This window comes from Polaromonas sp. (assembly GCF_029945685.1).
Taxonomy (GTDB): domain Bacteria; phylum Pseudomonadota; class Gammaproteobacteria; order Burkholderiales; family Burkholderiaceae_C; genus Polaromonas.
Map to the genome: position 1 here is coordinate 115,344 of NZ_JAQSDA010000006.1, position 205,100 is coordinate 320,443.

Here is a 205,100-nt window from a genome sequence, read left to right on the forward strand (position 1 = left end):
CACGGGGGCACGGAATGGGCCGCGATGATTCCCGCGGCCGCCGACGCTATCAGGACAGCAGACGCGACGCTCGCAGTAACGGCCAAATCGGCCGCCGATGAAACGGCCATGTTGACGATGACCGCCGGTGCCGGCGAGATCGAGGTGAACGCCAGCCTTGTCACCTACGGAAATGCCCCTGGGTACCGCGATGTCAGCTTCACGATGGATGTACAGCGGCTGCGCACCGGGCCCGCGCATCGTTTGAACATGTCTATCAACGCCCAAGGCAGCCAACGGATGGCTGAGCACGTCCTGGAGGTTCATCGACTTGCCTGGAGCGATGGCGGACCCCTTGACAAGGTCGAAGGTGAACAGCGCCCGCGCTGGATCGGCCCTTTTTGAGTCCGAAGATTGCTCCTGAATCGCCAGCAAACGTATACGGCAACGCCTAGGAGGTAACGGAAATGACAACGAAGCATGAAGCCAAAATGAAGGTGCATGCGGCCGCCGAGACATGCGCCAAAGTGCAAGCCAGTTGGGTAGCCGACAGGGCCTTGGGCGGCAGCGTAACTACCAACGGCTACGGCATCTACAGTGCCCGCTTCGAATTGCGAACCAAATTGGAGCCCAGGCCCGGTGGGCAAAGCAATCACCATGAATGTTCAGCAAGCGGACCTTTTTGAACCAATTCGAGCATCCTATGTTGAACACACCTGATCTGTTTGCCGCGGATTCAACGCCCTCTGCGGCCATTCCACAACCTGACATGGCGCTATTTTTGCTGTGGGAAGCCGCACGAAAAAGTGACCCATCGCGCCCAAAACCGATTGGCAAGCAGGGCCTGGACCAGGCAAGGCTGGTATGGAACAAGTGGGGCGAATTTCTCGCGCTACGCGGAAGAAAATGGCCTGCGGCAGCGCCACAGGACGTTGCCGCCTTCATCGAAGGCATCCAGGCCCGGGCCCGTCAGAGCGAGAAGGTGAATCCGCAGACGTCGCCTGTGACAAAGCGTCGGTATTGGCGAATCATTCGAGACATTTACGCCTTTGCCGTCATGAGCTCGATGCTCGAGGAAAACCCTGCAGAAGGTGAGAACGTCAAGCCTCGCGAGAGCGAGCGAGCCAATTCCTTTGTCCTGCCCTTTCATGCGTGGCGATCCCTGGTTGACCAAGTCCCAGGTGGCTTCACCTTCAAGGACCGTCGCAACCGTTTGGCGTTGATGTTTATGATGCGATGCGGCCTCACAGCCAGCGAGATCGTCAACTTGAGCGTTGGCGACGTCTCCGCCGTACCTGCGTTGGAGCATCTTCGCGCAACGTTCGGACTTCCCCTCCTGCACCCCGAAAATCCCAACTGGCAAGCAGCCGAGCCGTTTCCGGAATACGCCTTGCACGTCACTGGCCGCAGCAAGGCGCTTTCGCGCACGCTATTGCTAGATTCGCGCACAAGCAAAGCGCTGCACGACTGGATGCAAGTGCGGGTGATTGGGAAGGAAAGTCCACCGGCCGCCGATGAGAAGTTGCTGGTGGGGGCCACCGTAGGCGAAAAGCTGACCGCGCGCCTGCTTTACAACATCAGCGCCGCTCTGTTTGCCGGCAGCGAAGAAGGACGAGAGATCAAGATTCGCTTCGGTCCAAATACCCTCCGGAATACCTGCATCGTGATCTGGCTGAATACTGGAGTGACAGCGACTGAGATCATGAGGCGCTGTGGAGCAAAGGATGCCGGCATCGTGACGCGACTGCTTAAGCATGTCCAGCCCGAAGTGAGGCTCTAAGTGCGTCCAGAAGACAGAGAACAGTGTTCCCGGATCAGGAACGCCTGGTATACAGCATGCCAACGCCGTGGAATTGTGCGTCCAACCGCCGTCAACCTGACGCCCATGCTGGTGGGCTTGGATACGATGCAGCTGCAGGCACTGGAAGAAGCGCTTTCGCGGTCCCTAAGCTCCGTGGAGCGCGCTGGTGATTTTGCTCTTCTGAACTGGGCGGCGAAATGCACGATGCCTGCTGTTCTGGCTGTCATCTCCGAGGCTGGCTTGGCGTGTACCGGGGCGCATCTATACCTTGCCGGCGTCTCCCTCATCGAACTGGGCTGGGATATATCTGCCAGGCTTGTCACTTTGAAGGACCGGCCTGAAGACATCGCGGCACTTCGTGGTGCGCTCGCACAACATGCATTTGCGCAGGAACAGTCCGTGCCAGTTGCCATTGGCTCAGCGGGGGGAAAGGGGACCGAGGCACCCCCCGCGTCGCGTGAGGAAACCCCATGGACCGCGCGGAACGACTCCCATGAAGATCTCGGACGCGACCAACTTCAAGAGCATGAGGAAGACGGGGATTCACGTGCCTGGGCGGGTCACTCGCACGACAATCGCGTTCGTCTCAAGCTCTATGGCAAGAGCGCTGCGCACACGGTAGAGATCGGGCCGCACCGTCGCGGCGGTGACTTCCTTGGGTCGCATGTGGTCACGTTCGAGTCAGCCCTTGCACTCCCCGCTGGCGCCTATGACTGGGGACGCAAGTTGACTTTCCAGCTCACGCCCGAAGAGATGCCGGCCGCGATCGCCGTTCTCATGAACATTCAGCCCAGCGTGCGATTTGAGTACCACGGCAAAACGCGGGACAAGTTTCTGGAGCTGCGCTGGCAAGGAAGTGGCCTGGCTGTGACCACCGGGCAGAAGTCCCTTTTCTGCGTCGTTCCTGTTCAGTCGTCCGCGGTCTATTACCTTCTCAGCCTTTTTTGCCGCGCCATGGTCCACGGTCAGCCGGGAGTCACAACTGCCGACGTGTTGGCAATGGTGGGCGCCCTACCTGGTGCCGACACCGGTTCGCTAGGGCATAAAAGAGCGTGACCAAGGCGGCGCCTGCCGCCGTTCGGTTACCATATCGTCGTTCACTTTGAGCCGCCCGTGGTGCGTTATTCCGCCTGACCATTCCGCATTGGAGTGGATCCCACCAATCCCTTTTCGTCTTATGACGACAGGAGTCTTATGAAATTCTGTACATCAAAACTGAAGCCGTCGGCGTTGCCCTCGCTTGCGTTTGCCCTGATCGCAGCCGCTGCATTTGTCGGCGACATGGTCCTCCTTGTTGCCGGCAATCTAAACCGGGAATTCTTCCTTGCCCTACTGGGCGCTGTGACGCTTGGACTGAGCGTCTTTTTCTGCCTGATGGTGTTGCTCTGGTGGCCACGCGGGAGCGCCACATGATGGCGTCGCTGCGGCGGGCGGCGTTGCTATTAGTTGTGTCCATCGGAGCTCTTGCCTGGTCGCCCGGCAGCCACGCGGGAACCTGCAAGGACGAGTTTCGCTACATCCTCAGCGTGCGTCCCAGCGATGACAGCGCAACCCTCGCGATGGACTCCGAAGGCCCATTGCCAATGCGGCTCGTGTGTGGCGAAAAGGCGCTTGTTCTATCGGTCGAACGTCTCTACGAAAATCGTGTCCTTGTCGAAGCTGCCTTCGTGACAGGGACCAACTTGGCTTCGTGGCGCGCAGAGATCCAGATGGATGCGCAACATCCGAGGCCATATGGCCGAGAGTTCAGACTCAGGCCGGATATGCCGGTGTTTGGGATTGCGTTGATTCCGATATGCAAGGGCACGTGACCCACTGACCCGTTGCTACAGAAGCCGCCCCTCACCGGGCGGCTTTTTTTGCCTGGGATCCGGGGGATGGGGTTACGGCTTCAGCGCGTGACCGGTTTTGGCTTGAACGCCGTGCTCCTCTTTGAGGAACTCTCGCATTTTGGCCAGCGCCTCAGGGGTTCCATCCAGCACCCATGTGGTGGACGAGCAACTTGGACAGAAGGCCGCAGCGGCAAGACGCATACCCGTCATCCCACGCACATCCATCGGCTCGATTTCCGCAATGTTCGCCTCACAGTTATCGCACTCGAACGGGGCGAAAAGACGCACGAAGTTCGCGTCTTTGATCGCGACTACCAAGTGAACCAGGTTCTCAAGCTGCTCGGCTACGACCGCCGGCGTGGTGAATTTACGGGTCGAGGTCTGTTCGTTCGAGTAACGTGCATCACGGGGCCAGGCACATACGGTCTACCTCACAACCTGGGCGTCATGTCGATTTTTCTCATGGGAGCCGTACCGCCATTTCATACACTTGAGTTGTCCACTTCGGAAAAGCAATCCCAACATTAGCATCCCCGCAAGTGGGAGTTGGCGACGCTCCAAGCGTTAAGAAGTAAAGGAATTCGAAATGTTGATGGCCTGGAAATATGTTGGGAGCGGCAAAGTATTGCTGCTCGCACGAAAAGATGACTTCACGGGCCTTCCCGACGACATCAAGGCAGCAGTGCAAGGTGCGGTTGGAACCTCATGGGGTGACTCACCTGGGCGGTCGCTGCCGGAGGCGCTTGTTGGGGCAGACAGATCCACCATTGAGAACGCACTGGCAAATGATGGATGGTTCTCGACCTAATTCGCAGAAGGAACGGTATGCCAAATTCGGTAGCTGGAACGCTTCAGCACAAGCAAGCCTGCGCTGACAAACTACACGCGGTCGTGGAACAGCAGATCATTGTCGGCCGCCAGATTCAGAAATTGAATTACAAGGCCACTGTAGACCTGGCGCGTGAAATGGATTCATTAATCGACGAATATGCAAAAGCGAGGACCGCGTATATCGCCGCCGCAGAAATCTGCGATGTGCCCGTCTACGTGACGCCCATTCAATATCCGCTGTGACCTCGAAAACTGTTGATGGCAAAAGGAGCAGCGCGACATGACCAGTGCTTTGCGACCTCCTTTTCCAGCCCAGCCTTTGGCATGGTTGGTTGAATTTGACCAGATGGTTAAGCCGGATGTTTGGGAGCCTGTGGCCCACGTCGTCTATGAGGAGCCGGAAGGCCATTTCGAGTACATCGAGGTGTTCTATAACCGGAGTCGCCGCCACTCCACGCTGGGCTACAGTTCGCCAGTTCGGTTCTTTGAGGACTGGATCAGCAACAATGCTGATCAGCAATCCAAGGCGGCATGAGTACGACCCGCTGGAAGGTGAAATTCGACAGGCACCTCAGTCAGCCGTCGGTTCGGCATTGGAACTGCTCAATGCGGTGACGGAATATGTCAATCAGGGGGGACTGGGCAGCGGTGCTTTGAAGCACCTGAGTTTGGCCTGGTCTGGCTCAAAGGCCGCCGTCAAACGACTGACGGAGGGGCACGCGGTGTTGCTCTTATTTTTGATCGAAAGACGGTGACAGCTACAAGCCAACCAACTACTCCGATTTCGCGGCCTTCTTCAGCGGCTGCCAGCCAAAAAACTCCGGCTCATGGCGCTTAACCACCGGCCCATTGAAATCCCAAGACATGCATTTGCCCAAGTGGTATGGCGGTTGTCCTGCGGACGGAGCTGGCAAGCCTGCCAGCTTGCTCTGATGCTCGCGATAGCCAGGAATAGTCTGGTAGGCCGCCTCGCCATGTTGAACAGCAATTCGCGCAAGTGGGTGCAGCCCCTGATTCCACCTAGGTTTTTCTCGATGGTGTGACGCCAGCCCGGCCCCATCGTGCAGCCAACCATTTGCTGCATCGGGTCCCGGGCCTGCAGGCATTCGGGAAACGGCGTACTGGTCATGGACGTGACGATTTCGCGGATCGTCATGCTGTCGTCCACTGTCACCCGGATCGCCATGTCATGGACCGGGGTGCCCGGTCACAGTGTGCCTCGGTCAGGCGTTTTCAGAACATAGGTTTTAACATCGACTATCGCGGCCTCGATGTCCCAGAGCCCGTCCTCACGCTGGTAGCCGCGAAACGTAACCCTGCGCGTGTGCAGATGTTTCCTGATTTGGGGTGGTAGTAGTGGCATTGAATTCTCTGCTGAATAAATAACATCTGACCGTGCCGATCTCGCTCCGCTCAAACGACTTCCAGATTGTCGATAAGCCGTGTCGAACCAATTCTTGCGGCACCCAGCGCCACCAGCGCATCTCCGGCTTGCGGCGGCTGCAGGTCAGCTTGTCGACGCACCGTCAGGTAGTCAGGCATCCATCCGCGTTTGGAGAGCTTGGACATGGCCCGTGCTTCAAGCTCAGGCAACCGCGCCGCAAGCTCGACATTCGTGTCGTGGGCATCCCGCACCAGTTGCTTGAGCGCCACTGACAGCTGCACAGCTTCGGCGCGCTCGGGCTCAGACAGGTAGCCGTTACGCGAACTTAGTGCCAATCCGTCAGGCGCGCGCTGGGTCTCTCCTGCCACGATGTCGATGGGCAGCGCGAACTGGAGCACCATGTGGCGAATTATCATCAACTGCTGGTAGTCCTTTTTTCCAAACACAGCCACCCCACCGGGTGTGCTACCAAACACGCAACTGAAGAGTTTCATCACCACAGTCGACACGCCAATGAAGAAGCCAGGGCGAAAGTGCCCTTCCAGGATGTCGGCGAGTGCTGCCGGAGGGTGTACCTTGTAGGTTTGTGGTTCAGGGTACAAGACCTTCTCGTCAGGTGCAAACAGCACGTTGCAGCCCGCCGCCTCGAGTTGGGCGCAATCGGCGTCCCAGGTGCGTGGGTAGGTATCAAAGTCTTCGTGCGGCAAAAACTGCAAGCGATTGACGAAGATGCTGGCCACCGTGACGTCACCCAGGGTTTTGGCCTGCTTGACCAGCGCAATATGGCCGTCATGCAGGTTACCCATGGTGGGTACGAAGGCGGGGCGGGTAAAGCGCACCAGGTGGTTGCGCAGATCAGCGATGGTGTGGGCGATGTACATTTATCGTTGGGTCAGGATGGACGGAGATGAGGCTCAATAGGGTGCTGGCAGTGGCCTAACGCTTGGTTCGCATCCGTTCAGCAAGTATGGATGTTCTCAACGGGAAAGCGGCTGGTTTTCACGTCCTCGACGTAGCACGGCACATTGCACCGAAGCGCTGCCATCCATGAAGTTGCGCACAAAGCGGGGGCGTTTGCCATGACTTACGGCCAGCATGTCGTGTAGCACCAGCACCTGGCCGCTGCAGGCCACGCTCGCACCGATGCCGATGACGGGTATCGTGAGCGTTTGTGTCACTTTTTGCGCAAGGGTGGGCATTTCACGCAGGCGGTGCAGGGTCAGGGGTTTGCGTGGGGTGGTTTGCTCGCTCATAGTGTTCTCACGCAGTCGCAGCCGTAGTGGCTTGACGCAGGCCCAGGCGCTGCAGCAGGTCAAGATCGGCGTGCGTATCCGGGTTGCCGGTCGTCAGCAACTTGTCGCCGTAGAAAATGGAATTGGCACCGGCCAAAAAGCATAGGGCCTGTACCGCGTCGCCCATCTGCTGGCGACCTGCCGACAAGCGTACGCGCGCCAAGGGCATGGTAAGGCGCGCTACAGCGATGGTGCGCACAAACTCGAAAGGGTCGAGCGGTGGCTGGTCGGCCAGTGGCGTGCCGGGAACGGGCACCAGGTTGTTAATTGGCACCGATTCAGGATAGGGGTCAAGGTTGGCCAACTGGGCGATCAGGCCAGCGCGTTGCAGACGTGTCTCGCCCATCCCTACGATGCCGCCGCAGCAGACTTTGACGCCGGCACCACGCACACGTTCCAAGGTGTCTAGCCGGTCCTGATAGTCACGGGTGGTGATGATGTCACCATAGAAATCGGGTGCGCTGTCAAGGTTGTGGTTGTAGTAGTCCAGCCCTGCATCGCGCAGGGTTTCGGCGTGGCCGTCATTCAGCATTCCCAGCGTAGCGCAGGTTTCCAGCCCCAGGGCCTTGACGGTGCTGACCAGTTCGGCCATTTTTTCAATATCGCGGTCTTTCGGTGCGCGCCAGGCCGCACCCATACAAAAACGCGTGGCACCGGCTGCCTTGGCGAGTTGCGCAGCTTGCAGCACGGCTTGGGGCTCCATCAGCTTGCTGGCCTCGACGCCAGTGTCGAACTTGGCGGATTGAGGGCAGTAGCCACAGTCTTCTGGGCAGCCCCCGGTCTTGACCGAAAGCAGCGTAGCAAATTCGATCTGGGTAGGGTCGAAGTGTTCCCGGTGTACCGTCTGGGCACGGTGCATCAACTCAGGAAAGGGAAGTGCAAATAGGGCTTGCACGGCTTCGACCGTCCATCGCGCCGGTTGGGGCGCGGCGATGGCAACAGCGCGGCGATGCAGGGTAACGGTTTGCTCGACAACAGAGGACATGAAAAACTTCCTTTCAATAAGACGGAACAATGATCGATGGAATTGTCTCCAACCCATCTGCAAAACTAATGCGAGGACTCTGCATTTGCCAGGGAATCTGCGCCCAGCAGGGCGCGCCCAGCCGCTGGGCCAGCGCGTTGACATTCTCGACCGGAGCCGACATCTCTGGGTCGATGTGGTTGGCCACCCAGCCGACCAGGGGCAAACCGGCCTGCCGGATCGCCTGCGCCGTCAGCAAGGCGTGGTTCAGGCAGCCCAGGCGTATGCCGACCACCAGCACGACCGGCACAGCCAAAACATGGGCAAGATCGGCCAAGGTTTCGGTGGCATTGATCGGCACAGAAAAACCACCTGCACCTTCGACCACCACGCTGTCGGATACCGACTGCAGTTGTGCAAAGCACGCCTGCAAATGGTCAAGGCGCAGGGGGATGCCTTCATTTTCTGCCGCGATGTGCGGTGCCATGGCGTCCCGCAACAGGTAGGGACAGACCCAAGGGGCGGGGGCCTGCACATTGCTGGCCGCGCTCAGTGCTTCCACATCGTCGTTGCACCAGCGTCCATCCACCCAGCTTGTGCCTGCGGCCACCGGCTTCATGCCCACGGCGCGCCTACCGGTTTGCCCCAGGTGGCGCAGCAAGGCGGCGGCCACCAGGCTTTTGCCGACGCCTGTGTCCGTGCCTGTGACAAAAAAATCAGCACGGGGCAGGCTGCGTGATCGGGGTGGTGGCAGTGTCATTGCAGCGCTTTCAGGTGGTCTGCCAGCCGGTCCACATCGTCGATGCTGTGCGCCGCAGACAACGCAATGCGCAGGCGGGCTGTGCCCCGCGGCACGGTGGGTGGGCGAATGGCGGGAACCCACAGCCCCTGCGCTTCGAGCTGGGCAGACACGGCCAGCGCGGTCTCATTGCTGCCCAGAATCAGAGGCTGTATGGGCGTGTCGGATGGCAACAAGCGCCACGGGCTGCTGGCCATGCGTTCGCGGAGGTGGGCAATCAGCGCTTGCAGGTGCTGGCGGCGGGAGTGCCCCTGTAGCCCGGCAATCACGTCCAGACTGGTACACAGGGCGTGCGCCAATGCCGGCGGCGCTGCGGTGCTGAAGATGTAGGTGCGAGCCTTTTGCACCAGCCAGTCAATCACTTGCGGGCAGGCCGCGACAAAGGCCCCGCCTACCCCGGCGGCCTTGCCCAAGGTGCCCATGTAGACGATGTGCGGAGACTTCAGGCCAAAATGCTCCAGCACGCCACGTCCACCGGCACCCAGCACGCCAAAGCCGTGGGCATCGTCCACGATCAACCAAGCACCATAGCGCTCGGCCAGGGCCAGCAACTGCGGCAGCGGTGCGATGTCGCCGTCCATCGAGAACACGCTGTCGGTCACGATCAGCTTGTTCGTCGCTGTCTCTTGCGCTAGCCTCGTCTCCAGGGTTTGCAAATCGCCGTGCGGATACACATGCACGCGCGCGCCTCGGGCCAGGCGCGCCGCGTCGATCAGCGAGGCGTGGTTGAGCACTTCCGAAAAAATCGCCGTGGGCTCGCCCGTGGCTGCCAGCGCAGGCGTCACCGCCAGGTTGGCCATGTAGCCGGTGCAAAAAAACAGCGTGCGGCAGGTCTCGAACTGGGGGCTGACAAACTCCGCCAGTCGGTGCTCCAGCGCCTCGTGCGCCTGGCTGTGTCCGCTGATGAGGTGGGATGCACCACTGCCCGCGCCGTGCAGCCCGGCCCCTTCCTGCAAGGCCGTCACCACCGCAGGGTGGTTGGCAAGCCCCAGGTAGTCGTTCGAGCAAAACGCCAGGCGATCACGGTCATTCAGCTTGACATGGGGGCCACAGGGCGATTGCGTAGGGCGCGTGCGGCGGCGCAGGTGTTGGGCGTCGAGTTGCATCATGCGCGCCTCCAGGGTGTCGATCAAATGCATGGTGGTTTCAGGTTCGCAGCGCTTCGGCCAACGCGCTTTGCACGCCCTCGGCAAGAAATGTCTGTTCGTGGTCGTTCAGGATATAGGGCGGCATCAGGTAGACGGTTTTACCGATGGGGCGCAACATCAACCCGCCTTCTAAGGCCAGGGCATGAAAGCGTCGCGAGAAGGTGGCCGCATGCGCGGGATCTTCAACCGCAACATCAAAGGCCCAAATCATGCCCTGCTGCCGGAAATGCCGCACCTGCGGGTGCGCGGCTACAGGGGCGAGCAGGGTGCTGAGCCGCCTGGCACGCACGCGGTTGGCGTTCAGCACATCGTATTCTTCAAAAATATCTAGGCAAGCCAGGGCTGCGCGGCAGGCCAGCGGGTTGCCGGTGTAGGAATGAGAATGCAAAAAGGCACGGTTGATGCCATCGTCGTAAAAAGCCTGGTAGACATTTGGCGTCGTCATCACCAGTGACAGCGGCAGGTAGCCGCCGCTGATGCCTTTGGACAAGCAGAGGAAGTCGGGCCACATCCTTTCCCCCTCACCTCCCCCATTCCCGGCCTGCTCACAAGCGAAGAAGGTGCCGGTGCGGCCACAACCCACGGCGATTTCATCGGCGATCAAATGCACGTGGTACTGGTCGCAGAGGCGGCGGATGTCCTGAAGGTACTGCGCATCGTGCATGGCCATGCCAGCGGCACACTGCACCAGCGGTTCCACGATCAGCGCGGCGATGGTGTCGGCCTTGGCCTCGAACAACTGCCGCAGTGTTTCCGCCGCGCGCGCTGCCACGTCCCGCGCGCTTTCACCCGGACGGGCTGCACGCGCATCCGGGCTGGCGACGATGTGGGCCGGTCGCAGCAGGCCATCGTAAGCCTGACGAAATAGCGGCACATCGGTCACGCCCAGGGCTCCCAGGGTTTCGCCGTGGTAGCTCTGCGCGAGGCAGACAAAGTCACGCCTGAGGGGTTGGCCGCTGTTGCGCCAGTAGTGGGCGCTCATCTTGAGCGCGATTTCCACGGCGGAGGAACCGTCAGAGGCGTAAAAGCAATGCCCGAGTGCATGCCCTGTAAGTGCCGCCAGCCGCTCGGAAAGCTCGACCACAGGCGCATGGGTACACCCGGCCAGCATCACATGCTCCAGCGTGTCGAGCTGGGCTTTCACGGCGGCGTTGATGCGCGGGTTGGCGTGGCCGAACAGGTTGACCCACCAGGAACTCAAGCCGTCCAGGTAGCCTTTGCCCGCTTCGTCATAGAGCCAGGCACCGCTACCGCGTACCAACGCCAGCGGCGGCTGCGTCTCGTGGCGTTTCATCTGGGTGCAGGGATGCCACACGCTGGTCGTGCTGCGGCTGGAGAGGCTTGCCGACATCACAGTGCCTGCGTTGGCACGTGGTGGCGCAAGGCTGTTTGGCGGTTGTGCTCGTCCACAAACACTAGTTGGGGATGATGCCCAGCGACCCGCTCTTCATGCACCTGAGCAAAGGCCGCGATGATGATGAGGTCGCCCACTGCAGCACGGCGTGCCGCTGAACCGTTGACCGAGATCATGCCCGAGCCCCGCTCGCCCTTGATGGCGTAGGTGACAAAGCGCTCACCGTTGTTGATGTTCCAGATGTGGATTTGCTCGTTCTCGCCCAGATCAGCAGCATCCATCAGATCCTCGTCGATCGCGCAGGAGCCCTCGTAATGCAGTTCGCATGCCGTCACTGTGGCGCGGTGGATCTTGGACTTGAGGAGGGTACGGTACATGGTTTCACCTTCAAGAAAGTTCAGCGGGCCATCAGCCCCAGGGTATCAAACAGGCGTCGGTCGCTGGCCCAGTCGGGGTTACCGGTAGTGAGCCGCTTGTTACCCTGGAAAACGAATTTGTCCAGCTACAGCGCGTCAGGCGCCTTGTGGTCTGATGTGCTGGGTGGCCTCGTCTTCGACACGCTGCCAGATCTCGACCGCTATCGGGTTCTTGCTTTCTTCCAGGATGTGCCCCACCAGCCCGATGGCGCGCGCCAGCACGCCGATGCCGCGCACAATCTTCCAGGGCAGGCCGAGCTCGCAGCAAATGGCGCCGATGGCGCCGGTGGCGTTGACCGGCAGCATCTTGCCGGCGGCGCGCTCGGCCTCGGCGCAGATCAGTTGTTCGAGCCGGATGTAGTCGCCGGAAAAACCGTTGTCCTTGGCGATCTGAAACAGGCGCGGGGCGCGCGGATCAACCGGCTTGTGCAGCGGATGACCGAGTCCGGGAATGATCTGGCCGCGCGCACGAAAGGCTGCCACGGTGTCGCAACCGATGCGCTCTAGGTCAGCCCCTTTCGTTCCGGGTGGCAGGGCCTCGTACAGCATTTTGGCGGTGCCTTCGGTGCTGCCGACGAACACGCTGCCCAGGCCGCACAATCCGGCCGCCACCGCGGCCTGCAGCGATTCGGGAGCACCGGCGTAGGTCAGTCGCGCGACCAGCGCACTCGGCGTGATGCCATGCTCGACCAGCGTCACCGCAATGGCATTGAACACGTTCGATTCCTGCGGTGTCGGCATGCGCCCGACGATTTGCAGGAAGGCCATATCACCCAGGTTGAGATGGCCGAGGATCTCCTCGGGCAGACTCTTGCCGTGCACTTCGATGCGGTCCGGGGTACTCCAGGCAATGTCGGAGCGGATGGGTTTGTTCTTACGGGTCATGGAGAACTCCAGTCGGGTCAATGACAAATCAGGCGTTCAGGCCCGCGTCGCGCAGCACGGCGCGCGCGCGCTGGACCACCGGCAGGTCCACCATCTGGCCGTCCACGGCCACGGCGGCGCCACCGGTGGCGGCAAAGGCTTCGCAGACGCGGCGCGCCCAGGCGATGCGCTGCGGGCTGGGTGCGAACACCGCCTGCACGGTGGCCACCTGCTGGGGGTGGATGCACAGCTTGGCGCCAAAACCGAGGCGGCTCGAGCGCTCTGCATCCACCTGCAGGCGCTGTACATCATGAATGGCGGTGCTCACACCGTCCACCGGCGCGGCCAGCGCAGCCAGCCGCGAGCCCAGCACCAATTGGGAGCGGAAGGCCAGGAGCTCTATTTCCGCGCCGTCGGGGTCACAGTCGATGCCCAGGTCGAGCGCCAGATCGACGCTGCCAAAGGCCAGCCGGATCACGCCCGGCACGCGTGCAATGCTGTGGATTTCCTGAAGGCCGCGCGCCGACTCGATGATGGGCAACACGTCCTTGAAGGTGGTCTCGACCACGGTGCAGACGGCGTCTATGCCCTCGGCCTTGGGCAGCATGACGGCGGCCACGCCGGGGTGGCGGCACAGTTCGAGGTCGTCGTCGAACCAGGGCGTACCCGCGGCGTTGATGCGCACCACCAGCGGTGCCGACTCGTCAAGCGCTCCGGCCAGCGCGTCGCGCGCGCGCGCCTTCGCCTCGGGGGCCACGGCGTCTTCCAGATCGACGATGACCGCGTCGGCACCGCTGGCACGGGCCTTGGCAAAACGCTCAGGCCGGTCGGCGGGCACAAAAAGATAGGCGCGCGGCAGGGCCTGCAGGCCGGGGGTGCTGCCATTCATGCTCACACCCCTGCTCATGCCGCCAGCCAGCGGTCCATGCATGGCGCCTCGGCCACCGCCCAGACGCGTGCGATCAGCGCCTCCATTTCTTCCGGCTTAGCCCCCTTGCCGTAGGCCGCCAGGCGCTGGGCCTTGTCTTCGAGCTCGGGGCGCGTCAGGGTGTTCCCGGGGTCGCCCTTGGGCTCGTCAACACGCGCGCTTAAACGTCGGCCATCGCGCGTGGTGACCGTCACCTTGCCAATCCAGCGCTGCGGGTAGGCCTGATCGACCTCGGCGTCGAGCTGCATCGTAACCCGGTCGCGCAAGGCGGCCACGCGCGGGGCTAGGTAATGCTGCTCGAATTCGTTCAGCCCGGCGTAACCGTATTCGGCCGCCAGCGCGAGCACCGTGCCCATCGAGAACTTGGCCTGGTGTACCGTGGCCGGCACGGTCACGCGGCCCAGCACGTCGATGGCGCCTTGATGCACCTGGGTGGTCACCGCGGCGATGTCGTCGGCCTTGAGTCCATGCGTTTGCATCAACGCCAGCAGCGCGTCGGCGCTCGGGTGGGTGTGGCGGCACGAGGCGTGGTATTTGAACGAGGTTTCCGCCGTGGCCCAGCGCTGGCCCAGGCGGTCGGTCAGCCGCGCCGGGTCGGCGTCGCTCGACATGCCCGCCGCCATGCCCTGCGCGCCCTCCAGAATCTGGCGCGCCCCAGTAAAACCGCTTCGTGCCAGGTAGGCCGACGCCAGACCGCAGGATGCCGCGTGCGCGGTGTGCAGTTGCTTGGAGTCGGCGGCGTCGCGCAAGAATTCCCACAAGCCGGCGGACTGCGTGCCCGCGCTGCCGAAGGCATGCAGCAGGGTGGCGGCATCGAGTTTCAGCAAGCGCCCGGCGGCGGCGGCGGCGGCCAGCGTGCCGGCGGTGGCCGTGGTGTGGAAGATGCGGTAGTGCGAGCGGCCCAGGAATTCGCCGACGCGAATGCCGACCTCGTAACCGGCCACCACAGCGGCCAGGAACTCGCGTCCACTCGCGCCGATGTCCTGCGCGATGGCCAGCGCCACCGGAAACACCACCGCCGCCGGGTGGAACACGGAGCCGTTGTGCACGTCATCCTGCTCGGCAAAGTGCGAGGCCGCGGCGTTGACCATGGCGGCGAAATGCGGCGAAGTCATGCGGCGCGAGATCAGCACCTCGGCATGGCCGGAGTCCGGCCCCATACTGCGGGCGTAGGCCTCGATGGCCTCGACCGGCCGCGCGCCCTTGCCCGCCAGCGCGGAGGCGTACCAGTCGAGGAACAGGTCTTCGGTGCGGCGCAGCACCGGCGCCGGAATGCTGTCGAATTGCAAGCCGGCAGCAAAGGCGGCCAGCGTCGCGCTCGGGTTTGTATCCAGGGTCATGGCATCGATCTCGCAGTCAGATGGCTTGGTCCGCACGCAGCCGGACGATGTCAGTCTCGCCGTAGCCGAGTTCGGTCAGGATGGCTTCGGTGTGCTGGCCCAGCGCAGGCACCGGCCCCATGGGCGGCGGCTCGCTGCCCTGGACGTGGTGCGGCGGGTACAGCGCCGGCAGCGGGCCGCCGGGCGAACCGATCTCAGTCCAGCGCCCGCGCGCCGCGAGTTGCGGGTGCTTCCACAGGTCGGCCAACTCGTTGAGTTGGCCGTTGGCGATTTGCGCCGCGTCTAGCCGCGCCACCAGTTGCGCCGCGGTCAGGGTGGCGCAGACGCCTTCGATGATGCCGCGCAGTTTCTCGCGCTGGGCCAGCCGGTTGGCGTTGCCCAGGTACTGTGCGGTCAGCTCGGGCAACTGCAACACCTGGTTGCAGAAGGTGGCCCATTCGCGGTCGTGCTGCACTGCCAGCACCACCTGCTTGCCGTCGCCGCAGGTAAAGGGGCCGTAGGGGTAAATGGCGGCGTGCGAGGCGCCGGCACGCGGCGGCGGCGGCTGGCCGTCCAGCGTGTAGTAGAGCGGGAAGCCCATCCATTCGGACATGGCTTCGAGCATGGAGATTTCGAGCCGCTGGCCGCGCCCCGTGCGCCCGCGCTCCAGCAAGGCTGCCAGCACGCTGCTGTAGGCGTACATGCCGGCGGCGATGTCGGCAATCGACAGCCCGGCCTTGGATGGCTGCTCCGGCGTGCCGGTCACCGACACAAAACCGGCTTCGCTCTGGATCAGCAGGTCGTAGGCTTTTTTCTCGGTGTAGGGGCCGCCGTCGCCGTAACCGGAGATGTCGCACACCACGATGCGCGGGTTGACCGGCGCCAGGCTGGCATGGTCCAGCCCCATGCGCGCGGCAGCGCCGGGCGCCAGGTTTTGCACCAGCACGTCGGCCCGCTGCACCAGCTTTTGCAGCACGGCGCGGGCATCGGGATTTTTCAGGTCGAGCGTCAGGCTTTCCTTGGAGCGGTTGCACCAGACGAAGTGCGAGGCCGAGCCGTGGGCACGGGTGTCGTAGGCGCGGGCAAAGTCGCCCTCGCCCGGTCGCTCGACCTTGATGACGCGCGCGCCGAGGTCGGCCAACTGACGGGTGCAGAACGGCGCGGCAATCGCGTGCTCCAGCGTGACGATCAGCATTCCTTCCAATGGACGCATGGCAATTTCTTTCAGAATGAACGCGGCAACCCGAGCACATGCTCGGCCACGTAGCTCAGAATCAGGTTGGTGGAGATCGGCGCCACCTGGTACAGCCGGGTTTCGCGAAACTTGCGCTCGATGTCGTATTCGCAGGCAAAGCCGAAGCCGCCATGGGTCTGAATGGCGGTGTTGGCCGCCTCCCAGGAGGCTTTGGCGGCCAGGTACTTGGCCATATTGGCCTCTGCACCACACTGTTGGTGGGCATCAAACAGCTCGCAGGCACGCCAGCGCATCAGGTCGGCGGCCTCGGTCTCGATGTGGGCTTCGGCTAGCGGAAACTGCACGCCCTGGTTCTGCCCGATCGGGCGGTCAAACACGCGGCGCTCGCGGGCATAGCGGGCGCTACGCTCGACGAACCAGCGGGCGTCGCCAATGCACTCGGCGGCAATCAGGGTGCGCTCGGCGTTCAGGCCGTCCAAGATGTACTTGAAACCTTTGCCCTCCTCGCCGATCAGGTTCTCGGCCGGGATTTCGAGGTTGTCGAAAAACAGCTCATTGGTCTCGTGGTTGACCATGTTGCGGATCGGTTTCACCGTCATGCCCTGACCAATGGCCTGGTGCAGGTCAACGATGAAGATCGACATGCCCTCTGACTTGCGCTTCACATCCTTGAGCGGGGTGGTACGTGCCAGCAAAATCATCAGGTCGGAGTGCTGAATCCGCGAGATCCAGACCTTCTGGCCATTGACCACATAGCGGTCGCCCTGCTTGACCGCGGTGGTCTTGATCTTGGTGGTGTCGGTGCCTGTGGTTGGCTCGGTCACGCCCATGGATTGCAGGCGCAGGTCGCCGCTGGCGATTTTGGGCAGGTAGCGGCGCTTTTGCTCGTCGGAGCCATGGCGCAGCAAGGTGCCCATGTTGTACATCTGGCCGTGGCAAGCGCCGGCGTTGCCGCCGCAGCGGTTGACCTCTTCCATCACCACCGAGGCTTCGGCCAGACCCAGGCCGGCACCGCCGTACTCCTGCGGAATCATCACCGCCAGCCAGCCGGCCCGGGTCAGCGCGTCAACACACGCCTCGGGGTAAGCACGGGCGTCGTCAATCTTGCGAAAATACTCGTCGGGAAAGCGTTTGAAAAGATCGCGCAGGGCGGCGCGCAACTCGGGGTAGCGTTCTTGGTTGGTCATTTTCAGTCTCTAAAATTTCCCCGCCGAACCGCGCAGGACAAAAGTTACCGGTTAGCGGAATTTACTGAAGTCGGGCTTGCGTTTTTCAAGAAAGGCGCTGGCCCCTTCTTGCTGCTCACCCGTGCTGAAATAGTTCGGGGCCACTTCGGCGATCAGGTCGTTCATGTCGCGGCCCATGATGGGTGCCATGTGGTGGTAGAACGAGCGCTTGACAATTTTCAGGCAGGTAGGGGACAGCGACAGCAGCTCGTCGCAATACTTTTGCACTTCGTCGTCGAGCTTGGCCATGGGCACCACCGAATTGGCCAGACCCCAGTCCATGGCTTGTTGCGCGCTGTAGCGGCGGCACAGCATCCACAGCTCGCGCGCCCGCTTGTGGCCGAGCACGTTGGCAGCATGCGAGACGATGTAGCCGCCGGCTGGTGAGCCCACGCGGGGACCGTTCTGGCCGAAGATGGCGTGCTCGGCGGCAATGGTGAAGTCACAAAAATAGGCGATGTGGTGACCGGCGCCAATGGCATAGCCATTGACACGCGCGATCACTGGCTTGGGGCATTCGGCGATCTTCCGGTTGAAGTGGAACTCCAGGTCCTGCAGTCCGCTCTTGCCGCCCTCGCCTTTCTCCCAGTTGACATCACCACCGACGCAGAAGGCGCGCTCGCCGGTGCCGGTCAGCACGATCACGCCCACCTTGGGGTCGGCGGCCGCTGCAGCCAGCAGGCTCTCCATCTCCTTGATGTTGTCGCCCGTGAAGGCATTAAGCGTCTTGGGACGGTTGAGGGTGATGGTGGCAACGTATTTCTTTACGTCGTAAATGACTTCCTGATCGTTCATGGTGCTTCCTTGTGAATGAAAAAAGAGGGGTTGAAAAAATCAGGTGGCGCGCGCGGCACGGGCGCGAGCAAACTCCAGGAACCAGTCCAGGCTGGCCGGATCGGTCAGCGCATCGCGATTGACCACCTTCTCTATCGGGTGGCCGAGTAGCAGCTTCTTGATCGGCAGTTCGAGCTTCTTGCCCGTCAAGGTACGCGGCACCTCGACGATGGCAAAGACATCGTCGGGCACATGCCGGGGCGACACGGCGGTGCGGATGGCGCTCTTGATGCGGTCCATCAGCGGCTGGTCCAACGCCACGCCCGGGCGCAGCACGACGAACATCGGCATATAGCTCTCGCGCCCCAGGTATTCGAGATCGACCACCAGGCTGTCGAGCACTTCAGGCAGGGCCTCGACCACGCTGTAGATGTCGCTCGTGCCCATGCGCACGCCGTGGCGGTTGATGGTGGTGTCGCTGCGACCATAGATGATGGCCCCGCCGCGTGGCGTGATGCGAATCCAGTCACCATGCCGCCACACACCGGGAAACATGTCGAAATAACTGTCGAAATAGCGCTTGTTGCCGGGGTCGTTCCAGAAGTAAAGGGGCATGGACGGCATGGGTGCGGTGCAGACCAGCTCGCCCACCTCGTCCACGACCGGCTGGCCCTGCTCGTTGAAGGCCTCGACGCGCGCCCCAAGGCAGCGCCCCTGCATTTCTCCCACGACAACGGGCAAGGTCGGCACGCCGCCGACGAAGGCCCCGGCGAAGTCGGTGCCGCCGGAGATCGGGTTGATCCAGGCATCGCGCCCGACATGCCGGGTAATCCACTGGTAGCTTTCCGGGGACAGTGGCGAGCCGGTCGAGCCCACGGTGCGCAGCGGCCCCAGCGCGCCCACCTCGCGCGGCTCGACACCGGCTTTCTGGCAGGCCGCATAAAACGCCGCGCCGGCGCCCAGAAACGTCACGCCGAGTTCACCAGCGAAACGCCACAGCGTGGTGTAGTCGGGCCAGGCCGGGTTGCCGTCGTACAGGCAGGCCGTCGCCCCCACCAGCAAACCGCCCACCTGGCAGTTCCACATGATCCAGCCGGTGGTGGAAAACCAGTGGAAGCGGTCTTCGGGACCGAGGTCGTTGTGCAGGCGCATCAGCTTGACCTGCTCCAGCACGATGCCGCCATGGCCGTGCACGATGGGTTTGGGCAAGCCGGTGGTGCCCGACGAATACACCACCCACAGCGGGTGGTCGAAAGGCAGTGACTCGATGCGCAGTTCAGCCAGGCCGCTGACCACCTCGCTCCAGAGCACGCCACCGCGCAGCGCGCCCGCGCTGGCGCTGCGCTCCAGGTAGGGCAAGAGCACGCAGCGCTCGACGCTGGGCAGTCCGTCGAGCAGCATGGCCACGGTGTCGCGCCGGTCGAAGCGCTTGCCACCCCAACGGTAACCATCGACCGCGATCAACACCTTCGGATCGATCTGCCGAAAACGGTCCAGCACCGTGGGTGCCCCCATGTCGGGCGAGCACACCGACCAGATCGCCCCCACCGAGACGGTAGCCAGAAAAGCCACCACGGTCTGCGGGATATTGGGCAGGTAGGCCACCACCCGGTCGCCCGGCCCCACGCCCGCCGCGCGCAGCCATTGCGACAGCGCCGCCACTTCGTCTTGCAACGTGCGCCAGGACATGTCCGCCCGCTCGCCCGCTTCATTGCGAAACGCAATAGCCGGTCTGGCATCCGTGACGTGCCGAAATACCTGCCGCGCATAGTTGGTGCGCGCGCCCACAAACCATTGCGCGCCCGGCATCTGGCGATCGCTCAGAACCGGGCCATTCCAGTCGTCGAGCGGCAAGTCAAAATACTTGACGATGGCGCTCCAGAAGCCCTCCAGGTCATCCACGGACCATTGCCACAAGGCTGCATAGTCTGCAAAACGCAGGCCTTTTTCGCGTTCCAGCCATTGCTGGAAACGGGTCAACTCGGCCCCGGCGATGCGCTCGGGCGATGGTGTCCACAAAATTTCAGGGATGTCGATTTCACTCATTTTTTGCTTCGGCGACGGCTTCTTTGGCCGCTGCGCGCAAACGAACCACACCGGCGGTCGTCAGTTGTTCAATTTCGGGCAGGCCATAGCCCAACTCAGCCAGCACTGCAGCCGTGTGTTGCCCCAGCTCGGGCGGTGGCGTCATCGCATCGATCTTGAGCATGCCCGCCGCTGGCTGGGCCGGAAAAGGAATCAAGGGGAGGCCCGGCAGCTGCGGATGCTGGACAAAGCGTTGAGCCAACACCGGGTCGGCCATTGCCTCGGTGAGGGTATTCACCGGGCCGCAGGGTATGTCAGCGACGTCAAATCCATGCACCCAGGCTGCTGCGGGCCGGGTAAGGAAGATTGTTTCCAGCTCGGCCAGAAACGCCTTGCGGTTGGCAATGCGCGCGGCGTTGCGCTGATAACGCACATCCGTGAGCCACTCAGGTCGCTCAACGACGGCGCAAAAACGCTTGAAAGCGCCTTCATTCACCACCGACACGCTGAACCACGCACCATCGGAGCCGCGAAAGTGGCGGCTTGGCACAGCAATGGGCAGGTTGACGGAGCGCACGGGCTCGCGCTGCTCCACCGCCAACTCGCCAAACTTGCTGGCCATGAAATTGAAGATGGTGTCCACCAGAGACAGCTCCACGCGCTGGCCCTGGCCGGTCTGCTGCCAGTGCATCACCGCTGTGAGCACACCCAGGGCCCCGCACATGCCAGAGGCCACGTCGATGATCGGCAAGCCGATGCGCACGGGGGGATCGCCTTCTTCTCCGCTGGCGTAAAACGCTCCGGTCATACCCTGAACCACGCTGTCCACGGATGGCCTGAGCCGGTACTCGCCCTGCTCGCCAAAGGCGCTGACCATGTAGTAGATGATCGCCGGGTTGATCGCACGCACGTCCTCGTAACTCAATCCATGCTTCTCCGCAAAATCGGGGCGGAAGTTGTGCACCAGTACCTGCGCCTGAACAATCAAGCGCTTCAGTATTTCTCGTCCCTGCGGCGTGCGCAGATCCAGGGCGATGGACTCCTTGCCCCGGTTGCAAGTCATGAAAGCGACGCTGGAGTCGCCGTAAAACGGGGGGCCGAAATGTCGCCCGTCTTCCCCACTCAAGGCTTCGACCTTGATAACGCGCGCCCCCAGATCGGCCAGCACCATAGCGGCGTAAGGCCCGGCAATCAGGCGGGACAGATCAAGGACGGTGATACCACTCAGAACACCTTGCACGGCGCCGCTCCGTTTTACTTTTTGGTGAGGGAGCGGTTGCGGAAGGCTGCGATTCCGGCTCGATGCTCGTGCGTGTCTTCCAATATCGCCATGTGCGAGGACACCATGTCCAGGTGGGTCGCGAGCGCCATTGCCTGGCTTTGATAGACGGCGCGGCGAAAGAAGCGCAATGCTTGCTGTGGCTTGGAGGCAATGGTGCGCGCCATCTCGTAGGTGGCGGCCATCAGCTCGGTATCCGGAACCACGCGATTGACCATGCCGATGCGCTCGGCCTCTTCTGCCCCCACCACGCGCCCGGTCCAGAACAACTCCAGTGCGCGCGAGGTGCCAATCAGTCGCGGCAGAAACCAGGCACCGGCATCACCGGCCATCAGGCCAATGTTGATATAAGTTTCGGCCAGCGTGGCCGAACTGGCCATCAGCCGGATATCGCACATCAAGGCCATGTCCAGGCCGGCACCACGCGCTGCACCGTTGATGGCGGCGATTACCGGCTTTTCCATCCGCTCCAGCGTCAGCGCGATGCGATGCACGTGGCGGTAGAGGAAATCCTTGCGCTGCATGCTGTCCATTTCGCTGAACTTGGCCATTTCCTCGAAATCGCCACCCGCACAGAATGCGCGCCCGGCCCCCGTGACGACGATCACCTTGACGCTGTCGTCTGCTTCGGCAGACTCCAGCGCAGCACGCCAAGCATCGACCATGTCCATATCGAAGGCATTGAGCTGCTCCGGCCGGTTCAGAGTCAGTGTGCCGATACCGTCGGCATCAACCGCAAACAAGATAGGGGGTTCGACGGACATGGCAATCTTCCTTGGAGTGAAGTGGATGGCAAACAGGAACAACCGTCTCTGCCTGTCGGATACCGACCGGCTCGGGCGTGCGCTACCCAAGCATATTAACAGAACGGTTGTTAGTTAGGATTTGTGCGCAAGCCGGACCAGTAATCATTGAGCAGGTGTGACGGGGATGGATCTACCCGGGCTGACCGCGACGACCGGCCCCAGACACCCGCTACAGCGCAATGATCGGCCCCAGCACGGCCGTGAACAGATCCAGGACGACGCTTTCTTATTGCGATTAGCCTCGCGGGCAGAACAGTCCACACTCGACGAAAAAATTGCATTCTTTGCGACCATTTCGCGGGGCTATGCCGCCGCCAGCCTGTGGAGTCCGAATGTATAGCAGCGTCAGTATCTTGCTGGCGCCGTATCATGGGCTGGAGTGGACAGGCACGCGGGCGCTTTGGCTACCGGCGCATTCACGACCTGCGGCGTCCTGAGTTACCGGGGGTGAACCACAAACGTATCTATTGAATCGCCCCGGGTTTGCGGAGGCCCGTTGGGTTAAGTCAGACCGATATTGCGGCGTGACTGGCGAATTGCCGATAGTAATTTGCTTCAGCTTCGGCAGTGGGAATGTATCCGATGGGCTCCAGCAGTCGGTGGTGGTTAAACCAGGACACCCATTCGAGTGTTGCAAGTTCCAGCGATTCCTTGGTCTTCCAGGGCGCCCGGCGGTGAATCAATTCGGCCTTGTACAGGCCGTCGATGGTTTCGGCCAGAGAGTTGTCGTAGCTGTCACCCCGACTGCCTACCGAGGGTTCAATGCCAGCGTCTGCCAGCCGCTCGCTGTACCGAATGGACACGTATTGGGCGCATTCAACCGGTCGTTGCAACACCTTAATCATGGAGGTGTTTATGGGGCGACCCGCAGGGTGGATGCAGAAGTTGACCGGGCGAGGAGCGATGCGGTCGCCGGGTGCGCCGTCGCTTCGACGAGAACTGGAGCGACAGTTCTGGGAGCAGGTTGCTGGACCGCGCTGCCATCTTCCGGGGTTATCCATTGGCTGCTCGAACCGACAACGGTCCGGAGTTCACCAGCCGAGCATTCATGGCTTGGGCGCAAAGCCATGGCAGCCGGCAGTTCCTGATCGAGCCGGGCCGCCCGATGCAGAACGGCTATATTGAGAGCTTCAATGGCAAGTTCAGAGACGAGTGCCTGAACGAACACTGGTTTGAAACGCCACATCAGACCCGCTCAACCATTGCCATCTGGAGGCGGGACTACAACGAGGTCAGGCCGCACAGCAGTCTGGGTCGCAACCACCGGCTCAATTCGCCGAGTAGCATCGCCAGCACGCTGGCGATGCTACTCAATCCCAATCAACCACAACGGAAATCAATTAACCTTGCGACCTTGGACTTCTCTACTTTGACTTGGTAGGGCTACAGGGGTCAAGTCAGAATAGCCGCAATGGCTATCACCCAGCAACCACTTTGCCTGAACGTATGGCTTGCACCTGCGTATACCCAAGCCGTCTGGAGATAGCAGTGGTGCAGGAATGCAGGGCTTTTGCCACTGGGCCATTCCAGTCGGGGTCAAATGTGCCGGTGGGACCCATGATCGTTACCGCCAGGGCGATGTTGCCCGAATAGTCAAAAACCGGCGCTGAAAACGAAGCCACGCCAGGGGTTGGATGATTCACACCGCGTGACAGGTGACGAGCACGCGTTTCATCGATTAGGTTTTCAACCACCTTCGCATCCAGCGGATGTGCAATGTCCGGCCCAAGCCTGATGCAGTCGTCCTTGAGCATCTTGTCGATGAGCTGCCTGGGCAGGTATGCCGAAAACACCCTACCGGTCGCGGTGTTCGCCAGCGACATGACCGTGCCCGTGCGGATGTTGGTATGAACGGGATAACTGGCGTCGATAAGCCGAACAATGGTCGGACCCAAATTGCCCCAGACCGCCAACGCAACGCTATGGCTGGTCTCGTTGGCCAGCGCCTCTGCAAAAGGTGTGGCTTCCCGGATCGGATTGAGGGTCTGCAAGCTGGTCAAGCCCAGCTGAATGGCCATGGGCCCGAGCAGGTAATAGCCCGTGACGGGATCCTGCGCCACCAGACCGATTTTTCCGAAGCTCACTAGGTAAGGGTGGATCTTGCCAGAGGCCATGTTGGCTGCCTTGGCCAAATCGCGCAGCGCCATCGGTCGAGGATCAGAGCACAGGACTTTGAGGATCTCCCCGCCGACTTCAATCGACTGAATACCTCGTCGCTCGCGATCCCGGGCCGGCTCAGAGTGGTCCTCGATGTGGCTTGAGGTGGTCTTAGGCATGAAAGGAATCATATCCGTACATTATTCAACAATGATTAGCTCGTTAGCGTGGGGTATATCCCTAGTTTATATTTAGCGCATACAGCATATCCTAATCATAATTTCGAGGGCGGCGACAATCGCATGCTCACCTTTGTTTTGGAGATGTCGATGTCAGTAGCGCAGCAAGTGGAGTGCGACGTTCTCGTGATCGGGTCCGGCGCGTCAGGAATGTCGGCGGCGATCACCGCCGTGAGCCGTGGGCTCAAGGTCATCGTGGCGGAGAAGGCCCCGCATTATGGTGGAACCACCTCCCGCTCAGGCGGATGGCTCTGGGTGCCCAACACTCACTTGGCGAAGGCCATGGGGCACCATGAGTCTCCTGATCAGGCGCTGACCTACATCAAAGACCAGGCTGGCGAGCACTTTGACGAGGCACGCACCCGCGCCTTCCTCAATCATGGTCCGGCAGCGATCGATTTCTTCATGTCGAAAACGGCCGTGCAGTTCGACATGCCGTTGACGTTCCCCGATTACCATGCTGAGGCGCCCGGTGCTGCTCAAGGTGGCCGCTCGATGGTGACCCGACCCTACGATGCTCGGGAATTGGGACCGCTGCTAAAGACCTTGGGGCCGGTGTTGCCTGAGTTGACCGTGTTTGGCCTGACCATCGGATCGGGCAAGGAAATCATCCACTTCATGCGTGCCAGTCGCTCGCTTGAGTCTGCCTGGTATGTGACCAAGCGCCTGACCAAACACTTTGGGGAGGTGTTGACCTATGGTCGGGGCATGACGCTGACCAACGGCAATGCTCTGGCAGCCCGTCTCGCAAAGACAGCCTCAGACATGTCCATCCCGGTCTGGCTGTCTTCACCTGCTGTTGAATTGTTGCGTGATGAAACCCATGTCACTGGTGCGGTGGTAGATCGCGAAGGCAGCCGGGTCAACGTCAAGGCCAGGCTTGGTGTGGTGTTGGCCAGTGGTGGAATTCCTCACGATGTTGAACGCATCAAAAAAGTGTATCCGCATGCGCCCAATGGGATGGAGCATTGGTCTCCGACCCCTTCAACCAACCAGGGAGATGGCGCGCGGATGGCTGAAGCGGTAGGAGGCGTTTTTGACGATTCGCTGCCCAATGCCGCCGCTTGGACACCAATGTCTCTGGTGCCTCGCAAGGACGGTAGCACGGGCATCATGCCCCACTTCATTGACCGCGCGAAACCGGGTGTGATTGCCGTTGCCAAGTCTGGCAAGCGCTTCACAAACGAGGCCAACTCTTACCACGACGTCGTGCAAGCCATGGTGCAAGTGAGCAAGGGGCAGGATGAGACGGCCGTATATCTCATCGCTGACCATCGTGCTATCCGTCGATATGGTTTGGGCTTTGTCAAGCCCTTCCCGATGCCGATGGGGGAACACTTGCGCAACGGATATCTGAAAAAAGGACGCACGGTCGCCGACTTGGCGCAGCAACTCGGGATCAACCCGGGCGCGCTGGAAGAAACGATCCGTGAGTACAACGATCAGGCCAGGTTCGGACGGGACCCCCAGTTCGGCCGAGGCAGCAAGGCCTACAACCGCTATCAGGGAGACGCCTTGCACGGCCCCAATCCCTGTGTCGAACCGTTGCAGTCCGGACCCTTCTACGCGATTAAGCTGGTGCCGGGTGACATTGGTTCGTTCATGGGACTCAAGACCGATGCGCATTCCTGCGTCATCCAAGCCGATGGCGTGGTAATCCCGGGGCTTTACGCGGTTGGTAACGATGCCGTCAGCATCATGGGCGGCGAATACCCGGGTGCAGGCATCACGCTGGGCCCGGGCCTGACGTTTGGCTACATCGCGGCCAACCACATTGCCGACCAGGCCAGGTAAAAGTTCATCAGCAAAAAAACATGATTCCTCAAAACCTACTTGGAAAGGTTGCCTTCATCACGGGGGCCGGGCAAGGCAATGGGCGCGCCATTGCCCTCGGGTTGGCCGAAGCGGGTGCCCGCGTGGTTGTGACCGACATGAATGAAGCAAACGCTGCCGAGACCGCAGCACTCATTCAGGGCAAGGGCGGCAAGGCCTACAGCTTCCGCCTCGATGTCACCGATGCAGACGCTTGCAAGACGCTAGCCCAAAACATTGAAGCCACGGTCGGATCAATTGACGTTCTCGTTAACAATGCGGGCATCATCATCCGTGAGGGTGTGGACAGCCCCAACGCGGCCAAGAACCTGCAACAGGTCATGAAGGTCAACCTGGAAGGCACCTTCAATGTGACCCATGCCTGGCTGCCATCGCTGCGCCAGACCCATGGAACCGTGGTGAATGTGGCGTCGATTGCGTCCTACGCCGGTCAGGCGGGCAGTCTGGGCTACTCGCCTTCCAAGGGCGCCGTGAAGATGCTCACGCAGTCTCTGGCGGCCGATCTGGCGAAGGACGGCGTTCGCGTCAATGCAATTGCACCCGGGGTGATTGAAACGCCCATGACCGTCGCCACGCGCTCCGACCCGGCCAAGCTGGAGAAATTTCTGATCCGCATTCCCATGGGCCGGGTGGGCAAGCCGGAAGAACTGGTGGGTGCCGTAATTTTCCTGGCGTCGTCCATGTCCACCTACGTGACTGGTGTGACCATACCGGTCGATGGTGGTTTTCTGGCCATTTAATTCCCTTTTTCTGCCATCAGTGGTCTCGCACGCAGATGGTTTACCCAAGGCGAGCCAAACCTCTAATTCCACAAGGAGACTGTTTATGAAAGTTATTCTAATAACACGCCGTTTGGCAATTGCTGCTGCTGCGTCCATGCTGTCTATGGCAGTGGCTGCCCAGAACATCAAGCTGGGCTTCAACGGTGACCTGTCAGCCTCGCCCTCTGCACAAAGTGGTGCGGCCGGCGTGTTGGGTATCCAGGCTGCCATTGAAGATATCAATGCCGCCGGTGGTGTGCTGGGCCGGAAATTGACGCTGGTCATTCGTGACGATCAGTCCCAGCCTCCGAGGTCAATCCAGAACATGAGCGACCTGATCGACAACGAGAAGGTGGTCGCTGTGTTCGGCCCCACCAACTCCGGCAACGCGATGGCTTGGAAGAATATACCGAACCAGAAAAAAATCATATCGATGGGCATGATAGGAGGTGGTACTGACATCACCAGGCCAGTGAGCGCAGGCGCGGACAACTACATGTTTCGTGTGTCCATGGTGGACCGTGAACAAGTGGCGGGGTTGATGGCTTACGCCAAAAAGGTGGGCTACAAAAAAGTGGGGCTGATGGCGGAGACCACAGGCTTTGGTCAGGGTGGTCTCAAAGATATGCAGGAAATTGCCACGCTACAGGGCATCGAACCAGCCGCCACCGAGCGTTTTGCCGTGGCCGACACCGACATGACCTCGCAACTGAACAAGATGAAATCGGCCGGCGTTGATGCGATCATTGTGTGGGCCCAGGGTACACCCACCGGACAGTTGATGCGCAGCATGGAAAAGATCAACTACTTCCCGGCGGTGCTGTCTTCCTGGGCAGCGGACAACGTCACTTTCTACGATGCCGCTGGCAAGACACTGGCAGAGAAACCGATCTTCATGCGCACCATGGTGATCGCCGCTACGCCAAAGCAAAAAACCTTGTTTGATCGCGTCAAAGACAAGTTGGCTGCACCCAGCGCCTTCCCGTTCACGGTGCATGGTTACGACGCCGTCCAGTTAATCGCCGCTTCGATCCGCCAGGCTGGTGGCACCGATGGTGAAAAAATGCGCATTTCTCTTGAAGACTTGAAGGCACCTGTCGAAGGCGTGATGAAGACCTACAACAAGCCATTCACCAATATACAACACGAAGCGCTGACTGCTGCGGATTTCGCTTTTGTAAAGTGGAGTGGCGGTCAATTGACGCAGCATGCCGACAACGTCATCAAGTCATTGACCGCAGCCGACTTCAAACGCTAATCAGCGATGCAATGGATGTCTGCGAAACGGGTGTTCCGCAGACTTTGATTCAGGAGATCTAGGATGGGAATTGCCCTCTTACAGGCGTTGATCAGTGGGGTCGCCGTTGGAAGCGCCTATGCCTTGGTGGCGCTGGGCTTCAGCGTCACCTTCACCACCACCAAGACGTTGAACTTCTCTCACGGTGAGTTCGTGTCAGCTGGCGCCTTTGTGGGCATGACCATTCTGTTTCTGGCTTTGGGCAAACCGCTGACATCCACATCGTTCGGTGAATTCGTGCCTGGCGCCGGCTCACAAGCACTTGCCTTGGCGGCGGCCTTGGTGGTCATGGGCCTGGCCGGGTGGTTGCTGTACGTCCTGGGTGTCCGTCCGTTTGCCGGAAAACCGGGTATGTCCTGGGTCATGAGCACACTGGGCTTTGGTGTGATTCTTCAGAGCGTCGGTCTGGCGATCTGGGGTCCCAAGCCGGTGGTGGTGCCTGGCCCGCTGGGCGATGAAGTGATACGTATCTTCGACGTGGGTATCCGCCCTCAGGAAGTCCTGATGCTTGTCGTGTCAGTGGTGATCATGATCGCGTTTGACCATGTGATGCGCAAGACCATGATCGGCAAAGCCATGCGTGCCGTGGCCCAAAATTCCAGCGCGGCCAGCCTGATGGGCATCAACGTCAACATGATGATGATCGGTGCGTTTGTAATCAGCTCTGCCTTGGCGGGGTTATCAGGATTTTTGCTGGCACCCATTGCGCAGGCTTCCCTCTTCATGGGCCTGGCCGTGGGCCTGAAAGGGTTCTCTGCGGCCATGGTCGGCGGTCTGAACAACGCCCGGGGCTGTGTGGCTGGTGGGTTCGTGCTCGGCGTACTCGAGTCGATGGTGAACCTGTGGTCGGCACAGTGGCGAGAAGTCGCCATCTTTGCTCTGGTGATCCTTGTGTTAGCTTTCCGACCGACGGGTTTGTTCGGCAGCAAAATGGTGGAAAAAGTATGACCGGCCTGAAGCATCTGCTGGGCGTTGGTGCTGCTGCCCTGGTGTTGGCTGCGGCGGTGGGTCAGCTGTCCAACGATTACTACCTGCGCATCGGTTTCATGATGTGCGTTTACTACCTGTGTGCCGCCGGCATGAACATTCTGGTGGGCTATGCAGGGCAAAAATCGTTGGGGCAAGCTGGCTTATTTGCGGCCGGTGCCTACGCAGTGGCACTGTTGACCACCCGTACGGAAATGAGCGGCTGGATGGCGCTGGCCTTGGCTACCGTGATTTCAGGCTTGTGCGGTGTGTTGATTGCGTTGCCGTCCCTGCGTGTGAAGGGCCCCTACCTCGCCATGGTGACGATGGCGTTCGGCATTGTGGTCGAAAAGCTCGTCTCCGAATGGACAGACGTGTTCGGCGGAGCCATGGGCATCTATGGCATCCGTCCTCTGACCTGGAACGGTTCTCCTTTGACTATCCAGCAGTGGGTCTGGTTGGGCCTCGGGCTGTCGGTGGTGGTGCATTTGTTGCTGCGCAACCTGATTCTGGGTCGCTTTGGACGCGCACTCCTGTCGCTACAGGCGGACGAGATCGCTGCCTCGTCGGTCGGGGTTCGAGTCTACCGCGCCAAGGTTATCGCCTTTGTCGTGGCGGCGGTCACGTGCGGCATCGCGGGCGCGCTGGTCGCGCAGCAGAACCAGTACATCAATTCAGACTTCATCACCTTTCACCTGTCCATCTTCATCTTGTTGCTGGTCCTGTTTGGCGGTGTGGGTTCCATGTACGGGCCGCTGGTGGGGGCCGTGGTGTTGACAATGATCGATGCGCTGTTGGCACGGTGGCCTTCGGTACAGCACTTGGTCTACGGCATCTTGCTGCTGTTTGCCTTATACGTCATGCCGGGTGGTGTAGTCGGCTTGTTCAACCAGTTGTTCAAGCGTAAGCGTCATGCAACCGTTGTGAAGACCACTCCTGTCGTTGACAGTAACTTGGCCATGCACTCCAACGACAAGGGCGAACTCCTCTTGGTCGAGGGCGTCAGCAAGTCCTACGGCGGGGTGAAAACCGCACAGAGTGTTTCGTTCCGTCTGCAGCGCGGACATGTACACGCGCTGATCGGGCCCAACGGCGCTGGCAAGAGCACGATGATCAATATGATCACCGGCATCGTCACCCCTGATGCAGGCGTGATCAAGTTTATGGATCGGAACATCATCGGTAAGAACGCCCATTACATTTGCTATCTAGGCATGGGGCGGACGTTCCAGAACCTGCGACTGTTTAGTGACCTGTCCGTCCTGGACAACGTCATCCTGGGCCGCCATTCCCGCATGAAAAATGGATTTTGGTCTTCTCTTTTCGCCTTGCCGAACGCCCGAAGGCAGGAAAACGCCGCGAAGATGCACGCACTGGCCGTGTTGAGCCTGGTGGGCCTGGCCCATTTGAAGGACGCGTCGGCTAGCAGCCTGCCCTACGGATTGCAACGCCGTGCAGAATTGGCCCGTGCGCTAGCCACTGAGCCCAAGTTGCTGCTGCTGGACGAACCTGCTGCTGGCCTGAACCCCCAGGAGACCGCCGAGCTGGGCGAGTTGCTAGTCAAGATCAGCCGCCTGGGCACCACGATCTTGATGGTGGAGCACCACATGGACCTGGTGATGGGTATCTCGGACCACGTCATTGTGCTGGACTACGGCATCAAGATTGCCGAGGGCAAGCCAGTCGATATTCAAAAAAACCCCAAAGTCATCGAAGCGTACCTGGGCGGCGATGCCCTAGCGGCTACCTGAACGTCAAGGACCGTCACATGCTCAAACTTGAATCCGTCCAAATTTCCTACGGGGCGATCCAAGCAGTCAAAGGCGTCAGCCTAGAGGTGAAGGCTGGGGAGATCGTCACCATCATCGGCGCCAATGGCGCCGGCAAAAGCACTCTGCTTAGAGGGATTGTGGGGCTTGAGCCCTTGCAGAGTGGTCGCATTTACATCGATGGCAAGGACTGCACTGCAGTGCCACCCCACAAGCGGGTGGGACTGGGTGTTGCTTTGTCGCCCGAGGGCAGAGGAGTGTTTCCGGATCAAACCGTGCGTGAAAACCTGCTGCTGGGTGCCTATTCCCGGCAAGGTAATCTGGCGCGCACCAGGGTACTGATTGAACGCGAGTTTGAACGGTTCCCGCGCCTAAAGGAGCGTGCCAACCAATTGGCGGGGACGCTTTCAGGTGGTGAGCAACAAATGCTTGCGATCTCCAGGGCACTCATGAGCGAGCCGAGGTTACTGCTGCTCGATGAGCCTTCCTTGGGTCTGGCGCCGCTGATCATCGCGGACGTCTTTCGCTCGATCCGGTCTCTGCATGAGTCTGGGCTGACCATTCTGCTGGTGGAACAGATGGCCAACCAGGCACTGGCAATAGCCGACCGAGCTTATGTATTGGAAACGGGTAAAGTCACCTTGCAGGGATCAGGCCACGAACTCTTGAGAGATTCCAAGGTTCGAGCCGCCTACCTGGGCGCAAGCTGAAGCGGTCGATCCGGCGTACGGGCTTGTTGTTAAAGATCAGTCTTGTTACGTCCGGGCTGAAATAGTGACGTGTCGGATCCGCTCCGTTTTTTCACGTCGATTGCACCGAGACCGATTTCAGCCATCATGAAGACGGCATGAGTCTCGTTCGCCCAGATGTCATCACATTCGATACGTTCCATGTCACTTGTTTCCGTTTCACAGTCCCATCATCTGGGCAATGATGTTACGCTGGATTTCATTGGAACCACCGCCTACGGGACCGATGCGTGAGTCGCGGAAGAAGCGCTGCATGTCGTGCTCCATCATGTAGCCCGCGCCGCCCATGATTTGCATACCGAGATTAGCACAGGCAAAGTCATTGTCGGTAGAAACCACCTTGGCCATGGCTGTTTCGATGCGAGGCTCAATACCTGAGTCCAGCATTTCGGCCACGCGGTAGGTCATCAGGCGCGTAATCTCGGCCATGATGCGCATGTCGGCAAACTTGTGAGCTACCGCTTGAAAGCGCGTGATGGGCTGACCAAACTGCACGCGATCAATCGCGTAGTCCTTGGCATAGTCGATTACGTGCTGCATGTTGCCCGCACCGGCGGCGGCCAGGCACATGCGCTCCATATTCAGGCACTTCATGAGGCCGCGCCAGCCTTTGTTCTCCTCACCGATCAGGTTTTCAGCAGCCACTTCGACGTTGTCAAAAAAGACCTCCGTGGCGCGCGTGCTGCGCCGGCCCAAGGTGTCGAGCATGCGGATGGACACGCCTTTGGCGTTGGTGGGAATCAACAGAATGCTGATGCCGAGGTGCCCCTCTTGGGGGCTGGTCTTGACGGCGGCCACGAGATACTGCGCCACGTGGGCGCAGGTGATGTAGAGCTTTTGCCCATTGACCACATAGCTGTCGCCCCGGCGCTCGGCGCGCGTGGTGATGGCTGCCGCGTCGGAGCCGGCGCCAGGCTCGGTCAACGCTATCGCCATACGGATGCTTCCGTCCATGATGCCTGGCAGGTAGGTGCTCTTGAGGTGTTCGCTGCCGTGCAGCGCGATGTGCTGCCCAGCGTAAATCACGGTCGTCAGGTAGGCCGTGGCCATGCTGGCGTAGTGGTAGGCCATAGCCTCTACCAGCACTGCCAGGTCTTTGTGGCTACCGCCGGAGCCGCCCACTTCCTCAGAAAACGGCAGGCTCATCCAGCCGGCGTCGGCCAAGGCTCGATAGGCCTCGAAAGGGAATTCGCCTGCGCGATCAAGTTCGCGGATTTTTTCTGGTGACATCACGCCCTGCAGCAAATCCAGCACCGAGTCACGGATTATTCGCTGATGTTCGGTGAGGCCAAAAGTGTTCCAATCTTGTCGTGCCATGGGAAGTTTCCTGATTGCTAAAGTTGGCTTTAAGCGCGCTCACCGCGAGCTCGTACTAAGGTGGCGAAGAGGCCGGACTGAACCAAATCGCCTTTTTGATTGAGGATTTCCATCTTTCGCTTGACTACACCAGCCTGGCCGTTGGAAGCCAGACGCGTCTCGGCCACGCTCCAACGCAGGCGGATGCGGTCACCGAAAAATACCGGAGCATGAAACTGCCACTGCTCCATACCCAAGAAGGCCAATGCCGTACCTTGCAACTGACCTGCTACGGAAGACAGGCCGGTGGCCACCGACAGAACCAGCAGACCGTGCGCCACGCGTTGACCTATTGGGGTGTTGCGAGCAAATTCGGCATCGGTGTGCAGGGGATTGGTATCGCCCGATAAGGCGGCGAAAGCCATCACATCAGCCTCGGTGATAACGCGCTCAGACGTGAGCACAGGTTCGATGCCGGGTCTAAAGTCTTCGAAGTACCAGCTCATGACGTTTTTCCTTCAAGCATCGCTCGGAATGCGGCGCACGATCAGCGCGTCCACGATGGCAAAGCCCTGGGCATGGCAGATCACGGGGTTAATGTCGATTTCTTCCACCTCGTCGGCCCAATCCATGCACAATTGCGAAAAGCGCGCAATCAATTGGACGAGTGCGGGCAGATCAACACCGGGTTTGCCCCGGTAGCCTTGTAGCAGCTGATAAGCTTTGAGGCGGCGCAGCATTTCATGGGCCTGCGTGGTGCTCAAAGGGGCGAGCTCAGTGGCGACGTCGCCGAACACCTCGATCAGCACCCCACCCAGACCTACCATCAGCAGCGGGCCGAATACCGGGTCGCGCTTCATGCCCAGCGCCAGTTCCACATGGCCGCGCACCATGGGCTGCAGCAAGAAAATACCATCATGGCCGACCATGCGTTGACTGATGTCCGCACATGCGGCGGCCACGTTGGCGGCGTCGGGCAGGTCGACCTTGACCAACCCCAGCTCGGTTTTGTGGGCGAAGTCGGGTGTATCGAACTTCAATACCAGCGGGTAGCCCAGACGGTCGGCGGCGGCCACGGCCTCCTGAGCCGTGGTGGCACTGACTTCGGGCACCACCGGCAGGCCGTATTGCGCCACCAATTGCTTGGCCACATGCTCGGTCACCATGCGCGCTTGCTGGCGCAATTGTGCCAAGGCCTGTGCGCGTGTGGCGGCATCCGGGCTTTGGGGTTCCGGCATTGCGGCGCTGGCTCTCCGCGCCAGAGCGGCCTGCGCACGCCGCTGGTGCCACACATGCCAGTGTGCAATGGTTTTGAAGCAACGTTCGGTGTCGCGGAAAAAACCGACTTTCTCATCGCGGGCATAGGTGGCAGCCCCCGGTCCTTCCAGCCAGTCGGAAAGCCACACGATACACACCGGCTTGCCCGACGCCTGTGCCAGGCGCGACACCACGGAGCAGCGCTGCTCGGCTAGAGTTTGGCTTGCGGTAACCTGCGGTAACACCAGCGCGCCGTACGCGACGTCGTCCAGCATAGCTTGGGCGCATGCTTCAAAGGCTTTCGGGTTGTTCAGCACTTGGCCGGTGATATCACAGGGGTTGCGCGCCGAGCCGAACTCGGGCACACACTCATTCAATACTTGCTGCGCCACCAGGCCCGGTTGTGGCAGCGTCACTCCGTTCGAGGCGGCGGCGTCGGTGGACATAATTGCCGCGCCACCCGACGTGGCCATCACCGCCACGCCCGCAGCCTGGGGGGCGGGCGCTTTGGCAAAGAAGTCAGCCATTTCGGTCAATTCGGCCAAGGAGTTCGCTTGTACGAATTGCCCGCGCCGCATCGCCGCTTCAAAGGCTTGTGATGAACCGGCCAGGCTGCCGGTGTGCGACTGCGCGGCGGCTGCTGCAGCTTCACCCACCGCCGTTTTGTAGATGATCACGGGCTTGGCCGCTTGCTGCGCACGCTCGGCCAGCGCCTGAAGGCGCGCAGCATCGCCAGCGGCCTCGAACACACAGGCCACGGCTTTACTGGCTGGGTCTTCAATAAGGTAGTTGATCAAGTCCAGAGTATCGACATCGCAAGAGTTGCCCGCCGTTAGCATGTACGTGTAGGCAAAGCCATGCTGTGTTCCCTGCAAGATGGCGTAACCTAAAGCGCCCGACTGGCTGACAAGTCCCACGCGACCGAGCCTCCGATCAAGATCGGCATATCCCATCTGGAACAGCAGTCCCGCCCCCAGCATGTTGTTGGCCATGCCCAGGCAATTGGGACCCAGAACGCGCAGGCCGCTGCCACGCGCGATGTCGGCCATCGCCTGTTGTTGGGCGATACGGTCGGCCAAGCCTGTTTCGGCAAAACCTGAAGCGTACACGATAGCGCCGCCCGCGCCCACATCGCCTGCGGCACGCACGGCCTCCAGCGCGGCCTCTTGTGGCAGAGCGACTATCACGCAATCGGGGACCATGGGCAATGCCGCCAGACCGGGGTAGCAAGGCCGACCGTCAATTGACTCATAACGCGGATTGACCAAGAACACGTCGCCGCCAAAGTGGATCATGTTTTCCATCGTGCGCGAGGAAAAAGCCCCCGGTTTGGCGCTGGCACCCACAATGGCCACGCTGCGCGGGGCAAGCAACCGGCTCAGTTCGGTACGACCGTATAAGGAACGAGGCACGGCATTCATATATTTGTAGGTTGAAGTAGTTGTGCCGCAAACAGAGGGCCATCGTCATATTCGACCACCACCAACTCTACCGGTTGGCCGATAGCGGCTGCGCTGGAAGTTGTTCCCAGCAAGCGGGTGGCGATACGCAAGCCCGCGTCCAGATCGACAATGCCCACTTGGTACGGTGACTCAGAACGAAACACCTGTGGCGCGGCATGTATGGTGGTGGCGGAATAGACCACCCCGCGCGGCGACAGCGCCTGCCAGCGCGCCGCGCGACTCCAGCAATGCGGACAAAACGGCTTGGGCGGAAAAGATAGGCGTCCGCAATCATCGCAGTGTGTGGCCAGGAACTGGTGCTCGCTCAGGCCCTGCCAGAAGCGAGCCGTGAATTCAGAGCTTGTGGGCGGGTAGGGTCGTGAGGTTCTGGCGCGCAAAGCGGTCATCAACAGGGGGGATCTCATGAGACGGCCTCCAGAATATGCACCAGCGCGGCGTTGTAGTTGCCCAGCTCGCAGGCGGTCATGCCCAGGGTCGCCTGCGACACTTGGCGCGACCCCGCACGGTGGGTGAGTTGCTCAAACGCCTCGACAAAGGAATACAGCGGTGTGATGAAAGGCGGGTGGCCCCGCGAGATTAACCCGCCTGAGGTGCAGATGGGTAAGCGCCCACCCAGCTCGGTTTCACCGGCGGCCGCACAGGCCGCGCCGCGCCCGCGTGGCGCCAAGCTCAGTGCTTCGCTGACCAGCACCTCGACGATCGTGCAGGGTGCGTAGAGCTCGGCAAAATCGATGTCCTGCGGCCGCAAACCCGCAGCCGCATAGGCCGCGCCACCGGCTTTGACAGCTGCGTTGAAGTCTATCATGTCGGACGGCACTTCGGAAATCTGGTGCGCGCCCTCGTGGTGAAAGCCGCGTCCGCGCACGCGCGCATAGGGCCGACGCAGGCTGCGTGCAACGTCTTCACAGGCCAGCACGATGCAGGCCGCGCCATCGGAGCGCGGGGGAACTTCGTACAGTCCAAAGGGCTCCACGATTGGGCGCTGCGCCAGCACGTCTTCCAGAGTGATTTCTTCTCGGTACTGTGCCAACGGGTTGAGGGCTGCATGCCTCCTGTTCTTTACCGCCACGCTTGCGATTTCGGCGCGCGTGCTGCCATACTCGTGCATGTAGCGCATAGCGTCCATGGCGTACCAGGAAATTGGCGTAAAGCCAAACGGCGTGTGAAAAGACACGTCACCGGTGGCGCGCATGGATCGGTTCATGTGTTCTGCGCTGCCGATAGCGGTTTCAAAATTCACACCTAGGGCTAGTGCCACGTCGGCGCGGCCGGTCTCGATCATTTGCGCGGCTTGGTCGAACGCCAGCCCACCAGTCATGCCGTTACCCACCACCTCCATCACTACGCCATTGGTCGACAATCGCATGTAGTTGGCCATAAAGGTGCCGAAGTACAACTGCTGGGTGTACGTCCGGGGGTGGCAAAACACCATCGCGTCGATGGCTTCCTTAGTCACGCCGGCCTGGCTCACTGCATCCAACACACAGTCAGCCAGCACTTCGTGCTCCAGCACTTGGGTAGACAGTTGCGGATTGGCCTGCAACCGCCCGCAAGGAATGGCTGCGGCACCGACGATGGCCACTTGCCGTTGTCCTAACCGTCTCATTGCGTTTTGAGTAAACCGGCACGCTCAATGAATTCGCGCTCGGTCTGAAAGGCCGGCACCGCCCACTTGGCGTATTGCTCGGACGAACGGTACCAAGGAATCAGGGAGAGCGTGTCCAATAGGACTTTGTTGCTCGCATCCTCCATCGCCACCTTAAATGCGTCATGCAAGCGCTTGACTACGGCCGGCGGCATGTTGCGAGGCCCCACGATGCCGTATGGCGAGGAGTAGACGATGTCGTAACCCAACTCTTTAGTCGTCGGCACATTAGGGAAGTGGCTCAATCGCTCTGCATCGAATATGCTCAAGATGCGGGCCGTCTTGGCCTCGACCTGAGCATTTACGCTACCCACATTGTTGAGTGTGACCATGACGTGCCCACCCAGCATGGCGGTGGTGGTTTCACCACCACCCTTGTAAGGAACATGAATCGCTGTGAAGCCGGCGCGCTTGGCCAGATCCGCCATCAGTAGGTGCAGCGAGGAGCCCTGCCCCGGCGTGCCGTAGGTGAGACTACCGGGGTTAGCCTTGGCCCAAGTCACCATGTCGGCCAAGGTTTTGAACGGCGAATCCTCGCGCACGACCACAGCAAAACTGTAGCCGCCCACACCGATGATCCAAGTGAAATCGGTCAAAGGGTTCCAGTTCACGCTTTGCAGATGTGGCTGGCGCAGCAACGACACGGTACTGGCGGAGATGGTGTAGCCGTCGGGCTTAGCGGTACGAGCCATTTGCACTGGGCCGATGGTGCCATTACCCCCTGGTTTGTTCTCCACAATCACCGGCTGCCCCAGTGAGCGAGAGGCCAATTCCGCCAATTTTCGATATTGGGTATCGGTCGCGCCCGAGCCGTAGGGCACTATCAGCGTCACAGGCTTGTTGGGAAAATCTTGCGCTCCCGCGCCAGCGGCCAACAGGCCACAAACCAATACAGCTGCTTCTTGTAGCCACTTCATGCGTACCATGGGTTGTCTCCTAGGTGGTAGGTCGATTGCGTTATGATGCCTAATTAGCAAGTCACGTGCCAAATAAAAAAATAGCCCCAGAAGGGTTAAAACTCCTCGAACGGCGGAAAAATGTCCCCGCCAAATACATCAGCTGTTTGAATTGACGACACTTTTTAAAAATGTAGCCAAAGACGACAACCCCTCCACTGCCGCTGGGGGGACTCCGCCCGACGTCCTGGGAGTCTTGATTTGTACAATTCATGGCCAGATCGTATGGGCGCAGGGCATCGCCAAGCAGCCCACCGTGCAAGCGGCGCTCGTGGCCGCATTGACGCATTCGCCGGAACAGCGCCATGTGTTCGCGCTGGACGGGCCGCCGCCTTGCGTCGCTGTGGCGCTGGTCAATGAGCAAACCCAGGTGGTGGTATTGCGCGCAGCGGACAAGCAGGATGTGCTGTTTGATTTTGTCGCTACCGTGCCGTTTGCCGCAGCGGCGCTTAATCATTTTTTGACCAGCTCGTACGATGCCATCTCGGTGACAGACGCGCAGGGCGTCCTGCGATTCATCAGCCCCACGCATGAGCGTTGGCTGGGGCTTCGTCGTGGAGAGGCGCTGGGGCGTCCGGCGGAGGAGGTAATCCCGAATTCACGCATGGCCGAGGTGGCGGCGTCGGGCAAGGCAGAGGTCGGCTATCCTTACTCTCCCGATGGTGTGGCTACCCGCATTGTTAGCCGCATTCCCATTCTGCAAAATGGTGATGTGGCGGGCGTGATAGGCCGCACACTGTTCAAAGGGCCAGAGGTGGTAGAGCGTATGCACCGCGAAGTCTCGCGCCTCCAGGACGAAGTGCAGCGCTACCGGCACCAACTCGACCAGTTGCGCCAGCAGCCCGCCGCGTTGGGGCGGTTGATTGGCGACAGCGCCCCTATGCACCGACTTAAGCAGGAAATCCAGCTGGTGGCGCAGTTTGACGTGCCGGTGCTTATCCTCGGGGAAAGCGGCACGGGCAAAGAGCTGGTGGCCAAAGCGCTACACGAGCTCAGCCCACGCTGTGAGCGCCCTCTGGTCAACCTGAACCTGGCAGCCCTGCCCGCGAGTTTGCTGGAAGCGGAGCTGTTTGGCTACGCTCCAGGCACCTTCACCGGCAGCCTGAAGACCGGCCGCCCCGGCAAGTTTGAAAGCGCTGACTGCAGCACGGTGTTTCTGGACGAGGTCGGCGACATTCCAGCTGATATCCAAGTTAAATTGCTTCGCGTGCTGGAGGACCGGGTGGTTGAGCGCCTGGGTGAGCATAAGCCCCGGCAAGTAGACTTTCGGCTGGTGTCGGCTACGCATCGCAAGATGGAGGCTCTGATCGATGCCGGCCAGTTCCGTCTAGACCTGTTTTACCGCTTGGCTGGGGTGACTCTGCATGTGCCTAGCCTGCGTGAGCGCGTGCAAGACATCCTGCCCCTGCTGCAGCATTTCGTGCAGCAATTTTGCCAGCGTAACCGCTGGCCCGTGCCCGAGATAGAGCAGGAGGTGGCTCCATACCTCGCTCAACAGCCCTGGCCGGGCAATGTGCGACAGCTGCGACAGCGAGTGGAAGAGGCGCTCGTGTTTTCCGCAGGCAAGCGCTTGGCCTTGGCGCACTTTGAACGCGGCAGCGCAGGGCAGCCCGAGCCGGCCCCCGCCCTGCCTATAAGCCCAGCGCTCCTCACAGAACTCGCCTCAGTCCCACCGCGCCTTTTGAGCGAACTGGAGCAAGAGGCGGCTCGGCAGGCTGTGGCTTTTTTTGCAGGCAACAAAAAACGCAGCGCCCAAGCGCTCGGCATATCACGCTCGCACTTGTACAAATTGCTGAGATCAGAGACCGCGGTTGGCGAAGAGTGATGCACCCCCGGTGCCAGCCCCGCGCCCTATAAAGCAGTTACCAGCTCCGGCACGGCGCTAAACAGATCGGCCACCAGGCCATAGTCGGCCACCTGGAAGATCGGCGCTTCAGCGTCCTTGTTGATGGCAACAATCACCTTGCTGTCCTTCATGCCGGCCAGGTGCTGGATGGCGCCCGAGATGCCAACCGCCACGTACAACTGGGGTGCCACGATCTTGCCGGTCTGACCGACCTGGTAGTCGTTGGGCGCGTAGCCGGCGTCGACGGCGGCGCGCGAGGCGCCGATCGCCGCTCCGAGCTTGTCGGCCAGCGGCTCCAGCACGGCGTGAAACTTGTCGGCCGCGCCCAGGCCGCGTCCGCCCGATACGATGACCGATGCGGCGGCGAGTTCCGGGCGTTCCAGCTTCACCACCTCACGTCCGACCAGGGTGCTCAGGCCGAGATCGGCGCCCGCGTCCAGCGTCTCGACCACGGCCGTGCCGCCCGCGCCCGCCGGGTCGAAGGCGGTGGTGCGAATGCTCAGCACCTTGATGGCATCCTTCGATTGCACGCGGGCCAGCGCGTTGCCGGCATAGAACGGGCGCTGGAAGGTGTCGGGCGATTCGATGGCGATCACGTCCGACATCTGGGAGGCGTCCAGCAAGGCCGCCACGCGCGGCAGCACGTTCTTGCCAAAGGCCGTGGCCGGCGCCAGCACATGGGTGTAGCCGGCATCGGCGCGCACGCGTGAGCGCACCAGCGCGGCCAGGTTCTCGGCCAGATGGGCCTCGTAGTGCGTCGCGTCGGCGTGCAGCACCTTGCTCACGCCCGCGACCGCAGCAGCAGCCTGGGCAACGGCAACGCAATTGCCACCCGCCACGAGCACATGAATGTCGCCGCCGATGCGCGTGGCGGCGGCAATCGTGTTCAGCGTGGCCGCTTTGAGTACGGCGTTGTCGTGTTCCGCAATGATCAGGGTTGTCATCAGATCACCTTCGCTTCTTCTTTGAGTCGTTTGACGAGTTCGGCCGGGTCGGCCACCTTGATGCCGGCCTTGCGGGTCGGCGGCTCGCTGACGTGCAGGGTCTCGGTGCGCGGCGCGATGTCGATGCCGAGCTCGGCGGCCTTGATTACCTCCATCGGCTTTTTCTTGGCCTTCATGATGTTGGGCAGCGTGATGAAGCGCGGCTCGTTCAGGCGCAGGTCGGTCGTGATCACGGCCGGCAGCGTCATTGCCAGGGTTTCCAGGCCACCGTCGATCTCGCGCGTGATGGTGGCGGTGTCGCCGCTGATCTGCACCTTGGAGGCAAAGCTGGCCTGGGCCCAGCCCATCAGCGCGCCAAACATCTGGCCAGTCTGGCCAGCGTCGTCATCGATCGCCTGCTTGCCGAAGATGGCGAACTGCACGCCCTCTTTGATAGCCACGTGCTGCATCAGTTTGGCCACCGCCAGTGGTTCGAGCCCGGCGTCGGTTTCGATCAGCACGGCGCGATCGGCGCCGATGGCCATCGCGCTGCGCAGCGTCTCCTGGCAAGCGGTCGGGCCGCAGGACACGACGATCACTTCAGAAGCGACACCGGCCTCCCTGAGGCGCACCGCCTCTTCGCAGGCAATCTCGTCGAACGGGTTCATGGACAATTTCTGGTTCGCGAGATCGACTCCCGAACCGTCGGACTTGACGCGGGCCTTGACGTTGTAGTCCAGCACCCGCTTGACGGCGACCAATATCTTCACTTTATCTCCATGTAATTAAAAAATAGGCAACTCAAAAATGGTAAGAACGGAGCAAATCCGGTCCGCTTAACCCTAGCTCACTCCCGATGCGGCCACACGAGGAAACAGCATCGTGTACATGCGCTGCGCCAACGCATCGACGTCCAGACGCCCGCCAGGCCGGTACCACTGCGCCGTCCAGTTGAGGGCGCCGAGCACCGTCTGGCGCACCAGAACGACATCGGTGTCGACCAGGTCCAGCGCCGCAGCCTCGCTGATCGGCGCCATCCACAAGGCCTCGTAGGCGTCGCGCGATGCCATCACCCGGGTCTGCGCGTCCGGCGAGAGGCTGCGCCACTCGTAGAGCAGCACGGTCATCGCGTCGAGCCGCGGACCCAGCAAGGCCTTCAGGTGACTGCGCACCATCGACAGCAGCAGCTCGGGTAGGCGAGTCTCGCCAGCCAGCCCGTCGCGCACCGACTGCATGATGTCGCGAACGCCCTCCTCCATGATCGCCACCAGCAGTTCCTCCTTGGTGGCGAAGTGGTAGAAGAGCGAGCCCGAAGTCATGCCCATGGCCTGGGCAATCTCGCGCACCGAGGTGCGCTCGAAACCCTGGCGCCGGAACCGGCTCGCCGAAGTCGCGAGGATCGCATCTCTGCGCGGGAGTGGGTTGTTTCGCTCCTTTGTCATGCCGTATACTATACCATCTAACAAGCGTTTGGTTGATGGTCTTATCCGTCGCGTGTTGGGTGCTTCCGGCGCCTTTCCGCGTGGACGATCCCACTCTTCGCAAACCGTCGGCCATGCCAGCGTCAATCGGATTTCAAGGACAGACCCATGCTCAACCGCACCCTCTTCGGTGAAGAACACGAACTCTTCCGGGACCAGGCCCGCCGCTTTCTGGAAGAAGAGGTCATCCCCCATCACGCTGGCTGGGAAACCGATGGCATCGTGCCGCGCGCCGTCTGGCGCAAGGCCGGCGCCGCGGGCCTGCTGTGCCCCGCCATACCCGAGCAATACGGCGGCGGTGGCGGCACGCGCCTGCACAGTGCCGTGCTGATCGAGGAAGTCGCGCGCGCCGGCACGAGCGGGATCGGCTTCGGCCTGCACTCCGACATCGTGGCACCTTACATCCTGGCCTACGGCACCGAGGAGCAAAAGCGCAGCTGGCTACCGAAGATGGCCACCGGCGAGGTGATTGGCGCCATCGCCATGACCGAGCCGGGCGCGGGCAGCGACCTGCAAAACGTGCGCACCACCGCCGTGCGCGACGGCGACGAACTGGTGATTAATGGTCAGAAGACGTTCATCACCAATGGCCAGAACGCCGACTTGGTGATCGTCGTCGTCAAGACCGATCCGACGCAAGGTGCCAAGGGCACCTCGCTGGTGCTGGTCGAGACCAATCGCCCCGGTTTCACGCGCGGGCGCAACCTCGAAAAGATCGGCATGAAGGCGCAGGACACCTCGGAACTCTTCTTCGACGGCGTGCGCGTGCCGGCCGGCAACATCCTCGGCGGCGAGGGCAAGGGCTTTTTCCTGCTGATGCAGGAACTGGCCTGGGAGCGCATGCAGATCGCCATCGGCGCGGTGGCGGGCGCCGAGGCCGCGCTCGAATGGACGCTGGTCTACACCAAGGATCGCAAGGCCTTCGGCCAGCGCGTGATCGATTTCCAGCACAACCGCTTCAAGCTCGCCGAAATGAAGACCGAGGTGCAGATCGCACAGGTCTTTGTCGACCGCCTGCTCGGCCTGCTGATGGACGGTCAGCTTGATGCTGCCACCGCCGCGATGGCCAAGTACTGGACCACCGACCTGCACTGCAAGGTGATCGACCAATGCCTGCAGATGTTCGGCGGCTTCGGCTACATGTGGGAGTACCCGATTGCCCGCGCCTATGCGGATGCGCGCGTCGCGCGCATCTACGGTGGCGCCAACGAAATCATGAAGGAAATCATCAGCCGTACGCTGTAGCACCCGCCGCCAGCCGCTTTTCGCCCTCTTGCCTATCGCTTCCACAGATTCAAAAAACAGGAAACCCACCATGACCGACGCATTCATTTACGACGCCGTGCGCACGCCGCGCGGCAAGGGCCGCAGCTCGGGTGCGCTGCACGGCACCACGCCCATCAGTTTGGCCATCACGGCGCTGCAGGCGCTGCGCGACCGCAACACCCTGGACACCGCCTTCGTGGACGATATTATCCTCGGCTGTGTCGAACCCGCCGGTGAGCAAGGCGCCGACATCGCGCGCGTTGCGGCCATCGCCGCCGGGTACCACGAGAGCGTTGCCGGCGTGCAGGTCAATCGCTTTTGCGCCTCGGGGCTCGAGGCCTGCAACATGGCCGCCGCCAAAGTGATGTCGGGCCAGTCGCCACTGGTCATCGGCGGCGGGGTAGAGAGCATGAGCCGTGTGCCCATGGGCACCAGCGGCGGCGCCTGGGCGATTGACCCAGCAGTGGCGATTCCGACCTATTTCGTGCCGCAGGGCATTTCGGCCGACCTGATTGCCACCCTTTACGGCCACAGCCGCAGCGACGTCGACAGCTACGCGGTCGAAAGCCAGCGCCGCGCTGCGCTCGCCTGGGCCGAGGGCCGCTTCGCCAAGTCGATCGTTCCAGTCAAGGACGTGAACGGTTGCATCGTACTTGACCGCGACGAACACATGCGCGCCGAAACCACCCTAGAGTCGCTCGCCAAGCTGGAACCTGCGTTCAAGTTGCAGGGCGAAAAATACGGCTTCGACGCTGTCGCCATCCAGCGTTATCCGGAGATCGAGCGCATGGTGCACGTGCACCACGCCGGCAATTCGTCGGGCATCGTCGATGGCGCGGCCGCGGTGCTGATCGGCAACGCCGAGGTCGGTAAACAGCTCGGCCTGAAAGCCCGTGCCCGCATCCGCTCGTTCTCATCCATCGGCAGCGAGCCCACCATCATGCTGACCGGCCCCTCCTACTCGGCGGAAAAGGCGCTCAAGCTGGCCGGCATGAAAGCGGCCGACATTGACCTCTACGAGTTGAACGAAGCCTTTGCCTCAGTCGTGCTGCGTTTCATGGAGGTGATGAAGGTCTCGCACGACAAGATGAACGTCAACGGCGGGGCCATCGCGATGGGGCACCCCCTGGGCGCGACCGGCGCCATGATTCTGGGCACCCTGCTCGACGAACTCGAGCGCCGCAACCTGTCCACCGGCCTGATCACGCTGTGCGTGGGCGCCGGCATGGGCACGGCCACCATCATCGAGCGCGTCTGAAGCCCTGGCACGACGCGAAACTCATCACAGACCTGGACCACCACCATGACTATTGACTACAAGGTTGATGCCGACGGCATCGCCACCATCACCTGGGCCATGCAGGACGTGCCCATGAACGTCCTCAACCAGCAATCGATTTCTGCCTTCGCCGACGCCGTGCAACGCGCCCAAGTGGACGCCGCCGTCAAGGGCGTGATCGTCACGTCAGCGAAGGCTGACTTCATTGCCGGCGCTGACCTCAACATGGTGCTGGCGCTCAAAGATGCCGCTGGCATGCTGGATTTTGTGTCGTCGTTACACAGTCTGCTGCGCGGCATCGAGACGGGCGGCAAGCCATACGTGGCGGCCATGAATGGCACCGCGCTGGGCGGCGGCTATGAAATTGCGCTGGCCTGCCATCGGCGCATCGCCGCCGACAACCCCAAAGCACTCATCGGGCTGCCCGAAGTCACGCTCGGCTTGCTACCAGGCGGGGGTGGCACGCAAAGGCTGCCACGCGTGATCGGCGTGCGCAACGCCCTGCCCTTCCTGCTGGAAGGTAAGAAACTCGCACCCAAAAAGGCACTGGAAGCCGGCCTGGTTGACGAGGTCGTCCCGGCCGATAAATTGCTCTCTCGTGCCAAGGAGTGGTTACTCGCCGACGGTGCCAAGAACGCCACCAGGCCATGGGACCAGAAGGGCTTCAAGCTGCCTGGAGGCGCTGTGCAAAGCCCAGCCGGCTACGAAACCTTCACCGCAGGCAACGCCATGCTGCGCGCCAAAACCTTTGGCAACTATCCCGCACCTGAGGCGATCTTGAACTGCGTCTACAACGGCTGCCAGGTCGACATCGACACCGGCTGCAAAGTCGAAATGCGCGAATTCGCGAAGCTGGCGACGGGGGTCGAATCCAAGAACATGATCCGCTCGCTGTTCTTCGGCATAGCCTCCGCCAGCAAGCTGGCCTCGCGGCCCAAGGGCGTGCCCAAGGCCAGCTACCGCAAGGTCGGCATTCTGGGGGCCGGCATGATGGGCGCGGGCATTGCCTTCTCCGCCGCGGAGGGCGGCATGGACGTGGTGCTGCTCGACAGCAGCACCGACGGCGCGGCCAGGGGCAAGGCCTACAGCGAAGGCCTGTGGAACAAACGCGTTGGGGCCAAGCGCATGACCGAGGCCGAGCGTGATGCCAAGCTCGCGCTGATCAAACCGACCACCGACTTTGCCGACCTGGAAGGCTGTGACATCGTGGTCGAAGCGGTGTTTGAAGACCGTGCCATCAAGGCCGACGTGACGCGCAAGGCCGAGGCGGTGATCGCCAGCAGCGCGATCCTTGCCTCCAACACCAGCACCCTGCCAATCAGCGGGCTGGCTGAAGCATCGACGCGTCCAGCCAACTTCATCGGCCTGCATTTCTTCTCGCCAGTCGACAAGATGCCGCTGGTCGAGATCATTCGCGGCCAGGCTACCAGTGACGAATGCCTGGCCCGTGCCATGGACTTCGTCAAGGCGATCCGCAAGACGCCCATCGTCGTCAATGACAGACGCGGCTTCTACACCAGCCGGGTGTTCTCGACCTACGTCGGCGAAGGCCTGGCGCTGCTGGCCGAAGGCGTGAAGCCGGCCCTGATCGACAACGCCGGGCGCATGACCGGCATGCCGGTGGGGCCGCTGGCGCTGGCCGACGAAGTCTCGCTCGAACTAATGGCGCGCATCCGCAAACAGACCGCCGCCGACCTCGGCGCTGCCTACCAGCGTAGCGCCATCGACGATGTCTGCGACCGCATGGTGGACCAACTCGGCCGGCTGGGCAAGAAAGTCGGCAAGGGCTTCTACGACTACCCGCAAGATGGCCAGAAGCAACTGTGGGCAGGCCTGGCGCAGGAGTTCCCGCTGGCGGCCACGCAACCCACGGTCGAAGAGGTCAAGCAGCGCCTGATGTTCATCCAGTCGGTCGAAACCACACGCTGCCTCGAAGAAAAAGTTCTGCTGGCACCGATCGATGCTGATGTCGGCGCGATCCTGGGCTGGGGCTTCCCAGCCTACTTGGGTGGCCCGATCGGCCAGATCCACAGCCTGGGGGTGTCCGCCTTTGTCAAAGCCTGCGAGAGCCTGGCAGAGCGGCACGGTGCGCGCTTCGCGCCGCCGCAACTGCTGCGCCGCATGGCTGATAGTGGCGAGCGTTTTTACGACCTGTAAGCACGCCCCACGCCTGTTCACTGCGATCTTTCAGCGAGAACCGCCCATGCCCGTCATCCAGAGCCAAATAGACCCGCAATCCGAGAGCTTCCAGCGCGAGCGCGCGCAGATGCTCGCCCTGATCGACAGTTTCCGCACGCTGGAAGACCGCGTGCGCAACACGTCCAACAGCCAGGAGGCCAAGTTCCGCGTCCGCAAACAGCTGCTGCCGCGCGAGCGCATCGCGCTGCTGCTCGACCGCGGCTCGTCGTGGCTGGAGTTCTCGACCCTGGCCGGTTTCAGGATGCACGACGACGACGGCGAGAAGAACGTGCTGGGGGGCGGGATCATCTGCGGCATCGGGGTGGTGTCTGGCATCCGCTGCGTGGTGATCGCCTCCGACAGCGCGATCAAGGGCGGCACCATCACGCCGATGGGCCTGCGCAAGAGCCTGCGCGCCGAAGCCATCGCACTGGAGAACAAACTGCCGGTGGTGCGACTGGTCGAGTCCGGCGGCGCCAACCTGATGCATGTGGGCGAGGTGTTCATTGACGGCGGCCGCGGCTTCGCTAACCAGGCACGGCTATCGGCCAGGGGCATTCCGCAGGTCTGCGTGATGCACGGCCACTCGACCGCCGGCGGCGCCTACCTGCCGGGTATGTCCGACTATGTGATCATGGTGCGCGGCCGCGCCAAGGCTTTCTTGGCCGGCCCGCCCTTGCTCAAGGCCGCCACCGGCGAGATCGCCACCGGCGAAGAGCTGGGCGGCGCCGAGATGCACTGCTCGATGTCGGGCGTGGCCGAGTACCTGGCCGAGGACGATGCCGACGGCATCCGCATCGCACGCGACATCCTGGCGCGGCTGCCGTGGAACGACCGCTTGCCGATGCGAGCGGTGAAGACCTGGAAAGAGCCGCGTTATCCGGTCGAGCAACTGGCGGGCGTGGTGCCGGTTGACTTCCGCCAGCCCTACGACATGCGCGAAGTGCTGGCGCGGGTGATCGACGACTCCGACTTCCTCGAATTCAAATCGCTGTACGGCTCCAGTACAGTGTGCGGCCATGGCGCCATCGAGGGACACCCTTGCGGCTTCATCGGCAACAACGGCCCCATTGATCCGCAAGGCGCCACCAAGGCGACCCAGTTCATCCAGCTGTGCTGCCAGTCGGGCACCCCCATCGTCTACCTGCAGAACACCACCGGTTTCATGGTCGGCAAGGAGGTCGAGCAAGTCGGCATGATCAAGCATGGCGCCAAGATGATCCAGGCCGTGGCCAATGCCACCGTGCCGCAGATCACCGTGATGACCGGCGCCTCCTTCGGCGCCGGCAACTACGGCATGTGCGGCCGCGCCTACGACCCGCGCTTCATGTTCGCCTGGCCCAACGCGCGGGTGGCGGTGATGGGCGGCGAACAGGCCGCCACCGTGATGCGCATCGTGACCGAGGAAAAAATGGCGAAGACCGGACAGGAACCATCAGCCGAAACCATGGCCACCATGAAGAGCGAGATCCTGGCACGTTTTGACCTCGAATCGCATTCGCTGTTTGCCACCGCGCGCCTGTGGGACGACGGCATCATCGACCCGCGCGACACCCGCCGCGCGCTCGCCACCACCCTGGCGGTGTGTCGCGAAGCCGGGTTGCGGCCTCTGAACTCGAACACCTTTGGCGTGGCACGGATGTGAGAACCCTGATGAACTTCACCAAAATTCTTATCGCCAACCGCGGAGAAATCGCCTGCCGGGTTATCCGCACAGCCAAAGCGCTGGGCTACCGCACAGTGGCCGTGTATAGCGAAGCCGATGCCCAGGCGCTGCATGTCGCCATGGCCGACGAGGCGGTGTGTATCGGCCCGGCGCCGGTCCGTGAGAGCTACCTCAACGTCGCGGCGCTGCTGGCTGCGGCGCGCAGCACGGGCGCCGATGCGGTCCACCCCGGCTACGGCTTCCTGTCCGAGAACGACGGCTTTGCACAGGCTTGCCTGGACGCCGGGCTGGTGTTCATCGGCCCGGATCCGCAGGCCATCCTGCAAATGGGCAACAAAGCCGGTGCCAAGCGCCTGATGCTGGCGGCGGGCGTGCCCTGCGTGCCCGGCTACCAGGGCACCGACCAGTCCGATGCCACGCTGCTCGGGAAAGCCGGCGAGATCGGCTTTCCGATCATGGTCAAGGCGGCAGCGGGCGGCGGCGGGCGTGGCATGCGGCTGGTCGAACACCCGCAGGACCTGGCGGTCGCACTGGTCAGTGCCCGCTCGGAAGCAGGCAACGCCTTCGGCAGCGAAGAGCTCATCCTCGAACGCGCGGTGATTGAACCGCGCCACGTCGAAATCCAGGTCTTCGGCGACCAGCACGGCTACATCATCCACCTGGGCGAGCGCGACTGCTCGATCCAGCGTCGGCACCAGAAGGTGTTCGAAGAAGCGCCCTCCCCGGCGGTCACGCCCGAGCTGCGCGCGCAAATGGGCGCGGCGGCGGTGGCGGCTGCGCGCACCGTGAACTACGTCGGCGCCGGCACGGTCGAGTTTTTACTTGACCGCGAAGGGCGTTTCTACTTTCTGGAGATGAACACACGGCTGCAGGTCGAACACCCGGTGACCGAGTGCATCACCGGCCTGGACCTGGTGGCGTGGCAGATCGCCGTGGCCCGTGGCGAGCCCTTGCCGCTGACGCAGGAGCAAGTGCAACTGAACGGGCACGCTATCGAAGTGCGCCTGTATGCCGAAGACCCGTACGCGGGCTTCCTGCCGCAAAGTGGCGATGTTGCGCTCTGGAGCCCGCCCACGGGCGAGGGCGTGCGCGTTGATCATGGACTGGCATCAGGTCAGACCGTCAGCCCGCACTACGACCCCATGATCGCCAAAATCATTGCGCACGGCGCGACCCGCGACGAGGCCCGACGACGCCTGATCGGTGCGCTGCAACGCACTCGCCTGCTCGGCCTACCCCACAACCGTGCCTTCCTCGAAGCCGTGGCCAGCCACCCGGCCTTCGCCGCTGGCGAAACGACCACTGCCTTCATCGCCAAGCACTTCGACAGTGCGGCGCTGGTGCGGCCCCAACCCGACTCGTTGGCGTTGGCGCTGGCCAGCACGCTGTGGTTCGAAGCCTGCGCCACGCCGGTCTCAGCCGCGCCCTGGCGCTCCAGCGGACCGGCACGCTGGCCGATGCTGATCGGCGAGGGCGAACACCGCCATGCCGTGCACATCACGGCCACCGGCGCCCACAGCTACACGCTCGAAGTGGGCACGGCGCTGCACCACATCACCCTCAGCGGGCGCGAAGGCGAGTGCCTGCGCCTGATCGCCGATGGCGTGCAGCAGCACGCGGCGGCGGTGTTTGCCGGCGGCGTGTTGCACCTGGAACTGGGCGACCTGAGCGCCAGCTTTGAAGACCTGACCTATGCCCCACCGGCCGCGGCTGCAGGAAGCGCGGAGTCACGGGTGCTCGCACCCATGAATGGACGGGTGCTGGCAGTTGACGTCCGAAATGGCGACACGGTCACCAAGGGGCAACGCCTGGCGGTGCTCGAAGCCATGAAGATGGAGCATCAACTGCTGGCCCGTCGCGATGGCGTGGTGGACCAGGTTGCGGTGCGCGCTGGCGACCAGGTTGCCACGCGCGCATTGTTGGTGTCACTGGTCGAGCAGCCTGATTGAGGCGCGCACCGCTCTGCACGCACGACACACGCCACACCCACGAGGAGTAAAACCCATGCCTGCCGAAACCCTGCCTGCCAAGAGTCCCTTCTATACGCCCGAGCACCTGGCGTTCCGCGACGCGATGCGCCGCTTCGTCGCCAGAGAAATTAGCCCGCACGTGGATGCATGGGACGAAGCCGAGTCCTTTCCTGTCGAGTTGTACCGCAAAGCGGCCGAAATCGGCCTGCTGGGCTTGGGTTTTCCCGAAAGCCATGGCGGCAACGACGGCGACCTGTTCATGACCATCATCGCCGCGCAGGAACTTGCGCGTTGCGGTGCTGGCGGGGTCTTGGCGAGTCTGCTGTCGCACACCATCGGCTGCCCGCCCATCGTCAACGTGGGCAGCGAGACGCTGAAGCAGCGCGTCTTGCCGCCGGTGCTGCGGGGCGAGAAGATCAGCGCGCTCGGCATCACCGAACCCTCCGGCGGCTCGGACGTGGCCAACCTCAAGACCACGGCGCGCCGGGATGGCGACCACTACGTCGTCAACGGCTCGAAAACGTTCATCACCTCCGGCATGCGCGCCGACTTCTACACCGTGGCGGTGCGCACCGGCGGGCCCGGCCCGGGCGGCGTGTCGCTGCTGCTGATCGAAAAAGGCACGCCCGGCTTCACGCAAACGCCTTTGAGAAAAATGGGCTGGTGGTGCTCCGACACCGCCGCCTTGTATTTTGATGACTGCAGGGTGCCGGTGGATAACCTGGTGGGGGTGGAAAACCAGGGTTTCAAGGCCATCATGAAGAACTTCAACCGCGAGCGCATCTTCCTCGCCGCCGGTGCCAACGGTTTTGCCCGTGTCTGCCTGGATGAAGCGCTGGCCTGGTCGCGTGAACGCGAGATGTTTGGCGGCAAGTTGATCGACCAGCAGGTCACCCGCCACAAACTCGCCGACATGGCCATGCGCGTCGAGGCGACCCAGGCCATGCTGGAATTGCTGGCCTGGCGCGTCGAACAGGGCGACACGCCAGTGGGCGAAATCTGCCTGCTGAAGAACCAGGCCACCCAGACCATGGCCTATTGCGCCAGCGAGGCGGTGCAACTGCACGGCGGCGCCGGCTTCATGCGCGGTGTCAAGGTGGAACGCATTTACCGCGAGGTCAAGGTCAACGCCATTGGTGGCGGTGCCGAAGAGGTGATGCGCGACTTGGCGGCGCGCCAGCTCGGGTTTTACGCCGGAAGCCCTCGATGAAGTCCGCCACCTCACCCACACAGCACATGCCGCCTTCGGCGCTGCCCGAGGCCATGCGCCTGGCCTTGTCGGACGCGCCAGCGCCTGACTGCGCGCACGGCTTCCCCCGTGCCTGGTGGCGTCATCTCGGCGCCAGCGGCCTGCTTGGTGTGGGGTTCGACAGCGACGGCGGGCCGCCCGTCACGGACTCCGTGCGGGTCAGCGCTCTGGCCGAAATCGTCGCCCGGGAATCCGCCAGCCTGGGCCTCGGCATGGCGTGGATGATGCAGCAGATGCTGGGGCGCTTCGTGCTGGCGCCGAATCTGCGCAGCGACCGGCATCGTGCGCTGCTGCAATCAATGACGGTCGGCGACACACTGCTGGCACTCGCGATCTCCGAGCCCGGCGCCGGCGCACACCCCAAACACCTGTGCTGCCGGGCGGTTCAGGACGGCGACGACTGGCTCCTTGACGGCCACAAGGCCTTCGTCAGCAACGGCCCGGCCGCCGATGCCATCATCGTGCTGGCCGTCAGCGGCGAGCGCGAGGGGCGCAAGCGCTTCGATGCTTTCGTCGTTGAGGCCAACACACCGGGCCTGACCCGCGAACTGGACGACAAAGTGCGCGGACTGGCGCCGCTCGGCCATTGCGGCCTGCGCCTTGTCGGCTGTCGGGTGCCGGAAAGCCAGCGCCTGGGCGAGCCGGGACAGGCTTTCGACACCATCGCACGACCGCTGCGCGCGATCGAAGACGCGCTGCTGCTGGGCCCCATGCTTGGCGCCATGCAAGCCGAACTGGACGCGCTGGCGCGCTGGTTCCAAAGCGCCGCCCGGACCCCTGCTTTGACCCGGAACCTGGGTGGCTTGCAACTCGAACTCGACGCCCTCTCGCCCGTGGCCCGTCATGCCGCCCAGCACCTGGACCAGCACGGGCCCAACGAGGCGCTGGCGGCGTTCAACCTGGGCGCGCGCCGCCTGTTTGATCGCTGGCAAGGCGCCTGTGAATCCTTTGCCGCGGCCCTGGACGACCATGAACCGGCCCTGCTCACCCTGGCGCGCGACCTGCGCCTGGTGCAGGGCATTGCCCGCAGCATCGCCGACTCCCGACAACTTCAAGCCGGCGAAAAAATGCTGCGCCCCAAGGAAACCCATGAAAACACTTTACCAACACCAGTTTGATTCCATCGACGGCCTGGCGCAGCGCCTGGCTGCGGTCGACTACATTGCCAGCCGCGAAATCGCGACCTCGGTCTATCTGGGATTCAACCTGGAAAAGCCGATCCTGGTCGAAGGCCCGGCCGGTGTCGGCAAGACCGAACTGGCCAAGGGCATGGCCGAGATCCTCGACGTGCCCCTGATCCGCATGCAGTGTTACGAAGGCCTGGACGAATCCAAGGCCCTGTACGAGTGGAAATACGGCAAGCAGTTGCTGTACACGCAACTGCTCAAGGACAAGCTGGGCGAAATGATGCAAGGCGCGGTGGGACTGGCGGCCTCGATCGAGCGGCTGCATGCGCACGACGACCTGTTCTTCTCCGAGCACTTTCTCGAGCCGCGCCCGCTCTACCAGGCCCTGCACCAGGAGCGCGGCTGCGTGCTGCTGATCGACGAAGTCGATAAGTCCGATCCCGAATTCGAGGCCTTTCTTCTTGAAGTGCTGTCGGACTTCCAGGTCTCGGTGCCCGAACTCGGCACCATCAAGGCCAAGGTCAAGCCCATCGTCTTTCTCACCAGCAACAACACGCGCGAGATGAGCGACGCGCTCAAGCGCCGCTGCCTGCATTTGCACATTCCCTTCCCCGAGGCGAAGCTGGAGCGGCGCATTCTGGAGCGCCGCGTGCCCGGCTTGTCGGCAACACTGAACCGCGAGCTGGTGGCCTTCATTCAGGCCGTGCGCCAGATGGATCTGAAAAAGCAGCCCTCGGTCAGCGAGACCATCGACTGGGCCAAAACGCTGCTGCTGCTGCACGCCGAACACTTGAGCCTGGACATGGTGAAGGGCACGCTCAATGTCTTCCTCAAGTTTGAGCAGGACATTGCCTCGGCCAGCGAGCAACTGCCGGCCCTGCTGCAGCAAGCGCGCAAGGACGCGGAGATTCCCCGTGCAAGCCACGCTTGAAGACTTTTTCAAGGCGCTGCGCGGCAGCGACCTCGAGATCAGCCTGAACGCCCAGGTCGATGCGGCGCGCGCCGTGGAACTGGTGGGCTGGCGCGACCGCACCCTGCTCAAAAGCGCGCTGGGCACGACACTGGCGAAAACCACCACGGATCGCGCCCTTTACGACGAGGCCTTTGATCGCTTCTTCCGTTTCAGCTCCTTCGAAAACATGGCCGCGCAAGGCAGTCCGGCCAAGCCCTCCTCCAAGCCCGATGCCAACCCCGCTTCAGACGCCATGGCCGCGCAAGACCTGCCGGACCCAGCCCAAGACAAACAGACTGCACCCGGTTCCGGCGGGCCGGGCGGCTGTCAGGGCAGCGGCGGCCAGGCCTTGTCGCAGTTGCTGCTGTCGGGTGACTCGGCGGCACTGGCCAAGCGCATGCAGGAAGCCGCGCGCGAGGTGGGCCTGACCGACATCTGGTTCTTCACCCAAAAAGGCTACTACACCCAGAAGATCCAGCAGGCCATGGGACTGGAACTGCTGGACCGCGAAATTTCCGACACCAAACGCCAGACGTTGGCGCCCGAGCGCGCTCGCGAACTCGAACGGGTGCGCAAGAAATTGTTCGTGGAGGTGCGCAATTTCGTCGAACGCAAACTCGCGCTCTACGGCACGGCACCGACGCGCCAGTTGCACGACGATTTCCTGCAATCGCAAAAGCTCTCCAACATCGAAAAACGCGATTTCGCGCGCATGCACGTCATCGTCAGCAAGATCGCCAAGCGGCTGGCCGATCGCCACTCGCGGCGCAAGAAAAAGCGGGTGCGCGGCCAGCTCGACTTCCGCAAGACCCTGCGCAAGAACGCGGCCTATGACGGCGTGATGTTCGAGACCTTCTGGCGCTCCAAAGTGGTGGACCGTCCGCGCGTGGTGGCCATTTGCGATGTCAGCGGCTCGGTACGCCAGTACGCGCGCTTTTTGCTGCTGTTCCTGCACAGTCTGGGCGAGCAGGTGAGCGACCTGCGCAGCTTCGCTTTCACCAACCACCTGGTCGAGGTGAGCGACACCTTCGAGTCGCTGCCGGTCGAACAGGCGGTCGACAAAGTGATGCAGGCGGTGGGCGGCAGTGGCACCGACTACGGGCAGACGCTGCTCGACATCGAGGCGCAGTTGCTCGATGACATTGATCGCCGCACCACCGTGCTGATTCTCGGCGACGCGCGCAACAACCGCGGCCAAGCCCATGCCGAAGTCATGCAACTGCTCTACCAGCGCGCGCGCCGGGTCATCTGGCTCAACCCCGAGCCGGTCTCGTTCTGGGGCCTCGGCGACTCGGAGATGAAGCGCTATGCGCCTTATTGCCACATCGCGCGCGAATGCAACTCCCTCGCGCACCTGGAAAGCACGCTCGACGCCTTGCTGCGCACCCATTCGGCCAGCGCCTGAGCCCCAGCCCTGGCTTCCCTCACGCTCAACGGACACCCCCATGGCACGCCCCTCACTGCAACTCCACCCCCGCAAAGAGCCGGTTACCGCGCACCCGGCAGCCACTCTGCTGCTGCTGCGTGATGGTGCGCTTGGCGTCGAAGTGTTGATGACCCGGCGCTCGCCGACAGCCAGCTTCTTGCCCGGTGCCTATGTATTCCCGGGTGGGCGAGTGGACGCCGACGACCACCAGGCACACACGCTGGCGCGCGCCCCCGACGCGGGCGGACGCTACCGCACGGCGGCGCTGGCGGCGCTGCGGGAAACCTTCGAGGAACTGGGCATCCTGCTGGCGGTGCAGGCCGATGGCAGGCCCATCACCCGCACCCACCTTCAAGCGCTGGACCGCAGCCGGGCGCTGTACCCGCAACTGCAAGCCCAAGGCTGGTCACTGGCGGTCGATCAGGCGCGCATGCTGGCCTGCTGGACCACCGACCGCAGCGTGCCCAAGCGTTTCGACACCGCCTTCTTCGCCGCGCTGATGCCCGACCAGCAGGAGCCGGTGGCCGACGAAATGGAGCAGTTCGAGCCCGTCTGGGTCAGGCCCGAGGATGCGCTGACGCAGCACCAGGCCGGCAACTTTTTCATGATCTTTCCAACCATCCGCACCCTGCACTGGCTGGCGGATTTCGAGCAGGCCGAGCAGGCCCTGGCTGCCTGTACCGAAGACGCGCCGCGGTGGAACTCCTGCCCTCGGGGTGGTCTGGTCGGCGGTCAACCGCAGCGCTTCATGGAGCATGAAGCGCCGTACGGCGAACTCGCGCTGGTGTGCCCGGACGGTCAACTTGAACATGTGCTGGACTGGCAGCACGAGCGGCCGGTGCCCCTGTTGCGGCACCTGCATCGCCTCACCGCCCCCAACGCCAGCGTCATGACCGGCCCCGGCACCAACAGCTACATCGTGGGCGACGCGGCCAGCGGCTACATTGTCATCGACCCAGGCCCCTTGCAGATGGACCACGTCGAACGCCTGCTGGCGTTCACGGCGGGCCAGATCACGGCCATCGTCTGCACCCACTCGCACCCGGACCACTCCCCCGCCGCGCAGCCGCTGGCCCAGGCCTGCGCCCGCCTGACGGGCCAGACACCGCCCGTGCTGGGCCTGGCTTCCGCCGCCACCGCCCGCTCCACAGCAGCCTTCGCCCCCGACCGCGCTCTGGCCGACGGCGAGCGCCTGATGCTGCACGATGGCGAGCACAATAGCACCCTGCGCGTGGTCCATACACCAGGGCACGCCGCCAACCACCTCTGCCTCATCCTCGAAGAAGACGGTCTGCTGTTCTCGGGCGACCACATCCTCAGCGGCAGTACCACCATCATCGACCCGCCCGACGGCGACATGAGCGCCTACCTCGATTCGCTGGACCGCCTGGCGCAGGCCTGCGAAAAGGACGGTATCGAATTCATCCTGCCGGCGCACGGCCACGTCATCGGGTGGGCGGCGCAGTCCATTGCGCAGCTCAAGGCGCACCGCCTGCGGCGCGAGGCCAAGGTGCTGGCGGCCATGCGCGCCGTCCCGCAAGGCGGCTTGGACGACTGGCTACCTCTGGCCTATGACGACACCCCCGCGGCGCTCTGGCCAATGGCACGCCGATCATTGGCGGCCCATGTGCAACGCGTCGAGCAACTGGCGATGTTTTGAATCCCATACGCTTTTTAAAAAACCCACAGGAGCCCAATTTGAATACCAACGCCCCCCACCTTGACCGCATCGCCGCCTGCAAGCAAAGCTGGAACGATAGCCCCTTTCTGAAGGCGCAAGGGCTGGAAGTTGAAGAAACAGCCGTAGGCCGGGCTATTGTGCGACTGCCTAAAGCCCTCCCCACCCAACGCGGCGGCGGCGGTTCGGACACCGTGCTCAATGGCGGCGTCATCTCTTATATGTTTGACGGCGCGCTTGGCTGGGCCATCATCTCCTCGCTGCTGGCCATGCCCGAGGCGGCCGACATTGACCCCTTCGAGCTGCGCCAGTTCACGATCAACCTCGACATCACCTTCCTCAACGCCGCCATGGGCGATAGCTTCGAGGCGCGCGGCAATGTGGTGCGCATCAGCCGCACGACGGCATTTGCCGAAGGGGAGTTCCTGGATGCCAATGGCACAGTCTGCGCCACGGCCAAGGGCATCTGGCGCGTGTTCTGGCCGCGCAGCACCGTGTCCGCCTGAACCCGCGATCCAGGCTTCCCCCCACAAAAGGAGACAAACATGAAACAAAGCACCCTTCGCATCGGCAGCGCCTCGGGCTTCTGGGGCGACAGCGAGTTCGCCGCCGCCCAACTGGTGCAGCGCGGCAACATCGACGTCCTGGTGTTCGACTACCTGGCCGAAATCACCATGTCGCTGCTCAGCCGCGCCAAGGCCAAGGATCCGGCACTGGGCTATGCACCGGATTTCGTGACCACCCTCCAGCCCCTGATGAAGGAGATCAAATCACGCAGCATCAAGGTCATTGCCAATGCCGGCGGCGTCAACCCGTCCGCCTGCCGCGCCGCGCTGGTGGCGGCAGCGCTGGCCGAAGGCGTCGACCTGAAAATCGCCGCCGTGCTGGGCGACGACCTGATGCCACAGGTGGACGCGCTGCGCGCAGCCGGCACCCCAGAGATGTTCTCCAGTGCAGCGTTCCCGCAAAAGGTCATGAGCGCCAACGCCTATCTGGGCGCCTTCCCGATTGCCGCCGCGCTGGCGGCCGGCGCCGACATCGTGGTCACCGGCCGCTGTGTCGACAGCGCGGTCACGCTGGCGCCGCTGATCCACGCCTTTGGCTGGACCGCTGCCGACCACGACCGCCTGGCGCTTGGCAGCCTGGCCGGCCACCTGATCGAATGCGGCACACAGGCCACCGGCGGCAACTACACCGACTGGGACACGGTGCCGGGCTGGGACGACATGGGCTTTCCCATCGCCGAGTGCCGCGCCGACGGCAGCTTCGTCATCACCAAGCCCGAAGGCACGGGCGGGCTGGTCTGCCCCTCCACGGTAGGCGAGCAGATGCTGTATGAAATCGGCGACCCGCGCGCCTACATCCTGCCCGATGTGGTGTGCGACTTCACCGGCGTGACGCTGACGCAGATCGGCCCCGACCGCGTCGAGGTCAAGGGCGCGCGCGGCCTCCCGCCGACCGATCAGGCCAAAGTCAGCGTCACCTACGCCGATGGCTTTCGGGCCATGAGCCTGTTCATGATCGGCGGCATCGATGCCGGCGCCAAGGGGCAGCGCGTCGGCGCCGCCATGCTGGCGCGCATGCGGCGCCACTATGCGCAGCGCGGCTGGCCCGACTTCACCGAAACCTGTGTCGAGGCCATCGGCGCCGAAGACACCTACGGCCCCCACGCGCGGCCCGATGCGCGCGAAGTGATGCTCAAGGTCGGCGTGCGCCACCCGGTCAAGGACGCGCTCGAACTGTTTTCGCGCGAAGTGGCGCCGCTGGCCCTGATGTCGGCACCGGCCATCACCGGTTTCACCGGCGGCCGGCCCAAGGTGCAGCCGGTGGTGCGGCTGTTCTCCTGCCTGGTACCCAAGGCACAGGTGGCCGCCAGCATCGACATGGGGGAGCGGACCGTGGCGGCACCGCCATGGCTCGGCAAACCGTTCGACCCGGCAACCCTGCCCCAAGTCGGCGGCCCCCTGCCCGCCGCCGACGCCTTTGCGCGCGGCACGCGCACCGTGCCGCTGGTGCAACTGGCGTGGGGACGCAGCGGCGACAAGGGCGACGCCGCCAACATCGGCATCCTGGCACGCCGCGCCGAGTATTTGCCCTTCATCCGCGCCGCCCTGACCGAGCAGGCGGTGGCGGCCTGGTTCGCCCACCTGGTCAAGGGCAGCGTGCGGCGATTCGATTTGCCCGGCACGCACGCGCTGAACTTTCTGATGCACGAAGCCCTGGGCGGCGGCGGCATCGCTTCGGTTCGCATGGACTCGCAGGGCAAAGCATTTGCCCAGATGCTGCTCGATTTTCCAGTCCCGATTCCAGCCGACCTGGCGCTTTGACAAACGCCCATCAACAACCCAAGACGGAGACACCCACCATGAGCACCCCAGCCACCACCGCCATTGCCAACACCGCTTCCGCAAGCCTGCGCGAGCGCATCCGCGACGTGCAGGAAGCCGCCCGCGGCGTCACCACCCTGTACCCGCGCAGCTACATCCTGCAGTGCATCAAGGAAGACCGCTTCCCCGACGAGCTGTGGCAAAAGCTCGGCGAATTCGGCCTGCTCGGCCTGTCGGTTCCGGAAGAGTACGGCGGCTCCGGCGGCGGCGTGCTGGAGATCACCGCGCTCAACGAGGCGCTGGCGCTGGCCGGCGTGCCCACCCTGTTCTTGGTCGTCACCGGCCTGGGCCGGGTGCCGATCATGCGCCACGGCACGCCCGAGCAGATCCGCAAATACGTCACCCCAACCTGCACCGGCGAGAAGAAGCTGTGCTTTGCCATCACCGAACCCAACGCCGGCACCAACAGCTTCGCCATGACCACGCTGGCCACGCCCAACGCCGACGGCGGCTGGACGCTCAACGGCCAGAAGGTCTTCATCTCCGGCGCGCGCGATGCCGACTACATGCTGGTGATCGCCCGCACCACCAAGGCCAGCGAGGTAAAGCACCGCACCGACGGCATCTCGCTGTTCGTGCTCGACATGAAAACGCCCGGCATCGGGCTGACGCAACTCAACATCCAGGTCGAAACTGCCGAGCGCCAGTACATGGTGTTCTTTGACAACGTCAAGCTGCCCGCCGACGCGCTGATCGGCGAAGCCGGCAAGGGTGCCAAGCTGATGTTCGAAGGTCTGAACTCCGAGCGCCTGCTGGCCGCCGGCGCCGCCATCGGCCTGGGTGACTATGCGCTGGCCAAGGCGGTAGCTTACGCCAATGATCGCAAACCCTTCGGCAAACCGATCGGCTCCTACCAGGCGCTACAGCACCGCATGGCGCAGGCCAAGGCACAGATCGAAGCCGCACGCCTCATGACCTACTCCGCCGCCGAGCGCTTCGACGCCGGCGAGGACGCCGGCGCGCATGCCAACATGGCCAAGCTGCTGGGCTCGCAAGCGGCGGTGGCCGCCGTCGAGGCCGCGTTGCAAACCCACGGCGGCTACGGCTTTGACCGCGACTACGACATCATCACGCTGTGGCCCATGATCCGCCTGCTGGAAATCGCGCCGATCAACAACGAGATGCTGCTCAACTACATCGGCGAACATGTGCTGGGCTTGCCGAAGTCGTACTGAGCCGATGGCCGTCATCCCCGGCACCGACCACCCGGACCGAGGTTCGCAACACGGTCGAGGCCGCCGGCCGCCGTTTTCGGGGTGGCCCGAGCTTGCGAACCGGCACCATTGGCAGGCGTCGCTACTCGTTCGCTGATGATGTGTGCCGCGCGCTCCCTCCCCACTTTCCCAGCAGCCAAGCGGCCGCGAGGCCGCCCACGCAAGACGCCGCAAGAGCGAAATGAAGGCAACCGCCGCCAAGATATCGTCAAGGCCGCGGCCAAACTGTTTCGACGCAACGGCTTTAATGGAACGAGCACGCGTGCCATCGCCTCAGCCGCCGGCATGCATTCCGGATCACTGTTTTGTCACTTCAAAAGCAAGGATGCGCTGTTGTATGAGGTGATGCAGGAAGGCATGCGCAGCGCGCTGGCGCGCCAGATGATCGTGCTGCTTGCCGAACATGACGCTGCGACCACACTGCGGCAATTGATCCGTTCGCATTTCCACACGCTGCTGGGATCGAACAGCGATTTCATGCAGGCAGTGCTCTACGAGTCGCGCTCTCTCACGACGCGGCAGCGCAGCGTCATCGCAAAGCTGCAAGGCGATTACGAAGCGGCGTGGACGCCTGTGCTCCAAGAACTGGCCTCGGCCGGCTGCCTGCAAGCCGAGGTGCCCCTGGCGCGCCATTTGATCTTTGGTGCACTGAACCGGTCAGTACAGTGGTTTGACCCTAAGAAGGGAACCTCGCTTGATGACCTGACCGATGCAGCGATGGTGCTGTTCATACGCAAAAAGTCGCGATAGGGCATGCCCATGATCGATCTTCGCACCAAGCCCTCGACTGCCAAGTGTTCGTGAGCCACCAAGCGCACGAAAGAAAAAACACGAAGTAGGTAAGTAATTATGGATGATCTGTTCTACTGCGCTTGTTCTGGGCTCAGCGAATCACCCCCACGCCGCCGTTGAGGCCGCACGACATCCTGGCAAGCCGATGTCGCGGCCGCAGCCGAAACCCCGGCAAGCGCCAAGCTACCGGCGAGGCCGATCACCCGCCAGCGCGATGCGGTGCATGATCCGGCGAAAACCGTGGTAGTCGTTGACCGGGTAGTGGTGCGTGCAGCGGTTGTCCCATAGCGCTAGGGAACCCACCTGCCAGCGGAAGCGACAGGTGAACTCTTCCTTCTTCTGGTGCCCGAATAAAAATTGCAGCAGCGGCGCACTCTCCTCTTCGGTCATGCCGACGAAGCGCGCGGTATGGGCGCAGTTGACATACAAGGCCTTGCGGCCGGTTTCCGGATGGGTGCGCACCACAGGGTGTTCGGCCTCGTAATGGCGGTTCGCGTCAGCGCGCCCGGATTCGGCCAGGCGGTCTTCGCGGGTGCGCGTCACGTCGGCCTTGGCCGAGGTATTGACCGCCACCAGGGGATCGAGCAGCTGCTTCATGCCATCCGACAAGGCCTCGTAGGCCAGCACCTGGTTGGCAAACAGCGTGTCGCCCCCGTAAGGCGGCACCTCGCGCGCCAGCAGCAGTGTGGCCATCGGCGGTTTCTCCAGGTAGGCGGTATCGCTGTGCCAGACGCCGCCAAAGTTCACTTTTTCGTGCGCCAGCTTCTTCACTTCGATGATGACCGGAAAGTCCGAAATGCCGCTGACGAACGGGTATTCAACCGGTGTGCCAATGGCCTGGGCGAAGGCCAGAAATTGTTCAGAGGTGAGCTGCTGATCACGCAGAAAGACGACGCCGTGCTCTAACCAGGCACTGCGCAGCGTCGCCAAGTCATCCGGTCGCAACGGCTGCGACAGGTCGAGCCCGGAGAGTTCCGCACCCAGTGCGCCAGACAGTCGGGTCACGATCAATGCCAAGGCGCTCATGCTGACACCTCCGCATCGGCGGCCACCGACACCGCTGCGCCACTGGCCAGCAAGGACACCAGCGCGCTTGCATCAAAGCCGCATTCGCGCAGCACCGATTCAGTGTGTTCCCCCAGTCGCGGCGCGGGCGCCAGCTTGCTGACGTCGTAACCCACCCAGCGCGCCGGCGCGCCAAAGGTGCGCATGGCTCCCTCGCTCGGGTGCTCGACCTGCTGAAAGAAGCCCACCGCCGCCAGGTGCGGGTCATCCAGCAGGGACTCGATGGTATTCAGTGGCACCGCCGGCACGTCGATTTGTTCGAACAGCGCCAGCCAGTGCGCGGTGCTTTGCCCACGCAGCGTCTGGCCCAAAAAGCCGTACACATGGTCAATGTGCCGGGTACGGCTGGCCAGGTCGGCGAAGCGCGGATCGACCCGCAAATCGTCGCGCTCGATGGCGCGCAGAAAACGCTGCCAGTGCCCGTCGTTGTAGACCAGCGCACAGATGTAGCCATCGCTGGTTTGGTACGGCCGGCGCCCGGGGGACAGCAGCCGCACGTAGCCGGCGTCACCGCTGGGCGGCTCGAAGGTGTGCCCGTATAGGTGGTCCGACAGCACCACGCTGGCCATGGTCTCGAACATCGGCACGTCGATGCGACAGCCGCGCCCGGTGCGCTCGCGCCCGTACAGCGCCATGGCCACGCTGTGCGCCGCATGCAGGCCGACCATGCGGTCGGCAATCGTCAATGGCACGTAGCGCGGCTCGCTCGCCCCGCTGCGCTGCTGCAGGGCGGCAATGCCGACCGCGCCCTGGATCAAGTCATCATAAGCCGGGCGGCCGGCGTAGGGACCGTCCTCGCCATAGCCGTACACGCCGCACCAAATGATGCGCGGATTGATCGCCGACACACGCTCGTAGTCCAGCCCGAGCCGTTCGATGGAGGCCGGACGCAGGTTGTGGACAAAGACGTCGGCGCCTTCGATCAGGTGCCGCATCGCGGCCGCGCCCTGCGGCGACTTGAGGTCGAGCGCCACGCTGCGCTTGTTGCGGTTCAGGTGCAGAAACAGCGGACCCATGCCGGGATGGCGTCCCGGGCCGATCCAGCGGGTCGAGTCGCCCTCGGGGGATTCAATCTTGATCACGTCCGCGCCATGGTCGCCCAAAATCTGGGTGGCGTAGGGCCCCATCAGCACCGCGCTGAGGTCAATCACCCGCACGCCCGCCAGCGGCCCCCCAAGTGCCGCCTGGTCTTGTTTGTTCGTCATCTGTGTCTCCTCCGGTCAAGTCGGGGCTTCCTCCACAATGCGCTGCCAGGAAAACCCGATTGACGGTTGTGCATCCTAACGTTATTCTTATATTAAAACAAATATTCCGATATCAGAACAATCAGGAGCCCCCATCCAATGAACACGTCAACAGCATCACGGCGGGAGCGCACGGGTGTCGCACCCGGTGCGGACGGGTCGCCCATGGCAGTGACACGCGTGCTGCGACTGCTGCGGATACTGGCCGACCACCCTGCCGGCTTGGCCCTGACCCCCTTGTGCATGGTCATGAATGCACCGAAGACCAGCGTGCTCTCGCTGTTGCGCGGCCTCACGGCGCATGGCTACCTGCAACGCAGCAATGAGGTGTATGGACTGGGTCCTGAGTCGTTCTCTCTTGGGGCATCACTGGTGTCGGCCCGGTCGCTCGACCTCGTGGTCATGCCGTTCCTGCGTGAGGCGGTGGCGCGATCCGGCGAGACCGCCCTGATCGCCAGAATCGACCGCGCCGCTGGCCAGCTCATCTACAGCCCGATCATCGAGAGCACGAGAACGATTCGATACGCCGTGCCGGCCGGAACCACGCGGCCGCTGTTTGCGTCTTCCGCTGGTCGCGTGCTGCTCGCGTTCCAGGACGAGGCATGGCGCCGCGAATACCTGCAATACGCCGACCTGCGTGCGATGACCGAGCACACCGTCACCGACCGAAAGCAACTGGCGCGCATCATCGAGCAGGTTCGGGAGACCGGCGTGGCCGTCACGATCGGGGAAGTGACCCCCGACGTTGCCGGCTTTTCGGCCCCGATCTTCGAACCCGGAGGCCGCGTGAGCGCGGCGCTGATCATCGCCGCGCCTATCGAGCGCGGTCGCGCCGCGGCTGCTGACCTGCAGCGCCTGGTGATGGAACTCGCCGCAAACATTTCGCGTGCGCTCGGCTACCGTCCGGAACTGGACCCGCGCGGATTAGCGCCAAGTCAAGCACTGAAAACAAAGCAGCTCCTGCGCCGATCGCGTCAGCACGCGGCCCCAAAGAACCGAACCACAACTTGACATGGAGACTGTCCCTATGACCAACGAACTTCTCTACGAGGTCAGCGACGGCATCGCCGTCATCACCATCAATCGGCCCGAACGCCGCAATGCGCTGAACCGCGCCGTGCGCGAAGGCTTTTTCAATATCTGGCGCCGCTTCGAAGCCGATGCCGAGGCCCAGGTGGCCATCCTCACCGGGGCCGGTGACAACTTCTGCGCTGGCATGGACCTGGTGGAAGCCGCCGACATGCAACTGCGCATCCCGCCCGCGGGTTTCATCGCCGTGCTCGGCGACAACATCGAGGTCACCAAGCCCGTCATCGCCGCCGTGCAGGGCTATGCCTATGCCGGCGGCTGGCTGCTGTCGCAGATGTGCGACCTGTGCGTGGCCGACGAGACCGCCAAATTCGCCATCACCGAGGCCAAGGTCGGGCGCGGCATGCCGTGGGCCGCGCCGGTCATTCACATGTTGCCGCAGCGCATCCTGATGGAAGTGGCGATGACCGGCGACCCGCTGACGGCGCAGCGCGCCTACGAACTCGGCTACATCAACCGCCTGATGCCCAAGGGGCAAGCATTGCAGGGCGCCAAGGAACTGGCGGCCCGGCTCATGGCCAATGCGCCGCTGACGGTGCGCGCGGCCAAGGAAATGGTGCGCCTGTCCACCGAGATGGGCCGCACCGCCGCGCTGCGCGCCTCCAACCGAGCGTTCGATGCCGTCTACCTCAGTGAAGACGCCTTGGAAGGCCCGCAGTCTTTCCGGGAAAAGCGCAAACCGGTCTGGAAGGGGCGCTGAAATGAGCGTGACCACGACCACAAAACCCGCACCGTCGGCCGCCGTCCAAACCTCTGGCATCACGCGGCAACTGGCCGCACGCAGCGCTGCCCTGTGCTACAACGATCTGCCGGAGGATGTGCGCCTGCGGGTCCGGCAATGCCTGCTCGACTGGATTGGGGTGACGCTGGCTGGCGCGTGCGAGCCGCTGGTTCATATGCTGGCCGAAGAAGCCCGTGAACAGGGAGGCCACGCCCAGGCCACCGTCGTCGGGCACGCCATGACGACCTCCAGCCGACAGGCGGCGTTGATCAATGGCTCGGCCTCGCACGCGCTCGATTACGACGACGTCAACATGGCCTGCACCGGCCATCCCTCGGTGGTCCTGATCCCGGCCTTGCTGGCCCTGGCCGAGTCGCGCGGCGCCAGCGGAAGCGACTTCATGACCGCCTTCGCCGCCGGCTATGAAACCATGTGCCAACTGGGGTTGGCGTGCGGCGACGCCCAGTATTCCAACGGCTTTCACACCACGGCCACGCTGGGCACGCTGGGCGCGGCCGCCGCCTGCGCACGCCTGCTTCAGCTCGACGCCGATGACACCGCGACCGCGCTGGGCATCGCCAGCACCATGGCGGCCGGGCTAAAATCGATGTTCGGCACCATGTGCAAGCCCCTGCATGCCGGGCGCGCCAGTGCCGACGGACTGCAGGCAGCCCAGTTGGCCGCGCGTGGTTTCACCAGCCGTGACGACGCCATGGAATGTCCGCAAGGCTTCGTGGCGACGCACGGCGGCACCGCATCTCTGGAAGCGACCCTGGCCAATCCGGGCGGCAGTTGGCACCTTCGCCGCAACCTGTTCAAGTTCCACGCCGCCTGCTACGGTACCCACGCCGCCATCGAGGCGGCGCGCCACCTGCGCCTGCAACACGCGCTGCGGCCTGATGACGTGCTTCGGGTGACGGTGCGTGCCAGTGCCGCCAGCGAGGGCGTGTGCAACATCGCCGAGCCGCGCACCGGGCTGGAGGCCAAGTTCAGTCTGCGCCACACGGTGGCGATGGCGCTGGCCGGGGTCGACACCGCCGGACTGGACGCGTTCAGTGACGAGGCCGTGTACGCGCCCGAGGTGGTGGCGCTGCGTGAGCGCGTGCAGGTCTTGCTCGCACCCCAATGCCCGGAGCTCACCCTCAGCGAGGTGGTGATCGAGACCCAGAGCGGCGCCGTGCTGCGCCAGCGCCACGACAGCGGGCGCCCGGCCAGCGACCTGCTGGAGCAGCAGCAGCGCCTGGAGGAGAAGTTTCGCCGACTGGTTAAGTCCGTGCTCACACCTGACGAGAGCGAAGAACTGATCGACCTGGTGGCACGGCTCGACGAACTGACCGACCTTTCGCCGCTGGCAGGCATGCTGGCCCGCCAGGCCTGCGTCGGTCCGCACTGACGGCGGCTCATTGAAGCTGGCGAGTCAGCTCACGGGAAAACATGGGTTGTGCAGTGTCCGTCAGCGGCCTGTTTCCTCACTACCGACCGGGGCGCTGCGCCCAATGCGCCCGAGCAGCCGCTGCAACATGCCAATCGTCTCGCCGCGCGTACGCTGCTGAGGATGGTGGCCGACCCCAGGCAGTGCCGTCACTTCGAGCGGCATCAGGCCGTGGCGGAACAAGGAAATCGCGCTGGGTCGCCAGCCATATTCATCGTCATTGCCGAACAACACGGAGACCGGACAACGCACTGCGGCAACCTCGGCGCTCATGTCCCATTGCAGCGCCTGCGGGCTGGCCCAGGGCTCGTACCAGCCCCAGAACATCGCGTCGGTGCTGTCGCCGTGGTGGCGCTGAAGTTTTTCACGCAAGCCGTCTTGCTCAAACGCGCGCCGCGCACCGGCCATGGCATCCACCATGAACGGATCGATGGCGATGGTTGGCGAGCAGGCAAGTACGCCGCATACCAGTTCAGGATGCGCCGCCGCAGCCAGCACCGACATGGCTCCTCCATCACTGTGGCCGAACATCAACGCCTTGTGGATTCCGAAGTGGCGCAACACCTCGCCAAGCACCGGCCCCGCCTCTTCACGCCGGTAACTGGGCTCACGCCCACCCACCAGACTCTCGGATCGCCCATAACCATACCGGTCATAGGCCAGCACCGGCCAGCCGCTGGATTCGGCCAACACCAGAGGCAGGTCTTTCCAGGTGGTGATGCAGTCCAGCCCGCCGTGCATCATCACGATGGTCGGCTGCCCGTTGCCCACATCACCCCAGGTGGTGGCGGCCAGCCGATGGCCTCCCGCAAACAGTTCGTGTTCTTTCATCATGTCAATCTGTCTCCTGGTTGCGCCTTGAAGGGGATCGGCACAGCCTACAGGTCGGCCTGTCCGGTCAGCAGTTGGCGCGCGATGGTGCGGCGCTGGATTTCGCCGGTGCCGTCGGGGATGCGCATCACGCGGGCGAAGCGGTAGCCCTCTTCCAGGCGCAGTTCGTTGGTCAGGCCCATGCCGCCGTGGATCTGGATGCTGCGGTCCATGACGCGCCCGAGCATCTCGGTTGAAAACGCCTTGACCATGCTGACCTGCGCGGTGGAGGCGCGGCCGCTGTCAAGGCGCCAGGCACAGTTCTGGATCATGGTCTTGGCGGCGTAGATGTCCATCGCGCTGTCGGCCAGCATGAGCTGGATGGCCTGGTGCTCGGCGATAGCCACGCCAAAGGTTTTCCGCACCTTGGCATATTCCACCGCCTGGTCTAGCGCCCAACGCGCCAGGCCCAAACAGGAAGCCGCCATGCCCATGCGCCCGGCGTTGACGCCGTCCATGGCCGCCGTCAGGCCGCGCCCGACATCGCCGAGCCGGTGGTCGTCGCGCACCCGCACGCCGTCGAGCACGATGACGCCGGTATCGCCGCCCAGGTGGCCCATGGTGTTGATGATGCGCGGCACGGAAAACCCGGACGCGCGCGTGTCAACGAAAAAACCGGTAACGCCACCCTTGTGGCGGGCTGCGGCTTCGGGGTCGGTCAGCGCAAACACCATGGCGTAGTCGGCGTAGGGCGAGTTCGTGATCCACTGCTTGGTGCCGGTGAGCACCCATTCGTCACCGTCGCGCACGGCGCGGGTTTTCATGCCGAATACATCGGAGCCGGCATCGGGCTCGCTCAGACCAAAGCACAGGGTCTTGTCGCCGCTGGCGATGCCGTCGCGGTAACCGGCAAACACCTCGGGGTCCAGGTGCCGCAGCACCGGCGACAGGCCGTTGGTAAAGGGCGACGGCAGCACTACCGTCTGGACCAGCGCTTGCGCCGGGCCAACGCGGTGGTTGAGTACCTCCTGCACATGGACCATGACCTGCGCGCCCTGCCCGCCGCCGCCCAGTTTTTCGTCGCCGAACAGGGTGTAGAAACCAAGTTCGGCCGAGCGCTTGCGCACCTGCTGGCGCAGCGCCAGCACCTCGGGCACATAGCGACCGCTGGCATCGAACAAGGTGCGTTCGCTGCCCAGCAGGTCTTGGTGGCGCTGCTGCAGCGGCAGCACTTCGCGCTCCACGAAGCGCAGCACCGCCTCGGCAATCGCTACGGTATCGGGATCGATGGTGAAGTCCATGCGGGAAACCTCGGCGCTACAACAGCCGGAACTTCGGCAGCGTGACCTCGTCGGTCACGTCGTCGTAGCGCACCGTCACGCGCTGGCCGATGCGCACCGCCTCCACATCGTCGGTGACGATGTTGGTCATCATGCGCGCGCCTTCGTCGAGGTCGATCACCGCCACCACGTAGGGGGTGTCGGCCTTGAAGGCCGGGCCGGCCGGCCGGCGCGCGATGGTGAAGCTGTAGATGGTGCCGGTGCCGCAGGCATCGACCCATTCGACGGCGTCGGAATGGCAGTGCGGGCACAGGACGCGCGGATAGAAATGGTGCTTTCCGCAGTCGTGGCAACGCTTGAGTGTCAGGCGATGCTGCTTGAGGGCATCCCAGTAGGGGCGGCTTTCGCCATCGATGACGGGCAGGGGTTTGTCGTACATGGTGCTCACCGGGTGGAAAGGATGCAAGTGGCACCGCTGGAGAGCGTGCCGCCGGTGCCGTGGACCAGCGCGGTCACGGCGTTCGCGATCTGGCGCGGGCCGCATTCGCCGCGCAACTGGCGCACCGCCTCGATCAGCAGGAAGATGCCGTACATGCCGGGGTGCGCGTAGGACAGACCGCCGCCGTTGGTGTTGAGCGGGAATACACCGCCCGGCGCGGTGCGCTGGTTGGCGACAAAAGCGCTGCCCTCGCCACGCTTGCAAAAGCCCAGCGCTTCGAGCGTCAGCAGCACGGTGATGGTGAACGAGTCATAGACCTCGACCACGTCAATGGCGTCATGCCCGATGCCCGCCATGGCAAAGGCGTCGCGGCCCGCGACCTCGGCTGCGGTCAGGCGCGCCAGATCGGGCATGGCGGCAATGGTCCAGTGAGTGTGTGATTCGCCGTAACCGCGCACATGGACCGCCTTGCGCCCGAGCGCCTTGGCGTGCTCTGCCGTGGTCATGACCACCGCGCCACCACCGTCGGTGACCAGACAAATATCGAGCAGGTGCAGCGGGTCGGAGATCATCGGGCTCTTGAGCACATCGTCGATCGACAGCGGGCCGCGCATCGTCGCGGCCGGATTGAGCGCCGCCCACTTGCGCGTGGCCACCGCGATCTCGGCCAGGTGCTCGGAGGTGGTGCCGTATTCGTGCATGTGGCGCTTCGCCGCCATCGCATAGCCGCCCACCGGCGTGGGCATGCCCCAAGGCGTCTCGTACTGCATGGTCAGCACGGCAGGACGCCCGGCGAGGTTGCGGCTCATCTCGCTCTTTTGCAGGCTGCCGTAGGTAATCAAGGCCACCTCGCAGCGGCCGGCCTCGATGGCAGTGGCGGCATGCGCCACGTGCGCCTCGAAGGCCGAGCCGCCGATGTTGGTGCCGTCCACGAAGCGCGGGGTGATGCCCAGATACTCCGACAGCGTCACGGTCGGCAACTGGCCCGGACCGGGCACGCCCCACAGGCCGGCGGTCAGCAGGCCATCGACTTCGCGCATGGCAATGCCTGCGTCCTTGAGCGCGTCACGGGCGACCAGCGCCTGGGCCTGCAGGACCGACATGGGCGCAAGGACCTTGCCGTCCTTCAGTGGCAGGTCGGCAACGCCGACGATCACAGCTTCTCGTTTTGTCATATTTAGAAATCTCCTGGTGTTAAATATCCCGGGCCCGTGCGGTCTGTACTAACCACGGGCCCGGGTTGGGTCAATCGGCCTTGTTTTCATCACGTGCCATCTCGCGCAAGCGGAACTTCTGGATCTTTCCGCTGGGTGTGCGCGGCAAGTCGTCCAAGATGTTCAACGTTTCCGGCCAGTACTGCTTCGTCATGCCCTGCTCTTCAAGAAAGTGCTTCATCTGGTCGAGCGTGAGCCCGTGGCCAGGCTTGAGCGTGACATATGCCACAGCGCGCTCACCCAGACGCGCATCGGGCACGCCGACCACGGCGGTCGCCTGGATGGCCGGATGGCGGTGCAACATCTGCTCGACCTCGACTACCGGGACGTTTTCGCCGCCGCGGATGATGATGTCCTTAGCACGGCCGGTGATGCGCACGTAGCCGTCGGCGTCGATGCGCGCGAGGTCACCAGTCTTGAACCAGCCCTCGCCGTCCATGCCGTACAACGCGGGGCGCTTGAGGTAGCCGACGAAGTTGCTGGGGCCCTTCGACTGCAGTTCCCCCTCCCCGCCGGTGGCGAGGACATCGCCACCGGCATCGACGACGCGGATCTCCATGCCCGGCATGGGCACGCCGTCGGTGCCGAAGACCTTGCCCGGCGAATCCCCGATGCGGGTGGTCGTGACCAGCAGGTTTTCCGTCATGCCCCAGCCCGACACGATGTGGGCCTTCAAGCGCTCGGTGGCGCGCTGCACCAGCGCGCGCGGAATCGGCGCGCCGGCGGAGATAAAGATGTTGAGCGTGGAGATGTCGTACTTGTCGAGCGCGGAATGGTCGGTCAGGTCGGCCAGGAAGGGCGTGGCCGCCATCATGAAGTGCACGCCCTCGTCCTGGATGCGTTGAAGCGCCACTTCGGCATCCCAGGTGTCTTGCAGCACGATCTTCGAACCCAACATCAGCGGCAGCTCCATGCCGATGGCAAAGCCGGTCTGGTGCGCCATCGGCGAGGGCATGAAACACACATGCTCGGCGGTCAAGCCGCAACGCTTGACGATCTCGACGATGTTCGCGAAATGGGTGTTGGAGGTGTGCAACGCGCCCTTGGGCTCACCGGTGGTGCCGGAGGTGTAAAGCAACTGCAACACCTCGTCGGGGTGCAGGCGGCGCTCGGCCAGCAACCGATCGGCATTGGGCGTTTCCTGCTCCCAGCGGCGCTCGATGAAGTGCTTCTCGAACGACATGTCGCCTTCGCCGCCGATCGCAAAGATATGCTTTAGCTGCGGCAGCGCCGGCTGAATCTCGCGCAGCATTGCGGCATGGTCAAAACCGCGAAACTCGCGCGGCACGATCATGACCTTCGATTCGGCCAGGCTGAGCATGAAGGTCAACTCGCGGTGGCGGAAGATCGGCATCACCGGGTTGGTCACCGCGCCGATGCGCAGGCAGGCCAGGTGCAGTGCCACAAACTGCCACCAGTTTGGCAACTGGTACGACACCACGTCGCCACGCTCCACGCCCAGTGCCGCCAGACCAAGCGCGATGCGCCTGGACAGGCGCAGCATTTGCCGGTACGACAAGGTGGTCGCCTGCCCGGTCATGCTGTTCAGGTCGGTCACGGCCACTTTGTCGAGGCGGCTGGGCGCGACTTCGTCCAGAAAATCGAGCAGGGTCTTGTTGTGCCAGTATCCGCCGGCCTTGGCTTGTTGAACCAGTTTGGGGCTCAGTTGAGATTCGATCATGTTGTCTAGTCGTTGTATTGAAATGGAATGAACTTAGCCGTGCCGGATGGCTTGCGACCGGGTCTGGGATCAGCGTGCGCCCCTGTCGCGCCCGCGAACTTGGACCATCAGGGTCACCGGGTACCGACCTCCTTGGGCAAAAAAGTAATGGTTTCAGTGAAGTCAACAATAGTCTCGCCACGCTGATTGATAACCAAGTGTTGCAACTCCATCAGGGTATAGCCGCGCGAGGTCGTGGGGAGCAGTCGGGCCTCCCCTTCGACATGAATGGTGTCGCCCGGAAACAGCGCACCGCGCAGGCGCGCCTGTACGCCAGTCATACCGCCGAACGGGCCAACCTCGCGCCCTTCTAGCACCTGCTTGATGATGCCGGACACATAGGTCGCCAGCAGCCCCATACCGAGCGAGATCACCATCGGGCCGGGCGCAAAGCGGCTGCGATGCGATCCGGTCATGTTCTCTCGGATGTACTCCATGTCGATAAAAAATGGTTCATGCAAGCCGACCACATTGACGAAGGTGACGATATCGGTTTCGGTGATGGTGCGTCGGTGCGTCTTGAAATGATGCGACTTGGCGCTGTCGGTCAGGTTGGCCATTTTGAAGTCCGGTGATTGATGGGTGGTGATGGATGAAAGTGGTTCTCTGCGGGCAATCCCTCTATCGGCCTGGCCCGCTGTTTTGGCACAATCAGGTTTTTATGTCGTCTAGCGCAGGAGAACAGCGGATGAACCCAGCACCCTTGCCTGGCGGTCAACTTCAAGGCCAGATCGCCCTCGTCACCGGTGCCACGGCCTTCATCGGTCGTGCCATTGCGCTGGAGTTGGCGCGGCGCGGCGCGCACGTGATCGTCAACGGCCGCAATCCCGAAGCCGGACAGGCGGTGATCAACGAGATCGCTGCGAACGGCTACAGCGCCACGTTTGAACAAGCCGACCTGACCAATAGCGACGCGGTTCGTGCCATGGTGGATCGAGTTGCCGAGCGCCACGGTCGCCTTGACATCCTGGTGGCCAGCGGCGCAGGTGCCAGTGCCGATTCGCCGTCCTTTCGCCTTTTCAAGGAAATGAGCGACGGCGACTTCGACAACTACATCCGCGCCCACTGGCTCACCCGCGCGTTTGCGATCCAGGCGGCCGCCCGCGTCATGGCACTGCACGGCCGCGGCAAGATCGTCGCGGTGGGTACCGACGCGGGCCGCGTGGCCACGGTCGGCGAATCCTTCATTGGCGGCGCCACAGGCGGCATGATGCAAATGTGCCGCGTGCTGGCACGTGAGCTGGGGCGCGACGGCATTCGCGTCAACTCGGTGGCGATGAGCTACATCTGGGATGCCGAGCCGCGCTGGGGTCCGGGCTCGCCAGCGCTCGAAGGCGGCCATGGCACGGGCATGATCGAGAACCTGCGCAAGCGCATGCTGTTTCCAGTACATTGCCAGGACATCGCCAAAGCGGCGGCGTTCTTTGCCGGACCGGAGTCCGATGCCATCACCGGCCAGACGCTCAGCGTCAATGGCGGTTTGAGCACACCGGGCTGACATGGCCATCAGGCCCCGCCGTGCGCGGCCTTGACGGCCGCGCGGTCAATGCTATCGGCACTCCCCAAGGGGAGTGCCGATACAAACACCACATGCTTGGGTTTCTTGTAGCGTGCGATGCGACCGCCCACGAACTCGATCAATTCTTCAGCACTCAGCGTGTGCCCAGCCTTCAGCACGCAGATGGCCTTGACCGCCTCGCCCCACTGAACGTCGGGCACCCCGATGACCACCACCTGCGCCAGCGCCGGGTGCTCCAGAATGGCCCGCTCGACTTCAGCCGGATAGACGTTCTCGCCGCCCGGCTTGATCAACTCCTTGGCCGGTGAACGCCCGCTGTACCAGAGGTAGCCCTCGGCATCGATGCGCCCCATGTCGCCCGTGTGGTGCCAGCCGTTGCGCAGCGTGAAGGCGTTGTCTGCTTCGCAGCGCCAGTAGCCCTGGAACACCATCGGCCCCCGCACCACGATCTCGCCGGTGGCGCCTGTGGGCAGCGGGCGGTCCAGCTCGTCCACCACCGCGACCGTGTTCAGCGCGGTGGGACGCCCGGCGCTGCCGGGGCACTCGTCGAACGGCGCCAGACTGACCGAGCCCGAGGTCTCGGTCTGGCCGTAGGCACTCCAGAAGGTCGCATGGGGACAGGTAATGCGCAATCGCGCGATGGTGTCGGGCACATCAATCCCCGACACCACACGCAGCCTGGCCAGTGCAGAGCCTTGGACTGCGGCGGCGTCCAGCAGGGCGCCCAGCATCGGCGGGAAGGTGCCGATCAGGCTGCCCCCGTCCTCGTCGATATGTTTGACCAGGCTCGCCGGATCGAAACGTGTCAGCAGCAGCGTCGCGCCGCCCGCCTGCTGCGTGGCTAGCAGGAAGCCGATGGCGGCCACGTGAAACAGCGGCAAGACGCCCAGATTGACATCTGCCGTGGTCAATTGCCAGGCCAGTTGCGTCTGCAGGCTGGCGGCGATCAGGCCGCGGTGCGAGAGCAGCGCGCCGCGCGGCCGCCCGCCCACGGCGGCGGTGTGGATGATGACAAGCCCCTCATCGTCATTCAGATCGGCGGGCGGCACGGTGCGATCGAGATACAGGGCTCTGACCGGCTGCCACGGCGCCTGCGCCGCGCCCGGCGCCGTCCCCAGCGTGTAGCGCTGCATGCCGTCCAGCCCTTGCTGCGGGAGTAGCGCCTTGAATTCATCGGCCACGATCAATACCCTGGGGGCCACGTCCTCGATGACGTAGGCGACCTCCTCGGCCGACAGCCGCCAGTTGATCGGCACCACGATCGCGCCCAGATGGGCGACGGCACCGAACAGGTCGACGTATTCCAGGCAGTTCGGTGCCAGGATCGCCAGCCGGTCGCCCCGGCCCACGCCCGCATCGGCCAGACCGGCGGCCAGGCGCGCCGTGCGTTCGGCGTACTGGGCATGCGTGACCCGCTGATCGCCGAACACCAGGGCGGTGTTCGGGCCGTGCAGCCCGGCGTTGCGGTGGATGAGATCGTGCAAGGTGAAAGATCGCAAACTCATTGCATGCTCCTCGTTCAGGTTCAGGTTCAGGTTCAGGTTCAGATTCAGATTCCGCTCGCCGGAGCCTTTGCCGGCGGCATCACTTCATGCAGAAAGTCCGCCACGCTGGCGACAAAGGCATCGTTGGCATCACCGGCAATCATGTGGCCGGCGCCCTTCAGATCGACAAAGCGCGCCCGCGGCAAGGTTTGCACCAGGGCACGCGCATCTTCTTCGCTGATGACGTCGCTGCGCTGGCCGCGCAGCAGCAGGGTGGGCGCCTGCAGACCGCGCAAGGCGCGCTCGTAGCCGTCCGCGTCGCGCCGGTGGTTGTGGTTGGCCTCGCTCATCAGTAGCGGATCCCAATGCCAGACCCAGCGGCCTTGCGCATTGAGGCGCAGGTTTTTCTTCAGGCCCTCGATCGGTCCTTCCATTGGCCGCCCACGGTAGTCAGCGATGTGTTGCGCGGCTTCTTCGAGCGACGCAAAGCCATCGGGCCGCGCCCGCATGAAGCGCACGATGCGCTCGACACCGGCTTCTTCCATGCGCGGCGCGATGTCCACCAGCACCAGCGCGTTGATCGGCGGCGCATGTGGGCGCCCGATGGCGGCCATGCTGGTCAAGCCCCCCAGGGAGGCGCCGACCACCGCCAGCGGCGTTCCCAGCTCGCGCCAGATGCGGCACATGGTGTCGGCCAGCGTCTCGATGCGGTAGTCGCCATCCGTGGCCCAGGCGCTATCGCCATGCCCCGGCAGGTCCAGCGCAACGGTGTACCAGCCGGCATCGCCCAGCACTTGCCCGGCCTTGCCCCAGGCATGGCGGGTTTGTCCGCCACCGTGCAGCAGCAGCACCGTGGGCGCGCCGACCGGGCCGTAGACATCGGCCACCAGGGGGCCGCCCGCGAAGCCGGCAAATTCCCGGCGCGTCGTCATGATGGCTTACCCACCTCTTGCGCGAAGTCGGCACCGCTACCGGCCACCTGACCCCAGTCGGCGAAGCTCTTGTAGTGCTCGCGCCACGTGGCCAGCAGTTCCTCGCGCGGCAGATCGGCGTAGACACCACGGTCATGCACATACTCCATGTGACGGCGGCCACTGACATCGAATTCATGGAAGACAGAATCGGCGCTGCCGTCGAACTCCAACGGACGGATACCGGCCTTCTCGCACAAGGAGCGGTTGAAGGCGGGTGTAGCCTTGAGCCATTGACCGTCAACCCACAGCTCGGTATAGCCGTGAAAGACGAACAAGTCGGTGCCCATCATGTCGTACAGCCGCTTGCTGGTCAGGTGGTTGCGAACATCGGCATAGCCCAGCCGTGCCGGCACGCCCAGGGCGCGGGCCGCCGCCGCCAGCAACGCCGCCTTGGGCACGCAAAAGCCGCGCCCGGCCTCGATCACGTGGCTGCCCTTCAATCCCTCGACTCTTGTGTCAAAGTAATAGGGATCGTAGAGAAACTCGTCGCGCACGGCGTAATAGAGCTTGACCGCGATCTCGCGCGGCGTCATCGCGGGGTCGGCCACCCGGCGCGCGAACGCGATCACAGCCGGGTGGTCGCTGTCCACGTAGCGGCCGGGCGCGAGATAAGCCGACGGATCGTTCGAATTTGTGGTTTTCATAGTCACATCCATGTCATTCATCCTTGACGCTCAGGCACTTTGGCGGTTCGGCCAACGCAAAGCCGTTGAAGGGTTTGGACCGATCATGGGCCTCCAATTTCCAGGTCGGGCGGGCATTGGGCACGCCGCCATCGACCCGAATGCAAGAACCCGTAATGAAAGCCGCCGCCTCGCACAGCAAAAACACAATTGCTGCCGAAATCTCGGCCTCGGTGCCATAGCGTTGCAGCGGCACCTTGGTTTTCAGACTGCGCAGTTCGGCCTGCATCTCGGGGCTGTAGGTATCAAAGCCGCTGCTGGCGATCCAGCCCGGCGCCACGGCGTTGACGCGCACGCCGGCGCCGGCCCATTCGCAGGCCGCCGTCTCGGTGAACGACAGCATGCCGGCACGCGCCGCGCCGCTGTGCGCCATGGTCGGCATGCCGCCCCAGATGTCGGCGATGATGTTGACAATGGCGCCGCCATGGGACGCCATGGACTGGTTGAAGGCTTCGCGCGCCACCAGAAAGCCGCCGGTGAGGTTGCTGCGCACCACCGCATCCCAGCCCTTCAGACTGATGTCCTTGACCGGCTGCGGGTACTGGCCACCCGCGTTGTTGACGAGACCATCGATCTTGCCGTGCTGTGCGATCACGTCGGCGATCATGGCCTTGACGCCCGCCTCGTCGCGAATGTCGCAAGCGTGGATACTGGCCTGGCCGCCGGCCTGCGTGATTTCAGCTTGCACAGCTTCCAGTTTCTCGATGCGGCGACCGACCAGCGCGACGCTGGCCCCAAGGTTGGCCAGCTCGTGCGCGGTGCAGCGGCCGATGCCACTGCCACCACCGGTGACGATAACGGTTTGACCTGCAAACAGGCCAGGGCGGAACACGGAACGGTAGGTAGGTTGAGACATGATGGACATTTCCTTTCTGTGCCCTCAGGCTCGCAGCATGAAATTGCCGTGGCCAAGGGCGATGGGCTTATCGGGGCTGGATTGCCATGCCTGGATGCGCAGATTAGCCACCCGCTGGCCCAGCTTGACCATAACGACGTTGGCATAGGTGTCCTGCGGTCGGCCCGAGCGCAGGTAATCAATGTTGAAATCGATGGTCTTGGGCAAGTCCCGGCTGTCCATGTGCCACAGCAGATAGAACAATCCGGCGCACTCCAGAAACCCCCCGGTGGCACCGCCATGCAGAGCCGGCAGGATGGGGTTGCCTATCAGTTTTTCCTGGAATGGCAAGACGCAGGTGAACTCCTCGCCCTTGACATCAATGCGCAAGTCCAGAAAACGTGCAAAGGGCACAGCCTGGATCACTTCGCTCCAGTCACCCTGGGCGCGCGCATGGTTAATTTGTTCGGTCCAATTCATCGTGGCACCTCCTCGTTGCGCAATACCGGTCGCCCGGAAGTAAACATGTAAATGCCGACTGCGGTGGCTATTGGGTCGTCCGACGTGTCGTGGTAGGCAGCGCCGCGAACGAACGCCAGTTCTGCAGTCAGCTTGTAGCAAACGGCCCCCCCCAGAATCGCACGCCCGGGCGTGGCGGGCTTGAGGTAGTCGATGCGCAAGTCCAGCGTGGCCATCGGCCGTATCTCCGGCAGCTTGACGAAAATCGCGAATCCGAACGCGGCGTCGAGCAGCGCAGTGATCACTCCGCCATGCAAAACCCTGGTCTGCGGATCGCCCACCAGCGCTTCCTGGTACTCGACTTTGAGCACGCACCAGTCGGTGCGCACCGCGTGCGGCAGGAGGCCCAGTTCGCGGTTGTACGGCGACACATGGGCGAACTTCTGCCATCGCTTGGCGATTTCTTCTTCGTTGATGGTGTGTGTTTCTGTCATCTCGACATGTCTCCAGACAAGGTGAGGGTGGGCTCTTCGCCGGCCGCCGTCACCGGATACCAGCGGGTCGCGGCTGGCGTTTCTTCATGGCGCACGTAGCCGGCGCGCTCCAGCCACAGCAGGTGCGCCAGGGTTTCGCCCATGGCCAGGTAAGCATGCAGCGGGTCGCTCTGCGCGCCATAAACGGCGTAGCCGAGTTCGGTGGCATTCATGCCCCCCGCGCCCAGACGCGCCATGAACTTGCGCAGAGCCCGCTGGTGGTGCGCCACCAGTCCATGCGCGCGCTCGCCCCCGGCGTGGTAGACGCGGTGGTGGGCCGGTAGCACGTGCTCGATTTCCAGCCCGGCAATGGTGCGCAGGCTATCCAGGTAACGTGGCAGCGGATCGGTTTCGCCATAGGGCCATACACCGATGTTGGGTGTGATGCGCTCGAGCAACTGGTCGCCTGTGAGCAGCAACTTCAGCCTGGGCTCGTACAGGCAAATTTGTGCAATGCTGTGGCCACCAAGCACCAGCACGTCGAAAGCATGATCGCCGATGTGCAGCGTTTGGCCGGCTTCGAGCGGCTCGACGCGAGTCGGCACGGCACAGGCCATGTTGCTTTGCAACACCCCGCCCACCACCTGCTGCGCGTCCTCCGGCGCCACCCCATGGCGGCGCATGAAGTCGATACAGTACGCGCGGTCGCCGGCGCTGACCACGTGCGTCTGCCGCGCCACCGCCACCTCTTCCTCGCGCATCAGGATCGGCGCCCCGGTGCGCTCGTGCAGCCACACCGCCAGCCCGAGGTGGTCGGGGTGGTGGTGCGAGACGATGATGCGCGTCAAGCCAGCCGCCAGCGGACCTGCCAATGCGCGCAGCCACAAGGCCCGGGCCGCCTCGCAATCGGCACCCGTGTCGAACAGGCACCAACCCTCGCTTTCGCGAATCAGGTAGATGTTGACGTGGTCGATGCCGTAGTCCACCGGCAGCGTGAACATCAGAATGCCGGGCAGGACCTCCTTCAGCGGCAGCCCGACCAACCCGTCAATGGCTGAAGTAGCCGGGGAGGTGTTCATGTTCACAAGCGTTTCGCCACTTCTTCGAGCATGACCTCGGTGGCACCACCGCCGATGGCCTGGACGCGGGCGTCGCGCACCATGCGCTCGATCGCAGCCTCGCGCATGTAGCCGAAGCCGCCGTGGAACTGCTGGCAGTCATAGACCACGTCGTTGACCAACTCGCCGCACAGCGCCTTGACCATCGACACCTCCTTGACGCATTCGCGCCCCTGCGCGTCGAGCCAGGCGGCGTGGTAAACGAGCTGGCGGCCGGCCTCGACCTGCGCCGCGCGCATTGCCAGGCGCTGGCGGATGGCCTGCTTGTCCCACAGCGTGGCGCCGAAGGCCTTGCGCTCGCGCACGTAGGCCAGCGTCAGCTCAATCGCGCGCGCAGCCTCGCCCATGGTTTGGGCGCCCAGCACGATGCGCTCGTTCTGGAAGTTGCGCATGATCTGGTAGAAGCCCTTGTTCTCTTCGCCCAGCAGGTTAGCGGTCGGCACGCGGCAGTCCTCGAACACCAGCTCGGCGGTGTCGCTGGACAGCCAGCCGCTCTTGTTAAGCGCGCGCCCGACCCGAAAGCCCGGCGTACCCTTCTCGACGATGAAGATCGAAATGCCGCGCGAGCCCTTGGCCGTCGGGTCGGTCTTGGCGGCGACGAAATACACATCGCCATGCACGCCGTTGGTGATGAACATCTTGCTGCCGTTGAGCACCCAGTGGTCACCGTCGCGCACCGCGCGGGTGCGGATGCCGGCCACGTCGGAGCCTGCATCGGGCTCGGTGACCGCCACGGCGCAAATCTTCTCGCCGCGGATGATGGTGGGCAGGTAGCGCTCGAGCTGTTCTGGCGTGCCAAAGTTGGCTAGGTGCGGCGAGGCCATGTCGGTATGCACCATCACCGTCACGGCAAAGCCGCCGTAGGTGGAGCGGCCGAGTTCTTCGGCCAGGATCGCGCTGTACACCGTGTCGAGCTTGGAGCCGCCGTGTTTCTCGGCGTAGCGCACGCCGAGGTAGCCGAGCTCACCCATTTTGCGCAGCACCGCGCGCGGCACCATGCCTTCCTCTTCCCATGGCGCTGCCTGTGGCACCACCTCCTGCTCGACAAAGCGGCGCAGATTGTCCCGGAACTGCCGGTGTTGCTCGTCAAAATAAATCGGCTCGTTCATTGCTTTTCCTCGGATTCGATTGTTTCCATGATCGCCAGCACATCACCACCGCGCACCGCGTCGCCGACGCGGCAACGCAGCTCGGCCACACGTCCCGGCGCTACCGCGCTCAGCGTATGCACCATCTTCATCGCTTCCATCTGCACCAGCGTGTCGCCGGCGTTCACACTCATGCCTACACTGACCTGCACCTGCGTCACCAGACCGGGCATGGGGGCGAGCAGGAGATTGCCGCCCAGCTCATCGGCACCCGCCGCGCCCTTGAGTGCGCGCTGCCAGCGATCGAGCCGGCGCCAGGCCCACGTGCCGCTCGGGCCAGAGAGCCACACGCGTTCGCCTTGCTTGGCGTGCTGCTCCACCGCCACCGTGAAGCGAACCGTCAGGCCGTCGCGCTGCAACGCCAGGGTGTCGCCGGCCAAAACCGCCGCCAGGGTCAACTCCCGATCGCCGACGCACACACGCCAGCTGTCACCCTGCGGCGAGACGCTGACTTCATGCACGCAGCGCTGCTCGTCTTCGAGCAGCACCTGTGTGCTGCCAGTGCCACTCCCAGCGCCGGCCGCGCGCCAGGCCCCGAGCGACTGCCAGGCCGAGCGGCCGGCCGTCGCCTGTTTGATCAGCACGCCGTGCACGGCGGCAGCCGCGATGGCCAGCCCATCGTCCGTGCGCGGCTGCCAGCCTGTGGGAAAGGCGCGTTCGATGTAATGTGTGGTGAGTACTTGCGCGAAGTGGTCATGGCGCAGCAGATCGGCCAGAAAACCGAGGTTGCAGTGCACGCCGAGCAGCACCGTGTCGTCCAATGCCGTGGCGAGCCGCCGTGCGGCGGTCGGCCGGTCGTCGGCATGGGCAATTACCTTGGCCAGCATGGAGTCGTAATAAGGCGTCACCTGACTGCCGTTGCGCACGCCGCTGTCGACCCGAACGCCCTCGCCGCGCGGCTCGCGGTAGTCGATCAGGGCGCCGATCTCGGGCGCAAAACCCGCCGCCGGATTCTCCGCGCAGACACGCGCCTCGATCGCGCAGCCGCGCTGCGACAGGTCCGGCTGGGCGAAGCCGAGCGGCTCACCAGTGGCCACCCGCAGCTGCCATTCGACCAAATCGATACCGACCGTCAACTCGGTCACCGGGTGCTCGACCTGCAGCCGGGTGTTCATTTCCAGGAAGAAGGTGTCGCCGCTGCGGCTGTCGTGGATGAACTCGATGGTGCCGGTGCTGTCGTAGCCGATGGCGTGCCCGATCGTCAGTGCGTGCGAAAACAGGGCCTCGCGCACGGCGGGAGGCAGGTGCGGCGCGGGCGCTTCCTCAATCACTTTCTGGTGGTTGCGCTGGATCGAACATTCGCGCTCGAACAAATGGACCAGATGCCCGTGCTTGTCGCCCAGCAACTGCACTTCGAGGTGGCGTGGCTCGTCGAGGTAGCGTTCCAGCAGCACGCGGTCGTCGCCGAACGAAGCCTTCGCTTCGCGTCGCACGGTATCCAGCGCGTCCGAGAAGTCAGCCGCGCTGCGCACCACCCGCATGCCCTTGCCGCCGCCGCCGGCCGAGGCCTTGATCAGCACCGGGTAGCCGATGCCCCCGGCCGCCGCCTGCAAGACCGCAGAGTCCTGGTCGTCGGCGTGGTAGCCCGGCACCACCGGCACGCCGGCTCCGAGCGCGATGCGCTTGGATTCGATCTTCGAGCCCATGCGCCGGATCGCCTCGCGCGAGGGACCCACAAAAATGAGCCCGGCGGCTTCGCAGGCGTCAATCAGGGCCAGGCTTTCCGACAAAAAGCCGTAGCCTGGATGGATGGCCTGCGCACCGGCGGCACGCGCCGCAGCCACGATGGCCGCAGCATCGAGGTAGCTGCGCGCGGCCTCCGGTGCTCCGATGCGCACGGCCGTGTCGCACAGGGCCACGTGCAGGGCTTCGCGGTCGGCGTCGGAATAGACCGCCACCGTGCGCAAGCCCATGCGGCGCGCGGTGCGGGCGATGCGGCAGGCGATCTCCCCGCGATTGGCAATCAGGAGGGTGTTAAACATCAGTCGCACGCCTTCATGCCAACACTCAGACCTGCCGCCACACCGGCAGCCGCTTGCCAAAAAAGGCTGCAATGCCGTCGCGCCCTTCTTCGGTTTCCCAGGCGTCGGCCAGCTTGTCAGCGGTGTAGATCATGTTGGTGGGCAGATCGTGCGCCTGCACATAGGCCACAAGCTTCTTGGTGGCCGCCACCGCGCCGGGCGCGCACTGCAGCAGGTCGGCGAGTTCGCGTTCAATGGCCGCGTCGAGCTGATCGGCCGCCACCACTTCTGAGAGCAGGCCCAGGCGCTGCGCCTCTGCCGCGCTCATGCGGCGCGCCGTCAGGAAGGTGCGCCGGGCGTTGGCTTCACCCATGCGCGCCACGACGTAGGGCGCGATATTGGCCGGCAGCAGGCCCAGGCTCACCTCGGTCAGCGAGTAGATGCCGGTATCGACCGCGATCGTGATGTCACAGACCGAGATCATGCCGACGCCGCCGCCATACGCGGGGCCATTGATGCGGCCAATGACGGGCATAGGCAGCTCGTTCAGGGCGCGCAGCATGAGCGCCAGATCGCCGCTTTCGCCCACGCGCTCGGCCCGGCTCTTTTTCATGTTGTCCTGCATCCAGCCCAGGTCACCACCGGCGCAAAAGGTCTTGCCGGTGCCGGTGAGCACCACCGCGCGCACGCCCGGCGCTACGGCCAGCCAATCGACGGCACGGCGCAGCTCGCAGATCAGGGTGGCGTTGAGCGCGTTATGAGTGTCGGGGCGGTTGAGCGTGAGGCGGGCCACGCCGCGCGCGTCGACGACCAGTTGAAGGGTTTCGTAGGTGGGCGTGTTCATAGAGGTTCTCTTACATGCGGTAAACAGGGGTTGCCGTACTCGGCAACGCACGGCGCGCCGCCAGCGCCAGCGCCAGGCCCAGCACGTCGCGCGAGGCCGAGGGTTCGATCAGACCGTCGTCCCACAGCCGGGAGGTGGCGTAATAGGGATCGCTCTGGCGCGCGTACTGCTCGCGTACCTTGCGTTCGATATCCAGCAGCCGCGCCTCATCAGCCGGGCCGCGCAGGTTAGAGCGTGCCAGCTCGACCATCACGTTGCTGGCAATGTCGGCGCTCATCGTGGCAACTCTGGCACTGGGCCAGGCGAACAGGAATTCGGGCTCAAAGCCGCGGCCGCACATCCCGTAGTTGCCGGCGCCATAAGAGCCGCCAACCACCAACGTGAGCTTGGGCACGCGCGCGCAGGCCATGGCATACACCATCTTGGCGCTGTGCTTGGCAATACCGCCACGCTCGGCCTCGGTGCCAACCATGAAGCCGGGGATGTTCTGCAAAAACAGCAGCGGTACTCCGCGCTGGTTGGCCAGTTCGATGAAATGCGCGCCCTTCAGGGCCGACTCGGCCAGCAGCGCGCCGTTGTTGGCGAGGATGGCGACCGGCTGGCCGTGGATCGCGCCAAAGCCGGTCACCAGCGTATCTCCCCACAACGGTTTGAACTCGTGGAAAGCGCTGCCGTCGAGCAGCCGCGCAATGATTTCGCGCGCGTCGTAGGGCTGTTTGGGGTCGACCGGTACGACGCCATCGAGCTCAATCGGGTCGTAACGTGGTGCGCTGGGCGGCAGCGGCGGCACCATGGGCGGCTCGGGCGGCAGGCTGGCGACGATCTGACGCAGCATGGCCAGCGCCTGATGCTCGTCCTCGGCCAGGTGGTCGCTGACACCGGAGACACGGCTGTGCATCTCCGCGCCGCCCAGGGTTTCGCCGTCTACCACTTCGTTGATCGCGATCTTGACGATGGACGGGCCACCCAGATGAATGCGTGCGTTACCGCGCACCATCACCACTTCGTCCGACAGCGCGGGAATGTAGGCGCCGCCCGCGGTGCAACCGCCGAACACGGCCGAGAGCTGCGGCAGGCCAGCCTGCGACATGCGGCACTGGCGGTGGAAGCTGTTGCCGAAGTGGTCCTTGTCGGGAAACACGCGGTCCTGCTCCGGCAAAAAGGCGCCGCCGCAATCCACCAGGTACAGGCAAGGCAGGCGCAGGCGCTGGGCAATCTCCTGCGCCCGTATGTGTTTTTTGACGGTTTCATGGAAGAACGAGCCGCCCTTGACGGTGGCATCGTTGGCAATGAACATGCAGGGCCGCCCGGCCACCATCCCGACGCCGGTGACGATGCCCGCACCCGGCACCTCGTTGCCATACTGATCCCAGGCCGCCAGCGGCGAGAGTTCCAGGAAGGCGCTACCGTCATCGACGATGAAGTCGATGCGCTCGCGCACCAGCAGCTTGCCGCGCTCGCGGTGGCGCTGGATGTGCGCGTCGCGCCCGCCGGTGGCCACCTCGGCCAGGCGTGCGCGCAGAAGAGCGATCTGACCCGCGTGGTGTGCAAGGTTGTCGCGGAAGCCCGGACCTTGCACATCGACCAGCGTTTGAATCACGGACATCCTGTTTCGTCCTTTGAAGCGCGGTCAGACCGCGGCGTAGCCACCATCGACCACCAACTCGGCACCCATGACGGTGGACGACTCATCGGAGGCCCCGGAACAGCACCACCGCCGACACTTCCTGATGCTGCACCGCCCGCCCGATTGGAGTGGTGCCGAGCAGCGATTTGTGATCGGCCGGATCGCTCAACAAGTCCTTTGTCATCGGCGTCTCGATGGCCCCAAGGTGAACCGAATTGACACGAATATTGAAAGGGGCGAGATAGGGCGCGCTGGCCATACTGAACAGCCGTACCTCGGCCTTGGAAGCCCCATAGGCACAGGGTGCGCCTAACGGCCGTAGATAGACAGGATGTTGATGATCGAGCCACCACCTGCCTGCTTCATCGTCGGCACCCCCGTCCGCGTGCCGAAAAAGGGGTAGCGCACGTTGACGTTGAACATGCGGTCCCACTCCGCCGCGCTGGCGAACGCCCGCCGCGACGGTTTCGCCAATCCCGGCGTTCATGTCCGCGACAGGCAGCTCGCAATGGACCTGGCCCATGCCCATCGCACTGCCCGTCACCAGAATGACCTTGTCCTGTACTCGACCAATGACCTTCTCCTTGTCATGTGATTCAGCGCACCGCCCCACAAATCTCTTGCATTCGCTGGCCGGCGCGAAATCCCTTGAGCGAGCCGCTGTGCATCACATGGCCCGACAGGGTGCGGCCGATGACGCGTTCGGCCAGAAGGGACGCCTCGATCAGCACCTCTAAATCGATGCCGGTCTCGATGCCCAGTTCCTGGCACATGAACACCATGTCTTCGGTGCAGATATTGCCGGCCGCGCCACCGTGCGTGTGACCCGCGAACGGACAGCCGCCCAGACCGGCGACCGAACTGTCGAACAGCCGCACGCCCATTTGCAAGGCGGCATAAACGTTGGCACCGCCGACGCCGCGCGTGTCGTGCAGGTGCAGGCCGATCTGAGCCTCCGGCACGATCGCGCGCACCGCGCCGACGCGGCGCTTGATCTCCTCGGGATTTGCCCAGCCCATGGTGTCGGCCAAGTAGACCGCCGGCAGCGGCACACGCCGGTCGGCGCAGGCATCGACCAGCCAGCGGACCTGATCGGTGAGGACCGACAGCGGCACGGCGCCACCGAGATTGCAGCCAAAAGCCGTGATCACGTAGGCCTTCTCCACCGGAATGCCTAGGGCGATGTAGCGGTCCAGCCAGCCGAGCTGGCGTTCGCGCATCTCGGCCACGCTGCAATTGTTGTTGCGCTGCGAAAACGGCTCGGTGGTGTAGAACATCAGCTTGCCGTCCAGGTCCACCTGTTCGCAGGCGCGCGCCCGCTCGAAGCCGTTGTCGTTGAGCCAGAGCGCCGTGTAGCGGGTGCCGGGACGCTTGACGATGGCGGCAAACAACTCGGACGTGTCGGCCATCTGCGGCACCGCACGCGGACTGACGAAGGACGCCACCTGGATCTGCTTCAGGCCCGAGGCCGCCAACGCGTCAATCAGCGCGGCGCGATCCGCCAGCGGATAGGTTTGCTGCTCCATCTGGAAGCCCTCGCGCGGACCTTCCTCATGGAACTCGACGGATGCAGGTAAATCACTCATGGTAAAACTCCTCGGAAATCAAGCGGCGGTGACTTCGGCCAGCACCTGGTGGCGCTCGACCATATCGCCCACTCGGCAGCGCAGGCTGCTCACGCTGCCTTCGAACGGCGCCGTGACGTGCAGCTCCATCTTCATCGATTCAAGCACGATCACGGTCTGGCCGAGGGCGACCGTCTCGCCGACCGCTGCCTTGACCGCGACCACCTTGCCCATCATCGGCGCGCCCAACTGACCGTCGGCTGCGGCGTCACCGGCGGCGCCCCCCAGATAGGGTTGCGCCGTAAACACGCTGCTGCCCAGCGCACTGGCGAGCTCGACCTGCTGCGCATCGCCCCGGATCGTCAGCTCCAGCGCCCGTCCGTCGCAATGCAACAGGGAGCTCCCGGCCGCCAGCGGCTGCAGCGAGGTGTTCACTTCCTGCTCGCCAATGACCAGGGTGCAGGCACCATGAACATCACGGGCCGAAAAGCGCACCGGCCACTCGGTCGCACCGACCTTTAGCACCAGGGTCGGCTGGGGCGCGGCCTGAATTGGCCCACTACTCAGACGCCAGCCGGTAAAGTTGTCCCACAGGGTCCAGCAGCCCAGCGCGGGCGACTCGGCGCGCCGCTGCGCCAGCCAGTGCAGCGCCGCCGCCGCCAGGTGCTCCAGTGGAGGCGCCGCGGGGGCCAGCACGCCGCGCTGCGCATGGCGCTCGTCAATCAGGCGGGTGTGGAAGGTGGCATCGCGGGTTTCCGGCCATTCCAGCAGTTCCTGTAGGAATTCCAGGTTGGTGACCAGGCCGATCACCGTGCTCTCGCGCAATCCGGCCACCAGCGCCCGGCGCGCCGAGTCGCGATCGCTCGCGTGCGCGATGAGCTTGGCGATCATCGAATCATAGTGCGGCGAGATTTCGTCGCCGCTGTCCACGCCGGACTCGATGCGCACGCCCGCGCGCGAAAAATCGACCACCTGCAGCCGCCCGGTGGCCGGCAAAAAGCCCGCAGTGGCGTCTTCGGCGCACAACCGGGCTTCGAAAGCGTGGCCGGTGCACTTCACGTCAGCCTGCGCCAGTGGCAAGCGGCCGGTGTCGGCAATGCGCAGTTGCAGCTCGACCAGATCGAGGCCGGTCACTTCTTCGGTCACCGGGTGCTCGACCTGCAGGCGCGGATTGACCTCCAGGAAGTAATGCGCATCGCCCGTGACCACGAACTCCACCGTGCCCAGGCCGCGGTAGTTCACGCCGGCGGCCAGTTTTACCGCATCGGCCAGGAGGGCGGCGCGCAGTTGGGGGCTCAGGCCGCTGGACGGCGCCTCTTCGATCACTTTTTGGTGGCGGCGCTGCAAGGTGCATTCGCGCTCGAACAGGTGAATGGCATGGCCCTGGCCGTCACCGGCCACCTGCACCTCCAGGTGGCGCACCTGCGGCAGGTAGCGCTCGACGATCAGTTCGCCATTGCCGAAGGCTTTTTCCGCCTCGCGCATGGCGCTCTCGATGCGCCCTTCCAGCCCGTCCAGCGTGTCGATCACCGCCATGCCGCGGCCGCCGCCGCCGGCCACGGCCTTGAGCAGCACCGGCAGCGTCATGCCGCGCACCAGGCCCAGCACCTCGGCCGGGTCGGTCATGCCGCCTTCGCTGCCGGGGATGACCGGCACGCCGAGGCGGGCCGCCTCGCGCTTGGCGCTGGCTTTGCCACCGACACGTTCGATGGTCTCGGCCCGGGGGCCGATGAAAGTGAGTCCGGCGGCTTCGAGGGCGCGCACGAAGTCCGCGTTCTCCGAAACGAAGCCATAGCCCGGATGGACGGCGTCGGCGCCCACGCGCCGGGCCGCCGCGATGATGGCCTCGATGTTCAGATAACTTTCGCTTGGCGCGGCGCCCCCGAGCTCAACCGATTCACCGATTTCGCGGACATGGCGGGCTAGACGGTCGGCACTGGAATGCACGGTGGCCACTTCCAGGCCGAGCTTGCGGCAGGTGCGGGCAATGCGGCAGGCGATCTCGCCGCGGTTGGCAATGAGGACTTTTTTAATCATGTCCGACTCCCGCGGCGAATTGGATCATCAAGACGGTAAGGATGCGTTGCATGGCTGGCGTCCTGGTTAGAAACGGAAGACACCGAACGGCGTCGGTTTGGCGGCAGTACGGGATGCGAGGTCGAGCAGCAGCCCCATGGCGTCGCGTGTTTCCACCGGATCGATGATGCCGTCCACCCACAAATTCGAGGAGAAATTCGTGGCTGGCTGGAAATCTTCGTAAATTTTGCGCACCGGGGCCTTGAACGCCTCTTCTTCCTCGGGCGTCCACTCTTTTCCCTCGGTCTTGTTGATCTGTTTGCGCACCAGCGCCATCACAGTGGCGGCCTGATCCGGACCCATGATGGCCGCGCGGCCGGTCGGCCAGGCAAACATCGCGGTCGGATTGAACGGGCGGCCGCACATCGCCAGGTAGCCGGCGCCGTAAGAGGCGCCCATGATGATGGTGTACTTGGGCACGTTGGCCGACGCCATGGCCGTGATCATCTTGGCGCCGGCCTTGGCGATCCCGGCCTGCTCGGCGGCGCGCCCGACCATGAAACCGGTCACATCGGCCATGAACAGCAGCGGGATGTCGCGCTGGCAGCACAAATCAATGAAGTGCGCCGCCTTCATCGCGCTGTCCGGGAACAGCACGCCCTGGTTGGCCAGGATGCCGACCTCGTGGCCATGGATGCGCGCAAAGCCGGTCAGCAAGGTGTCGCCGTACATCGGCTTGAATTCCTGAAACCGGCTGTCGTCGACAAAGCGCGCCAGAATCTCGCGCGTGTCGGTCGGAATCTTGGTGTCGCGGCTGATGATGCCGTAAATCTCGCGCGGATCGAAGCGCGGCGGCAGCGACGGCTGGCGCGTCCAGCGTGGCTTGGGCTGCTCGCCCAGGTCCCGTACGATTTCACGCGTGATGGCAAGCGCGTGGCGGTCATCTTCGGCGATGTGGTCGGTGACGCCGCTGACACTGCAGTGCATCTTGGCGCCGCCCAGCGACTCGGCATCCACCGTCTCGCCGGTGGCGGCAAAGGTCAGCTCGGGACCGCCGAGGTACATATAGCCCTGCTCCTTGACAATCACCGCCTCGTCGCACAGCGCCGGGATGTAGGCGCCACCCGCCGTGCAGGGGCCCATCACCACGGCAATCTGCTGGATGCCTTCGGCCGACATGCGAACCTGGTTGTTGAAAATGCTGCCGAACTGCCCCACATCGGGAAAGATGTTGGCCATTTCCGGCAGGAAGGCACCACCACTGTCCACCAGCGTGATGCAGGGCAAGCGGTGTGCCCAGGCAATCTGCTGCGCCCGCACATGCTTCTTGCAGGTCATGCCGTAGTAGGTGCCGCCCTTCACGGTGGCGTCGTTGGCGATGATCATGCACGCTCGACCCTGCACCAGGCCGATGCCGGTGATGATGCTGGCGCCCGGCGGCACACCGTCGTACATGCCTTCGCCGGCCAGCATGCCGACCTCCAGGAAAGGCGAACCCGGATCGAGCAGCACTTCGACGCGATGCCGCGGCAGAATCTTGTTGCGCGCCAGGTGTTTTTCCCGCGCTTTCAGGGGGCCACCGGCCAGCGCCTGTTGGCGACGACTCTGCAGGTCCGCGATCACGGCCTCGTAGGCTTGGCGGTTGAGCCGAAACTCGTCATCAGAAGTCGACACACGTGAAGAAAGAATGGTCATAGTCGCTCTTGCGTCGGTTCGTAAAAAAGTATCAGGGCTTGAACACGGGGGTGCGGCGGGCTTCGAACGCCGCCAGGCCCTCGCTGACGTCGTCGTCCATCAGGGCGACACTCGCCAGGTCTTCTTCCAGCTGGAGGCCGACCTCCAATGAGCCCTCCATGCCCTGGCGCGCCAGGCGCTTCATGGTCGCCATGCCGATGCGGCTGCGCGTGGCGATCTTGGTGCAGTACGCCAGCGCCTCTTCGTGCAGCTTGTCGGGCTCGACCACGTAATTGACCAAGCCCCACTGTTCGGCGGTGGCGGCATCAATCCAGCGCGCCGAGAAAAACATGTCCAGGCCGCGGCGCAGGCCAACGATGCGCGCAAAGCGCTGGCTGCCGCCCCAGCCGGGAATCAGGCCGAACTGGGCATGCTGGTCGCCAAAGCGCGCGTCCCTGGCCGCAAAGATGATGTCGCAGGCCAGCATCAGTTCACTGCCACCGGCCAGGGTCAGGCCCTGGCAGGCCGCCACCACCGGCAGATCGCTGCGCTCCAGGCGCTTGAGCACGCTGTGGCCATAGCTGATGAACTGCTTGAGTTTGGCCGGGTCAGCGCGCAGCAACTTCACCTCGTCGAGGTCGGCGCCGGTGCAGAAATGCTTGCCTTGCGAGCGGATCAAGATGGCGCGCACACCGGAGCCGGGTTTCTCGAATTCGTCAACCGCCGCCTCGATGCCCGCATGAACGGACATCGACAGACAATTGAATTTCTCGGGGCGTGCCAACTCGATGATGCCGACCGCACCGGAACAAGTGACGACGACAGGAGGGGGAACCTGACTCATTTCTTGCTCTCCTTGGCATACTGCACGGCGGCGCGGCCCACACGCTCGCGGGCAACGATCAGCTTCATGATTTGCGCCGTGCCGTCGCCGATTTCCAGGCCCATCACATCGCGCAGGCGCTGCTGGTGCGGCAGATCCATCGACCAGCCGTAGTGACCAAAGGTCAGCAGGCACTGGTGAATCGCGTCGAAAGCGGTTTTGGGTCCCATCCACTTGACCATGGCCGCTTCCGCGGTGTGCGGTTGGCCGGCGTCGCGCAAGGCCAGTCCGTGGTAACAAAGCTGGCGGCAGGCGGCGATCAGGGTCTCGAATTCGACAATCGGAAAACTCACGCCCTGGTACTGTGCCAGCGGTGCACCAAAGGTGTGGCGCTCCTTCACGTATTCCCAGGTTTCGTCGATCGAGGCCTGCGCGGCGGCCACGCACTGCAGCGCGATCAGGATACGGCTGAAGTCGAAACCCTGCATCACCTGCGTGAAGCCCTTGCCCTCCTCGCCCAACCGGTTTTCGACCGGCACCCGCACGTCGTCGAAAAACACCGAGCCACGGCCGATGATCTTGCTGCCGACGTCGTTGAAGCGGGTGCGCTGCACGCCTTTCTGGTTCAGGTCCACCAGGAACGCGCTGATGCCGCGCGCGCCATCCTCGGGCTTGCCGGTGCGCGCGAACAACACAATGGCATCGGCCTGGTCGGCAAAGGTGATGGAGGTTTTCTCGCCGGAAAGCACGTACTCGTCGCCCACGCGACGCGCCTTGAGTTGCAGATTGGCTGCATCCGAGCCGCCACGTGGTTCGGTCAAACCCAGCGCAACGATGGCCTCGCCCGCCACGATCCGGCTGTTCCAGGTGCGCGCCAAGTCGGGGGACGCATTGGCATGAATGATGGCGCCCATCAGCGAACTGAGCAACTGCATGTAGCTGACATTGAAGTCGCCATAGGCAATTTCTTCGGTAATGATGCCGGACGTGACACCACTCAAGCCCAAGCCGCCATATTCCTCGGGCAGATCAACACCGATCAGACCAAGCGCGCCCATTTCCTTAAACAGCGCCCGGTCGATGCCCGGTTGCGATTCGCGCTTCTGGTAATCGGGCCTGAGCTTCTCTCGTGCAAAGCGGCGCGCCACGTCACGCAGCGCAATCTGGTCGTCATCGAACATCATGGGTAATACCTCCTGGCTGACTGTTGCCGAAATCGCCGCCTGCATCACACCGTCAATCCGGACGAAGAATTTGAGGTGCTCGTCAATTGCATGGCTGGTCGACGCCGTATGATATATCATCGAACAGGTGTTAGTTAGATTTTCAAGGAAACTTTCTCGATGTCCACCGAAGCCACTGCTTTCTTTCCGACGCTACTGTCCGCCCTGAAGGTCGGCGCGCACACCCTTGGCAACCGGACGCTGATGGGCTCGATGCACACCCGTCTGGAGTCGCTGGACCGCTCCATCGACCGGCTGTCCCTGTTCTATGCCGAGCGGGCGCGCGGTGGTGCGGGCCTGATCGTCACGGGCGGCTATGCCCCCTGCCAGGATGGCCTGCTGGATGAAACCGGTCCCCTGCTTGTCACGACGGAGCAAGCCGATGCGCTCAAACCGATCCCACAGGCGGTGCATGCCGAGGGCGGCAAGATCATTCTGCAAATCCTGCATACAGGCCGCTACGCAAAAATCGCCAAGCCCGTCGGAGCCTCCGACATCCCTTCTCCGATCAACCCGCGCGCGCCGCGCGCCTTGAGCACAGCCGAAGTCTGGCAAACGATTGACGACTATGTGCGCTGCGCCGAACTCGCGCAGCGCGCCGGCTTCGATGGCGTCGAGATCATGGGCTCGGAGGGCTACCTGCTCAACCAGTTCACCGTCACGCGCACCAACAACCGCAGCGACGAATTTGGCGGCAGCATGGAAAATCGCCATCGCCTGCCGGTGGAGATCGTTCGTCGCACGCGCGCGCGGGTGGGGTCGCAGTTTCTGCTGATGGTCCGTGTTTCGGCACTTGATCTGGTCGAAGGCGGCGCCCCAGCCGATGAAATCGCCCAGCTCGCCCAGGCGGTGCAGGCCGCCGGTGCCGACATCCTCAACACCGGCATCGGCTGGCACGAAGCACGCATCCCGACCATTGCCTATGTCGTGCCACGTGCCGCCTGGCGCTTCGCCGCGGCTCGCGTCAAAAAAGCGGTGTCGATCCCGGTCATCGTCTCCAACCGGATCAACACGCCCGATCTGGCCGAAGAAATCCTGGCCAGTGGCGACGCCGACATGGTGTCGATGGCGCGCCCCTTCCTGGCCGACGCCGACTTCGTGCGCAAGGCGGCGCAGGGTCGCGCCGATGAGATCAACACCTGCATCGCCTGCAACCAGGCCTGTCTCGACTACATCTTCGCCCACCGGCCCGCGACCTGCCTGGTCAATCCCCGCGCCGGCCGCGAACTGGAGTTTTCGCTATTGCCGCCACGGGCCGTGCCGCGCAAGGTGGCGGTGATCGGCGCCGGCGCGGCCGGACTGGCCTGCGCGCTGACCGCGGCCGAACGCGGTCATGCGGTCACCCTGTTTGAAGCCGGGCCCGAGATCGGCGGCCAGTTGAACCTGGCCCGGGCCGTGCCGGGCAAGCAGGAATTCAATGAACTGCTGCGCTACTTCAAGCAAGGCGTGGCGCGGCATGGCGTGACGCTCAAGCTCAATACCCGCGCGGATGCCCCCTCTCTCGTCAACGGCCACTACGACCGCATCGTGGTGGCCACCGGCGTGCGCCCGCGCACGCCGCAGATCCAGGGCATAACTCACCCGAAAGTGGTGAGCTATGCCGACCTGCTGTCGGGCCGGGTGCAGGCGGGCCACCGGGTCGCGGTGATCGGCGCCGGGGGCATCGGTTTCGACGTGGCGGCGTTCCTGCTACACGAAGAACATGCTGATGGCGCCGCCAGCACGCCGCAGGCGGTCGACCGGTTTCACGCTGAATGGGGCGTCGACACTTCGCCCTCAGCCGCTGGCGGCCTGAAACCGATGCAGCCGGTCGGCTCGCCACGCGAAGTCACCTTGTTGCAGCGCAAGCCGGAAAAACCCGGGCGCAGCCTGGGCATGACCACCGGCTGGGCGCTCAAGGCCGAGCTGGCGCGGCGCGGCCTGCGCACGCTGTCGGGCTGCAGCTATGAACGCATCGACGACGCCGGATTGCATCTGAGCGTCAACGGCGTGCCACAGACGCTGGAGGTGGACACCATCGTCCTGTGCGCCGGTCAGGACAGCGAGAACGCATTGCTTGCCGAACTGCGCGCGCTCGGCCTCACGCCCGATCTGATCGGCGGCGCCGAGCTGGCCGCCGAACTCGATGCCTTGCGCGCCATTGACCAGGGCACGCGCCTCGGTCTGGCCCTCTGAACCCACTCGAGCATCCCTATGGATTTCACACCCAACCCAGAGCACGAATCCATCCGCGAGGCCATCGGTAAAATCTGCGCCCGCTTCGACGACGGCTACTGGCTCGAACGCGACAAGGTTGGCGGCTTTCCGCACGAGCTGCACCGCGCCCTAGCCGATGGCGGCTGGCTCGGCATTTGCCTGCCGCAGGAATATTGCGGCGGCGGGCTGGGCATCAGTGAAGCCACCGTGATGATGCAGGCCATCTCGCGGTCGGGCGCCGGGCTGTCGGGCGCATCGGCGGTGCACATGAACATTTTCGGCCTGCAGCCGGTGGCCGTGTTCGGCAACGAGGCGCAGAAACGCCGCATGCTGCCGCCGCTGATCGAGGGCCGCGAGAAGGCCTGCTTCGCCGTCACCGAGCCCAACACCGGTCTGAACACCACCCGCTTGAAAACCCGTGCCGAGCGGGTTGGCGACCACTATGTGCTGTCCGGCCAGAAGGTCTGGATCTCGACCGCCCAGGTGGCCGAAAAAATGCTGATTCTGGCACGCACCACGCCGATCGAGGACTGCAAGAAACCGACCTTCGGCCTGAGCCTGTTCTACACCGACCTCGACCGCCGTTTTGTGCAGGTGCGCGAAATCGAAAAAATGGGTCGCAAGGCGGTCGACTCGAACGAACTCTTCATCGACGGCCTGCGGGTCCCGGTGGAGGACCGCATCGGCGAAGAGGGGCGCGGCTTCGAATACATCCTGCACGGCATGAACCCGGAGCGGGTGCTGATCGCGGGCGAAGCGATCGGCCTGGGCCGCAAGGCGCTGGAGGTGGCCGTCAAGTACGCCGGTGAACGCGTGGTATTTGACCGGCCCATCGGGCAGAACCAGTCGATCCAGCATCCGCTGGCGCAATCATGGATGGAGCTTGAGGCAGCCGAGATGATGGCGATGCGCGCGGCCTGGAAATACGACAACAGCCTGCCCTGCGGCGCCGATGCCAACGCCGCCAAGTACATGGCGGCCGAAGCCGGCTTCAACGCCTGCCAGCGTGCCATGGCCACGCTCGGAGGCTATGGCTACGCCAAGGAATACCACGTCGAGCGCTACCTGCGCGAAATGATGATTCCGCGCGTCGCGCCGATCAGCCCGCAACTCATCCTGTGCTTCATCGCCGAGAAGGTGCTGGGTCTGCCCAAATCCTATTGACATTCACGAGCCCACGACCGATTTTCTTTCCGCCAAGGCCAGCAATGCCCTCGTCAATACCCTCTTTTAACCCATGACACCACCCACCCCATCATGACCACCACTCCCGACAGCGAACACGCTGAACAACTGAACATGCTGCGCGAAAGCGCACTCAGTTTCGCCGCCAAGGAATCGCCACTGACCCGCGCCCGCGCCCAGCGCCGGCAGACGCCGGGCTTCGAACGCCGCTTCTGGACCGCCCTGGCCGAGCAGGGCTGGACGGGGCTGCTGGTGCCCGAAACCATGGGCGGCTACGAGCAAGGCTTCGCTGAAATGGCCGAGGTGGTCGCCGCGCTCGCCACGCAGGTCGCGCCCGAGCCGGTGGTGCCGGTGCTGGTTTTCGCAGGCCGACTGCTGACTCATGCCGCCCCCTCAGAACTGGCCACGCGCCTGCTAACCGAGATGGCTGAAGGCCGCACCCTGCCCGCCGTGGCCTGGCAGGAAGACATCACCGGCGCCAAAGACCGCCCGGGCCAGGCTGCGACCCGGCTGGAGCGCCAGGGCGACTCCCTGCTGCTCAATGGCAACAAGCGCCATGTGCGCCCCGGCGCCGGGGCCGACGGCTACATTGTCAGCGCCACCGACCCGAACGGCCTGGCCCTGGTGTGGGTGCCGGCCGATGCGGCCGGCCTGGTAGTGAACAGCCAAGCACTGGCCGACGGCAGCTATGCGGCCGAGCTCGACCTCAACCAGGTCCGCCTGCCCGCCAGCCACCTGATGGCTGAGGGCCCGGGCGCGGTGGCCGCGCTGACCCGCGCCTACGACGAAACCCTGATCATGACCAGTGTCGAACTGCTGGCCCTGGTGCGCAGCATGCTGTCCATGACACAGGACTACCTGCGCACGCGAGTCCAGTTCGGCAAGCCGATCGGCAGCTTCCAGTCGCTACAGCACCGCGCCGTCGACCTGTTGATCCAGCAGGAACTGACCGCCAGCGTGGTGACGCAGGCGGTGGCCCTGCTCGATGCTCAGGACGGCGATGCCACAGCGCGCTCGGCCATGGCCAGCCGCGTCAAGTCGCGCGCGTCGGACGCCGGGCTGCAGGTGGCACGCGAAGCGGTGCAACTGCACGGCGCCATTGGCGTCACCGACGAATACGACCTGGGTCTGTACCTGCAGCGTGCCCTGGTGTTGGCCACCTGGCTGGGCAATGGCACCCAGCAACGCCGCCGCTACGCCGACCTCACCCGCAACGCCACCGCGCAGGAACACGCATGAACACCTCCTCCACATCCACCTCCACCGACTGGAATGCGCTCGACAACGCCAGCTTCCGCGCGACCCTGCGCGAATTTTTTGAAACCCGCTTTCCCGGCGAATGGCGCTACCCGCAGCGACGCCTGCGCTGGTCCGAAATCGGACCGTGGTACCTGGCACTATCCAAACAAGGCTGGGTTGCTCCGAACTGGCCCAGCCAATACGGCGGCATGGGCCTCTCGCCCGAGAAGCTCATCATTTTCATTGAAGAACAGGAACGCTGGGGCGTGGCGCGCGCGCCCGACATGGGCATCACCATGGTCGGACCGCTGCTGATCAACCACGGCAACGAGGCGCAACGCGCCTACTACCTGCCCAGGATCATCGCGGGCGAGCACATCTGGTGCCAGGGTTACTCGGAACCCAATTCCGGCTCCGACCTGGCCAGCCTGCGCACCGAAGCCGTGGTCGACGGCGACGACTTCATCGTCAACGGACAAAAGACCTGGACCACGCTGGCGCAGGACGCCACCCACATCTTCCTGCTGGTGCGTACCGACAAATCGGCCAAGAAGCAGGAAGGCATCAGCTTCCTGCTGGCCGACATGAAAACGCCGGGCATCACGGTGCGGCCCATCCGCAACATCGCGGGCAGCGAGGACTTCTGCGAGGTCTTCCTGGAAAACGTGCGCGTGCCGCGCACCAGCATCGTCGGCGAACTCAACAAGGGCTGGACCATCGCCAAGGCGCTGCTCGGCTTCGAGCGCATCTTCCTGGGCAGCCCCAAGCAAAGCCAGTACGCACTGGCACGCGTGCAAGAAGCGGCGCAGCGGCTCGGCCTGTTTGAGGACACCGGCTTTGTGGACCGCTACACCAAGCTGGCGCTGGACGTGGCCGACCTGGGCGCGCTCTATGGCCGCTTCATCGATCAAGTCAAGCGCGGCGAAACCCTGGGGCCCGATGTCTCGATGCTCAAGCTGTTCGCCACCGAAACCTATTCGCGCCTGGCCGACCTGCTGGTTGATGTCGTCGGCGCCAGTGGCGCCCTGCCCGGCCCCATCGCGCTGCCCGGTGGCAAAACCGATGCGCTGACCACCTTCTACAACGCGCGTCCGGCCACCATCTACGGCGGCAGCAACGAAGTGCAGCGCAACATCCTGGCTGCCAGCGTGCTGAAGTTGCCGTCATGAGCGACGCACGCAATTCCGTTTTTGAAGGCCCCGGCCCGGACGCGCAGTTCGCGCAGGCGCTGGCGCAGGGCCGCTTTCAGATCCAGCATTGCAGCGCCTGCGACCAGCATGTGTTTTACCCGCGCGCGCTGTGCACCCATTGCGGCTCGGCGCAACTCGAATGGGTGGCACCCAGCGGGGCCGGTTGTGTCTATTCCAGCACCACGGTGCGCCGCAAGCCACAGGCCGGCGGCGACTACAACGTGGCGCTGGTGGACCTGGCCGAGGGGCCGCGCCTGATGTCGCGCATCGACGGCGTGCCGCCCGACCAGGTGCGCATCGGCATGCGCGTGCAGGCCCGCGTGATCGACGACCCCATAAAGGGTAAGTTGCTGGTCTTCATCCCCGAGGGCGCCACACCATGAGCACCACCTCTCCCCTGCGTGGCGCCGCCGCCATCGTCGGCGCCAGTCTGAGCGGCGTTCCCATGGCGCCCGGTCGCAGCGCGCTCGAAATCCTGGGCGAAGCGGTACACGGCGCGCTGGCCGATGCGGGCCTGAAGCTGTCGGACGTCGATGGCCTTTTCACCGGTTCGTCCTATCACTTTCTCGCCGGCCTGTCAGTGGCGGAGTACCTGGGCATCCACCCCAAGTTCTGCGAAGCCACCATGGTCGGCGGCTCGTCTTACGTTAGCCACCTGCTCACCGCGGCCATGGCCCTGCACACGGGTCAGTGCGAAGTGGCGCTGATCTGCTATGGCAGCAACCAGGGTTCGGGCTTCGGCAAGCTCAAGTCGATGGCCGAGACCCCTTTGTACGAAGCGCCCTACGAGCCGCGCTACCCGATTTCCAGCTACGCCCTGGCCGCCGCGCGCCACATGCACCAGTACGGCAGCACGCGCGAAGACCTGGCGCACATCGCGGTGGCGGCGCGCCAGTGGGCGCAGCTCAATCCGCTGGCCTATGCGCGTGAGCCGCTCAGCATCGAGCAGGTGCTGGCTTCGCGCCTGGTGAGTGATCCACTGTCGGTGCTCGATTGCTGCCTGGTGACCGACGGCGGTGGTGCCCTGGTGCTGGTACGCAGCGAGCGGGCGAAAGACTTTCCCAAGCCGCCGGTCTACGTGCTGGGCGCGGCCGCCGCCACCTGGCACCGCCAGATCGGCTCCATGCCCGACCTGACCGTGACCGCCACCGCCGAGTCGGGGCCGCGCGCCTTCGCCATGGCCGGGCTGGCACCGAAGGACGTGGACGTGCTGGAGCTGTACGACGCCTTCACCATCAACACGCTGCTGTTCCTCGAAGACCTGGGCTTTTGCGCGAAGGGCGAAGGCGGCGCTTTTGTGCGCAACGGGCGCATCGCGCCGGGTGGCGTGTTGCCGGTCAATACCAATGGCGGCGGCCTGTCGTGCTGCCACCCCGGCATGTACGGCATGTTCCTGCTGATCGAGGCGGTGCAGCAACTGCGCGCCGAAGCCGGCGACCGCCAGGTTCCGGGCGCGGAGATCGCCCTGTGCCATGGCAACGGCGGCGTTCTTTCAAGCCAGGTGACGGCCCTGCTGGGCACGGCCGCCACCGTCTGATCTTTCCACTTCACAACCAGGAGACATATCCATGAACAAAGGCACCATGCTGCAAGACAAAGTCGCCGTGGTCACCGGCGCGGGCCGGGGCATCGGCCGCGACATCGCACTGCTAATGGCGGCGCAAGGCGCCAAGGTGGTGGTCAACGACATCGGCGCCTCGGTTGGCGGCGAAGGCAGCGATGCCAGCCACGGCCAGCAGGTCGTCAACGAGATCAAGGCCGCTGGTGGCCAGGCCGTGCTCAGCACCGACAGCGTCTCGACCTGGCCCACGGCCAACCGCATCATCGAGTGCGCGGCCGACACGTTCGGGCGCATCGACATCGTCGTCAACAACGCCGGCATCCTGCGCGACCGGCTGTTCTTCAACATGTCACCCGAGGAGTGGAGCGCCGTCATCGACGTGCACCTGAACGGCAGCTTCTTCACCTCGCGCGCGGCCGCCCCGCATTTCAAGACCCAGAAATCGGGCGCCTACGTGCACATGACTTCCACGTCGGGCCTGATCGGCAACCTGGGCCAGGCCAACTATGCCGCCGCCAAGCTGGGCATCGTGGCCATGTCGCGCCACATCGCCGGCGACATGCAGCGCTACAACGTGCGCTCCAACTGCATCTCGCCTTTTGCCTGGAGCCGCATGATCGGCGCCATCCCCACCGACACCCCCGAGCAGCAGGCGCGCGTGGAAAAGCTGAAAAAACTCGGCACCGAACAAATTGCGCCGATGGCCACCTTCCTGGCCAGCGATGCCGCGGCCGACGTCACGGCCCAGATCTTCGCCGTGCGCGGCAACGAGATTTTTCTCATGAGCCAGTCGCGCCCGATCCGCGGCATGCACACCGCCGAAGGCTGGACGCCCGAGACCATCGCCGAGCGCGTGCTGCCCGCGATGAAGCAGAACTTCTATCCGCTGGAGAGCTCGAACATCGTGTTCTCCTGGGACCCGGTCTGAGATGCGCGCCCCCACGTTTGCGGCTTTGCCGCTGCACTGCCCCCCGAGGGGGCCTCGCCCTTCTTGGGGCGGCCCGACGAAGTGCGGCGCCTAGCATCATGTCCATCAACTACAAGCACCTGATGGCATGGCCGTTCGAGGACGTGCGCCATCGCTACACGCAACGCGACACCATGTTGTACGCGCTGGGCGTCGGCCTGGGCACCGACCCGACCAACGAGACCGAGCTGCGCTTCGTCTATGAGAAAGACCTGCTGGCGCTGCCTACGCTGCCGGTGGTGCTGGGCTACCCCGGCATGTGGCTCAAGGACCCGGCCACCGGCGTCGACTGGGTGCGGCTGGTGCATGGCGAACAGGGCCTGCGCCTGCACCGCCCCATTCCCGCCGAAGGCGAGGTGATCGGACGCACGCGGGTGAGCCAGATCATCGACAAGGGGCCGGACAAGGGTGCGCTGATCTACACCGAGCGAACGGTGCTTGATGCCGCCAGTGGCGAACTGCTGGCCACGCTGACTTCCACCACCTTCTGCCGCGCCGACGGCGGCTTTGGCGGTCCGGCCGGGCCGGTCAAAACCGTGCATGAGCTGCCCACGCGCACAGCTGACCACAGCGTCGACTTCGCCACCCAGCCACGCGCCGCGCTGATCTACCGGCTCTCGGGCGACTACAACCCGCTGCATGCGGAGCCGGCAGTGGCGCGCGCGGCCGGCTTCGAGCGGCCCATCCTGCACGGCCTAGCCACCTATGGCATTGCCGGTTGGGCCCTCACCCAAAGCGTCTGCGGCGGCGACCCGAGCGCCCTGCAGTCGCTGGATGTGCGCTTTTCGTCACCGGTTTATCCCGGCGAAACGATACGCACCGAGATCTGGGTGGATGGCAAGGTCGTGTCGTTTCGCGCCCGCGCCGTCGAACGCGACATCGTCGTGCTGAACAACGGCCGCGCCGAGCTGCGCTGACATTCACTGATCTTTCTTCTCCCCTTTTTTCCAACTTTCCCATTTTTTTCAAGGAGCCTCAAGATGAACTACGCTGACTTTCAATTCCTCAAGTTCGAAAACAAGCCCAATGGCGTGCTGCTGATCACCATCAACCGCCCCGAGGTGATGAACGCCACCAATGCCCGCCTGCATTGGGAACTGACCAAGGTCTGGGGCGTCGTCAATGACGATCCAAAAACCAAGGTGGCGGTCATCACCGGTGCCGGCGACCAGGCCTTCTCGGCTGGTGGCGACCTGGATTGGGTAGGCAACATGGTCGGCAACCCCAAGGAAATCGCCAACACCATGACCGAGGCTGCGGACGTGGTCTACAACATGATGGCCTGCGACAAGCCCATCATCTCGGCCATCAATGGCGTGGCCGTGGGTGCCGGTCTGGCGGTGGCCTTCCTGGCCGACATCAGCATCATGGCCGAAGAGGCCAAGGTGACGGACGGTCACGTCAAAATCGGCGTCGCCGCTGGCGACCACGCGGCGATCCTGTGGCCGCTTTTGTGCGGCATGGCAAAGGCCAAGTACTACCTGCTGACGGCCGATTTCGTGAATGGCAAAGAAGCCGAACGCATCGGTCTGGTCAGCCTGTGCGTGCCGCGCGCCGAGCTGATGGACAAGGCAATGGCCGTGGCCAACAAGCTGGCCAATGGCAGCCAGCAGGCGATCCGCTTCACCAAGCGCTCGCTTAACGGCTGGATGAACATGGCGCGCCCGATTTTCGAGAGCTCGCTGGCGATGGAAATGCTGTGCTTCCTGGGTGAGGACGCCAAGGAAGGCGTGGCCTCGGTACGCGAGAAGCGCGCGCCCAAGTTCCCTTCCGCCCAACTGTAAATTAAGAAAGGAGTCCCCATGGATTTCAACCTGACCCAGGAACAACGGATGATCTACGAGTACGGCGACCGTATCTCGAAGCAGTTCGACCACAACTACTGGAGAGGCTACGCCGAGAAGAACGAGCGCCCGAGCGAACTGTACAAACAGATCACCGACGATGGCTTTCTCGGCATCATGGTGCCCGAGGCCTATGGCGGTGCCGGCCAGGGCATGACCGAAATGCTGCTGTTCATGGAAGGACTTTCCAACAACGGCATTCCGCTGCTGAACCTGGTGGTCGGCCCGACCATGACCATGGGCCTGCTGGCCAAGCATGCCAGCGAGGACATGAAGCGCCGCTTTCTGCCGGGCGGCTGCACCGGCGAGATCAAGTTCTGCTTCGCCATCACCGAACCCAACGCCGGCTCGAACTCGATCGAGATCACCAGCATCGCCAAGTCCGACGGCAAGGGCGGCTTCCGGCTGAACGGCCAGAAGGTCTACATCACCGATGCCAATTGCGCCGACTACGCCATGGTCGTCACCCGCACCACGGCGCGCGCCGACGTGAAGAAGAAGACCGACGGCTTCACCATCTTCATGGTGGACATGAAGAAGAAGGGCATCAGCAAGACGCTGATTCCGATTGCGTTCCCGGTGCCCGAGACGCAGTGGCAGGTGTTCTTCGACGACGTGGCGCTGACCGAAGCCGACGTGCTGGGTGAGGTCGGCAAGGGCTTCAACATCCTGTTCGACACGCTGAACCCCGAGCGCATCATCCTATCGGGCCTGTGCACCGGCGTCGGCCGCTTCGCACTGAAGAAGGCCGTGGCCTACGCCAACGACCGCAAGGTGTTCAACAATACCCCCATCGGCGCCTACCAGGGCGTGCAGCACCCGCTGGCGATGGCGCGCAGCGAGATCGAGCTGGCCTCGCTGATGGCGCTCAAGGCCGCCTGGGCTTTCGACCAGGGCCTGCCAGCCGGCGAATTTTCCAACATGGCCAAGTACGCCGCGGCTGAGGCCGGCATTCACGCCGTCGACAGCGCGATCCAGTGCTTCGGCGGCAACGGCTTCACAAAGGAATACGGCATCTACGATCTGTACGGCCTGGTGCGACTGCTGCGCACCGCGCCGCTAAATCGTGAAATGGTGCTCAACCACATCGCCGAGCATGTGATGGGCCTGCCGCGCTCGTACTGACAGGCGTCCATGAGTACAAGTTCCCCCCTTCCCGCCTTCGGCGCGCTGGCCGGCCTGAAGGTGATCGACCTGTCGCGTGTGCTCGGCGGGCCCTACAGCGGCCAGATCCTGGCCGACCACGGCGCGCAAGTCATCAAGGTCGAGCCGCCCGCCGGCGACGAAACCCGCGCCTGGGGCCCACCCTTTGCCGACGACGGCACCGCCGCCTACTACAACGGTTTGAACCGCAACAAGCGCGCCATCGCCATCGACCTGTCTCGGCCCGAGGGTCGCGAGATCGTGCTCAAGCTGCTGGAAAACGCCGACGTGCTGATCGAGAACTTCAAGATCGGCACGCTGGAGCGCTGGGGCATCGGCTATGAGCAGACGCTGCGCGAACGCTTCCCGCGCTTGATCCACTGCCGGGTCAGCGGCTTTGGCGCCGATGGACCGCTCGGCGGCGCACCGGGCTACGACGCCGTGGCACAGGCGCTGGGCGGCCTGATGAGCGTCAACGGCACGCCGGACACCGGCCCGCTGCGGGTCGGTGTCCCGGTGGTCGACATCACCACCGGCCTGTCGGCCGTGATCGGCGTGCTGCTGGCGGTGATCGAACGCCAGCGTTCCGGGCGCGGGCAGTTCGTCGAGGCCACGCTGTACGACACCGCCGTGTCGCTGCTGCACCCGCAAAGTGCAAACTGGCTGCAGTCGGGCCAGACACCCAAGCTCAGCGGCAATGCGCACTCCAACATCGTGCCCTACGACAAGTTTGCCACCCAGACCTGCGAGGTCTTCCTGGGAATCGGCAACAACGGACAGTGGAAAAAGCTGTGCGAGTTCCTCGGCCGTCCCGAAATGGCCGACGAGCCGCGCTTTGCCACCAACGCCGAGCGTTTTCGGCACCGTGATGCGCTGCGCGCCCTGCTTGAGGAACACCTGCTGAAGGTGGATGGCGAGTGGCTGTGCCAAGAACTGTTGGCAGCCGGCATTCCGGCCGGCGCCGTCAGGACCGTTCCTCAGGTATTGACCGACCCCCACACCCTGCATCGGGACATGGTGGTACAGGTGGAGGGTGTTCGAGGCATCGGCATACCCGTCAAGCTGTCGCGCACACCGGGGCGGGCGCACAGCGCCCCGCCGCGCTTCGGCCAACACACACGCGAGCTGCTCCTGGAGCATGGCTACGGCGCTGCCACCGTTGACGCAATGATCGCGCGGGGAACCATCGTGGAACACGTTGCGGAATGAACCCTGCCTGTCAGAGAGTAGGGAAATCCCCAGATACCTAACTAATGTTAGGCTCTAAAATAAAAATCTTTTATGCAGAACAAAAATCGAGTCGGCAAGCTGCGCACAGGCAGATGGTCGACCGTGCAATGTCATAGGCACCTTCAGTGATCAACACCATTAGTACCAATAGCAGTACCAGAGAGCAGGGGTCGGCTCCGATGCAAGCCAGCAACGAGGCACTAGCACCCGTCCTTGAATGCCGGGGGCTGGAGCGGCGGTTCGGCGGTCTGGTCGCGTTGACCGGGGTCAATCTGCGCATCGAGCGCGGAGAGATCTTTGGCCTGGTCGGCCCCAACGGCAGCGGCAAGACGACCATGACAAACGCCATCACCGGCTTCTTCCCACCCCAGGTCGGCAGCATATGGCTCAATGGCCGCGACATCACCGGCATGGCGCCACACAAGGTCGCCGCCCTGGGCGTGGCGCGCACCTTCCAGAACCTGGCGCTCTTCAACGGCATGAGTGTGCTTGACAACATCCTGCTTGGGCGCCACATCCACATGAAGGCCGGCGTGGCAAAAACCGCCCTGTATTGGTGGCTGGGTCGGAAGGACGAAATGGCGCACCGCCTCAAGGTCGAGGAAATCATCGATTTCCTGCAGCTACAGAGCGTGCGTGACGAACTGGTGGACAGCATTCCGATCGGGCTGAAAAAACGCGTCGAACTGGCACGTGCGCTAGTGGCGGAACCCAGCTTTCTCGTTCTTGACGAACCCATGGCCGGCATGAACCAGGAGGAAAAGGAATACATGGCGCGCTTTATTCTCGATGCGCGCGACGAGCGCCATGTCACCGTGCTGCTGATCGAGCACCATATGGACGTGATCACCGGCATCTGCGATCGAATGATGGTTCTCAGCTATGGTGAAACCATAGGAACCGGAATTCCTGCCGAGGTGATGAAGGATGAGCGCGTGATCAAGGCCTATCTGGGAGGTGCGCATGCAACGCACTGACATTGACACCACCAAGGGCGGTAGCACCACAACCTGGGACCTGGGCACCGACACCACCCTCATCCGCATCCTGGCCCGCAACGCCGAGTTGCTGGGCCATCGCGTCGCCATGCGCGAAAAAAACCTGGGAATATGGCAGGAGACCACCTGGTCGCAAATGCTGGATGCCACGCTCGCCTGCGCGGCCGGCATGGAAAGTCTCGGGTTTGGCGCCGAGGATGCCTTGCTGGTGCTGGGCGACAACCGGCCCCGGCTTTACATAGGCATGCTGGCAGCCGGGATGCTGGGTGGTTACGCCATGCCGGTCTACCCCGACGCCACGCACGACGAAATCCATCACTTCATGCATGAGGCGAATGTCCGCTTCGTCCTGGCCGAAGATCAGGAACAGGTCGACAAGGTGCTCGATCTGGGCGATCAGGGTGCAACGATCAGCAACATCATTTACGACGAGCCACGCGGTTTGACCAGCTATCCGAATCCCGGACTGGTGTCGTGGGAAAAGTTGCAGGCCATTGGTGCAGATCTCCTGCGTGCCGAACCGAAACTGCGAAATGTCTTGATCGAACGGGCCCGGCCCGAAGGGCCGGCCGTGTTCGTCCACTCGTCGGGAACCACGGGCAAGCCGAAGGGCGTGGTGTTGAGCCACAGGAATTTGCTCGCCGGGGTTGGCAACGCCCATCGCGGGGGGGCTTTCACATTCGGCGAGGACATCCTCGCCTATCTGCCCATGGCCTGGGTGGGCGACTTTGCGATCACGGTCGGCGCCGGTGTTGCGCTGCACTTCACCATCAACATTCCCGAGCGCCAGGAAACGGTGCTGCACGACCTGCGCGAGGTCGCGCCCACTTTCTATCTGGCGGCACCCCGAAGCTGGGACAACATGCTGACCACCATCCAGGTTCGCATGGAGGATTCGACGCCGCTCAAGAAATGGCTCTACGATGTTTTCATGAACTCCGCACTGGCAGCCGAACGACGCAAACTCGAGGGAAAACAGTCAAGCCTGAAAGAGCGTCTGATGCGGCAGCTGGGAGAGTGGCTAATCTTCGGGCCGATCAAGGACCAGTTGGGCCTGACCCGCCTGCGAAATGCCTTCACCGGCGGCGAGGCCATTGGCGAGGACACTTTTGTTTTTTACCGCGCACTGGGCGTGAAATTGCGACAGTTCTATGGTCAAACCGAAAGCAGCGCTTTCAATGCCTTGCAGGACACCGAAGAAGTACGCCTGCACACGGTCGGCAGGCCATTGCCGGGGGTTGAGGTCAAAATCGGCGACAACGGCGAGATCATGGTTCGATCCGGGAGTGTTTTTTCCGGTTACTACAAACTTGAAAATGCCACCCGGGAAGCACTGGAGGATGGCTGGTTGCGCACGGGCGATGCCGGTTATGTCGAGCCTGACGGGCATATGGTGGTGCTCGGGCGTTTGTCGGAGGTGGTGCACACCGCCAAAGGCGAACGCTACATCCCGAACTACATCGAGAACCGCCTCAAGTTCAGTCCGTACATCAAGGATGTGGCGGTGCTCGGGAGCGGTCGCGACACGCTGGCGGCCATCATCTGCATCGACAAGGAGCCGGTTGGCCATTGGGCCGAGGTACGGGGCATTTCCTACATGTCCTATGCCGACCTTTCGCAAAACCCCGAGGTGATCGAATTGGTCACGGCAGCTGTCAAACGCGTCAACAGCATCCTGCCGGACGGACTGAAACTGCATCACTTCGTGTCGCTGCACAAGGAGTTCGACCCCGATGATGGGGAGGTCACGCGAACACGCAAGTTGCGCCGCAACGTGGTGGAAGAGCGTTATGCACCCATCATTGACGCGATCTACGGCGGCCAGAAGACGGTCACGATGAAGGCGCAGATCACATACGAATCCGGGGAGGTCGGCACCATCGAGCGCCAACTCTCGGTGCAGGAGATTTAAATCATGGACTTTTCACTGTTTGCCGAGTTGGCCATCAATGGCGCACTGTCGGGGTTGATGTACTCATTGGTGGCGCTGGGAATCGTGCTCATCTACAAGTCGTCCTCTGTGCCCAACCTGGCGCAAGGTGCGATGACCATGCTCGGTGCCTATGTGGTGCTGGCCATCGCCAACGGCATCGGCCTTCCCATGTGGACGGCCATTCCTCTGGCCATGGGGACGATGTTTTTCGTCGGCATGGGCATCGAGCGGGTGGCCTTGCGCCGACTGGCGGGCCGTCCCATCATCATGATTCTGATGATGACGCTGGGGCTGGATATCTTCATACGCGCGACAACGATGGCCATCTGGGGCGGCTCAAGTCGTCCAATGTCCATCGGCATCAGCGACGAACCGCTGTTTCTGGGGCCGCTGCTGCTCAATCGCTCCTACGTGGTGGGGGCCGTGGTTGCCGCGGCACTGTTTGCAATCTTCTTTTTCTTCTTTCGCACGCGCAGGGGCATTGTCCTGCGCGCCATCTCTGATGACTACATCGCATCCTGGTCAATCGGCATATCGGTTGAGCGCGGGGTGGCTTTTTCCTGGGCCATGTCCTCGGTTCTGGCGACAACGGCCGGCGTGTTGTGGGGATCGGTTCAAGGAGTCAATCAAGGGCTGGCGCTGCTTTTACTCAAGGGCTTGACCGTCGCCGTTCTGGGCGGTCTTGACAGCATCGGCGGGGCTATTCTGGCCGGCTTGCTACTGGGTCTTCTTGAAGGTGTTGCGTCAGGCTATCTCGACCCATTGGTTGGCGGTGGTAGCCGCGACCTGGTGGTAGCCGCGACGCTGATTCTGACCATCCTGATTCGGCCCCACGGTCTGTTCGGGCGACACGACATTGAAAGGATCTGAAGGCCATGCTTTTTCGTCAATCAGGAATTTTTCACACCAGTTACGCGGACGCGCGGGCACTTTTCCCGTTGCCTGCTGATCGCTGGATGATCGGCTTGCTGCTGGCCTTTGCATTAACCGCGCCACTCACCATGAGCTCGCTCGTCCTCAGCACCCACCTGTTACCCTGGCTGGTGTGGACTGCGGCAGTGCTCGGCTTGAACCTGATCCTGGGTTGGGCCGGTCAGTTCCACTTCGGCTACGCCGCCATCATGGGCATCGGCGCCTACACGGCAGTGCATGGCGCGCGCAACGGCATCCCCTGGGAGATCGCGGTGGTGCTCGGCGGCGTGATGGCCGCAGTCATCGGCATCGTTTTCGCTTTCGCGGCGCTGCGCGTGAAGGGCCTGTATCTGGCGCTCAGCACGCTGGCCCTGCAGTTCGTGATGGACTGGGTGATCTCCCATGTGCCGGCCATCAGCGGCGGCTCCCAGGCCACGCTGCAAGCACCAGCGATGCGCTTGCTCGGTCAGGCCGTCACGTCGGAAACCGGCCTCTATTACGTGGCGCTGGGCTGGTGCCTGCTCGTGACAGTCTTCATGCTCAATCTGCGCCGCAGCGCGCTTGGGCGCGCGCTCGTCGCCGTGCGTGAAAAGGACTTCGCCGCGGCCGTCATCGGCGTGCACAGCCTGTATTACAAGCTGGTGGCTTTCGCGACCTCGTCCTTCATTGGCGGCGTCAGCGGCGCCATCCTGATTTTCACCTTCTACCGGGCGGCCACACCGGAGCAGTTTGCCGTCAATGTATCCATCGAGTTGCTGGCCATGGTGATTGTCGGCGGGTTGGGCAGCATCATCGGCAGCTATTTTGGGGCCGCCTTCATTCTGTTGATGCCCGGCCTGATGAACAGTCTGATCGGCTGGCTGGCGCAGCTCGCAGGTGCCTCGCTCGGCGTTGAAACGCTGGCCCACATCCCGCATGCGGTTTATGGTGCCTTGATCATTGTGTTCCTGCTGGTTGAGCCGATGGGTCTGGGCAAGATGTACACGAACCTGCGCAACTATCTGCTGGTCTGGCCCTTCGGCTACGCCCGAAAGTAAAGATGACATCATGCACGCGACTGACAACTTGACTTCCACCCCGACGCTGATGCACAACCCCGCAGCGAGCCCTGCACCGGTGCTGTCGCTGAACAACGTCGAGGTCATCTACGACCACGTGTCGCTCGCCATCAAGGGCGTGTCGATTGATGTGCCCCAAGGCGGTATGGTGGCACTGCTGGGGGCCAACGGCGCCGGCAAAAGCACAACGCTGAAGTCGATCAGCGGTTTGCTACGCCCCGAGCGGGGCCTGGTAACCCGCGGTGAGGTACGTTTCATGGGACATAACATCGATGCGCTGGCGCCTCAGGAGCGCGTCAAACTCGGTATCGTTCATGTGCTGGAAGGGCGGCGCGTGTTTGAACACATGACGCCTGACGAGAACCTGATCGCGGCCTCCGCCGTCCGCGGCAGCCGCCAGGACATGCTGCGAAACAAAGACATGGTTTACACCTACTTCCCGCGCTTGCACCAGCGGCGCACCGCGCAGTCCGGCTACCTGTCAGGCGGCGAGCAGCAGATGCTGGCCATCGGTCGCGCCCTGATGACGCAGCCCAAGCTGTTGATGCTTGATGAGCCCAGCCTCGGACTGGCGCCCTTTCTCGTGGCCGAGATTTTTGATATTGTCCGGCGCATCAACAAGGAAGAAGGTCTGTCCGTTCTGCTGGTGGAGCAAAACGCCATTGCCGCTCTGGACGTGGTCTCGCATGGTTACCTGATCGAAAACGGACGCGTGGTGATGCATGACAACGCAGAGGCCATGAAGAAAAACCCGGATATCCAGGAGTTTTACCTCGGAGGCGCTGAAGGCCACAATTTCCATGACATCAAGCACTATCGCCGGCGCAAGCGCTGGCTGACCTGACCGAGGGTAAAACCCTGTCTACGGCGATATCCGGTTTCGCGTTCAGTCTTGGGGCGTACTGTACGGCGTGCCCATTGGACTTTTTTAACCCGTACGATTCTTAGGAGAACAGACATGAGATCCAAGTTACTTTCTATCGTGGCAGGTCTGGGATTGGCGCTTGCCGGTCTGCAGTCTGCCCAGGCGCAAGCCCAGCCCATCAAATTCGCGCTTTGTTATGACCTGAGCAAGTCCTACGGCTTTGTGACGCCGCAAATCTCCCAGGCGGCGAATGACTATGCCAAGATATTGAACCAGAAAGGCGGCATCGAAGGCCACCCCATCGAAATCATGGTTCAAGACCATGGCAACGAGCCTCAGCGTGGCATCGAGTGCTACGAAAAGATGAAACGCGAAGGCGCCATTGCCTTCGATTTCCTGTCCACGCCGGTTTCCCGCGCCGTTCTGCCGCGCGCCATGGCGGATGGCAATGTGATGGTGCAATCTTTCGTCGGCCGCGGCGATGCGGTCGATGGTGATGTGTTCAAGTGGATTTTCCCCATTGGGCCAACCTATTGGGGCCAAATGGCCAACAATATCCACTACATCAAAACCAAGGCCAACGGCAACCTCAAAGGCGTGAAGATCGCATTCATCTACCCCGACTATCCGTTCGGGCAGGAGCCGATCGGCGTGCTGAAGACGCTCGCGGCCAAGGAAGGTTTTGATTTACACCTCATTCCCAACCCGATGCCGGGCAATGACCAATCCGCAGCCTGGACCCAGATCCGCCGCATCAACCCCGATTGGGTGATCAGTTGGAATCTGGCCGGCATGCACGTGGTCGCAGCGCGTGAGATGAAGCGCAACGGCATCCCGATGGACAAATACATTGCCGTCAACTGGCTCAACGAAGTTGACCTCGCCAACATCGGTCTGGAAAACGCAAAAGGCCTCAAGCGCGGCACCAACGTGGCGGGTGGACAGAGCCACCCGCTGATGCAGCAGATCATCAAGGACCTGTATGAGAAAGGCAAGGGCAGCGGTGACCGCAAGCATCTCAGCGATATTTACTACAACACCGGTCTGGCCATCTATGCCAGCGTTTTCGAGGGCGCTCGCCTGGCCATCAAACAAAATGGCTGGCCCATCACGCCTGACAAAATGAAGCGCGGCCTAGAAAGCTTGAAAAACTTTGATGCCGAAGACCTGATCGCCCCCGTGACGGTGACCGCCAAGGACCATGGCGGCGGCGGCAAGACCCGCATCGACATGTGGGATGGCGCCAAGTGGGTGCCCCAGACGGACTGGTTCTCGGCGTATAACGACGTGATCCAGGACATCGTGAAGAAAGAATCCGGCGAGTTCGCCAAGAACAAACAGTAATTGCCATCCCTTGGGAGGGGCACGATCAGGCGTGTTGCGCACCGATCAGGCCCTTCCCAGCCTGTTTTCGGATTTTCATCCCTCTCTTGAATCGACCGGTGGCACCCAATGCCGCAGCGAATTGCCATGGTAGCTGCCAAGCCCACGACCAAACGCAGAAAAATCTCGCCACCTTACCTAACTATCGTTTGACAGTTACAATATCAACCTCACAAATGTGGCGCCAAAAGCGCAAGGAGCAATAAATATGGATCTCGATCTAAAAGGCAAATCGGTCATCGTCACTGGTGGCGGCTCGAACATTGGCCGCGGCATCGTGCTCGGCTTCGCCGCGGAAGGCGCTAACATCACCATCGGGGACATCGACGACAAGCAGGCGCAAAAGACGGCAGAACTCGCGCTGGCGAGCGGCGCGGCGTCGGCGCAGGTTGTCAAGACCGATGTCACCAAGCTTGACCAGGTGCAAGCCATGTTCAAGGCGGCCACGGACAAGTTCAGCGGCGTCGATGTCCTTGTCAACAACGTCGGCTGGGACCAGTTGATGTTCTTCACGCAGACGACCCCCGACCTGTGGCAAAAGATCATCAACATCAACTACCTCGGCGTTCTCAACTGCACCAAGACCGCGCTTGAAGTCATGGTTCCTCGCAACGCCGGCTCCATCGTCTCCATCAGTTCCGACGCCAGCCGACAAGGTGAGCCACGTGAAGCGGTATATGGCGGCGTCAAGGCCGCCATCAACAGCTTCATGAAAACGATCGCCAAGGAAAACGGGCGTTACGGCATCCGCTGCAACGTGGTATGCCCCGGCGTCACGATCCCCAGTACCACCGACGAAGTGGGCGGAAGCAGCATGTGGATCGATGCCGGCAGCATGTTCACGCCGGAGCAACTGGAAAAAGTCGCCAAGGCGCTGCCATTGCGCAAAGTGGGACGGCCGCAGGATATTGCCAATGCCGTCGTCTTCCTGTCTTCAGCGAAGGCTGCGGGTCATGTCACCGGGCAGGTGCTTTCGGTGTCTGGTGGTTACAGCATGATTGGGTAAACGCCTGGGCATGGTCGGCAGGCGTGCGACGTTGAAATACCAAACAAGGAAAATTCATGGACTTCAAGGACATCATCTACGAAGAACGCGACTCGGTGGCCTACATCGCGATCAACCGCCCCGACGTGATGAATGCGTTTCGCGGCCAGACAGTCGAGGAACTGCTGCAGGCATTCATGAAAGCAGGCTGGGACAAGCGAATCGCCGCCATTGTGCTCACGGGGACGGGTGACCGTGCTTTCTGCACCGGCGGCGATCAGTCGGCCCATGCCGGCCAGTACGACGGCCGGGGCACCATCGGCATCCCGGTGGAAGAGTTTCACAGCGCCATTCGTGACGTGCCCAAGCCCGTGATCGCCCGCGTGCAGGGCTACGCCATTGGCGGCGGCAATGTCTTGGCCACCTTGTGCGACATGACTATTGCCTCGGAAAAGGCCGTGTTTGGCCAGGTCGGCCCGAAGGTCGGCTCGGTCGATCCTGGCTGGGGCACGGCCTACCTGAGCCATGTGGTTGGCGAAAAGAAAGCACGCGAGATCTGGTACATGTGCCGCCGTTACAATGCGCAGGAGGCCTTGGCCATGGGTCTATGCAACACCGTCGTGCCCCACGATCAGCTCGATGCCGAAGTCGCCCGCTGGTGCAAGGAAATTGTCGAAAAAAGCCCGACCGCTCTGGCGATCGCGAAACGCTCGTTCAACGCATCCACCGAGCACATTCGCGGCATCGGCAGCCTGGGACTTCAAGCGCTGAGCCTGTACTATGACACGGCAGAATCCAAAGAAGGCGTGAGCGCTTTCCTGGAAAAACGCCGGCCTGATTTCAGGCAGTGGGCCAATGGCGGCAAGTGAGCAAATGCAAGCCCTAAATAGCCCATGCGACGCGCCCATGCACGAGGCCGCCGCTTTGACAAAAGCTAGGTTTGATACGATTTGTATTTTGAATCTACCTAATGGTCAATATGAAGTCAAATACAGACGCAAAACCCAGCAAAAATGACGTAGATGCCCCCGCTACACGCGAACGCGTGCTGCTCGAAGCTGCACGGCTATTCAGGCATCATGGCTATTCCGCAACTACTTTACGCGAGGTTGCTGATGCTGCCGGCGTCAAAGCCGGCAGCATCTACTATCACTTCGAATCGAAAGAGCAGATCCTGGGCGAAGTACTTGACAAAGGCATCACCATCGTCGCGGATGCCGTGCGCACCCGTATTGGGGCTCTTCCCGAAAGTGCACTCTGGCGAGACCGAATCGCGGCTGGCATTGAAGGCCATCTCTGGGGAATGCTGCATTATGGCGACTTCACGTCAGCCAACATCCGCATCTATGGCCAAATTCCGACCAGCGCAAAAAATCGCCACCGGGTGGTGCGGCGGGCTTACGCAGACTACTGGGATCGGCTGTTCGAATCAGCGCTCGCCAGCGGCGAATTGCGCCCGGACACCAACACGGCCATGATTCGGCTTTTCGTGATTGGCGCATTGAACTGGACCGTCGAATGGTACAACCCCCAGCGCGGCTCTTTTCAAGACTTCTCACGCCAAATCACAGCGATCGTGTTCGATGGAATCCTCACGCATGACAAAGCATAACCGCAATGCATCGCCGGCAACTTCGACAGACCGGGCCGAGGGACTGACAGCAACAGTCCTCATGTCGCCTATGTGGCTCAGTGGCACGCTGACCGGCTGCGTCTGGGGACTCTCAAATTGGACAACCCGCCACAGGAGCAGCAAATGACCGTCAAGGAAGGCTGGCGCGGCCGGTTCTATGAAGACTTCGAGGTCGGCGACGAGTATCGGCATGCCCTTGGCCGCACCCTGACCCAGAACGACAACATCTGGTTCACGTTGCTGACGCAAAACACGGCTCCGCTGCACTTCGATGCCCACTACGCCACGCAGACGGAGTTCGGCCGCCCGCTCGTCAACTCCTGCCTCACGCTGGCCCTCGTGACGGGGCAGACGGTGAGCGATGTCTCGCAAAACGTCATGGCCAACCTTGGGTGGGACGAAGTCCGTCTGCCGCATCCGGTGTTCGAGGGCGACACGCTCTATTCACGTTCCACGGTGCTGGACAAGCGCGAGTCACGGTCGCGTCCCAATGTCGGCGTCGTGACGGTGCGAACCGAAGGCTACAACCAGAGCGGCGTCATTGTCTGCACGTTCAAGCGCACGGTAATGGTCTACAAACGTGACGGCGCACCGCGCACCGCACCGCCGCTGCCGGCCGACAACAGCCCCTGAACCGCCCCCTTTCGTCAACTTCGGCCCCAGGGCCGCCAACTTTTTTGATTCTCTCCGCATGAAGCCCACCTCCCTGCTCGATCAATACGGCCCCCGCGAAGCGATGGAATATGACGTGGTGGTGGTGGGCGCCGGCCCCGGCGGTTTGGCCACGGCCATCCACCTCAAGCAGCTCGCGGCAGAAAAGGGCGAAGACGTCTCGGTGGTGCTGCTGGAAAAAGGCTCCGCGCCCGGTGCTCACATTCTCTCCGGCGCGGTCATGGATCCGATCGCGCTGAACGAACTCTTCCCCAACTGGAAGGAGCTGGGCGCACCGTTGAACCAACCCGTCACCGGTGACGACGTGCTTTTCCTGAGCGAAACCGGTGCCAGGCGCACGCCCAACTTCCTGGTGCCCGACTGCTTCCACAACGAGGGCAACTACGTCATCAGCCTGGGCGCCCTGACCCAATGGCTGGGCGAGCAGGCTGAAGGCTTGGGCGTGGAAATCTTCCCCGGCTTCACAGCCGCCGAGGTGCTGTACAACGACAACGGTTCTGTCAAAGGTGTAGCCACCGGCAACCTTGGCATTGGCAAGGACGGCCAGCCGACCGAGAACTTCCAGCTCGGCATGGAGTTGCACGCCAAGTACACCATCTTTGCCGAAGGCGCGCGCGGCCACCTGGGCAAGCAGCTCATCGCCAAATACAAGCTCGACGACGGCCGCGATCCGCAAAGCCATGCCATCGGCATCAAGGAACTGTGGGAGATCGACCCGGCCCGCGCCCAACCCGGCCGGGTGGTGCACACGGTCGGCTGGCCGATGGACAGCCAGACCTACGGCGGCGGCTTTCTCTACCACTTGGAAGGAGGCAAGGTCACGCTTGGCTTCGTCACCGGACTCGACTACAAAAACCCTTGGCTCAGCCCCTTTGAGGAAATGCAGCGCTGGAAGACCCACCCGGCCATTCGCGCCCACATCGAAGGCGGCAAGCGCATCGGCTACGGCGCGCGCGCCATCACCGCCGGCGGCCTGCTCAGCCTGCCCAAGACCGTGTTCCCTGGCGGCGCGCTGATCGGCTGCGATGCCGGCTACCTGAACGCCGCACGCATCAAGGGCAGCCACGCCGCCATCAAGAGCGGCATGCTGGCCGCCGAGGCCGCGTTTGAAGCCCTGGCCGCCGGACGCAGCAGCGACGAACTCAGCGCCTACCCCGCTGCGTTCGAAAACAGCTGGCTGCACACCGAACTCGACCAGTCGCGCAACTTCAAGCAGTGGTTCAAGAAAGGCAGCCTCGTCGGCGCCCTGATGACCGGCATTGAACAGTGGCTGCTGCCCAGACTCGGCATCAAGCGTCCGCCCTGGACGATTCACCGCACCCAGGTCGACCACGCCTGCCTGCGCCCGGCCGCGGAGATGCCGCAGATCAGCTACCCCAAGCCCGACGGCAAGCTCACCTTCGACCGGCTCTCCAGCGTGTTTGTGTCCAACACCAACCACGAAGAAAACCAGCCCGCGCACCTGACGCTCAAGGACGCCGACGTGCCGGTGCAGATCAACCTGGCGAAATACGCCGGCCCCGAGAGCCGCTATTGTCCAGCCGGCGTGTACGAGTTCGTGAAGAACGACGACGGCTCGGACCGGCTGCAGATCAACGCGCAGAACTGCGTGCACTGCAAGACCTGCGACATCAAGGACCCGACGCAGAACATCGTCTGGGTCACGCCCGAAGGCGGCGGCGGGCCGAACTATGCGGGGATGTAACCGAGAGACGCTGAATCACTGAGTCCCATCCGGAAGCGAGCCTGGGCAGAAAGTTGCCGCTCGCACTCACAACCGGAGTCGTCGGCACCGGCATAGGGGATTTCCCGAGTTGACGTTAATCTAACTACCGTTAGATTAACGTCCATGAACAAGGCATGATGCATGCCTCGCAGAACGACAAGGCACAAGGCAGGCACGCCGCCTACCCAACACGGCCAACACGGCCAACACGGGACAAACTTTGAGAAAATTCACTGCCCCCCCGACCGGTACCCTGGAAACCAGAGGCCATGGTCGCGCCCATGAATCCGGCCCATCCGAGCCGAAGGTCTGCACGACTGCGGCTGCCATCCTGGCGCACCCCTCCACTACGCTCGACCGGCAAACCCGTTCAATGGTTGAGCCCCTGCAGCACGGCGCAAGGAACGGCCTGTCATGCTGAATCTCACCAATGTCCAGATCGTTTACGACAACACCATCGAGGCGGTGCGAGAGGCCTCATTGGCCGTCGGCAAAGGTCGCATAGTCGCCCTGCTCGGTTCCAACGGGGCCGGGAAATCAACCACGCTCAAAGGCATTTCGGGCGTTCTATATCCGGAAGACGGTGAGATCAAGGGTGGCCAGATCACGTTTGAAAACCGCCAGCTGACCGGCCTGGCGCCGGACGAAATCGTGCGCGCCGGCGTGGTCATGGTGCCCGAGGGGCGCCGCCTGTTCGACCAGTTGACGGTCGAGGAAAACCTCGTGATGGGCGGCTACACGCGCAGTCTGACCGACGCCAGGCGCCAGATGGAGATGGTGTATGGGCTGTTCCCGCGTCTGGTGCAAAAACGCAGCACGGTGTCGGGCTACCTGTCGGGCGGCGAACAGCAGATGGTGGCCATCGGCCGCGCGCTGATGTCGTCCCCGAAACTGCTGATGCTCGACGAGCCCACGCTCGGTCTGGCGCCACAGATCAGCGAAGAGATTTTTGAAATCATCACCCGCCTGTGCCGCCAGGAAGGCATGGGCATTCTCCTGGTGGAGCAGAACGCGCAGATGGCGCTGGTCATTGCCGACTATGGCTACATCATGGAAAACGGCCGCGTGGTGCTCGACGGTGAGGCCGACAAGATGCTGCGCAACGACGACGTGCGCGAGTTCTACCTCGGCTTCGGCGAAGGCGGATCGCGCAAGAACATGCGCGACGTGAAGCACTACAAGCGGCGCAAACGCTGGCTCTCCTGAGAAAAAACATGAACGACACATTGTTAAGGGTCGAAACCCTGTCCAAGCGCTTCGGCGGCGTCGAAGCCGTTGCCGGTGTCAGTTTTCACGTCCGGCGCGGTGAAATCTATTCCCTGATCGGCCCCAACGGGGCCGGTAAGACGACCACCTTCAACATGATCAGCGGCGTCGTCAAGCCCAGCAGCGGCACCGTGCATTTCGATGGCCACGACATCACCGGCATGCCGGCGCACCGCCTTGCCGCCATCGGCATCGGTCGGACCTTCCAGAACCTGGCAGTGTTCAAACATGCCAGCGTGGTGGACAACCTGCTGGTCGGTCGCCACTGCCACATGGCCACCAACGTGCTGGATGCCTCGTGGTTCTTCGGACGGGCGCGGCGCGAGGAGCTCGAACACCGCCGCAAGGTGGAAGAGATCATCGACTTCCTCGAAATCGAGGAAATCCGCAACATGCCGGTGGGCACCCTGTCCTATGGCCTGCAAAAGCGGGTCGAGCTCGGGCGCGCCTTGGCCACCGAGCCCAAGCTGCTGCTGCTGGACGAAATGGTGTCGGGCATGAACAGTGAAGAAACCGAAGACATCGCCCGCTTCGTGCTTGACATCCGCGACGAACTGGGCATCACGGTGCTGATGGTCGAGCATGACATGGGCATCGTGATGGACATCTCCGACCGCATCTGCGTGCTCAACTTCGGCCGCAAGATCGGCGAGGGCACGCCGGCCGAGATATCGGCCAACCCGGCCGTGATCGACGCCTACCTGGGCAGCAAGACCAAGGAGGCCGCATGATCGACAACCTGGACGCCTTGCTGCGCGACGGCAACACCACATTCCCCAAGCTGCTCCAGCACTGGGCACAGCGCTTTCCCGATGCACTAGCGTTTCGCGAGAAGGATTACGGCATCTGGAACCGGATGACCTGGCAGCACTATCTGGAGACCGCTCGCCGCTTCGCTCACGGCCTGAAGGCCCTCGGATTCGAAAAGGGGGACCGCCTGGCCATTGCCAGCGAGGACAGCCCCCACTGGATGTTCTCCGATCTGGCGACGCAGGCCATCGGTGGCATTGTGGTCGGCATCTACCCCACCAACCCGTGGCCGGAACTGCAATACATCGTGCACCACTCGAACAGCAAGTTCGTGGTCTGCGGCGACCAGGAGCAGGTCGACAAGGTGCTCGACGCCATGGACAAGCACGCCACCGGCCTGCCCGACCTGGTGAAGATCATCTGCGCCGACATGAAGGGGATGCGCGGCTACAAGCACGACCAGCTGATGTCGTTCGACGACGTGCTCGAGCTTGGCGACCAATACGCTGCGGCATCGGCCCAGCACGCGGGCACCTTTGATCGCGCCATCGAGGACACCCAGCCCGACGACACCTGCATGCTGGTCTATACCTCGGGCACCACCGGTCCGCCCAAGGGCGCGATGCTCTCGCACCGCAACCTGATCGTCACCGTTGACAAGCTCAAAACCCACTTCAAACTGGACCGCCAAAACTACGAGGTGGTCTGCTACCTGCCGTTGTGCCACGTGGCCGAGCGTGCCTTCTCGACGGTCTTGCACCTGCTCACCGGCGGTGTGGTCAACTACGCCGAATCGATCGACACGGTGGCCGTCAATCTGCGCGAGATCGCACCCACGGTGTTTTTGGGTGTGCCGCGCATCTGGGAAAAGCTGCAGCAAGGCATTTTGATCCGCATGCAGGACGCCTCGCGCTTTCAGCGCTGGGCTTTCAAGCATTGCCTCGATGCCGGGCGTCGTCTGTTCGAAAAAGTCGAGGCGCAAGGGGGCCAGCGCAGCCTGTCGGATCGCCTGCGCTTCTTCGTGCTGTGGTTGATGATGTTTCGCAATCTGCAGAAATTCATCGGCCTGGACCGCATGCAGTGCGGCTTCTGTGGCGGCGCCAGCGTCTCGCCCGAGGTACTGAAGTTCTTCCGTATTCTAGGCATTCCGGTGTACCAAGTCTACGGCATGACCGAGTCCGGCGGCGTGATTTTCTTCCAGCATGAAAAAGCTGTCAAACTGGGCGCCACAGGCCTGCCCATCGACGGCCTGAACTGGAAGATCGCCGACGACGGCGAGCTCATCGTCAAGCACCCCGCCGTGTTCAAGGGTTATCTCCACGACGAGAGCGCCACCGCCAAAACCGTGATCGACGGCTGGCTACACACGGGCGACATCGTGGCGCTGGCTGACAACGGCGAGCTGATGATCGTCGACCGCAAGAAGGCCATCATCATCACCAGCGGCGGCAAGAACATCGCGCCGTCCGAGATCGAAAACGCGCTCAAGGACAGCCTGTATGTGCGCGAGGCCATCATCCTGGGCGACGGACGCCACTATCTGGCGGCGCTGATCCAGGTCGACTACGAAACAGTGGGCAAGTGGGCCCAGGAGCGCAAGTTGGCCTACACCACCTACAAGAGCCTGGCCGCGCTGCCCGAGGTGCGCGAACTGATCGACGAGAACGTCAGGCGCGTGAACAAGCTGTTTGCCCGGGTCGAGAACATCCGCAAGTTCCTGATCCTGGAGAAGGAACTCGACCACGACGACGGCGAACTCACCGCCACCCAGAAAGTGCGCCGCAACGTCATCGAAAAAACTTTCTCCAAAGAGATCGCGATCATCTACGGTGGAGGGGCGGGCTGATGGACTATTTTCTGCAACTGGTCATTTCCGGCATCGCCGTCGGCCTGGTCTACGGCTTCATCGGCATGGGCTTTGCCATGATCTACCGCGCCACCGGCGTGGTGAACTTCGCCCAGGGCGAGCTGATGATGCTGGTGTCCTACATCGCCTTCACCCTGGCCGGCACCTTCCAATTTGGCTTCTGGCCGATGCTGCTGCTGACGACCGTCGCCTCGGTGCTGATCGGCCTGCTCATCGAGGTCTTGCTGATCCGTCCGATGCTCGGTCAGCCGGTGTTTTCCACGGTGATGGTGACCATTGGCCTGGCCGTGATCCTGCGCTCGGTGGTGGTGCTGATCTGGGGCGCCGACCCCATGCCGCTCAATGCGGGCCTGCCAACGGAGGTCATCAGGATCGGCCCGGCCGGTCTGTACCCGGCGCAGCTGTATGCCGTTGGGCTGATGGCGGTCGTGCTGCTCGGCCTCTGGACTTTCTTTCGCTATTCGCGGATCGGCATCGCCATGCGCGCCACCGCCAACGTGCAAACCGCAGCCCTGCTGATGGGCATCAATGTCAAGCGCATCTTCGCCTTGTCCTGGGCCCTGTCGGCCGGGCTCGCAGCCATTGCCGGCGTGTTGATCGGCGTGATCTACGACGTCAACCCCGGCATGTGGACGACCGGTCTGCGCAGCTTTCCGGCAGTCATTCTGGGCGGGCTGGACTCGGTGTTCGGTGCCGCGCTAGGCGGCATTCTGATCGGGGTGGTCGAGAATCTGTCGGAAGGCTATATCGGCCGCGGCATGAAGGAGATCGCTGGTTTTCTTTTGATCCTCGTCGTTCTCATGGTCAGACCCTATGGCCTGTTCGGCAAACCTGAAATCGAGCGTGTCTGATGCGTAGCGGAAATTTCAAACAAAACTATCGTCAATTGCTGGCGCTGACCGACTCCGTCCCTGTCATCGTCTGGTCGTGTCTGCTGGTGGCATTGCTGGCGGCCGCGCCACTGCTGCTGTCGAAGTACTATGTCTCCGTCATTCTGCTGCTGCTGATCACAGCGGTGGGGGTGTTGGGCCTGAACCTGCTGACCGGGACGACCGGGCTGATCTCGCTCGGGCACTCGGGCTTTCTGGCGGTCGGCGCCTACACGGCCGGTATCGTGGCCGGCAAACTTGGCTGGCCGATGCTGGCGGCCATCTTCGCCGGCGGCGTGAGCGCTGCCGTCGCCGGGATCATCGTGGGCATACCGTCACTGCGCCTCAAGGGCCTGTATCTCGCCATCACGACGATGGCGTTCGCCGTGATCATCAACCACCTGATCCTCAACGGCGGCAGTCTCACCGGTGGCTCGGAAGGCCTGACGGTGCCGCAGCCCTCCCTGTTCGGTCAGGCACTGGGCGCCGAGCGCGGCTACTATTACGTGGTGCTGGCCTTTTTGGTGGTGTTCACCTTCATCACCCTGAACATCCTGCGCAGCCGCATTGGCCGGGCGTTCCTGGCGATTCGGGAGCACGACATCGCAGCCAAGGCCATGGGCGTCAACCTGGTCCGCTACAAGTTGCTGGCGTTCATGGTCAGCGCCTTCTACACCGGCATCGCCGGGGGCCTGCTGGCCTATTACACACGCTACCTGAACGTGGACAGCTTCAGCCTGCTGATATCGATCGAGGCGCTCTCCATGCTCATCGTGGGTGGCCTGGGTTCGGTGGCCGGAGCCTTGCTCGGCACGGCTTTCATCGTCCTGCTCAATGAGAGCCTGGGCTTCGTATTCGGCATGATCGGCGCCAGCTTTGGCGGATCGGGCTCCACTGCCGCCTATGAGATCAAAGGCGTCATTTATGGGCTCGCGATTGTGTTGTTCCTGCGTTTTGAGCCCGATGGCCTGATGGGCCGATGGCGCGACATCAAGCACTACTGGACCCACTGGCCCTTCCGTTTCTGACCCCGCAGCACACGCGCTGCTTATTCCATAGGAGACCTGAGATGCGAACACTACAGAAGCTGACCCAGCGCCTTTGCCTCAGCGCACTCGCCACACTGACCTTCGGCAGCGCGCTGGCGGCAGACCCCGGGGTCACGAACGACAAACTCGTGCTCGGTGCCGTGATGCCGCTCAGCGGCCCGCCCAGCATTATCGGCAAGGCAATTGCCACGACCTTGAGAGTCTGGGAACAAGACGTCAATGCGCGCGGCGGCATCGGCGGGCGCAAGGTCGACATTCGCATCGAGGACGACGGGTATGTGCCGCAGCGCGCCGTCCAGGGCCTCAAAAAACTGATTGATGTTGATCATGTCTTTGGCTTGATCGGAGTCTCCGGCTCATCGCAGTTGCTGGCCATGCTGCCCATCATCGACGAGCAGCAGATCCCCGCGATCAACCACATCGCGGTCAACAGCGCCCACTTCAACCCACCGCGCAAGACGCTGTTCAATATCGGTGCAACTTACTGTCAGGAGGTCTCTGCCAGCATGAAGCATCTGGTGACATCTCAGAAGCTTCAGGGCTCCAAGTTCGGCCTGATATTTCAGGAGGATGATTATGGCGTCGATGTCAAGTGTGGCTACGACCAGGCCCTGAAAGAGCTCGGTTTGAAAAGCAGCATCGAAGTTGCCTACAAACGCGGAGCGAAGGATTTTTCCGCCGAGGTGTTAAGCGTGCAGCGCGCCGGCGCCACCTTTGTGCTGACCGGCGGCATCATCACCGAAACCGCCGCCATGCTCAAAGAGATCGCGAAGAACCAGATGCAAGTCGTGCGCCTGGCCGCTCACCCTTCGCATCTGCCTGCGGTGCTGGCCCTGGCCGGCCCGGCAGCGGACGGCATGTACGTCGCCGAGTATGTGCCTCCAGTGACCGACACTGAAACCCAAGGCATCGGCAAACTCACCGCACTGACCTACAAATACTTTTCAGCCAATGAGGTCAAGGGCATGAACCGGTATTCATTGACCGCCTATGTGGGTGTCCAGTTGCTCGAATCAGCGCTCAATGCCTGTGTCAAAAACCTCACGCGTGCCTGCGTGGTTGAGAAGCTTGAGCAGACCAAAAACTTCACCAGCGACGGCATCATGGCGCCCTTGACCTTCGGGCCCAATATTCGACAGTCGGGAACCCGCCCTATTTTGCTCAAAGCGAATGCCAGCGCCGGGAAATTCGAGCGAGCTTCTGAATTTTTGAGCGCCAAGTGACCCTGACGACGCGCCACTAGCCCTACCCCCAATTCTCGACCAGGAGTGCCTTTTCATGACACGCAAATACTTTCGATATGCCGCCACCAGTCTGCTCAGCATGGTCATCGGCCTGACGGCCACGACCGCCGCCGCTGCCGACCCCGGCGTGACCGACACCAAAATCGTCCTCGGCTCGGTGACGCCCGTCAGCGGGCCCCCTAGCCTGCTGGGCAAGGCCCACATGCTTGCCTTGCGGGTATGGGAACAAGACGTCAACGCCCGCGGTGGCATCAACGGCCGCAAGTTGGAAATTCGTCAGGAGGACGACGGCTACGTGCCCCAGCGTGCCGTGCAGGGCGTCAAGCGACTGGTCGACGTGGAAGGCATCTTCGGCCTGATCGGCACCTCGGGTTCAGCCATGCTGCAAGCCATGCTGCCCTACATCAACGAGCAGCGCTTGCCAACCATCAACGCCATGGCCGTGGCAGCGGCGCATTTCACGCCACCGAACAAAACGGTATTCGTGGTGGGCCCAACCTATTGTCAGGAGTTGAGCTCCGCCATGAAGTACATGGTGGCGAGCAAGAAGCTGCAGAAGGAGAAGTTTGCATTGGTCTATCAGGATGACGAGTTTGGCAGCGACGTGCGTTGCGGCTACCAGAAGGCGATCAAGGAGCTGGGGCTCAACAGCGTGTCCGAGATCTCCTTCAAGCGTGGCACCAAGGACTTCTCGGCCGAGATGCTGAGTCTGAAGCAGGTGGGTGCAACCTTTCTCGCATCGGGCGGCGTGGTGGCCGAGCATTCGATGCTGATGAAGGAAGCCGCCAAAAACCAGATGCCGCTGACCATCCTTGCGGTGCACTCGGCCCACCTGACCCCTGTTCAGGCGCTCGCCGGCGCCGCGGGCGATGGCTACTTCGTCGCCGACTATGTCCCGCCTCTGACCGACCTGTCGGTGCCAGGCATGGCCAAGTTCATGGGGTTGGCACAGAAGTATCTGTCAGCCGACGAGCAGAAGATGCTCAACCGCTATTCGATCACAGCCTATGTCGGTGCGCTGCTGATGGAAGACGCGATCCGCCGCTGTGGCAAGGCGCTGACCCGCGCGTGTGTCGTCGAGAAGCTGGAAACAACCAAGAACTTCAGCACCGATGGGCTGGCTTCTCCAATCAGTTTTGGCCCCAACTACCGGCACGCGCCGAGCAGCGTGCTCGTGTTGCGTTCGGACGCCAAAAACTCCCGCTTCGAGCGCGTGTCCGACCCCATCCCCGTCCTCGATTGATACCAGACGCCGTTGCATGCATTGACCGTCACCCGCCGTACAGCTGGTTCCGCCCGTGTTTCAAAAAGTTCTGATCGCCAACCGTGGCGAAATCGCGCTGCGGATCCTGCGCACACTCAAGGGCATGGGGCTCGCCACCGTGGTGGCCCACCACGCGGTGGACGCCGATAGCCCGGCCGTGCTGGAGGCTGACGAGTCGGTCGAATTGCACGGCTCGACACCCGTGGCTGCCTACCTCGATATCGCGCAGCTGGTCGAAGCGTGTCGGCACAGCGGGGCACAGGCGGTGCATCCCGGTTACGGCTTCCTGTCTGAAAACGCTGCGTTTGCGCGTGCGCTAGACGCTGCTGGCATCGTCTTCATTGGCCCGCGTTCGGACACCATCGAACTGATGGGCGACAAGGTGCGCGCGCGCACCTTCGTCGCCAAACGCGACTTTCCGGTAGCGCCGAGCGCCATCGAGGACGATGACCCGGCCAGCTTCGTCGAGCGCGCTAGGGCGCTCGGCGCGCCACTGCTGATCAAGCCTTCAGCCGGCGGTGGCGGCAAGGGCATGCGCATCGTGCGTGACCTGTCCGTTTTGGATCGCGAGATCGAGACCGCGCGCCGCGAAGGCGAGCGCTACTTCGGCGACGGCCGCCTCTTCGTCGAGCGCTACGTCGAGCGCCCGCGGCACATCGAGGTACAGGTGCTGGGCGACGCGCATGGCCAGTTGGTGCATTTCTGGGAGCGTGAATGTTCAGTGCAGCGACGCTTCCAGAAAATCATTGAAGAAACCCCCTCCCCGGCTCTGTCACCCGCGCAGCGCCACGAGATTTGCGAGGCCGCAGCCGGCATTGCCCGCGCCGTCAACTATCGCGGCGCCGGCACCGTGGAGTTCATCTACGGCGCTGGTGGCGAGTTTTACTTTCTCGAGATGAACACGCGTCTGCAGGTCGAACACCCGGTCACCGAAATGGTCACGGGCTTTGACCTCGTTCGCGAACAGGTGCGCGTTGCCCAGGGTGAGCCGCTCGGCTACACCCAGGCGGACATCACCCAGTCGGGGCACGCCATAGAGTGCCGCCTGTACGCGGAAGATGCCGCGCATGATTTTCGCCCATCCACCGGTGACATCCTCTGCTGGAAACCGCCTTGCGGGCCAGGCGTGCGAGTGGATGCGGGCGTGCGTGAAGGCCAGTCGGTGGGAACCTCTTTTGACCCCATGATCGCCAAGATCATTTGCCACGGCAACACCCGCGCACAAGCCATCGAGCGCTCGGCGCAGGCACTGGAGCAATCGGTGCTGTTGGGTCTGACCACCAACGCACGCTACCTTACGCGGGTACTGCGCCATGCCGAGTTCCGTGCTGGCCAGGCCGACACCGACATGCTGGCACGCTGTGCCGACGAGCTGCGCGAGTCTCTCACGCCCGATGACATCGACCTGGTACTCGCATCGGCGGTGCTCGCCGACCGCGAACTGTTGCGCGCCATGCACGCCATTCCCGCGATGCACGCAGCCATGGGCCCCTGGAGGAATTGACGATGCGCCGTCGCTATGTCATCAATGGCCAGCCCCATGATCTCGTGGTAACACCTGGAGCGAATGGCGTGTTCCACGTCAGCCATGGCGAACGCAAATTCGAGATGCAGGGGAAGGCGCTGCCTGATGGCCGTTGGCGGGTAACCGTGGATCAGCGCTCGCAAACCGTCTGGATCGCCGCGCAAGGCGACAGCCGATTCGTGCACAGTGCGGCCACCGGTGCCCTTGAAGTCGAGGTGATCGATCTCAGCGTACCTTCCGGTGGCAACCGGGCGGGTGCCGCTTCCGACTTGCTGCAGGCACCGATGCCCGGCACGGTGATTTCGGTTAATGTGGCAGCCGGCGATGCCGTGCACGCGGGCCAACCGCTCATCGTGATCGAAAGCATGAAGCTGGAAACCACGCTGACGGCACCGCGCGACGCCCGGGTCAAGACTGTCCACTTTGACGTCGGCAAAACCTTCGCGCTCAAGTCCACCCTGGTGACGCTGCAAGACCTCTGAGGACTTATTGATGAAACGCATCGACTCCCGCATCGACACCGCATCCGAAGCGTTCCGGCGAAACCATCAAGCCATGAGCGCCATCGTCGCGAATTTTCGCGAGCGCATGGAAATCACGCGCCACCAACGTCCGCCGCATGAGATCAAGCGCGTGCGCGCGCAGGGCAAATTACTGGTACGTGAACGGCTGGACCTGCTACTCGATCCCGGTACGCCCTTTCTTGAGTTCTCGGCGCTGGCTGCCTGCGAGGACTACAACGGCGAGGTACCGGGTGCCAACGTGGTCACCGGTCTCGGCGTGGTCAGTGGCCGCGAGGTGCTGATCCACGCCGACGATTCCAGCGTCAAGGGCGGTGTCTGGTACACGCTCACGCCACGCAAGCTGGCACGCCTGCTGGACATTGCGCTGGAGAACCAGCTACCGGTCCTGCATCTGTGCGACAGCGGCGGCGCCTTCCTTGAAGAACTGTCAGGCGTGTACATCGAAGGTGGCCGGGTGTTCCGCAACCAATGCCTGCTGTCCAAGGCCGGCGTGCCGCAGGTCGCGATGGTGTTCGGCCACTGCACCGCCGGCGGCGCTTACATCCCAGCGCTGTGCGATTACAGCATCATCGTGCGTGGTACCGGCGGCGTGTTCCTCGGCGGGCCACCGCTCGTCAAGGCCGCCACCGGTGAGGAGCACACTGCCGACGAGATCGGCGGTTGCGACCTGCACACCCAGGTATCCGGCACAGTCGACTACCCGGCCGACGATGAAGCCCACGCCATCGCGATTTGCCGAGAAATCGTCGCGCAGTTCAAACCAGCGACGAAAAGCTACCTGCCCGAGCGCGATGCCGAGCCACCCTACTACGACCCCGACGAAATGCTGGGCATCGTTTCGCCCGACCACCGGGTGCAGTTTGACCAGCGCGAACTCATCGCCCGCATCGTCGACGGCAGCCGCTTCCACGAATACCAGCCCGCCTATGGCACGACGCTGGTCTGCGGCTACGCCTACATTTGGGGCTACCGCGTCGGCATCCTGGCCAACAACGGCGTGTTGTTCAGCGACAGCTCCAAGAAGGCGGCGCACTTCATTTCGCTATGCAACCAGAACCGCACGCCGCTCGTGTTCCTGCAAAACACCACCGGCTACATGATAGGCCGTAGCTACGAGATGGAAGGCATCACCAAGGACGGTGCCAAGATGCTGATGGCACAGGCTGGCAGCGAGGTGCCCAAGTTCACCGTGATCACCAGCGCGGCATTCGGCGCGGGCTACTACGGCATGTGCGGCCGGGCCTGGGATCCGCGCATGATCTGGGCCTGGCCGAACGTGCACATGGGCGTGATGGGTTCGGACCAGGCCGCCAACACACTGGCCGATGTGAAAATCGCACAGCTGCGCCGCAAGGGCCACACGCCCGATGAGGCCGAGATGGCGCAATTGCGCCAGCGCGTGTACGAAAAGGCCGAGCGCGAATCCAACGCCTACTTTGCCACCTCGCGCCTGTGGGACGACGGCCTGCTGGCGCCCACGGACACGCGCAACGCACTGGGCATGGCGCTGTCAGCCGCCGCCCACGCCCCTATCGCCGACCCGCATTACGGCATCTTCCGATTCTGAAGGGACCACATGACAGAAGACACTACCTTCGGCTTCGACGACGAAGCCCTCGCAACCCGACCCACCGTCTACCAGCCCGGCCTGTTCGATGGCCAGGTGGTGGTGGTCAGCGGTGCCGGCAGCGGCATCGGCAAGGGAATCGCCTTTCTGTACGCGCGCCTGGGCGCCAGGCTGGTCATCTGCGGGCGCGATCAGGAAAAGCTCGAAACCTGCGCCGAATGGCTGCGCCGTCTCGGCAGCCCTGACGTGCTGGTGCAACCCATGACGATCCGCGAGCCCGAGCAGGTGGAACAGTTGATCGATATGGCGTGGCTGCACTTCGGACGCATCGACGTGCTCGTCAACAACGCCGGCGGGCAATTCCCACAGCGGGCGCTGGACTACAGCGTCAAGGGCTGGAAGGCGGTGATAGACACCAACCTGAACGGCACCTGGTACATGATGCAGGCGCTGGCTCGCCGCTGGCGCGACACCGGCACGCAGGGCAACATCGTCAACATCGTCGCCACCTTCCAGCGGGGCATGCCGGGCGTGGCGCACACCTGCGCTGCGCGCGCCGCCGTAACCCACCTGTCTAAAACTGTTGCAGTGGAGTGGGCGCAGCATGGCATCCGCGTCAATTGCATCGCGCCGGGAGCGATCGCCAGCACCGGCTTCCGCCAGTACTCCGCCGAGGCGGTGAAGGCCTTTGCCGGAGCCAACCCGATGAAACATGTCGGTGACGTGCAGGACGTGGCCGAGGCCGCAGTCTACCTCAGCGCACCCAGCGGCAAGTTCATCACCGGCGAACTGCTCACGGTGGACGGCGGCGGCGTGCTCTGGGGCGAAGTCTGGACCATCGCCAAACCCGATTACTTCAAGGTGAGCGCATGAAATCGGCTGAGACGCCACACCCCAAGTTCGGCCCGGGCGACGAAGCCCTGGCCGCGCTCCCGACGGTCTACCGCGATGACCTGTTCGCCGGCAAGGTGGTACTGGTGTCGGGCGCCGGCAGCGGCATCGGCAAGGCGATTGCCTTCCTGTTCGCGCGGCTGGGCGCCACGCTCGCCATCTGCGGGCGCAAGGCCGACAAACTCGAGGATTGCGCCGAAAAACTGCGGGCCTTGTCGGGCCGCGAGGTATTGACCTACCCGATGACCATCCGCGAGCCCGAGCAGGTGGACGCCATGCTCAGTGCCGTGTGGGAACGCTTCGGCGGCGTAGACGTGCTGGTCAACAACGCCGGCGGCCAGTTTGCCGCCCATGCGATGGACTTCAGCGTCAAGGGCTGGAACGCGGTGATCGACACCAACCTCAACGGCAGTTGGTACATGATGCAGGGAGCGGCCAAACGCTGGGTGGAACAGGGCCGACCCGGCAACATCGTCAACATCACCGCAGCCATCGACCGGGGTCTCACGGGCATGGCGCACACGACCGCCTCGCGCGCGGGCGTCATCGCGCTGTCGCGCACGCTGGCCATCGAATGGGCAGAGCACGGCATACGCCTGAACTGCATTGGCGCCGGCGCCATCGAAAGCAACGGTTTCAACAACTACCGCGAGGAGAATGTGGCAACCTTTTACTCGTGCAATCCGATGAAGCGGGCCGGCGACGTGCAGGACATCGCCGAGGCGGTGGTCTACCTCGCCGCTCCCTCGGGCAAGTTCATCACCGGCGAGGTGCTTAACGTCGAAGGCGGGATGCTGCTGTGGGGCGAGTTCTGGCCTGCTGGCAAGCCGGACTACTTCAAGGTCGATCCAGCGTGACCACACCGGCAGTCCTTCCGTCCGCCACCTATTCTCACGGGCCGTTCCAGCAGCTCGTGGGCTACGACATCCTGCACGGAGAAAACGGCCTGTATTTCAGGCTGCCCATACGGCGCGACCACCTCAACCCCCATGGCGTGCTGCACGGTGGCGTGCCTCTGACCCTCCTCGATGCGATCGGGGGAAGATCGCTGATCGACCGACCGATTCCGGGCAGCGAACAGCTCATCCAGTCCTCTGTCACGGTCACGCTCACGGTGGACTTCATGCGTGCCGTCGGCACCGGGATTCTGTTTGCCTCGGCCACGCCGGATCACATCGGCAAGACACTGGCCTACGTCTCGGTGAAAGCGACGCTAGACGCGCTGGATGGCGACATCGTGTCACGTGGCATCGGCACCTACCGCATCTACACCAAGTCGCTGGTAAAGGCAGTCTGAGCGGCGCGGGGCCGCAAGCCGCCTGGCAGCGTACTCCCGCTCAATGCACGTGATCATCGGGTGGCGGCAGGATGGGCGGCTCGCGGTGGACGCGTTCGATTTGGTCGAGCCAAAACTGCGTGTCGCGCCATCCTTCACCGGCACCCTCCTCGTCCTGCGGCAGCCAGCGCCACTCGGACATAGCCGAAGCGGTCAAGCAGGAATTCCATGTGAGACGGTGGCTCCCCCAAGACGGTCTTGCCGGGGTCGCTCAAGGTGCGCCGCAACAGCAGTAGGCGGTCGCCGCTTCCTAATGGCTGCTGCCCTCGGCGGCCTCCTGTACGCCCTCGCCGCTGGCGAGGGCACGCTGCACCAATGCCGGCCAGCCCTCGGTGATCCCGAGGACATGATCAACCGCTTCGTCGCTGGCCAGCAGCCGGCGCTGACGCACCAGTTCCCGCACATCCTGCGCGTCGAGCTTCAGCTCGCGCTGTGTCACCCAGCGTACCAGCCCGCGCGCGGTCAGGGTGGCCAGATCGAGTTCCATCCCCTCCCGGCCGCAAACCACGAACCTCACGTGGTCGGGCGCCGCGACCAACAGCCGGCTCAGGGTGAAAGCACTCTCGCTGCCACGCGACACATGCACATCGTCGAAAAATAGCACCATGGGACGACGACGTTGGCCAAGGGCCTGCAACAACGCCAGCAAGCTGCTCTCGACCGCCGCCGTCGCGTCGATGGCACCCATCGCGACGGGCTCCGACGGACCTCCGACTGCATTCAACAAAGAGCGCACAAAGAACACCTGGTCGCGCCAGGAAGCGTCGAGGCCCACCCACAGGGGGTCGGCATCTTTGCAAGCGCGAAACCAACCTCCCATCAATGTCGTCTTGCCATAGCCGGCCGGCGCAACGATGGCCACGATCCGATCACGCATGGACAAGGGCACAATCGCCCGCCGCGCAACCGTGGCCGTCGTCAGGTCAGGGGGAGCCCCCTCGACTACCGCCTGGGAGGACGACGCAGCGAAATGGGGGCAGCGAAATGTCGCTTTGGGTTGGGTCATGCCTTCAGACACTCAGAAGGCGCACGAAGACGCTGTTTCACGCTTGAAGTCCGGCCGCCCGGAATCGCGGCAGCGCCACGCCACCGTCGACGGGCTCGCAAACCAGCTCGACAGCCATGTCGAAGGTGACCACCGAAGGGTCTGCGCCGACGAAGGCGCTGATCATCCGCGGACCTTCTTCGAGTTCGACCAGCAGCACGGCATAGGGCGTGTCCTGTTTGAAGGCCGGGCCGGGCGCCCGGTGCACCACGCTGAACGAATGCACCTTGGCGCGCCCGCTGGCGGCGCGGTGCTCAAGGCGCTCGCTGCCGCACTCGCGGCAGATCGCCTGCTGGTAGAACTGCACATGACCGCACGCAGGGCAGTGCTGCAACAGCAGCTTGCCCTCCTGAATGCCGTGCCAATAGGTTTGCGAATCCGCATCCGGCGTCGGCTGCGGCTTGATGTGGGCGTCCTTCGGGTTGATCAAAGCGTGGCCTCCGTTCCCAGGATGGTGGTGGCGTTGGTTGCAAAGCCGGCACCCAGGCTGTGCACGAGGCCGAGTTCAGCGCCCGCGACCTGGCGTTCACCGCAGCTTCCGCGCAGTTGGTTGACAACCTCGTAGAAATGAAACAAGGAACCCGGCATGCCCGAGTGCGCAAACGACAGCAGGCCACCATGGGTGTTGCAGGGAATCGCGCCGCCGTAGGTGATCTGCCCGTCCTCGATGAAGCGCCCACCCTCCCCCTTGGGGCAGAAGCCGAGGTCCTCCAGCATCATGATCACCGTGCCGGTGAAGCAGTCATAGACCCCAGCCACATCGATGTCCTTCGGCCCGCAACCGGCCATGGCGTAGGCCTTGGCACTCGATTGCACGGCGCCGGTGGTGGTCAGCGAGGGCATCAGGAAAATGTGCTCGTGCGTGTAGCACTCGCCACCGCCCAGGATGTAGATGGGCTTGGCAATTCCCAGCGCCTTGGCGCGCTCGGCCGAGGTGACGATGAAGGCTGCTGCGCCGTCGGAGATGAGCGAGCAGTCGAGCTTGTGGTAGGGCGTTGTCACCCAGCCAGAGTTCAGCACGTCGTCGACCGTGAGTGGCCCGGTCATCTGCGCGCCTGGCGTACGCCGCGCATGGTCACGGTGAATCACCGCCACCTTGGCGAACTGCTCGGAGGTGGTGCCAAACTCTTTCATGTGCCGATGCGCGGTCATGGCGAAGGTGTTGGCCACGGGAATGCCGAAGGGCATTTCGTATTGCTGGTCACGGCTTTCGGTCATCGAGCGCAAGGCAAGGTCGGGCGACAAGCCGGTGAGCAAGCTGTCGCCACCCACCACCAGCACGGTCTCGGCCAGGCCGCCGGCAATGGCGGCGGCGGCGATGTTGAACATGGTTGCTGCCGTGGCGCCCGAGACCTGCAGCGTGTTGGAGAACGTCGGCTGGATGCCGAGGTACTCGCTGAAGGCCACGCTGAAGCGGTGGAACGGCGAGGCAAAGGCGGAGCTTGACAATACGCCATCGACCTCGTGCTTGCCGATGCCGGCGTCGGCCAGCGCCTTGCCTGCCGCGTCTGCGGCCAGCGCGAGCGCGCTCTTGCCCGGCACGCGGCCAACCGCGGAAATTCCGGCACCGATGATCGCGGTCTTGCCTCGTAGCGAGTGCGTTGAGGAAATGGATTTGATGCTCACCATGAGAGTCCTCGTTCAACGTGCGGTGTCGAAACCATGGAAGCTGGCGAACGTCTCCACCTCCCCGCGTTCAGTGATGAAGGCATTCTCCGGCGCCGACAGGTCTTCGTGACCCAGGGCAATGCCGCAGGCGAGGATTTCGTGGTCACCCATCGGCAACTGGGCGCGCGCCACCTTGTGGAACCAGGCAAACGCGGCCTGCGCGCAGGTGTGCAAACCCTGCGCGCGCGCGGCCACCATGATGTTCTGGATGAACATGCCCAGGTCCATGAAGCTGCCGGTGTTCAGGCGCCGGTCGAGTGTGACGAGCAGCCCCACCGGCGCGTCGAAGAACGTGTAGTTGCGCAGCATCTGATGCTCGCGCGCCGCCACATCATCGCGGGCTATGCCCAGGGTGGCATACAGACCGAAGCCGCAGCGACGCCGGCGCTCCAGATAGGGCTCGACCCAGGTGGTGGGGTAATACGCGTACTCGGGCTGGTGGCGGTCAGGCTCGTGCGTGGCCGCATCGATGAATGCCTCGCACAGACGCTGCCGGGACTCGCCCGCCACCGCATACACCTTCCACGGCTGCACGTTGTTGCCACTCGGGGCCCGCGCCGCCACGCGCAGAATATGGTGCACGACCGAAGTGGGAACGGATGTGGGTAAAAACCGTCTGACCGATTTTCGGCTGCGAATCGCTTCATCAACATGCACGGATGGACCGCCTTTCTAACTGCGTAGAGTTACAACGACGCGCGGAGACTGCACCGCTGGACTCCAACACGACGTTCGGATAGGATTGCGGCATGAATTCTACCAAACAACCGTTTGACTGGGTGCCCACCCAGGAACTGATTGCGCAATCAAACCTCACGGCATTCCTGCACAAAGTCAGCGAGTCCAACTTCGAGAGCTTGGGCGCTCGTGCCGATGCCGACCCGGCCTGGCTGATGCAGGAAGTCTTCGAGTTCTGCGACTTCCGCTTTTACCAGCCCTACACGCAGATGCTCGACACCTCGCGCGGCATCGAGTGGGCACGCTGGTGCGTCGGCGGCACCACCAACATCGTGCTCAACTGCCTGGACCGGCACCGCGGCACGCCGGTCTGGGAGCAACCCTTTCTGGTGTGGGAGGGCGAAGACCCCAAAAACCGCAAGACCCTGAGCTACCGCGAGTTCGATGCCGAGGTCTGCCGCCTGGCGGCGGCGTTGCAGTCGCTGGGCATCGGTCGTGGCGATCGGGTCGGCCTGTACCTGCCCAACCTGCCGGAGACCTTTGTCGCCTTCTTTGCCGTACTGAAAATTGGCGCCGTGTTGATGCCCTTGTTTTCGGGCTTCGGGCCGCAGCCCATCGTCGCCCGCCTGAACGACGGCGAAGCCAAGGCGGTGCTGACGGTGGACGGCACCTGGCGGCGCGGCACCCCCGGCGTCATGAAGTCGGTGCTTGACGAAGCCCTGCGCGAGGTACCCAGCGTGCAGCACGTGGTGGTGTTGCGCCATCTGGGTGAAGCGTCCCCATGCCCGATGACACCGGGACGCGACCACGACTGGGCCAGCCTGGTCGCCGGCCATCCCCACGACATGCCGACCGCCGAGATGGAGGCCGACGCGCCCGCCGTGCTGCTCTACACCTCGGGCACCACCGGCAAGCCCAAGGGCTGTGTCTGGACCCATGTCGGCTTCCTGGGCTCGATGGTCACGCGCGACATGCACATCTGCGCTGATTTCAAACCGAATGATCGCTTCTTCTTCATGAGCGACATGGGCTGGATGGTGGGTGCCATGTGCGCCTGCATTCCGAGCTATTTCGGTGGCAGTCTGCTGGTGGCCGAGGGCACGCCCGACTTTCCCGACACGGGCCGCTTCTGGCGCCTGGTGCAGGACCACAAAGTCACCTATCTCGGTGTCGCGCCCACGCTGATCCGCAGCCTGATGCGCTACGGCTCCGAGGAAGTCGAGCGCTACGACCTGTCCGCACTGCGCATCACCTGTTCCGGCGGCGAGGCCTGGACCGAGGCGCCCTGGCGCTGGTTCTTCAAGCACATCTGTAAAGAGAAATTGCCGTTCCTGAACATCGTCGGCGGCACCGAGGTGGGCGGCTGCAATTTCACCGGCACCCTGCGCCATCCCTTGCGGCCAGGCTCGTTCGGCGCGCGCGGGCTTGGCGCCGGGGTCGACATCGTCGATGAAAGCGGCCAGCCGGTCGGCGCGGGCCAGGTCGGCGAGCTGGTGCTGCGCAACCCCAACATCGGCTTCACCAAAAGCCTGTGGCGCGACGACGAACGCTACCTCGACAGCTACTGGCGCACCCTGCCCGGCGTCTGGGTGCATGGCGACTTCGCGATGCGCGACGAGGACGGCCTTTTCTACATCCTCGGGCGCAGCGACGACACGATCAAGGTCTCGGGCAAGCGCACCGGCCCGTCGGAGATCGAAACCCTGCTCACCGGCACCGGCAAGGTGTCGGAGGCGGCCGTGATCGGCGTGCCCGACGAGATCAAGGGATCGGCCATCATCTGCGTTTGCGTGCCCATGCCCGGCGTGGCGGCGGACGCAGCGCTGCAGGCCGAACTGTCGCAGGCGGTCGTCCATGGCATGGGCGCCTCCTACCGCCCCAGGCAGGTGCTGCTGGTCAGCGACCTGCCCAAGACGCGCAACATGAAAATCATGCGCCGCGTCGTGCGGGCCGTGTACCGGGGCGACAGTCCGGGCGACTTGTCGTCGCTGGTCAACCCGGAAACGGTGGCCGAGCTGCAGGGCAAGCTGGCGAGGTGACGTGGGGCAGCTTGCTTTCCCAGTGATTTGGCACGTCGGCAGAATTTACTACGACCGTGGTCCAGAGCCAGCAGCAGTGGCGCGACATCGTGAAGCGTGTGCCGCCGATCGGGGTGCAGTGATCAAGGCGCCACTACGGCGGTGCTATGGGGGGTGTGATCGCAGGCTTGCCGGGTTCGCCCGTCTGCCTGAGTTCTGTTAGCAGTTCGCGGAAGCGTACGGCCGCAGGTAGCTCGGTTTTGGGATGCGTTGCCACGGCAAGGGCGACGTTAAGCTGCTCGGATGCACCCGACAATTCACGGAAAACGACTCCCCTTGATGCCTGCGCCTGACTTGCGGAGGGCACAAGGGCCACGCCCATGCCGCTTTCCACCAGGCTCACGATGGTCTGCACCTGCACAGCCTCCTGCGCCACGTTGGGCGTAAAGCCTGCCGCCTGGCAAACGCTGATCACCTGCCCACGCAGGTTCAATGCCGACACCGACGAGTACATGATGAAGGGCTCGTGTGCCAGGTCCATGAGCTTGAGTCGTTTGCGGCTTGCCAGCGGGCTGCCGGTCGGCAATACAGCCACCAGCCGGTCGTATTCGACCGGCTGCAAGCAGGCCGTGGTGGCTTCGATAACCGGGTAACGCACAAAGCCAAGATCGAGTTCGCCCTGTTCGATCTCGCGCAGGATCTGGGTGGTCGAGCATTCGCGAAGGTCAAGCTCGACGAGAGGATAGCGTTCCCGAAACTGCGGCAGCGCGCGCGGAAACAGCGTGTAGGTGGCCGAGCCGACAAAGGCGATGCGGAGTTTGCCGCCGATGCCACCGGAGGCATCGGCGGCGGACTTGCGCAGCTGGTCCGAATGGAAGGCAATCAGTTTTGCGTGGGCGAGGATGGCCTCGCCAGTAGCAGTCAGCCGAAGCCCGCGGCGCTCGCGCAGGAACAGCGGGCTGCCAAGGTCATCCTCGAGACGTTTGATCGAGACGGACAACGGCGGCTGAGCCATGTGCAGATGCTCGGCTGCTTTGCGGAAATTGAGCGCCTCGGCCACAGCGATGAACTGGTTGATCTGGCGAAGATTCATAACAAAAGAGTATCACTAGACGGAAAATTAAGTATTGGACTGGTATGGCTAGCTTGCCTACAGTCTAGCCCATCGACAACCATCGCCACAACACTGGAGCAATTGAAATGACAGAGCGCGAAGAAACCCTTGAAATGCTTGTAGACGCCGTGCGGCGCTTTGCCCGTGAGGTGCTGCTGCCAGCGGAAACCATCGTCGAAGAAACCAACGAGATCCCCGAGCACGTCGTGCGCGGCCTGAAAGACCTGGGCCTGTTTGGCATGACCGTGCCCGAAGAATACGGCGGCCTGGGTCTCAGCATGTACGAGGAAGCGCGTCTGGTTTTCGAGGTTTGCTACGCGCAGCCGGCTTTCCGCTCCTACTTCGGCACCACCAATGGCGTGGGCACGCTGGGTATCATCAATTACGGCACCGAAGAGCAGAAGCGCAATTACCTGCCCAAGCTGGCTTCGGGCGAGATGATGGCTTCCTTTGCGCTGACCGAGCCGGACTCTGGCTCCGATGCCGCTTCGCTCTCGACCAAGGCGGTGCGTGATGGTGACTTATACGTCATCAACGGCACCAAGCGCTATATCACCAACGCCATCCACGCAGGTGTGTTCACCGTTTTTGCCCGGACTGCGCCCAAGGAGGCGGGTTCTAACGGCATCTCGGCCTTCTTGGTCGATCGCAACACGCTCGGCCTGACCGTGGCCAAGCCGTACAGGAAGATGGGCTTTGCCGGCTCGCACGAGTCCGATGTGATTTTCGAAGACGTGCGTGTTCCGGTGAGCGCCATGCTCGGCGCCGAAGGCACGGGCTTCAAGAACGCAATGAAGTCGCTGGACCATGCGCGCCTGCACATGGCTGCTGTGGCCACCGGCCTGTGCCAGCGCCTGCTGGACGAAGGCGTTCGCTATGCGTCCCAGCGCAAGCAGTTCGGCAAGCCGATCGCCAGTTTCCAGCTGATCCAGGCCATGTTGGCCGACAGTCAGGCCGAAACCTACGCCGCCCGCGCCATGGTCGAGCGGGCTGCCCGCGACAAGGACGCCGGCAAGTCCTGCACCAAAGAAGCCGCCTGCTGCAAGTATTTTGCGACTGAGGCCGCGGGCCGCATCGCCGACCGCATGCTGCAGATCCACGGCGGCGCCGGCTACATCAAGGAATACGCAATCGAGCGCCTGTACCGCGACGTGCGCCTGCTGCGCATCTACGAAGGCACGAGCCAGGTCATGCAGCTCATCACGGCGCGCGAACTGTTGCGCGAACACGGCGCATGATGCCTGGAGAAATGAAGTGAGCGGCCCCCTGAGCGGAATCCGGGTGCTGGACCTGACCAGTGTTGTCATGGGGCCGTATGCGAGCTCGGTGCTGGCCGACTATGGTGCGGACGTCATCAAGATCGAGCCACCCGCTGGCGACGTCATGCGCAAATCCGGGCCCATGCGCAACCCGGACATGGGGCACTTCTTTCTCTCAATTAACCGCAACAAGCGCTCTGTCGTGCTGGACCTCAAGCAGCCTGCGGCCTTGGCCGTGCTGCTGCGCATGATCAAGGATGCGGACGTGCTGGTCTATAACATCCGGCCTCAGGCCATGGATCGGCTTGGCCTGGGTTATGAAGCGCTGCATGCCATCAACCCGAAGCTGATTTATGCTGGGGCCTATGGCTTCAGCCAGAAGGGCGCGTATGCGGCCAAGCCGGCGTATGACGACCTGATCCAAGGCATGGTCGGTATTCCCTGGCTGTCGCAGGAAGCCGGCGCCGACAAACCGCGCTACGCGCCCATGGTGCTGGTGGACCGCATGGCCGGCCTGCAGTTGTGTACGGCAGTGACGAGCGCACTCGTCTACCGTGGGCGCACCGGCAGGGGCCAGCGCGTGGATGTCCCGATGTTCGAAGGCATGCTGTCTGTCGTGCTGGGCGAGCATCTGGCTGGCCATCAGTTCATTCCGCCCGCGGGACCCACAGGCTACCAGCGCAGCCTAGCGCATGACCGCCGTCCCTACCAAACCAGCGATGGCTACATTTGCACGCTGGTCTACAACGACAAGCACTGGCGCAGCTTCTTCGACGCCATCGGAAAGCCCGAAGTTTTCAGAGACGACGGGCGCTTCCAGAGCCAGAACCAGCGGCTGGTCAACATCGACTACGTCTACGGGTACCTCAGCGAAATCATCAAGACGCGCAGCACGGCCGACTGGCTGGCACTATTCGAGAAAGCCGACCTGCCTGCGGCACGCATGTACAGCATTGATGACATCCTCGTCGATGAGCACGTGACGTCCACCGGCTTCATCCGCAAGATCACGCATCCGACACAAGGCGAGCTTTACACTACGGCCATTCCCACCGAATGGTCGGAGTCGGAGCCTGAGAACCGTTACCACGCGCCTGAACTGGGCGAGAACACGCGCGATGTGCTGACTGAGTTCGGGTATACCGAAGAAGAGGTGATGCAGCTGCAGGCCAGCGGTGCGGTAGTTTGCCGCGCTTGAGGCCACGCTTGGTGCTAACCCGATACCTATGGCCGAAGTGTGTCGCGGCGCGTGGCTATGTGCCAAAAAGCCGCGCATTGTTCTGACGCTGACTGTGGAATCGAGCCCAGTTTTGGGTAAAAAGATAAAAGGCAAGGACTCATTTTGGAGCCAGCAGAACCTGAACCAGAAGACCCCTCTCCTCGAAGAGCGCAAGGACGTGCAGCCCGGCGCATTATCAGGAGCGGGGAGAAGCACTCTGCTAGGGATCAAGAATCTGATCTTGCTCGATAAGCGCACCGAAGGGGTCCACTCTAAGAGGCGTGAGTCCCTGCCGCGCAATATCTGCTGAAGATGAAAACCCAGAGCGCGGCTATATCGCTGGTCGAGTAACCGCTGGCTATTGTGCTTGAAATTTTGCAGCACGTAATGTCATCGGCATCGACACCATCATGTGCGAAGACTCGTTTCAAGCACTGGGCGAAAGCGCGCAGGCACACAAAAAGTAGCTGGGGGTCCAACGCGAAAAAACAAGTCTGCGTTCAGCCTTGACCAGATAAAATCCGGATCAGGTTTTGCACCAGCGGCGTTCCATTCAGGGGATCTGTGACCAGCGCGAGGCCAACCTTCAGCGGCTCTTTGTGATCGCGTATACGCAAGAACGTCACATTGCGACCCAGTGTTGGCTCACAGGATCCGGGCACGAGCGCGACGCCCCATCCGCTTTCGACCAAGCTGATGATGGTGTGAATCTGAATAGCTTCCTGGCTGACGAGAGGCATGAATCCGGCCCCTTGGCAGGCAATGGATACCACGGCATGCATCGATGGCGCATGCAGCTGGGAATATTGAATGAAGGCCTCGCTGGTCAATTCACGCAGGCGAATCGTGCCCTTAGCGGCCAGCCGATGGGTACGCGGCACCACGGCAACAAGCTGCTCAGTTTCCAGCACATGGGTAGCCAGCCCTGTGGGATGGATGACTGGGTGGCGCACGATGCCCACATCGACCACGCCGGTACGCACGCGTTCGACAACCTGCGTACTCGTCCCTTCAGTAAGCTCCATCTCGACTTCGGGAAACCGGCGTCGGAACTCGGGAAGCCGTTGCGGCAGCAGCCGGAAAGTCGCGCCGCCGACGAAGGTCATCTTCACGATACCTGCATCGCCGGTAGCGGCAGCCCCCGCCAGCCTGGAGACGTCCTGTGCGTGTGCCAGTGAATGGCGGGCCGACGACAATGTCAGCCGCCCGGCCTGCGTCAGCGAGACGCGACGCGACCCACGATCGAAAAGCCGGGCGCCGATTTCTTCCTCAAGATTGCGGATCGAGATCGAAAGCGCCGGCTGGGCAATATTCAGGCGTATGGCAGCTCGACTGAAATTCAGCGTCTCAGCCAAGGTAATGAAGTGACGAAGTTGCCTTAGTTCCATGGCGGATTATTTATTGATACTTTTTATAGATCAAGACATATTTGATATTTGTGGAAATGATGCGTTTTCACTAAGATCGAAGAATGAACAAGCCTTCAAACCCGTCGCGTCTCGCTGAAAATTTCGACGCACCGCTGCACGGCATTCGCATCATCGACCTGAGCACGGTAGTGATGGGTCCTTACGCCAGCCAGATACTCGGTGAGTACGGGGCTGACATCATCAAGATCGAGGCTCCCTCGGGCGATAGCACACGTGAGATCGGGCCTTCGCGCGCAAAGGGGATGGCTGCGCTGTTTCTCGGAGTGAACCGGAATAAGCGCAGCGTTGTTCTCGATCTAAAGACGCAAAAGGGGCGCGAAGCTCTCATGGCGCTGGTAAGCACTGCGGATGTTTTCATGCACAACATGCGCCCTGAAAAGCTGGCCGGGCTCGGCCTCGGGCCTGAAGTCCTGCGCGCCTGCAATACCCGGCTTGTCTTTGCCGAACTGGTAGGCTTTTCCTCCAGGGGGCCGTATGCGGGTCAACCCGCCTACGACGATGTCATTCAAGGCTTGGCGGGCATGGCCGCATTGATGGAAATGCAGAGCGGCACGCCGCGCTACCTGCCGACGACAGTCGCCGACAAGGTGGGCTCACTCTATGCGGTCAACGCGATTCTGGCGGCAGTGATCAAACGTAACCGCACGGGCGTCGGTTCAACCGTTGAAGTCCCGATGTTCGAATCCGTGGTGTCGTTCGGACTCGTGGAACACATGCACGGCGCGCAATTCGATGCGCCCTCCATGCCCATCGGTTACCGCCGAGCCCTCATGCCGACGCGGCGACCCTATGCAACTCTGGACGGTTACTTGTGCATCATGCCTTACACGGATGCCCACTGGCAGGCCTTCCTGCGCGAGACCGATGACGAAGAGGCGCTGCTCGACACGAGGTTTGCGACCATCGCGGATCGCACGCACCATATTGAGGCCTTGTATGAACGCCTTGAAGCGCACATCCGTAAGCGTTCCACCGCCGACTGGCTCGAAGTGTGCCGCCGTCTGGACATCCCGGCGGCGCGCATGAACCGCCTGGAAGAGCTGCAGGATGACCCGCACCTCAAGGCTGTCGGCCATTTCGTGCGGGTGGCGGACCACGAGATGGGCGCGCTCGTCTTTCCGGCTAATCCGGTGAGGTTCGATAAATGGCAATCCGTGCCTGAAATTCCGCCAAGACTGGGCGAAGACACTCAGGCCGTGCTGGAAGACGCCGGTGTGTTCCTTGCCGTTGCGATAGTTGATGGGCGACTTGTCGCATGAAGGTACTTGAAGGCATCAAGGTGCTGGAGCTTGGGCGCGTGCCCCCCGCCGAACTGCCCGGAATGATGCTTGCCGACATGGGTGCAGACGTGTTGAAGATCGACACGCCGGCAGCAGCGGGGCAGTCGGACGCGGCGCGCTCAGAAGCGTTTTCGCATACCAACCGCAACAAGCGGTCCATGGCCCTCAACCTCAAGGCGCCAGAAGGACACGCGATCTTTCTGGAGCTGGCTGAAAACGCCGACATTGTCATCGAAGGCTTCAGGCCTGGCGTCATGAAGCGCCTGGGAGCGGACTACGAATCACTCCGGCAGCGCAATCCCCGCCTGATCTTTTGCTCGCTGTCGGGCTTTGGCCAGACTGGGCTCTACAGAGACCGCCCCGCGCACGATCTGAATTTTCTTGCGCTCTCTGGCGCACTCAGCCTGTGGGGGGCCGGGAGTCAAGCACCCGACATCCCGCTGAATCTGGTTGCCGACTATGGCGGCGCGAGCATGCACGGTGCGCTGGCCATTCTCATGGCCCTCTTCGCGCGCGAACGTTCTGGCGCAGGTCAGTACCTCGACATTTCCTATTTCGAATCGACGGTCGCACTGCTTGCGGCGACACCCAACTTACGTCAGGTATTCAGCGCCCGGCATATGCCGGCGGCAGGCGAAGGTGTCTTCTGCGGAGGCTACCCGTATTACGCCCTGTATCCAACCCGGGACAAACAGTTTCTATCCGTGGCATGTTCGGAACCGCATTTGTGGCGCAACTTCTGCGAGGCGATCGACCGCCCCTCACTGGCCGCCCATTCGCGCAAGTCAGAGCATTATTTGCGCGGCCCCGATGCAGCGGAATCGGCTGCCCGGCGCGAGGTCGGCAACGTCATTCTGGGTCGCGACTGCGGCTACTGGGAAGGGTACTTCGCGAAGCTCGACGTTTGCATCGCACCGGTAAAGAGCATCGCTCAGATGCTGGACGATCCGCACCTGAGAGAACGTGGCATGTTCACGAGCATCGCGCACCCATTGCATGGGGAAATTCCCCAATTTGCATCGGCGCTGAGGCTTTCTGAAACGCCGGCGGGCGTCACCAGGCCCGCGCCTGCCACGGGCGAACATACGCGCGAAGTGCTCGCCTCGCTCGGCAAATCCGGGCGAAACATTTCCGGCCTTGCGGCCCGGGGCGTCGTGGGCTGACAGCGGCGACGCGCAAACACGAACCTGACAACAAAAGGAGACAGCAATGAAACACATCAACCGGCGGCAAGCCGCAACCACCACATTGACCACCCTGGCATTGGCCTCCATTGCGCCAGGCAAGGTCTTCGCGCAGGCGTACCCGAATCGGGTCGTCAAGATGATCGTGCCATACGGACCCGGCACGGTCAGCGATGCAACAGCGCGCATGATGGCGGAGCGGCTGGCCGAGCTCTGGGGTGTTGCGGTTGTCGTCGAGAATATGACCGGCGCCGGCGGCGTGGTGGGGGCCCAGGCAATTGCACGGGCTGCTCCCGACGGCTACACACTGGGCATGCTGGCAAGCAACCACGCGATGAACGCCGCGCTGAATTCCAATCTGCCATTCGATCCGGTGCGCGACTTCAAGCCGCTGCTGCACACCACGTTCAACCAGTTCGCTTTTTGCGTGAACTCGGCCGTGCCGGCAAATACGCTGCAGGAGCTGATCGCGCTTGCAAAAGCAAAACCTGGCGTGCTGACCTACGCGTCCAGCGGCAACGGCGGGTCACCACACCTTGCGATGGCCAAGCTCGTCCACATGGCCGGGATTCAGATGATGCATGTGCCCTACAAATCCAACGGTGCGGGAGTGACCGACCTACTGTCGGGTCAGGTCGACATGATGGCGACGTCCATCTCCGTTTTGGCCCCGCACGTGAAGACAGGAAAGCTGCGCGCGCTGGCCGTCTCGGGCGACCTCCGAACGCCCCTGATGCCCGACGTTCCGACAGCAAGCGAGGCCGGTGTGACGGGCTACAGTATGAAGAACTGGAACGGTTTCGTCGCGCCTGCGGCACTTCCAGCGGCGCTTGCTAAAAAGATCCAGAATGACATGATCGCGATCCTCAAAGACAAGCGCACCATCGACCGTGTCGTGGCACTGGGCGCAGAGCTCGAAATCCTGACCGGCGATGAGTTCGATAAAAAACTTCGGGGGGAAATCGCCTCCTGGACCCAGGTCGTCAAGGCCACCGGGGCCAAGACAGACTGACGCTAGGCCGCTGACCTGCGTGCGCTCTCACCACTTTTTTCACCGGAGACCAAATCATGAAAACCACGAAACCCCTGCGGCTCGCCGCCTTCCTTCTCGCGACGCTGGCTGCGCCACTAGCTGCGATGGCCCAAGCGCCTTGGCCACAAAAGCCGGTCCGTTTGATCGTGCCTTTTGCAGCGGGAGGGCCGAGCGACGTGCTGGCGCGCACCTTTGCCCGCAACCTGTCCGATGGCATCGGACAGCCGGTCATCGTGGACAATCGCGGCGGTGCCGGTGGCGCCATCGGCATCGATGCCGCCGCCAAGGCCGCGCCCGATGGCTACACGCTGGGTTTTGCACACACCGGCACCACCTCCATCAACCCACATGTGATGGCCAAACACCCGTACGACCCGCTGAACGACATCACGCCGATTACACCCATCGTCTCCTACGCCAATATGCTGGTCGTCAATGACAAGGTACCGGCGCGCAACGTGGCGGAGTTCGTGGCCTGGGCCAAGGCCAACCCGAATTCGGCAACCTTCGCTTCGGGTGGCAACGGCACGACAAACCACCTGTCAGGGGGTGTACTGAAGTTGCTGACCGGCGCGCCGTTACTCCACATTCCCTACAAAGGCAGCGGTCCGGCGATGGCAGACGTTGTCGCAGGCAACGTGGCGTCCATGTTCGACATACCCGTCACGGTGATGCCGCAGGCTAAAAGCGGGCGGATCCGCCCCCTCGCCATTCTGAGCTCCAGACGCAGCACGTCTATGCCCGACGTGCCCACGCTGAGCGAAGCGGGTTTCCCCGGCTTCGAAGAAGCCGGCAGCGACCTGTGGTTCGGCATCGTCGCGCCCGCGCAGATGCCCCCGGCGCTGGTCGAACGCATCTATGCAGAAACGCTCAAGACCATGCGCAAGCCCGAGATGCAGGAAGCTATCCGCAACATGGCCTACGAGCCGTGGACCATGTCGCCCGCTGAGTTCAAGACCTTCATCCGCAACGACTACGCTAAGTGGGGCAAGGTGGTGAAGGCCTCTGGCCTGAAAACCGAGTAAGGGAAAATCTGATCAAGCCCCGTTAAACGGCCGGACGCTCAGATTTTCAGCGAAGGGGCGAGTTTTCAAGCTGAATTGACGCGCTGAGCGCCGCTGTCGCGGCCTCCCGGTGCGCTCCTGGCCCACTACGGGCGTGGCAATGCCAGCAATTGCCTGCGCACCATGTACAGGTTGGCCCAAGGCCGCAGCCACGAACAGCCGGTTGCCATTCTTGGCCAAACCCCGGTAGCGCACCTTGGTGAAGTTAAAGATGCGCTTGATCGTGCCGATGGCATGCTCGACCCGGGCGCGCACCTTTGACCTGCTGCGATTGATGGTGCGCTGCATCTGGCTCAGGTACTTGTACCCCTTGCCCCGGAGTTGCGTCAAATCCTGCGCCCAGGGGGCGGCCCGTTCGATGACTTCGCTTTGACCGGCGTAGGCGCTGTCACCCCACACGGCGCTTTCCTTGCCGTGCAAGAGGCTGGGCAGCACCTTGCTGTCGTGCACATTGCCGCTGGTGGCTACGACCCGGTGGATGAGCTTGCTCTTGGCATCCACCGCCACATGGGCTTTCATGCCGAAGTACCACTGGTTGCCCTTCTTGCTCTGGTGCATCTCGGGGTCGCGGCTTTGACCCGCATTCTTGGTGGAGCTCGGTGCGGCGATCAAGGTGGCATCCACGATGGTGCCCGTGGACAGCCGAAAGCCCTGGGCTTGCAGGTGAGCGCCGACCTGCTCGAACAGCCTGGCTCCCAGTTCATGGCGTTCGAGCAAATGGCGGAACTTCAAAATCGTGGTTTCGTCTGGCACCGGCTCGCGTCCCAGATCGATGCCCACGAACTGGCGCATGGACGCCGATTCGTAAAACGCCTCTTCCACTGCCGGGGCCGACAGGTTGAACCAGTGCTGCAGGAAGTGGATGCGCAGCATGCGCTCAAGACCTACCGGCGGGCGGCCGTTGCCCGCCTTGGGGTAGTGCGGCTCGATCAGGGCACATAGCTGGCCCCATGGCACGACACGCTCCATCTCGGCCAGGAAGGCCGCGCGCCGGGTCGTCTTGCCGTATTTCTCGAAACCACCACCTGCCAGTGTCATTTGCTTGGTCATATCGTTGCCCCGTTGGTTGCCTTGTGTAGCAACGTTCACGAGTCAATGCCGGTGGACTTGATCAGAGTTTCCTAAGGCCTAGCTAGTCTTACTGTGTCATTCAATTAACCTACACTGCTGTCGAAGGCAGCAAGGGCATCTTGGAAGGGTACGAGCCAGAAGCGCGCCGATATGTATTCGCAAGCTCGTGATCGAGTCCGCCACGTGGCGCTGCGCCTTCAGTTGAGCGTCGCCCTGACAAGCGGCCTCGGGCACTGCCCGCATTGCAGGTCAATAAATCTGCGTCTACATTTGTGACACAGTAAGATTAAGCGCACAAGCGGTGCGCCTAAACAGACTGCACAAAATCGGCGATGGACATGTCTGCAGCTAATACGCTATTCCCGATTAACACGTTCCAATGGGTTTCCGAACCGTGGGCCATGCGCCACTCGTGCAGGCGCCGGGTCAGCAATTGGAGGTCGCATTCTTCAGCAATGCCGATCGCGCCGTGCAGGGCGTGGGCGATGGAAGCCACCAGCACCGCCGCCTCGCTGGTGCGCGACTTGGCCATGGCGGCAGCAAGCAGGGAGGGCGTGGTCACGTCGGTGCGAAAAGCCGCTTCGGCGGCTATCGAGGCAGCAGCCACATGTTCGGCCATGACGCTCAACTGGTGCTGAACTGCCTGAAACTTTCCTAACGTTTTGCCGAACTGGATGCGGTCATTGCAATATTGCAGTGTCATTTCGAACACGCGGGTCATGGCGCCGCTGAGCAAGGCGGCGTGCAGGGCTGCCGCAAACGCCGGCAGCAGCGGGCCCGCACCGGGCACCCGGGTGGCAACGCCTTCATCAGGCCAGCGCAGGGTGGCCACCAGACTGCCATGAACGCCGGTCGCCTCGCGCCGGGCCGCTGCTGCTGGCAGCAGCAACAAAGCATCGCCATCTCTGGCCAATACGAAATCGGCTACAAGGCCGTAAGGCGTCAATGAACAAACGATGGCGCCACTGGCCTCGCGCCGCAACGCAGCGCCCAGCGTAATCATGCCAGCGGGCATCGCAAACTGCGACCCCAGCAGCGCTCGCGCCACAATCGTCTGAGCCACCGGCACCGGCACCGTGTAGCGGCCAAAGCTACTCAGGATCGGGAACAGATCGGCCAGCGGGAGGCCGGCACCGTCAGCATCCTCAGACGCCAGCAGTTCGAGGAAGCCGGCGCCCTCGATCGCCTGCCACAGCTTAAGCGGCGAGCCGCCCGCTTCAATCGCGCGCACCACGGCGGGCGTGCATTGGTCCTGGAGAATGTCTTCAATCGCTTGTGCAAACATGGAATGCTTTCGTATTCAACCTGGGTTCAGCGCAGGCCCAGACCACGCGCAATCATGCCGCGCAGGATCTCGCGCGTGCCGCCGCGCAGGGAATAGGTGGGCGCCACCTGGCTCACATAAGCCACGGCGCGGTACAGCTCGGCGTCGACCGGGGCGTCCGGATCCATAGCGATGGCGGCTTCGATCACAACGGGAATGCTCTGCTCGAATTCGGTGCCAATGTCCTTGACCAAGGCCGCTTCGACCAACGGGCTTTCCCCGTTGACGAGCTTGGCCGTGACGGCAATCGACATATTGCGCAGCGTAGCCAGGTGCGTGGCGAAGCGGCCGATGGTGGCGGCATGCGCCGACGCATGCGGACTGCGGCGCAGGCAGGTGATCCAGTGCTCCAGCAGCACGATGCTGGAATACACCCGCTCCGGGCCGCTGCGCTCGAAGGCCAGTTCGGCATTGACTTGCGCCCAGCCGCTGCCTTCATTGCCGATCAGCGCGTCGTCGGCCAGCAGCACGTTGTCGAAAAACACCTCGGAGAAATGTGCATCACCCGCCAGGTCACGGATCGGGCGCACCGTCACGCCGGGCAATGCCAGGTCGACAATGAACTGCGACAAGCCCTGTTGCCGATCCTGCGGCTCGCCCGACGAGCGGACCAGGGCGATCATGTAATGGCAGTGCTGCGCGTTGGTGGTCCAGATCTTGCGGCCGTTCAGGCGCCAGCCGCTTGAACCGTCAATTTGGCATCGCGTGGCCCGGGTGCCGACGCTAGCCAGATCGGAGCCGGCATTGGGCTCACTCATGCCGATGCAGAAAAACGCCTCGGCGGCGCAGATTTTCGGCAGGTAAAACTGGCGTTGCGCCTCCGTGCCGAACTTGAGGATCAAGGGCCCGCTCTGGCGGTCGGCGATCCAGTGCGCGGACACCGGGGCGCCGGCGGCCAGTAGTTCTTCCACCAGCACGAAGCGCGAGAAGGCGTCCAGGCTGGCACCGCCGTAGCGCGCGGGCAAGGTCACGCCGACCCAGCCCCGTGCGGCCAGCTTCTTGCTGAAGGCGGCATTGAAGCCCATCCATGAACGGGCCCGGATGTCGGCGGGCATTGGCTCAAGGCTGGATTGGAGAAAGGCCTTTACCTCGGCGCGAAACGGGTTCGTCCCGGCGGGAAGGGCGGCGAACCGGAAAGCGGATAGCAGATTGTTCAAGAAATTTTCCTCCGTGGGATTCATTCACCGCCGAGTTGATGCACCGCCCCAGGCGATGCATCAGATCGGGCTGCGCTCCACCAACTGGCTGGCGATGATCAGGCGCTGCAATTCGTTGGTGCCTTCGCCAATGCACAGCAGCGGCGCGTCGCGATAATAGCGCTCGACGTTCATTTCCTTCGAGTACCCATAAGCCCCGTGGATGCGCAAGGCCTCCATCGAGTTTTCGACCGCCGCCTCGCTGGCAAACAGCTTGGCCATGCCCGCTTCCATGTCGCAGCGCTGGCCAGCGTCATACGCCTTGGCGGCCTGCTCCACCAGCAAGCGCGCGGCCTCGGCCCGGGTCGCCATGTCGGCCAGCTTGAGCTGGATCGCCTGGTGTTCGCAGATCGGCTTGCCAAAGGTGCGCCGCAGTTGGGCATAGGCCACCGATTCTTCCAGACAGGCGCGCGCCACGCCGACGCCGCGCGCCGCCACATTGATTCGCCCAAGTTCGAGCCCGCCCATCACGTGCTTGAAGCCCTGACCTTCGACGCTGCCGACCAGATTGGCGGCTGGCACGCGAAAGTTGTCGAACACCAGCTCGGCGCTGTCGATGCCCTTGTAACCAAGCTTCTCAAGCTTCTTGGTGGACGTGAAGCCGGGGCCCTTCTCGCAGATGAACAGGCTCATGCCACGATGGCGCGGCTGGGCGTCGGGGGCGGTCTTGACCAGAACGGCAAAGGCCTGACCATGGATGCCGTTGGATATCCAGGTCTTGGTGCCGTTGATGACATAGTGATCGCCGTCGCGCCGGGCCACCGTGCGCACCGCCTGCAGGTCGGTGCCGCAGTCGGGCTCGGTCAGGGCCAGGCCCCCACGCAGCTCGCCGCTGGCAAAGCGCGGCAGAAAGTGCTGGCGCTGCGCCTCGGTGCCGTTGCGCTGCACACAGGCGGCCATGATGAGGTGCGAGTTGATGATGCCCGACACCGACATCCAGACCCGCGCGATGCGCTCCACCACTTTGGCATAGGTACTGGCCGACAGGCCCAGGCCGCCGTATTCCTCCCGGATGACGCAGCCGAACAGGCCCATCTCGCGCATGCCGGCCACGATGTCAGCGGGCCATTCGTCGGCGTGCTCCAGCCGTTGCGCCACCGGCTTGATCTCGCGTTCAACAAAGCGTTCGACGGCGTCGAGCACCAGATTTTCTTTTTCAGCATCAAAGGCCATGGGCTGGCTGGTAGTCATCAGAGGGCTCCGGAGGTGCTGGTTTTGGGGTGGGTCAGGGTGTGCGCCAGGGTGGCGGCGTCTTTGACGCGATCGGCCGTCAGCAGCGTGTCGCGCAGGCGCAGCGCCTGATCGCGCGGCAATGCCGGTAGCGCATTGCCCATGAATTTGGCCTCGATGTCAGCGGCCGTGATCGGCCGGCCCGGTGCGCCGCGGTGCGCTGACTCGCGCCAGCGCAGTTCGCGCCCGTCGTGCGTGCGCACGCGCAGTTCGCCGGAAAAGAAGGTGGGGTAATCGGCATCGGGGTCGGCCGCGTGCTCGATGCGGTCAGCCAGCGCCTGCACCTGCGGGTCAGCCAGGTGGGACGCGGCCAGTTCGGCCAGCCCGAGCTGGCCGCGCAGCAGCGCCACGGCGACCAGATGGTGGATGCTGAACTGCGACTCGTACACATTGGCCGGGCGGCGCTTGGCCGCCACCGGCTCGCACACCACCGGGTGCACCCCTTGCGGCAGCAGCACCTGCACCGAGGCGATCTCGTCAGCGCGCAGACCGGCCGCGCGCAGCGCCAGCGCGGCATCGATGCTGGCGTGCGTGAAGTGGCAGGTTGGATACAACTTGACCGCCACTTCCATCAGCTCCCAGCGCTCGCCCAGGCCGCGCGTGCACAGTGACAAATCGGCGTTCAGGCCGCGCGCAGCCAGGTGGCTGGCGTACAGGCCAAAGCGGCCTTCATACGGCTGCGACGGGCCACGGAATCCGGCACCGGCCAGCGCCGCGGCGGTCAGCCCGCTGACGCCAGCCCAGCCCGGGTGCATGCGCTTGGTCCAGGCGCCGTCGCTCAGAAACTCCATGCTGCCGGAGGCCATCGACAGCACCACGCCTTGCGCGTGCTCGAGGGCGGCCTGGTCCAGCCCCATCAGCTTGCCGGCCGCCAGCGCGCAGCCAAAAGCGCCCACCAGCCCGGTGGGGTGAAAACCAACGTCATGAAAACCGCCCCGCGCCGCCGCACCCAGACGGGCGGCGACCTCGATCGCCAGCACATAAGCTGTGATCATCTCGGCCCCCGTCGCGTGCCGCTGCGCCGCCAGACCCAGCGCCAGCGGAAAAGCGCTGGCACTGGGGTGCGTGATGGCGCCGGGGTGGGTGTCGTCGAAGTCCAGCCCGTGGACCAGGATGCCGTTCATCAGCACCGCGTCGCGCAGCGGCAGGGGTGCAAAGGCACCCATGACGGCGCTGTCACCCGCGCCGCCCAGGGCCTGCAGGCCGCGGTAGGCACAGTGCGCGAAGTCGTGCTGAGACGAGGCCAGGGCGATGCCCAATGCATCGAGCATCAGCAACTTGGCCTGTTCGACCACGGCCGCAGGCAGCATGCCGGGCTCAAGCCCGTGTGCGAAGGCGGCCAGTTGGGCGGCGATGCGGGAGGACGGGACGGCTGTCGTGTCGGCGGACATGTGAAATAACCTTTCTTGTGTTCTTCGTGTAACTCAGAGTGTGCCAAGCGTAGCAAGCGACTGAGCGTATTGCTTCTGCCGGTCCTCCACGCCGTTGACGCTGCCCCCGACCGGCCGCAGCAAGCCGTCGCGCAGGCCGTAGACCAGCCCGTGCACCTCAACTTGCTGCCCGCGCTCCCAGGCGCGGCGCAGGGTGGTGGTGCGGCACACGTTGCTGACCTGCTCGATCACATTCATCTCGCAAAGACGCGCTGCGCGCTCGTCAACGCCGGAAATGCCGTCGAGCCGATCAGCGTGTTTCCGCGCCACATCCTCCAGATGGCGCAACCAGTTGTCGGCCAGACCGGTGCGGCGCTGTTCTATCACCGCCTGCACGCCTCCGCAGCCGTAGTGACCCACCACGAGAACATGCTCGACTTTCAACACCTCGACCGCATACTGCAGCACCGTCAGGCAGTTCAGGTCGGAGTGCACCACCAGGTTGCCGACGTTGCGGTGCACGAACACCTCGCCAGGCCGCAGGCCCAGGATTTCGTTGGCCGGCACCCGGCTGTCGGAACAGCCGATCCACAGGTAGCGCGGCATCTGCTGGTGCGCCAGCCGCTCGAAGTACTGCGGATCTTCCGCAGCACAGCGCGCCGACCAGGCACGGTTGCTCTCCAACAGAGGGGCCAGGCTGGATATGGCATCTCCCTGGAGCGACATCAGCGCCCCTTCCACACCGGCTTGCGCTTCTCGGCGAAGGCACGCGGACCCTCCTGCGCGTCCTCGCTGGCGTAAGCGGCACGGTAGGTGTTGTGGGCCAGCGCCATGCCGGCCTCGCAGCCGGCGCTCATCGCCGTCATGATCGATTCTTTGCCCGCCATCACCGACAGCGGCGCGTTGTCGCGGATGCGTTCGGCCAGCGCGGTGGCGCGAGCGCGCACCGCATCCGGCGTGTCTTCCAGATAGTTGATGAAACCCAGCCCATGAAAGGTTTCGATCGGGTACAGGTCGCCGGTCAGCACCATCTCCATCAGCATCGGCTGCGGCAGCATCCACAGCAGCGGAATGGCCCAGGGGCTGCCGCGCCCGGCGATGCGCGTCTCGGTAATGCCGACTTGCGTGCCCTTGAGGCCCACGCGCAAATCCGAGTTCAGACTCAGCATCATGCCGCCGGCAATCAGGTGCCCGGTCATGGCGGCGATGATGGGTTTGGCCACGCGGCGCTGGCGGCCGTGAAACGGGTCCTTCATCTTGGTAAGGATGTCGACGCCCTCTTCCTTCTTGACACGAGCGGCCTCGCGCAGGTCGAGACCGGCGCAGAAGGTGCCGCAGTCGGCAGAAGTCAGGATGGCCACGCGCACGTTTTTATCGGCATCGACCTCGCCCCACAGATCGTGCAGCCGGTTGGCGGCTGCCGGTGACAGCGCGTTACGCATCTCGGGCCGGTTGATCTTCACGGTGGCAATGCCATCGCGCACTTCGTACAGAACCGTTTCTGCTTCAATCATGTCTTGCTCTCCTGTTAAAAAATTGCTTGCTCTGCTCATACGGCCGCTGATTCGTCAGCGCCTTCGTCGCATGGTTCACGCCGTGACCGATTTCACGCGTTGTAGACCATGTCACCTTCTCTTCGTGCGACTGCTGAACGCACAAGCTCTTGCGTCAACTGTTCCATCCAGTGGTCGATGGGAACCGAAGGAACAAACCTCTGGTGAATGAGCTGAAAGTAGCTGGTGTTGGTGGCCCATCTGACAAAATCTGCAAAAGGCATTTGCTGCTGATCAAGCAGTTTGAATTTCAGCAACACCTTGACCGCGTGATGCGCATGCCGCTCTGGGCTCTTGACGAAGGCGCTCAGGCGCTCACGCGCGTTGGCCAGCACCTCGGCTCGGTAGCCAAATACCGGGCCGTGGCCGGGAATGACCCAGCGCGGGTCAAGCCGCTCGATCAGGTCGAATGTGGCGGCCACCTCGTCGAATGCGGCGTCACCGTCGAGCTCCGGAAACACCACGCCGAAGCCTTTTTCCCACAAGGCATCTGCCGAAATCAAGGTTTGGGACCGAGGCTCAAACAGAATGACGGAATGGGGATCATGGCCTGGTGCCGCATGGACTTGCCACGGCGTATCGGCCAGCTGGATTTCCGTGCCCGGTAAAAGAAGGCCATCGAACTTGAACCGGGGGCAGTGTTGCCCGGATGGCACATAGTTCAGAGCGACGGGGTCCCATGTCGAGACCAGTGATGCATGGCCGGGCGGAATGAGGGTTTGAAGTTCTGGATAACTGCGCTGGAGGGCGGCATTGCCGCCGCAGTGGTCACTGTGCAGATGCGTATTGAGCAGCAAATCCAGCGGCCGCTGCTGCAAGGCGGCGCTGACCAGCCCGGTGGTTTGTTCCGCATGCGTGCTGTAGCCGCTGTCAACGAGTGCGCTGGACGCCGAGCCGAGGAACAGAATGTTGTTGGAGGACAGCCAGCCGCGCTCAAAAACTTGAATACCGCTCGGAAGTTGGATGTTGGTCATAGGCTGTCTCGGACACGTCATTTTTAACGATTGATAACACCATGTTTGCAGAGATGGGCGCGCATGGTGGATTTACCGCCGCTTATTCCGCGGTGCCCTCGGACTCAACCACGGCCACCACCAGGCCGCGCTCGACCATCTGTCCGGCCTGCACCGACAGCAAGCGCACCACCCCATCGTGGTCGGCATTGATGCGCAGCTCCATCTTCATCGACTCCATCGTCGCCACCACGTCGCCGGCGCGTACCCGCTCGCCAACCGCCACATGGGTTTTCAGGATCATCCCCATCATCGGCGTGCGCAACTGGCCGCTGGCCTGGCGGCCGGTGGCGGCCTGGCTGAGGTAGGAGGTCACGCCGATGGCGTGGGCGGTGCCACCGCCCTGCACAAACACGGTATCGTCGCTGCGCACGATGGTCAGTACCTCATGACGATCCCCCATGCGCAAACGCCAATCGCCCCCGGCGATGGCGGCCAGCGCCAGGCGAACCCGCTCGGCGCCGATTTGCACCGTCACTTCGGGCTCGGGCGAGACGGCGCCGAACCGGACCTCGTGCGTTGTGCCGCCCGAGTGCAGCAACAGCGCCGGAACCGGCGTGAGCCCGTCGTCGCCGGCGTGCATCTGCCAGCCCGTCACGTCCAGGGCCGACCAGGCCCCGAATTGCTTGCCGCTGCGCCGCGCATCGAGCAACCACCAGGCCGCCGCCGCGGCCAGCCGCTCCAGCGGCGCGCTGCTCGCGCCCTGACTCCCCTCGGCCAGCACCTCGTCAATCAGACGGGTGTGGAAGCTGGCGTCGCGCGTGGCGGGCAGGGCCAGCAGGCGCTGCAGAAAAGCGCAGTTGGTTTCGACACCGTGGACCTGGGTTTCGCCCAGAGCCAGGCTCAGGCGGTCCAGCGCCGCCTCGCGCGTGGGCGCATGCGCAATCAGCTTGGCCAGCATCGAGTCGTAGTACGGCGTGACTGCCATGCCGGCCCGCACCCCCGATTCGACCCGCACGCCAGAAGTCGGGAACCGCACCGCGATCAGCTCGCCGGTGGAGGGCAGGAAATTTTGCGCGGCATCCTCGGCGCAGACCCGCGCCTCGACCGCGTGGCCCTGCACCCGCACCTCGCTCTGGCGCAAGGGCAGCCCCTCGCCGGCGGCAATACGCAGCATGACCTCCACGATGTCGATGCCCGTCACCTCTTCGGTCACCGGATGCTCGACCTGCAGCCGCGGGTTGACTTCGAGAAAGTGGTGCTGTTCGCCCTGCACGATGAATTCCACCGTGCCGACGCCGCGGTAGCGCAGCCGCTGCCCCAAGCGCACCGCGTCACCGAGCATGGCCTCGCGCAGCGCCGGAGCCAGGTTCACCGCTGGCGCCTCTTCAATGACTTTTTGATGGCGCCGCTGCAGCGTGCATTCGCGCTCGAACAGGTGAATCACTTCGCCATGGCCGTCGCCGACGATCTGCACCTCGATGTGACGCCCGCGCTCGACAAAGGCTTCGACGATCAACGCCGCGTCGCCAAAGGAGCTTTTGGCTTCGCGCATGGCCGACTCGATGGCCTCCATCAGTCCGTCCAACTGCTGCACCACCCGCATGCCCTTGCCGCCGCCACCGGCGGCCGCCTTCAGAATCACCGGCAACGGTAGTCCGCGCACGATGGCCGCCACCTCGGCCGCATCGCGGCTCGGCAACTCGCTGCCGCCGAGTACGGCAACGCCGGCGGCGCGCGCCTCGCGCTTGGCCGAGGCCTTGTCGCCCAGGCGCTCAATGACCTCGGGCGTCGGCCCGATGAAGACCAGGCCGGCCGCCTCGACCGCGCGCGCGAACGCCGCGTTCTCGGCCAGAAAGCCAAAACCCGGATGAATGGCCTGCGACCCGGTGCGCCGGGCCGCGTCGATCACCGCGTCGATGCGCAGGTAGCTCTCGGCCGCCGCCGCGCCGCCGATCTCGATCGACTCGCCGATCAGGTCGACATGCAGCGCATCACGATCAGCACTCGAATGCACGCCGGCCGCCGCGACGCCAAGGCGGCGGCAGGTGCGGGCGATGCGGCAGGCGATCTCGCCGCGGTTGGCGATCAGGATTTTCTTAAACATGGTACTCAGCGTCCTGTCCAGCGCGGCGGGCGCTTTTCGTTGAAGGCCTTCACGCCCTCCAGCCTGTCGGCCGAGGACACCAGCACGTTGTAGGCGGCGATGTCGAGCATGTAGCCGCTGTGGAAGTCAATCTCGCCGCCGCGCGAGGCGGCCAACTTGGCGTAATGCACCGCCATCGGGGCGGCCAGCACGATGTCGCGCGCGTCGGCCACCGCGGCGGCAAGCGCCGTGCCCGGCTCGGCCAGCTCGGTCACCATGCCCCATTCGGCGGCTTCTTCGGCCGAGAAGCGGCGCGCGGTGAGCAGCAGTTTCTTGGCCCGCCGCATGCCGACCGCGCGCACCAGGTTCTGGATGCCGCCGCCGCCGGGCATGATGCCGCGCCGCAGTTCGGGCAGCGAGAACACCGCCGCGCGCGAGGCCACGATGTAGTCGCACATCAGCGCCAGCTCGCAGCCGCCGCCATGCGCGTGGCCTTCGACGGCGGCGATCACGGGCTGCGGAAAATCCTTGACGGCCAGCAACACCTCTTCGGCGAGCTGGTGCTGGCGCCGCCATTGGCCGTCGGTCATGCCGTCGCGCTGCTTGAGGTCGCCGCCGGCCGAGAAGGCACGCTCGCCGGCGCCCGTGAAGATCAGCACGCGCAGCGCGTCGTCGAACGCCAGTTCGTGCAAGGCCTCGCGCAACTCGACGAACATCTGCGTGTTCATCGCGTTCATGACCTCGGGGCGGTTGAGCACCAGGGTGCGGATGCCATCGGTGGCCTCGGTGCCGGGCGCCGTTTCGATGCGCAGTGTCGTGAATTCCATCGTCTTGTTCCTTGACTCAGTACGAACGGGGCATGCCCAGCAGATGTTCGGCCACCTGGGCCAGCACCAGGTTGTTGGATATCGGAGCGGTGCGGAACAGCCGCGTCTCCTTCCACTTGCGCTCGATGTCGTATTCGCAGGCCACGCCGTAGCCGCCAAAGGTGGTCATGGCCGCTTCGGCGGCTTCCCAGGCGGCTTCGCTGGCCAGGTACTTGACCATGGTCGCCTCGCGCCCGCAGGGCAGACCGGCGTCGAACAGCGTGGCGGCCTTGTTGCGCATCAGTTCGGCGGCCTCGATGTTCATGTGCGCGCGGGCGATGGGGAACTGCACGCCCTGGTTTGCACCGATCGGGCGGTCGAAGACGACACGCTCGCTGGCATAACGCGAGGCCTTCTCGACGAACCATTTGCCGTCGCCGATGGCCTCGCTGGCCACCAGCAGGCGCTCGGAATGCAGCGAGTCGAGCAGATAATAAAAACCCTTGCCTTCCTCGCCGATACGGTCGTCGTCGGTGACCTCAAGGTTGTCAATGAAGACCTCGAAGGTGTGGTGATTGATCATGGTGCGGATTGGCTTGGCCTTGAGCGAGGCGCCGGCCTTGGCGATGTCAACCAAAAACAGGCTCAGGCCTTCCGTCTTTTTGGTCACCTCCTCGAACGGCGTGGTGCGCGCGATCAGCAAGTACATGTGCGAGTGGCTGTAGCGCGAGGTCCATATTTTTTGGCCGTTGATGACATAGCCACCGGCCACCTTGCGCGCGAAGGTCTTGATGCGCAGCGTGTTGGAGCCAGCATCGGGCTCGGTCACGCCGAAGGCCTGCAGGCGCAGGCTGCCGTCGGCAATGCGCGGCAGCGTCTTGCGCTTTTGCGCCGCGCTGCCATGCCGCATGATCGAGGCCATGGTGTACATCTGGGCGTGGCACGACGCGCTGTTGCCTCCGTTGTGGTTGACCTCTTCCAGGATGGTGCAGGCGTCCATCAGCGACAACCCGGAGCCACCATATTCCTCGGGAATCAGCGCGGCCAGCCAGCCGGCCTTGATCATGGCTTCGACAAAGGCCTCAGGGTAGGCACCGTCCTGCGCGCACTGGCGCCAGTATTCGGGGCCAAAGCCGTCGCACAGGGCTTTGACGGCGGCGCGAATCTGCACTTGTGTTTCGGTGTAGCTAAAGTCCATGAATGCTCTCTGAAAAATTGTCAACGCACTCAGGCGATGACCGAGCAGCGGCGCAGCTCGGCAAGCTCTTGCGCATTCAGGCCAAGTGCCACCAGCACCTCGTCTGTGTGCGCGCCCAGCGCTGGCGGGCTCTGGCCGGTGCGGCCACGCCGGCCCTGCGAATTGATCGGCAGGCCCATCGCCTTGTGCTCAGGCGCGCCGGTAACCGGCAGGTCGGTGAGCATGTCGACCGCGCGCACCTGTTCGTGCGCCAGCACCTGTGCCACGTCATGCATTTCACTGCACGGTGCGCCCGCCGAGCGCAGGGCCGCCACGTTGGCCGCAGTGCTGCGCAGCCGGGTGCGCGCTTCCAGTGCGGTGTGCAGCGCTTCGCGGTTGGCGATGCGCTGCGACATGCCGACAAAGCGCGCGTCCACGGCCAGTTCGGGCTTGCCCAGCGCGCCGCAAACCTTGGCAAACAGCCGGTCATTGGCGGCGGCGATGAAAACCTTGCCGTCTGCCGTGTCAAACAGCTCGTAGGGCGCCATCATCGCCATGGCCGAGCCCATCTTGCGCGGAAGTTTGCCCGTGGCCAGGTAGTTGGCTACCGAGACGGTCATCCACGACAGGCCGGTCTCGAGCAGGCTGGTATGCACGGCCATGCCCTGGCCGGTGCTGGCGCGGCGCAGCAAGGCCGCCAGAATGCCGGTCGTCGCCCACATGCTGGTGCCCATGTCGATCAAGGACACCCCCACACGTGCCGGCTCGTCGCCCTCATGGCCGCTGACGCTCATGATGCCGGTGAAGGCCTGCATCAGCGGGTCATAGCCGGGCAGCGCGCGCATCTGCCCGACCTCGCCAAAGGCGCTGATCGCGCAGTACACCAGGCGCGGGTTGGTGGGGTGCAGGTCGTCCCAACCCAGGCCGCGCGACTCGGCGCTGCCCGGCTTGAGCGAATGCACCAGCACGTCGGCCGTGGCGGCGAGCCGGCGCGCCAACTGCTGGCCCGGCGCGGTATCCAGGTCGATGCACACGCTCTTCTTGTTGCGGTTGAGCGCCAGAAACCCGGTCGACTGGCCGCCTATTTCAGGCGGTTTCCACTGGCGCGCGTCGTCGCCGCTGCCCGGACGTTCGATCTTGATGACCTCGGCACCGAGGTCGCCCAGAGTCTGGGCGCAGAAGGGGCCGGCGACGTTTTGCGTCAGGTCGAGCACGCGGCAGCCGGAGAGAATAGTTTCGAGCATGTTCAATACCGTGGACTAAAAGATTACATGCGGAACACGCCGAAGTGCGTGTCGCGCGGCGGCACACGGCCCGCCAGCTCCAGCAGCAAAGCCATGGTGTCGCGCGTTTCCAGCGGGTCGATCACCATGTCGCACCACAGGTTGGAGGCGTAGTTGTAGGGGCTGGAAAAGCTCTCGAACTGCTCGCGTATCGGTTGCTTGAATTTCTCGCGCTCTTCGTCGCTCCAGCTTGTGCCCTCGCGCCGGTGAATGTTCTCGCGCACCAGACCCAGCGTGGTGGCGGCCTGCTCGGGGCCCATCAGCGCGGCGCGGCCGGTGGGCCACATCATCATCACGTTGGGCTTGAACGGGCGTCCGCACATGGCCAGGTAGGCCGCCGCGTACGAACCGCCGGTGATCAGCGTGTAGCGCGGCACGTTGGCCGAGGCCATGGCCGTCATGAACTTGGCGCCGTGCTTGGCGATGCCCTGCTGCTCCACCGCTTTGCCGACCATGAAGCCCGACACATCGGCGATAAACAGCAGCGGGATGTCGCGCTGGCAGCACAGCTCGATGAAGTGCGCGCCCTTGAGCGCGCTCTCGGAGAAGATCACGCCATTGTTGGCCAGAATGCCGATCTGGAAGCCCTTGATGCGCGCAAAGCCGCAGATCATGGTGTCGCCATACAGCGGCTTGAACTCCTGCAGGTCACTGTCGTCGATCAGCCGCAGCAGCACTTCGCGGTTGTCGGTCGGATGGCGGTTGTCGGCGCTGACGATGCCGTAGATTTCGCGCGGGTCATGGCGCGGCGGCAGCGGCGGAGCCACATCCCAGCGTTGCTTGGCCACGGTGCCGAGGTTGGCCACGATGCCACGCACGATGGCGATGGCATGGCCGTCGTTCTCGGCCAGATGGTCAGTGACGCCGCTGATGCGGCTGTGCATCTCGCCGCCGCCCAGGGTTTCAATGTCAACCTCTTCCTTGGTGGCTGCATACACCAGTTCGGGCCCGGCGAGGAACATCGCGCCCTGATTGCGCACGATCACCGCCTCGTCGCACAGCGCCGGCAGATAGGCGCCGCCAGCGGTGGACGGCCCGTGCACGGTCGCGATCTGGGTGATGCCCTCGGCCGACATGCGGATCTGGTTGTAGAAAATGGAGCCGAACTGGCCGTCGTCGGGGAAAATATGCGCCTGCTCCGGCAGGTTGGCGCCGCCCGACTGGACCATGGTGATGCACGGCAGCCGGTGCTGCCAGGCGAACATCTGGGCCCGCACATGCTTTTTAGCGGTGATGCCGTAGTAGGTGCCGCCCTTGACCGTGGCATCGTGGATCATCAGCATGCAGGCGCGCCCGCACACCAGCCCCACGCCGGTGATGATGCTGCCGCCCGGCGGCACGCCCTCGTACAGGCCGTCGCCGGCAAGCTGCCCGAACTCGAGGAAGGGCGATCCGGGATCGAGCACGGCGGCCAGGCGCTCGCGCGGCAGCAACTGCTTGCGCTTCTTGTGCAGCAAGCGCGCCTTCTCGGGGCCGCCGATCAGGGCACGTGCGCGGCGTTCATGCAGATCGACAATGCGCGCCTCGTAGGCTTCACGGTTGCGCTGGAACTCGGGCGAGTTCGGCGCGGCGGTAGATGTCATCAAGCTCATCGAAGCGGCCCTTTAAGTGGATCTGCCGGCCACGCGGCTCGGTATGGGTCGGTTATCACGCGATCAGACCGGCGCACGCAGCGCCGCAAAGCGCTGCAGGTGGTGGTCGGAGCTGCCCAACAAGTTGCAAAAGAGGGTGAGACGGCGAAAGTAGTGGCCGATGTCCAGCTCCTCGGTCATGCCTACGCCGCCGTGCAACTGCACCGCCTGCTGCGCCACGAAGCGGGCGCGCTCGCCAATGGCCGCCTTGGCCGCCGAGACAGCGCGCGAGCGGGTGGCCGCGTCGGGATGCTCGGCATGCAAGGCCGCCATCATCAACAAGGAACGGCTGGCCTCGACGGCGGCAAACATGTCGACCAACCGGTGCTGGATGACCTGGAAGCTCGCAATCGGAACATCGAACTGCTTGCGCGTGCTGGCGTACTCGCCGGTTTTGCGCAGCAGCGCGTCCATGGCGCCGAGTGCGTCTGCGCAAGCCACCACGATGCCCAGATCAATCAACTTCTCCAGCAACGCCATGCCCTCGCCTTTGACACCCAGCAACGCGTCCTGGCCGAGCACGACCTGGTCCAGCACCAAATCGCCAGCCCGGCTGCCGTCGTAGGCCCGATAGCCCGCCACCTGCACGCCAGGCGTTTGGGCGTCGACCAGGAACAGGCTGATGCCCCGACGCTCGTCCACCGCCCCCGAGGTTCTGGCAACGACAACGAAGCCGTCGGCCCAGGGGGCGCCCAGCACGCCGCTCTTGCGACCCGACAGCAGCCAGCCACCGTCCTTGGCCGTGGCACGCGTGGTCACATAGCTGAGTTCATGGCGGGCATCGGCCTCGCCGTGCGCCAATGCGAGTATCCGCTGGCCGGACGCGAGCCCGGGCAGCCAGGCCGCCTGCTGCGCCGGACTGCCCGCGCGCGTCAGCGCCTGCGCGCCGAGCACCGTGCTGGCAAGATAGGGCTCGACCACCAGCGCAGCCCCCATCGCCTCGGCGACCTGGATCAGCTCGACCACGCCGCCAAAGCCGCCATGCCCCTCGAGCAGTCCGAGCCCAAGCCAGCCGAATTCGCCGAATCGCTGCCAGTGCTCGCGGCTCATGCCGGACGCTGACGCGACGATCTGGTTGCGGGCATCGAAACCATACGCGGCACGCAGATACTTCTGTGCCGCGTCGCGCAGCATCGTCTGTTCTTCGGAGAGTTCGAAGTTCATGGTCTTCCTTTACCCCTTAGCGCGCGCCGGCCAGCAGCATCTTGGCCAGCACATTCTTCTGCACCTCATCGCTGCCGCCGTAAATCGTGGCGGCGCGCGAGAAACAGTAGTGCGGCATCGCATGGGCAAACCGCCCGTCACCCAACTCGCCTTGCGCATGCCAGGGCCAGGCCTGATCGGCGGCAATTTCAACATCAAGTTCAGACAGGGTCTGCTGCACCGCCGTGCCCATGGTCTTGAGCAGCGAGGACTCCGGCCCCGGCGCCTTGCCCGAAGCGGTGGCCGCAAGCACGCGGAAGTTGGTGTATTCAAGCGCCATCAGTTCGATCTCGGCGCGCGCCAGCTTGAGCCGCATCGCCGCGTCTTCGGCCAGCGGGCGACCGCCCGAGCGGCGCTCGGCGGCGGCCACGCGCAGGTTGGACAGATGCGCCTTACAGTCGGCCACGCCGGCAATGCTGGTGCGCTCGTGCGTCAGCAGGTACTTGGCAATGTCCCAGCCCTGGCCCTCGCGGCCAACCAGGTTTTTCCTGGGCACACGAACGTCGGTGAGGAACACCTGGTTCAGGTGGTGTTCGCCGTCGATCGAGACGATGGGCTTGACATCGATGCCGGGGCGGTCCATCTCGATCAGCAGGAAGGAGATGCCTTCCTGCTTCTTGCCGGTGCTGGCGGTGCGCACCAGGCAGAACATGTGCGTGGCCCAATGCGCATAGGTGGTCCAGATCTTGGAGCCGTTGATGACGTAATCGTCGCCATCGGCCACGGCCGTGGTCTTCAGGCTGGCCAGGTCGGAGCCCGCGCCCGGTTCGGAATAGCCCTGGCACCACCAGTCTTCGCAGCGGCGGATGCGCGGCAGGTACTGCGCCTTTTGCTCCGGCGTGCCAAAGGCGATCAGCACCGGCCCGAGCATGATGACGCCCATCGACAGCCCCACCGGCGCGCTGGCCGCCGCGCGCTCGAGGTCGAAGATGTAGCGCTGCGTCGGCGTCCAGCCCGGCCCGCCGTATTCCCTGGGCCAGCCGTTGACGAGCCAGCCCTGGGTGTCGAGCCGGCGCTGCCATTGAACGATGTCGTTCTTTTGCAGCATCTCCCCTGTGACGGTCTTGCGCTTGAGCTCGGTCGGCGTGTGGGCCTTGAACCAGGCGCGAACCTCTTGCTGGAACGCCATGTCTTCTGGGCTGAAATCGATGTCCATCGTGGGCCTTTATGCGCTTGCGGCTTGCGCTTTAGATCGAGATTCCGCCGCCGCAGATCAGCGTCTGGCCGCTGACGTAGTTCGATTCGGGAATGCACAGCAGGTAGACCGATCCGGCCGCCTCCTCGGGCGTGCCGCCGCGACCCAGCGGAATGGTGCGCTCCATCATTTCCAGCAGATCAGGATTGACGCCGACCTTGATCTTGCGGCCCTCGACATCAATCGATGCGTTGCCGCCGGCCGAAGCTTCCGTCAGCCGCGTCTTGATCATGCCAAAAGCGACGGCGTTGACGTTGACCTTGTAACGCCCCCACTCCTTGGACAGCGCCTTGGTCAGGCCGATGATGCCGGCCTTGCCCGCCGAGTAATTGGCCTGGCCCGCGTTACCGCCGGTGCCGGCGATGGACGAGATGTTGACCACCTTGCGGAACACCTCCTGTCCGGCTTCGGCTTCCTTACGCGAGGTGACGCGGATGAACTCCGCGGCGGCGCGCAAAATTTTGAACGGCGCGGTCAAATGCACATCAATAATGGCGTTCCACTGCTCGTCGGTCATCTTCTGAACCACGTTGTCCCAGGTGTAGCCGGCGTTGTTGATGATGATGTCCAGGCCGCCGAAGCTGTCAATCGCGGTCTTGACGAAGCGATCAGCGAAACCGTCGGCGGTGACGCTGCCCACGCAGGCCACGGCAATGCCGCCGGCCTTCTTGATGTCGGCCACGGTCTGCTCTGCCGGGGCTGCGTCGAGGTCGTTGACGACCACTTTGGCGCCTTCGCTGGCCAGCTTCATGGCGATGGCACGGCCGATGCCGCGGCCCGAACCTGAAACGATGGCCACTTTGCCTTCGAGTTTTTTCATGATGCGTGTCCTTGCTTGTGATTAAAAGGAAAGAAATAAAAAGTCGGGCCGGCAAACGGCAGTCTCAGTTCAAGGCAACCAAAGCCTCGCCGGCCAGCGTGATTTCGCCTGTCGCCTTCGTCGCGCTGATTTGAACGCGCACGCAGGGTCGGCCTGCATGCTCGAGCTTTTCAACCACCTTGCCACTGCAGCGCACGCGGTCGCCGAGATGGGTCAGGGCCGCGAAGCGCACGCCATAGCTGAGGATCTGGCGCTGCGGCACCCATTCGGTGAGCGCGCGTCCGAGGTAGGCCATCGACAACATGCCGTGCGCGAACACATCCTTCATCCCCGCGCCGTGGGCGAAGTCGATGTCGATGTGGATCGGGTTGTGGTCGCCCGACGCACCGGCGAACAGGGCCAGGGTGGTGCGGCTGATCGGCGGCAGTTCCAGCACGGGCATGTCGTCACCGACATCAATGATTTTTACTTGAACGTTCATGAATATTCCTTCAGGCGTGGCGCACGACGATCACCGAGTGCAGGTCGGAGACATGCTCGCCGAGCTGATTGGTGACCTTCGTGTCGTTGACGACAAACTCGAGCGCGCCGCCCTTCTTGTCGTAGATGTCGGCGACCCGGGTCTGGAAGCGCAGCGTGTCGCCAGCGCACACCGGGGCGTGGTAGTCGAAGCGCTGCTCGCCGTGCAAGACCTTGCGCAGGTCGATCTTGAGCGTGTCGAGCAACTTCATCAACACCCCCGAATCGCTCTCGGCGCCAAAGATGAAGGTCGGCGGCGCCACGACGTTGCGGTAGCCAGCGGCCTTGGCGGCGGTCGCGTCGAGGTGGATCGGATCGGTGGCACCGATCACCTCGGCGAAAAAGCGGATGCGCCCCTTCTCCACATCCCACAGCGTGGGCGGCACCTCGTAACCGATGAATTTCTTGTCAATCATGGGACTCCAGCTCCTGGTTTTCTGCGCCTGTGCTCAGGCGGCCTGGTAAAGCGTGACGACGCAAGCGCCGCCCAGCCCGAGGTTGTGCTGCAAGGCCACACGGGCGCCCTTGACCTGGCGTTTGTCCGCCGTGCCGCGCAACTGGTGCGTCAGCTCGTAGCACTGCGCCAGACCGGTCGCGCCCAGCGGATGCCCTTTCGACAACAGGCCGCCCGACGGGTTGGTCACGACCTTGCCGCCATAGGTGTTGTCGCCGTCCAGCACGAACTTCTCCGCACCGCCCTCCGGACACAGGCCCAGCGCCTCGTAGGTCAGCAGTTCGTTCTGTGCAAAGCAGTCGTGCAGCTCAACCACGTTCACGTCCTGCGGGCCGATGCCGGCTTGCTTATAGACCTTTTGCGCCGCATCGCGCGCCATGTCGAAGCCGACCACGCGCATCATGTCGTGCGACTCGAAGGTGCTGGGGAAATCGGTCGTCATCGCTTGGGCAACCATCGAAACGCGCGTGTCGAGCCCGTGCTTTTTGGCGAAGGCTTCGGAGCAAATCACCGCAGCAGCGGCACCGCAGGTCGGCGGGCAAGCCATCAGGCGGGTCATCACGCCCTCCCACAGCACCGGTGCGTTCATCACGTCATCGACCGAGACCTCCTTGCGGAACAGCGCCAGCGGGTTGTTCGCCGCATGACGGCTGGCCTTGGCGCGAATGCTGGCAAAGGTCTCCAGTTTGGTGCCGTACTTGTCCATGTGCGCCTTGCCGGCACCGCCGAAGTAACGAATAGCCAACGGAATTTCCGGGTGCCCGACGATCTCGGCGGTGGCCCGGTCAAACTCCTCGAACGGCGTCGGCCTGTCCTCGAACTGGGCCTTGATGGCACCGGCGGCCATCTGCTCGAAGCCTAGGGCCAGCACGCACTCGACGGCACCGCTTTCGACCGCCTGGCGCGCCAGAAACAGCGCTGTCGAACCGGTGGAGCAGTTGTTGTTGACGTTGACGATTGGTATGCCGCTCATGCCCACCGGGTAGAGCGCCCGCTGGCCGCAGGTGGAATCGCCATACACATAGCCAACATATGCTTGCTGGATCATGGGGTACTCGACGCGCGCATCGGCCAAGGCTTGGCGCACGGCCTTCTCTCCCATCACGTGATAGGGCTCACTGGCGCCCGGTTTGGTGAACGGGACCATGCCCACACCGGCGACGATGACTTTACGACTCATAACTCTAACTCCTCAGGTTGAAGCGTCGTCTGACGCTGATGAATGGTCGCGCCGCGAGCGGCATGACCTGATAGGTGTCACGGGTGAATGCAGCACGGCCGTCCTGTCCCGATCATGTGGCTACCCATTGGCGCTCGATCTCATGACGCTGTATCTTGCCCGTGCTGCTGCGCGGGAACGCGGCGGCATCGATAAACCGAATGTCCTTGGGAACCTTGTAGCCGGCCAGCTGCGCGCGGCACCACTGCATCAGAGCCTGCGCGTCTGCGGCGGCTCCGGGCTTGAGCGCGACGAAGGCCAAGGGCACTTCTCCCCAGTGCGCGTCACTTCGACGTACCACGGCGGCGTCGAGCACCGCCTCATGCGCGAGCAGTACGCGCTCGATCTCCGCGGGATAGATGTTCTCGCCCCCCGACTTGATCAGGTACTTCGCACGGTCGACGAAATTTAGCGAGCCGTCAGCCTGCCGAACGAACAGGTCGCCCATGTGGAACCAGCCGCCGCGAAAGTCGATCGCATTGACCTCGGGAGCATCCCAGTAGCCCGAGAACAGCGTCGGTCCACGGATCGCCAGTTCACCAGGCACGCCGACAGGCACGTCGCGGTCATCGGCATCGACGAGGCGGATGCGGCAAAAACCCGACTCGCGCTTAGCCAGACTTTCGGGCACGGCGCCTTGCGCCAGCAGAACTCCGGAAGCCGGCGCCAAGCCCGTCTCCGTCGCGCCGAAGCTGTTAAGGTAGGGAGCGCCAATCAGGCGCGTGAGTTCGGCGATCTGCTGCAGCGGTACCAGATCGGCCATCGCACCGACCATGCGAACACTGCGGATGCGCGGCCGGTTGCGCTTCAGACCATCGATGAGCGGCTCTATCATGCCTGGCATCGCCACCAGCCAGCTGATCGGTTCGCGCTCAAGTACCGCGCACAGACCGTCAGCATCGAACCCGTCGTGAATCACCACCTTGCCACCCAACATCAGGGTAGCGAGGCTAAAGTCGGTGGCTGCCATGTGGAACAGCGGCGACCAAGCCAGAAAGTTGCGGTCGGCACCAATGCCGAATTCAGCGGAAAAACACATCGCGCGCGCAACCATCGCGCGGTGGCTGATCACCGCCCCCTTGGGAACGCCGGTGGTGCCGCTCGTGTAGAGAATAACCAGACCCTGTGCGGGATCAACATCGATTTGCGGGTCGCTCTCAGGTGCCGTAGCCAGCAATTCCTCGTAGCGCGCGTCGATGTCGATCACTTGGGGCACGCCATGATCGATGCGCGCGAGCATCGGCGCATGGCGCGCCGACACAAGCACAACGCGCGGCGAAACCAGGCGCACGCAATGCGCCATTTCAGCATCGGCCAAGCGCCAGTTTAGACAGGCCACGATGGCGCCCAGCTTGGCAGCTGCCAACTGGGTTTCGAGGTATTCGCGGCGATTCTCCGACAGCAGTGCCACACGGTCACCCATCGCAACGCCATGCTGAACCAGTACATGAGCCAATCGATTCACGCGCTGATCGAGCGCTTGGTAGCTCAGCGCACCCCGTGCATCCTCGACAGCGATCGATTCGGCACGGATGGCCACCTGCTTGCGTAACAGGTCGGCCACCGTCAATGAATATGCACCGATTCCGTCTCCCATGTACACCGCCTCCAGTTCTGGCACTCCGAGTGAGTACCAGTGACGCATCCTACCTAACGCTTGACAGTTTTACAATACCCCATTAAATTCGCGTAAACCCAAAGAGGTCTCGTCCGCGCAGGCTCGCTTTGGTGCGCGCCGTGGCTCATTGACCCACAACCCAAACACTGATTGGCATCCCAACATGGCCGCCCCTCGCAGTTTTACTCTCTCCGCCGACGACCGCGCCGTGCTCGAAGCCGCCGACAAGTTCGCGCGCAAGGAATTCGTGCCACTCGCGCGCCGCATGGACGACGAGGAATGGTGGCCGCCCGATATTTTCCAAAAAATCGGCACAGCTGGCTTCATGGGGGCCACGGTGCCTGCCGAGCATGGTGGCGCGGGCATGGACCTGTTCAGCTCGGGTCTGATCTGCCAGGCCTTCGCGCGCTGGAACCCCGCCATCGCCTTGTCTTGGGCGGCGCACGATAACCTGTGCGTCAACAACATCTTCCGCAACGCCAACGAGGCGCAGCGCCGCCAATACCTGCCCGGCCTGTGCAACGGCACGAAAATCGGCGCACTCGGCCTGACCGAACCCGGCGCCGGCTCGGATGCGCTGGGCGCCATGCGCACCAGCGCGCACCGTGAGGGCGACCACTACATCCTCAACGGCACCAAGATCTACATCACCAACGGCCCGGTCGCGGACGTGCTGCTGGTCTACGCCAAGACCGCGCCGGAGCTTGGCGCCAAGGGCATCTCGGCCTTCATCGTCGAGAAGGATTTCCCCGGCTTCAAGGTGGCGCAAAAGCTCATCAAGATGGGCTTTCGCGGCAGCCAGACCGGCGAGCTGGTGTTCGACAACTGCCGCGTGCCGGCGGCCAACCTGGTGGGCAAGGAAAACGAAGGCGTCAAGATCGTCATGAGCGGGCTCGATCTGGAGCGCGCCCTGGTGGCCGGCTTGTGCGTGGGCATCTGCGAACGGGCGCTCGAATTGAGCGTCGAGTACGCCAAAACGCGCGTGCAGTTCGGCAAGCCCATCGGCAGCTTCCAGATGGTGCAGGCCATGCTGGCCGAGATGTACACCGAGATCGAAGCCATGAAAACCCTGGTCTGGCGCACCCTGGCCGAGGTCAATGATCTGGAAGTGGGCGGCGGTGGCCGCGGCGATGCGCACAAGCTCACCGCAGCGTCCATCCTCTACGCCGGCGAAGCCTGCAACCGGGTGCTCAATAAGGCCGTGCAAGTGCATGGCGGTAGCGGCTACATCTGGGAGTCCGAGATCAACCGGCTGTTCCGTTGCATCAAGATCCTCGAGATCGGTGCAGGCACATCCGAGGTGCGCAAGATGATCATCGCCGAAGAACTGCTGCGCGGTTGATTCCCAAACCAGCATGGCAAGCGCAGCTGGCCACCACATAAGCAAGGAGACTTTGAAGATGCAACCCCCGTTGACCATCCGCTTTGAACAACGTGGTGCCGTGGCGTGGATCACGCTGAACCGGCCCGATGCGATGAATGCCCTGTCGGAGACAATGTGCGCCGAATTGCGCGATGCGACCGAGCGTTGCGAGCGTGACCCGGCCATCCGCGTCATCGTGCTGACCGGTGCGGGCCGTGCCTTCTGCGCCGGCGCCGACCTCAAAGGCGTGTTCGAGAGCAGCGCTGGCGAACCCGGCCCGAGCGACCCGATGGGCGAGTTTCTCGATCTCGTCGGCGGCATGATGGATAGTCTCCGCGCGTGTCCCAAACCCACCATCGCCGCGCTGAACGGCCTGACGATGGCCGGCGGACTGGAGCTGGCCATGGCCTGCGACCTCATCATCGCCGCCGAAAGTGCCCGCATCGGCGACGCGCATGCCAACTTTGGCGTGTTTCCGGGCGCGGGCGGCGCGGCCATCCTGCCGCGGCGCATCGGCGCCACCGCCGCCAAATACCTGCTGTTCACCGGCGACACCATGCCCGCACGCGAACTGGTTCCGCTGGGCCTGGTGAACCGCGTGGTGCCGGATGCCGAATTGGTGCCCGAGGTCGAAAAACTCGCCTTGCGCATCGCCAGCAAGAGCCCGCTGGTGCTGCGCCGCATGAAGCAGGCCGTGGCCGACGGCCTGGAGCAGCCGCAGGCTTCGGCACTGCGGCTGGAGCGGCTGGTGCTCGACGCGCACCGCCATTCGCACGACATAAAAGAGGGCCTCGCGGCTTTCGTCGGCAAACGCGCGCCCGATTTCAAAGGCTACTAAAACCAACTCCATTCAAGAATGACTACCATGCGTCACACGTTATCCCCCGTTTACATCGCCGGTGTCGGCATGACACCCACCGGTAAATTCCTCGACCGCGACATCAAGCAGCTCACCGCCACCGCAGTGCATGCCGCGCTGGCCGATGCCGGACTGTCCATCAGTGACATCCAGTCGGCGTATTTCTCCAACGCCACCCAGGGCGCGCTCGAAGGCCAGACCATGATCCGCGGCCAAATTGCGTTGCGCACGATGGGCTTCGAGTCCATCCCGATTTTCAACATTGAAAATGCCTGTGCCAGTGCCAGCTCGGCCTTCAACCTGGCAGTGCAGTACGTGCGCTCAGGCGCAGGCGAGATCGCGCTGGCCATTGGTGCCGAGAAGATGTTTTGCGCCGACAAAGCCAGAATGTTCAGCGTCTTCGACGGCGCCTGGGACGTGGCCACGGTCGAGGAGAACAAACGCAGGCTGCTGCAAATGGGGCATGGCATTGAACCGCCCGAAGGTTCCATGTCGAAGGCACCGTACAGCCTGTTCATGGACATTTACGCCGCCTTTGGTCGCTTTCACATGCGCGAGTTCGGCACCACGCAGCGGCAAATTGCTGCAGTGTCGGCCAAGAACCACGGCCACTCCGTGCACAACCCGTTGGCCCAATACCGCAACGCCTACACCATTGACGAGGTACTGGCCGCGCCGCCGATCACCTACCCATTGACGCTGCCCATGTGCGCACCCATCAGCGACGGGGCTGCCGCTGTCGTAGTGTGTTCCGAAGCAGCACTGGCGCGACTGGCAAACCGCGGGCGCGCCATCAAGGTGCTGGCATCGATCATTGCCACGGGCAGCAACCGCCGCCCTGAAGACCTGGATCAACACATCACCGTCAAGGCCGCCAAACAAGCCTACGAACTCGCTGGCGTTGGCCCGCAAGACATTTCGCTAGCCGAAGTTCACGATGCCACCGCCATCGGCGAAATAGTCCAAAGCGAAAACCTGGGCTTTTGCGCATTCGGCGAAGGTGGTCGGCTCGCTGAGCGCGGCGACACCACTATCGGCGGGCGCATCCCCATCAACACATCGGGAGGGTTGGAGTCCAAAGGGCACCCGATCGGTGCCACCGGGCTGGGTCAGTTGCACGAACTGGTCGTGCAGTTGCGCGGCGAAGCGGGGGCTCGCCAGGTGCAAGGGGCCCGCCTTGCCATCGCAGAAAACGGTGGTGGCCTGTTCGGAATTGAAGAGGCCGTGGCCGCCATCACGATCCTCGGGCGTTGAGGGAGCGAAGAATGAACTTACAAGACAAGGTCGCCGTCGTCACCGGTGGCGCATCCGGTTTGGGTCGTGCGGTAGCGGAAACCCTCATCGCTGGCGGCGCACGCGTGGCACTGTTTGACCGCGACGGTGAACGAGGCGCGCAGGCCGCCGCCGAGCTAGGCAGTTCTGCGATGTTCGAGCAGGTCGATGTCACCAGCGAGGCACAGGTACAGGCTGGCATCGACGCAACCTTGGCCCGTTTTGGCGCTATCCACATCTGTATCAACTGCGCCGGCGTGCCAGACGCAGCCAAGACCGTGGCCGATGGAAAACCATTTCCTCTGGCCCTGTGGGACAAGGTGATTGCTGTCAACCTCACCGGCACGTTCAACGTGCTCCGCCTGGCCGCCGTAGCGATGGCGCGCAACGAACCCGAGGACGACGAGCGGGGCGTCATCGTGAACCTGTCGTCTGGCGCCGCACAGGATGGCCAGATGGGACAGGCGGCCTACGCCGCCAGCAAGGCCGGCGTGATCGGCCTCACGCTGCCAGTGGCACGGGACCTGGCCGATCTGGGGATCCGCTGCGTAGCGGTTGCACCGGGCTTGTTCGAAACGCCAATGGTCGCGGGCCTGCCAAAGAAAGTCGCGCAGGCCATCGTTGACCGTATGATTTTGTTCCCCCGCCGCATGGGTCAAGCCAGCGAGCTGGCCCACCTGGTGCGCTCCATCGTCGAGAACCCCTATATCAACGCCACCTGTCTGCACATTGATGCCGGCGCACGCATGAGCGCGCGCTGAACGAAATCAACAACACACCGAGACCAACACCATGAATTTCCTCCCCACCGAAGAACAGCGCATGGCCGTAGAAGGCTTCACTCGCTTCCTAGAAACCGAACTGCGTCCGATTGTCGAACGCTACCAGCCCGACAAGCTGATTGAAAAAGAGTTGATGCTTGAGATCTTCCAGAAGATGCTGCCCTACGGCATGGGCGGCAACGGCATCATTGCCGAGGAACATGGCGGCCTGGGCATGCCCTGGCTCACCTATGCACTGATGTACGAGCAGCTCGCGCGCATCTCCGGCGACGTGGCAATCTCGCTGCTGATTCAGCAGCTCGGCGCCTATTCGCTGGAGGTCTGCCCGAACGTAGCCATGCGCGAGAAGTATTTGCCACGCATGGTACGCGCCGAAATCATTGCCTGTAGCGGTATCAGTGAGCCTGGGGTCGGCTCCAACGTGGCTGAAGTCACCTGCCGTGCCCAGCGCGATGGCGATCACTACATCGTGACCGGTGAAAAAACCTGGATATCCAACGGCCACTATTCCGACTTCTGCATGGTCATCGTTCGCACGTCGAGCGAAGGCGCGGGCGCCATCTCGATGATCCTGGTGGACCGCGCCGAACACGGCTACGAAAGCCGCAACATCGACAAGCTGGGGCTCAACAGCACCTCGACCGCACAACTGTTCTTCGACGGCGCGCGCGTACCGGCTGAGAACATGATGATTGAACCCGGCACCGGCCTGAAGAACACCATGGTGCTGTTCGAGAAGGCGCGTCCCATGGTCGGCATGACTTCAATCGGCATCGCCCAGGCTGCACTCGACAAGGCTGTGGCCTACTCAAAGGAACGCCGCCAGCATGGCAAGCCAATCGGTGGTCATCAATTGATCCAGGGCATGCTGGCCGAGGCGGCCACCGAACTCGACGCCGCGCGATTGCTGGTCTACCGCGCCTTCAACCTGATCGACCACGGCGTGCGCAGCGAGGTGCAAAGCGCCATGGCCAAGTGGTACGCCACCGAGATGGCGGTCAACGTCACGTCGAAGGCATTGCAGATTCACGGTGGCAACGGTATCACCAAGGACTTCGGGGTTGAACTGCTGTTCAGAAACGCCCGCATGATGCCGATTCCCGACGGCACCACCGAAATCCAGAAACTCATCATTGGCCGCGCCCTGACCGGTATCAACGCCTTCTCCTGACCCATGACTTCCAACTCCTCCATTAGCCCGTCCAGCGAAGCTTCGGTTCTGCAGGCGCGTGACATCACCTTGCGCTTTGGCGGTGTCACCGCGCTGGCCGATGTCGGCATCGACGTGCGTGACAACGAGCTGCTGGCCATCATCGGCCCCAACGGCGCGGGCAAGAGCTCGCTAATGAACGTGCTGAGCGGCTTTTACCAGCCGCAAAAAGGCAGCGTGCACTACCGTGGTCAAGACATCAAAGGCCGCGCGGTGCATGAAATCGCGCGCGACGGCGTGGTGCGCACTTTTCAGGGCACCCATTTGTTCTCCAACATGAGCGTGATCGACAACATCCTGGTCGGCCGCTACAGTCAGATGCGATCAAGTATGGCGCAGGCATTTCTCTACTTTCCCTGGACCCAACGCGAAGAAACCCTGCACCGGGAGGCGGTCGAGGAAATCATCGATTTCCTTGAAATCGAAAACATCCGCCACCAGCCGGTGGGTGCGCTCGGCTACGGCCTGCGCAAGCGCGTGGACCTGGGCCGTGCGTTGGCGATGGAACCCAAGGTGCTGCTGATGGATGAGCCAATGGCCGGCATGAACACCGAAGAAAAAGAAGACCTGGCCCGCTTCATCATCGACGTGCGCGAAGCCAAACGCATTCCGGTGGTGCTGGTGGAGCACGACATGGGGGTCGTAATGGATCTGGCCGACCGCGTGGCGGTGCTCGACTTCGGCCGCAAAATCGCCGACGGCACGCCGGCGCAGGTACAAGCCGATCCGGCCGTGATCCAGGCCTACCTGGGAGCTGCGGCATGAACGCGACCCACCCCACCCCGGTATCCGTACCGACCCTGCCACAGAAGTTGCTCGCCCATGCCCAGGAACATCCGCTGCGGCTGGCGCAGCGCGTCAAGCGCAAAGGCGTGTGGCGCTGCTATACGTGGGCCGACGTGTTTGACCGCACGCGCAGCATAGCGCTGGGCGCGGCGGCGCTGGGCCTGCAACGCGGCGAAACCGCGATCGTGATCGGCGAGAACGAACCCGAGCATTACTGGGCGCTGTTCGCGGCCCAGTCACTGGGCGCCAAAACCGTGTCGGTCTACCCTGACGCCACCGTCGACGAACTGCATTACCTGTGCGAGGACTCGCAGGCCCGTTTCATCTTCGCGCAGGATCAGGAGCAGGTCGACAAGGCGCTCTCGCTGCTGGAGCGGCTGCCCGACATCCGGGGCATCGCCTACTGGGACAACTCGGGCATGTGGTCGTACCGGCATCCGCTGCTGCAATCCTTTGATGACTTGACCGCTGAAGGGCGGCGCCAGCACGATCGGCACCCGCAGCGCTTCGAACGCGAAGTCAACGCTGGCCACGCGGACGACCTGGCCCTGCTGACCTACACCTCGGGCACCACCAGCAAGCCCAAGGGCGTGATGATCAGCCACCGCTGGCTGATGGACAACGCGCTGCGCATGAAGAGCGCGTTGCCGCTGCAAGACGGCATGGAATACATGTCCTACACCCCGCTGGCCTGGATCACCGAGCAGTTGCTGGGCGTGACCCTCGGTCTGATCACACCTCTGGTGGTCAGCTTCCCCGAAGGCCCCGACCAGGTCTTACCCAATCTGCGCGAGCTCGCACCGCACATCGTGCTGTTCGGCCCGCGCCAGTGGGAGAACATCGCCGCCACCATCGAGGCGCGCATGCTCGCCGCGAGCTGGCTGGCGCGCGGCATCTACCGCTGGGGCATACGCATCGGCCACGACGTACATGTGGCGCGGCTCGAAGGGCGCACGGCACCTTGGCTGTCGCGCCTGCTGCTGCCGCTGGCCGAAGCGCTGGCGCTGCACCCGGTGCGCGATCAGTTTGGCTTTATTCGCAGCGATGTCGCGGTTTCAGGCGGCACCGCCATGGCACCCGACGTGTTCCGCCTGTTCCACGCCATGGGCGTGCCCTTGCGCAACATCTATGGCTGCTCGGAATTCGGCCTGATTGCCGGCCACCGCGGCAAGCGCTACGACCTCGAAACCGTAGGCCCGCTGCTGGATGTGGACCCGGCCTTCGGCGCGCCGCTGGAATCGCGCATCGAGGACAACGGCGAGCTGCTGCTGCGCGGCGGCACCGGCTTTCTCGGCTACTGGGGCAAGCCCGACAAGACGGCCGCCATCCAGCGCGACGGTTGGTACGTCAGCGGTGACGCCGTGCGCAAGACCGGGCGCGGCGAACTGGTGTACCTCGACCGCGTGGAACACTTGGTCAAACTCGCCAGCGGTCACCCGTATCCCCCGCAGTTCATCGAGACGCGGTTGCGCTTTTCACCCTTCATCAAGGACGTGATGGTACTGGGCGACGCCACCCGGCCCTGGGTTGGCGCGCTGATCAACATCGACATGGCGGTGACCAGCCGCTGGGCCGAGGAGCGGCGCATCGCGTTCTCCACCTTCACCGACCTGTCGCAGCGGCCAGAGGTGCGGCAACTGGTTCAGGGCGAAATCCGGCGCATCAACCAGTTGCTGCCCGAAAGCTCGCGGGTGGTGCGCTTCGCCAATTTCCCGAAAGAACTCGACCCCGACGAAGGCGAACTCACCCGCACACGCAAGCTGCGCCGGGAGTTTCTCGAGGTACGCTACCGCGCACTGATAGACGGCCTGTATGCGGGCGCCACCGATGTCGCCTGCGACATCGCCGTGACCTACCAGGATGGCCGCCAAGGCGTGTTGCACGCAAACGTGGTGGCCACCGACATTGAAGGAACCCACACACCATGATCATCGAATTCATCAACTACACCATCAATGGCGCGCTGCTCGGCCTGCTGTATTCGCTGGTAGCCATGGGCTTTGTCGTCATCTACCGCGCCAGCAAGGTCTTCAACATGGCGATCGGCGAGATGATCGTGCTGGGCGCCTTCCTGCTGTGGTGGGCAATCCAGTCGCGCGGCATGCATCCGGCGCTGGGCATCGCCGTTGCACTGGGCATTTCGGTGCTAATCGGGCTGGCGATTGAACGCCTGTTGTTCAGGCGCCTGATTGGCGAGTCGGTGTTCTCGATGATCATGGTCACCATCGGGCTGCTGATCCTGATGCGCGGACTGGTGCTGGTGATCTGGGGTCCGCAGGAGCGCCAGTTCCCCGCCATCTTTCCCCTCACGCCCATCATCCTGGGCGAGATGATCATCCCGCGCTCGCTCGCCTTCGGCGGTGTCATCGCGGTGCTGGCAGCGGTGGCGCTGCACTGGTTCTTCAACCGCAGCCGCACCGGTCTGGCGATGTCGGCGGTCGCCGAAGACCACCAGATCGCGCTGGCCATGGGCATCAGCGTGCGCCGCTCCATCGCCTTCGCCTGGGCACTGGGCGGCGTGCTGTCGGTCATCACCTCGATGGTCTACCTGAGCGGCAAGTCGCTGACTTTCCTGTCCTCCGAAATCGGCTTCGCCGCCCTGCCGGTGGCGCTGCTGGCCGGGCTCGAATCCATCGGCGGCCTGCTGCTGGCGGGCATCATCGTCGGGGTCGTGCAGGGGCTGACGGCCGCCTACATCGACCCGCTGATCGGCGGCAACGCCGCCGCCGTCGTCCCCTATATCTTCATGCTGGTGGTGCTGGTGGTCCGTCCGACCGGCATGTTCGGCTGGAAACGCATTGAAAGAGTCTGACCCATGGATCCCTCCGGCATTTTTTCCACCAGTTATGCGCGCGACCGCGCACTGATCCGCACGCGCGCCCAGTGGGTCACGCTGGCCCTGTTCATCGGCATTTTATTGCTCTACCCCTGGTTCGCTTCGGAGCGTCTGGTAGCCGTAGCCAACCTGATGCTGGTCACGTCCATCGTGGTGGTCGGGCTGCAGATCACCACCGGCTACGCCGGGCAGATCAACCTGGGCCAGGCCGCCTTCATGGGGGTCGGGGCCTACGCCGCCAGTGTGATCGAGGTCAAGGCCGGGCTACCGTTCTGGGTGGCGGTGCCGGTGGCGGGCCTGGTAGCGGCGCTGGCCGGCTGGCTGTTCGGCATGACGGCGGCGCGCATCAAGGGCTTTTACCTTGCGCTGACCACCATCGCGGCCCAGTTCATCTTTCACTTCATTGTGCTGAATCTGCCCTCAGCCTGGCTCGGCGGCGTCAATGGCTTCAGCCTGGAGCCAGCCCGGCTGGGCACATTTTTGTTCAACACCGACCGCTCGCTGTACTACCTGTTTCTTGTCGTCACCATGGTGATGATATTCGGCGCTTTCGGCATCCTGCGCAGCCGCCACGGGCGCGCCTTCGTCGCCGTGCGCGACGACGATGTGGCCGCCGGCATGATGGGCGTTGACGTGGCCGGCGCCAAGTCGCGCGCCTTTGTGCTCGGCGCTTTTTACGCTGGCATCGGCGGTGCCCTGTGGGCCTACCAGGTGCGCTTCGTCTCGGTCGATCAGTTCACGCTGTTCAACTCGATCTGGTTCATTGCCATGATGATCGTCGGCGGGCTCGGCTCCATCGTCGGGGCACTGATAGGCACCGTGCTCATCCGTGGCGTGCAGGAGGTCATCACCAGTCTGGGCCCCGACCTGGTCGAGCGCATCCCCAGCCTGAGCAGCGACCTGATCTTCGCCAGCATGAATGTGTTTCTCGGCCTCATCATCACGCTGTTCCTGCTGCTTGAACCGAAAGGCCTGATGCATCGCTGGAACATCCTGAAAACCAACTACCGGCTCTGGCCGTTTCACCACTGAGCCCGCCCAGCACAGCGAGTCGCAATCCCCCCGCCCCTTTCCCCCTCACCACCACCACCACAACCTGGAGACATCCATGAAACGCTATACTTTTCTCAAACTTACCACCGCCCTGGCTACCGGCCTGCTACTGAACGCGACCGCCCACGCGCAAACGACGACGATCAACGTGGCCGCCTTTGCCGACTTCGCCGGCCCCTACGCCAACGTCATGCCCCAGATGCAGGGCGGGCGACTCGCCGTGATCGAGTGGTGGAACAAGGAAGTCGGCAGCAAGCTCAACGTGCAGATCGTCGTCAAAACCTTTGACACGCGTTACGACGTGGCGCAAACCGCCAGCCTGTGGCCCGGCATCAAGGCCGAAGTCAAACCCGCGCTCCTGCTCGGCCTCGGCGGCCCGGATGCCGCCGCGCTGCAGCAGCGCCTGCCGGAAGACAAGATCCCCATGCTCATGGCCACCGCCACCTACGGCTTCGGCTGGAAACCCAACCAATGGGCCCTGAACCTGCGCCCCACCTACGCCCATGAGGCGGCCGGATTCCTGGAATGGTTCCGCACCACCAAACTCCAGAGCAAGCGCCCTGTCAAGGTGGCAATCATCACCTCCGAAGCCACACCCGCCTACGCCGACATGGCCAAGGGCCTGCAAAGCTACGCCAAGGCCAACCCCGACAAGGCCACCTTCGTCGAGGCGATCTGGACCGAAGTGCAACCGGCCGACCTGACCCTGGCGGTGCGCCGCCTGGTCAACGCCGGCACCGACGTGATCGTGATCCAGACCAACACCGCCCAGGCTGTGGCCACTAAACGGGCCTTGCAGGCGCTGGGCAAAAACGTCCCAATCATGCTCTCGCTGCACAACGGGGTGGTGGGATCATCCAAGGCACTTGGCGACCCGAACGGCTTTGCCGGTGATTTCGAGGTGGGTGCCATCGCCGATGCCAGCGAAGACGACACGACCGCACGCAAGTTCTACAGCCTGTTGCAGGAAAAGCATGGCCTGAAATCGGGCTGGAATGCAATGACCATCATGGGCATAGGCCAAAGCATCGTGGCCGTGCGCGCGATTGAGGCCACCATCAAGGCCAAGGGACCCGGCAAAGTCACCGGCGAAGCCGTGCGCGAGACCTTGATGAACAGCCAGTTCACCAGCAACGACCTGATGGGCATACTGCCAGGCGTGGACTTCAGCAACGACACTCCCTTCCCCACCGGCACCGCCAAGGTCAACATCGCGACCATGAAGGACGGCAAGGTGGTTCGGGCGGCGGGCGATGTGACCGTGCCAACGGTGCCTAAATGGTGAGTTCAGCCCTTGCTGCGGCACCGGATCAACGTACCGCGCCTCATGCGACCGCCAATCCGGCGGTGCTGACGCTGTCCAACGTCGAGGTGTTGTATGCCGAGGTGATCCTGGCGCTCAAGGGCGTGTCGATGCAGGTCGCCGAAGGCGGCTGCGTGGCGCTGCTGGGCGCCAACGGCGCAGGCAAGAGCACCACCCTCAAGGCCATCTCCGGCGTCATTGACTCGGAAGACGGCCGCGTCTCGGGAGGGGCGATCACCTTCGACGGCCGGCCGATTCAGGGGCACGACCCGGCGACCGTAGTGCGCAGCGGTCTGGTCCATGTGATGGAAGGCCGGCGCGTGCTGCAGCACATGACGGTCGAGCAAAACCTCATCATCGGCGGCCACATGTTTCCATCGGCGCAAGCGATGCGCCGGGCGATGAACAGCGTGTACGAAGCGATTCCGCGCTTGGCCGATCTGCGAAAACGCACTGCCGGCTACCTATCGGGCGGCGAGCAGCAGATGCTGGTGATAGGGCGCGCGATCATGGCCGAGCCGAAACTCATGCTGATCGACGAGCCGTCACTCGGACTGGCGCCACGCATGATCGAGGAAGTCTTCGCCGTGCTGCACCACTTGCGTGAGCAGGGACTGTCGCTGCTCATCGTCGAGCAGAACACACGCGTGGCCCTGGAGATCGCCGACTATGGCTATGTCATGGAGAGCGGCCGCATCGTGCTGGAGGGGCAGGCCCAGGAACTGCGTGACAACGAGGATGTGCGCGAGTTCTATCTCGGCCTCGATCGCGAGGGGGTGCGCAAGAGCTTTCGCGAGGTCAAACACTACAAGCGGCGCAAGCGCTGGCTGGGGTAACAGACGGCTGGCTTGTGGTTTTAGTTCGGTTTCAGGAGTAACGACAAATGAGTGGTCCCTTGCAAGGGTTGAAAGTAATCGAGTTCGGCAGCATCGGCCCCGGACCGTTCTGCGCGATGATGCTGTCCGACATGGGCGCCGACGTGATCCGCCTGGATCGCAAGGCCGACAAGGGCAAAGACCTCGGGGATGGTGCCTTCCTGGCCAGTGGCCGGCGCAGCGTGCTGCACCGCGGTCGGCGTTCGATGGCGGTCGACCTGAAGTCGCCCGAGGACGTGCAGCGAGTCCTGGCACTGGTCGACGGCGTCGACGCGATCATCGAGGGTTTCCGCCCGGGCGTGATGGAGCGGCTGGGTTTGGGCCCGGACGTGCTGCTGGCACGCCACCCACGACTCGTCTACGGGCGCATGACCGGCTGGGGCCAGGATGGCCCGCTCGCGCAGGCCGCTGGGCATGACATCAACTACATTGCGCTGTCGGGCGCGCTCAGCATGATCGGCCGCACGGAAGGCGGACCGGTGGCACCACCGGCGATGGTCGGCGACCTGGGTGGCGGCGGCATGATGCTCGCGTTCGGCATCGTCTGCGCCTTACTTGAAGCGCGCACCTCCGGCCGTGGCCAGGTCGTCGATGCCGCCATCACCGACGGTGCAGCCCTGCTCACCTCCATCGTCTGCGACCTCAAGGCGCTGGGACTCTGGAAGAACGAGCGTCAGGCCAACATGCTGGACGGCGGCTCGCATTTCTATGACACCTATGAGTGCGCGGATGGCAAATGGATATCAATCGCCGCGCTAGAGCCGCAGTTCTATACGCTGCTGCTGGAAAAACTCGCCATCACCGATCCCGAGTTTCAACGACAGCGCGAGCCCGCAGCGTGGCCTGTTCTCAAACGCCAGATCAGCGACATCTTCCGCGCCCAGCCGAGCGCGCACTGGTGTGCGTTGCTGGAGGGGACCGACGTGTGCTTTGCACCGGTGCTGACACTGGAAGAGGCAGCACGCCACCCACACAACAGCGCGCGCGGCACTTTCTTTGAGCGGGACGGTGTGCTTCAACCTTCACCGGCACCGAGGTTCAGCCGGACGGTGACCGATCGCCCAAGCTCCGCACCGTTCATTGGCGAACACGACGACGAACTCTTGTAGCCGAAGAATAACGGGGGGACTTAGGAAACGCGGATTTGTTCGCTGAGTTTGCCAACTATTGAAGGATCTCACGTTACCGACGTGCAGCCCCTAAGGAATCTCTGATCAAGTCCACCGAACACAACCATGAGGCGTTGACGTGATCAAAGGAGCGCAAGCGATGAGCCAGATCAGTTTCGCGGATGCCGAGTACGCAGGCAAGAGGAAGAAGACCCGACGGGAAGTCTTCCTGGAAGAGATGGAATTGGTGGTGCCCTGGAAGGCGCTGCTCAAGCTCATCGAGCCACACTACCCGGTAGCTGGCCGTGGCCGCAGGCCGTATCCAATGGAAGCGATCTTGCGCGTGCACCTGATGCAGAACTGGTTTGCGCTGCGCGACCCGGCGATGGAAGAGGCACTGTATGAAATTGCCTCGCTTCGCACCTTCGCCCGTCTGAGCCTGACACAGGCCATCCCCGACGAGACCACGATCCTGAACTTTCGCCACCTGCTGGAGGACAACGACCTGAACGAGGACATCGTGAAACTGGTCAATGCCCACCTGGCCAGGAAGGGGCCGCCGCTCAAGCTCGGCTCCATCGTGGACGCCACCATCATCGCGGCGCCGAGTTCGACAAAGAACAGCAGCGGCAAACGGGACCCCGAGATGCACCAGACCCAGAAAGGCAACCAGTGGCACTTCGGGATGAAGGCGCACATCGCGGTGGATGCCGACTCGGGCCTGGTGCACACCGTCACGACCACGGCGGCCAACGAGTCGGACGTAGGGCAGATTGCTGATCTGCTGCACGGCAAGGAGGAACAGGTCTGGGCCGACTCGGGCTACCCGGGCGCGGCCAAGCGGGTTGCGCGTGACGATCTGCAATGGCATATCGCCTGCAGACCCAGCGACATTGCGAAGCTGCCTGATGGCAGAGCCAAGGAGCGCATCCAGAAGCAAGAGCACAGGAAGGCCAGCGTGCGCGCGAAGGTGGAACACCCGTTTCGGGTGATAAAGCGTCAGTTCGGCTTGCCCAAGGTGAAATTCAAAGGACTGGCCAAGTGCTGCTTTCCGTATAGCAGGTGCCGACGTTCATTCATGAGTGGCTGGCCGCCAGGCTGGCCAAGGGATCCAGGCTGAGTTGATCTCAGCAGCCGAAGCGGCGCATTGCGAAAGTGGTGCGCCGCCTTCTTTTTTCGCGGTCGGGACGCCCACCGTCGAGGCGGCGGAAGTTGCAGATCACGACCGCTACTTTGTCACTCCAAAGTCGTAAAAATGCCGCCCAACAGGGTGTGCAGGCCCGACACCCTGTGGTACATTCTTTTCATCTTTTAGATCGGTTGCGTCCCGTCTGACGCCTGTGCTTCCTCACCGAAGCGATTGCCCCTAGGGCTTATTTTCCTCATGAGGTATTTCTATGGAGCAACTCAAGCTCTCGAAAGATTTCGCACGCAAGCCGCCGCCTTCGATGGCGGTGTGCTTTCAAAGAACCCCGCGAGGCCGCTTTGTCGGAACACTCTCGGAATCGGACCATGGCTACAGCGGACACATCCTGGCTCCTTTGCATGCTGTGCTCCCCGAGGGCGCAAACCAGGCCAACCTGGGCGTTCTCCACGCCGACAAAGCCAAGGCCCTTGAAATGCTCGCGCTGGCTGTAGCCAAGCAGGCATGGGACGGCTCGGTCGGCTTCGAAGCCACCTGCCTGCAGGACCACCACGAGACCGTGAAGACGGCCTTCGAAACCTGGCTGATTGACTTGGTCTGCCGCATGCGGGCATCTGCCAAGTTCTCACTCTCGACGGAAGTTGATGATCGGCGCGCAATGGCTGCCCGTATCAGATCCGACGTCGCCAGCGAGCGTTCCAACCTACTGCTCGCATCGAGCCTCCAGCGTTCCAACGGGCCAGGGAGAGTGCAATGAGCGCAAGTGCACAACGCAACACAATTGTCCTTGGCCAGCCGGCCGCGGCCTATGACGCGACGCTGATGAAGGCGACCCGCGGCGCACGCTTTGAAGCGGCACTCCGTGCCTTTGCCGAAGGCAAGGGCGAGATCTGGGATTCAAAATATCGGCACGCTTTCGCTGCCGACCTGGTCGCCGACATGCTTCATTTCTGTGATCTGCACGGGTTGAAGTTTGCAGACATCCACGCGATGGGCAGCAACCACCACCGCAACGAGTGCGAAGACGACGCGGACGTCGAGCAATTGGGAGTTATATCCTCGCTTCCGCCAATACCACCCCACTGATGGGGCGCTGGCTCCCGAGTGACAAGCGTCACTCGGGGCCTTTCATTTCACCAAGACCCTTCCATGAAATCGAAGACCCTTTTTTCGCTGGTGCAGGCCGATGTTGAGCCGGCACTGGTCAAGCTGCCAAACGCCCCCGGTGACGCCCTGTGTGTGGGCACCACGCGTTTTGACGGCAACCTGGACATGATCGCCACGATCAACCTCCACGGAAGGCAGCTCAGCCCCGAGCGCCGCAGCACAGTCTACCGGCTGCTGCAGCTGATCGGCGAAGCGGTCGCGCCAGAACAGCGCGAGACGCTTCAAATTGTCCCGATGAAAGATGCTCCTTGCGTCCTGCCCCGGTGATGAAATCCGAAACCCCAAGCCCAGCCCTAACCGGCTGGGCTTTTTTTGTCTGGAGTTTCCGCCTTAACGCTGGAAGTTTTGAAATATACTGAGGGTGCTTAAACGCCGGCAGCTTCCCGTAGAAGCCAGCAACCGAGTAATCGGTTTTCTTCATCTTTTTGATGTTCATATGCCAAAAATCCAAGAGTTAGATCGGATCGTGGTCGAGTTCGCCAGTCTTCTGGGGAGCGGAGATCACTATCCGTTAAGTGCAGAAAGCCAAATGTGGCTTGTATGCGAAACGACCGAGCCAGCTACACCTCCAGTGTGGCGAGCGCTCGGCAACGTCCAATGGGCCTATTCGTTCATGTCCAGCGTCTGCCAAAAAATGGCCGTCGAAGCCGAACTGAAGCAGCGCCTCGTGAACGGCAAAGCCTTGAAGGCGGAGGCATACATCGGCCATTGGCGCCAGGCCATGAAAACGCCCCGGAGCCTCGCCGACCTTTCCGTCTTCGGCATCCAGCTGCTCGGCAGCGTTTCCAAGCCCGTGAAGGGTCTGCTTGAAGAGGCAAAGCGCAGCCCCGAAAAACACGTCGAAGAAGCGATGGAATCACCTTTCGTCACAGAAAGGACCGACGACAAAGTTACCTGGACCGTTCCACTGACCAGCTTGGGGAATCTGAAGGCCTACATGGGCTTCGCCTCGATCTGGCTTTCCAGCGAGATTTACCCTGACCAGGTGAATGAGGTTTTGGTTGGCCCGAGCGGTGCCGGGAACGCAGCAGCATCGGCTGGACTCACCTTCGACTTGTTCGCAGGAATGGAGCTCGCAGCATGAGTTCAGAGATCATTTACCACCAAACCTGCGTGAGGATCCCTGCAGAGTATGCTGGCGCGACCGAGGACCTATTTGTGCATGCAGTGCAGGCGGGAAGCTCCAACTGCTATGAAATCGGCGCACGCGGCGGATGCGGGCGGCGCTCGAGGCGCTGGCAGGCAATCGGCTTCGGGACAGCGACCGATGTATTGACCTGGGGAATCCGCACCGCCGGAGACACGGAAGGCGGCATGCTCAAGATGGGTAACGCTTCGAGCTGGAGCACACCGGAGGCCTACATTCGGAAGGTGCGTTCACTGCTTGCGGCGGCCGCGACAACCGACATTCGCCTCGGTCACTCCTACAAGGGAAAGCGGGTGAGCGTTCGCATCGAATGGCGCGAAATCGTCGAGCCAAATGCTGGCAAGAAAGTCACGGACTACGCCATGAGTCAGTCCGACAGCGTGAAGGCCTTCTGGTCCCGATACATCGCCGAGGAGGGGGCCAAGCGTTCAGCCTGGAACTTCTTCGAAGTCTCGGGGCCTGAACTGCGCTAACAGCCATCCCGCGGGCCGTCTATTTCCTCGCGAAAGAGCGGCTCCGCAGGAGCTATACGCCGGCGGGACCCCTCGGGCCCGACTGCGGCCATTGTGCTGCTTTCGACGTTCATAGCTCCCGTCACCGGTGCGTGTCGAGGGCACTGTTTAACAAAACACAGGAAAAAACTGATGGCACAAGAATCATCGCAATCGCGACATCTTTGGAGCACCGTCGCCGGTGCCGACAAACTCTATAACGTCTTTCTTCGCCCGAAGGCATCTGGATGGGTGGTGGACTATTCCAATGGGAAGCGTGGAGGTATCCCGCAGACTGGCACCAAGACCGCTCAACCGGTGGCCTACGCCGAAGCGTTGAAAATATTTGACGCCCTTGTGCGTTCGAAGATCAAATCCGGCTACGGCGAGATTGACAGCGGCCAGGCCTACACGGCCTCCGAGTTCGCAGGGCGCGCAACCGGGCTTGAGGTCCAGTTGCTCACCGCGATCGACGAGGCCCGTTGCATGGAGCTGGTCGCGGACGACGGATGGGTTGCTCAGATCAAGGAAAACGGCGAGCGGCGCCCTGTCTTCGTAAAGGACGGCGTGGTCACCGGCTCAAACCGATCCGGTCTCCTGGTGGACATCCCCGAGGCCTGGACTGCTGACTTCAGTCAATTCGGGAACGCCGGATTTGACGGCGAGCATGTGGGCGAGAAGTACTTTGTTTTCGACCTCCTCGAGCTGAATGGCGAGGACCTCCGGTCCTTGCCTTTTGCGGCACGGTATCTGCGCCTGACGCAGTTGCTGGAAAACAGGATCATTGGGCGTACGCACATTCGCCTCGTGAAAGCCCACGCGACCAAAGAGCGACTTCTGAACTACGTGCGCCAGCACAACTTGGAAGGCCTGGTGTTCAAGCGCCTTATGGCCCCCTACGGCGCCGGGCGCAGTGAAGACGCTCTGAAGTTCAAGCTGACCGATTCGGTGACCTGCATTGTCGTCAGGCGCAATCAGCAACGATCAGTTGTTGTTGGGCTGCTCAACGGCCAGGGCGTGCTCCGCGAATGTGGGAACGTCACAATCCCGAGCGACTACGCTGTTCCGGACCCCGATGACCTGGTCGAGGTGCGATTTCTCTATTTCACCGGCAAGGCGTTTGAGCAACCTGTCTATCAGGGGAAGCGAACGGACATTCCGCGAGAGGATGCGCGGTTTGGGCAGATCAAGCGAGTGAAGCCGCCGATAAAGGAGCCAGTGGTGATGTACCAGCCGGCTGCATAAAAAACCCTCCCAGCCGCAAGGCATGGGAGGGTTTTTCATTTGCGCCGTAGCGTTCAGTACACGAACAGCTCCGGGTTTGTGATGCGCTGTGCCTCGTAGACCGTAAACATCTCAAGGCGCAGCCTCGCCCCGCTTGTGGCCTGGGCTACCGCAGTGCGAATTTGCAGAAGGTCCAAATTTGTCACCTTCCCAAATTCCCCTGATGTGACGAGCCCCGCCCCGCTGGCCATCATGGTGCCAAACGGGTTGCGGACCGGGCGTCAACCTCTGCGAGGTCCACAAACGCACCTGCACCAAAGTCGAAACATTGGGCATCGCCGTTTTGCAGAACGGACACGATCGGCATGGCCAAACTGCCTATGTCGCGCTCTACCAGCTCGGCGGCGAGTTGCTGCATCGCAGCGGCTTCGACCGTCAAGTCAGGCGACGTGACACGCTTGCTCACATAGTTGCTGTCGTCGGCTGACTCGCGCTCGAAAACCACCATATAGCTCGGCGCATGCGTCACCAGGACCTGGAAGGCTCCCGCTGCCCCACCATCGAAAGCCCGTTGAATGGCAGCGGTCAAATCAGCTATCGGTCCCGCTGCTTTTACTTCAACGCTGATGAAATACTTCATTTTGAAACTCCTAATTGTGGAGAGCACCGGCCCTGACGGGCATCGAAGTGCCCGTCCGGGTGGTTTTTCTTCAGTCGCTTCTCAAATCCCCACCGCCTGTGGCGCTGGTGAATTGAGCTTCGACAACAGTTCGGTCCGAGGAACGGATCCCTTGCCTCATGTCGAAAGCAGACTTTTCTGATTCAGACATATCGTCATAAGCCTTGAACTGCGGCTTGTCTGGATCACTGCCGCCGGCCGCGAGGCTCTCGGCCTCGGTAACGGCGATTTTCGCCAGAGGCGGGCCCTCGTTCGTTCGAGCACAAATTTCAACGGTCAATTGACCACTCTCATCCAGCTCAAGCAGCACGGCGTGCGCGCCGACGTTGATCCAGCCTTCGCGGACTTGCGCATCATCACTCGCTTCGAGCCTGACGATGTCGGCTTCCTCGATTGTGAAAAAACTGTGTTTTGACATTTCCCGATCTTTCAGAATATGAACGGGCACCTGACCCATATGGGCAGCTCGTGCCCGTCCGGGGTGGTATTTGGTTTGAGCCTGTGGAGAGGCCAAACGACTCAGGCACTATGACGCAGTGCAAGCGTGGTAACACTACTATTCTAGTACGTTACCTGGAACATGCAGCCCTTTTGTTCCCGGAAGCGTAACCGCGCCGTTTCGGCACGCTTATGCTTCATCGGCCGGGACAGTTATGCTTCCAGTTGGCCTACGTAATACGGCAAAAAACGGCACTGTTATGCTGCTAGCGACACCAATGTTCAGGGAGCCAGAGACTCGGAATCCTGAGCAAAATGCCGGTTCCGCACCCACCTGCGGCCGGCCGCATCGAGTGATAGCGAAACCGCGCCAATCAATAGGCCCCGCTCCGCCGCAGCCTGGCCACCAGCGTCCTTTGGCCACAATCGCCGCCGCCGGCCGGCGAAAAGTCCCTCAAGCAGCTGAGCGTTGATCGCGCTGACCACTTCGCTCACAGGTAGCCTGCCGGCACCGGCAGGCTTGCGGCGCGGTGGCCGGGCCGGCGCTTCGAAGTGCTTTCGAAGGCTCGTTCGATCGTGGCGCGGCGCAACGCGAGCTTTTCCAAAAGGGGCAGATCCGCCTGGGCTACATGAAATCGCCGGATGCCGAGCACCTTGCCCACCAGTTGGTAGACCTCCTTGCGCGTGGGCGAAATCTTGCCACGCCATAGGCGGTCCATCCATCGGTGAGTGTTGAGCCGCTCTGCTCGCAGTTCTGGCCCAACCATCGTACCCAATGCGAGAGTGGTGCCGGGATGAACACCCACATAGCTGTTACAGCCAGGGTAGGCCTCACAGAGCCAAGCAGGTACATTATTTGGACCCTTCTCGGCCAGGATACCTACTCCGCCGCAGGTGACGCAAGTCACCGGCCGTGGCCGCTTTTGCCGCCGCTTCGCCCTGAAGGTTTCCAATTCGACCACTACGCGCCCTCGGGCTCCGCCATTTCTTCCAGTTCTGAGACGATCAGTTCCTGCAATACGAATTCGTGTTCGGTCGGCACCAGGACTACCGGCATTTCCCCACTCATCACCCATGGCCACCAGATCCTCACGTCGGCTGCGCTGATGCCGACAGGCAGCAGTGCCGCTGCGCGTGGCAGCAGGCCGTCACCGGCCGCCAGAGAGGCGTCCCGGAGAACAACGATCTGGCCGGTAGGGCGAATCTGGGCCAAGGTTTCGTCCGAGGGCAGACTGCTCAATATCGTGGCAGATTCGAAGGTCCTGCGCAGCCAATCAGGCTGGGCCTGGCGGATTTCTGCCCATTGCCCGCCGTCGAGTTTGGTTCCCACAGAGCATTCGTCGGTGATGGCAGACCAGCAAAGGCCCGTCATGAATTCCAGCTGCAGGTTGAGTTGCCGAGTGAGTTCACCGTTTTCAGCAACCAAGCCTCCCATCCGCACCTTGGAATAGGTAGTCTCGATCACTCGCTGATTTGCGGCAAGACGTGCGCCGACCATTCTCAGGCGCGCCACTCCCTCATTGAAGTCGATCACTGCCGGCGAAAACGGATTGCTGAACTCGGAAAAATCTTGGGTCACAAGCATGCGCCTATTGGTGAGTTTTGCCCCCCCAGGCCGATCCTTGCGGGGTGGTCATGGTTCCTGGCACTTTCAGTCGTCATCCTTCGGGAGTCCTGAGTAATCCACGCGGTGATGAACGGGGGACGCCTCCTGCCCCTGAATCCCTGAGCCCCCGCGCAGCCGGCGAAGCGCGGCGCTCTGCTCGTGGTCAGCAACGGCCATTGCGCGCTGGTCAATGGTGGCGTCATCCTCGTAGGCATCCTCAAGAGGCACCCAGTCTTCGATCTCAAGTTCTTGCCGCCATGATGGTCCGCGTTCCGACGCCGAGGACGGTGTCTCGACTGCCCCCGGCTGGCGCTGCTGGGCCCCCTGCTGCCGATAGCGGGCCTGCCTAGCTTGGATCGTGTCCATGGCCCAGCGGTCCAGTTCCTGCGGTGTTTCTGTCGGTGCAAGTGGGAACGGGTAATCCTCCAGTGGCTTGACGTCCTCAGGGTCCCAGGCAACCGTGAGGCAGCGCTCGATCACACCAAGGCCGATGACCCCATGGGCATGCTGCTGCATCGCCTGGAGGAGCCGCTTTGCAAGCCGTGCGCTGCCGGTCATGAAAGCCTCGGTCGAAAGTTCAACCGGTAGAACTACCGCCTTTGGATCTCCGCTGAGCAGCCTGTTCCCCCCTTTGTCGGTGTTTCGCGCCCCGGCGAAGGTGGCGATCGCGACCCTGCTTACCGCCTGAACCAGCTGTTGCAGTTCGTCGGCGTCCTTGCTGTCTACCGGCACAGGATCAATCGGCTCGTTCCCGATGTCGAGATTAAACGTCCAGAATCCGGCCTGGTCACTGGTGAAAGTGAGTCCGCGCCGGTAAAACCCGGCTTTGTTCTTTTGCCAGAACCGAGCGAGCGCCCGGCGGCGCGCGGCCATGGCGCGCAATTTGATTCGTGATGCGGCCTTCTCATGCGCTTGAATTTGCTCCACGCGCTCAGCGCCACGTGGCCCTGATCGCAACTTCGTGTCCCCCGCTACCTTTTTGGACCCTGTCGTTTCCAACGCGTGCATCTCCTGGGCTTTGGCAATGGAACTTGGATTTACAGCCCCGCCGCCGTCAGCAAGGAGCGTCATCACGCGCTTCGCGAGGAACGGGGCCAGGGAGAATGCAAGATCTGGCACCTCGACCATGTTGCCGGTGATGGTTTCCACAGTGGTGGTTGACCCGTCGAACGGTCGCTTCGGGTCCCCCGTCATGTAGCGATGCAACGCACTCAGGGCGACTTCAAACGCCACCTCTTCGGCAGGTTTGTTCTCAATGTCATCGCGGGAGATCCGGAGCAGTTCGACGTTACAAGCCCACCGATGCGGCGGCCAACGGTACATAACCAGTCCGCGGACGGGAAATGAGTTTTTCTCTGTAACCCATTGACGGGTCATCGGTGCAGGAGGTCGCATTAAATTAATCTTGAAAAAGGTGGAGTTCGGGCGTCCCGAACTTGGCTGATTCATCAGCTTTTCTCGATTATCGTTCACCCGAGGACTGGCGCTGGAGTGACCGACACAGACGGCTGCGGGTTGGTCTGGACGAAGCAATGCTTTGGTCCCTTGAATAGCGAGATACTTTCTGTATTCTGAATCTATGAAATTAGAACACCCATCCCTCCGCCATTTTCCCCACACGTTCGGACTCACCGAGGACATCGAAGGCGACGCTCAGATCGGCTTCCTCGATCCGTCCTCCGGGATCTCCGTTCATGCTGTCGATGAGAGCACTTGCGGCCGATTCGCGGGTACGCCGGAGATGTATCAACTGAACATCGAGGTCCATGTCATGGATGGCGTTCCAGGACATTCCGGCCGTGTGCTTGCGCTGCAGCTTTGAGCTCGACCTGGGAGACGGGCATCTTTTTGCGCGCCGTACTCTCTTGCGCACGGACTCCGGTTACATTGCAGATATCCGCTTTGGGAAGCGCTTTCGCAGCGCTGCCGTGATTGGGCTGGACTTGGCCTCGGAGGTGCAAAACCGCATCGCCGGCGTGCTCCAGGGCAGGACGAGCTTCACGCAGGACAGATCCCCATAGCGCGCGACGTTGGTGTGCCACCGCCCTTGCCAACGGTCCATCAAGTCACCCGCAGCCCGCTTGACGACCATCAGCTCCCAGCCGAGGTGGTCAGCCAGTCGCTGGCAACTGGGAAGGCTGTCCTTCCACTCGACGCGACCCAGATCGGCATGCACCAGGACGCGCGGACCCGTGTGCCCGATACGGTTCAGGTGCTGGTTGACCTGCAGCGCTGCAGCGGTTCCGTCCTTGCCGCCGCTGACGCCGATGGCCACCACGACATTGGCGGCGAGCAGCTGCTCTATTGCAGGCGTCATGGACAGCTTCAGGTCCTTCCCGCTGGTCAGCGCTGCGCGGGGCATGAACACCAGCGGAGCGCCGGCGACGGGGGGGTTGCGGCAGGCCGCCAGTCAGATCCATCACGCACCGCCCTTCTTGACCTTCGACGGCCTCTTCGCAGAGCCCGCTTTGCCGGGCTTGTCTGGTTTCGAGGCCTTGGCAGCGGCAGGCGGTGGCCCATCCTTGGGCGGCAGCGGCTCAGCCTGTCCCTTCTGCGCGGTTTTCATGAGCCGCTCATTCTGGCGTTCGAGCCGGCGTGCCTGTTCGGCTGCAGCTTTTTCGCTGCCTGCGGCGACGTCGGCCACCGCAAGCTTGTTGCGTCCGTCTTCCGTCATCCTGATCGGCCGGCCCCGCCCGGTCGTGATCACCCAGCCCCGGTCTTCTTCGCGTTTCATCATCGCGGACAGGCGACGGGTGTCGCGCGGGCTGGCGTTGTCACCGAGCATTTCTGCGCCGAGACGGGCCAGCGTGAGGCCTTCGGGGAAGGTCGCCAGCTTCGCCAGCACCGTCAGGCGATCGAGGACCACCCAGTCGCCGCTGGTTTGACGCAGGTTGGCTTCCAGCAAGCGGCGCTCGCTTTCGGCGTCCCTGGCGATGGAGGCTTCGTTGGAGACAACCTCTTCCTTTGGGCCCGCGGCATAGCTGTCATCGGCGGCGGTGTAGCGGCGGCGCGGGGAATCCGAGCCGGAGTCACTTCCGCCGTCATCGGCGCGGCCGAGGAAGCCTGAATAGTTGCCGGCGCCGCTCACGGGACGCGCCTTTGGCACGTAGTGCTGCAGCTGGTGCTCAGCCTGCTCGATGCTGGCGATCCTGTTCTTGGCGCGTTCGAGGCGCTGGTCCAGGCTTTCGCCCGGCAGGCCGCCCCTGAGGGCGCGCAGCGCTTCAAGTTTGCGGGCCACACCGGCGTTGATGTCGTTCTGGCTCCAAGGTACTGGTTGCATGTTGATGTCACTCCTGAGGCGGTTGCATTCATGTTTGTCACTCGATTCATCGTTATCGAAATGGACGAAAGTTCAAGGGCCAAACAAGGCCTAGCTGCAGCTCTTTTTTTGCACTCGACGCGGGACGCGCCGAGTAGCGCCACTCGAACAAACCGCCGCCGAGTGGTTGTCTTGCGAGGATTCCGGTGCCTCCAGCTACATGCGGACTTGCGGCACCACGTGCGCCGGCGCTGAGCGCCCGAGGACCGCGCACGGAATCACACGATTGGAGTCATCAAAGCCCTTGGAGGCGATGAAACGGCACGGATCCACCACAGTGGGGAACGAGTCAGCGCTCGCGGTGAAGGGAACCATGCGCAGGACCACGGCGTTCGCCTGGTGGCCGGGCCAGTGCAGCATCGCAACCCCCTGGCGGCCTTCGGCGATCACGAGGCCTTCGAACCCCAGCGTCTGCGCCAGCGCGGTACCGTCGCGCGCCACGCGCTCCAGGGACCACCAGCTCCAGTCGCTGTCGGTGAGGATCGCGCCGTGAGGATAGGCCTTCCACATCGCGCTCACGGCCGTGCCCGGCTTGAAGCGCGACAGGCAGCTGGACCACCAGAAAAGGAAATGCGCGTACGCGGCCCGGCCCACCGCATCCTGGGGCGTCAGGTCCTGGCCGGCATACAAACGCTCGATGTCGTCATCGGAGTTGGCCAACGCGGCAGGAAGGCCGGTTCGTTCCAGAACGCTGCTGATAACTTCAGACATGGCTGCTCTCCTTGGTGACTGCCTTGCGGCCGGGGTGGTTGGAACGGGTCAGGCCGTGGGCGCGCCGGCCAGCGGCATCACGCTGTGCCGGCGCGCTGTCAGCGACGGGTCGCTCCGGGAATGCCACAGCGCTGTGATCGAGTGACAGCACAAAGGCGATCCAAACGGCCAGCGCGCGGGTGGGCTGCGAGCGCGGCGCGTGCCATGCCTTGGTGCGGACAATCAGCGATTCCAGGCGCACCAGCAGCTTCTGTTCGGCAGCAGAACCGAAAAGGCCGAACTGGCGCGCGATCTTGATTTGCCTGTACTGCGCGCACCAGCGGTCGATGCGCTGCAGCTCGGCGCGCCAGCTGTCCCGGAAGGCGGTACCGGGCTGTGGCGACTCCGGTGTAATCGGGTGTTCGGCCTGCAGCGTCTCGAAGCCGCGCATCTGCTGCAGGGCGTCCAGTGCCCAGGTCGGCATGCCGCCGAGCCCGGCCTCGACCTCTGCGGCCGTCAGCTCCACCATGGCGATGTCCACCGCGATCTGCTGCGCAAGGTGCGCCATCTTCATGGCGGTCGAAACCCAGCCTGGCGGGCGTTTGCTGGCCTGGCTGGGAGGCGTTGTAAGGTCGGCACCCTCTGCAGACGGCGAGACCAGGTCGACCTTTCCCAGCCACTTGCGCAGTTCCTCGCTGCGCCAGACCATCTGGTGCTGCAGCCAGTTCGTGGCTTGGTCCAGGCGCTGTGGATCCGCAAGCTCGATGTCGCTGTCCCGCGCGGCGTCCCGGAGCCACTGGATATCCACGGTCAGCGGCTCAAGCAGGCTGATATGGCCCAGCGCCTCGAAAACCTCCGATGTCGTCAGCGTCACGGCCATGCCCTGCCCCACCTGGTCAGACAACCTGATGCTGCCCAGGCCTGCCCAGTCCAGTGGCAACATTGGCGCGGATCCGGCGGGCGCAGCCTCTTCGCCGAGCGCGGCACCGGGCGCAGCGTCAACCTCCCTGCCCGCGCTGGCTTCCTGGCGCGCGCGCGCAGGCTTTTCGGGGCGCAGCGCATGCGCTGGTCCAGCGCCGGCAGCCTTGCCGCCCTCAGGCTTGTCCGCTTTGAGCATGGCGAACAGATCGAACGGATCCATCTCCAGCAGGCGCCGGCTTTTCCCCTTCCCCGCCTTGTGCTGCTCGATCGCGTTGCGCACCTGGTGCACCGGCGTCCGGCGCGGGCCCGCTGGCTCAACGCCTGTTGCCCCAGCCTTTTGCTCGCCCTGCCCTGCGTCGAGTGGATCTCCGCCTTGGGCCGCAGCCGCTTGCGCAGCCGGGCCAGCCTGAACCGGTCCACCGGCATGCTCATCCGCCGGTACGCCGCCGGCAGCGTCCGGCTTTGCACCGGTGGCGCTTGAGGCCTCTCCCGCCGCCATCTCCAGCGGGTCGCCCAGTTGCGATTCAGGCGTTGGGCCCGCCTGGCGCATGCGCTTGACAATCTTCTGTGCCAAATCAGCCGCGACAACCTTTTCCGAGGCGCTGGCCTTCGCTGTGCGTTCACCGGTCTCGTGATTGACGGTTGTGGTCGCATCGAGCACGGCTTTCACGATCTTGGGTTTGGCGATCCGTCCCGGTTTACCGGTGCCGGGCTTCTTCCCGCTGGCCAGCCCTGCCCGCGTTTCCTCCAGCCGGGTGATTTCCTCCGGGGTCGCACCCGCGTGCAGGGCGTTCAGGTCCACCCGGTCGCTGCCTTCCTTCCAGATCCCGGCCGCAGCGGCAGCGTCACGCTCAAGCTTGGTGGCCTTGGCGATCTGCTTGAGGCGAACGTCGGTGTATTTGGACTCCCACAGGCTGAGCAGCGCGGGGACGTGGCCAGCGGCCAGCTGCTCGGGCGCGACCTTGAACTTGAACGCCAGCGCGGGCGACTCCTGTTTGCTCAGCCCTCGCAGCTCCGGCACACCCGCCGGCGAGCGCGGAAGGAACGCCAGCGCGCGGCGCTGCACCGGATCCAGTGCGGAAGCATCGAATTCCAGGACGCAAGGGACCGTGCCTGGCATGTGAACGGCAATCAGCTGAATCATGATGGAACTCCTGGGACGGGGAACGTGGAAGCGGAGATTTGCCCGGCGTGAGTCGGTGCGGGCGAGGCGGCACCGGGCGTGGCCTTGTCGTCGTCGGCACCTTCACCAGAAAGCAGCGGCCCGAGCTGGTCGATTTCAGTCAGGCGGCGCGCGGTAGCCTCGGCCCTGGCTTTCTTGCGGGCAGAGTGCGGACTGACCGCACCGGCATAAGCGCCGACGACAGAGATTCGTCCGTGGCCCATGGCTTCGGTGAGCTGCTTGTAGGTGACGGCCTGGTGGACAGGATCTTCGTGCTGACCATTACCGCCACGCACGGTGGGCGTGATTCCGGCCGCTTCCAGGCGATCACAGGCGAACCCGGCGCGCAGCCCGTGCCCAGTCACGCCGAGCGCCTTTTTCGTGATGCCAAAGCGGGCCATCACGTTCTCGTACCGGTATTGGTTTTGCGCGAGGGTGAACTGCGGGGGCGGCAGGAACTCGCGGTCATCCAGAAACTTGATCTCTTCGCGCAGCAGCAGCGCGGCGCTGACGCCGAGCAGGTCGCTCACATCGACGACGCGCGGGCGGCCACCCTTTGTGCCGTCCACCAGGTAGATGTGGATCAGCGACCAGTCGGCCTGGCCCGTGCCCGCCACCCGGCCGGGGCCAATGTCCCGCATGGGGCGCAGGCGCAGCGCTTCCATCTTGCGAAGGCCGAACGCATGCTGGGCGAGCAGCACCAGCCCAACCCAGCGCTCATAGCGGGCGACTTCGAGGATCAGCTTTTCAGGATCGAGGCCGTTGCCCTCCCACGACTTGTCCGTCTTGGCGACCAGCTGGCGCTTGCAAACCTTGCGGCCCAGCGCCTCACTGAAAACCGTGACGAACTCGGGCTTGCCGATCCAGCGCGCAAGGTGCCGGCAATAGGTGGCATAGCCCGCCGCCTGGGCCGGGCCGAAGTCGCCGCGTTCGACTTTAGTGCGGATGTGGCCTGCCAACGCCTTGAAGTGACGTTCATCGAGTGACATGGGATTGGCAAGCCGGCTGAAACCGAGCTCACGGCGCAGCCACTCGAAGATCTGCATCACATTCTGAAAAGCCCTCTTCTGGGTGATGTGGGACGTAGTGCGCGAATCGCCCTTGACCTTGCGCTTGCAGTGCTTGGCGATCAGGGTGGACAGCCGCTGGCGCCAATCACCTGATTCCACCCGCGACAACCCGGCCCGAGCGCCCATCTCCATAGTGAAAGTCATCGAGTTCACTGTTCACCCCCCTGCTGGCCGGTCTTTTCGGCTTTCTTCGGGAACAGGACGCGGCCGACATAGACCAGACGGTCCTTGTATTTCGTGACGGCATCCTCGATGTCGAGGCCGGTCCAGCACAGCGAGGTGCGGTTGCGCTGCTGCATGAAGTCGACCATTTCGGCAAACAGGACCTGGTGCCGCGCCATGTCTTTGTAGACCTTGGCCCCGCCACCATGGCCGCAGCGCAGGAGGTCGTATCCCGAGACGATGCCTTGGGCGGCGCTCAGCTCGATCTGGAGGGCATCCTCACGCACCAGTCCGGCTTCACGGGCCAGCCGGTCCACGAAATAGTGTGTTTTGTCGCGCTGGGCACGCAGGTAATCGCTGCGTTCTTGCAGTTGCTGGGGGGTGAGCTGGCGGCCACCGGTGCGTTCACGCACATTGGCGCTGAAATCCGGCCAGAACTCATCGATGGAGCCGAGCATGCCGTGCTTGTTGAGGGCCAAGGTCCAACTGCGCAGGGTGCCCCAGCGGTTGTAGATGGTCTTGCGCGACAACTGGCGCTGTTTCCAGTTTTCCAGCAAGGCGCGGGCATGGCGCAGCCCGAAGCTGGTCACATCGGTAATCTGGAAACCCATGGCGCGGAGTTCGGTGTACGCGGTCACCAGGCGTTCAATGCGCTCGTGGAGGACGCGGCGCGAGGGGAATTCACCCAGGAACCGGGCGCGGTCGGTGAGGATCACGCTGATCTGCTCGGGAATCGGCAAATCGCGAATCTGGTCGGCAAGAGCACTGCCGGGCTGGGTCTGAGGCGCGCGCGCATGGGGCGCGGCTGCGGCATGGACCCGGTTGTATTGAACAGGCGTGTGTGTGCTTGACTCGCGATGTGCCAGCGAGGCGGTCAGCGTTGTAGTTTGTGTCGTCATAGCAAGCTCCATCCGGTTAAAGGGTTCGTCCCGATCCGGCTGTCGCAAGCGTTTTTCTCTGTTGGCGGGCAGATACCCGGGCGTGGGGGTTCAGACAAAGGGATGCCATCCCGCTATCTGCCAGTTTGAAACGGCTCTGGTGCCGTGGACTTGCTGTCACGTCGAGGAATCTAGCTCCGGAGTCCTCACTCCCCTGTACATCAGGCCAGCAATCAAGTCGTGTTGAACTTGACTGCCGTGGCACCGTTTCGCCGGTGAACGCGTCTCTATCCCAATCAACTCCCTTACTCCCGCATAGACGATGCGGGAGAGCCCCATGTGCTTTGACAGCTATGTGCTGTCCCTACGAGTGGTAGGCCTACGAGTGGTAGGTGTGATGAGGATGGACTCAGCGAAACCGCGATCTGGCGCTGGCTGCTGTGATTGTTTAGAGATCTGCCACGGATGGCAGCGGTGAGTACCTTTCGTTGTCGCCGTGTCCTGGCGACGACCCTTTATCCCCGGTCGCTGGCGTGCGTTCGGGGGGTCGCAGTTCGTGAAGGTGCGCGTCTCCAAAGCCTCATAAGAGGGCCAGTGGACGGCGATTTTCACGCTGCAACGGGTGCGACTAAATTTGACGGTTCCGCCTGCTTTCCCCGTCTCGCAAAGGCGAAAAACGAGTGGAAAGCCTCGCAGATACTACGTTCTACAACACTCTGTCTTGTTCAAAGGCGAAAAGTGTTGGTTCAAAGGCTGGATTCGTAGCGAATCCATTGCGCAGAACTCAGGTCCTGCTGATTGAGATCTTCGATCTCCTGGCTCCTCAAAGTGGAGCTGACTTGCTGCGACAGCGATTGAAATATAGCACAGCCCGATTTCAAAGCGCAAGATCTGTATTCGTCGAGCAACGATCTTTTTGCAAGGGCGGGTTTTACCTCGCTCCTCCAAGCTTTGACACACACCGCGTCAATTCACGGCACAGAGGCGAAATACAGAGCCCGCAGTGACGCGCTCCAGCGCGGCGCTGTCGTTCATTTGCATATATGGCGTCTTTTCCGCCTGTTTTCCCCGGCAACAGGGTGTGACCATCTGGCCATCTTCAACTTTCCAGGGAAATCCAGATGAATGAAATCGTAGCCATCGACCTCGGGTACGGCCACACCAAAATAGTGAGCCAAGGCAGGGACGGCGAACCCAAGCGGATGATGTTCCCATCGGTCGCGCCGATAACCACTCGCGAACGAACGGCAGAGTCGAACGGCATGAGCAGCCTTCGCACCGTGACCGTGAGCGTCGGCGCGAACAACTACGTCATCGGCAAGGATGCATACCTCGAGGCCGATTCGAACTACTCACGTTCGCGTCTCGAAGAGTATTCGCAGACGGACGGATACCACGCGCTGATGCTTGGCGCGCTCGCGCTGTCGGGCCTTCGGGAGATCGACCAGCTCGTGATTGGGCTACCGTTGACCACCCTTGATACGTACCACAGTGCGATGAGCTCGAAATACCTGGGCGAGCACAGTATTGGTGCCACCTACGCGAGACGAAAAGTTGAGCTCGTGGTCCGCAACGTTGTCGTCACTTCGCAGCCTGCTGGTGCGATGATCAGCGCCGTTGCCGCCCAGCCCGGCCTGAAGAAGACGACGAACCTGGTAATCGACATGGGCTACTTCACGATGGATTTCCTCATGTGCGAAGGGTTGCGCCCGTACTACAAGCGGTCAGGCGCCATTCAGGGAGGAATGAGCGGGTACTACGATCACCTGAAAGGCCTGGTCGCTGAAAAGATTTCCAGCGAAGGCCTGCCGGCCCAAAGCACCGTCGACGACTTCCGGTTGGAAGAGGCACTGAGCCAAGGCGTCCAGGGAGAAAGTGGGCGAATGGTTTACAGCCTGCGGATCGGGAGGCTGGAAGTGGACATCACCGACTGCGTCGAGCGCGCCTCAACGCGATTGAGTGAATACCTTGATCGCATGATGACCACGCTGGGCGGCGGGAGCTCCATGGGAATCATCAGCTCGGTGGTACTCGCCGGCGGCGGCGCGCGAATGATTCTTCCGGCCGTGACGGAGCGCTTTGGAAAGACCCATGACATCGTGATGCAAGATGCGTCACAGTACGCCATTGCGAACGGGTTCCTCCACTTTGGCATTGCCAGCGCGAAGCGCGCTGCTGCACAGGTCTGATTTCGTGCCCCATCGATCGGAACGCGAATGAACGCACCCATCAAACTCCGAGGCACGATTTCGGACAGGCACGGCATCTTTTCTGCCTGCGTGGATATGCCGCCGCGCGCTTGCTTTCAACTACTGCTTACCCTTGCTGACGAGGCCTTGGCTTCACGAAGTAGCATGGCCAGGTTGTTGCATGAGGGACATCCATTGAGGGCGACACTTGAGCATTTGAGCTCGCACGAAGCCCTGGTCCTTCTGATCGGCCTCACCGGCGTGCGCCCGGGCTGGGAGCAGCAGGTCTGCGACGTTCCGCGGCCAGCTAGTGCGGCACCCGCTTCGTTGTCCAGTGACAAGGCCCCGCAGGCCGCTTCCGTGCCCGCGCCCGCGCCCGTGGCAGTGACAACAAGTACTGGGGTGGATTTCGAGGACGGTGACTTTGAAATTTTGTCTGGCCGGCCAGGGTAGTTTTGTCACTCAAGCACGATTTCCGAGTCGTTCCAGAATAGAGACATCTGAACTCAAAAGGGGTACTCGAAATGAAACAACTGCTCAAATCCTACTCGGCCAAAGCCTACGGTCTCGTGGCCGCCTGCAATGCCTACGTCAATGCAGCCGGCTACGAGGTCGGCCAAATCGACCTCGCCCAGTACCAACGGAGCGTGAAACTGGAGAAATACCGCAATAAGGTGGTTTTTCCCGCCAATCTGGGCATCCTTCCGGTGGCAGTATTCAGTGTCGGAGTGACATACCGTGCGGTGGTCGGCATCTTTGCCTGTGCCATGCTGCGCGGGATGCGCGCTCTGATGATCAAGACTGAAGGCCGCCAGAAGCTGCGCAAGCTGCCTCAGGTCGACCTGCAGGAGAACGCGCGAAACTAAGAGGTTGTTGTGGTTGACAAGCGAAAGTCTGGAAGTCAGGTGAAAACGAGGGTCAAGCGGCTATGGCACATTGTCGGCGCGTACGTCGCTGGGGTCACCGCCATGCTCCCGTACACGGCGTTCGCCGCCGGCGGGGCCCAGCTTTTCACAACGCCACCTGAGCAATGCATTGTTCCAGCCTCGGCTTACCACTCGGTCAACCCGTATGTCCTTCGAGCAATCCTCAACGTCGAATCAGGCTTGAAGTCTGGTGCACTGGGGAAAAACCAGAATGGTTCGGTTGACATCGGCATCGGCCAAATCAATTCAATTCATCTCAAGGAGCTCTCCCAGTTCGGGATAGGCCCTGCCCACCTTCAGGACGCCTGCATTGGAACCTACGTGGCCGCCTGGCATCTAAAAAAGGCGATTGCAGCCCGTGGCAACACTTGGGAGGGGGTGGCTTCATATCACAGCCGCACGCCCTACTTCAATAAGCGATACCAGGCGCTGCTCATCAACGAAATGATTCGAAGTGGCGCGATGCAGGGCCAGCATCTACCAATTCCCCCACTCAATCCTCCAGATCGAACCGCCGGCGCATCCCGTGCCGGTTCGAAGGCCGCGACCGACGGGGAGGACGCCGGATCAAATGTCGTGGTGTTTGACGGCGGGGCCAGCCAGTAGCACCGCTTCGCGCTGGCCTCAACGCATCATCTGGCGACGAGCACGATCTCTCGGCTCGACGGCTTAAAACCTGAAACTTTGTCTGGCCCATTCGGCCTTTGCATTTGGTAGGCCGCTGATTTTCGAATCGCGCTGCAGCCAGTAGCAATCCCTCCCGGAGAGTAAGTCCTCGTCCCGAAACTCCATCTTGGCGTCTATCACACCTCGAGGGAAGCCGACGATGCTCGGCCGGCTGCCGGAAGCCCCAGAGCACGCGCTGACCACGCCAACCATCACGTAAGTAAAAAGGAAACATTCCACCCCACCTCGGCAACCGAGGTCGCCGAACGCGCTTCGGCCTGTCGCTCTTCCTCGGCTGCCCGACATACAAACAGCGTGGCGTCAAACAAGGCACGTCCCTAGTATCGGCGGCCATGTCAGACATAAAAATCCTTTTTGGGAGGCGCCTGGTTGTCTTGCGCAGGAAAAAGAATTTCTCCCAAGAGGCCCTCGCAAATGAAAGCGGCCTTGCCCGTAGCTACCTGAGCAGCGTTGAGCGAGGGCTCACGAATATTTCAATCCTGAATATTGAACTGATCGCTGACATCTTGGGATACAAGCCGTACGAGTTGCTTTACTTCCCCAAGGGATGGATTCGAGAGAAAAGGAAGCCGAAGCGCTAATGATGATCAAGGAACCGGGCCTGACCCTAGGCAAAGCACTGACACGCTACAACGAGCGGATTTCCGTCCACAAAAAGGGGCACGTACAGGAGCGTTATCGGGCGAACTCGATCCGCCGCCACTCTTTGGCTCGAAAGAAGCTGCACGAAATTACGACGGTCGACATCGCGAGCTATCGCGATGACCGTTTGGCGACGCCCTTCGGCCCCGATGGAAAGACAATCTCCCCCAGCACGGTGAGGCTCGAGCTATCCCTGCTTTCGGACCTATTTACTGTCGGAGAGATCGAGTGGGGGGCGTGCGGGGGCAACCCTGTCTCAAAGGTACGAAAGCCGAAGATTCCACCGGGCCGCCAGCGGCGCCTTGAGAGGTTCGAGGAAAAACGCATCATCCGATACTGCACGGAGACAGGGAACGACCTGGTCTGCGCGATCATTTGCTTCGCTCTTGAGACGTCTATGCGCCGTGGCGAGATCCTGGGTCTGCGGTGGGAAAACGTGGACATGAGTGCCCGAGTTGCACATTTACCCGAAACGAAAAACGGCTCAAAGCGTGATGTGCCCCTTTCCCTGGCAGCAATGCGAATCCTGAATCGCATTGGTCCGCAAATGTCAGGGGTCGTGTTCGATTGCAACGTCAACCGCTTCAAGTCCGCGTGGCACCTGATTATCACCAAGACACGAATCCAAGACCTTCATTTTCATGACTTGAGGCATGAAGCGATTTCAAGGCTGTTCGAACTGGGCACGCTGGACATGATGGAGATCGCCGCGATCAGCGGCCACAAGTCGCTGCAGATGCTCAAGCGTTACACGCACCTCCGCGCTCGGCTGCTCGTTTCGAAGTTGGACGGCGGCAAAAGCTTCCATCGCGGCGTGCGGGCGATTATGCAGATTTTCTTGCCTTATCCTGCAAGCGTCTCGAATCTGGACGACAGATTTAAGCTCTCATTTCTTGACTTCATAGATATTGAGGTTGAGCACGAAGACAAGGACCGCGCCGTAGAGTTGGCGAGCAACGCGCTTCTCCGCCGCCTTGCAGGCCTGATGAAGGACTGCCGGATCCCGCCGCGTCCGAGTTTGGCGTTCGACGAAGAGGGTCCTGCCTACATGCTGATCAGCCCGATGTAGCCTACGCCGGGAAGGCTATGTTGGTCACAGTTGCTGGCTTGCCAATCCGGG

The 205,100-nt window shown here is 63.1% G+C and carries 192 protein-coding genes and 6 pseudogenes (1 of these 198 only partly in view); 104 read left to right on the top strand and 94 right to left on the bottom strand.

The genetic code is table 11. The features are described 5' to 3' along the window. The 5 genes from PSV26_RS03035 to PSV26_RS03055 all read left to right on the top strand — a co-directional run. A protein-coding gene (locus PSV26_RS03035; RefSeq protein ID WP_300567570.1) for a hypothetical protein crosses the window boundary here: on the top strand, nucleotides 1-384 show its 3' portion. It extends 156 nt beyond the left edge of the window; the window shows 384 of its 540 coding nt (coding positions 157-540); its start codon lies beyond the left edge, outside the window; the stop codon is at nucleotides 382-384. Nucleotides 385-682: 298 nt separating this feature from the next. After that, the gene (locus tag PSV26_RS03040) at nucleotides 683-1,759 is read left to right on the top strand and encodes a site-specific integrase (RefSeq protein WP_300567573.1); all 1,077 of its coding nucleotides are present in this window, start codon (nucleotides 683-685) and stop codon (nucleotides 1,757-1,759) included. A 105-nt stretch (nucleotides 1,760-1,864) separates the two neighbouring features. Further along, a complete protein-coding gene (locus tag PSV26_RS03045) occupies nucleotides 1,865-2,836 on the top strand; it encodes a hypothetical protein (RefSeq protein ID WP_300567576.1) in 972 nt (323 codons plus the stop codon). 138 nt (nucleotides 2,837-2,974) lie between these two features. Beyond that, the gene (locus tag PSV26_RS03050; protein ID WP_300567578.1) at nucleotides 2,975-3,193 is read left to right on the top strand and encodes a hypothetical protein; all 219 of its coding nucleotides are present in this window, start codon (nucleotides 2,975-2,977) and stop codon (nucleotides 3,191-3,193) included. Then, nucleotides 3,190-3,591: a hypothetical protein gene (locus tag PSV26_RS03055; protein WP_300567580.1), complete on the top strand. Its 402-nt coding sequence runs from the start codon at nucleotides 3,190-3,192 to the stop codon at nucleotides 3,589-3,591. Before PSV26_RS03050 ends, PSV26_RS03055 begins: the two co-directional genes overlap by 4 nt. 72 nt (nucleotides 3,592-3,663) lie before the next feature. Here PSV26_RS03055 and PSV26_RS03060 read toward each other — a convergent pair whose 3' ends face one another. Next, entirely contained in the window at nucleotides 3,664-3,930 is a 267-nt protein-coding gene (locus tag PSV26_RS03060) for a hypothetical protein (RefSeq protein WP_300567583.1), read from the bottom strand. Between PSV26_RS03060 and PSV26_RS22640 the strand changes: the two genes are divergently transcribed. The 5 genes and pseudogenes from PSV26_RS22640 (at nucleotide 3,931) to PSV26_RS03080 (ending at nucleotide 5,198) form a co-directional block, all read left to right on the top strand. Next, the gene (locus tag PSV26_RS22640) at nucleotides 3,931-4,140 is read left to right on the top strand and encodes a hypothetical protein (protein WP_366945958.1); all 210 of its coding nucleotides are present in this window, start codon (nucleotides 3,931-3,933) and stop codon (nucleotides 4,138-4,140) included. Nucleotides 4,141-4,198: 58 nt separating this feature from the next. Beyond that, the gene (locus tag PSV26_RS03065) at nucleotides 4,199-4,420 is read left to right on the top strand and encodes a hypothetical protein (protein ID WP_300567585.1); all 222 of its coding nucleotides are present in this window, start codon (nucleotides 4,199-4,201) and stop codon (nucleotides 4,418-4,420) included. 17 nt (nucleotides 4,421-4,437) lie between these two features. Beyond that, complete coding sequence (locus tag PSV26_RS03070; protein WP_300567588.1) at nucleotides 4,438-4,686, top strand: hypothetical protein; 249 nt, start codon at nucleotides 4,438-4,440, stop codon at nucleotides 4,684-4,686. Nucleotides 4,687-4,852: 166 nt separating this feature from the next. Next, nucleotides 4,853-4,978, top strand: a pseudogene (locus PSV26_RS03075) (IS3 family transposase); the annotation flags it as partial. Beyond that, nucleotides 4,950-5,198 (top strand): hypothetical protein, encoded by a 249-nt coding sequence (locus PSV26_RS03080; RefSeq protein WP_300567591.1) that lies wholly within the window; start codon nucleotides 4,950-4,952, stop codon nucleotides 5,196-5,198. The pseudogene PSV26_RS03075 and the gene PSV26_RS03080, both read left to right, overlap by 29 nt. A gap of 41 nt (nucleotides 5,199-5,239) precedes the next feature. Here PSV26_RS03080 and PSV26_RS03085 read toward each other — a convergent pair. The 18 genes and pseudogenes from PSV26_RS03085 to PSV26_RS03170 form a co-directional block, all read right to left on the bottom strand. Continuing rightward, nucleotides 5,240-5,806, bottom strand: a pseudogene (locus PSV26_RS03085) (DUF2889 domain-containing protein). A gap of 50 nt (nucleotides 5,807-5,856) precedes the next feature. Further along, nucleotides 5,857-6,708 (bottom strand): pantoate--beta-alanine ligase, encoded by an 852-nt coding sequence (gene panC, locus PSV26_RS03090; RefSeq protein WP_300567594.1) that lies wholly within the window; start codon nucleotides 6,706-6,708, stop codon nucleotides 5,857-5,859. A 96-nt stretch (nucleotides 6,709-6,804) separates the two neighbouring features. Next, nucleotides 6,805-7,026: pseudogene (locus PSV26_RS03095) on the bottom strand (3-methyl-2-oxobutanoate hydroxymethyltransferase); the annotation flags it as partial. A 61-nt stretch (nucleotides 7,027-7,087) separates the two neighbouring features. Further along, the gene (gene bioB, locus PSV26_RS03100; protein ID WP_296163782.1) at nucleotides 7,088-8,104 is read right to left on the bottom strand and encodes a biotin synthase BioB; all 1,017 of its coding nucleotides are present in this window, start codon (nucleotides 8,102-8,104) and stop codon (nucleotides 7,088-7,090) included. 13 nt (nucleotides 8,105-8,117) lie between these two features. Continuing rightward, nucleotides 8,118-8,843, bottom strand: a complete 726-nt coding sequence (gene bioD / locus PSV26_RS03105; RefSeq protein WP_300567597.1) for a dethiobiotin synthase — start codon at nucleotides 8,841-8,843, stop codon at nucleotides 8,118-8,120. After that, nucleotides 8,840-10,021, bottom strand: a complete 1,182-nt coding sequence (bioF, locus tag PSV26_RS03110; protein WP_300567600.1) for an 8-amino-7-oxononanoate synthase — start codon at nucleotides 10,019-10,021, stop codon at nucleotides 8,840-8,842. The genes bioD and bioF overlap by 4 nt, the downstream gene beginning before the upstream one ends. Before the next feature lie 7 nt (nucleotides 10,022-10,028). Beyond that, nucleotides 10,029-11,381: an adenosylmethionine--8-amino-7-oxononanoate transaminase gene (bioA, locus tag PSV26_RS03115; RefSeq protein WP_300567602.1), complete on the bottom strand. Its 1,353-nt coding sequence runs from the start codon at nucleotides 11,379-11,381 to the stop codon at nucleotides 10,029-10,031. Then, on the bottom strand, nucleotides 11,381-11,761 hold the full coding sequence (panD, locus tag PSV26_RS03120; RefSeq protein WP_300567605.1) for an aspartate 1-decarboxylase: 381 nt from the start codon (nucleotides 11,759-11,761) through the stop codon (nucleotides 11,381-11,383). Before panD ends, bioA begins: the two co-directional genes overlap by 1 nt. A 135-nt stretch (nucleotides 11,762-11,896) precedes the next feature. Then, on the bottom strand, nucleotides 11,897-12,685 hold the full coding sequence (locus tag PSV26_RS03125; RefSeq protein ID WP_300567607.1) for a citryl-CoA lyase: 789 nt from the start codon (nucleotides 12,683-12,685) through the stop codon (nucleotides 11,897-11,899). Nucleotides 12,686-12,713: 28 nt separating this feature from the next. Further along, nucleotides 12,714-13,553, bottom strand: a complete 840-nt coding sequence (locus PSV26_RS03130; protein ID WP_300567609.1) for a CoA ester lyase — start codon at nucleotides 13,551-13,553, stop codon at nucleotides 12,714-12,716. Nucleotides 13,554-13,567: 14 nt separating this feature from the next. Then, on the bottom strand, nucleotides 13,568-14,932 hold the full coding sequence (locus tag PSV26_RS03135) for an MmgE/PrpD family protein (protein WP_300567611.1): 1,365 nt from the start codon (nucleotides 14,930-14,932) through the stop codon (nucleotides 13,568-13,570). Between the two features lie 16 nt (nucleotides 14,933-14,948). Beyond that, on the bottom strand, nucleotides 14,949-16,124 hold the full coding sequence (locus tag PSV26_RS03140) for a CaiB/BaiF CoA-transferase family protein (protein WP_300567614.1): 1,176 nt from the start codon (nucleotides 16,122-16,124) through the stop codon (nucleotides 14,949-14,951). An 11-nt stretch (nucleotides 16,125-16,135) separates the two neighbouring features. Further along, on the bottom strand, nucleotides 16,136-17,293 hold the full coding sequence (locus tag PSV26_RS03145; protein WP_300567617.1) for an acyl-CoA dehydrogenase family protein: 1,158 nt from the start codon (nucleotides 17,291-17,293) through the stop codon (nucleotides 16,136-16,138). A gap of 51 nt (nucleotides 17,294-17,344) precedes the next feature. Continuing rightward, the gene (locus tag PSV26_RS03150) at nucleotides 17,345-18,127 is read right to left on the bottom strand and encodes an enoyl-CoA hydratase-related protein (RefSeq protein ID WP_300567620.1); all 783 of its coding nucleotides are present in this window, start codon (nucleotides 18,125-18,127) and stop codon (nucleotides 17,345-17,347) included. A gap of 39 nt (nucleotides 18,128-18,166) precedes the next feature. After that, entirely contained in the window at nucleotides 18,167-20,152 is a 1,986-nt protein-coding gene (locus PSV26_RS03155) for an acetoacetate--CoA ligase (protein ID WP_300567623.1), read from the bottom strand. Further along, nucleotides 20,145-21,371: a CoA transferase gene (locus PSV26_RS03160; protein ID WP_300567626.1), complete on the bottom strand. Its 1,227-nt coding sequence runs from the start codon at nucleotides 21,369-21,371 to the stop codon at nucleotides 20,145-20,147. Before PSV26_RS03160 ends, PSV26_RS03155 begins: the two co-directional genes overlap by 8 nt. A 14-nt stretch (nucleotides 21,372-21,385) precedes the next feature. Further along, complete coding sequence (locus PSV26_RS03165; protein ID WP_300567629.1) at nucleotides 21,386-22,174, bottom strand: enoyl-CoA hydratase-related protein; 789 nt, start codon at nucleotides 22,172-22,174, stop codon at nucleotides 21,386-21,388. 548 nt (nucleotides 22,175-22,722) lie between these two features. Then, nucleotides 22,723-23,028, bottom strand: a pseudogene (locus PSV26_RS03170) (integrase core domain-containing protein); the annotation flags it as partial. 146 nt (nucleotides 23,029-23,174) lie between these two features. Here PSV26_RS03170 and PSV26_RS03175 point away from each other — a divergent pair. Further along, a pseudogene (locus PSV26_RS03175) lies at nucleotides 23,175-23,500 on the top strand (integrase core domain-containing protein); the annotation flags it as partial. A 134-nt stretch (nucleotides 23,501-23,634) separates the two neighbouring features. On the opposite strand, the gene PSV26_RS03180 reads toward PSV26_RS03175, so the two are convergent. Further along, nucleotides 23,635-24,492, bottom strand: a complete 858-nt coding sequence (locus PSV26_RS03180; protein ID WP_300567631.1) for an IclR family transcriptional regulator — start codon at nucleotides 24,490-24,492, stop codon at nucleotides 23,635-23,637. Nucleotides 24,493-24,615: 123 nt separating this feature from the next. On the opposite strand from PSV26_RS03180, the gene PSV26_RS03185 reads away from it, so the two are divergent. From PSV26_RS03185 to PSV26_RS03210, 6 genes are all read left to right on the top strand, one after another. Further along, entirely contained in the window at nucleotides 24,616-26,346 is a 1,731-nt protein-coding gene (locus tag PSV26_RS03185) for an FAD-dependent oxidoreductase (RefSeq protein WP_300567634.1), read from the top strand. A 20-nt stretch (nucleotides 26,347-26,366) separates the two neighbouring features. Further along, nucleotides 26,367-27,125: a glucose 1-dehydrogenase gene (locus tag PSV26_RS03190; protein WP_300567635.1), complete on the top strand. Its 759-nt coding sequence runs from the start codon at nucleotides 26,367-26,369 to the stop codon at nucleotides 27,123-27,125. Between the two features lie 85 nt (nucleotides 27,126-27,210). Then, on the top strand, nucleotides 27,211-28,404 hold the full coding sequence (locus PSV26_RS03195; RefSeq protein ID WP_300567638.1) for an ABC transporter substrate-binding protein: 1,194 nt from the start codon (nucleotides 27,211-27,213) through the stop codon (nucleotides 28,402-28,404). Nucleotides 28,405-28,467: 63 nt separating this feature from the next. Then, nucleotides 28,468-29,391 (top strand): branched-chain amino acid ABC transporter permease, encoded by a 924-nt coding sequence (locus PSV26_RS03200; RefSeq protein ID WP_300567641.1) that lies wholly within the window; start codon nucleotides 28,468-28,470, stop codon nucleotides 29,389-29,391. Beyond that, nucleotides 29,388-31,160: a branched-chain amino acid ABC transporter ATP-binding protein/permease gene (locus tag PSV26_RS03205; RefSeq protein WP_300567643.1), complete on the top strand. Its 1,773-nt coding sequence runs from the start codon at nucleotides 29,388-29,390 to the stop codon at nucleotides 31,158-31,160. Before PSV26_RS03200 ends, PSV26_RS03205 begins: the two co-directional genes overlap by 4 nt. Nucleotides 31,161-31,177: 17 nt before the next feature. Further along, nucleotides 31,178-31,888 (top strand): ABC transporter ATP-binding protein, encoded by a 711-nt coding sequence (locus PSV26_RS03210; protein WP_300567646.1) that lies wholly within the window; start codon nucleotides 31,178-31,180, stop codon nucleotides 31,886-31,888. Between the two features lie 29 nt (nucleotides 31,889-31,917). Here the strand turns inward: PSV26_RS03210 and PSV26_RS03215 are convergent, their stop codons facing one another. Genes PSV26_RS03215 through PSV26_RS03245 form a run of 7 tightly spaced genes read right to left on the bottom strand, consistent with a single transcriptional unit; the run spans nucleotide 31,918 to nucleotide 38,514 of the window. After that, on the bottom strand, nucleotides 31,918-32,070 hold the full coding sequence (locus PSV26_RS03215) for a hypothetical protein (RefSeq protein ID WP_300567650.1): 153 nt from the start codon (nucleotides 32,068-32,070) through the stop codon (nucleotides 31,918-31,920). A gap of 16 nt (nucleotides 32,071-32,086) precedes the next feature. Next, nucleotides 32,087-33,244 (bottom strand): acyl-CoA dehydrogenase family protein, encoded by a 1,158-nt coding sequence (locus PSV26_RS03220; protein ID WP_300513644.1) that lies wholly within the window; start codon nucleotides 33,242-33,244, stop codon nucleotides 32,087-32,089. A gap of 29 nt (nucleotides 33,245-33,273) precedes the next feature. After that, nucleotides 33,274-33,729 carry a MaoC/PaaZ C-terminal domain-containing protein gene (locus tag PSV26_RS03225; RefSeq protein WP_300567653.1) on the bottom strand — a complete coding sequence of 152 codons (456 nt, stop codon included), beginning with the start codon at nucleotides 33,727-33,729 and terminating at the stop codon, nucleotides 33,274-33,276. Nucleotides 33,730-33,741: 12 nt separating this feature from the next. Then, nucleotides 33,742-35,901, bottom strand: coding sequence for an acetate--CoA ligase family protein (locus PSV26_RS03230; protein WP_300567656.1), 2,160 nt, complete (start codon nucleotides 35,899-35,901; stop codon nucleotides 33,742-33,744). Beyond that, on the bottom strand, nucleotides 35,898-36,347 hold the full coding sequence (locus tag PSV26_RS03235; protein ID WP_300567659.1) for a Zn-ribbon domain-containing OB-fold protein: 450 nt from the start codon (nucleotides 36,345-36,347) through the stop codon (nucleotides 35,898-35,900). The genes PSV26_RS03230 and PSV26_RS03235 overlap by 4 nt, the downstream gene beginning before the upstream one ends. Further along, entirely contained in the window at nucleotides 36,344-37,549 is a 1,206-nt protein-coding gene (locus tag PSV26_RS03240) for a thiolase family protein (protein ID WP_300567660.1), read from the bottom strand. Before PSV26_RS03240 ends, PSV26_RS03235 begins: the two co-directional genes overlap by 4 nt. Next, a complete protein-coding gene (locus PSV26_RS03245; protein ID WP_300567663.1) occupies nucleotides 37,546-38,514 on the bottom strand; it encodes a tripartite tricarboxylate transporter substrate binding protein in 969 nt (322 codons plus the stop codon). The genes PSV26_RS03240 and PSV26_RS03245 overlap by 4 nt, the downstream gene beginning before the upstream one ends. A 142-nt stretch (nucleotides 38,515-38,656) precedes the next feature. On the opposite strand from PSV26_RS03245, the gene PSV26_RS03250 reads away from it, so the two are divergent. Next, complete coding sequence (locus tag PSV26_RS03250) at nucleotides 38,657-40,369, top strand: sigma 54-interacting transcriptional regulator (RefSeq protein ID WP_300567666.1); 1,713 nt, start codon at nucleotides 38,657-38,659, stop codon at nucleotides 40,367-40,369. Nucleotides 40,370-40,395: 26 nt separating this feature from the next. Here the strand turns inward: PSV26_RS03250 and PSV26_RS03255 are convergent, their stop codons facing one another. The 3 genes from PSV26_RS03255 to PSV26_RS03265 all read right to left on the bottom strand — a co-directional run bounded on the left by PSV26_RS03255 (nucleotide 40,396) and on the right by PSV26_RS03265 (nucleotide 42,755). Further along, on the bottom strand, nucleotides 40,396-41,334 hold the full coding sequence (locus tag PSV26_RS03255) for an FAD-binding protein (RefSeq protein ID WP_300567669.1): 939 nt from the start codon (nucleotides 41,332-41,334) through the stop codon (nucleotides 40,396-40,398). Further along, nucleotides 41,334-42,083, bottom strand: a complete 750-nt coding sequence (locus PSV26_RS03260) for an electron transfer flavoprotein subunit beta/FixA family protein (RefSeq protein ID WP_300567672.1) — start codon at nucleotides 42,081-42,083, stop codon at nucleotides 41,334-41,336. Before PSV26_RS03260 ends, PSV26_RS03255 begins: the two co-directional genes overlap by 1 nt. A gap of 72 nt (nucleotides 42,084-42,155) precedes the next feature. After that, entirely contained in the window at nucleotides 42,156-42,755 is a 600-nt protein-coding gene (locus PSV26_RS03265) for a TetR/AcrR family transcriptional regulator (protein WP_300567675.1), read from the bottom strand. Between the two features lie 147 nt (nucleotides 42,756-42,902). Between PSV26_RS03265 and PSV26_RS03270 the strand changes: the two genes are divergently transcribed. The 14 genes from PSV26_RS03270 to PSV26_RS03335 all read left to right on the top strand — a co-directional run bounded on the left by PSV26_RS03270 (nucleotide 42,903) and on the right by PSV26_RS03335 (nucleotide 61,936). Next, nucleotides 42,903-44,039 (top strand): acyl-CoA dehydrogenase family protein, encoded by a 1,137-nt coding sequence (locus PSV26_RS03270; protein ID WP_300567677.1) that lies wholly within the window; start codon nucleotides 42,903-42,905, stop codon nucleotides 44,037-44,039. 70 nt (nucleotides 44,040-44,109) lie between these two features. After that, nucleotides 44,110-45,318 carry an acetyl-CoA C-acetyltransferase gene (locus tag PSV26_RS03275; protein ID WP_300567680.1) on the top strand — a complete coding sequence of 403 codons (1,209 nt, stop codon included), beginning with the start codon at nucleotides 44,110-44,112 and terminating at the stop codon, nucleotides 45,316-45,318. A 45-nt stretch (nucleotides 45,319-45,363) separates the two neighbouring features. Next, nucleotides 45,364-47,496: a 3-hydroxyacyl-CoA dehydrogenase NAD-binding domain-containing protein gene (locus tag PSV26_RS03280; RefSeq protein WP_300567683.1), complete on the top strand. Its 2,133-nt coding sequence runs from the start codon at nucleotides 45,364-45,366 to the stop codon at nucleotides 47,494-47,496. A gap of 46 nt (nucleotides 47,497-47,542) precedes the next feature. Further along, a complete protein-coding gene (locus tag PSV26_RS03285; protein WP_300567686.1) occupies nucleotides 47,543-49,162 on the top strand; it encodes a carboxyl transferase domain-containing protein in 1,620 nt (539 codons plus the stop codon). An 8-nt stretch (nucleotides 49,163-49,170) separates the two neighbouring features. After that, nucleotides 49,171-51,132 (top strand): acetyl/propionyl/methylcrotonyl-CoA carboxylase subunit alpha, encoded by a 1,962-nt coding sequence (locus tag PSV26_RS03290; RefSeq protein WP_300567689.1) that lies wholly within the window; start codon nucleotides 49,171-49,173, stop codon nucleotides 51,130-51,132. Between the two features lie 55 nt (nucleotides 51,133-51,187). Continuing rightward, nucleotides 51,188-52,363, top strand: coding sequence for an acyl-CoA dehydrogenase family protein (locus PSV26_RS03295; RefSeq protein WP_300567692.1), 1,176 nt, complete (start codon nucleotides 51,188-51,190; stop codon nucleotides 52,361-52,363). Next, entirely contained in the window at nucleotides 52,360-53,520 is a 1,161-nt protein-coding gene (locus tag PSV26_RS03300; protein ID WP_300567694.1) for an acyl-CoA dehydrogenase family protein, read from the top strand. Before PSV26_RS03295 ends, PSV26_RS03300 begins: the two co-directional genes overlap by 4 nt. Continuing rightward, nucleotides 53,492-54,460, top strand: a complete 969-nt coding sequence (locus PSV26_RS03305; RefSeq protein WP_300567697.1) for a MoxR family ATPase — start codon at nucleotides 53,492-53,494, stop codon at nucleotides 54,458-54,460. The genes PSV26_RS03300 and PSV26_RS03305 overlap by 29 nt, the downstream gene beginning before the upstream one ends. Then, on the top strand, nucleotides 54,444-55,886 hold the full coding sequence (locus PSV26_RS03310; protein WP_300567700.1) for a VWA domain-containing protein: 1,443 nt from the start codon (nucleotides 54,444-54,446) through the stop codon (nucleotides 55,884-55,886). The genes PSV26_RS03305 and PSV26_RS03310 overlap by 17 nt, the downstream gene beginning before the upstream one ends. A gap of 40 nt (nucleotides 55,887-55,926) precedes the next feature. Further along, nucleotides 55,927-57,567, top strand: a complete 1,641-nt coding sequence (locus PSV26_RS03315; protein WP_300567702.1) for an MBL fold metallo-hydrolase — start codon at nucleotides 55,927-55,929, stop codon at nucleotides 57,565-57,567. A 38-nt stretch (nucleotides 57,568-57,605) separates the two neighbouring features. Beyond that, nucleotides 57,606-58,091, top strand: coding sequence for a PaaI family thioesterase (locus PSV26_RS03320; RefSeq protein ID WP_300567705.1), 486 nt, complete (start codon nucleotides 57,606-57,608; stop codon nucleotides 58,089-58,091). Nucleotides 58,092-58,130: 39 nt separating this feature from the next. Further along, nucleotides 58,131-59,912, top strand: a complete 1,782-nt coding sequence (locus PSV26_RS03325) for an acyclic terpene utilization AtuA family protein (RefSeq protein ID WP_300567708.1) — start codon at nucleotides 58,131-58,133, stop codon at nucleotides 59,910-59,912. Between the two features lie 38 nt (nucleotides 59,913-59,950). Next, nucleotides 59,951-61,147, top strand: coding sequence for an acyl-CoA dehydrogenase family protein (locus tag PSV26_RS03330; protein WP_300567711.1), 1,197 nt, complete (start codon nucleotides 59,951-59,953; stop codon nucleotides 61,145-61,147). Nucleotides 61,148-61,255: 108 nt separating this feature from the next. Beyond that, the gene (locus tag PSV26_RS03335) at nucleotides 61,256-61,936 is read left to right on the top strand and encodes a TetR/AcrR family transcriptional regulator (RefSeq protein ID WP_300567714.1); all 681 of its coding nucleotides are present in this window, start codon (nucleotides 61,256-61,258) and stop codon (nucleotides 61,934-61,936) included. 225 nt (nucleotides 61,937-62,161) lie between these two features. On the opposite strand, the gene PSV26_RS03340 is transcribed toward PSV26_RS03335, so the two are convergent. Both PSV26_RS03340 and PSV26_RS03345 read right to left on the bottom strand, forming a co-directional pair. Next, entirely contained in the window at nucleotides 62,162-63,004 is an 843-nt protein-coding gene (locus PSV26_RS03340) for a TauD/TfdA family dioxygenase (protein WP_300567717.1), read from the bottom strand. Beyond that, entirely contained in the window at nucleotides 63,001-64,248 is a 1,248-nt protein-coding gene (locus PSV26_RS03345) for a CoA transferase (RefSeq protein ID WP_300567719.1), read from the bottom strand. The genes PSV26_RS03340 and PSV26_RS03345 overlap by 4 nt, the downstream gene beginning before the upstream one ends. A 204-nt stretch (nucleotides 64,249-64,452) precedes the next feature. Here PSV26_RS03345 and PSV26_RS03350 point away from each other — a divergent pair, with 204 nt between their 5' ends. From PSV26_RS03350 to PSV26_RS03360, 3 genes are read left to right on the top strand one after another with little or no spacing between them, the layout of a single operon-like run. Continuing rightward, on the top strand, nucleotides 64,453-65,298 hold the full coding sequence (locus PSV26_RS03350; protein ID WP_300567722.1) for an IclR family transcriptional regulator: 846 nt from the start codon (nucleotides 64,453-64,455) through the stop codon (nucleotides 65,296-65,298). Nucleotides 65,299-65,314: 16 nt separating this feature from the next. Continuing rightward, on the top strand, nucleotides 65,315-66,076 hold the full coding sequence (locus tag PSV26_RS03355) for an enoyl-CoA hydratase-related protein (RefSeq protein ID WP_300567725.1): 762 nt from the start codon (nucleotides 65,315-65,317) through the stop codon (nucleotides 66,074-66,076). Nucleotides 66,077-66,083: 7 nt separating this feature from the next. After that, nucleotides 66,084-67,490: an MmgE/PrpD family protein gene (locus tag PSV26_RS03360; protein WP_300567728.1), complete on the top strand. Its 1,407-nt coding sequence runs from the start codon at nucleotides 66,084-66,086 to the stop codon at nucleotides 67,488-67,490. A 60-nt stretch (nucleotides 67,491-67,550) separates the two neighbouring features. Here the strand turns inward: PSV26_RS03360 and PSV26_RS03365 are convergent, their stop codons facing one another. From PSV26_RS03365 to PSV26_RS03390, 6 genes are all read right to left on the bottom strand, one after another. Beyond that, on the bottom strand, nucleotides 67,551-68,363 hold the full coding sequence (locus PSV26_RS03365; protein WP_300567731.1) for an alpha/beta hydrolase: 813 nt from the start codon (nucleotides 68,361-68,363) through the stop codon (nucleotides 67,551-67,553). A 44-nt stretch (nucleotides 68,364-68,407) separates the two neighbouring features. Beyond that, nucleotides 68,408-69,640, bottom strand: coding sequence for an acyl-CoA dehydrogenase (locus PSV26_RS03370; RefSeq protein WP_300567734.1), 1,233 nt, complete (start codon nucleotides 69,638-69,640; stop codon nucleotides 68,408-68,410). A gap of 16 nt (nucleotides 69,641-69,656) precedes the next feature. Then, entirely contained in the window at nucleotides 69,657-70,058 is a 402-nt protein-coding gene (locus PSV26_RS03375; protein ID WP_300567736.1) for a Zn-ribbon domain-containing OB-fold protein, read from the bottom strand. Nucleotides 70,059-70,063: 5 nt separating this feature from the next. Next, a complete protein-coding gene (locus PSV26_RS03380) occupies nucleotides 70,064-71,233 on the bottom strand; it encodes an acetyl-CoA acetyltransferase (RefSeq protein ID WP_300567739.1) in 1,170 nt (389 codons plus the stop codon). Nucleotides 71,234-71,303: 70 nt separating this feature from the next. After that, nucleotides 71,304-72,953 carry a cyclohexanecarboxylate-CoA ligase gene (locus tag PSV26_RS03385; protein WP_300567742.1) on the bottom strand — a complete coding sequence of 550 codons (1,650 nt, stop codon included), beginning with the start codon at nucleotides 72,951-72,953 and terminating at the stop codon, nucleotides 71,304-71,306. Nucleotides 72,954-73,066: 113 nt separating this feature from the next. After that, nucleotides 73,067-73,552, bottom strand: a complete 486-nt coding sequence (locus tag PSV26_RS03390) for a MaoC family dehydratase (RefSeq protein WP_300567745.1) — start codon at nucleotides 73,550-73,552, stop codon at nucleotides 73,067-73,069. A gap of 128 nt (nucleotides 73,553-73,680) precedes the next feature. Here PSV26_RS03390 and PSV26_RS03395 point away from each other — a divergent pair, with 128 nt between their 5' ends. Then, the gene (locus tag PSV26_RS03395; RefSeq protein ID WP_300567748.1) at nucleotides 73,681-74,490 is read left to right on the top strand and encodes an SDR family oxidoreductase; all 810 of its coding nucleotides are present in this window, start codon (nucleotides 73,681-73,683) and stop codon (nucleotides 74,488-74,490) included. A gap of 8 nt (nucleotides 74,491-74,498) precedes the next feature. Here the strand turns inward: PSV26_RS03395 and PSV26_RS03400 are convergent, their stop codons facing one another. The 18 genes from PSV26_RS03400 to PSV26_RS03485 form a co-directional block, all read right to left on the bottom strand. Next, complete coding sequence (locus PSV26_RS03400; RefSeq protein WP_300567751.1) at nucleotides 74,499-76,016, bottom strand: AMP-binding protein; 1,518 nt, start codon at nucleotides 76,014-76,016, stop codon at nucleotides 74,499-74,501. Between the two features lie 44 nt (nucleotides 76,017-76,060). Then, nucleotides 76,061-76,927, bottom strand: coding sequence for an alpha/beta fold hydrolase (locus PSV26_RS03405; protein ID WP_300567753.1), 867 nt, complete (start codon nucleotides 76,925-76,927; stop codon nucleotides 76,061-76,063). Next, a complete protein-coding gene (locus PSV26_RS03410; RefSeq protein ID WP_300567756.1) occupies nucleotides 76,924-77,613 on the bottom strand; it encodes a transglutaminase family protein in 690 nt (229 codons plus the stop codon). Before PSV26_RS03410 ends, PSV26_RS03405 begins: the two co-directional genes overlap by 4 nt. 13 nt (nucleotides 77,614-77,626) lie before the next feature. Next, a complete protein-coding gene (locus PSV26_RS03415) occupies nucleotides 77,627-78,508 on the bottom strand; it encodes an SDR family oxidoreductase (protein ID WP_300567758.1) in 882 nt (293 codons plus the stop codon). A gap of 24 nt (nucleotides 78,509-78,532) precedes the next feature. Next, the gene (locus PSV26_RS03420) at nucleotides 78,533-78,967 is read right to left on the bottom strand and encodes a PaaI family thioesterase (RefSeq protein ID WP_300567760.1); all 435 of its coding nucleotides are present in this window, start codon (nucleotides 78,965-78,967) and stop codon (nucleotides 78,533-78,535) included. Then, entirely contained in the window at nucleotides 78,964-79,440 is a 477-nt protein-coding gene (locus tag PSV26_RS03425; RefSeq protein WP_300567762.1) for a PaaI family thioesterase, read from the bottom strand. The genes PSV26_RS03420 and PSV26_RS03425 overlap by 4 nt, the downstream gene beginning before the upstream one ends. Further along, nucleotides 79,437-80,498 carry an MBL fold metallo-hydrolase gene (locus PSV26_RS03430; RefSeq protein WP_300567765.1) on the bottom strand — a complete coding sequence of 354 codons (1,062 nt, stop codon included), beginning with the start codon at nucleotides 80,496-80,498 and terminating at the stop codon, nucleotides 79,437-79,439. Before PSV26_RS03430 ends, PSV26_RS03425 begins: the two co-directional genes overlap by 4 nt. A gap of 2 nt (nucleotides 80,499-80,500) precedes the next feature. Beyond that, a complete protein-coding gene (locus PSV26_RS03435; RefSeq protein ID WP_300567768.1) occupies nucleotides 80,501-81,646 on the bottom strand; it encodes an acyl-CoA dehydrogenase family protein in 1,146 nt (381 codons plus the stop codon). Next, entirely contained in the window at nucleotides 81,643-83,667 is a 2,025-nt protein-coding gene (locus PSV26_RS03440; protein WP_300567770.1) for a biotin carboxylase N-terminal domain-containing protein, read from the bottom strand. Before PSV26_RS03440 ends, PSV26_RS03435 begins: the two co-directional genes overlap by 4 nt. A 25-nt stretch (nucleotides 83,668-83,692) precedes the next feature. Beyond that, nucleotides 83,693-84,490 (bottom strand): crotonase/enoyl-CoA hydratase family protein, encoded by a 798-nt coding sequence (locus tag PSV26_RS03445; RefSeq protein WP_300567773.1) that lies wholly within the window; start codon nucleotides 84,488-84,490, stop codon nucleotides 83,693-83,695. A 10-nt stretch (nucleotides 84,491-84,500) separates the two neighbouring features. Further along, nucleotides 84,501-86,096, bottom strand: a complete 1,596-nt coding sequence (locus tag PSV26_RS03450) for a carboxyl transferase domain-containing protein (protein WP_182118930.1) — start codon at nucleotides 86,094-86,096, stop codon at nucleotides 84,501-84,503. 82 nt (nucleotides 86,097-86,178) lie between these two features. After that, complete coding sequence (locus tag PSV26_RS03455) at nucleotides 86,179-86,376, bottom strand: SDR family oxidoreductase (RefSeq protein ID WP_056278186.1); 198 nt, start codon at nucleotides 86,374-86,376, stop codon at nucleotides 86,179-86,181. 50 nt (nucleotides 86,377-86,426) lie between these two features. Further along, entirely contained in the window at nucleotides 86,427-86,540 is a 114-nt protein-coding gene (locus PSV26_RS03460) for a hypothetical protein (protein WP_250637255.1), read from the bottom strand. A gap of 173 nt (nucleotides 86,541-86,713) precedes the next feature. Continuing rightward, a complete protein-coding gene (locus PSV26_RS03465; RefSeq protein WP_300567778.1) occupies nucleotides 86,714-87,703 on the bottom strand; it encodes a hydroxymethylglutaryl-CoA lyase in 990 nt (329 codons plus the stop codon). A gap of 18 nt (nucleotides 87,704-87,721) precedes the next feature. Beyond that, complete coding sequence (locus PSV26_RS03470; protein WP_300567781.1) at nucleotides 87,722-89,719, bottom strand: biotin carboxylase N-terminal domain-containing protein; 1,998 nt, start codon at nucleotides 89,717-89,719, stop codon at nucleotides 87,722-87,724. A 66-nt stretch (nucleotides 89,720-89,785) separates the two neighbouring features. Then, nucleotides 89,786-91,393, bottom strand: coding sequence for a carboxyl transferase domain-containing protein (locus PSV26_RS03475; protein WP_300567783.1), 1,608 nt, complete (start codon nucleotides 91,391-91,393; stop codon nucleotides 89,786-89,788). Nucleotides 91,394-91,424: 31 nt separating this feature from the next. Further along, entirely contained in the window at nucleotides 91,425-92,216 is a 792-nt protein-coding gene (locus PSV26_RS03480; RefSeq protein WP_300567787.1) for an enoyl-CoA hydratase/isomerase family protein, read from the bottom strand. Continuing rightward, nucleotides 92,213-93,379 carry an acyl-CoA dehydrogenase family protein gene (locus PSV26_RS03485; RefSeq protein WP_300568064.1) on the bottom strand — a complete coding sequence of 389 codons (1,167 nt, stop codon included), beginning with the start codon at nucleotides 93,377-93,379 and terminating at the stop codon, nucleotides 92,213-92,215. Before PSV26_RS03485 ends, PSV26_RS03480 begins: the two co-directional genes overlap by 4 nt. 159 nt (nucleotides 93,380-93,538) lie before the next feature. Here PSV26_RS03485 and PSV26_RS03490 point away from each other — a divergent pair, with 159 nt between their 5' ends. The 35 genes from PSV26_RS03490 to PSV26_RS03660 all read left to right on the top strand — a co-directional run bounded on the left by PSV26_RS03490 (nucleotide 93,539) and on the right by PSV26_RS03660 (nucleotide 132,251). Then, nucleotides 93,539-95,593, top strand: a complete 2,055-nt coding sequence (locus tag PSV26_RS03490) for an NADPH-dependent 2,4-dienoyl-CoA reductase (RefSeq protein ID WP_300567790.1) — start codon at nucleotides 93,539-93,541, stop codon at nucleotides 95,591-95,593. An 18-nt stretch (nucleotides 95,594-95,611) separates the two neighbouring features. Beyond that, nucleotides 95,612-96,778, top strand: a complete 1,167-nt coding sequence (locus tag PSV26_RS03495; RefSeq protein WP_300567793.1) for an acyl-CoA dehydrogenase family protein — start codon at nucleotides 95,612-95,614, stop codon at nucleotides 96,776-96,778. A gap of 93 nt (nucleotides 96,779-96,871) precedes the next feature. Next, the gene (locus PSV26_RS03500; protein ID WP_300567796.1) at nucleotides 96,872-98,038 is read left to right on the top strand and encodes an acyl-CoA dehydrogenase family protein; all 1,167 of its coding nucleotides are present in this window, start codon (nucleotides 96,872-96,874) and stop codon (nucleotides 98,036-98,038) included. Next, nucleotides 98,035-99,207, top strand: a complete 1,173-nt coding sequence (locus tag PSV26_RS03505; RefSeq protein ID WP_300567799.1) for an acyl-CoA dehydrogenase family protein — start codon at nucleotides 98,035-98,037, stop codon at nucleotides 99,205-99,207. Before PSV26_RS03500 ends, PSV26_RS03505 begins: the two co-directional genes overlap by 4 nt. Continuing rightward, entirely contained in the window at nucleotides 99,204-99,611 is a 408-nt protein-coding gene (locus PSV26_RS03510) for a Zn-ribbon domain-containing OB-fold protein (protein ID WP_300567802.1), read from the top strand. The genes PSV26_RS03505 and PSV26_RS03510 overlap by 4 nt, the downstream gene beginning before the upstream one ends. Then, a complete protein-coding gene (locus PSV26_RS03515) occupies nucleotides 99,608-100,765 on the top strand; it encodes a thiolase (protein ID WP_300567805.1) in 1,158 nt (385 codons plus the stop codon). Before PSV26_RS03510 ends, PSV26_RS03515 begins: the two co-directional genes overlap by 4 nt. A 31-nt stretch (nucleotides 100,766-100,796) precedes the next feature. Then, entirely contained in the window at nucleotides 100,797-101,717 is a 921-nt protein-coding gene (locus PSV26_RS03520) for an SDR family oxidoreductase (RefSeq protein WP_300567807.1), read from the top strand. A 98-nt stretch (nucleotides 101,718-101,815) separates the two neighbouring features. Next, nucleotides 101,816-102,673, top strand: a complete 858-nt coding sequence (locus PSV26_RS03525) for a MaoC/PaaZ C-terminal domain-containing protein (protein ID WP_300567810.1) — start codon at nucleotides 101,816-101,818, stop codon at nucleotides 102,671-102,673. Between the two features lie 63 nt (nucleotides 102,674-102,736). Then, nucleotides 102,737-103,540 carry an enoyl-CoA hydratase/isomerase family protein gene (locus PSV26_RS03530; protein WP_300567813.1) on the top strand — a complete coding sequence of 268 codons (804 nt, stop codon included), beginning with the start codon at nucleotides 102,737-102,739 and terminating at the stop codon, nucleotides 103,538-103,540. Between the two features lie 18 nt (nucleotides 103,541-103,558). After that, nucleotides 103,559-104,725, top strand: coding sequence for an acyl-CoA dehydrogenase family protein (locus PSV26_RS03535; RefSeq protein WP_300567816.1), 1,167 nt, complete (start codon nucleotides 103,559-103,561; stop codon nucleotides 104,723-104,725). Nucleotides 104,726-104,734: 9 nt separating this feature from the next. Continuing rightward, nucleotides 104,735-105,952, top strand: a complete 1,218-nt coding sequence (locus PSV26_RS03540) for a CaiB/BaiF CoA-transferase family protein (RefSeq protein ID WP_300567819.1) — start codon at nucleotides 104,735-104,737, stop codon at nucleotides 105,950-105,952. 200 nt (nucleotides 105,953-106,152) lie between these two features. Further along, the gene (locus tag PSV26_RS03545) at nucleotides 106,153-106,950 is read left to right on the top strand and encodes an ABC transporter ATP-binding protein (protein ID WP_300567822.1); all 798 of its coding nucleotides are present in this window, start codon (nucleotides 106,153-106,155) and stop codon (nucleotides 106,948-106,950) included. Beyond that, nucleotides 106,937-108,883 carry an AMP-binding protein gene (locus tag PSV26_RS03550; RefSeq protein ID WP_300567824.1) on the top strand — a complete coding sequence of 649 codons (1,947 nt, stop codon included), beginning with the start codon at nucleotides 106,937-106,939 and terminating at the stop codon, nucleotides 108,881-108,883. The genes PSV26_RS03545 and PSV26_RS03550 overlap by 14 nt, the downstream gene beginning before the upstream one ends. A gap of 3 nt (nucleotides 108,884-108,886) precedes the next feature. Then, nucleotides 108,887-109,774 carry a branched-chain amino acid ABC transporter permease gene (locus tag PSV26_RS03555; protein ID WP_096696821.1) on the top strand — a complete coding sequence of 296 codons (888 nt, stop codon included), beginning with the start codon at nucleotides 108,887-108,889 and terminating at the stop codon, nucleotides 109,772-109,774. 5 nt (nucleotides 109,775-109,779) lie between these two features. After that, nucleotides 109,780-110,853, top strand: a complete 1,074-nt coding sequence (locus PSV26_RS03560) for a branched-chain amino acid ABC transporter permease (protein ID WP_300513836.1) — start codon at nucleotides 109,780-109,782, stop codon at nucleotides 110,851-110,853. 49 nt (nucleotides 110,854-110,902) lie between these two features. After that, nucleotides 110,903-111,718, top strand: coding sequence for an ABC transporter ATP-binding protein (locus PSV26_RS03565; protein ID WP_300514603.1), 816 nt, complete (start codon nucleotides 110,903-110,905; stop codon nucleotides 111,716-111,718). A 114-nt stretch (nucleotides 111,719-111,832) separates the two neighbouring features. Next, complete coding sequence (locus tag PSV26_RS03570; protein WP_300567827.1) at nucleotides 111,833-113,083, top strand: ABC transporter substrate-binding protein; 1,251 nt, start codon at nucleotides 111,833-111,835, stop codon at nucleotides 113,081-113,083. A gap of 247 nt (nucleotides 113,084-113,330) precedes the next feature. Next, the gene (locus PSV26_RS03575) at nucleotides 113,331-114,128 is read left to right on the top strand and encodes an SDR family oxidoreductase (protein ID WP_096696818.1); all 798 of its coding nucleotides are present in this window, start codon (nucleotides 113,331-113,333) and stop codon (nucleotides 114,126-114,128) included. A gap of 56 nt (nucleotides 114,129-114,184) precedes the next feature. Beyond that, nucleotides 114,185-114,976, top strand: a complete 792-nt coding sequence (gene badI / locus PSV26_RS03580; protein ID WP_300567833.1) for a 2-ketocyclohexanecarboxyl-CoA hydrolase — start codon at nucleotides 114,185-114,187, stop codon at nucleotides 114,974-114,976. Between the two features lie 101 nt (nucleotides 114,977-115,077). Next, nucleotides 115,078-115,719 carry a TetR/AcrR family transcriptional regulator gene (locus PSV26_RS03585; RefSeq protein ID WP_300567836.1) on the top strand — a complete coding sequence of 214 codons (642 nt, stop codon included), beginning with the start codon at nucleotides 115,078-115,080 and terminating at the stop codon, nucleotides 115,717-115,719. Nucleotides 115,720-115,863: 144 nt separating this feature from the next. After that, complete coding sequence (locus PSV26_RS03590) at nucleotides 115,864-116,373, top strand: MaoC family dehydratase (RefSeq protein ID WP_300568067.1); 510 nt, start codon at nucleotides 115,864-115,866, stop codon at nucleotides 116,371-116,373. Between the two features lie 58 nt (nucleotides 116,374-116,431). Then, nucleotides 116,432-118,117 (top strand): electron transfer flavoprotein-ubiquinone oxidoreductase, encoded by a 1,686-nt coding sequence (locus tag PSV26_RS03595; RefSeq protein ID WP_300567839.1) that lies wholly within the window; start codon nucleotides 116,432-116,434, stop codon nucleotides 118,115-118,117. Nucleotides 118,118-118,552: 435 nt separating this feature from the next. Continuing rightward, the gene (locus PSV26_RS03600) at nucleotides 118,553-119,344 is read left to right on the top strand and encodes an ABC transporter ATP-binding protein (protein ID WP_300567842.1); all 792 of its coding nucleotides are present in this window, start codon (nucleotides 118,553-118,555) and stop codon (nucleotides 119,342-119,344) included. 8 nt (nucleotides 119,345-119,352) lie between these two features. Then, nucleotides 119,353-120,135 (top strand): ABC transporter ATP-binding protein, encoded by a 783-nt coding sequence (locus PSV26_RS03605; protein WP_300567845.1) that lies wholly within the window; start codon nucleotides 119,353-119,355, stop codon nucleotides 120,133-120,135. Continuing rightward, complete coding sequence (locus PSV26_RS03610; protein ID WP_300567848.1) at nucleotides 120,132-122,000, top strand: AMP-binding protein; 1,869 nt, start codon at nucleotides 120,132-120,134, stop codon at nucleotides 121,998-122,000. Before PSV26_RS03605 ends, PSV26_RS03610 begins: the two co-directional genes overlap by 4 nt. Beyond that, the gene (locus tag PSV26_RS03615) at nucleotides 122,000-122,872 is read left to right on the top strand and encodes a branched-chain amino acid ABC transporter permease (RefSeq protein WP_300567851.1); all 873 of its coding nucleotides are present in this window, start codon (nucleotides 122,000-122,002) and stop codon (nucleotides 122,870-122,872) included. Before PSV26_RS03610 ends, PSV26_RS03615 begins: the two co-directional genes overlap by 1 nt. Beyond that, a complete protein-coding gene (locus PSV26_RS03620; RefSeq protein WP_300567854.1) occupies nucleotides 122,872-123,918 on the top strand; it encodes a branched-chain amino acid ABC transporter permease in 1,047 nt (348 codons plus the stop codon). The genes PSV26_RS03615 and PSV26_RS03620 overlap by 1 nt, the downstream gene beginning before the upstream one ends. After that, nucleotides 123,870-125,162, top strand: a complete 1,293-nt coding sequence (locus tag PSV26_RS03625) for an ABC transporter substrate-binding protein (protein WP_300567857.1) — start codon at nucleotides 123,870-123,872, stop codon at nucleotides 125,160-125,162. The genes PSV26_RS03620 and PSV26_RS03625 overlap by 49 nt, the downstream gene beginning before the upstream one ends. 55 nt (nucleotides 125,163-125,217) lie before the next feature. Then, nucleotides 125,218-126,426: an ABC transporter substrate-binding protein gene (locus PSV26_RS03630; protein ID WP_300567859.1), complete on the top strand. Its 1,209-nt coding sequence runs from the start codon at nucleotides 125,218-125,220 to the stop codon at nucleotides 126,424-126,426. Between the two features lie 55 nt (nucleotides 126,427-126,481). Beyond that, nucleotides 126,482-127,951, top strand: a complete 1,470-nt coding sequence (locus PSV26_RS03635) for a biotin carboxylase N-terminal domain-containing protein (RefSeq protein WP_300567862.1) — start codon at nucleotides 126,482-126,484, stop codon at nucleotides 127,949-127,951. Nucleotides 127,952-127,953: 2 nt separating this feature from the next. Next, the gene (locus PSV26_RS03640) at nucleotides 127,954-128,454 is read left to right on the top strand and encodes an acetyl-CoA carboxylase biotin carboxyl carrier protein subunit (protein WP_300567865.1); all 501 of its coding nucleotides are present in this window, start codon (nucleotides 127,954-127,956) and stop codon (nucleotides 128,452-128,454) included. A gap of 10 nt (nucleotides 128,455-128,464) precedes the next feature. Then, on the top strand, nucleotides 128,465-130,063 hold the full coding sequence (locus PSV26_RS03645) for a carboxyl transferase domain-containing protein (protein ID WP_300567868.1): 1,599 nt from the start codon (nucleotides 128,465-128,467) through the stop codon (nucleotides 130,061-130,063). Between the two features lie 9 nt (nucleotides 130,064-130,072). Further along, nucleotides 130,073-130,936 carry an SDR family oxidoreductase gene (locus PSV26_RS03650; protein ID WP_300567871.1) on the top strand — a complete coding sequence of 288 codons (864 nt, stop codon included), beginning with the start codon at nucleotides 130,073-130,075 and terminating at the stop codon, nucleotides 130,934-130,936. Next, nucleotides 130,933-131,811: an SDR family oxidoreductase gene (locus PSV26_RS03655; protein ID WP_300567874.1), complete on the top strand. Its 879-nt coding sequence runs from the start codon at nucleotides 130,933-130,935 to the stop codon at nucleotides 131,809-131,811. Before PSV26_RS03650 ends, PSV26_RS03655 begins: the two co-directional genes overlap by 4 nt. Next, entirely contained in the window at nucleotides 131,808-132,251 is a 444-nt protein-coding gene (locus tag PSV26_RS03660; RefSeq protein WP_300567877.1) for a PaaI family thioesterase, read from the top strand. The genes PSV26_RS03655 and PSV26_RS03660 overlap by 4 nt, the downstream gene beginning before the upstream one ends. Before the next feature lie 40 nt (nucleotides 132,252-132,291). On the opposite strand, the gene PSV26_RS03665 is transcribed toward PSV26_RS03660, so the two are convergent. The 5 genes from PSV26_RS03665 to PSV26_RS03685 form a co-directional block, all read right to left on the bottom strand. Then, nucleotides 132,292-132,447, bottom strand: coding sequence for a hypothetical protein (locus tag PSV26_RS03665; protein ID WP_300567880.1), 156 nt, complete (start codon nucleotides 132,445-132,447; stop codon nucleotides 132,292-132,294). Nucleotides 132,448-132,540: 93 nt separating this feature from the next. Further along, complete coding sequence (locus PSV26_RS03670; RefSeq protein ID WP_300567882.1) at nucleotides 132,541-133,296, bottom strand: hypothetical protein; 756 nt, start codon at nucleotides 133,294-133,296, stop codon at nucleotides 132,541-132,543. Between the two features lie 37 nt (nucleotides 133,297-133,333). Continuing rightward, complete coding sequence (locus PSV26_RS03675) at nucleotides 133,334-133,765, bottom strand: Zn-ribbon domain-containing OB-fold protein (protein ID WP_300567885.1); 432 nt, start codon at nucleotides 133,763-133,765, stop codon at nucleotides 133,334-133,336. Further along, nucleotides 133,762-134,961 carry a thiolase gene (locus tag PSV26_RS03680; RefSeq protein ID WP_300567888.1) on the bottom strand — a complete coding sequence of 400 codons (1,200 nt, stop codon included), beginning with the start codon at nucleotides 134,959-134,961 and terminating at the stop codon, nucleotides 133,762-133,764. The genes PSV26_RS03675 and PSV26_RS03680 overlap by 4 nt, the downstream gene beginning before the upstream one ends. A 15-nt stretch (nucleotides 134,962-134,976) precedes the next feature. Then, nucleotides 134,977-135,660, bottom strand: coding sequence for a nitroreductase (locus PSV26_RS03685; protein WP_366945961.1), 684 nt, complete (start codon nucleotides 135,658-135,660; stop codon nucleotides 134,977-134,979). Between the two features lie 92 nt (nucleotides 135,661-135,752). On the opposite strand from PSV26_RS03685, the gene PSV26_RS03690 reads away from it, so the two are divergent. Next, on the top strand, nucleotides 135,753-137,720 hold the full coding sequence (locus PSV26_RS03690) for an AMP-binding protein (RefSeq protein ID WP_300567891.1): 1,968 nt from the start codon (nucleotides 135,753-135,755) through the stop codon (nucleotides 137,718-137,720). A 133-nt stretch (nucleotides 137,721-137,853) separates the two neighbouring features. Here the strand turns inward: PSV26_RS03690 and PSV26_RS03695 are convergent, their stop codons facing one another. Continuing rightward, the gene (locus PSV26_RS03695) at nucleotides 137,854-138,792 is read right to left on the bottom strand and encodes a LysR family transcriptional regulator (RefSeq protein WP_300567894.1); all 939 of its coding nucleotides are present in this window, start codon (nucleotides 138,790-138,792) and stop codon (nucleotides 137,854-137,856) included. Nucleotides 138,793-138,899: 107 nt separating this feature from the next. Here PSV26_RS03695 and PSV26_RS03700 point away from each other — a divergent pair, with 107 nt between their 5' ends. From PSV26_RS03700 to PSV26_RS03710, 3 genes are read left to right on the top strand one after another with little or no spacing between them, the layout of a single operon-like run. Then, the gene (locus PSV26_RS03700) at nucleotides 138,900-140,051 is read left to right on the top strand and encodes an acyl-CoA dehydrogenase family protein (RefSeq protein WP_300567897.1); all 1,152 of its coding nucleotides are present in this window, start codon (nucleotides 138,900-138,902) and stop codon (nucleotides 140,049-140,051) included. A gap of 16 nt (nucleotides 140,052-140,067) precedes the next feature. Continuing rightward, nucleotides 140,068-141,270, top strand: coding sequence for a CoA transferase (locus PSV26_RS03705; protein WP_300567899.1), 1,203 nt, complete (start codon nucleotides 140,068-140,070; stop codon nucleotides 141,268-141,270). Between the two features lie 28 nt (nucleotides 141,271-141,298). Then, nucleotides 141,299-141,601: a hypothetical protein gene (locus PSV26_RS03710; protein WP_300567902.1), complete on the top strand. Its 303-nt coding sequence runs from the start codon at nucleotides 141,299-141,301 to the stop codon at nucleotides 141,599-141,601. A 190-nt stretch (nucleotides 141,602-141,791) separates the two neighbouring features. Here the strand turns inward: PSV26_RS03710 and PSV26_RS03715 are convergent, their stop codons facing one another. Further along, nucleotides 141,792-142,679 (bottom strand): LysR family transcriptional regulator, encoded by an 888-nt coding sequence (locus tag PSV26_RS03715; RefSeq protein ID WP_300567905.1) that lies wholly within the window; start codon nucleotides 142,677-142,679, stop codon nucleotides 141,792-141,794. A gap of 83 nt (nucleotides 142,680-142,762) precedes the next feature. Here PSV26_RS03715 and PSV26_RS03720 point away from each other — a divergent pair, with 83 nt between their 5' ends. Genes PSV26_RS03720 through PSV26_RS03735 form a run of 4 tightly spaced genes read left to right on the top strand, consistent with a single transcriptional unit; the run spans nucleotide 142,763 to nucleotide 147,243 of the window. Then, nucleotides 142,763-143,980 (top strand): CoA transferase, encoded by a 1,218-nt coding sequence (locus tag PSV26_RS03720; protein WP_300567908.1) that lies wholly within the window; start codon nucleotides 142,763-142,765, stop codon nucleotides 143,978-143,980. Next, nucleotides 143,977-145,164, top strand: a complete 1,188-nt coding sequence (locus tag PSV26_RS03725) for a CaiB/BaiF CoA-transferase family protein (protein ID WP_300567911.1) — start codon at nucleotides 143,977-143,979, stop codon at nucleotides 145,162-145,164. The genes PSV26_RS03720 and PSV26_RS03725 overlap by 4 nt, the downstream gene beginning before the upstream one ends. A 46-nt stretch (nucleotides 145,165-145,210) precedes the next feature. Then, entirely contained in the window at nucleotides 145,211-146,197 is a 987-nt protein-coding gene (locus PSV26_RS03730; RefSeq protein ID WP_300567914.1) for a tripartite tricarboxylate transporter substrate binding protein, read from the top strand. Between the two features lie 56 nt (nucleotides 146,198-146,253). After that, nucleotides 146,254-147,243 carry a tripartite tricarboxylate transporter substrate binding protein gene (locus tag PSV26_RS03735; protein ID WP_300567917.1) on the top strand — a complete coding sequence of 330 codons (990 nt, stop codon included), beginning with the start codon at nucleotides 146,254-146,256 and terminating at the stop codon, nucleotides 147,241-147,243. Nucleotides 147,244-147,368: 125 nt separating this feature from the next. On the opposite strand, the gene PSV26_RS03740 is transcribed toward PSV26_RS03735, so the two are convergent. The 20 genes from PSV26_RS03740 to PSV26_RS03835 all read right to left on the bottom strand — a co-directional run bounded on the left by PSV26_RS03740 (nucleotide 147,369) and on the right by PSV26_RS03835 (nucleotide 169,969). Continuing rightward, a protein-coding gene (locus PSV26_RS03740) for an IS5 family transposase (protein ID WP_300568073.1) occupies nucleotides 147,369-148,320 on the bottom strand; the annotation gives its coding sequence in 2 pieces (ribosomal slippage) (nucleotides 147,369-147,419 and nucleotides 147,421-148,320; 951 coding nt in all). A gap of 340 nt (nucleotides 148,321-148,660) precedes the next feature. Continuing rightward, nucleotides 148,661-149,638 carry an acyl-CoA dehydrogenase family protein gene (locus PSV26_RS03745; RefSeq protein WP_300567920.1) on the bottom strand — a complete coding sequence of 326 codons (978 nt, stop codon included), beginning with the start codon at nucleotides 149,636-149,638 and terminating at the stop codon, nucleotides 148,661-148,663. A gap of 26 nt (nucleotides 149,639-149,664) precedes the next feature. Beyond that, nucleotides 149,665-150,834 (bottom strand): acyl-CoA dehydrogenase family protein, encoded by a 1,170-nt coding sequence (locus tag PSV26_RS03750; protein ID WP_300567924.1) that lies wholly within the window; start codon nucleotides 150,832-150,834, stop codon nucleotides 149,665-149,667. 60 nt (nucleotides 150,835-150,894) lie between these two features. Further along, a complete protein-coding gene (locus PSV26_RS03755; protein ID WP_300567927.1) occupies nucleotides 150,895-152,064 on the bottom strand; it encodes an acyl-CoA dehydrogenase family protein in 1,170 nt (389 codons plus the stop codon). After that, on the bottom strand, nucleotides 152,064-153,494 hold the full coding sequence (locus PSV26_RS03760; protein WP_300567930.1) for an MmgE/PrpD family protein: 1,431 nt from the start codon (nucleotides 153,492-153,494) through the stop codon (nucleotides 152,064-152,066). The genes PSV26_RS03755 and PSV26_RS03760 overlap by 1 nt, the downstream gene beginning before the upstream one ends. A gap of 33 nt (nucleotides 153,495-153,527) precedes the next feature. Continuing rightward, entirely contained in the window at nucleotides 153,528-154,199 is a 672-nt protein-coding gene (gene can / locus PSV26_RS03765; protein WP_300567933.1) for a carbonate dehydratase, read from the bottom strand. After that, on the bottom strand, nucleotides 154,199-154,987 hold the full coding sequence (locus PSV26_RS03770) for an enoyl-CoA hydratase-related protein (protein WP_300567936.1): 789 nt from the start codon (nucleotides 154,985-154,987) through the stop codon (nucleotides 154,199-154,201). Before PSV26_RS03770 ends, can begins: the two co-directional genes overlap by 1 nt. Nucleotides 154,988-155,079: 92 nt before the next feature. Further along, complete coding sequence (locus PSV26_RS03775; RefSeq protein WP_300567938.1) at nucleotides 155,080-156,000, bottom strand: MBL fold metallo-hydrolase; 921 nt, start codon at nucleotides 155,998-156,000, stop codon at nucleotides 155,080-155,082. A gap of 82 nt (nucleotides 156,001-156,082) precedes the next feature. Further along, nucleotides 156,083-158,086 carry a biotin carboxylase N-terminal domain-containing protein gene (locus PSV26_RS03780; protein ID WP_300567941.1) on the bottom strand — a complete coding sequence of 668 codons (2,004 nt, stop codon included), beginning with the start codon at nucleotides 158,084-158,086 and terminating at the stop codon, nucleotides 156,083-156,085. 5 nt (nucleotides 158,087-158,091) lie between these two features. Beyond that, on the bottom strand, nucleotides 158,092-158,892 hold the full coding sequence (locus PSV26_RS03785) for an enoyl-CoA hydratase-related protein (RefSeq protein WP_300567944.1): 801 nt from the start codon (nucleotides 158,890-158,892) through the stop codon (nucleotides 158,092-158,094). Between the two features lie 16 nt (nucleotides 158,893-158,908). After that, nucleotides 158,909-160,069: an acyl-CoA dehydrogenase family protein gene (locus PSV26_RS03790; RefSeq protein WP_300567946.1), complete on the bottom strand. Its 1,161-nt coding sequence runs from the start codon at nucleotides 160,067-160,069 to the stop codon at nucleotides 158,909-158,911. A gap of 29 nt (nucleotides 160,070-160,098) precedes the next feature. Further along, nucleotides 160,099-161,292, bottom strand: coding sequence for a CaiB/BaiF CoA-transferase family protein (locus tag PSV26_RS03795; protein WP_300567949.1), 1,194 nt, complete (start codon nucleotides 161,290-161,292; stop codon nucleotides 160,099-160,101). 23 nt (nucleotides 161,293-161,315) lie between these two features. Beyond that, nucleotides 161,316-162,923, bottom strand: a complete 1,608-nt coding sequence (locus PSV26_RS03800; protein WP_300567951.1) for a carboxyl transferase domain-containing protein — start codon at nucleotides 162,921-162,923, stop codon at nucleotides 161,316-161,318. Nucleotides 162,924-162,986: 63 nt separating this feature from the next. Beyond that, nucleotides 162,987-164,126, bottom strand: coding sequence for an acyl-CoA dehydrogenase family protein (locus PSV26_RS03805; protein WP_300567953.1), 1,140 nt, complete (start codon nucleotides 164,124-164,126; stop codon nucleotides 162,987-162,989). A gap of 16 nt (nucleotides 164,127-164,142) precedes the next feature. Further along, entirely contained in the window at nucleotides 164,143-165,321 is a 1,179-nt protein-coding gene (locus tag PSV26_RS03810) for an acyl-CoA dehydrogenase family protein (protein WP_300567955.1), read from the bottom strand. A gap of 31 nt (nucleotides 165,322-165,352) precedes the next feature. Next, nucleotides 165,353-166,180, bottom strand: coding sequence for an SDR family oxidoreductase (locus PSV26_RS03815; protein WP_170954822.1), 828 nt, complete (start codon nucleotides 166,178-166,180; stop codon nucleotides 165,353-165,355). Between the two features lie 64 nt (nucleotides 166,181-166,244). Beyond that, nucleotides 166,245-166,661, bottom strand: coding sequence for a MaoC family dehydratase (locus tag PSV26_RS03820; protein WP_096670233.1), 417 nt, complete (start codon nucleotides 166,659-166,661; stop codon nucleotides 166,245-166,247). Nucleotides 166,662-166,671: 10 nt separating this feature from the next. Next, a complete protein-coding gene (locus tag PSV26_RS03825) occupies nucleotides 166,672-167,115 on the bottom strand; it encodes a MaoC family dehydratase N-terminal domain-containing protein (RefSeq protein ID WP_096699520.1) in 444 nt (147 codons plus the stop codon). Nucleotides 167,116-167,148: 33 nt separating this feature from the next. Continuing rightward, nucleotides 167,149-168,333, bottom strand: a complete 1,185-nt coding sequence (locus PSV26_RS03830) for a lipid-transfer protein (RefSeq protein ID WP_300567959.1) — start codon at nucleotides 168,331-168,333, stop codon at nucleotides 167,149-167,151. A gap of 112 nt (nucleotides 168,334-168,445) precedes the next feature. Continuing rightward, on the bottom strand, nucleotides 168,446-169,969 hold the full coding sequence (locus PSV26_RS03835) for an AMP-binding protein (protein ID WP_300567962.1): 1,524 nt from the start codon (nucleotides 169,967-169,969) through the stop codon (nucleotides 168,446-168,448). A 184-nt stretch (nucleotides 169,970-170,153) separates the two neighbouring features. Between PSV26_RS03835 and PSV26_RS03840 the strand changes: the two genes are divergently transcribed. The 19 genes and pseudogenes from PSV26_RS03840 to PSV26_RS03930 all read left to right on the top strand — a co-directional run bounded on the left by PSV26_RS03840 (nucleotide 170,154) and on the right by PSV26_RS03930 (nucleotide 188,632). Then, the gene (locus PSV26_RS03840; RefSeq protein ID WP_300567964.1) at nucleotides 170,154-171,332 is read left to right on the top strand and encodes an acyl-CoA dehydrogenase family protein; all 1,179 of its coding nucleotides are present in this window, start codon (nucleotides 170,154-170,156) and stop codon (nucleotides 171,330-171,332) included. 58 nt (nucleotides 171,333-171,390) lie between these two features. Continuing rightward, on the top strand, nucleotides 171,391-172,191 hold the full coding sequence (locus PSV26_RS03845) for an enoyl-CoA hydratase/isomerase family protein (RefSeq protein WP_300567967.1): 801 nt from the start codon (nucleotides 171,391-171,393) through the stop codon (nucleotides 172,189-172,191). Between the two features lie 27 nt (nucleotides 172,192-172,218). Continuing rightward, nucleotides 172,219-173,466 (top strand): thiolase family protein, encoded by a 1,248-nt coding sequence (locus tag PSV26_RS03850; protein WP_300567969.1) that lies wholly within the window; start codon nucleotides 172,219-172,221, stop codon nucleotides 173,464-173,466. A gap of 11 nt (nucleotides 173,467-173,477) precedes the next feature. Next, the gene (locus PSV26_RS03855) at nucleotides 173,478-174,245 is read left to right on the top strand and encodes an SDR family NAD(P)-dependent oxidoreductase (protein ID WP_300567972.1); all 768 of its coding nucleotides are present in this window, start codon (nucleotides 173,478-173,480) and stop codon (nucleotides 174,243-174,245) included. A 31-nt stretch (nucleotides 174,246-174,276) separates the two neighbouring features. After that, nucleotides 174,277-175,437, top strand: a complete 1,161-nt coding sequence (locus tag PSV26_RS03860) for an acyl-CoA dehydrogenase family protein (RefSeq protein WP_300567975.1) — start codon at nucleotides 174,277-174,279, stop codon at nucleotides 175,435-175,437. A gap of 3 nt (nucleotides 175,438-175,440) precedes the next feature. Next, on the top strand, nucleotides 175,441-176,241 hold the full coding sequence (locus PSV26_RS03865) for an ABC transporter ATP-binding protein (RefSeq protein WP_300567978.1): 801 nt from the start codon (nucleotides 175,441-175,443) through the stop codon (nucleotides 176,239-176,241). Further along, nucleotides 176,238-178,190, top strand: coding sequence for an AMP-binding protein (locus PSV26_RS03870; protein WP_300567981.1), 1,953 nt, complete (start codon nucleotides 176,238-176,240; stop codon nucleotides 178,188-178,190). The genes PSV26_RS03865 and PSV26_RS03870 overlap by 4 nt, the downstream gene beginning before the upstream one ends. After that, a complete protein-coding gene (locus tag PSV26_RS03875; protein ID WP_176491401.1) occupies nucleotides 178,187-179,074 on the top strand; it encodes a branched-chain amino acid ABC transporter permease in 888 nt (295 codons plus the stop codon). Before PSV26_RS03870 ends, PSV26_RS03875 begins: the two co-directional genes overlap by 4 nt. 3 nt (nucleotides 179,075-179,077) lie before the next feature. After that, nucleotides 179,078-180,130, top strand: a complete 1,053-nt coding sequence (locus PSV26_RS03880; protein WP_300567984.1) for a branched-chain amino acid ABC transporter permease — start codon at nucleotides 179,078-179,080, stop codon at nucleotides 180,128-180,130. Nucleotides 180,131-180,206: 76 nt separating this feature from the next. Next, on the top strand, nucleotides 180,207-181,436 hold the full coding sequence (locus tag PSV26_RS03885) for an ABC transporter substrate-binding protein (RefSeq protein WP_300567987.1): 1,230 nt from the start codon (nucleotides 180,207-180,209) through the stop codon (nucleotides 181,434-181,436). Next, nucleotides 181,430-182,290 carry an ABC transporter ATP-binding protein gene (locus PSV26_RS03890; RefSeq protein WP_300567990.1) on the top strand — a complete coding sequence of 287 codons (861 nt, stop codon included), beginning with the start codon at nucleotides 181,430-181,432 and terminating at the stop codon, nucleotides 182,288-182,290. Before PSV26_RS03885 ends, PSV26_RS03890 begins: the two co-directional genes overlap by 7 nt. Before the next feature lie 47 nt (nucleotides 182,291-182,337). Then, nucleotides 182,338-183,438, top strand: coding sequence for a CaiB/BaiF CoA-transferase family protein (locus PSV26_RS03895; protein WP_300567993.1), 1,101 nt, complete (start codon nucleotides 182,338-182,340; stop codon nucleotides 183,436-183,438). A 160-nt stretch (nucleotides 183,439-183,598) separates the two neighbouring features. After that, nucleotides 183,599-184,480: pseudogene (locus PSV26_RS03900) on the top strand (IS5 family transposase); the annotation flags it as partial. A 355-nt stretch (nucleotides 184,481-184,835) separates the two neighbouring features. Further along, nucleotides 184,836-185,339, top strand: coding sequence for a hypothetical protein (locus PSV26_RS03905; protein ID WP_300567996.1), 504 nt, complete (start codon nucleotides 184,836-184,838; stop codon nucleotides 185,337-185,339). After that, nucleotides 185,336-185,668, top strand: a complete 333-nt coding sequence (locus PSV26_RS03910) for a hypothetical protein (RefSeq protein ID WP_300567999.1) — start codon at nucleotides 185,336-185,338, stop codon at nucleotides 185,666-185,668. The genes PSV26_RS03905 and PSV26_RS03910 overlap by 4 nt, the downstream gene beginning before the upstream one ends. 63 nt (nucleotides 185,669-185,731) lie before the next feature. Continuing rightward, nucleotides 185,732-186,016, top strand: coding sequence for a hypothetical protein (locus PSV26_RS03915; RefSeq protein WP_300568001.1), 285 nt, complete (start codon nucleotides 185,732-185,734; stop codon nucleotides 186,014-186,016). A gap of 169 nt (nucleotides 186,017-186,185) precedes the next feature. After that, a complete protein-coding gene (locus tag PSV26_RS03920) occupies nucleotides 186,186-186,833 on the top strand; it encodes a hypothetical protein (RefSeq protein ID WP_300568004.1) in 648 nt (215 codons plus the stop codon). Next, nucleotides 186,830-187,369, top strand: a complete 540-nt coding sequence (locus PSV26_RS03925; RefSeq protein ID WP_300568006.1) for a hypothetical protein — start codon at nucleotides 186,830-186,832, stop codon at nucleotides 187,367-187,369. Before PSV26_RS03920 ends, PSV26_RS03925 begins: the two co-directional genes overlap by 4 nt. A gap of 171 nt (nucleotides 187,370-187,540) precedes the next feature. Then, nucleotides 187,541-188,632, top strand: a complete 1,092-nt coding sequence (locus tag PSV26_RS03930; RefSeq protein ID WP_300568009.1) for a hypothetical protein — start codon at nucleotides 187,541-187,543, stop codon at nucleotides 188,630-188,632. A gap of 229 nt (nucleotides 188,633-188,861) precedes the next feature. Here the strand turns inward: PSV26_RS03930 and PSV26_RS03935 are convergent, their stop codons facing one another. The 5 genes from PSV26_RS03935 to PSV26_RS03955 all read right to left on the bottom strand — a co-directional run bounded on the left by PSV26_RS03935 (nucleotide 188,862) and on the right by PSV26_RS03955 (nucleotide 192,783). Continuing rightward, nucleotides 188,862-189,251: a hypothetical protein gene (locus PSV26_RS03935; protein ID WP_300568012.1), complete on the bottom strand. Its 390-nt coding sequence runs from the start codon at nucleotides 189,249-189,251 to the stop codon at nucleotides 188,862-188,864. Between the two features lie 70 nt (nucleotides 189,252-189,321). Beyond that, nucleotides 189,322-189,708 carry a hypothetical protein gene (locus tag PSV26_RS03940; protein WP_300568015.1) on the bottom strand — a complete coding sequence of 129 codons (387 nt, stop codon included), beginning with the start codon at nucleotides 189,706-189,708 and terminating at the stop codon, nucleotides 189,322-189,324. Nucleotides 189,709-190,219: 511 nt separating this feature from the next. Continuing rightward, entirely contained in the window at nucleotides 190,220-190,804 is a 585-nt protein-coding gene (locus PSV26_RS03945; protein ID WP_300568016.1) for a zinc-finger-containing protein, read from the bottom strand. Then, nucleotides 190,690-191,313 carry a hypothetical protein gene (locus tag PSV26_RS03950; protein WP_300568019.1) on the bottom strand — a complete coding sequence of 208 codons (624 nt, stop codon included), beginning with the start codon at nucleotides 191,311-191,313 and terminating at the stop codon, nucleotides 190,690-190,692. Before PSV26_RS03950 ends, PSV26_RS03945 begins: the two co-directional genes overlap by 115 nt. Before the next feature lie 66 nt (nucleotides 191,314-191,379). Next, nucleotides 191,380-192,783, bottom strand: a complete 1,404-nt coding sequence (locus PSV26_RS03955) for a hypothetical protein (protein ID WP_300568022.1) — start codon at nucleotides 192,781-192,783, stop codon at nucleotides 191,380-191,382. 130 nt (nucleotides 192,784-192,913) lie between these two features. Between PSV26_RS03955 and PSV26_RS03960 the strand changes: the two genes are divergently transcribed. Continuing rightward, the gene (locus tag PSV26_RS03960; RefSeq protein WP_300568025.1) at nucleotides 192,914-193,156 is read left to right on the top strand and encodes a hypothetical protein; all 243 of its coding nucleotides are present in this window, start codon (nucleotides 192,914-192,916) and stop codon (nucleotides 193,154-193,156) included. Between the two features lie 60 nt (nucleotides 193,157-193,216). On the opposite strand, the gene PSV26_RS03965 is transcribed toward PSV26_RS03960, so the two are convergent. The 6 genes from PSV26_RS03965 to PSV26_RS03990 all read right to left on the bottom strand — a co-directional run bounded on the left by PSV26_RS03965 (nucleotide 193,217) and on the right by PSV26_RS03990 (nucleotide 199,557). After that, nucleotides 193,217-193,696, bottom strand: coding sequence for a hypothetical protein (locus tag PSV26_RS03965; RefSeq protein ID WP_300568028.1), 480 nt, complete (start codon nucleotides 193,694-193,696; stop codon nucleotides 193,217-193,219). Nucleotides 193,697-193,753: 57 nt separating this feature from the next. Then, nucleotides 193,754-194,614, bottom strand: a complete 861-nt coding sequence (locus PSV26_RS03970; RefSeq protein ID WP_300568031.1) for a hypothetical protein — start codon at nucleotides 194,612-194,614, stop codon at nucleotides 193,754-193,756. A gap of 195 nt (nucleotides 194,615-194,809) precedes the next feature. Beyond that, nucleotides 194,810-195,364, bottom strand: a complete 555-nt coding sequence (locus tag PSV26_RS03975) for a hypothetical protein (RefSeq protein ID WP_300568034.1) — start codon at nucleotides 195,362-195,364, stop codon at nucleotides 194,810-194,812. Beyond that, nucleotides 195,357-197,408, bottom strand: a complete 2,052-nt coding sequence (locus tag PSV26_RS03980) for a hypothetical protein (protein WP_300568037.1) — start codon at nucleotides 197,406-197,408, stop codon at nucleotides 195,357-195,359. Before PSV26_RS03980 ends, PSV26_RS03975 begins: the two co-directional genes overlap by 8 nt. Beyond that, complete coding sequence (locus PSV26_RS03985) at nucleotides 197,405-198,628, bottom strand: integrase domain-containing protein (protein WP_300568040.1); 1,224 nt, start codon at nucleotides 198,626-198,628, stop codon at nucleotides 197,405-197,407. The genes PSV26_RS03980 and PSV26_RS03985 overlap by 4 nt, the downstream gene beginning before the upstream one ends. 17 nt (nucleotides 198,629-198,645) lie before the next feature. Further along, nucleotides 198,646-199,557, bottom strand: coding sequence for a phage integrase N-terminal domain-containing protein (locus tag PSV26_RS03990; RefSeq protein ID WP_300568043.1), 912 nt, complete (start codon nucleotides 199,555-199,557; stop codon nucleotides 198,646-198,648). Nucleotides 199,558-200,657: 1,100 nt separating this feature from the next. Between PSV26_RS03990 and PSV26_RS03995 the strand changes: the two genes are divergently transcribed. The 5 genes from PSV26_RS03995 (at nucleotide 200,658) to PSV26_RS04015 (ending at nucleotide 205,049) form a co-directional block, all read left to right on the top strand. Further along, nucleotides 200,658-201,725 carry a PRTRC system protein D gene (locus PSV26_RS03995; protein ID WP_300568046.1) on the top strand — a complete coding sequence of 356 codons (1,068 nt, stop codon included), beginning with the start codon at nucleotides 200,658-200,660 and terminating at the stop codon, nucleotides 201,723-201,725. Between the two features lie 524 nt (nucleotides 201,726-202,249). After that, nucleotides 202,250-202,591: a hypothetical protein gene (locus tag PSV26_RS04000; RefSeq protein WP_300568049.1), complete on the top strand. Its 342-nt coding sequence runs from the start codon at nucleotides 202,250-202,252 to the stop codon at nucleotides 202,589-202,591. A 9-nt stretch (nucleotides 202,592-202,600) separates the two neighbouring features. Continuing rightward, nucleotides 202,601-203,257 carry a lytic transglycosylase domain-containing protein gene (locus PSV26_RS04005; protein ID WP_300568051.1) on the top strand — a complete coding sequence of 219 codons (657 nt, stop codon included), beginning with the start codon at nucleotides 202,601-202,603 and terminating at the stop codon, nucleotides 203,255-203,257. A gap of 413 nt (nucleotides 203,258-203,670) precedes the next feature. Next, entirely contained in the window at nucleotides 203,671-203,919 is a 249-nt protein-coding gene (locus PSV26_RS04010) for a helix-turn-helix transcriptional regulator (protein ID WP_300568054.1), read from the top strand. Beyond that, nucleotides 203,919-205,049 (top strand): site-specific integrase, encoded by a 1,131-nt coding sequence (locus PSV26_RS04015; RefSeq protein ID WP_300568057.1) that lies wholly within the window; start codon nucleotides 203,919-203,921, stop codon nucleotides 205,047-205,049. The genes PSV26_RS04010 and PSV26_RS04015 overlap by 1 nt, the downstream gene beginning before the upstream one ends. The last annotated feature ends 51 nt before the right edge of the window (nucleotides 205,050-205,100 follow it).

Excerpts from the sequence above, each read along its gene's own strand:
- PSV26_RS03040 (WP_300567573.1), top strand. The coding sequence starts at position 683 with ATGTTGAACACACCTGATCTGTTTGCCGCGGATTCAACGCCCTCTGCG.
- PSV26_RS03045 (WP_300567576.1), top strand. The coding sequence starts at position 1,865 with ATGCTGGTGGGCTTGGATACGATGCAGCTGCAGGCACTGGAAGAAGCG.
- PSV26_RS03050 (WP_300567578.1), top strand. The coding sequence starts at position 2,975 with ATGAAATTCTGTACATCAAAACTGAAGCCGTCGGCGTTGCCCTCGCTT.
- PSV26_RS03055 (WP_300567580.1), top strand. The coding sequence starts at position 3,190 with ATGATGGCGTCGCTGCGGCGGGCGGCGTTGCTATTAGTTGTGTCCATC.
- PSV26_RS03065 (WP_300567585.1), top strand. The coding sequence starts at position 4,199 with ATGTTGATGGCCTGGAAATATGTTGGGAGCGGCAAAGTATTGCTGCTC.
- PSV26_RS03070 (WP_300567588.1), top strand. The coding sequence starts at position 4,438 with ATGCCAAATTCGGTAGCTGGAACGCTTCAGCACAAGCAAGCCTGCGCT.
- PSV26_RS03080 (WP_300567591.1), top strand. The coding sequence starts at position 4,950 with ATGCTGATCAGCAATCCAAGGCGGCATGAGTACGACCCGCTGGAAGGT.
- panC (WP_300567594.1), bottom strand. The coding sequence starts at position 6,708 with ATGTACATCGCCCACACCATCGCTGATCTGCGCAACCACCTGGTGCGC.
- bioB (WP_296163782.1), bottom strand. The coding sequence starts at position 8,104 with ATGTCCTCTGTTGTCGAGCAAACCGTTACCCTGCATCGCCGCGCTGTT.
- bioD (WP_300567597.1), bottom strand. The coding sequence starts at position 8,843 with ATGACACTGCCACCACCCCGATCACGCAGCCTGCCCCGTGCTGATTTT.
- bioF (WP_300567600.1), bottom strand. The coding sequence starts at position 10,021 with ATGCATTTGATCGACACCCTGGAGGCGCGCATGATGCAACTCGACGCC.
- bioA (WP_300567602.1), bottom strand. The coding sequence starts at position 11,381 with ATGTCGGCAAGCCTCTCCAGCCGCAGCACGACCAGCGTGTGGCATCCC.
- panD (WP_300567605.1), bottom strand. The coding sequence starts at position 11,761 with ATGTACCGTACCCTCCTCAAGTCCAAGATCCACCGCGCCACAGTGACG.
- PSV26_RS03125 (WP_300567607.1), bottom strand. The coding sequence starts at position 12,685 with ATGACCCGTAAGAACAAACCCATCCGCTCCGACATTGCCTGGAGTACC.
- PSV26_RS03130 (WP_300567609.1), bottom strand. The coding sequence starts at position 13,553 with ATGAATGGCAGCACCCCCGGCCTGCAGGCCCTGCCGCGCGCCTATCTT.
- PSV26_RS03135 (WP_300567611.1), bottom strand. The coding sequence starts at position 14,932 with ATGACCCTGGATACAAACCCGAGCGCGACGCTGGCCGCCTTTGCTGCC.
- PSV26_RS03140 (WP_300567614.1), bottom strand. The coding sequence starts at position 16,124 with ATGCGTCCATTGGAAGGAATGCTGATCGTCACGCTGGAGCACGCGATT.
- PSV26_RS03145 (WP_300567617.1), bottom strand. The coding sequence starts at position 17,293 with ATGACCAACCAAGAACGCTACCCCGAGTTGCGCGCCGCCCTGCGCGAT.
- PSV26_RS03150 (WP_300567620.1), bottom strand. The coding sequence starts at position 18,127 with ATGAACGATCAGGAAGTCATTTACGACGTAAAGAAATACGTTGCCACC.
- PSV26_RS03155 (WP_300567623.1), bottom strand. The coding sequence starts at position 20,152 with ATGAGTGAAATCGACATCCCTGAAATTTTGTGGACACCATCGCCCGAG.
- PSV26_RS03165 (WP_300567629.1), bottom strand. The coding sequence starts at position 22,174 with ATGTCCGTCGAACCCCCTATCTTGTTTGCGGTTGATGCCGACGGTATC.
- PSV26_RS03180 (WP_300567631.1), bottom strand. The coding sequence starts at position 24,492 with ATGCCTAAGACCACCTCAAGCCACATCGAGGACCACTCTGAGCCGGCC.
- PSV26_RS03185 (WP_300567634.1), top strand. The coding sequence starts at position 24,616 with ATGCTCACCTTTGTTTTGGAGATGTCGATGTCAGTAGCGCAGCAAGTG.
- PSV26_RS03190 (WP_300567635.1), top strand. The coding sequence starts at position 26,367 with ATGATTCCTCAAAACCTACTTGGAAAGGTTGCCTTCATCACGGGGGCC.
- PSV26_RS03195 (WP_300567638.1), top strand. The coding sequence starts at position 27,211 with ATGAAAGTTATTCTAATAACACGCCGTTTGGCAATTGCTGCTGCTGCG.
- PSV26_RS03200 (WP_300567641.1), top strand. The coding sequence starts at position 28,468 with ATGGGAATTGCCCTCTTACAGGCGTTGATCAGTGGGGTCGCCGTTGGA.
- PSV26_RS03205 (WP_300567643.1), top strand. The coding sequence starts at position 29,388 with ATGACCGGCCTGAAGCATCTGCTGGGCGTTGGTGCTGCTGCCCTGGTG.
- PSV26_RS03210 (WP_300567646.1), top strand. The coding sequence starts at position 31,178 with ATGCTCAAACTTGAATCCGTCCAAATTTCCTACGGGGCGATCCAAGCA.
- PSV26_RS03215 (WP_300567650.1), bottom strand. The coding sequence starts at position 32,070 with ATGGAACGTATCGAATGTGATGACATCTGGGCGAACGAGACTCATGCC.
- PSV26_RS03220 (WP_300513644.1), bottom strand. The coding sequence starts at position 33,244 with ATGGCACGACAAGATTGGAACACTTTTGGCCTCACCGAACATCAGCGA.
- PSV26_RS03225 (WP_300567653.1), bottom strand. The coding sequence starts at position 33,729 with ATGAGCTGGTACTTCGAAGACTTTAGACCCGGCATCGAACCTGTGCTC.
- PSV26_RS03230 (WP_300567656.1), bottom strand. The coding sequence starts at position 35,901 with ATGAATGCCGTGCCTCGTTCCTTATACGGTCGTACCGAACTGAGCCGG.
- PSV26_RS03235 (WP_300567659.1), bottom strand. The coding sequence starts at position 36,347 with ATGAGATCCCCCCTGTTGATGACCGCTTTGCGCGCCAGAACCTCACGA.
- PSV26_RS03240 (WP_300567660.1), bottom strand. The coding sequence starts at position 37,549 with ATGAGACGGTTAGGACAACGGCAAGTGGCCATCGTCGGTGCCGCAGCC.
- PSV26_RS03245 (WP_300567663.1), bottom strand. The coding sequence starts at position 38,514 with ATGGTACGCATGAAGTGGCTACAAGAAGCAGCTGTATTGGTTTGTGGC.
- PSV26_RS03255 (WP_300567669.1), bottom strand. The coding sequence starts at position 41,334 with ATGACAACCCTGATCATTGCGGAACACGACAACGCCGTACTCAAAGCG.
- PSV26_RS03265 (WP_300567675.1), bottom strand. The coding sequence starts at position 42,755 with ATGACAAAGGAGCGAAACAACCCACTCCCGCGCAGAGATGCGATCCTC.
- PSV26_RS03270 (WP_300567677.1), top strand. The coding sequence starts at position 42,903 with ATGCTCAACCGCACCCTCTTCGGTGAAGAACACGAACTCTTCCGGGAC.
- PSV26_RS03275 (WP_300567680.1), top strand. The coding sequence starts at position 44,110 with ATGACCGACGCATTCATTTACGACGCCGTGCGCACGCCGCGCGGCAAG.
- PSV26_RS03280 (WP_300567683.1), top strand. The coding sequence starts at position 45,364 with ATGACTATTGACTACAAGGTTGATGCCGACGGCATCGCCACCATCACC.
- PSV26_RS03285 (WP_300567686.1), top strand. The coding sequence starts at position 47,543 with ATGCCCGTCATCCAGAGCCAAATAGACCCGCAATCCGAGAGCTTCCAG.
- PSV26_RS03290 (WP_300567689.1), top strand. The coding sequence starts at position 49,171 with ATGAACTTCACCAAAATTCTTATCGCCAACCGCGGAGAAATCGCCTGC.
- PSV26_RS03295 (WP_300567692.1), top strand. The coding sequence starts at position 51,188 with ATGCCTGCCGAAACCCTGCCTGCCAAGAGTCCCTTCTATACGCCCGAG.
- PSV26_RS03300 (WP_300567694.1), top strand. The coding sequence starts at position 52,360 with ATGAAGTCCGCCACCTCACCCACACAGCACATGCCGCCTTCGGCGCTG.
- PSV26_RS03305 (WP_300567697.1), top strand. The coding sequence starts at position 53,492 with ATGAAAACACTTTACCAACACCAGTTTGATTCCATCGACGGCCTGGCG.
- PSV26_RS03315 (WP_300567702.1), top strand. The coding sequence starts at position 55,927 with ATGGCACGCCCCTCACTGCAACTCCACCCCCGCAAAGAGCCGGTTACC.
- PSV26_RS03325 (WP_300567708.1), top strand. The coding sequence starts at position 58,131 with ATGAAACAAAGCACCCTTCGCATCGGCAGCGCCTCGGGCTTCTGGGGC.
- PSV26_RS03330 (WP_300567711.1), top strand. The coding sequence starts at position 59,951 with ATGAGCACCCCAGCCACCACCGCCATTGCCAACACCGCTTCCGCAAGC.
- PSV26_RS03340 (WP_300567717.1), bottom strand. The coding sequence starts at position 63,004 with ATGAGCGCCTTGGCATTGATCGTGACCCGACTGTCTGGCGCACTGGGT.
- PSV26_RS03345 (WP_300567719.1), bottom strand. The coding sequence starts at position 64,248 with ATGACGAACAAACAAGACCAGGCGGCACTTGGGGGGCCGCTGGCGGGC.
- PSV26_RS03350 (WP_300567722.1), top strand. The coding sequence starts at position 64,453 with ATGGCAGTGACACGCGTGCTGCGACTGCTGCGGATACTGGCCGACCAC.
- PSV26_RS03355 (WP_300567725.1), top strand. The coding sequence starts at position 65,315 with ATGACCAACGAACTTCTCTACGAGGTCAGCGACGGCATCGCCGTCATC.
- PSV26_RS03365 (WP_300567731.1), bottom strand. The coding sequence starts at position 68,363 with ATGATGAAAGAACACGAACTGTTTGCGGGAGGCCATCGGCTGGCCGCC.
- PSV26_RS03370 (WP_300567734.1), bottom strand. The coding sequence starts at position 69,640 with ATGGACTTCACCATCGATCCCGATACCGTAGCGATTGCCGAGGCGGTG.
- PSV26_RS03375 (WP_300567736.1), bottom strand. The coding sequence starts at position 70,058 with ATGTACGACAAACCCCTGCCCGTCATCGATGGCGAAAGCCGCCCCTAC.
- PSV26_RS03380 (WP_300567739.1), bottom strand. The coding sequence starts at position 71,233 with ATGACAAAACGAGAAGCTGTGATCGTCGGCGTTGCCGACCTGCCACTG.
- PSV26_RS03385 (WP_300567742.1), bottom strand. The coding sequence starts at position 72,953 with ATGATCGAATCTCAACTGAGCCCCAAACTGGTTCAACAAGCCAAGGCC.
- PSV26_RS03390 (WP_300567745.1), bottom strand. The coding sequence starts at position 73,552 with ATGGCCAACCTGACCGACAGCGCCAAGTCGCATCATTTCAAGACGCAC.
- PSV26_RS03395 (WP_300567748.1), top strand. The coding sequence starts at position 73,681 with ATGAACCCAGCACCCTTGCCTGGCGGTCAACTTCAAGGCCAGATCGCC.
- PSV26_RS03400 (WP_300567751.1), bottom strand. The coding sequence starts at position 76,016 with ATGAGTTTGCGATCTTTCACCTTGCACGATCTCATCCACCGCAACGCC.
- PSV26_RS03405 (WP_300567753.1), bottom strand. The coding sequence starts at position 76,927 with ATGACGACGCGCCGGGAATTTGCCGGCTTCGCGGGCGGCCCCCTGGTG.
- PSV26_RS03410 (WP_300567756.1), bottom strand. The coding sequence starts at position 77,613 with ATGAAAACCACAAATTCGAACGATCCGTCGGCTTATCTCGCGCCCGGC.
- PSV26_RS03415 (WP_300567758.1), bottom strand. The coding sequence starts at position 78,508 with ATGTCTCAACCTACCTACCGTTCCGTGTTCCGCCCTGGCCTGTTTGCA.
- PSV26_RS03420 (WP_300567760.1), bottom strand. The coding sequence starts at position 78,967 with ATGAATTGGACCGAACAAATTAACCATGCGCGCGCCCAGGGTGACTGG.
- PSV26_RS03425 (WP_300567762.1), bottom strand. The coding sequence starts at position 79,440 with ATGACAGAAACACACACCATCAACGAAGAAGAAATCGCCAAGCGATGG.
- PSV26_RS03430 (WP_300567765.1), bottom strand. The coding sequence starts at position 80,498 with ATGAACACCTCCCCGGCTACTTCAGCCATTGACGGGTTGGTCGGGCTG.
- PSV26_RS03435 (WP_300567768.1), bottom strand. The coding sequence starts at position 81,646 with ATGAACGAGCCGATTTATTTTGACGAGCAACACCGGCAGTTCCGGGAC.
- PSV26_RS03440 (WP_300567770.1), bottom strand. The coding sequence starts at position 83,667 with ATGTTTAACACCCTCCTGATTGCCAATCGCGGGGAGATCGCCTGCCGC.
- PSV26_RS03445 (WP_300567773.1), bottom strand. The coding sequence starts at position 84,490 with ATGAACACGCCCACCTACGAAACCCTTCAACTGGTCGTCGACGCGCGC.
- PSV26_RS03450 (WP_182118930.1), bottom strand. The coding sequence starts at position 86,096 with ATGTCCGTGATTCAAACGCTGGTCGATGTGCAAGGTCCGGGCTTCCGC.
- PSV26_RS03455 (WP_056278186.1), bottom strand. The coding sequence starts at position 86,376 with ATGGCCAGCGCGCCCTATCTCGCCCCTTTCAATATTCGTGTCAATTCG.
- PSV26_RS03460 (WP_250637255.1), bottom strand. The coding sequence starts at position 86,540 with ATGTTCAACGTCAACGTGCGCTACCCCTTTTTCGGCACGCGGACGGGG.
- PSV26_RS03465 (WP_300567778.1), bottom strand. The coding sequence starts at position 87,703 with ATGAGTGATTTACCTGCATCCGTCGAGTTCCATGAGGAAGGTCCGCGC.
- PSV26_RS03470 (WP_300567781.1), bottom strand. The coding sequence starts at position 89,719 with ATGATTAAAAAAGTCCTCATTGCCAACCGCGGCGAGATCGCCTGCCGC.
- PSV26_RS03475 (WP_300567783.1), bottom strand. The coding sequence starts at position 91,393 with ATGACCATTCTTTCTTCACGTGTGTCGACTTCTGATGACGAGTTTCGG.
- PSV26_RS03480 (WP_300567787.1), bottom strand. The coding sequence starts at position 92,216 with ATGAGTCAGGTTCCCCCTCCTGTCGTCGTCACTTGTTCCGGTGCGGTC.
- PSV26_RS03485 (WP_300568064.1), bottom strand. The coding sequence starts at position 93,379 with ATGATGTTCGATGACGACCAGATTGCGCTGCGTGACGTGGCGCGCCGC.
- PSV26_RS03490 (WP_300567790.1), top strand. The coding sequence starts at position 93,539 with ATGTCCACCGAAGCCACTGCTTTCTTTCCGACGCTACTGTCCGCCCTG.
- PSV26_RS03495 (WP_300567793.1), top strand. The coding sequence starts at position 95,612 with ATGGATTTCACACCCAACCCAGAGCACGAATCCATCCGCGAGGCCATC.
- PSV26_RS03500 (WP_300567796.1), top strand. The coding sequence starts at position 96,872 with ATGACCACCACTCCCGACAGCGAACACGCTGAACAACTGAACATGCTG.
- PSV26_RS03505 (WP_300567799.1), top strand. The coding sequence starts at position 98,035 with ATGAACACCTCCTCCACATCCACCTCCACCGACTGGAATGCGCTCGAC.
- PSV26_RS03510 (WP_300567802.1), top strand. The coding sequence starts at position 99,204 with ATGAGCGACGCACGCAATTCCGTTTTTGAAGGCCCCGGCCCGGACGCG.
- PSV26_RS03515 (WP_300567805.1), top strand. The coding sequence starts at position 99,608 with ATGAGCACCACCTCTCCCCTGCGTGGCGCCGCCGCCATCGTCGGCGCC.
- PSV26_RS03520 (WP_300567807.1), top strand. The coding sequence starts at position 100,797 with ATGAACAAAGGCACCATGCTGCAAGACAAAGTCGCCGTGGTCACCGGC.
- PSV26_RS03525 (WP_300567810.1), top strand. The coding sequence starts at position 101,816 with ATGTCCATCAACTACAAGCACCTGATGGCATGGCCGTTCGAGGACGTG.
- PSV26_RS03530 (WP_300567813.1), top strand. The coding sequence starts at position 102,737 with ATGAACTACGCTGACTTTCAATTCCTCAAGTTCGAAAACAAGCCCAAT.
- PSV26_RS03535 (WP_300567816.1), top strand. The coding sequence starts at position 103,559 with ATGGATTTCAACCTGACCCAGGAACAACGGATGATCTACGAGTACGGC.
- PSV26_RS03540 (WP_300567819.1), top strand. The coding sequence starts at position 104,735 with ATGAGTACAAGTTCCCCCCTTCCCGCCTTCGGCGCGCTGGCCGGCCTG.
- PSV26_RS03545 (WP_300567822.1), top strand. The coding sequence starts at position 106,153 with ATGCAAGCCAGCAACGAGGCACTAGCACCCGTCCTTGAATGCCGGGGG.
- PSV26_RS03550 (WP_300567824.1), top strand. The coding sequence starts at position 106,937 with ATGCAACGCACTGACATTGACACCACCAAGGGCGGTAGCACCACAACC.
- PSV26_RS03555 (WP_096696821.1), top strand. The coding sequence starts at position 108,887 with ATGGACTTTTCACTGTTTGCCGAGTTGGCCATCAATGGCGCACTGTCG.
- PSV26_RS03560 (WP_300513836.1), top strand. The coding sequence starts at position 109,780 with ATGCTTTTTCGTCAATCAGGAATTTTTCACACCAGTTACGCGGACGCG.
- PSV26_RS03565 (WP_300514603.1), top strand. The coding sequence starts at position 110,903 with ATGCACAACCCCGCAGCGAGCCCTGCACCGGTGCTGTCGCTGAACAAC.
- PSV26_RS03570 (WP_300567827.1), top strand. The coding sequence starts at position 111,833 with ATGAGATCCAAGTTACTTTCTATCGTGGCAGGTCTGGGATTGGCGCTT.
- PSV26_RS03575 (WP_096696818.1), top strand. The coding sequence starts at position 113,331 with ATGGATCTCGATCTAAAAGGCAAATCGGTCATCGTCACTGGTGGCGGC.
- badI (WP_300567833.1), top strand. The coding sequence starts at position 114,185 with ATGGACTTCAAGGACATCATCTACGAAGAACGCGACTCGGTGGCCTAC.
- PSV26_RS03585 (WP_300567836.1), top strand. The coding sequence starts at position 115,078 with ATGGTCAATATGAAGTCAAATACAGACGCAAAACCCAGCAAAAATGAC.
- PSV26_RS03590 (WP_300568067.1), top strand. The coding sequence starts at position 115,864 with ATGACCGTCAAGGAAGGCTGGCGCGGCCGGTTCTATGAAGACTTCGAG.
- PSV26_RS03595 (WP_300567839.1), top strand. The coding sequence starts at position 116,432 with ATGAAGCCCACCTCCCTGCTCGATCAATACGGCCCCCGCGAAGCGATG.
- PSV26_RS03600 (WP_300567842.1), top strand. The coding sequence starts at position 118,553 with ATGCTGAATCTCACCAATGTCCAGATCGTTTACGACAACACCATCGAG.
- PSV26_RS03605 (WP_300567845.1), top strand. The coding sequence starts at position 119,353 with ATGAACGACACATTGTTAAGGGTCGAAACCCTGTCCAAGCGCTTCGGC.
- PSV26_RS03610 (WP_300567848.1), top strand. The coding sequence starts at position 120,132 with ATGATCGACAACCTGGACGCCTTGCTGCGCGACGGCAACACCACATTC.
- PSV26_RS03615 (WP_300567851.1), top strand. The coding sequence starts at position 122,000 with ATGGACTATTTTCTGCAACTGGTCATTTCCGGCATCGCCGTCGGCCTG.
- PSV26_RS03620 (WP_300567854.1), top strand. The coding sequence starts at position 122,872 with ATGCGTAGCGGAAATTTCAAACAAAACTATCGTCAATTGCTGGCGCTG.
- PSV26_RS03625 (WP_300567857.1), top strand. The coding sequence starts at position 123,870 with ATGGCGCGACATCAAGCACTACTGGACCCACTGGCCCTTCCGTTTCTG.
- PSV26_RS03630 (WP_300567859.1), top strand. The coding sequence starts at position 125,218 with ATGACACGCAAATACTTTCGATATGCCGCCACCAGTCTGCTCAGCATG.
- PSV26_RS03640 (WP_300567865.1), top strand. The coding sequence starts at position 127,954 with ATGCGCCGTCGCTATGTCATCAATGGCCAGCCCCATGATCTCGTGGTA.
- PSV26_RS03645 (WP_300567868.1), top strand. The coding sequence starts at position 128,465 with ATGAAACGCATCGACTCCCGCATCGACACCGCATCCGAAGCGTTCCGG.
- PSV26_RS03650 (WP_300567871.1), top strand. The coding sequence starts at position 130,073 with ATGACAGAAGACACTACCTTCGGCTTCGACGACGAAGCCCTCGCAACC.
- PSV26_RS03655 (WP_300567874.1), top strand. The coding sequence starts at position 130,933 with ATGAAATCGGCTGAGACGCCACACCCCAAGTTCGGCCCGGGCGACGAA.
- PSV26_RS03670 (WP_300567882.1), bottom strand. The coding sequence starts at position 133,296 with ATGACCCAACCCAAAGCGACATTTCGCTGCCCCCATTTCGCTGCGTCG.
- PSV26_RS03690 (WP_300567891.1), top strand. The coding sequence starts at position 135,753 with ATGAATTCTACCAAACAACCGTTTGACTGGGTGCCCACCCAGGAACTG.
- PSV26_RS03695 (WP_300567894.1), bottom strand. The coding sequence starts at position 138,792 with ATGAATCTTCGCCAGATCAACCAGTTCATCGCTGTGGCCGAGGCGCTC.
- PSV26_RS03700 (WP_300567897.1), top strand. The coding sequence starts at position 138,900 with ATGACAGAGCGCGAAGAAACCCTTGAAATGCTTGTAGACGCCGTGCGG.
- PSV26_RS03710 (WP_300567902.1), top strand. The coding sequence starts at position 141,299 with ATGGCCGAAGTGTGTCGCGGCGCGTGGCTATGTGCCAAAAAGCCGCGC.
- PSV26_RS03715 (WP_300567905.1), bottom strand. The coding sequence starts at position 142,679 with ATGGAACTAAGGCAACTTCGTCACTTCATTACCTTGGCTGAGACGCTG.
- PSV26_RS03720 (WP_300567908.1), top strand. The coding sequence starts at position 142,763 with ATGAACAAGCCTTCAAACCCGTCGCGTCTCGCTGAAAATTTCGACGCA.
- PSV26_RS03725 (WP_300567911.1), top strand. The coding sequence starts at position 143,977 with ATGAAGGTACTTGAAGGCATCAAGGTGCTGGAGCTTGGGCGCGTGCCC.
- PSV26_RS03730 (WP_300567914.1), top strand. The coding sequence starts at position 145,211 with ATGAAACACATCAACCGGCGGCAAGCCGCAACCACCACATTGACCACC.
- PSV26_RS03735 (WP_300567917.1), top strand. The coding sequence starts at position 146,254 with ATGAAAACCACGAAACCCCTGCGGCTCGCCGCCTTCCTTCTCGCGACG.
- PSV26_RS03745 (WP_300567920.1), bottom strand. The coding sequence starts at position 149,638 with ATGTTTGCACAAGCGATTGAAGACATTCTCCAGGACCAATGCACGCCC.
- PSV26_RS03755 (WP_300567927.1), bottom strand. The coding sequence starts at position 152,064 with ATGACTACCAGCCAGCCCATGGCCTTTGATGCTGAAAAAGAAAATCTG.
- PSV26_RS03760 (WP_300567930.1), bottom strand. The coding sequence starts at position 153,494 with ATGTCCGCCGACACGACAGCCGTCCCGTCCTCCCGCATCGCCGCCCAA.
- can (WP_300567933.1), bottom strand. The coding sequence starts at position 154,199 with ATGTCGCTCCAGGGAGATGCCATATCCAGCCTGGCCCCTCTGTTGGAG.
- PSV26_RS03770 (WP_300567936.1), bottom strand. The coding sequence starts at position 154,987 with ATGATTGAAGCAGAAACGGTTCTGTACGAAGTGCGCGATGGCATTGCC.
- PSV26_RS03775 (WP_300567938.1), bottom strand. The coding sequence starts at position 156,000 with ATGACCAACATCCAACTTCCGAGCGGTATTCAAGTTTTTGAGCGCGGC.
- PSV26_RS03780 (WP_300567941.1), bottom strand. The coding sequence starts at position 158,086 with ATGTTTAAGAAAATCCTGATCGCCAACCGCGGCGAGATCGCCTGCCGC.
- PSV26_RS03785 (WP_300567944.1), bottom strand. The coding sequence starts at position 158,892 with ATGGAATTCACGACACTGCGCATCGAAACGGCGCCCGGCACCGAGGCC.
- PSV26_RS03790 (WP_300567946.1), bottom strand. The coding sequence starts at position 160,069 with ATGGACTTTAGCTACACCGAAACACAAGTGCAGATTCGCGCCGCCGTC.
- PSV26_RS03795 (WP_300567949.1), bottom strand. The coding sequence starts at position 161,292 with ATGCTCGAAACTATTCTCTCCGGCTGCCGCGTGCTCGACCTGACGCAA.
- PSV26_RS03800 (WP_300567951.1), bottom strand. The coding sequence starts at position 162,923 with ATGAGCTTGATGACATCTACCGCCGCGCCGAACTCGCCCGAGTTCCAG.
- PSV26_RS03805 (WP_300567953.1), bottom strand. The coding sequence starts at position 164,126 with ATGAACTTCGAACTCTCCGAAGAACAGACGATGCTGCGCGACGCGGCA.
- PSV26_RS03810 (WP_300567955.1), bottom strand. The coding sequence starts at position 165,321 with ATGGACATCGATTTCAGCCCAGAAGACATGGCGTTCCAGCAAGAGGTT.
- PSV26_RS03815 (WP_170954822.1), bottom strand. The coding sequence starts at position 166,180 with ATGAAAAAACTCGAAGGCAAAGTGGCCATCGTTTCAGGTTCGGGCCGC.
- PSV26_RS03820 (WP_096670233.1), bottom strand. The coding sequence starts at position 166,661 with ATGAACGTTCAAGTAAAAATCATTGATGTCGGTGACGACATGCCCGTG.
- PSV26_RS03825 (WP_096699520.1), bottom strand. The coding sequence starts at position 167,115 with ATGATTGACAAGAAATTCATCGGTTACGAGGTGCCGCCCACGCTGTGG.
- PSV26_RS03830 (WP_300567959.1), bottom strand. The coding sequence starts at position 168,333 with ATGAGTCGTAAAGTCATCGTCGCCGGTGTGGGCATGGTCCCGTTCACC.
- PSV26_RS03835 (WP_300567962.1), bottom strand. The coding sequence starts at position 169,969 with ATGGGAGACGGAATCGGTGCATATTCATTGACGGTGGCCGACCTGTTA.
- PSV26_RS03840 (WP_300567964.1), top strand. The coding sequence starts at position 170,154 with ATGGCCGCCCCTCGCAGTTTTACTCTCTCCGCCGACGACCGCGCCGTG.
- PSV26_RS03845 (WP_300567967.1), top strand. The coding sequence starts at position 171,391 with ATGCAACCCCCGTTGACCATCCGCTTTGAACAACGTGGTGCCGTGGCG.
- PSV26_RS03850 (WP_300567969.1), top strand. The coding sequence starts at position 172,219 with ATGCGTCACACGTTATCCCCCGTTTACATCGCCGGTGTCGGCATGACA.
- PSV26_RS03855 (WP_300567972.1), top strand. The coding sequence starts at position 173,478 with ATGAACTTACAAGACAAGGTCGCCGTCGTCACCGGTGGCGCATCCGGT.
- PSV26_RS03860 (WP_300567975.1), top strand. The coding sequence starts at position 174,277 with ATGAATTTCCTCCCCACCGAAGAACAGCGCATGGCCGTAGAAGGCTTC.
- PSV26_RS03865 (WP_300567978.1), top strand. The coding sequence starts at position 175,441 with ATGACTTCCAACTCCTCCATTAGCCCGTCCAGCGAAGCTTCGGTTCTG.
- PSV26_RS03870 (WP_300567981.1), top strand. The coding sequence starts at position 176,238 with ATGAACGCGACCCACCCCACCCCGGTATCCGTACCGACCCTGCCACAG.
- PSV26_RS03875 (WP_176491401.1), top strand. The coding sequence starts at position 178,187 with ATGATCATCGAATTCATCAACTACACCATCAATGGCGCGCTGCTCGGC.
- PSV26_RS03880 (WP_300567984.1), top strand. The coding sequence starts at position 179,078 with ATGGATCCCTCCGGCATTTTTTCCACCAGTTATGCGCGCGACCGCGCA.
- PSV26_RS03885 (WP_300567987.1), top strand. The coding sequence starts at position 180,207 with ATGAAACGCTATACTTTTCTCAAACTTACCACCGCCCTGGCTACCGGC.
- PSV26_RS03890 (WP_300567990.1), top strand. The coding sequence starts at position 181,430 with ATGGTGAGTTCAGCCCTTGCTGCGGCACCGGATCAACGTACCGCGCCT.
- PSV26_RS03895 (WP_300567993.1), top strand. The coding sequence starts at position 182,338 with ATGAGTGGTCCCTTGCAAGGGTTGAAAGTAATCGAGTTCGGCAGCATC.
- PSV26_RS03905 (WP_300567996.1), top strand. The coding sequence starts at position 184,836 with ATGGAGCAACTCAAGCTCTCGAAAGATTTCGCACGCAAGCCGCCGCCT.
- PSV26_RS03910 (WP_300567999.1), top strand. The coding sequence starts at position 185,336 with ATGAGCGCAAGTGCACAACGCAACACAATTGTCCTTGGCCAGCCGGCC.
- PSV26_RS03915 (WP_300568001.1), top strand. The coding sequence starts at position 185,732 with ATGAAATCGAAGACCCTTTTTTCGCTGGTGCAGGCCGATGTTGAGCCG.
- PSV26_RS03920 (WP_300568004.1), top strand. The coding sequence starts at position 186,186 with ATGCCAAAAATCCAAGAGTTAGATCGGATCGTGGTCGAGTTCGCCAGT.
- PSV26_RS03925 (WP_300568006.1), top strand. The coding sequence starts at position 186,830 with ATGAGTTCAGAGATCATTTACCACCAAACCTGCGTGAGGATCCCTGCA.
- PSV26_RS03930 (WP_300568009.1), top strand. The coding sequence starts at position 187,541 with ATGGCACAAGAATCATCGCAATCGCGACATCTTTGGAGCACCGTCGCC.
- PSV26_RS03935 (WP_300568012.1), bottom strand. The coding sequence starts at position 189,251 with ATGAAGTATTTCATCAGCGTTGAAGTAAAAGCAGCGGGACCGATAGCT.
- PSV26_RS03940 (WP_300568015.1), bottom strand. The coding sequence starts at position 189,708 with ATGTCAAAACACAGTTTTTTCACAATCGAGGAAGCCGACATCGTCAGG.
- PSV26_RS03945 (WP_300568016.1), bottom strand. The coding sequence starts at position 190,804 with ATGGGTGATGAGTGGGGAAATGCCGGTAGTCCTGGTGCCGACCGAACA.
- PSV26_RS03950 (WP_300568019.1), bottom strand. The coding sequence starts at position 191,313 with ATGCTTGTGACCCAAGATTTTTCCGAGTTCAGCAATCCGTTTTCGCCG.
- PSV26_RS03955 (WP_300568022.1), bottom strand. The coding sequence starts at position 192,783 with ATGAATCAGCCAAGTTCGGGACGCCCGAACTCCACCTTTTTCAAGATT.
- PSV26_RS03960 (WP_300568025.1), top strand. The coding sequence starts at position 192,914 with ATGAAATTAGAACACCCATCCCTCCGCCATTTTCCCCACACGTTCGGA.
- PSV26_RS03965 (WP_300568028.1), bottom strand. The coding sequence starts at position 193,696 with ATGCCCCGCGCAGCGCTGACCAGCGGGAAGGACCTGAAGCTGTCCATG.
- PSV26_RS03970 (WP_300568031.1), bottom strand. The coding sequence starts at position 194,614 with ATGCAACCAGTACCTTGGAGCCAGAACGACATCAACGCCGGTGTGGCC.
- PSV26_RS03975 (WP_300568034.1), bottom strand. The coding sequence starts at position 195,364 with ATGTCTGAAGTTATCAGCAGCGTTCTGGAACGAACCGGCCTTCCTGCC.
- PSV26_RS03980 (WP_300568037.1), bottom strand. The coding sequence starts at position 197,408 with ATGATTCAGCTGATTGCCGTTCACATGCCAGGCACGGTCCCTTGCGTC.
- PSV26_RS03985 (WP_300568040.1), bottom strand. The coding sequence starts at position 198,628 with ATGGAGATGGGCGCTCGGGCCGGGTTGTCGCGGGTGGAATCAGGTGAT.
- PSV26_RS03990 (WP_300568043.1), bottom strand. The coding sequence starts at position 199,557 with ATGACGACACAAACTACAACGCTGACCGCCTCGCTGGCACATCGCGAG.
- PSV26_RS03995 (WP_300568046.1), top strand. The coding sequence starts at position 200,658 with ATGAATGAAATCGTAGCCATCGACCTCGGGTACGGCCACACCAAAATA.
- PSV26_RS04000 (WP_300568049.1), top strand. The coding sequence starts at position 202,250 with ATGAAACAACTGCTCAAATCCTACTCGGCCAAAGCCTACGGTCTCGTG.
- PSV26_RS04010 (WP_300568054.1), top strand. The coding sequence starts at position 203,671 with ATGTCAGACATAAAAATCCTTTTTGGGAGGCGCCTGGTTGTCTTGCGC.
- PSV26_RS04015 (WP_300568057.1), top strand. The coding sequence starts at position 203,919 with ATGATGATCAAGGAACCGGGCCTGACCCTAGGCAAAGCACTGACACGC.